Source organism: Bacteroidota bacterium, assembly GCA_035506275.1.
In the GTDB taxonomy this organism is placed as follows: Bacteria; Bacteroidota; Ignavibacteria; order UBA10030; family UBA8401; genus JAGVPT01.
This window is the reverse complement of the sequence record DATJPT010000019.1, coordinates 115,344-346,029: the sequence shown is the minus strand read 5'-3', so window position 1 is coordinate 346,029 and position 230,686 is coordinate 115,344. Positions and strand designations below refer to the sequence as shown.

At 53.6% G+C, this 230,686-nt stretch carries 201 protein-coding genes and 1 tRNA gene (2 of these 202 only partly in view); 70 read left to right on the top strand and 132 right to left on the bottom strand.

The features are described 5' to 3' along the window. The 6 genes in view from VMF88_14790 to VMF88_14765 are tightly spaced (at most 36 nt apart) and all read right to left on the bottom strand, a layout consistent with a single transcriptional unit that may run on beyond the window. Positions 1-128 carry the 5' end (the start) of a class I SAM-dependent methyltransferase gene (locus VMF88_14790; GenBank protein ID HTY12326.1) on the bottom strand. It extends 499 nt beyond the left edge of the window, so only the first 128 of its 627 coding nucleotides appear in the window; its start codon is at positions 126-128; its stop codon lies off the left edge, out of view. Next, the gene (locus tag VMF88_14785; protein ID HTY12325.1) at positions 125-1,054 is read right to left on the bottom strand and encodes a DUF58 domain-containing protein; all 930 of its coding nucleotides are present in this window, start codon (positions 1,052-1,054) and stop codon (positions 125-127) included. The genes VMF88_14790 and VMF88_14785 overlap by 4 nt, the downstream gene beginning before the upstream one ends. Then, entirely contained in the window at positions 1,051-1,563 is a 513-nt protein-coding gene (locus tag VMF88_14780) for a tetratricopeptide repeat protein (protein HTY12324.1), read from the bottom strand. Before VMF88_14780 ends, VMF88_14785 begins: the two co-directional genes overlap by 4 nt. Before the next feature lie 36 nt (positions 1,564-1,599). Next, positions 1,600-2,934, bottom strand: a complete 1,335-nt coding sequence (gene rsmB / locus VMF88_14775) for a 16S rRNA (cytosine(967)-C(5))-methyltransferase RsmB (protein HTY12323.1) — start codon at positions 2,932-2,934, stop codon at positions 1,600-1,602. A gap of 3 nt (positions 2,935-2,937) precedes the next feature. Beyond that, positions 2,938-3,846 carry an isoaspartyl peptidase/L-asparaginase gene (locus VMF88_14770; protein ID HTY12322.1) on the bottom strand — a complete coding sequence of 303 codons (909 nt, stop codon included), beginning with the start codon at positions 3,844-3,846 and terminating at the stop codon, positions 2,938-2,940. Positions 3,847-3,850: 4 nt separating this feature from the next. Beyond that, positions 3,851-4,981 (bottom strand): response regulator, encoded by a 1,131-nt coding sequence (locus tag VMF88_14765; protein ID HTY12321.1) that lies wholly within the window; start codon positions 4,979-4,981, stop codon positions 3,851-3,853. 644 nt (positions 4,982-5,625) lie between these two features. On the opposite strand from VMF88_14765, the gene VMF88_14760 reads away from it, so the two are divergent. Then, a complete protein-coding gene (locus VMF88_14760; GenBank protein ID HTY12320.1) occupies positions 5,626-8,409 on the top strand; it encodes a patatin-like phospholipase family protein in 2,784 nt (927 codons plus the stop codon). Positions 8,410-8,442: 33 nt separating this feature from the next. Here the strand turns inward: VMF88_14760 and VMF88_14755 are convergent, their stop codons facing one another. The 17 genes from VMF88_14755 to VMF88_14675 all read right to left on the bottom strand — a co-directional run bounded on the left by VMF88_14755 (position 8,443) and on the right by VMF88_14675 (position 26,164). Next, on the bottom strand, positions 8,443-9,234 hold the full coding sequence (locus VMF88_14755; GenBank protein HTY12319.1) for an SDR family oxidoreductase: 792 nt from the start codon (positions 9,232-9,234) through the stop codon (positions 8,443-8,445). Positions 9,235-9,268: 34 nt separating this feature from the next. Further along, positions 9,269-10,390 carry an ABC transporter permease gene (locus tag VMF88_14750; protein HTY12318.1) on the bottom strand — a complete coding sequence of 374 codons (1,122 nt, stop codon included), beginning with the start codon at positions 10,388-10,390 and terminating at the stop codon, positions 9,269-9,271. A 4-nt stretch (positions 10,391-10,394) separates the two neighbouring features. Beyond that, positions 10,395-11,522: an ABC transporter permease gene (locus VMF88_14745; GenBank protein HTY12317.1), complete on the bottom strand. Its 1,128-nt coding sequence runs from the start codon at positions 11,520-11,522 to the stop codon at positions 10,395-10,397. A 9-nt stretch (positions 11,523-11,531) separates the two neighbouring features. Next, positions 11,532-12,470 (bottom strand): ABC transporter ATP-binding protein, encoded by a 939-nt coding sequence (locus VMF88_14740; protein HTY12316.1) that lies wholly within the window; start codon positions 12,468-12,470, stop codon positions 11,532-11,534. Positions 12,471-12,544: 74 nt separating this feature from the next. Continuing rightward, complete coding sequence (locus VMF88_14735) at positions 12,545-13,849, bottom strand: TolC family protein (GenBank protein HTY12315.1); 1,305 nt, start codon at positions 13,847-13,849, stop codon at positions 12,545-12,547. Positions 13,850-13,863: 14 nt separating this feature from the next. Further along, complete coding sequence (locus VMF88_14730; protein HTY12314.1) at positions 13,864-14,838, bottom strand: ABC transporter ATP-binding protein; 975 nt, start codon at positions 14,836-14,838, stop codon at positions 13,864-13,866. 17 nt (positions 14,839-14,855) lie between these two features. Further along, a complete protein-coding gene (locus VMF88_14725) occupies positions 14,856-15,818 on the bottom strand; it encodes an efflux RND transporter periplasmic adaptor subunit (protein HTY12313.1) in 963 nt (320 codons plus the stop codon). A 16-nt stretch (positions 15,819-15,834) separates the two neighbouring features. Further along, positions 15,835-16,461 carry a TetR/AcrR family transcriptional regulator gene (locus VMF88_14720; protein ID HTY12312.1) on the bottom strand — a complete coding sequence of 209 codons (627 nt, stop codon included), beginning with the start codon at positions 16,459-16,461 and terminating at the stop codon, positions 15,835-15,837. A 260-nt stretch (positions 16,462-16,721) separates the two neighbouring features. Further along, positions 16,722-17,540 carry a 3-methyl-2-oxobutanoate hydroxymethyltransferase gene (panB, locus tag VMF88_14715; GenBank protein ID HTY12311.1) on the bottom strand — a complete coding sequence of 273 codons (819 nt, stop codon included), beginning with the start codon at positions 17,538-17,540 and terminating at the stop codon, positions 16,722-16,724. A 23-nt stretch (positions 17,541-17,563) separates the two neighbouring features. Then, positions 17,564-18,367 carry a lipoate--protein ligase family protein gene (locus VMF88_14710; protein ID HTY12310.1) on the bottom strand — a complete coding sequence of 268 codons (804 nt, stop codon included), beginning with the start codon at positions 18,365-18,367 and terminating at the stop codon, positions 17,564-17,566. A gap of 16 nt (positions 18,368-18,383) precedes the next feature. Then, positions 18,384-19,175, bottom strand: coding sequence for an acyl-ACP--UDP-N-acetylglucosamine O-acyltransferase (gene lpxA, locus VMF88_14705; GenBank protein HTY12309.1), 792 nt, complete (start codon positions 19,173-19,175; stop codon positions 18,384-18,386). A gap of 25 nt (positions 19,176-19,200) precedes the next feature. Further along, positions 19,201-20,607 (bottom strand): bifunctional UDP-3-O-[3-hydroxymyristoyl] N-acetylglucosamine deacetylase/3-hydroxyacyl-ACP dehydratase, encoded by a 1,407-nt coding sequence (locus VMF88_14700; protein HTY12308.1) that lies wholly within the window; start codon positions 20,605-20,607, stop codon positions 19,201-19,203. Between the two features lie 47 nt (positions 20,608-20,654). Beyond that, positions 20,655-21,719 (bottom strand): UDP-3-O-(3-hydroxymyristoyl)glucosamine N-acyltransferase, encoded by a 1,065-nt coding sequence (gene lpxD / locus VMF88_14695; GenBank protein HTY12307.1) that lies wholly within the window; start codon positions 21,717-21,719, stop codon positions 20,655-20,657. Between the two features lie 28 nt (positions 21,720-21,747). Continuing rightward, positions 21,748-22,263 carry an OmpH family outer membrane protein gene (locus VMF88_14690; protein ID HTY12306.1) on the bottom strand — a complete coding sequence of 172 codons (516 nt, stop codon included), beginning with the start codon at positions 22,261-22,263 and terminating at the stop codon, positions 21,748-21,750. Positions 22,264-22,291: 28 nt separating this feature from the next. Further along, entirely contained in the window at positions 22,292-22,837 is a 546-nt protein-coding gene (locus VMF88_14685; protein HTY12305.1) for an OmpH family outer membrane protein, read from the bottom strand. Positions 22,838-22,923: 86 nt separating this feature from the next. Further along, positions 22,924-25,320, bottom strand: coding sequence for an outer membrane protein assembly factor BamA (gene bamA, locus VMF88_14680; GenBank protein HTY12304.1), 2,397 nt, complete (start codon positions 25,318-25,320; stop codon positions 22,924-22,926). A 1-nt stretch (position 25,321) separates the two neighbouring features. Further along, positions 25,322-26,164: an isoprenyl transferase gene (locus VMF88_14675; protein ID HTY12303.1), complete on the bottom strand. Its 843-nt coding sequence runs from the start codon at positions 26,162-26,164 to the stop codon at positions 25,322-25,324. Positions 26,165-26,404: 240 nt separating this feature from the next. Between VMF88_14675 and VMF88_14670 the strand changes: the two genes are divergently transcribed. Continuing rightward, positions 26,405-27,712 carry an aminoacetone oxidase family FAD-binding enzyme gene (locus VMF88_14670; GenBank protein ID HTY12302.1) on the top strand — a complete coding sequence of 436 codons (1,308 nt, stop codon included), beginning with the start codon at positions 26,405-26,407 and terminating at the stop codon, positions 27,710-27,712. Here the strand turns inward: VMF88_14670 and VMF88_14665 are convergent. Genes VMF88_14665 through thyA form a run of 3 tightly spaced genes read right to left on the bottom strand, consistent with a single transcriptional unit; the run spans position 27,705 to position 30,482 of the window. Beyond that, entirely contained in the window at positions 27,705-29,060 is a 1,356-nt protein-coding gene (locus tag VMF88_14665; protein HTY12301.1) for a pyridoxal-dependent decarboxylase, read from the bottom strand. The two genes, VMF88_14670 and VMF88_14665, sit on opposite strands and share 8 nt — an antisense overlap. A 30-nt stretch (positions 29,061-29,090) precedes the next feature. Beyond that, positions 29,091-29,609, bottom strand: coding sequence for a dihydrofolate reductase (locus VMF88_14660; protein HTY12300.1), 519 nt, complete (start codon positions 29,607-29,609; stop codon positions 29,091-29,093). A gap of 60 nt (positions 29,610-29,669) precedes the next feature. Continuing rightward, the gene (thyA, locus tag VMF88_14655) at positions 29,670-30,482 is read right to left on the bottom strand and encodes a thymidylate synthase (protein ID HTY12299.1); all 813 of its coding nucleotides are present in this window, start codon (positions 30,480-30,482) and stop codon (positions 29,670-29,672) included. A gap of 240 nt (positions 30,483-30,722) precedes the next feature. Between thyA and VMF88_14650 the strand changes: the two genes are divergently transcribed. From VMF88_14650 to VMF88_14620, 7 genes are all read left to right on the top strand, one after another. Then, positions 30,723-31,883: a VIT1/CCC1 transporter family protein gene (locus tag VMF88_14650; GenBank protein ID HTY12298.1), complete on the top strand. Its 1,161-nt coding sequence runs from the start codon at positions 30,723-30,725 to the stop codon at positions 31,881-31,883. Between the two features lie 57 nt (positions 31,884-31,940). Continuing rightward, the gene (locus tag VMF88_14645; GenBank protein HTY12297.1) at positions 31,941-33,146 is read left to right on the top strand and encodes a thiolase family protein; all 1,206 of its coding nucleotides are present in this window, start codon (positions 31,941-31,943) and stop codon (positions 33,144-33,146) included. Positions 33,147-33,157: 11 nt separating this feature from the next. After that, positions 33,158-34,660 (top strand): aldehyde dehydrogenase family protein, encoded by a 1,503-nt coding sequence (locus tag VMF88_14640; GenBank protein ID HTY12296.1) that lies wholly within the window; start codon positions 33,158-33,160, stop codon positions 34,658-34,660. Positions 34,661-34,743: 83 nt separating this feature from the next. Beyond that, complete coding sequence (locus VMF88_14635) at positions 34,744-35,073, top strand: YbjQ family protein (protein ID HTY12295.1); 330 nt, start codon at positions 34,744-34,746, stop codon at positions 35,071-35,073. A 70-nt stretch (positions 35,074-35,143) separates the two neighbouring features. Continuing rightward, the gene (locus VMF88_14630; GenBank protein HTY12294.1) at positions 35,144-36,850 is read left to right on the top strand and encodes a polysaccharide biosynthesis protein; all 1,707 of its coding nucleotides are present in this window, start codon (positions 35,144-35,146) and stop codon (positions 36,848-36,850) included. A 68-nt stretch (positions 36,851-36,918) separates the two neighbouring features. Further along, positions 36,919-39,075 (top strand): S46 family peptidase, encoded by a 2,157-nt coding sequence (locus tag VMF88_14625; GenBank protein HTY12293.1) that lies wholly within the window; start codon positions 36,919-36,921, stop codon positions 39,073-39,075. Between the two features lie 144 nt (positions 39,076-39,219). Next, complete coding sequence (locus VMF88_14620) at positions 39,220-40,320, top strand: DUF5700 domain-containing putative Zn-dependent protease (protein ID HTY12292.1); 1,101 nt, start codon at positions 39,220-39,222, stop codon at positions 40,318-40,320. A 1-nt stretch (position 40,321) separates the two neighbouring features. On the opposite strand, the gene VMF88_14615 is transcribed toward VMF88_14620, so the two are convergent. From VMF88_14615 to VMF88_14570, 10 genes are all read right to left on the bottom strand, one after another. Continuing rightward, on the bottom strand, positions 40,322-41,596 hold the full coding sequence (locus tag VMF88_14615) for an ABC transporter permease (protein HTY12291.1): 1,275 nt from the start codon (positions 41,594-41,596) through the stop codon (positions 40,322-40,324). A gap of 37 nt (positions 41,597-41,633) precedes the next feature. Next, on the bottom strand, positions 41,634-42,872 hold the full coding sequence (locus VMF88_14610; protein ID HTY12290.1) for an ABC transporter permease: 1,239 nt from the start codon (positions 42,870-42,872) through the stop codon (positions 41,634-41,636). A gap of 69 nt (positions 42,873-42,941) precedes the next feature. After that, positions 42,942-43,649 carry an ABC transporter ATP-binding protein gene (locus tag VMF88_14605; protein HTY12289.1) on the bottom strand — a complete coding sequence of 236 codons (708 nt, stop codon included), beginning with the start codon at positions 43,647-43,649 and terminating at the stop codon, positions 42,942-42,944. Positions 43,650-43,669: 20 nt separating this feature from the next. Further along, the gene (locus tag VMF88_14600; protein HTY12288.1) at positions 43,670-44,992 is read right to left on the bottom strand and encodes an efflux RND transporter periplasmic adaptor subunit; all 1,323 of its coding nucleotides are present in this window, start codon (positions 44,990-44,992) and stop codon (positions 43,670-43,672) included. A gap of 42 nt (positions 44,993-45,034) precedes the next feature. Next, complete coding sequence (locus VMF88_14595) at positions 45,035-46,369, bottom strand: TolC family protein (protein ID HTY12287.1); 1,335 nt, start codon at positions 46,367-46,369, stop codon at positions 45,035-45,037. A gap of 169 nt (positions 46,370-46,538) precedes the next feature. After that, positions 46,539-47,963, bottom strand: a complete 1,425-nt coding sequence (locus tag VMF88_14590) for a CCA tRNA nucleotidyltransferase (protein ID HTY12286.1) — start codon at positions 47,961-47,963, stop codon at positions 46,539-46,541. A gap of 7 nt (positions 47,964-47,970) precedes the next feature. Further along, positions 47,971-49,002, bottom strand: a complete 1,032-nt coding sequence (locus tag VMF88_14585) for a Gfo/Idh/MocA family oxidoreductase (protein ID HTY12285.1) — start codon at positions 49,000-49,002, stop codon at positions 47,971-47,973. A 37-nt stretch (positions 49,003-49,039) separates the two neighbouring features. Then, the gene (locus VMF88_14580) at positions 49,040-49,717 is read right to left on the bottom strand and encodes an HAD family hydrolase (GenBank protein HTY12284.1); all 678 of its coding nucleotides are present in this window, start codon (positions 49,715-49,717) and stop codon (positions 49,040-49,042) included. 60 nt (positions 49,718-49,777) lie between these two features. Then, positions 49,778-51,163, bottom strand: a complete 1,386-nt coding sequence (locus VMF88_14575) for a cation diffusion facilitator family transporter (GenBank protein ID HTY12283.1) — start codon at positions 51,161-51,163, stop codon at positions 49,778-49,780. Positions 51,164-51,278: 115 nt separating this feature from the next. Next, entirely contained in the window at positions 51,279-52,331 is a 1,053-nt protein-coding gene (locus VMF88_14570) for a class I fructose-bisphosphate aldolase (protein HTY12282.1), read from the bottom strand. A gap of 910 nt (positions 52,332-53,241) precedes the next feature. On the opposite strand from VMF88_14570, the gene VMF88_14565 reads away from it, so the two are divergent. Together VMF88_14565 and VMF88_14560 are read left to right on the top strand one after the other, a co-directional pair. Then, a complete protein-coding gene (locus VMF88_14565; GenBank protein HTY12281.1) occupies positions 53,242-54,414 on the top strand; it encodes a class I SAM-dependent rRNA methyltransferase in 1,173 nt (390 codons plus the stop codon). A gap of 65 nt (positions 54,415-54,479) precedes the next feature. After that, positions 54,480-55,238 carry a hypothetical protein gene (locus tag VMF88_14560; protein HTY12280.1) on the top strand — a complete coding sequence of 253 codons (759 nt, stop codon included), beginning with the start codon at positions 54,480-54,482 and terminating at the stop codon, positions 55,236-55,238. A 71-nt stretch (positions 55,239-55,309) separates the two neighbouring features. Here the strand turns inward: VMF88_14560 and uvrA are convergent, their stop codons facing one another. Next, the gene (gene uvrA / locus VMF88_14555; protein HTY12279.1) at positions 55,310-58,144 is read right to left on the bottom strand and encodes an excinuclease ABC subunit UvrA; all 2,835 of its coding nucleotides are present in this window, start codon (positions 58,142-58,144) and stop codon (positions 55,310-55,312) included. Between the two features lie 224 nt (positions 58,145-58,368). Here uvrA and rlmN point away from each other — a divergent pair, with 224 nt between their 5' ends. Genes rlmN through VMF88_14540 form a run of 3 tightly spaced genes read left to right on the top strand, consistent with a single transcriptional unit; the run spans position 58,369 to position 61,016 of the window. Then, the gene (rlmN, locus tag VMF88_14550) at positions 58,369-59,514 is read left to right on the top strand and encodes a 23S rRNA (adenine(2503)-C(2))-methyltransferase RlmN (GenBank protein ID HTY12278.1); all 1,146 of its coding nucleotides are present in this window, start codon (positions 58,369-58,371) and stop codon (positions 59,512-59,514) included. Positions 59,515-59,573: 59 nt separating this feature from the next. Beyond that, a complete protein-coding gene (locus VMF88_14545; GenBank protein ID HTY12277.1) occupies positions 59,574-60,218 on the top strand; it encodes an adenylate kinase in 645 nt (214 codons plus the stop codon). A 9-nt stretch (positions 60,219-60,227) separates the two neighbouring features. After that, complete coding sequence (locus VMF88_14540; protein HTY12276.1) at positions 60,228-61,016, top strand: glycerophosphodiester phosphodiesterase family protein; 789 nt, start codon at positions 60,228-60,230, stop codon at positions 61,014-61,016. A gap of 223 nt (positions 61,017-61,239) precedes the next feature. On the opposite strand, the gene acpS is transcribed toward VMF88_14540, so the two are convergent. The 11 genes from acpS to VMF88_14485 form a co-directional block, all read right to left on the bottom strand. Continuing rightward, complete coding sequence (gene acpS / locus VMF88_14535; protein ID HTY12275.1) at positions 61,240-61,620, bottom strand: holo-ACP synthase; 381 nt, start codon at positions 61,618-61,620, stop codon at positions 61,240-61,242. Positions 61,621-61,655: 35 nt separating this feature from the next. Then, positions 61,656-62,345: a TIGR02253 family HAD-type hydrolase gene (locus VMF88_14530; GenBank protein HTY12274.1), complete on the bottom strand. Its 690-nt coding sequence runs from the start codon at positions 62,343-62,345 to the stop codon at positions 61,656-61,658. Next, entirely contained in the window at positions 62,342-62,779 is a 438-nt protein-coding gene (aroQ, locus tag VMF88_14525; protein ID HTY12273.1) for a type II 3-dehydroquinate dehydratase, read from the bottom strand. Before aroQ ends, VMF88_14530 begins: the two co-directional genes overlap by 4 nt. A 42-nt stretch (positions 62,780-62,821) precedes the next feature. Then, positions 62,822-63,076 (bottom strand): hypothetical protein, encoded by a 255-nt coding sequence (locus VMF88_14520; GenBank protein HTY12272.1) that lies wholly within the window; start codon positions 63,074-63,076, stop codon positions 62,822-62,824. Between the two features lie 34 nt (positions 63,077-63,110). Then, positions 63,111-63,620 (bottom strand): hypothetical protein, encoded by a 510-nt coding sequence (locus tag VMF88_14515; GenBank protein HTY12271.1) that lies wholly within the window; start codon positions 63,618-63,620, stop codon positions 63,111-63,113. A 310-nt stretch (positions 63,621-63,930) separates the two neighbouring features. Then, a complete protein-coding gene (locus VMF88_14510) occupies positions 63,931-65,175 on the bottom strand; it encodes a DUF1343 domain-containing protein (GenBank protein ID HTY12270.1) in 1,245 nt (414 codons plus the stop codon). 62 nt (positions 65,176-65,237) lie between these two features. Then, entirely contained in the window at positions 65,238-66,653 is a 1,416-nt protein-coding gene (locus tag VMF88_14505) for a Glu/Leu/Phe/Val dehydrogenase dimerization domain-containing protein (GenBank protein HTY12269.1), read from the bottom strand. A gap of 21 nt (positions 66,654-66,674) precedes the next feature. Further along, the gene (locus tag VMF88_14500) at positions 66,675-66,896 is read right to left on the bottom strand and encodes a hypothetical protein (protein ID HTY12268.1); all 222 of its coding nucleotides are present in this window, start codon (positions 66,894-66,896) and stop codon (positions 66,675-66,677) included. Continuing rightward, positions 66,893-67,315 (bottom strand): hypothetical protein, encoded by a 423-nt coding sequence (locus VMF88_14495; GenBank protein HTY12267.1) that lies wholly within the window; start codon positions 67,313-67,315, stop codon positions 66,893-66,895. The genes VMF88_14500 and VMF88_14495 overlap by 4 nt, the downstream gene beginning before the upstream one ends. 167 nt (positions 67,316-67,482) lie before the next feature. Next, the gene (locus tag VMF88_14490; protein HTY12266.1) at positions 67,483-69,396 is read right to left on the bottom strand and encodes an adenylate/guanylate cyclase domain-containing protein; all 1,914 of its coding nucleotides are present in this window, start codon (positions 69,394-69,396) and stop codon (positions 67,483-67,485) included. Next, entirely contained in the window at positions 69,397-70,455 is a 1,059-nt protein-coding gene (locus VMF88_14485) for a glycosyltransferase family 9 protein (GenBank protein HTY12265.1), read from the bottom strand. A gap of 256 nt (positions 70,456-70,711) precedes the next feature. Between VMF88_14485 and VMF88_14480 the strand changes: the two genes are divergently transcribed. From VMF88_14480 to VMF88_14460, 5 genes are all read left to right on the top strand, one after another. Next, positions 70,712-72,223, top strand: a complete 1,512-nt coding sequence (locus VMF88_14480; GenBank protein HTY12264.1) for a sigma 54-interacting transcriptional regulator — start codon at positions 70,712-70,714, stop codon at positions 72,221-72,223. A 109-nt stretch (positions 72,224-72,332) separates the two neighbouring features. Next, positions 72,333-73,430, top strand: coding sequence for a VWA domain-containing protein (locus tag VMF88_14475; protein HTY12263.1), 1,098 nt, complete (start codon positions 72,333-72,335; stop codon positions 73,428-73,430). A gap of 109 nt (positions 73,431-73,539) precedes the next feature. Further along, positions 73,540-74,724 carry a hypothetical protein gene (locus VMF88_14470; GenBank protein ID HTY12262.1) on the top strand — a complete coding sequence of 395 codons (1,185 nt, stop codon included), beginning with the start codon at positions 73,540-73,542 and terminating at the stop codon, positions 74,722-74,724. A 15-nt stretch (positions 74,725-74,739) separates the two neighbouring features. Next, positions 74,740-75,393: an IPT/TIG domain-containing protein gene (locus VMF88_14465; GenBank protein HTY12261.1), complete on the top strand. Its 654-nt coding sequence runs from the start codon at positions 74,740-74,742 to the stop codon at positions 75,391-75,393. Positions 75,394-75,425: 32 nt separating this feature from the next. Next, positions 75,426-75,815, top strand: coding sequence for a c-type cytochrome domain-containing protein (locus tag VMF88_14460; protein ID HTY12260.1), 390 nt, complete (start codon positions 75,426-75,428; stop codon positions 75,813-75,815). Positions 75,816-75,835: 20 nt separating this feature from the next. Here VMF88_14460 and VMF88_14455 read toward each other — a convergent pair whose 3' ends face one another. From VMF88_14455 to VMF88_14410, 10 genes are all read right to left on the bottom strand, one after another. Beyond that, positions 75,836-78,511, bottom strand: coding sequence for a SpoIIE family protein phosphatase (locus tag VMF88_14455; protein ID HTY12259.1), 2,676 nt, complete (start codon positions 78,509-78,511; stop codon positions 75,836-75,838). After that, entirely contained in the window at positions 78,477-78,770 is a 294-nt protein-coding gene (locus VMF88_14450) for a hypothetical protein (protein HTY12258.1), read from the bottom strand. The genes VMF88_14455 and VMF88_14450 overlap by 35 nt, the downstream gene beginning before the upstream one ends. Positions 78,771-78,791: 21 nt before the next feature. Then, positions 78,792-79,613, bottom strand: coding sequence for a hypothetical protein (locus tag VMF88_14445; GenBank protein HTY12257.1), 822 nt, complete (start codon positions 79,611-79,613; stop codon positions 78,792-78,794). A gap of 260 nt (positions 79,614-79,873) precedes the next feature. Next, entirely contained in the window at positions 79,874-80,368 is a 495-nt protein-coding gene (locus VMF88_14440; protein ID HTY12256.1) for a hypothetical protein, read from the bottom strand. 539 nt (positions 80,369-80,907) lie between these two features. Continuing rightward, positions 80,908-81,453 (bottom strand): DUF1697 domain-containing protein, encoded by a 546-nt coding sequence (locus tag VMF88_14435; GenBank protein HTY12255.1) that lies wholly within the window; start codon positions 81,451-81,453, stop codon positions 80,908-80,910. 14 nt (positions 81,454-81,467) lie between these two features. Next, a complete protein-coding gene (locus VMF88_14430) occupies positions 81,468-82,139 on the bottom strand; it encodes an NAD-dependent epimerase/dehydratase family protein (protein HTY12254.1) in 672 nt (223 codons plus the stop codon). A 66-nt stretch (positions 82,140-82,205) separates the two neighbouring features. Continuing rightward, positions 82,206-83,576, bottom strand: coding sequence for an amidohydrolase family protein (locus VMF88_14425; GenBank protein ID HTY12253.1), 1,371 nt, complete (start codon positions 83,574-83,576; stop codon positions 82,206-82,208). Further along, a complete protein-coding gene (locus VMF88_14420) occupies positions 83,573-86,617 on the bottom strand; it encodes an amidohydrolase family protein (protein HTY12252.1) in 3,045 nt (1,014 codons plus the stop codon). Before VMF88_14420 ends, VMF88_14425 begins: the two co-directional genes overlap by 4 nt. A gap of 65 nt (positions 86,618-86,682) precedes the next feature. After that, entirely contained in the window at positions 86,683-89,235 is a 2,553-nt protein-coding gene (locus VMF88_14415) for a glycoside hydrolase family 20 zincin-like fold domain-containing protein (protein HTY12251.1), read from the bottom strand. A gap of 190 nt (positions 89,236-89,425) precedes the next feature. Further along, positions 89,426-89,851 (bottom strand): hypothetical protein, encoded by a 426-nt coding sequence (locus tag VMF88_14410; GenBank protein HTY12250.1) that lies wholly within the window; start codon positions 89,849-89,851, stop codon positions 89,426-89,428. Positions 89,852-89,929: 78 nt separating this feature from the next. Here VMF88_14410 and VMF88_14405 point away from each other — a divergent pair, with 78 nt between their 5' ends. Together VMF88_14405 and VMF88_14400 are read left to right on the top strand one after the other, a co-directional pair. After that, positions 89,930-90,235 carry a helix-turn-helix transcriptional regulator gene (locus VMF88_14405; GenBank protein HTY12249.1) on the top strand — a complete coding sequence of 102 codons (306 nt, stop codon included), beginning with the start codon at positions 89,930-89,932 and terminating at the stop codon, positions 90,233-90,235. Positions 90,236-90,343: 108 nt separating this feature from the next. Beyond that, positions 90,344-90,574 (top strand): hypothetical protein, encoded by a 231-nt coding sequence (locus tag VMF88_14400; GenBank protein HTY12248.1) that lies wholly within the window; start codon positions 90,344-90,346, stop codon positions 90,572-90,574. A 26-nt stretch (positions 90,575-90,600) separates the two neighbouring features. Here VMF88_14400 and VMF88_14395 read toward each other — a convergent pair whose 3' ends face one another. The 12 genes from VMF88_14395 to VMF88_14340 all read right to left on the bottom strand — a co-directional run bounded on the left by VMF88_14395 (position 90,601) and on the right by VMF88_14340 (position 106,080). Further along, a complete protein-coding gene (locus VMF88_14395; GenBank protein ID HTY12247.1) occupies positions 90,601-91,842 on the bottom strand; it encodes an ABC transporter permease in 1,242 nt (413 codons plus the stop codon). Positions 91,843-91,872: 30 nt separating this feature from the next. Continuing rightward, on the bottom strand, positions 91,873-93,108 hold the full coding sequence (locus VMF88_14390; protein HTY12246.1) for an ABC transporter permease: 1,236 nt from the start codon (positions 93,106-93,108) through the stop codon (positions 91,873-91,875). Positions 93,109-93,110: 2 nt separating this feature from the next. After that, the gene (locus tag VMF88_14385; protein ID HTY12245.1) at positions 93,111-94,202 is read right to left on the bottom strand and encodes an efflux RND transporter periplasmic adaptor subunit; all 1,092 of its coding nucleotides are present in this window, start codon (positions 94,200-94,202) and stop codon (positions 93,111-93,113) included. A gap of 102 nt (positions 94,203-94,304) precedes the next feature. Further along, positions 94,305-96,554, bottom strand: coding sequence for a GH92 family glycosyl hydrolase (locus VMF88_14380; protein ID HTY12244.1), 2,250 nt, complete (start codon positions 96,552-96,554; stop codon positions 94,305-94,307). Positions 96,555-96,617: 63 nt separating this feature from the next. Beyond that, positions 96,618-97,178 carry a hypothetical protein gene (locus VMF88_14375; protein HTY12243.1) on the bottom strand — a complete coding sequence of 187 codons (561 nt, stop codon included), beginning with the start codon at positions 97,176-97,178 and terminating at the stop codon, positions 96,618-96,620. Between the two features lie 40 nt (positions 97,179-97,218). After that, positions 97,219-98,730 (bottom strand): amino acid permease, encoded by a 1,512-nt coding sequence (locus VMF88_14370; protein ID HTY12242.1) that lies wholly within the window; start codon positions 98,728-98,730, stop codon positions 97,219-97,221. Between the two features lie 109 nt (positions 98,731-98,839). After that, positions 98,840-99,559, bottom strand: coding sequence for a hypothetical protein (locus VMF88_14365; protein ID HTY12241.1), 720 nt, complete (start codon positions 99,557-99,559; stop codon positions 98,840-98,842). 60 nt (positions 99,560-99,619) lie between these two features. Next, positions 99,620-100,714 carry a response regulator gene (locus VMF88_14360; protein HTY12240.1) on the bottom strand — a complete coding sequence of 365 codons (1,095 nt, stop codon included), beginning with the start codon at positions 100,712-100,714 and terminating at the stop codon, positions 99,620-99,622. Positions 100,715-100,749: 35 nt separating this feature from the next. After that, complete coding sequence (locus tag VMF88_14355) at positions 100,750-101,871, bottom strand: hybrid sensor histidine kinase/response regulator (GenBank protein HTY12239.1); 1,122 nt, start codon at positions 101,869-101,871, stop codon at positions 100,750-100,752. A 29-nt stretch (positions 101,872-101,900) separates the two neighbouring features. After that, positions 101,901-104,804, bottom strand: a complete 2,904-nt coding sequence (locus VMF88_14350; GenBank protein HTY12238.1) for a response regulator — start codon at positions 104,802-104,804, stop codon at positions 101,901-101,903. A gap of 68 nt (positions 104,805-104,872) precedes the next feature. Then, on the bottom strand, positions 104,873-105,256 hold the full coding sequence (locus VMF88_14345; protein HTY12237.1) for a response regulator: 384 nt from the start codon (positions 105,254-105,256) through the stop codon (positions 104,873-104,875). Positions 105,257-105,285: 29 nt separating this feature from the next. Next, entirely contained in the window at positions 105,286-106,080 is a 795-nt protein-coding gene (locus tag VMF88_14340) for a hypothetical protein (protein HTY12236.1), read from the bottom strand. Between the two features lie 11 nt (positions 106,081-106,091). Between VMF88_14340 and VMF88_14335 the strand changes: the two genes are divergently transcribed. Beyond that, complete coding sequence (locus VMF88_14335) at positions 106,092-106,592, top strand: hypothetical protein (protein ID HTY12235.1); 501 nt, start codon at positions 106,092-106,094, stop codon at positions 106,590-106,592. Between the two features lie 336 nt (positions 106,593-106,928). Here VMF88_14335 and VMF88_14330 read toward each other — a convergent pair. Further along, positions 106,929-107,002 (bottom strand) — tRNA-Arg (locus VMF88_14330). A gap of 354 nt (positions 107,003-107,356) precedes the next feature. Here VMF88_14330 and VMF88_14325 point away from each other — a divergent pair. Further along, positions 107,357-108,184, top strand: a complete 828-nt coding sequence (locus tag VMF88_14325; protein ID HTY12234.1) for an RNA methyltransferase — start codon at positions 107,357-107,359, stop codon at positions 108,182-108,184. Between the two features lie 20 nt (positions 108,185-108,204). Beyond that, on the top strand, positions 108,205-109,131 hold the full coding sequence (locus tag VMF88_14320; protein ID HTY12233.1) for a hypothetical protein: 927 nt from the start codon (positions 108,205-108,207) through the stop codon (positions 109,129-109,131). Between the two features lie 56 nt (positions 109,132-109,187). Here the strand turns inward: VMF88_14320 and VMF88_14315 are convergent, their stop codons facing one another. Further along, complete coding sequence (locus VMF88_14315; protein HTY12232.1) at positions 109,188-110,555, bottom strand: TrpB-like pyridoxal phosphate-dependent enzyme; 1,368 nt, start codon at positions 110,553-110,555, stop codon at positions 109,188-109,190. A gap of 534 nt (positions 110,556-111,089) precedes the next feature. On the opposite strand from VMF88_14315, the gene VMF88_14310 reads away from it, so the two are divergent. Beyond that, a complete protein-coding gene (locus tag VMF88_14310; GenBank protein HTY12231.1) occupies positions 111,090-111,884 on the top strand; it encodes a tetratricopeptide repeat protein in 795 nt (264 codons plus the stop codon). Positions 111,885-111,960: 76 nt separating this feature from the next. On the opposite strand, the gene VMF88_14305 is transcribed toward VMF88_14310, so the two are convergent. The 14 genes from VMF88_14305 to VMF88_14240 all read right to left on the bottom strand — a co-directional run bounded on the left by VMF88_14305 (position 111,961) and on the right by VMF88_14240 (position 127,582). After that, positions 111,961-112,530 (bottom strand): exonuclease domain-containing protein, encoded by a 570-nt coding sequence (locus VMF88_14305; GenBank protein HTY12230.1) that lies wholly within the window; start codon positions 112,528-112,530, stop codon positions 111,961-111,963. Positions 112,531-112,553: 23 nt separating this feature from the next. Continuing rightward, positions 112,554-113,561: a class 1 fructose-bisphosphatase gene (fbp, locus tag VMF88_14300; protein ID HTY12229.1), complete on the bottom strand. Its 1,008-nt coding sequence runs from the start codon at positions 113,559-113,561 to the stop codon at positions 112,554-112,556. A 168-nt stretch (positions 113,562-113,729) separates the two neighbouring features. Then, the gene (locus tag VMF88_14295) at positions 113,730-115,499 is read right to left on the bottom strand and encodes an ABC transporter ATP-binding protein (protein HTY12228.1); all 1,770 of its coding nucleotides are present in this window, start codon (positions 115,497-115,499) and stop codon (positions 113,730-113,732) included. A gap of 50 nt (positions 115,500-115,549) precedes the next feature. Next, a complete protein-coding gene (locus tag VMF88_14290) occupies positions 115,550-117,310 on the bottom strand; it encodes an ABC transporter ATP-binding protein (protein HTY12227.1) in 1,761 nt (586 codons plus the stop codon). A gap of 68 nt (positions 117,311-117,378) precedes the next feature. Further along, positions 117,379-118,644: a serine--tRNA ligase gene (gene serS / locus VMF88_14285; protein ID HTY12226.1), complete on the bottom strand. Its 1,266-nt coding sequence runs from the start codon at positions 118,642-118,644 to the stop codon at positions 117,379-117,381. 75 nt (positions 118,645-118,719) lie between these two features. Then, the gene (locus VMF88_14280) at positions 118,720-119,532 is read right to left on the bottom strand and encodes an endonuclease/exonuclease/phosphatase family protein (GenBank protein HTY12225.1); all 813 of its coding nucleotides are present in this window, start codon (positions 119,530-119,532) and stop codon (positions 118,720-118,722) included. Between the two features lie 7 nt (positions 119,533-119,539). After that, entirely contained in the window at positions 119,540-120,451 is a 912-nt protein-coding gene (gene rfbD, locus VMF88_14275; GenBank protein ID HTY12224.1) for a dTDP-4-dehydrorhamnose reductase, read from the bottom strand. Continuing rightward, positions 120,448-121,371: a carbohydrate kinase family protein gene (locus VMF88_14270; protein HTY12223.1), complete on the bottom strand. Its 924-nt coding sequence runs from the start codon at positions 121,369-121,371 to the stop codon at positions 120,448-120,450. The genes rfbD and VMF88_14270 overlap by 4 nt, the downstream gene beginning before the upstream one ends. A gap of 2 nt (positions 121,372-121,373) precedes the next feature. Beyond that, complete coding sequence (gene hisI, locus VMF88_14265; GenBank protein ID HTY12222.1) at positions 121,374-121,763, bottom strand: phosphoribosyl-AMP cyclohydrolase; 390 nt, start codon at positions 121,761-121,763, stop codon at positions 121,374-121,376. 37 nt (positions 121,764-121,800) lie between these two features. Next, positions 121,801-122,562, bottom strand: coding sequence for an imidazole glycerol phosphate synthase subunit HisF (gene hisF / locus VMF88_14260; protein HTY12221.1), 762 nt, complete (start codon positions 122,560-122,562; stop codon positions 121,801-121,803). A gap of 65 nt (positions 122,563-122,627) precedes the next feature. After that, entirely contained in the window at positions 122,628-123,392 is a 765-nt protein-coding gene (hisA, locus tag VMF88_14255; GenBank protein ID HTY12220.1) for a 1-(5-phosphoribosyl)-5-[(5-phosphoribosylamino)methylideneamino]imidazole-4-carboxamide isomerase, read from the bottom strand. A 3-nt stretch (positions 123,393-123,395) separates the two neighbouring features. Then, positions 123,396-123,992: an imidazole glycerol phosphate synthase subunit HisH gene (hisH, locus tag VMF88_14250; protein ID HTY12219.1), complete on the bottom strand. Its 597-nt coding sequence runs from the start codon at positions 123,990-123,992 to the stop codon at positions 123,396-123,398. Between the two features lie 107 nt (positions 123,993-124,099). Next, positions 124,100-124,684 carry an imidazoleglycerol-phosphate dehydratase HisB gene (hisB, locus tag VMF88_14245; protein HTY12218.1) on the bottom strand — a complete coding sequence of 195 codons (585 nt, stop codon included), beginning with the start codon at positions 124,682-124,684 and terminating at the stop codon, positions 124,100-124,102. Positions 124,685-124,843: 159 nt separating this feature from the next. After that, a complete protein-coding gene (locus tag VMF88_14240) occupies positions 124,844-127,582 on the bottom strand; it encodes a vitamin B12-dependent ribonucleotide reductase (protein HTY12217.1) in 2,739 nt (912 codons plus the stop codon). 641 nt (positions 127,583-128,223) lie between these two features. Between VMF88_14240 and VMF88_14235 the strand changes: the two genes are divergently transcribed. The 12 genes from VMF88_14235 to mreC all read left to right on the top strand — a co-directional run bounded on the left by VMF88_14235 (position 128,224) and on the right by mreC (position 139,058). After that, on the top strand, positions 128,224-128,580 hold the full coding sequence (locus tag VMF88_14235; protein ID HTY12216.1) for an NADH-quinone oxidoreductase subunit A: 357 nt from the start codon (positions 128,224-128,226) through the stop codon (positions 128,578-128,580). After that, positions 128,571-129,101, top strand: a complete 531-nt coding sequence (nuoB, locus tag VMF88_14230; GenBank protein HTY12215.1) for an NADH-quinone oxidoreductase subunit NuoB — start codon at positions 128,571-128,573, stop codon at positions 129,099-129,101. The genes VMF88_14235 and nuoB overlap by 10 nt, the downstream gene beginning before the upstream one ends. 96 nt (positions 129,102-129,197) lie before the next feature. Next, entirely contained in the window at positions 129,198-129,680 is a 483-nt protein-coding gene (locus VMF88_14225; protein ID HTY12214.1) for an NADH-quinone oxidoreductase subunit C, read from the top strand. Between the two features lie 11 nt (positions 129,681-129,691). Beyond that, the gene (gene nuoD, locus VMF88_14220) at positions 129,692-130,948 is read left to right on the top strand and encodes an NADH dehydrogenase (quinone) subunit D (GenBank protein ID HTY12213.1); all 1,257 of its coding nucleotides are present in this window, start codon (positions 129,692-129,694) and stop codon (positions 130,946-130,948) included. 42 nt (positions 130,949-130,990) lie between these two features. Then, positions 130,991-131,455 (top strand): NAD(P)H-dependent oxidoreductase subunit E, encoded by a 465-nt coding sequence (locus tag VMF88_14215; protein HTY12212.1) that lies wholly within the window; start codon positions 130,991-130,993, stop codon positions 131,453-131,455. 37 nt (positions 131,456-131,492) lie between these two features. Beyond that, positions 131,493-132,761 carry an NADH-quinone oxidoreductase subunit NuoF gene (gene nuoF, locus VMF88_14210; GenBank protein HTY12211.1) on the top strand — a complete coding sequence of 423 codons (1,269 nt, stop codon included), beginning with the start codon at positions 131,493-131,495 and terminating at the stop codon, positions 132,759-132,761. A gap of 134 nt (positions 132,762-132,895) precedes the next feature. Next, positions 132,896-133,840: an LD-carboxypeptidase gene (locus tag VMF88_14205; protein ID HTY12210.1), complete on the top strand. Its 945-nt coding sequence runs from the start codon at positions 132,896-132,898 to the stop codon at positions 133,838-133,840. Between the two features lie 350 nt (positions 133,841-134,190). Further along, a complete protein-coding gene (locus VMF88_14200) occupies positions 134,191-134,745 on the top strand; it encodes a superoxide dismutase family protein (GenBank protein ID HTY12209.1) in 555 nt (184 codons plus the stop codon). Positions 134,746-134,855: 110 nt separating this feature from the next. After that, the gene (gene purN / locus VMF88_14195) at positions 134,856-135,476 is read left to right on the top strand and encodes a phosphoribosylglycinamide formyltransferase (protein ID HTY12208.1); all 621 of its coding nucleotides are present in this window, start codon (positions 134,856-134,858) and stop codon (positions 135,474-135,476) included. Positions 135,477-135,490: 14 nt separating this feature from the next. After that, complete coding sequence (purH, locus tag VMF88_14190) at positions 135,491-137,032, top strand: bifunctional phosphoribosylaminoimidazolecarboxamide formyltransferase/IMP cyclohydrolase (protein ID HTY12207.1); 1,542 nt, start codon at positions 135,491-135,493, stop codon at positions 137,030-137,032. Between the two features lie 103 nt (positions 137,033-137,135). Continuing rightward, positions 137,136-138,161, top strand: coding sequence for a rod shape-determining protein (locus VMF88_14185; GenBank protein HTY12206.1), 1,026 nt, complete (start codon positions 137,136-137,138; stop codon positions 138,159-138,161). Between the two features lie 57 nt (positions 138,162-138,218). Then, the gene (gene mreC / locus VMF88_14180) at positions 138,219-139,058 is read left to right on the top strand and encodes a rod shape-determining protein MreC (GenBank protein HTY12205.1); all 840 of its coding nucleotides are present in this window, start codon (positions 138,219-138,221) and stop codon (positions 139,056-139,058) included. A 59-nt stretch (positions 139,059-139,117) separates the two neighbouring features. On the opposite strand, the gene VMF88_14175 is transcribed toward mreC, so the two are convergent. From VMF88_14175 to VMF88_14145, 7 genes are all read right to left on the bottom strand, one after another. Beyond that, positions 139,118-140,074 carry an RluA family pseudouridine synthase gene (locus tag VMF88_14175; protein ID HTY12204.1) on the bottom strand — a complete coding sequence of 319 codons (957 nt, stop codon included), beginning with the start codon at positions 140,072-140,074 and terminating at the stop codon, positions 139,118-139,120. A gap of 46 nt (positions 140,075-140,120) precedes the next feature. Further along, complete coding sequence (gene lspA / locus VMF88_14170) at positions 140,121-140,732, bottom strand: signal peptidase II (GenBank protein ID HTY12203.1); 612 nt, start codon at positions 140,730-140,732, stop codon at positions 140,121-140,123. 33 nt (positions 140,733-140,765) lie between these two features. After that, entirely contained in the window at positions 140,766-141,290 is a 525-nt protein-coding gene (locus VMF88_14165; GenBank protein HTY12202.1) for a TraR/DksA C4-type zinc finger protein, read from the bottom strand. Positions 141,291-141,337: 47 nt separating this feature from the next. Continuing rightward, entirely contained in the window at positions 141,338-144,499 is a 3,162-nt protein-coding gene (gene ileS, locus VMF88_14160; GenBank protein ID HTY12201.1) for an isoleucine--tRNA ligase, read from the bottom strand. A gap of 83 nt (positions 144,500-144,582) precedes the next feature. Next, positions 144,583-145,410 (bottom strand): purine-nucleoside phosphorylase, encoded by an 828-nt coding sequence (locus VMF88_14155; GenBank protein HTY12200.1) that lies wholly within the window; start codon positions 145,408-145,410, stop codon positions 144,583-144,585. A gap of 80 nt (positions 145,411-145,490) precedes the next feature. Then, a complete protein-coding gene (locus tag VMF88_14150) occupies positions 145,491-146,018 on the bottom strand; it encodes a DivIVA domain-containing protein (GenBank protein HTY12199.1) in 528 nt (175 codons plus the stop codon). 11 nt (positions 146,019-146,029) lie between these two features. Beyond that, positions 146,030-146,746, bottom strand: a complete 717-nt coding sequence (locus VMF88_14145) for a YggS family pyridoxal phosphate-dependent enzyme (GenBank protein ID HTY12198.1) — start codon at positions 146,744-146,746, stop codon at positions 146,030-146,032. Positions 146,747-146,935: 189 nt separating this feature from the next. Here VMF88_14145 and VMF88_14140 point away from each other — a divergent pair, with 189 nt between their 5' ends. The 9 genes from VMF88_14140 to VMF88_14100 all read left to right on the top strand — a co-directional run bounded on the left by VMF88_14140 (position 146,936) and on the right by VMF88_14100 (position 157,566). Then, the gene (locus tag VMF88_14140) at positions 146,936-148,360 is read left to right on the top strand and encodes a tetratricopeptide repeat protein (GenBank protein HTY12197.1); all 1,425 of its coding nucleotides are present in this window, start codon (positions 146,936-146,938) and stop codon (positions 148,358-148,360) included. 84 nt (positions 148,361-148,444) lie between these two features. Then, complete coding sequence (aroE, locus tag VMF88_14135; protein HTY12196.1) at positions 148,445-149,308, top strand: shikimate dehydrogenase; 864 nt, start codon at positions 148,445-148,447, stop codon at positions 149,306-149,308. Positions 149,309-149,333: 25 nt separating this feature from the next. Beyond that, a complete protein-coding gene (larE, locus tag VMF88_14130; protein HTY12195.1) occupies positions 149,334-150,206 on the top strand; it encodes an ATP-dependent sacrificial sulfur transferase LarE in 873 nt (290 codons plus the stop codon). 85 nt (positions 150,207-150,291) lie between these two features. Further along, positions 150,292-151,362: a response regulator gene (locus VMF88_14125; protein ID HTY12194.1), complete on the top strand. Its 1,071-nt coding sequence runs from the start codon at positions 150,292-150,294 to the stop codon at positions 151,360-151,362. A gap of 29 nt (positions 151,363-151,391) precedes the next feature. Further along, a complete protein-coding gene (locus VMF88_14120) occupies positions 151,392-153,629 on the top strand; it encodes a response regulator (GenBank protein ID HTY12193.1) in 2,238 nt (745 codons plus the stop codon). Positions 153,630-153,714: 85 nt separating this feature from the next. Continuing rightward, complete coding sequence (locus tag VMF88_14115) at positions 153,715-154,545, top strand: helix-turn-helix domain-containing protein (GenBank protein HTY12192.1); 831 nt, start codon at positions 153,715-153,717, stop codon at positions 154,543-154,545. Position 154,546: 1 nt separating this feature from the next. After that, entirely contained in the window at positions 154,547-156,574 is a 2,028-nt protein-coding gene (gene ligA, locus VMF88_14110) for an NAD-dependent DNA ligase LigA (GenBank protein HTY12191.1), read from the top strand. A gap of 101 nt (positions 156,575-156,675) precedes the next feature. Continuing rightward, positions 156,676-157,215, top strand: coding sequence for a hypothetical protein (locus VMF88_14105; GenBank protein HTY12190.1), 540 nt, complete (start codon positions 156,676-156,678; stop codon positions 157,213-157,215). Positions 157,216-157,233: 18 nt separating this feature from the next. Further along, entirely contained in the window at positions 157,234-157,566 is a 333-nt protein-coding gene (locus VMF88_14100) for an STAS domain-containing protein (GenBank protein HTY12189.1), read from the top strand. Here the strand turns inward: VMF88_14100 and VMF88_14095 are convergent. Beyond that, the gene (locus VMF88_14095) at positions 157,556-157,711 is read right to left on the bottom strand and encodes a hypothetical protein (GenBank protein HTY12188.1); all 156 of its coding nucleotides are present in this window, start codon (positions 157,709-157,711) and stop codon (positions 157,556-157,558) included. The two genes, VMF88_14100 and VMF88_14095, sit on opposite strands and share 11 nt — an antisense overlap. 15 nt (positions 157,712-157,726) lie before the next feature. Between VMF88_14095 and VMF88_14090 the strand changes: the two genes are divergently transcribed. Beyond that, complete coding sequence (locus tag VMF88_14090; protein HTY12187.1) at positions 157,727-159,508, top strand: sodium:solute symporter family protein; 1,782 nt, start codon at positions 157,727-157,729, stop codon at positions 159,506-159,508. Between the two features lie 52 nt (positions 159,509-159,560). Here the strand turns inward: VMF88_14090 and VMF88_14085 are convergent, their stop codons facing one another. From VMF88_14085 to VMF88_14075, 3 genes are all read right to left on the bottom strand, one after another. Then, a complete protein-coding gene (locus tag VMF88_14085; protein ID HTY12186.1) occupies positions 159,561-160,379 on the bottom strand; it encodes a YwiC-like family protein in 819 nt (272 codons plus the stop codon). Positions 160,380-160,576: 197 nt separating this feature from the next. After that, the gene (locus VMF88_14080) at positions 160,577-161,719 is read right to left on the bottom strand and encodes a 4Fe-4S binding protein (protein HTY12185.1); all 1,143 of its coding nucleotides are present in this window, start codon (positions 161,717-161,719) and stop codon (positions 160,577-160,579) included. Between the two features lie 70 nt (positions 161,720-161,789). Further along, on the bottom strand, positions 161,790-162,230 hold the full coding sequence (locus tag VMF88_14075) for an Rrf2 family transcriptional regulator (GenBank protein ID HTY12184.1): 441 nt from the start codon (positions 162,228-162,230) through the stop codon (positions 161,790-161,792). A 267-nt stretch (positions 162,231-162,497) separates the two neighbouring features. Between VMF88_14075 and VMF88_14070 the strand changes: the two genes are divergently transcribed. The 3 genes from VMF88_14070 to murA are packed head-to-tail and all read left to right on the top strand — an operon-like array spanning position 162,498 to position 167,685. After that, complete coding sequence (locus VMF88_14070; protein HTY12183.1) at positions 162,498-163,820, top strand: glycosyltransferase; 1,323 nt, start codon at positions 162,498-162,500, stop codon at positions 163,818-163,820. Between the two features lie 26 nt (positions 163,821-163,846). Then, complete coding sequence (locus tag VMF88_14065) at positions 163,847-166,393, top strand: YfhO family protein (protein ID HTY12182.1); 2,547 nt, start codon at positions 163,847-163,849, stop codon at positions 166,391-166,393. A 29-nt stretch (positions 166,394-166,422) separates the two neighbouring features. Beyond that, positions 166,423-167,685, top strand: coding sequence for a UDP-N-acetylglucosamine 1-carboxyvinyltransferase (gene murA / locus VMF88_14060; GenBank protein HTY12181.1), 1,263 nt, complete (start codon positions 166,423-166,425; stop codon positions 167,683-167,685). A 40-nt stretch (positions 167,686-167,725) separates the two neighbouring features. Here murA and VMF88_14055 read toward each other — a convergent pair whose 3' ends face one another. Both VMF88_14055 and VMF88_14050 read right to left on the bottom strand, forming a co-directional pair. Further along, positions 167,726-168,841, bottom strand: coding sequence for a response regulator (locus tag VMF88_14055; protein HTY12180.1), 1,116 nt, complete (start codon positions 168,839-168,841; stop codon positions 167,726-167,728). Positions 168,842-168,850: 9 nt separating this feature from the next. After that, positions 168,851-169,624 carry an inositol monophosphatase family protein gene (locus VMF88_14050; GenBank protein ID HTY12179.1) on the bottom strand — a complete coding sequence of 258 codons (774 nt, stop codon included), beginning with the start codon at positions 169,622-169,624 and terminating at the stop codon, positions 168,851-168,853. Between the two features lie 220 nt (positions 169,625-169,844). Here VMF88_14050 and VMF88_14045 point away from each other — a divergent pair, with 220 nt between their 5' ends. The 7 genes from VMF88_14045 to VMF88_14015 all read left to right on the top strand — a co-directional run bounded on the left by VMF88_14045 (position 169,845) and on the right by VMF88_14015 (position 178,213). Beyond that, positions 169,845-170,078, top strand: a complete 234-nt coding sequence (locus VMF88_14045; protein HTY12178.1) for a hypothetical protein — start codon at positions 169,845-169,847, stop codon at positions 170,076-170,078. Continuing rightward, complete coding sequence (gene kdpC / locus VMF88_14040) at positions 170,071-170,664, top strand: potassium-transporting ATPase subunit KdpC (protein ID HTY12177.1); 594 nt, start codon at positions 170,071-170,073, stop codon at positions 170,662-170,664. Before VMF88_14045 ends, kdpC begins: the two co-directional genes overlap by 8 nt. Positions 170,665-170,772: 108 nt before the next feature. Then, positions 170,773-170,865 carry a K(+)-transporting ATPase subunit F gene (gene kdpF, locus VMF88_14035; GenBank protein HTY12176.1) on the top strand — a complete coding sequence of 31 codons (93 nt, stop codon included), beginning with the start codon at positions 170,773-170,775 and terminating at the stop codon, positions 170,863-170,865. Further along, positions 170,862-172,604 (top strand): potassium-transporting ATPase subunit KdpA, encoded by a 1,743-nt coding sequence (gene kdpA / locus VMF88_14030; protein HTY12175.1) that lies wholly within the window; start codon positions 170,862-170,864, stop codon positions 172,602-172,604. Before kdpF ends, kdpA begins: the two co-directional genes overlap by 4 nt. 82 nt (positions 172,605-172,686) lie before the next feature. Further along, positions 172,687-174,735 carry a potassium-transporting ATPase subunit KdpB gene (gene kdpB / locus VMF88_14025; GenBank protein HTY12174.1) on the top strand — a complete coding sequence of 683 codons (2,049 nt, stop codon included), beginning with the start codon at positions 172,687-172,689 and terminating at the stop codon, positions 174,733-174,735. 116 nt (positions 174,736-174,851) lie between these two features. After that, complete coding sequence (locus VMF88_14020) at positions 174,852-177,524, top strand: sensor histidine kinase KdpD (protein ID HTY12173.1); 2,673 nt, start codon at positions 174,852-174,854, stop codon at positions 177,522-177,524. After that, a complete protein-coding gene (locus tag VMF88_14015; GenBank protein HTY12172.1) occupies positions 177,521-178,213 on the top strand; it encodes a response regulator in 693 nt (230 codons plus the stop codon). Before VMF88_14020 ends, VMF88_14015 begins: the two co-directional genes overlap by 4 nt. An 11-nt stretch (positions 178,214-178,224) precedes the next feature. On the opposite strand, the gene VMF88_14010 is transcribed toward VMF88_14015, so the two are convergent. The 13 genes from VMF88_14010 to VMF88_13950 form a co-directional block, all read right to left on the bottom strand. Continuing rightward, complete coding sequence (locus VMF88_14010) at positions 178,225-179,325, bottom strand: PP2C family protein-serine/threonine phosphatase (protein ID HTY12171.1); 1,101 nt, start codon at positions 179,323-179,325, stop codon at positions 178,225-178,227. Positions 179,326-179,500: 175 nt separating this feature from the next. After that, a complete protein-coding gene (locus tag VMF88_14005) occupies positions 179,501-180,319 on the bottom strand; it encodes an ABC transporter permease (GenBank protein ID HTY12170.1) in 819 nt (272 codons plus the stop codon). Positions 180,320-180,349: 30 nt separating this feature from the next. Then, on the bottom strand, positions 180,350-181,153 hold the full coding sequence (gene modA / locus VMF88_14000) for a molybdate ABC transporter substrate-binding protein (protein HTY12169.1): 804 nt from the start codon (positions 181,151-181,153) through the stop codon (positions 180,350-180,352). Between the two features lie 18 nt (positions 181,154-181,171). Further along, entirely contained in the window at positions 181,172-181,738 is a 567-nt protein-coding gene (locus VMF88_13995) for an isoprenylcysteine carboxylmethyltransferase family protein (protein HTY12168.1), read from the bottom strand. A 245-nt stretch (positions 181,739-181,983) separates the two neighbouring features. Next, a complete protein-coding gene (locus tag VMF88_13990; GenBank protein HTY12167.1) occupies positions 181,984-183,213 on the bottom strand; it encodes a TCR/Tet family MFS transporter in 1,230 nt (409 codons plus the stop codon). Positions 183,214-183,277: 64 nt separating this feature from the next. After that, entirely contained in the window at positions 183,278-183,505 is a 228-nt protein-coding gene (locus VMF88_13985) for a hypothetical protein (GenBank protein HTY12166.1), read from the bottom strand. A gap of 197 nt (positions 183,506-183,702) precedes the next feature. After that, a complete protein-coding gene (locus VMF88_13980) occupies positions 183,703-183,912 on the bottom strand; it encodes a hypothetical protein (GenBank protein ID HTY12165.1) in 210 nt (69 codons plus the stop codon). A 153-nt stretch (positions 183,913-184,065) separates the two neighbouring features. After that, positions 184,066-184,407 carry a cupin domain-containing protein gene (locus tag VMF88_13975; GenBank protein HTY12164.1) on the bottom strand — a complete coding sequence of 114 codons (342 nt, stop codon included), beginning with the start codon at positions 184,405-184,407 and terminating at the stop codon, positions 184,066-184,068. A 41-nt stretch (positions 184,408-184,448) separates the two neighbouring features. Then, positions 184,449-185,195: a c-type cytochrome gene (locus VMF88_13970; protein HTY12163.1), complete on the bottom strand. Its 747-nt coding sequence runs from the start codon at positions 185,193-185,195 to the stop codon at positions 184,449-184,451. Positions 185,196-185,400: 205 nt separating this feature from the next. Beyond that, positions 185,401-185,568: a hypothetical protein gene (locus tag VMF88_13965; protein ID HTY12162.1), complete on the bottom strand. Its 168-nt coding sequence runs from the start codon at positions 185,566-185,568 to the stop codon at positions 185,401-185,403. Positions 185,569-185,716: 148 nt separating this feature from the next. Next, entirely contained in the window at positions 185,717-186,049 is a 333-nt protein-coding gene (locus VMF88_13960) for a hypothetical protein (GenBank protein ID HTY12161.1), read from the bottom strand. A gap of 310 nt (positions 186,050-186,359) precedes the next feature. After that, positions 186,360-186,935 (bottom strand): YdeI/OmpD-associated family protein, encoded by a 576-nt coding sequence (locus VMF88_13955; protein ID HTY12160.1) that lies wholly within the window; start codon positions 186,933-186,935, stop codon positions 186,360-186,362. A 352-nt stretch (positions 186,936-187,287) separates the two neighbouring features. Then, the gene (locus VMF88_13950; GenBank protein ID HTY12159.1) at positions 187,288-187,440 is read right to left on the bottom strand and encodes a hypothetical protein; all 153 of its coding nucleotides are present in this window, start codon (positions 187,438-187,440) and stop codon (positions 187,288-187,290) included. 241 nt (positions 187,441-187,681) lie between these two features. On the opposite strand from VMF88_13950, the gene VMF88_13945 reads away from it, so the two are divergent. After that, a complete protein-coding gene (locus tag VMF88_13945) occupies positions 187,682-190,057 on the top strand; it encodes a hypothetical protein (GenBank protein HTY12158.1) in 2,376 nt (791 codons plus the stop codon). Here VMF88_13945 and VMF88_13940 read toward each other — a convergent pair. From VMF88_13940 to VMF88_13930, 3 genes are read right to left on the bottom strand one after another with little or no spacing between them, the layout of a single operon-like run. Further along, positions 189,973-190,818 carry a haloacid dehalogenase-like hydrolase gene (locus VMF88_13940; protein ID HTY12157.1) on the bottom strand — a complete coding sequence of 282 codons (846 nt, stop codon included), beginning with the start codon at positions 190,816-190,818 and terminating at the stop codon, positions 189,973-189,975. The genes VMF88_13945 and VMF88_13940 overlap by 85 nt on opposite strands. Before the next feature lie 5 nt (positions 190,819-190,823). Next, positions 190,824-191,795 carry a metallophosphoesterase gene (locus VMF88_13935; protein ID HTY12156.1) on the bottom strand — a complete coding sequence of 324 codons (972 nt, stop codon included), beginning with the start codon at positions 191,793-191,795 and terminating at the stop codon, positions 190,824-190,826. Positions 191,796-191,835: 40 nt separating this feature from the next. After that, a complete protein-coding gene (locus tag VMF88_13930; protein ID HTY12155.1) occupies positions 191,836-192,978 on the bottom strand; it encodes a glycosyltransferase family 1 protein in 1,143 nt (380 codons plus the stop codon). A gap of 209 nt (positions 192,979-193,187) precedes the next feature. Here VMF88_13930 and VMF88_13925 point away from each other — a divergent pair, with 209 nt between their 5' ends. Further along, a complete protein-coding gene (locus tag VMF88_13925; GenBank protein ID HTY12154.1) occupies positions 193,188-194,561 on the top strand; it encodes an aminotransferase class I/II-fold pyridoxal phosphate-dependent enzyme in 1,374 nt (457 codons plus the stop codon). 54 nt (positions 194,562-194,615) lie between these two features. Here the strand turns inward: VMF88_13925 and aroB are convergent, their stop codons facing one another. The 5 genes from aroB to VMF88_13900 form a co-directional block, all read right to left on the bottom strand. Further along, positions 194,616-195,737, bottom strand: a complete 1,122-nt coding sequence (gene aroB / locus VMF88_13920; protein ID HTY12153.1) for a 3-dehydroquinate synthase — start codon at positions 195,735-195,737, stop codon at positions 194,616-194,618. Further along, positions 195,730-196,332, bottom strand: a complete 603-nt coding sequence (locus VMF88_13915) for a shikimate kinase (protein ID HTY12152.1) — start codon at positions 196,330-196,332, stop codon at positions 195,730-195,732. Before VMF88_13915 ends, aroB begins: the two co-directional genes overlap by 8 nt. A 72-nt stretch (positions 196,333-196,404) precedes the next feature. Continuing rightward, positions 196,405-197,178: a CHASE3 domain-containing protein gene (locus tag VMF88_13910; protein ID HTY12151.1), complete on the bottom strand. Its 774-nt coding sequence runs from the start codon at positions 197,176-197,178 to the stop codon at positions 196,405-196,407. Beyond that, positions 197,162-199,051, bottom strand: a complete 1,890-nt coding sequence (locus tag VMF88_13905; GenBank protein ID HTY12150.1) for a chloride channel protein — start codon at positions 199,049-199,051, stop codon at positions 197,162-197,164. The genes VMF88_13910 and VMF88_13905 overlap by 17 nt, the downstream gene beginning before the upstream one ends. Positions 199,052-199,267: 216 nt before the next feature. Next, on the bottom strand, positions 199,268-201,358 hold the full coding sequence (locus VMF88_13900) for a peptidylprolyl isomerase (GenBank protein ID HTY12149.1): 2,091 nt from the start codon (positions 201,356-201,358) through the stop codon (positions 199,268-199,270). Positions 201,359-201,568: 210 nt separating this feature from the next. On the opposite strand from VMF88_13900, the gene VMF88_13895 reads away from it, so the two are divergent. The 6 genes from VMF88_13895 (at position 201,569) to VMF88_13870 (ending at position 211,211) form a co-directional block, all read left to right on the top strand. Next, positions 201,569-202,732, top strand: coding sequence for a 1-deoxy-D-xylulose-5-phosphate reductoisomerase (locus VMF88_13895; protein HTY12148.1), 1,164 nt, complete (start codon positions 201,569-201,571; stop codon positions 202,730-202,732). Between the two features lie 54 nt (positions 202,733-202,786). Beyond that, a complete protein-coding gene (gene rseP, locus VMF88_13890) occupies positions 202,787-204,103 on the top strand; it encodes an RIP metalloprotease RseP (protein HTY12147.1) in 1,317 nt (438 codons plus the stop codon). 100 nt (positions 204,104-204,203) lie between these two features. After that, positions 204,204-205,379 (top strand): hypothetical protein, encoded by a 1,176-nt coding sequence (locus VMF88_13885; GenBank protein ID HTY12146.1) that lies wholly within the window; start codon positions 204,204-204,206, stop codon positions 205,377-205,379. Positions 205,380-205,410: 31 nt separating this feature from the next. After that, positions 205,411-206,487 (top strand): FecR family protein, encoded by a 1,077-nt coding sequence (locus tag VMF88_13880; GenBank protein ID HTY12145.1) that lies wholly within the window; start codon positions 205,411-205,413, stop codon positions 206,485-206,487. 152 nt (positions 206,488-206,639) lie between these two features. Next, positions 206,640-209,000: a hypothetical protein gene (locus VMF88_13875; protein ID HTY12144.1), complete on the top strand. Its 2,361-nt coding sequence runs from the start codon at positions 206,640-206,642 to the stop codon at positions 208,998-209,000. A gap of 21 nt (positions 209,001-209,021) precedes the next feature. Continuing rightward, on the top strand, positions 209,022-211,211 hold the full coding sequence (locus VMF88_13870; GenBank protein HTY12143.1) for a CHASE2 domain-containing protein: 2,190 nt from the start codon (positions 209,022-209,024) through the stop codon (positions 211,209-211,211). Between the two features lie 18 nt (positions 211,212-211,229). Here the strand turns inward: VMF88_13870 and VMF88_13865 are convergent, their stop codons facing one another. Further along, entirely contained in the window at positions 211,230-211,619 is a 390-nt protein-coding gene (locus VMF88_13865; protein ID HTY12142.1) for a hypothetical protein, read from the bottom strand. Here VMF88_13865 and VMF88_13860 point away from each other — a divergent pair. Continuing rightward, a complete protein-coding gene (locus VMF88_13860) occupies positions 211,609-211,869 on the top strand; it encodes a hypothetical protein (protein HTY12141.1) in 261 nt (86 codons plus the stop codon). The two genes, VMF88_13865 and VMF88_13860, sit on opposite strands and share 11 nt — an antisense overlap. On the opposite strand, the gene VMF88_13855 is transcribed toward VMF88_13860, so the two are convergent. From VMF88_13855 to VMF88_13840, 4 genes are all read right to left on the bottom strand, one after another. Next, positions 211,832-212,926, bottom strand: coding sequence for a UPF0164 family protein (locus tag VMF88_13855; protein ID HTY12140.1), 1,095 nt, complete (start codon positions 212,924-212,926; stop codon positions 211,832-211,834). The genes VMF88_13860 and VMF88_13855 overlap by 38 nt on opposite strands. A gap of 212 nt (positions 212,927-213,138) precedes the next feature. Further along, a complete protein-coding gene (locus tag VMF88_13850) occupies positions 213,139-213,888 on the bottom strand; it encodes a Sir2 family NAD-dependent protein deacetylase (GenBank protein HTY12139.1) in 750 nt (249 codons plus the stop codon). 147 nt (positions 213,889-214,035) lie between these two features. Further along, a complete protein-coding gene (locus VMF88_13845; GenBank protein HTY12138.1) occupies positions 214,036-215,655 on the bottom strand; it encodes a M20/M25/M40 family metallo-hydrolase in 1,620 nt (539 codons plus the stop codon). 30 nt (positions 215,656-215,685) lie between these two features. Further along, positions 215,686-216,939 (bottom strand): DEAD/DEAH box helicase, encoded by a 1,254-nt coding sequence (locus VMF88_13840; protein HTY12137.1) that lies wholly within the window; start codon positions 216,937-216,939, stop codon positions 215,686-215,688. Positions 216,940-217,483: 544 nt separating this feature from the next. On the opposite strand from VMF88_13840, the gene VMF88_13835 reads away from it, so the two are divergent. Together VMF88_13835 and VMF88_13830 are read left to right on the top strand one after the other, a co-directional pair. Continuing rightward, complete coding sequence (locus VMF88_13835) at positions 217,484-219,412, top strand: M1 family aminopeptidase (GenBank protein ID HTY12136.1); 1,929 nt, start codon at positions 217,484-217,486, stop codon at positions 219,410-219,412. 80 nt (positions 219,413-219,492) lie between these two features. Further along, on the top strand, positions 219,493-220,386 hold the full coding sequence (locus tag VMF88_13830) for a hypothetical protein (GenBank protein HTY12135.1): 894 nt from the start codon (positions 219,493-219,495) through the stop codon (positions 220,384-220,386). Positions 220,387-220,409: 23 nt separating this feature from the next. On the opposite strand, the gene VMF88_13825 is transcribed toward VMF88_13830, so the two are convergent. The 6 genes from VMF88_13825 to VMF88_13800 form a co-directional block, all read right to left on the bottom strand. Continuing rightward, complete coding sequence (locus VMF88_13825) at positions 220,410-223,595, bottom strand: multidrug efflux RND transporter permease subunit (protein HTY12134.1); 3,186 nt, start codon at positions 223,593-223,595, stop codon at positions 220,410-220,412. A 46-nt stretch (positions 223,596-223,641) separates the two neighbouring features. Next, positions 223,642-224,787 carry an efflux RND transporter periplasmic adaptor subunit gene (locus VMF88_13820; protein ID HTY12133.1) on the bottom strand — a complete coding sequence of 382 codons (1,146 nt, stop codon included), beginning with the start codon at positions 224,785-224,787 and terminating at the stop codon, positions 223,642-223,644. 7 nt (positions 224,788-224,794) lie between these two features. Continuing rightward, positions 224,795-226,165 carry a TolC family protein gene (locus tag VMF88_13815; GenBank protein ID HTY12132.1) on the bottom strand — a complete coding sequence of 457 codons (1,371 nt, stop codon included), beginning with the start codon at positions 226,163-226,165 and terminating at the stop codon, positions 224,795-224,797. A 276-nt stretch (positions 226,166-226,441) separates the two neighbouring features. Beyond that, positions 226,442-226,828 (bottom strand): hypothetical protein, encoded by a 387-nt coding sequence (locus VMF88_13810; GenBank protein HTY12131.1) that lies wholly within the window; start codon positions 226,826-226,828, stop codon positions 226,442-226,444. A gap of 67 nt (positions 226,829-226,895) precedes the next feature. Beyond that, a complete protein-coding gene (locus tag VMF88_13805; protein HTY12130.1) occupies positions 226,896-227,495 on the bottom strand; it encodes an NAD(P)H-dependent oxidoreductase in 600 nt (199 codons plus the stop codon). Between the two features lie 25 nt (positions 227,496-227,520). Then, a complete protein-coding gene (locus VMF88_13800; protein ID HTY12129.1) occupies positions 227,521-227,814 on the bottom strand; it encodes a metalloregulator ArsR/SmtB family transcription factor in 294 nt (97 codons plus the stop codon). 415 nt (positions 227,815-228,229) lie between these two features. On the opposite strand from VMF88_13800, the gene VMF88_13795 reads away from it, so the two are divergent. Both VMF88_13795 and VMF88_13790 read left to right on the top strand, forming a co-directional pair. Next, positions 228,230-229,108, top strand: a complete 879-nt coding sequence (locus VMF88_13795) for a class I SAM-dependent methyltransferase (GenBank protein HTY12128.1) — start codon at positions 228,230-228,232, stop codon at positions 229,106-229,108. A 10-nt stretch (positions 229,109-229,118) separates the two neighbouring features. Next, complete coding sequence (locus VMF88_13790; GenBank protein HTY12127.1) at positions 229,119-230,477, top strand: carbohydrate porin; 1,359 nt, start codon at positions 229,119-229,121, stop codon at positions 230,475-230,477. 32 nt (positions 230,478-230,509) lie between these two features. Here VMF88_13790 and VMF88_13785 read toward each other — a convergent pair whose 3' ends face one another. Next, positions 230,510-230,686, bottom strand: the 3' portion of a protein-coding gene (locus tag VMF88_13785; GenBank protein HTY12126.1) for a hypothetical protein. Its footprint extends 1,551 nt past the window's final position; the window shows 177 of its 1,728 coding nt (coding positions 1,552-1,728); its start codon lies beyond the right edge, outside the window; its stop codon occupies positions 230,510-230,512.

The following is a 230,686-nucleotide window of genomic DNA, read 5'->3' as shown; positions in this document are numbered from 1 at the left end:
CGGGGTCCGCAGCCGACGTCGAGAACGGTATATGCCGGAGCAGCGGTCGGCACCGCCTTGTCAGCGCGCACGATTGTTCTACCGTTCGGTTTCTTCCTTTTGGAGTTCTCTGTCGGTCGTCGTTTCATCCTATCTTTTTTCGCTTGTTCAAATACTGGAACAGAGCCACATCAAAGGGAGTCTCGGTGTCGAGCAGAACGTAGTCGATATTGTTTTCCCTGCATTCTCTTTTATATCGCTCAAGAAACGATCGGAATTCTCGCTGGTATGCGCGCTGGATATGGTAGGGCTGCGTCGTTATTTCTTCCGCAGTTTCCAGGTCTTTGAATACGGCATCGCTTCCGAATGCGAACGAACGCTCGAACGGGTCGAGAACGTGCATCACCAGCACATCGTGGTGATTGTGCCGAAAATGCTTTAATGCCGCTATCACCGCACTCGGATCATCAAACAGGTCGCTCACAACGATGATCAGTCCACGGCGGGTGATGCGCTCTGCCATCTGATTGAGCGATCGGGATGTTCCGGTTGCCTTTCCCGCCGAGAGATGCTCAAGCTCGATGAGGATCCTCCGAAGATACGCTTTGGTTGCATGCGGCGGCAGTGCAAGCCGGATATTTTCATCAAACACCGTCAGCCCCACAGCGTCCCTCTGCTGAACCATCAAATACGAGAGTGCGGCCACGAGATACGATGCATATTCCAATTTTGAGATCCTTTTTCCGTCTCCCCCCCGCGCTTGTTCGGAGGCGAATGCCATCGACGCGCTGGCATCAAGAATGACGTACGATTTGAGGTTCGTTTCTTCCTCGTACTGTTTAATATAGTAACGGTCCGTCTTGCCGTAGACCTTCCAATCGACGCGGCGGATTTCGTCCCCGGGCATATACTGACGGTGTTCGGCAAATTCGACGCTGAAACCGTGATAGGGGCTTTTGTGCATGCCGGTAATGAACCCCTCCACCACCATGCGCGCGCGAAGTTCCATGTTCGCCAGCTTCGAAACGACGTCGGGTTGAAGATATGTCAGCGCCTGTTCCATCCGACCGCTCATTGTTGTTTCTTGGAAACCTTCTTCGGCTTTGCCGCAACATCTTTCTTTGCGCCGATGATCTCGTCGGGCGTTCTGCCGAGATTGTCAAGCTCAAATTGAGCCGATTTTGCAAGGTCATGGGTGGGAAACTTTGCGATAAAATTTTGATAGGCAATTTTTGCGCTGTCGGGCATTTGAAGGTTGTTGTTATAGATGAACCCGACAAAAAACATCGCGAGGGGGGTCGCATTCAGGTCCGGATATTTCTTCGCGAATGCTGCGTAGTAGTTCACCGCAGTGTGGAAATCGCTCTTTGCATTGTATGATTCTGCGATCAAGAACAGCGCTGCCGGCGCGTTTTTTCCCTCAGGGTAATTGCTGAGGAGCGTTTGACAAAGCACAATGGCCGAATCGGCATTATGGGCAGCTTTCGCCTGCTCGGCCTTTTGCCAAAGCTCATCCTCCGTCATTTTCGCACAGCCGGCGAAGAGTACGGCGATGATTGGAATAACGATGAGATTAACTTTCATGATCTTTCCTTGGTCAGTAGAGAGAGACAATATTGATTACTGAATTCTGCGCATCACTGCTGCGAAAAAACCGTCGGTCCCGTGGACGTGCGGCTTCAATCGAAAATACTTCTCCGGCGACAGCGCCTCCAGACCGTAGCGGCGGAGGATCGACGCCGGCTCCATGAGCTCGAACTCCCGGTGGTCCGTCAAAAAGTTCTCAACGACCCCCTCATTCTCCGAACGCATCATTGTGCACGTTGAGTACGCCAATCTTCCGTTGACCTTGACGAAGCGTGCGTAGTGATCCAGAATCTCCGATTGCTTGTCATGCAGTTCTGCAACCGACGCGGGTGTCACCGTCCATTTCATGCCGGGGTTGCGACGGATCGTACCGAGGCCGCTGCACGGGGCATCAACAAGGACATTGTCCGCCGAACCGGCAAGATCCGAAGGAACTTCCCCGGCTTCTATCTTGCGCACGCGGATCGTGTCGACACCGCTCCTGCGGATCCGTTTCCGCAAACCTTCCAGCCGAAACGAATTCGTATCCAGGGCAAAAATCGTCCCCCGATTTTTCATGAGCGCAGCAAGAGCAAGAGATTTCCCCCCCCCGCCGGCGCAGGCATCGACAACCTTTGATGTCGGTTTCGGGTCGACGAGCATCGACAAAAGCTGGCTCCCCTCATCCTGCACTTCAAAAAATCCCTGACGGAATACATCAAGCTGAAAGACGTTGGTCCTTTTTCGCAGGGTCAGACCGAAAGGAGAGAGCTTTGTCCGTTCGGTCTCGATCCGCTCTTTTGCCAAACGTTCCTTGCACTCATCGACGCTTGTTCTTATCGTATTCACGCGGATCGTCAACGGGGCGGGCGTATTCAACGCCGAGCAGAGCTGACGAGTCCCATCGTCGCCGAACTGGTTCCGCCATTCTTCGATCATCCACTCCGGAAACGAGAAACGAAGGGAGAGATCTTTTGTGGCGTCTTCCAGAAATGGATCCTTGTCATCGACGTTCCTGTTGCGCTTTTTCGCTTCATTAAGAAAGAGGATAAGAGATCTCTTCTCTTCTTGCTCGGCATCGAGTTCGCCGACGAGCGTTTCCATCACTTCATCGGCGAACACACTCCGGAATATCAAGCACTGCAAATACACGGGCGACCCGCCCGGGGCCCCATGGTGCTGCTGCTGGGACGATTCGCACAACCATTCTATCCGTTTTTTGAACCGGAGCATCCCATAGACCGTTTCCGCGATGAACTTTCGGTCATGGGAGCCGAGATATTTACGCGAACGAAAAAAAGTGTCGATCGTGCTGTCGGCCGGATGCTGACTTCCAACGACGAGGCCGTACGCTTCCACGGTATGGCCGATGAGCGAAGAGTGTCTCAAGGATTATACTTCAACAACGTCAGAGTTCATTTCTGAAGTTCGATATGCCCGCGCCATGCGCGGAGTATTAAAGGCAACAGCGGGCAGACCGCTCTTGTGCAATACGATCACTCCCCCGAAACCGTCAGCCTTTTTCCCCAGCTGCTGGATCGACGTTTGCGCGGCAGCAACGGGGTCGCCTCCGTTATAGTCCATCAAGTCGATGACCGTTTTTGCCAGGACGACCTTTATAATGGCTTCCCCCCAGCCTGTACACGACGCCCCGCCGATCGAACTGTCGGCATACGTCCCGCATCCGATGAGAGGCGAATCTCCAACCCTTCCCGGATACTTATTGGGCGTTCCACCGGTTGAAGTACCGGAGGCGATCACGCCCCTGCTGTCCAGGGCAACTGCGCCGACGGTGTCTCCGGGCGTTTTTTTGCGGAATGCATCTTTTGTCGATATGGTCTTCTTGCTCGAACGGATTTCCTTCCATCGTTCCAGTTCCCGTCCGACAAGGAGGTCCTGCTTCGAGCATTGGGAAATGCCATGTTCGGCCGCGAACTTTACGGCGCCGTTTCCAGCGAGCAATATATGTTCACTCTTGTCCATAATAATGCGCGCCAAGGAGATCGGATAGCGGATGTTTTGAACTGCTGCAATTGCCCCCGCACGAAATGTTGTTCCGTCCATAATGCTTGCATCGAGCTCGATGTCGCCGATGGAATTCACGAACGAGCCTCGCCCGGCATCGAACGTTGGGTCGTCCTCCATGTAGTTGATCGACTTTTCGACGGCCTCCGCGGCGCTTCCGCCGTTGACAAGAATGTTCCATCCAATGGACAACGCTTGTCGAACGCCGTTGCGATGCGCTTCGACCGAATCGTCGGGTATATCCCACGCGCCGCCGTGGACAATAAAAGATATCATGCGCTCATTCTATCGGTAAACTAAAGTAAAAAGAACTCCCAGCATGCTCTTTGCTTTCTGCCCAGATTTTCCCCCTGTGAGCTTCAACAATGTTCTTGCAGATCGCAAGGCCGAGCCCCGTCCCTTTTTCCGCGATGACGGCAGATGCTATAATCTGGCGGTATTTGTCAAAAATAAAAGGAATCTCCCCGGCAGGTATGCCGATGCCGTTATCTTTCACGCAGACCACGACGGAGGGCACTAAAATCCCTTTCGCCCTCGCAAGCGGATCATTCGGCTGAAGGTGTTCCACGGAAACTGCAATTTCTCCGTGTTCTCCCGTAAACTTCATGCTGTTCATCAGGAGGTTATTCATAACCTGCTCCATTTTCGCCTCGTCGGCCACAATCATAACTTCCCGAAGTCGGTAATTTTTTGTGAAGGAGATCGACTTCTTTAAGGCAAGAGGCTTCATCTGCATCATCGCATGGTCGATCATGCCGATCAAGTCTATCGAATGCTTGTTGAGTGTGACATATTCCGATTCAAGCTTCGAAAGGTCGAGGATGTCGTCGATCAGGTCGAGCATTTGCTCGCTCGCCTTCTCGATCGTCTGGACCATTTCGTCTTTGTCCTGCTGACTGAGGTTCCTTTCCTCGATCATCAAGCTCGTAAAGGCACGAATGGCCGTCAGCGGGCCGCGGAGGTCATGCACCAGCATAGAGAAGAAATCCGACTGGAGTCGCATCACCTTCTTCTCTGCTGCGGTCATCCTCAGAATGGATTTGACGCGCACGAGCAGTTCGTTCGTGTCGATCGGTTTTAAAAGATACTCGTTGACTCCAAGGTTAAAGCCGCGCTCCATTGATACGGAATCGCGCATAAAGCCGGTGAGAAAAATGACGGGGAGTTCTTTGGTCTTTTTATGAACGCGAATGCGGGCAAGCGTTTCGAAGCCGTCCAACCCGGGCATAAGAATATCAAGAAGGACAAGATCGACCCGTTCTCCATCCAGAACGCGCAAGCCTTCTTCACCGGACGTCGCACGGAAAACAGCGTATCCTTCGTGTTCAAGGACTGCCCCCAGCGTATTGACGTTGGAGGCCTCGTCGTCAATGATCAGGATGGAATACTTCTCTTGCGTGGATTCCGGCATGGTGAAACAAAATAGAAAAATTGAGGTGGAATTGCAAGGAAGCCAACGCAGAATGCCGTGCTGCTATAAATGAAGAAGCCAGAGAAACTCTGGCTTCTTCACCGCTGCGAGCTCTGGAGACGCTCAATGACTGTGGGCCACCTTCAGCACATGCCCACACATCGAACATCGTACTTCCTTCCTGTCGATGCTGTGAAACTGCTTTTCAATATAACGCAGACCGAACAGAAGGATGAACGAAAAAACAAAAAACAGTTCGAAGGGCAGGACCAAGAGGGAGACACCAAATGCAACGACTGCAAGCGACGCCAGGGCAAACAAGGAGACAAAACTTTTCCGATGCACCAAGGTACCGCATTTTGGACAACTCATTGTTAATCCTCCCGGCTGTTGAAGAATTTCCTACAAGTAATTGTTTACATACTATGAAGAGGCTGCCGAGCGTGTTGTGATTGCAGTCATCCTTCCGGGGGATTTTTGAATTGCCTCAGCGGCGGATTGGTTCGTAAATTTTTGCGATAATTTTTCCAAAGAATATCTTCTCATGCTGCCTTCGTTGCAATCGCTTATCCGACATGCAGTTAATGAATGATAAAGCGCGTGCATGAGATTGCCTTTCGGCGCCAATTTTCTTAATTTGTTGTATGAGTAAAATATTCGCCCCTCTGCGAAGTTCTTTTTATCAGGGCCTCGGTGTATTTGTCAAGTGCTGTTTTTCCTTTCTCGCTCTCTCCGTTACGCCTCTTTGGGCCCAACACGTGATAATCGTTCATCCTCAATTTGTCGAGTACTCCGCCAAAGAAGAAGATGTCGTTCCGTTTAAAGAAATTAAAAGGCCTAAAATTGGGCTTGTCTTAAGTGGCGGGGGGGTGCGCGGCATTACCCATGTCGGCGTCCTCAAAGCGCTCGAAAAAAATCATATCCCGATCGACCTTATTGTGGGAACAAGCATCGGAAGTTTAGTCGGCGGACTGTATGCATCAGGATACACGGCGGACCAGCTTCGTACGCTCGTTGATACAACCAATTGGGCTCAGGTTCTTTCCTTCACGGACGAGGCAAACCGCACCGATCTTTTTGTCGGACAGAAGCAGGCGGCGGATAGAAATCTTCTTACCATTCGGTTCGATGGACTCACCCCCGTCATCCCGTCGGCATTGTCCAACGGGCAGCGTTTCACGACGTTCATTAACCAGTTGATCCTTCAAGGCATCTATCATCCCAACCATTCATTTGACGATCTGAAGATCCCGTTCCGCGCCGTCACCACAGACATGATTTCGGGACGAAGAACTGTTCTTGGTTCAGGGAACCTTGCCGAGGCGTTAAGGGCGAGTATCTCCGTCCCCTTATTGTACAGTTCCGTACGGCGTGACTCTATGGAATTAACCGACGGCGGCCTGTTGTCCAATATTCCTGTCGAAGTCGCCAGTGATTTGAAGATGGATATTATCATCGCGGTCGACGTCTCGAGTCCGCTGCGCACTTCGCAGCAGCTTAATGCGCCGTGGGAAATCGCGGACCAGATCATCAACATCATGGCCCAGCTGCCGAACAAGCAATCTCTCCAAAAAGCGACCATTGTCATCAAACCGGACATTGAAGGCCACATGGCAGGGGACCTCACCGGCCTCGACTCGCTGATTGTCAAAGGGGAGAAGGCCGCCGATGCGGTGATGCCGGCGCTCTTGGACAGCATTCAAAAAAAACAAACTGTTGACTATTCTTCAAACCCCGCCGTTGATAAGCTTTCATTTAAGATCTCCTCGGTCAGTTTCCAGGGTCCCCAACTTCCGCCGGACATCACGGCCGAATTATCCGCGTTGACCTCGCGCGACCGGGTTCCGATCGATGTTCTTAAAGAAAAAGTGTCTTCGCTCTACCTCCGTGGGGACTACAAAGATTCGTATGCCGAAGTCATGGTTCACGATTCAACCGCAGCGGTGAAATTCGTCAACATTCCCAATACAAAGATCCTGGCCGTCGATATCAGAGGCGATTCTTTGATCACAAAGGAGGAACTGCTGCCGTTCATGGGACGGTTGCTCAATAAGGCGGCAAATCCGGACAGCACCCGGGCTGCGCTGAACGACATCCTCGGCCTCTACCGCGACCGGGGCTATTCTCTCGCAAGAATCCAATCGGTCCGTCTCGATTCTCTCCAGGGCATCCTTCATGTCGCCATCGACGAGGGCATCATCTCACACATGAGCATAGAAGGAACGACGAAATCGCGCGACTGGGTGATCTGGCGCGAGCTCCCCTTTAGCGTCGGCGATATCTTCACCGTTTCGAATGCCCAACAAGCCATTGCAAATATCATGGCAACGAACCTTTTCGAGCAGGTTCTGATCGATGTCCGCTACTCGGAGGATAAGGCAGAGATCGTGATCAAGACAACGGAAAAGAAATCCGAGCTGGGGGGCGTCGGCCTTCGTATCGACAGTGAACGGGGGTTGCAGCCGTCGGCCGAACTCAGGGACGAGAACTTTCTCGGAGCCGCGACCGAGCTGGGCGGCTATTTCGGGGGCGGACTCCGAAACCGAAAATATCTATTCGAATTCAAAGCGAACAGGATATTTAATTCGTATTACACATTCGACTTGAATTCGTTCTACGATCTCAAAGATATCTACGTGTACGGCAACGATCCGGCAGTTCAAACCCCGACCTCATTCAACAGGGTACGGATAGGAGAATACCGGCAAATCGAAGACGGCGGGTCCTTTTCGCTGGGAACGCAGGTCGAACGGCTCGGCACGGTGACCGCCGAATACCGCCTCGGGTTGAACCGGATCAATTTCCTTTCGGGAACGGGGTATTCGACGGATAAGTTCACGCTCCAGACCATCAAGCTCTCTTCAACGATCGACACCCAGGATCAATTCCCGTTTGCCCGCTCCGGCTCATTGATGAACATCAGCTGGGAAACCGCGTCGTCGATCGGCGCGGGAGAGATCGGTTACTCGAAGATCTTTCTCTCGTATGAATGGTTCTCGACGTATCTTGCGGGACAGACGCTCCATCCGAAAATCGTGTTCGGCTTCGGCGACCAGACACTTCCGCTCTCTCAGCAGTTCACGCTGGGGGGAGAAGATTCTTTTTACGGACTCAACGAAGATGATTCACGCGGGAGACAGATTTTCGTCATCAACGTGGAATACCGCGCGCTGCTTCCGATAAAGTTTTTCTGGGATACGTACTTCACGCTGCGGTATGACTTCGGCTCGATATGGCCGGAGCAGCAGAGCATCAGCCTCCGCGATCTTCACCACGGAGTCGGAACAGGAATTGCCATCGATACACCGGCAGGCAAGGTGAGCTTTTCGGTCGGAAGAAGTTTCTTTGTTCGAAGGGATTTATTGGCGCAGCCGCTGAGCCTCGGTCCGGTCATTGCATATTTTTCGTTCGGATACCCTCTGCTGTAGGAGCACGGGCTTCACGCCGGAATCACGACAAGTTTACAGCAGTCCTCTCATCATTCCCCCGTCCACACTGATCGTCGCCCCCGTCAGAAATCCGGCCCGCAACGACGCAAGGAATGCAACGACATCGGCGATCTCCCGGGGTGTCCCGTATCTCCCGAGCGGAATCTCCTTCGCCTGCTGCCTCATGTATTCCTCAACGGTGATGTTCGCCTTGGCGGAACGGACCTTCGAAATTTCTTCCTGCCGTTTGGTCATCACAAACCCCGGACAGACCGTGTTGATGAGGATGCCGTCCTTCGCATACTGGGTCGCAAGCACTTTATGCAGACCGATCAATCCGGGGCGAAGCGTGGAAGAGATCACTAATTCCTGGATCGGCTGCTTTCCTGCTATCGAGTTGATCGTGATGATCCTTCCCCAATGCTGCCTTTGCATGAACGGGATGACTGCCCGCGTCAACCGGATCGCGCTCATCATCGTCAGCTGTACGCCTTTCGACCAGTGGTCGTCCGACAAGCGGTCGAACGACTCAACTGGAGGTCCGCCGGCGTTGTTTACAAGGATGTGGACCGAACCGAACTTCTTGGCGACCGTTCTCACAAGCTTGTCGATTTCCTTAGCGCTGCTTACATCGCACGGGATTGCAAAGAGTTCGCCCCCCGTCTTTGCCGAAATTTCTTTTGCCGCTGCTGTGAGATTTTTTTTATCCCGTGCGCAGAGAACCACGGTGGCTCCCTCCTCGGAGAGGGATTCTGCAACCGCTCTTCCGAGCCCCTGACTCGATGCGGCAACCAAAGCAATTTTGTTCTTTAGTCCTAGATCCATAGTACTCTCCCTTTCGGCGGTTTCTCGGAAAACGTCAGTCGAGCTTCGTCCTGAACCTGAACACACTCGCGACGAGAATAGTGACCCCCATGAACAGCAGCGCACCTGCTTCAAACCATAGGTTTGAAAAACCGACCCCCTTCAAAATGATCGAACGGACAACGACGAGATAGTACCTCATCGGCACACCGAACGAAAGGAGCTGCAAAAACCTCGGCATATTCTCGATCGGGAACGTGAACCCGGAAATGTACATCATCGGCTGGAGCAAAAAGAACTGGGATGTCATCATCGCCTGCTGCTGCGTGTTCGACACCGTGGACACGAACAACCCGAGTCCCAGCGACGTCAACAGAAAGAAAATCGAGAGGCCGAAAAGCAAAGGAACGTTCCCTTTCACCGAGATCCCGAACCCGACCACCATCGCCAGGAGTACGATGCACCAATTGACAAGGCCGATGATCGTGAAGGGTATCAGCTTTCCTAAAATCAATTCCGTCGGCGTGATCGGCGTGACCATGATCTGCTCGAGCGTACCGATCTCCTTTTCCTTCACGACGGCCATCGAGGTCAGGTTCATGGTCGTGATCAGCAGGATCATGACGAGGACGCCGGGGACCATGTAGTTGCGGCTTTTGAGCGAGGGGTTGAACCATGCCCGCGTCTGCGCATTGATGCCGCCGATGCGTTCAGCCCCCGAAACTTCCGCCAGGACGCCGTTCGAATACTGGACCAGAATCTGATTGACGTACCCCAGCGCGATGGCGGTGCTGTTCCCTTCGCTGCCGTCGAGCAAGACCTGAACTTTCGCCGGTTGATGCTGAAGGATGGCATCGCCGAATTTCCGCGGGATGATCAGCGCCATCGTCGTCTTGTTGTCGTCAAGATAGTTCTGGACGGTGCTGTAATCCTCGGTCGAATATTCGATCGTAAAATAGCCGGAATTCGTGAATTTCTCGATCAGATCCCTGCTTGCCTGAGTTTTATCCAGGTCACAGAGAGTGACGGAGATGTTCTTCACGTCCAGCGACGCCGCAAAACCCATGAACACGAGCTGCAGCACCGGCGCCACAAAGACGAGAGGGAGCAGCTTTTTGTCCTTAAAGAGCTGGCCGAATTCTTTTTTCAGTAACGCGACAACCCGTTGCTTGTTCATGCGTTCATCCTAATGTTTTTCTGAAACGTCTGACGCTGACAAACAGCATAAAAGACGTGAAGAGCATGAGATAGACGACCTGATCCCAGAATGCGGCGATGCCGACGCCTTTCAGTATGATCGAACGCAGGATCACCAAGTAGAATTTTGCCGGCGTGATGTTGGTCAGCAATTGCAGCCACCACGGCATGCTGCGGATCGGAAACATAAATCCGGAAAGGATCATCGTCGGCAGCATAGAAAAGAGCGATGCGAGCTGAAATGCAACTTGCTGGCTGTCTGCGATCGTCGAGACATACAATCCGATGCTCAACGCGGCAATGATGAAGAGGAGCGTCGCGCCGAACAGATAGAGATAGCTCCCCTTGACCACGACATCAAAAAGAAAATACGCTGCGACAATGACCAGCGTTGCTGCGACAAGCGAAATGATCGCGTAGGGGATCATCTTCCCCACAACAAGCTCGAACGACGTGATCGGTGAAACGTCGATCTGCTCGATAGTATTGCGCTCTTTTTCCTTCACGATCGAAAGGGACGTCGCGATGACCGCGGTGATTGCAAGGATGAATCCGATGAGCCCCGGAACCAGAAATTTGGCGCTTTTCAACTCGGGATTATACCAGACGCGGGCATCGTACTGAATCGGCACGTAACTTCCCCGCCCCATCTTGGACAGATTGGTGAGCACGATCTTCTGGGAATATTGCAGCGTGACCGCCTGCACATAGGCAAGGATGGTCGACGCCGCATTCGAATCCATTCCATCAACCAGCACCTGGATGTCGGTCGTTTCGTTGGACAGGAGCTTATGGGAAAAATCCGTTGGCACAACGATCGCCGCCCGGATCTTCGCGTCGTCGATCATCCGCATCGCTTCGTCCGTCGAGTTCAGATACTGCACATAGTCGAAATATCCCGATGTTACGAATGCGTTCAGGAAATCGCGGCTCGTCTTGCTGTTCTCCTGATCGATCACGGCCATTCTGATGTGCGAGACGTCGAAGTTCAGCGCATAGCCGTTGAGCAAAAGGAGCAGCGCAGGCACAAGCGTCAGGATGGCAAGGACACGCTTGTCGCGCCTGATCTGACGGAATTCTTTTTTGATAATTGGAATGAGACGACGTATCATGGTGGTCCTTTAGGCCGCTTTCTTCGCTTCCTGGTCAAGCAGATAGATAAACACATCCTCGAGGGACGGTGTGATTCTGTCTATTTTGGTCCAGCCGATGTTTTGCGCCTTCAGGATCTCCTGAATCTGCTGCCGGGCGAACTGTTCGTCGGACACGCTCACATGGAGAAATGTGCCGAACACGGACGTTTCTTCCGCCCAGGGCTCCTTGGCGATGATCGTCATCGCTTCCACAACGTTCTCGCATTGCACTTCAAGGAGCGGCGACTTGATATAATTGTGTTTCAATTCTTTCGGGCTTCCCCCCGCGATAATTTTTCCCGCGTTGATAAAGATGATATCGTTGCAATATTCCGCCTCTTCGAGAAAATGCGTCGTCACGAGGACGGTGATACCTTCGGCCGACAGGTCGTTGATCAATTCCCAGAATTTCCGGCGCATGACCGGATCAACGCCGCTGGTCGGTTCATCGAGAAAAACCGTTTTGGGACGGTGCAGCACCGCGCATCCCAGGGCAAGCCGCTGTTTCCAGCCGCCGGGGAGGGTCCGGGTGATGCTTTTTTCCCTCCCGACCAGGTTCGCCATTTCGAGCACCCATTGGCGGCGGTGCTGGAGGTCGCTGTTCTTCAGGCCGTAGACGCGCCCAAAAAAACTGATATTTTCGTCGACCGTCAGATCGTCATACAACGAAAACTTCTGCGACATGTATCCGATATTCTCTTTCACCCGTTCCGGTTCTCTGTTAATATCGAACCCGCCTACCCGCGCGGTCCCTTCGGTCGATTGAAGGAGCGCACACAGCATTCTGATCGTCGTGGACTTTCCGGCGCCGTTCGCGCCGAGAAAACCGAAGATCTCTCCCTTCTTCACTTCAAAGTTGATGTGGTCGACCGCGTAAAAGTTTCCGAATCGCTTCGTGAGGTTTTCGACCTCGATTGCATTGATCATTGTCTGCTCATTTTTTAGACCGTGTTGGAACGAATTGAGCGCCGCCTTTGAGCGTCTCTGATCATCCCAACGGATTATTTTTCCTGGCCGATCGCTTTCTCAAGTTTGGCCTGCGCGAGCTCGTAGTCGACCAGTGCCTGCGTCAATTGAAGCTTTGCCTGGAGCAGCGCGACTTCGGCATCCAGAAGTTCCGAGTTCGTTGTCAATCCCGCTTTGAATTTCTGCTGTGTCACCCGCAAGTTCTCGTTCGCCTGGTCGACCGTGAGCTGCGAAAGCTGAATATTCTCCTTCGCCTGTTTGAATGAAAGATAGCTCTGGGTGACTTCGAGCGTTACCCCGTCTTTCAAAATCGCGATGGCGTCCTTTGCCTGCCGGTATTGCGCTTGCGCCTCGGCCGTCTGATACACGGTTGTCAGGTTGTTCCAAATATCAAACTGGAGCGTGACGCCGACATCCCATGAATCCTTAAACGCATCCACCGCCGGAAAAATTCTCTGGTTTGGGCGCGCATAATAGTAATCTCCGGTCAAAAAAATCTGCGGCGACCAGCCTGCCTGCGCCCCTGTGACGCCGCTCTCAGCCGCCCGAAGCCTCCAATCCAATCCCTGAAGGTCCGGTCTGTCCGTAAATGCCTCCTCGAGCAGTTTCTGCACGTCCGGGAATTCCCTTGTCGTCGGCGTCAGCGTTGAACCGATCGCGACCTTTGTCGAAAGCGAAATGCCGAGCGTCGAATTGAAGCTGATCATGGCGATCTCAACATTGTTCGCCGCTTCGCTTTGAAGGAGCTTGGCGTTCCCATACTGCACTTTCACTTTCAGGACATCGTTCGTTGTCGACATCCCCTGCTGGTACATGCTCTCAATGTCGTTGAGATGCGATTCAATTTGGGCGACATTCTCATCGCTGACACGCTTGATATCCTTCGCCCGATACAAATTCCAATATGCCGATTTGATATTATAGACAAGAGTCGCTTTGTCGCTTTCGACATCCTTTCGCGAAGCTTCGGCGCTGTACTCAGCGTTGTCGACGCCGCTCTGCAGTTTCCATCCGGTAAAAAGCGGCTGCTGAAGCGTTGCCTTGGTCGAATAATTGTTCAGGATGACAGGAAAGCCTATCGGTGCGGGAAGCACGCCAGGGATCGCAATTTTGAACTCCGGAATATCGCTCAATTTCTGATACGAGGCCTGCGCTTTCAGGGAGGGGTACAGCCCGGCAGCAGTTTCGCTCGCCTTCGCGTCCGCATACTCCTGCTTCATCTGCGATGAATGCAGCTCTTTGCTGTTCTCGAGCCCGATGGCGATGCTTTCTTCGATTGTGAGCACGCGCTCCTGAGCGACCAGAGCCGGCGCCATAAGGCAGATACAAGATATGACCATTGACCGTGCGTTCGTCACGATGCAGCAACCTCGCTTTCTTTTTTTGGCGAATTATCGGATAGCAGCGAAATAAATACGTTCTCAAGGGATGGAGGAATCGTTCTTGTGTCGGTTACAACGATGCCGTGTTCCTTCAAATGCGCAACCACGAAAGGGACATCTCGATCGGCATTGTCGACGACGATGTTCAATCTGTCGCCGAACGCCTGGACTTCTTTCACGGAGGCATATGCCCTTAATAATTTGAAGGAAGCCCGGATCTCGCTGCACACGATCTCCACGATCGTTCCTTTCATAACTTTTTTGACATTCGGAGGCGTATCGGCCACCAGAATTTTCCCCTCGCTCATCAATGCAACGTGAGTGCACCGTTCTGCCTCGTCGAGATACGGTGTCGTCATCACGATCGTGATGCCGGATTTCAATAGATTCGAGAGCACTTTCCAGAAATCTCGGCGAGAGACCGGGTCGACACCCGTCGTCGGCTCATCGAGGAAAATGACCTCGGGAGTGTGAACGAGCGTGCAAGCGAGCGCCAGTTTTTGTTTCATTCCGCCTGAGAGCTTATCGGCAAGGCGCGACCTGAAAGGGGTCAGCCTCGTGAACTCGAGGAGTTCGTCGCGGCGCGGCTTGTAGTCCCTGACGCCATGGATCTCCGCAAAGAATTCGATATTCTCATCGACGGTGAGGTCGCCGTAGAGGCTGAATTTCTGGGAAAGGTAACCGATGCGTTTCCGCACTTCGTCGGGCTGCTTTTTTACATCATACCCGAGAACCGATAATTCCCCTTCCGTCGGAACGATGATGCCGCACAGCATCCGTATCGTTGTCGTTTTTCCCGCGCCATCCGGGCCGACGAGGGCGAACATTTCTCCCTTGCGGACCTCGAGCGTCAGAGCATCGACCGCTTTCAGGTCCCCGAATTTCTTCGAGACGGAATGCAATTCAATCGCATTGGCTGACGCAGTCTTTTCGTTGGTTGAATTCATGATTGTTCGATGACCGGTTATTTCAAGTACGCATCGACCGGCATACCGCCTTTGAGGATCCCGTCTTTGTTGTCGACCTCAAGCTTCACGCCAAACACCAGCTTCGTCCGGTCTTCTTTCGTTTGAACATTCTTCGGCGTGAATTCCGCTATGGGAGAGATATAGATCACTTTCGCCGGAAAATTTCTATCCGGATAGGTATCGATCACAAGGTCTGCCGAGCCGCCCAATTTCACTCTGCCGAGTTCGGTATCGCCGACATAGATCATCAGATTGAGCGTTTCCAGGCGCGAGATCGTTACGATGGTGGTTCCCACGCTCACCAGTTCTCCTACTTCAACCGGTTTATGCGTCACCGTTCCCGACACCGGAGCGATGATGTGCGCGTCGGAGATCTCTTTGCGCAAAAGGTCCGCCGCAGAGATTGCCTGGTTGAGGCGCGCCTTGGCGGCAGCGAGGTCCTCGGGGCGAGCGAAGTGTTTCAACTTCTGAAGGTACTGCTCCGCCGAGGCATTTGCGGCCTGGGCGATCGTATACCGGGATTCGGCATCATCCCTCTCTTTCTGAGTGACGCTCTTTGTCGCATAGAGCGCTTTAATCCGCTCGTAATCATCCTTGGCGGTCTTGTAGGATGACGCTGTCTGGCGAAGCGCCTGCTCGGCCTGACGCAGGTCCTCCGATCGCGCTCCGTTCACAAGAAGCCGATATTCGGCGTCTGCCAGATCGACTCCGGCTTTTGCCTGCTGCAGCGCAATGTCGTTCGTTGCATGATCAAGAATCGCAAGAGTATCTCCGGCTTTGACGATGCTCCCTTCATCGACGAAAAGCGACTGCACCTGTCCGGCTACTTTTGCGCTCACATTCACTTCGACAGCTTCTAGTGTCCCGCTTGCTTCAATGGCCCCGGCATGCTTATCGCTGCATCCGGCAAGCGTCAGGAAGGCCGCGGCGGCAATTCCAAAAAGAACGAATCGTTTCATAATAACCTTTTGAAAATTATAAGTTGGTAAGAGGTGTATCAAAGACATGGAAATCTTTTCTCGCATCGTCCGTCAGGGCCCCTTCAAAGATGGTCCTGAAAATACTTTTGAACGCGTCTTCCGCAGAGAAGGAATTTTGCGAAAGAACTTCTGGATTGAGAATTCCCTGAACACAGTTGATGATCATGAGCGTAAGGATCTGCTCATTGATATACGGCCGGAAGACGTTTTCTTCCCGGGCATGGGCCATCATTTTCCCGATCTTATTAAAGATCTGGTCCTTGCGGAATGTTTCGATCTGGTTCCAGAGCTCCGGCGTGAATTTCTGCATGTCGAGCATAGCCCCCCTGCTCAAACGTGACATTTGCTTTCCGATAATCATCATCACCCGCGCCAATTTCTCCGCAAACGGATCGTTTGATGCAGTGATAGTTTCAATCTCGCGGGAGATCTTTCGCAGGTTCTCTTCAACACCAGCCCGGAGCAGATCCTCTTTATCTTCAAAATATTTATAGAGGGTCTTCTTGCTCATCCCGAGCTCGGCGGCGATTTCATCGAGGGTTACTTTGCTGAACCCCTCATGCAAGAAATGCTCCCGAGCGTAAGAGATGATTCGGTCGCGTATTTCAGTCTCTGTGTTCATTCGGCCTCCATGAGCACTACGGAAACTTTTAACGTTTTATTGGTTTCCGGAGTTCCAAAAAATAATCCATCATTAATGACGGATTGTAGCAAATTTTATTGCAAAAATACTGAAGAAACTATTATCGTTTCTATAGTTTCCAAGATAATAAAAATGGAAGAATATGTCAAGTTCCATTTCCAGAATTCTTGGGGAGGCGAACGAAGCGAACAGGAGGGGTTTTCCCTTGAAATGCTGCCGAATATTTCAGGTTAAGGGGACTAGTAACTCTCTTCTTTTGATGGAAACTTCATCCCCTTCACGTCTTTGATGTAATTTTGAAAAGCCCCTCGCATCGTCTCCGTAAGTTTGGCATATGTGCGGACAAAGCGGGGATGAAACTGTTCATTCATTCCGAGCATGTCGTTCGTCACAAGAACCTGTCCGTCGCACTGCGCCCCCGCTCCGATGCCGATCGTTGCGCACGATACGCTCTTCGTGACTTTCGCAGCGAGCGGCGTGGGGATCTTTTCCAGGACAATACCAAAGACTCCGACACGGTCGAGCACTTTCGCATCTTCCACAAGTTCTCTCGCCTCTTTCGTCTCCTTCGCACGAACCTCATAGGTCCCGAATTTATAGATCGATTGCGGGGTCAATCCAAGGTGTCCCATGACGGGGATTCCGATGTCGACCAGTTGTTTCACGAGCGGCTCGATTCTTTTTCCCCCTTCCATCTTCACGGCCTCGGCCCCCGATTCCTTCAAAAGACGCCCGCAGTTGCGCACCGCTTCTTCAGTGTCAACCTGGAACGACATGAACGGCATGTCTGCGACGAGCATCGCGCGCTTCACTCCTCTGCGAACGACCTTCGTGTGATAAATGATCTCCTCGAGCGTGACCGGGAGCGTCGTTTCCAAACCCTGAAAGACGTTTCCCACAGAATCCCCGACGAGAATGATATCGACGCCAGCCTCATCCAGAAGCTTCGCCGTCGTGTAATCGTACGCGGTCAGCATCGCGACCTTCTCACCCGTCTTTTTCATGCTGAGAATCACTTTTGTCGTGATGCGCTTGTATTCACTCGGATGAGAACTCATCGCAGTATCCTTTTCACGAAGTATTAGTTGGATGGCAACAATGCTGTTGCGTGTGAGGCCATCAGGTCGTCGAACTCGTTTTCGGTAAATGTCACGTTCCATTCACGCTCGAACCCCTCTTTCAGCGCGGCTGCGGCTTCATCGAACGAAACGGCTCTCCCGAGCGCTGCTCCCAGGTCCGTCGTCTTTCTTTCCAACTCTTCACGAAGCGCAGTCCGATTCTTTTCGTCTTCAAGACGCATAAATTCAGGAAGGCGTTTATGCATGGGTCCAAGCAAAACGGAACCATGCTGCAGAATGACTTCCTCTCCTTCCAGAGTTGAATACCGTCTCTGAGCGCTGCCGACAAGTTTCCTGCCATGGTGTTGGATCTCGTATTGCGTTGAACTCGCAAAGCAGGGAATCGACCCCTGGCTTTTGTATAATCGGTTCAGGTCCGGTCTTGCGTGCGCATATTCGACGTCCGCACCGAGCAGGCGAAGGCCGCACAGGAGCGCCCGGCTGATCTCGCAGTATGATTCGTTGATATTCTTGCCGCGCGCAGACATGGTGATGCTGTACGTCAACTCTTCGGCGTGAAAGATCGCCCGTCCGCCGGTCGGCCGACGGACAACATCGATTCCGCGTGAAGCGCACAGCGCTTCATCGAAATCGGAGCACCGCTGATTGTACCCGAGCGAGATGGCATGCGGCATCCATCCGTAGACTCTCAGTGTTGGAAATCCTTCTCGGGCAACCAGGCGCTGAGCGAGCGTTTCGTCCAATCGCATGTTGTATACGCCGGAGTGAAATCCCGAATTCAGAAATCGCCAAAGGCCATCTGCCATGCCATCGCCGGATGTATTATTCATGTCTCGAACGGATGATGATGCCCCGTTTGCTCTGTTCGATGAACGACAGCAGATGCTGGATCTCCGCGGTTATTGAAAGCTCCTGCCGGATTCTCTGAACGCCCTGCGTCACATTAAGGTTGGAAAAGTAAAGGATATGGTAGGCCTTCTGGAGCGCGTCGAGTGCTTCACGAGAAAAACCGCGCCGGCGGAGCCCCACGATGTTCAATCCTTCGTACGTCAACGGCGAACCGCCTGCGAGAATGTACGGCGGCACATCCTTCGGCACGCGGTAGTGGCCTCCCACCATGGCATGCCGTCCGATCGACGTGAATTGATGAACTGCGGTCAGCCCCCCCACTATCGCCCAATCTTCTATTGTGACATGCCCCCCCATCTGCACAGAATTGGCGAGGATGACATTACTGCCGATCCTGCAATCATGGGCAACGTGAACGTACGCCATCAGCAGACAATTGCTGCCCACCGTCGACTTCATGTGCTCCGCGGTTCCGCGGTTGAGTGTGCAAAACTCGCGGACGGTCGTCGAATCGCCAATTTCAAATGTTGTTTTCTCGTCCTTGAATTTCAGATCCTGCGGAAGTGTGGCAACGACAGCCCCTTTGTGTATTCTGCAGTTGTTCCCGATGCGTGTTCCATCCGCACAATACACATGCGGACCGATCTGCGTTCCGGCGCCAATAATAACGTCAGCATCGATAACAGTGTATGGACCGACGGAGACATTTTCACCGAGCTGGGCCTTCGGGTGAATAACCGCGGTAGGATGAATTTCGGTGCTCATAGATAAATCTATTTCAAAGATTGGATTACATTGCGCCGGGACGGTCCACGATCGAAGCCATCATCTCCGCTTCTGCGACGAGCGTACCATCGACATAGGCCTTCCCCATGACCTGGCAGACTCTCGGCTTGCGGTACATCATGGTTACTTCGTAGATCAATTGGTCTCCGGGAACGACGGGCTTGCGGAATTTGGCGTTGTTGATCGCCATGAACATGACCAGCTTCCCCTCCTGGCGGTCGGAGCCGTCAAGCAGCAGAATGCCTCCGGTCTGGGCCAGCCCCTCGAGAATCAGCACACCGGGCATCACCGGCGCTCCGGGAAAATGTCCCTGGAAAAAATGCTCGCCGAACGTCACATTTTTCACCCCGACAATTTTTTCGTTGAGCTGGAAATCGATGATCTTATCGACAAGCAGAAACGGATACCGATGGGGAAGGATCCTTTGCAACGCATTGACGTCGAACAACACTCCCTCTGTCTTCACGTACTGATATTTCTTGATGATCTTCTTCTGCTGGTAGAGCTTCCTGACCTTCTTTGCAAATTCGACGTTGCTCGCATGACCCGGTCGGGCGGCAAGGATTTGCGCCTTGAGCGGGGCTCCGATCAGGGCGAGGTCGCCGATCAGATCAAGGAGCTTATGCCGGGCCGGCTCGTTTTTGAAATGAAGTTTTTTGTTGTTCACCGCGCCGGTACTTCCAAGAATGACGGAATCCTTGACCCCGAGCTTTGCGGCCAGTTCCTTCAACTCTTTCGTGGAGAGCTCGCGGTCGACGATGACGATCGCGTTGTCGAGATTTCCCCCTTTAATCAGACCGGCATCGCGCAGCTGTTCGACTTCGTGGAGAAAACAAAACGTCCGGCACATAGAAAACTCGGGGATAAACTCCTTCTCAAGGTCGAATAAGCCGGTGTGCTGGCTGCCGAGTGCGGGATTGTTGTAGTCGACAAGCACGGTCACGCGAAAATCATCGGTCGGCAGGGCGACGATCTCGACCCCCTTGTTCTCATTCTTATAGCTGATGGTTTGATCGATGACGAGATAATCCTTCGGGGCTTCCTGCGATTCAAATCCTGCATCGAGCAGCGCGTCGACATACGGCTTGGCGCTCCCGTCGCCGATCGGGGGCTCGATGCCTTCCAGGTCGATCACAATGTTGTCGATCTGGAGGCCGGCAATGGCCGCGAGAACATGTTCGACCGTATGCACTTTGGCTTCGCCGATACCGATCGTCGTTCCGCGTGAGACGTCGATGACATGGTCGACATCCGCCGGGACCTCGGGCTTTCCCCCAAGATCGGCCCGCCTGAAACGAATGCCGAAATTCTCCGGCGCCGGTTTGAACGTCATCGTACACTCCGTGCCTGTGTGCAGACCGACCCCCGACATCGTGACCGGTTTCTTGATCGTTCGCTGCTGAACTAACATCCATCCTCCAAATTAGTACAACCTTGCCCGCAGATGCTGCGGGGTGCTTACTTTTGCCCCGCAAGTATCTTCAATTGCTCTTCAAGGACCTTGATCCGATTTTCCATCTCTCGAATCGTGAACAGTAATTCAGGCAATTGACGGAGCGCCCCTTCAATCCGCCGCGCCCTCCCAACTTCCTTTGCGGGATACCCGAACAATGATTCTCCCTCCTTTGTGACCGATTTTGAAACACCGGCGTGTCCGGCGATGCTTACTTTGTCTGCGACCGTAATGTGTCCTGTGACCGCCGCGTTTCCCCCGATCATGACGTTGTTGCCGATCTTGGTGCTCCCGGCGACCCCTGCGTTCGCCGCGATCACCGTATTTTCTCCCACCGTGACGTTGTGGGCGATCTGGACAAGATTATCCAGCTTCGTCCCCCTTTTGATCCTCGTTTCGCCCATGGTCGCCCGGTCAACGCAAGTGTTGGCGCCAATCTCCACATCGTCTTCAAGGACGACGATGCCCAGCTGAGGGATCTTCTGATACGTTCCGTCCTTCCTGGGAGCGAACCCGAACCCGTCCCCGCCGATAACGACGCCGGGCTGGAGAATGACGCGATTGCCGATGACGCACGATTCGCGCACCGAGACGTTGGAATAGAACAGGCAGTCATCGCCGGTGCGGACGTCATCTCCCAGGACAGTTCCCGGAAGAATTGTCGAATTGTTCCCCACCTTGCAGCGCCGTCCGATGACGACGTGGGCGCCGATCGAACAGTTGGACCCGATGTTCGCCGAAGGATCGATTACGGCAGTCGGATGGATCCCCGGCGGAATGAGGGCAGGAGGCGGAGAGAATCTCTGAATTGCGACAACGAAGGAGGCGTACGCATCATTGACTTGAATAACCGAAGGCGGAAGCTTCTTGCTGGCAGAAAGATCAAGCGTACGGTTGACAATGACCGCGGAGGCGGACGTCAGTCCGAGGAATTTTTCGTATTTTGGGTTTGACAGGAAGGTCAGGTCGCCGGCCTTGGCCTCCTCGATTTTCGCGATACCAGCGATCTCGAGCGACGCATCGCCGACAACATCTCCATCAAGAAATGAGGCGATCTCGCGAACTGTCATGTTGATGCGTTCGGTTGTTTAGGCACGGTTATTTCTGCTGCAGCTTGGCGAGTACTTTTGCCGTCAGATCGTTCTTTTCGTTGGAGTACATCAGAAGCGTCGTGCTGCTTTTATCGAACACGTAGTCGTATCCCCCTTCGTCGGCTACGTCTTTGACGGCCTTGAAGAGTTTATCCTGCACGGGCTTCATCAGCTCGTTCTGCTTGGTGAACAATTCGCCGTTCGCCCCGAATTTGGCCGTGCGAAAATCGACCATCTTCTTTTCGAGGTCCTGGAGTTCCTTCTCGACCTCTGCCCGTCTCTTGTCGGACATGATCAGTTTCTTCTTGTCATAATCTTCAAACCTGTGCTGAAGGTCTGTCTGCATTCTCGTCAGCTCGGCCTGCCAATCGGTCGAGATCGCGTCCAATTGTTTCTGAGCGTCCTGCGCCTCCGTCAACTGCTGCATGATCGCTTCCGAATTGATATACCCGATCTTCATCTGGGAATACGTCGGGGCCGCGAACACACATACGAAAAATGCGGCGCTAAAAAATTTCTTCATGGCTCACCTCTTCCTTGGAAGTTCGGTGTTACTTGTCGCCTCGTTTAAGGCGGTCGATCACTTTGTACGTGTAATCGGCGTTGGGCTCTCCGTACAGCAGCACGACATCGCCGGCTTTGTCAAAAACGAACGCCAGCTTGTTCTCGGTGGCAATCTGTTTGATGGCCGCAAAGATCCTTTCTTTGATCGGCGCCATTAAGCGTTCCTGCTGGATGGCCAGCTCTCCCTGCTGCCCGAACTTCTGGGCCTTGTAATCATTCATCTTCTGTTCTTCGTCGATCAGCTTCTTCTGCTCTGCCTGCTTCGTCTGATCGTTGTAAAGCCCCTGCTTCCTCTGATAATCCTCGTATTTTTCCTGGAGATCTTTCGACATCCTGTCCAATTCCCCCTGCCAGATCTTCACGATGCCGGCGAGCGAATCTTTCGCCTCCTTGGCGGAAGGAAGCTCATCCAGGATTTTTTGTGAGTTCACATAGCCGATTTTTTGCTGGGCGCCGCCGACGGAGACGGCAAGCATGAGGAAAAGAACAAGAGCCGCCAGGGCCCTTCCCGTGTTCGTTGTAGAAGCTTTCACTGTACCCTCGTTATAGTTTTCATGAAAAAATTTCACTGCGCCGGCCGCCATTTGTCCGCCGGAGAGTGGATGATACTGCGTGTGAATTAAAATCCTTTCCCGAATTGAAAATGGAAATGCCACCCGGACGGGCTTCCCGTTTTCGTCGGATCATCAAAACCGTAGCCATAGTCGAATCCGAGCAACCCGATCGGATTGATCATGATGCGGGCACCGACACCCGCAGAACGGTTGAGGTTGAACAGCTCTGTCGATTTCACATCGCTCCAGACGTTTCCCGCTTCCGCAAAGGAGAGGAGATAGATCGGGATCGGGTTCAGCGAGACGTTGAAGCGCAGCTCCGCCGTGTGCTTTTCCATCACCAGGCCGCTCAACACCTGGTTCAGCGAATTCAACGGTCCGATGCCCCGGTCGCCGTACCCTCGCAACGGAGTGACGTTGATCTGGCCCAGTCCGGTTCCACCCATCGAAAAGTATTCGATATAGGGAATATCGTTCGCCGCAACGGTCCTTTGGAGCGTGAGAATCTCTCCGTAGAGATTGCCGAGATACAACGCGAGGCGAGAATTATTCATGATGGGGGTGTACCAATCCACGCTCAGAATATGCTTTGTATAGCGGGCGGTTCCCGGAAGGAAGGGGGGTCCGGAGAGCTCGGTCGACAGCGAAACGTTGCTCCCGTGGGACGGGAACAGCGGGTTGTCGATGCTGTTCCTCGTGAGAATCTGAGTGATGCTGTATTGGTCGATGACTCCCGGGGGACCGTAGTAGTCGCTTTGGCTGAGGTTGTCGATCCGCTGCACTCTGAAGATCCAATCCCCTCTTGTGTAATCGTCGGGCCATCGGAATTGGCGTCCGAGAGAGACCGTGCCGCCCCGCTGGTCGACGGAGTAAATGTAATTCTGACGTGTGTCGAACAAGCTGAAACCGAACGACGTCCGGCTGCCGAAAAGCCACGGTTCGCGGAACGAAATCGAAAATGTTCTGTAGGTCGTCCCCTCGCCGAATTGCCAGTCGAAGCTCAGGATCTGTCCTCCGCCCCCCGAAAAAGGCTCCGACAATTCGAAATTATTGAACGTCAGCCCGAGCGCCCCCGTAAAGCCGAATGCTCCGCTGTATCCGACGGACATGTTAAATGTATCGCTCGACTTCTCTTCGACGTCGTAAATGACGTCCACCGTTTTGTCGTCAACGATGCGCGTATCAGGCTTGATCTTGTCGGGGTTGAAATAATTGAGCACCGAAAGCTGACGCACGCTCCGCATGATCGCTGCACGGCTGAAGAAGTCGCCCGGCCTGGAATATAATTCGCGCCGGATCACCTTCTCTTTTGTTTTTGTGTTCCCATGGATCTCGACAGTCCCGACACGAAATTGATTCCGCTCGCGGATGTGTATGATAATATCCATGCTGTCCGGAGCCACCTTCACTTCTTCCGGGTCGATCGACATCGTCAAGTAACCGTTGTCGAGATACAGCGAGGCTACGTCCGTCTGTTCCTCATTTTGCTTGAGGTTGCGGTCGAATTTCTCCATGTTATAGACATCGCCGCTCTTGATGCCGAGCCGCTCGTTCAGAATATCCGTTTTGAAAACTGTATTTCCTTCCCACGTGATCTTGCGGATCTTGTACTGGGGTCCCTCCGACATGAACAAGCGGATGATCATGTGGTCTTTCTTTCCGGTGTACGAAATGGAATCGGCAAGGATCTCGGCATCGCGGTATCCGTTCTTATGGTAGAAATCAATGATCTTTTTCTTATCGTCCGCGTACTTCTTCTTGTCGAATTTGGAACCGCGCCAGAACTTCCACCAGATCTGTTCATGGGTGTCGTCCATTTCCCCCCTCAGGTCATCCGCGTCGAATGCCTTGTTGCCGTAGAACTGAATCTCCTTGATATGAACCTCGGACCCCTCGTCGATGGTCAGCTTCAGGATCACCTTGCCGCGCGCGGTACTGTCCGTGCTTTCGACCGTCTCTGTTTTGATCGTCGCCTGCAGGTACCCGTCGTCTTCATAAGCTTTTTTGATCGTCTTAACGATGCGGCTGATCTCTTCCGGTGTCAGGATTTGTCCTTTGAGCAGGTTGACCTTTTTGAGAATGTCGTCCTCGCTCAGATCGTCTTCTCCAGAGACAACGACCTTGTCAAGCCGCGGGTGCTCTTTCACTTTGATCAGAAGATACACGCCCGTGCCGATCGTGTTCTCGATATCGATTTCGACATCGGAAAAGATCCTCAGCGCCCACAGCCGCGTAATCGCCGTACGGGTCTGTTCGCCCGGAACCGTGATCTCGTCTCCAAGCTTCAATCCGGAATTGGCAATAATAGCCGACGTCTCCGCCGATTTATTTCCTTCAACAGAGATTCCGAGGATTTTGTATTGTTGAATTTGCGGCCGTGCCGATTGCGAGATCAGAAGTGAGCATTCAAACAGCGTGAGAGTCAACAAAACAAAACATCTGGTGAGCGCAACGCTCTTCACATTAATTACCTGTAACGCTTTTAAGAAACTTTTCAACATATGTCGCCGCCGCATCTTTTCGTTTGGATTTCAGCTGTTCACTCACCATGCCGTAACGGCGTTCCCGACCCTGGAATGATGCGATGGCTTCGTAGAGCGAACGCCGCCTGAATTCCGGCCAGCACAGGTCGGTGATGTACATCTCCGAATACGCAAGCTGCCACAGGAGAAAATTGCTGATGCGGAGCTCGCCGCTGGTGCGGATCAGCAGATCGGGGTCGGGGATGTCCTTTGTTGATAGAAATTGCGAAATGAGTGCGTCGTTGACGTGGTCGGGCTTTATCTTGCCGTGGGAGGCGGCATCGGCAATTTTCTTGACGGCATTGGTGATATCCCAGCGTCCGCTGTAGCTCAATGCAAGCACTAACGTTAGACCCGTATTGTGCTTCATAAGTTCCATGGCATCGAGCAGTTCGTCCTGGACGTCATGGGGCAGGGCGGAGATATCGCCGATGCTTTTGAGGTGGACGTTGTTGTTGTGAAGCCGGTCGCGCTCGTCCCGCAGCGCTTTCAGCAAAAGCCGCATCAGCATCGAGACTTCGTCTTTCGGGCGCTTCCAGTTCTCGGTCGAAAAAGCGTAAAGCGTCAGGTATTTTACACCTAATTGGCCGCAGACTTCGACGATATCCCGGACGGAATTCACCCCTTCATGATGCCCCGCAACCCGTGGAAGTGACCTTTTCTGGGCCCATCGGCCGTTCCCATCCATAATGATAGCAACGTGCTGCGGAACTTCTCCGCTATGGCGCAATTGTTCCTGCAATTTTTTATCCTGACCAGTCGCATGAACCGGGCCTTTATTCACCCTCAACTCCTCAAATTTTAGCGGAAAATCGTGGCAACACTAGAGAATAAGGTAACCTTTTATCGAAAAAAAGTCAATCAGAAAAGGGGGGGATTCGCGGCCGACAATAGCTTATTCCGAATAAATTTCCGCCCGAAGGCAAAATTGATTTCTCTTAAAAACTCCTTATCTTTATTCATAAAGCAACGTTGGAAATAACCTCCATTCGTTAACGCCTCAGCATCAAGCAATTCCATTATTGTGTTAAAATCGCATAAGTACTCTCCCGTCGTCGTGATCGGCGGCGGGGCTGCAGGAATGATCGCGGCATGGCGGGCCGGCGCACTCGGTGCGGCAGTGACTCTCCTGGAAAAAAATTCACGGCTCGGTATTAAACTTCTCATCTCGGGAGGGGGAAAATGCAACATCACCCATGGCGGGGAGATCGAAAGCGTGTGCGGTCAATTCAGAAGAAATGAATCGATATTTTTGAAACATTCGATGCACCGATTTACCAATCATGATATTCTCTCACGATTAAGACAGTTTGGCGTCGAAACGTACGAGCGGGAAAATGGCCGGGTATTTCCGACGAGCGGCAAAGCAGGGGATGTCGTTCATGCATTGCGACGAATGATGGAAAAAGAGGGGGTTGAAATTCAACTTTCTCATCCGGTGGAAGAAATTCTTTGCGACAGCGTCGGCATTTCCGGCATTAAGACCGCCGCCGGCTTCCATCAGGCACGCCAGGTGGTGCTCGCTACGGGCGGCGCCTCCTACCCGAAAACAGGGACCACCGGCGAAGGCTTTCGCTGGCTGAAAGATCTCGGCCACACGATCGTTCCGCTCAGCCCGGCGCTTGCTCCGATCCTCCTCGATCCAAAGCCGCCGGCGGCGTGGCAAGGCGTATCGATGCGGGATTCGATCCTTAAGGCAAAAATATCCGGCAAACCCGTCGCATCAGCGCGTGGCGATCTTCTTTTTACTCATGAGGGAATCTCAGGTCCGACGGCATTGGAGATCAGCCGCGAGGTTTTTGGGGCGTCGAAGGGGGGCACCATAGCGGACGTTTTTGTGGATGCAGCTCCGGATAAGGACGAAGGCGAGCTTGAAAATACAGTCCTTTCCGAGATTACGGCCAACGGAGCAAGAAGCGTGGAAACGCTCGTTGAATTATTTGTCCCTCAACGGCTGGCCCCTTTCATTGTAATTTCCATCGGAGTTGATCCGGGGAAAAAATGTCATCAATTGAAAAAGGAGGAGCGGGCGTCGGTCGTTCGGGCGTTGAAAAGCTGGCACATCGGCAGGGTGAAGGAAATCCCGATCGAACGGGGGGAAGTGACCGCCGGAGGAGTTGCTCTTCACGAAGTCGACTCGAAAACAATGAGGTCGCGAATACTCAAGGGACTGTATATTTGCGGTGAAGCACTTGACGTGGCGGGACCGATCGGCGGATACAATTTGCAGGCAGCGTTCTCAACCGGCTATGTCGCCGGAGAAACGGCCGCCGAAGATTGGCGAATGAACGCCTCTTCCGGAGAAAGTACCGGTAGCTCCCCGGTTACCTGACATGCCGCTTGGCGCATCGTATCATCGCCGCAAGACATTGTTCGACATCTTCCTCGGTCGTTGCCCACGACGACACGCTGATTCTCATCGCCGTATGCCCCTGCCAGACAGTTCCGCCGCACCAGCACGTTCCGTCCGCTTGAATTTCCGCAATCACTTTCTGCGTCGCTACCGCGTCGCCGAATGATACAAGAACCTGATTGATAACGACATCATTCAAGACCTGAAAACCTGCGGCAGTCAACCCTTCCGCAAACCGTTCGGCGTGACGGCATGTCCGTTCGATCAACTCCACGAGCCCCGTCCGTCCGAGTGAAATCAACGAAGACCAGACTTCCACTCCCCTGGCACGCCGTGACAATTCCGGGACATAATCGGATGGGTTTCGAAACTCAGATTCCGTCGGCAGATACTCTGCGGTGATCGCCATCGCCGCGCGGAGCGCTTCCCGGTCTCGGACAAATGCAAGACCGGAATCCAGCGGAACGTTCAGCCATTTATGAGCGTCGGTCGCCCACGAATCTGCATTCGTCATTCCCTCCGTTAAGTATTTGCGTCCAGGCGCCGCGGCGGCCCACAATCCAAATGCCCCATCGACATGAACCCAGGCACCCGCATCGTGACCGCGGGCGCAAATCTCATCGAACGGATCGAATGACCCGGTGTTGACGTTCCCCGCCTGAGCGCAAACGATCGCAGGTCCCTTGAGGCGCGGCATCGCCTTCGCCAGCATTCTTCCTTGAGGGTCCGCCGGCACTCGGTGAACCCGCGCGCGCCCGAGTCCTAATAGTCCCAATGATTTTATCAGCGACGGATGGACTTCATCGCCGACGACAATGGTCATGGGCGGAGAGCCGTTCAAGCCGTCGGCCTCGACATTCCAGCCTGCGCGTTCAAGGACCGCATGACGCGCCGCAGCGAGCGCCGTAAAGTTCGCAAGCGTCCCTCCTGTGACAAAGGCCCCTCCGCACGACGAAGGCAATCCGAAAAGAGCGACAAGCCATTGAAGGGCAACCCGCTCAAGATGGGCCGTTGCCGGCGTCACTTGATAGAGAGCGCTGTTTTGGTTCCACGCGGCTGCCATCCACGTCGCGGCGAGCGGAGCCGGAAGCGCCCCGCCGATCACAAAACCGAAAAATCTCCGTCCGGCCATCCCCATCGTTGCGGGCGAGACGTACTCATCGAGCATGCGCAGAATTGCATCCGGTTGAGCCGGCGTTTCAGGGAATGGTATATCCAATTCCTGCAGCCGCCGAACAGCGTCAGGATCGGGCCTCACTCCCCTTCTTTCCAGACCTTCGAGATATTTGATTGCCCGCTCGGCTGCGGAACGAAGTACATCGTTCATTTTTTCACGGTATTTTTTTGGGGGGATTTATTAAGAAACATAATCAAGGAACACAAAACCGTCATGCTTCTCTTCATTGACAAGTGTGAAGCGAGTTCCAACGAGATGTTCGTAGGGGGGAAAAAACGTGTCGCCGTCGATGTCGTTGTCAACAAACGTTAAACAGAGCCCGTTTGCCCGGCCGAGAAGCTGGTCGAAAATTTTTCCTCCGCCGATGACGAACACTTTTTCCTGATCGCGAAGTGCGGCGAGCGCCGTTTCCAGCGAGGAATACGTTTCGACGCCGGGAATGCTCTTCGAAGCCAGCACCACATTGCGCCGGTCGGGGAGCGGCTTCCCCAGCGACTTATATGTTTTTCTTCCCATCAGAACCGTATGTCCGACGGTGAGCCTCTTGAAGCGCTTTAGATCTTCGGAGATATGCCAGGGAAGTTTGCCATCCTTGCCGATGACACGTTTTCGATTGAGGGCGGCAATGATGATGAGGTTCATCGGAGAGGAGTCAATGAAGGCTTTTTCTGCTGCGAGCAGGATGATGAAATAGTCCAAACAGCTTGCCACGAAGACACGACGTCACCAAAAAATCAAAAAGTGTTTTTCAGCAACCTGTTAGACCGCTACTTCGAACTTGATCGGTTCATCGCATTCGTACCCAATGAGCGCGAAGTCTTCATACTGCAATTGGTCGAGCGGCTTTTTTGCGATGACGAGTTTAGGGCGCGGCTTCGGCGTCCGTTTCAACTGTTCTTTCAGCCCGTCGATGTGATTGACATAGATATGGGCATCGACGATGGTGTGGCTGAAATACCCGGCGTCAAGCCCCACCTCCTGCGCGATCGCCTGCGTCAACAGAGAATACGCGGCGATGTTGAACGGAATGCCGAGTGCAATGTCGCCGGAACGCTGAGTAAGGTGGCAGTTCAGTTTGTTCTCCTGTACGTTGAAGACGAATGAATAGTGGCACGGCGGCAATTTGCTGTGAAGAGCATTGCCAGGCTCCCACGCACTGATCACCATTCTCCGCGATGTCGGGTTCGTCTTCAGCAAATGGATCACTTCGGCGATCTGGTCGATCTCTTTCACTTCGTATTTGCCCGTGGCAGGGTCGATCTGTGCGCTCGGGAACCGCCTCCAGTAACGGCCGTATGCCGTTTCGAGATTGCCGTTCTCATCCGCCCATGCATCCCAGATCTTCGTCTGCTTACGCAGGTTCCGGATGTGATCTTCGCCCGAGAGATACCAGAGGACCTCGTAAAAAAGGGACTTCGTCTGCATTCGCTTCGTCGTGAGCAGCGGATACCCTTCGCTCAGATCGATCGTGTAATGCTCTGCAAAACACGAAAGCGTATCGACGCCCGTTCGATTCTTTTTCAAGACGCCTTTTGCCAAAACGCGGTCAACAAGGTCCAGGTATTCTCTCATCGATTCTCCATGGTGGAACTTCAGGCTGGTAATGCACAATCATAAATACTTTCACGCTGAAAATCAAGCGAGGCGCACCAAAACGGGTTCACGACCCTCCCCTTCCTCCATTTGCCCTTTCGACCTTTTTCCACTATCTTTTTCATTGACAGAAAATCCTGTCTCTCCCCAAGCATAAGATCCCGAAACATGGGATCTGACGTGTTGAAAGATCTATCCTTCTGAAAGAGCGTTGTCTCCATGCCTGAGAATGAACAACTCATTCGATCACTGCAAACAAGCTGGAAGAAAGAAAAGTCCGGTGCGGAAACGTACCGAGAGCTTGCAGCAAGAGAACCGGATGAGAAGCAGAAAAACATCCTTCTCAAGCTCGCCGACGCCGAGGATGCGCACGCAAAAAAATGGGAGGCCCGGTTGAAGGAACTCGGCGGAGCCGTTCCCGAACAAGTTGATTCGGCGTTTGAAAAAATACGCCGCTGGCTTCTGGTACGGAGCGGCACGGCAAACGCCGTCCAGCGGCTTGAAGAGCAGGAGGACCGCGACACGGAACGTTATGAAGCAGAGGCGGCGATCGCGAACAGTCCGGCGGACCGCACGGCGATGGGCGAGATCAAGAAGGAAGAGAAAGTCCACTCAAAAATTCTTCATTCGATGGCGGAGGAAGATCAGCCGCAGGCAAAACTCGAAGCCATTTTCAAAAAAGAAAAATGGCACGCCGGACATTCAGGCGGGTGGATCGGACAGGCGGTCTACGGCGCCAATGACGGACTCGGCGCCGTCTTCGGCATTGTCACCGGGATGGCGGGTTATACCGGCGGAAGCCATGTCGTCTGGGTAGCGGGGGTTGCGGGAACGCTTGCAAGCGCTTTGTCGATGGGATCGGGGGCCTATCTTGCTCGGAAGTCGGAGCGCGAGGTCTACGAAGCCGAACTGGATCGCGAACGAAAAGAGATCGAACTGAACCCCGAAGAAGAAAAGCAGGAGCTGGAATTATTTTATCAGCTGAAAGGGTTCACGCCGGAAGAAGCAAAGATGATGGCGGACCGGCTCACTCAAAATCCGGAACAGTTCTTAAAAACGCTGGCTCATGAAGAGCTTGGACTTTCTGCGTCAAGCTTTCCCAATCCCCTGAAGGAAGCGATCTCGGCGACGGCGGCAACGGCAGCCGGCGGAATCATTCCCGTCGTCCCCTTCATCTTCTTGTTCGGAACGCCCGCCATTATTCTCAGCCTTCTTATCAGCACATTGGCACACTTTACGGTGGGAGTGCTCAAAACAATTGTCACGGGACGAAGCTGGTGGCGAAGCGGGTTGGAAATGACGTTGGTCGGTCTGATGACCGCCGCGATCGCATATGGCGTCGGCGTTCTGCTCAGTCCTGAGGGTCATGTCATACCTTAAAAGGAACATGATGATCTTTACTCAAGAACCAGTGCATTTTTTCCCCAATAGATCTGCATGAATCGTGCGCATCAAGCAGTGATCGTCGACGCGGTTCGCACTCCTATCGGAAAATATGGGGGCGTACTCAAGGACATTCGCGTCGATGATCTGAGCGCCATGATCCTCCGGGCCCTTGTCGACCGGTCCCGCTTTGACCCTCTTTCCATCGAGGACGTTTTTTGGGGATGTGCAAACCAGGCGGGAGAAGATAATAGAAACCTCGCTCGGATGGCGTTGCTGCTTGCCGGACTCCCCCGATCGGTTCCGGGGACGACGATCAACCGACTCTGCGGTTCATCGCTCGAAGCAATCATCCAGGGGGCGCGGGCGATTTGGTCCGGTGAGAATGAAATTGTACTTGCAGGAGGGGCCGAAAGCATGACCCGGGCCCCCTATGCCGTTCCGAAGAATGTCTCGAACGGTCCGATGTATGGAAATTTGACGGCATACGATACGGCTCTCGGCTGGCGATTTCCCAACCCCAAAATGGAAAAAATGTTTCCGCTGGAAACCATGGGCGAGACCGCCGAAAACGTCGCGGAAAAATACTCCGTCAGCAGAGACGACCAGGACCGATTTGCCCTTCAGAGCCACACGAGAGCAACGGCTGCCAGAACGAGGTTCTCGACCGAGATCCTTCCGGTCGAAGTGGAAACCAAGAAGGAGCGCCATGTCGTCTCCGTCGATGAAGGACCTCGAGAAGACACGTCGATGGAAAAACTTTTAAAACTGAAACCTGCCTTCAGAGAGAACGGTACCGTCACTGCAGGGAATTCATCTTCATTGAACGACGGCGCAGCAGGAGCGCTATTGATGTCTGAAGAGAAAGCAGCATCGCTTGGCTTGAGGCCGCTGGCAAAAATCGTGTCGACCGGAGTAGCGGGGGTCGATCCGAGGTACATGGGGATGGGGCCGGTACCCGCGACTGAAATGGCGCTGCGGAAAGCGAACATGACGATCAATGACATCGGATTGGTTGAGCTGAACGAAGCGTTTGCGGCACAATCGCTCGCCGTGATCAGAAACCTGAGGCTTGACCAAGAGAGAACCAACGTGAATGGCGGAGCGATCGCCTTGGGACATCCGTTAGGATGCAGCGGCGCGCGGATTCTGACAACGCTCGTTCATGAGATGCAAAGGCGCGATGTCAGGTTCGGTCTTGCCACAATGTGCATCGGAGTCGGGCAGGGAATTTCAATGATCATAGAGAGAACAACATAGGAAGCAATCTGATGCGCGAGTATCGGCTTTTCATTGACGGAGCATTTGTCGAGGCTGGATCGAAACAGACGTTCGATTCGATCAACCCCTTTAGCGGTGAGATCGTCGCGAAAGTTGCGCGGGCGGGCGTTGCGGACGCACAACGGGCGGTCCTAGCTGCGCGGAATGCTTTTGACAACGGACCGTGGCGGCTGATGCCCCGAACCGAGCGAAGCGCACTTCTCAAAGCCGTTTCCGATAAAATCAACGAGCGATCCAAAGAGCTCGTTGCGCTTGAGGTCGACGATTCGGGTTCGACCATCCGCAAAGCGAAAGAAGATATCTACCTGAGCGCGCGATGCATGAATTATTATTCGAAAGTTGCCGCCAACGATCTGACGGAAACTATAGAAGGTCTGACCAAGCCGGGGGTCTCGCAAAACCTTCTTATCCGCGAACCGGTCGGCGTCGTGGCGGCGATCATTCCGTGGAATTTTCCTCTGAAAATGGCGGTTTGGAAACTCGGTCCGGCTTTGGCCGCGGGGAACACGATCGTGCTCAAGCCCTCCGAGCTGACACCAAGCACCGCCATGGAACTGGCAAAGATCCTCAATGACGTTGGGATACCGAAAGGCGTCGTCAATATCATCCCCGGATTCGGGGAGGATGCGGGTGAAGAGCTTGTGAAGAACCCGTTGGTTGATAAAATTTCATTTACCGGCTCGACGGGGGTCGGGAGGCGTATCATGTCCATTGCCTCCGCATCATTGAAAAAATGCACTCTTGAATGCGGGGGAAAATCTGCGAACATTGTGCTTGATGATGCCGATCTGCCCCTTGCAGTCGATGGGGCATTGTACGCCATCTTTTACCACGCTGGACAATGCTGCGAAGCGGGGAGCAGGCTTCTCCTCTCGGAGAAACTTCATGACGAATTTCTTGAACGGCTCGTCGAGAAAACAAAAAAAATAAAACTCGGAGATCCGAGATCCGAAGCAACCGATATGGGCCCAGTGATCTCCAAAAAGCAGCAGGAACGGATCCTTGGATACATCTCACAAGGGAAATCCTCCGGCGCGAAGCTTGCATGCGGCGGAACTACGCCCGGCACCTCCGATCTCAAAACTGGTTTCTTCGTGGAGCCGACGATTTTCACGAATGTCGACAACCATTCAGCGATCGCTCAGGAAGAGATTTTCGGTCCGGTTCTCTCGGTCATCAAATATAAAACGGTGGATGATGCCATCCGTCTCGCGAACGATTCGTCGTACGGCCTTGCCGGAGGCGTCTGGACGGCGGATAAAGAAAGCGCCTTGCGCGCTGCCCGTGAATTGCGCGCCGGAACGGTGTGGATCAACGAATGGCATTTGCTCTCCGAACGAGCGCCGTTCGGCGGATACAAGCAGAGCGGCATCGGTCGCGAGTTTGGCAAGGACGGCTTGCTCGAATACACCGAGACCAAGCATATGCATATCGATGAAGTCGGCTCCCGCGAGAAGAAATTCTGGTACGATACGGTTGTTCCCAAAGGATGACGCTCATTTTTTGGTCTTTTGATTTTTTAATACCTAACAAATAATTCTTCATTCTCAATTCATCACTGCTCCCCGGAGGCTTCATGGATCATTCACTCGTTACGACAAACTTCCAGCTCGACGGCTATAAAATCGTCAAGAACATCGGCGTTGTCCGCGGCATCATCGTCCGGTCGCGCTCGTTGTTCGGCAATATCGGCGCCGGTTTCCAAATCCTCTTCGGAGGCAACATCACGCTCTACACCAGCTTATGCGAGCAGACGCGGCGCGACGCTTACGAGGTGATGATTCAGCATGCAGAGCAGGTCGGCGGGAACGCGGTCATTGGATTCCGTTACGACGCCACCGAAATCATGAACGGAGTCACCGAAGTGCTGGCGTACGGAACCGCATGCGTCGTGCAAAAAGTGTGAGGATAAATTATCCAAAGGAAACCGTCCAACCCTGTTTCCGCATGTATCAAACTTTATCACAGAGAAGTGTATGGACATCGAGAACAAAATTGTCTTAGTCCTGGGAGGATGGGGGCTTGTCGGTTCCGCCGTCTGCCGTTCGTTGATGGAAGAGCACCCGAAGAAAATCATCATCACCTCATTGAAGGAATCGGAGGCAAAGGACGCAGTCGAACAGATGAAAAAGGAATATCCCAAAGCGGGAAAGGATTTCTTCCTTCCGTGGTGGGGTAATATCTTTACGCGGCAGGAACTCAAGGATGTCAACCGTGAGGATATTCTCAGCGAGCCGAAGCTCAGGCGGATGTACATCGACGACATTGTAGACGAACTGACCGAGCCCGTCCTTCATCGGTCCGCGCTGTATCAGCTTCTCTCCCGCTACAAACCCGACGTCGTGGTCGATTGCATCAATTCAGCGACGGCGATCGCGTACCAGGACCTTTTTCAGAGCGCACGAGAGGTCTTGACTCATCTGAGGGGGGCATCACCTGGGGGAAATCACGCCTTGCATGAATCGATCGAAAAGCTCCTCTGCACTCTCTACGTGCCCCAGCTTATACGCCATGTCCAGATCTTCTACAAATCGATGAACGAAGCGCAAACGAAGGTTTATGTCAAGATCGGAACAAGCGGCACTGGCGGCATGGGGCTGAACATTCCGTACACCCACAGCGAAGAAAAACCTTCCAGAGTCTTGTTGAGCAAATCCGCCGTGGCGGGGGCTCACACGCTTCTTCTCTTTTTGATGGGGCGCACCCCCGATGCGCCGATCACGAAGGAAATAAAACCGACCGGAGCGATCGCCTGGAAGAAGATCGGATTCGGCCAGATCGCCAAGCGGGGGAAGCCGATCGAACTGTACGACTGCCCGCCCGAGAAAGGGATCACCCTTAAAAACACTTTCAAGATCAAAGTGGACGGGATCGCAGAATCGACGCACCAGCTGCTGCATTCTGTCTTCATCGATACCGGCGAGAACGGAATATTTTCGCGCGGCGAATTTGAGGCGATCTCAACTCCGGGACAGATGGAGTATGTCACGCCCGAGGAAATTGCCCAGGATGTCATCTATGAAATCAAAGGGGGCAACACGGGGCACGATATCATCAACGCACTCGACAATGCAACGCTCGAGCCGACATACCGGGCCGGATTCATGTTCAACAGCGCTCTGGAAAAGCTTAAGGCGCTCGAAAAAGAACATCATGTCGACAGCGTCGCATTCGAAATTCTCGGTCCTCCCCGGCTTTCCAAGCTGCTGTATGAAGCCTATCTTCTCAAAGTGGCCTTCATCACCATGAAAACGGTCGTGCAAACTTCGGCAAAGGAGCTTTCGAGAGCTCTGACCGCTCTGATCAAAGAGAACCAGACCCTACGGTCTCACATCATTTCGATCGGCATACCGATCCTTCTCCCCGACGGGAAGACGTTGCTGCGCGGAAAGGAGATCAAAATTCCCCCGTATCGCGGCGAGAACGAATTAAAGATCAACGACACGTTGATCGGCGAGTGGGCGCGCAACGGCTGGGTAGACCTTCGCGTCAGCAATATGGAAAAATGGAAGACCAGATTTGCGGTCGCTATGGAAGAAGCAGAGGTGCTGTCGAAGACCGAAACAAGTTCCCGTTATCTTCGCGACGGCGAGTACTGGAAGAATTTCGCAGAGATCGACCCGGGAAAAATTGTCGGATGGATCTTTACGGAGGAGGAAAAGGGAAAGCGAATGAAAGCGTGAAATCAGCGAACAATGAACAGGTAGCAAGGAACCATGATCAGTCAATATAAAAAAGAAGGAAATCTTCAATGACTCATAGACAAAAAAGAGCAATCTCCATACTTTTGGCCGTTTCGTTCGCATGCTGTCTTGTGCTGCCGGCATTTGCCGACGACGGGATGTGGACGTTCGACAATCCCCCCACGAAACAGCTTCAGGAAAAGTACAACTTTACGCCGACACAGGAATGGCTCGACCATGTCCGGCTTTCGAGCGTCCGGTTCAATGACGGCGGATCGGGATCGTTTGTCAGTCCGAACGGCCTGGTCTTGACGAATCATCATGTGGCGCTCGGTCAACTTCAAAAGATGTCGTCAAAAGATAAGGATTACGTCGCCGATGGATTTTATGCCAAGACGAGGGCAGAAGAAATAAAATGCACCGACCTCGAGTTGAACGTTCTCATTTCGATGGAGAACGTTACTGCGCGCGTGCAATCCGCAATCAAGCCGGGCATGTCCGAAAAAGAAGCGTTCGACGCGCAAAAAGAAGAAATCGCAAAAATCACAAAAGAGAGCTCGGAGAAAACCGGATTGCGATCCGATGTCATCGCATTTTACCAGGGGAGCGAACATTGGCTTTACCGGTACAAGAAATATACCGACGTCCGCCTCGTCATGGCGCCCGAACAGCAGATCGCATTCTTCGGCGGCGATCCCGACAATTTCACCTATCCGCGGTACGACCTCGACATGACCCTTTTCCGTGTTTACGAAAACGACAAGCCGGTCCAGCCCGCTCACTATTTGAAGTGGAACTCAAAAGGAGCGCAAGAGGGGGACCTCGTGTTCGTGTCGGGGCATCCCGGATCGACCGACCGCCTGCAGACCATGGCGCAGCTCGAATATCTGAGGGACTTCAACTTTCCTTTGCGGTTTAAGACATTCGAACGCCGGCTTGCGGTGCTTAAAAAATATTCCAAACTCGGACCTGAGCAGGAGCGCCGCGCTCTGAATCAGATCTTTGGCCTTGAGAACACGCTCAAAGCGAACCGCGGCGAATACCAGGGATTGCTCGATGCAGGCTTGATGGAGCAAAAGAGAAAAGAGGACAGCGATCTTCGTTCGCGCGTCAACGCTAACCCCGAATGGAAGCGCGCTTATGGCGATGCATGGGATTCGATTGCCGTCGCGATCGACCGCTCGAAGACCATCGTCAGCCAAAACACCTACCGGACGTTACGCGGATCGAGGCTGGCAACGCTCGCAACACAGATCGTCCAATATGTCGCTGAAATAACGAAGCCGAATGAAAAGCGGTTGACGGAATTTCAGGATGCCAACCTCGCGTCGCTGCAATTTCGGATGTATTCGCGCGCGCCGGTGTACAGCGACATGGAGGAATTGCTCCTTGCCGACGGTCTTCAGGAATCCCTCGAGGAGCTGGGACCGAACGACCCGTTCATCCAAACGGTGCTTGGCGGACATTCTCCCGCCGATGGCGCAAAAGAGCTGATCCAGGGAACCAAACTAGCTGACGTGGAATTTCGCAAAGCTCTCATCAAGGGGGGGGAACAGGCGGTTGCGCAATCAACGGACCCGCTTATTGTCCTCGCACGGAAGCTTGATCCTGACGTCCGCCAGAGACGCCAATGGACAGAAACAAATTTGACCAGCGTGCAATCCGCCGCAGTGGAAAAAATCGGGAAGGCCCGTTTTGCCGTCTATGGAAAGAACACGTACCCCGACGCGACGTTCACTCTCCGGTTGTCATATGGGACGGTATGCGGGTATCCGATGAACGGAACGAAGGCACCCTCCAAAACCACGATGTACGGCCTATACGACCGCGCATATAGTTTCGGCAACACCGGCGATTTTGGGCTTCCGAAGCGTTATGAAGAGCGGAGAGAAAAATTAGATCTGTCGACCCCGATGAATTTTGTCAGTTCATGCGACATCATCGGCGGAAATTCAGGATCGCCGACGATCAACAGAGCGGGAGAATTGGTCGGACTCATCTTTGACGGGAACATCGAAAGTCTGCCGGGGAGATTCCTCTTCGACGGCGAAAAGAACCGCGCAGTGTCAGTCCATACTGCCGCGATGATCGAATGCCTGCGGAAGATCTACGATGCAGGAACGCTGGCGGACGAGCTTGAAGGAGTCGTCACCAAGGCAGAAGCTCCTGCTGCTCCCGCACCGGAGGCAGTTCAGCCTTCCAAAACAAAAAGAGCGAAAAAGTAACTTTTCCCGTTGGACGAAAGGGCGTTCCAGGCCGGAACGCCCTTTTGTTTTGTACAAGAGGCGACCGGCGCGATCTGACACTTTCGTTTTGACAATCGGGAAGAAAAAAGATACATTCTAAAAAATCTCCGACGTGATTGACCGATGCGTTTTTTAATCCCCATACTTCTCTTCCCGTCATTTCTTTGCACACAGCCGAATCCGGATTTTAACGTCAACTTGCAAGTGGACTATTCGTCCGTCGAGCAAATCATCGACCTCTGTGAAGGACGGCTGCACAGCGTGAACAGCGTAGCGGAGCTTCGCGGCACACAGCTTGCAGCGGCCACAAGCGCAGTGCTGGCCCGCAGACAGCTGACTTCCGAATCATTCCAGCGCCAGCTCGAACTCCTTCGTGACGGATCCAAAAGTCCGGACGATGTTTTCGGTTTCGTGCAGACGAGGGCACATCTCTCCGAAATAAAAGGCCTCCTCGCCGAAATAAAAAAGGGGGAACTGGACCGCCGCGTCATCGCGACCGTCGAACAATTTTTCCCGACGGACGCAAGGATTTCTGCCACTCTTTCGGTGTATGTGGTGGCGTTTGGGAATGAAAATGCTGCCGCGTTTGTCCGCCGTGTCGTTTGGCAGGGGAACACACCAGTCTTCGTGGGTGAAAACGAGGGGGACCCGGTCATTGTCGTCAACTTGCAGCGGCTGGTAGGGAATAGTCTGCCGACCAATGTTCAATTCATCGAGACGCTCAGCACGCTCGCTCACGAGACCTTTCATGCGGTCTTCGCCGTCTACCAATCGAACTCGCCCGTGTGGAAAGGGATCAATGCCCGAAGAGAAGCCTTCTGGTCGCTTGCAGAGCTCGTTCAGAATGAAGGGATCGCATACAGAATATCCTACCAGGAACGAACGGGGAGCTCGCTTCCCCCCTACATTTTCAGCGAGGCAAAGAACGCCGTGTCGGTTTTGAACAACGCGATGCGGGAACTACAGTCGCCCGGCATCACCAGCGCGCGATCACAGGAACTGGTGATGAACGCGAACCTTTCCGGAGCGTTCGAAAGGAATTACGGGGCGGCGGCCGGGCTGCTGATGGCTTTTGCTATCGATACAAAAATGGGGCGGAATGCGCTGACGGAGACTGTCGCGAAAGGAGTCGGGGATTTTTTCGAGAAGTACGATGCTCTCACCAAGCAGTATGATGAACTGCCGAAGCTTTCGGAGGAAATAAAAGCAGGCCTTGCGAAATGAGTTACTCGTACCGCAGGGATTCGATCGGGTCGAGGTTGGCGGCCTTCCATGCAGGATAAACTCCGAACACGACTCCGATAAAGGAGCAAAAGACGAGCGCGACGATATTCAATCCGAGCGCCGAGAAGTTCATAAAGGGGGTTGAGAGGATCGCTACCGAGTTGTCCCACGGGAATATTGCGGGGGCGGTGGTTAAGACGGCAACAACGTTCCCGAGTATCGAACCTGCGATGATGCCAATGAACCCGCCGATTTCGCTGAACACCACCGATTCGCTCAAGAACTGAGAGAGGATGTTCACTTTCGTCGCCCCGAGCGCTTTACGGATCCCAATTTCTTTGATCCGTTCGGTCACCGACACCAGCATGATGTTCATGATGCCGATGCCGGCCGCCAGCAATGCGATGCAGGCGATACCCATTGTTCCGATCTTGACCATAAAAGTAAGATCGTTGAATTGCTGGATGAGGGTGTCGTTGGAGAAGATCGCAAAATCATCGTCCGCGCCCGGCGGGACGTGACGGATCGTCCGCAGAATGGAGGTGGACAGTTCGATGACGTCGTTGTAGCTTTCCTGATCCTTCGTCTGCACCATGATGTTGATGGACCGCTGCTTGCCGTACAGGTTCATCGCGGTGGTGATCGGAATGGCCAAAAAATTATCCTGATTGCCGCCGAGAAAGGAGCCCTTCGACTCGATCGTTCCGATCACCTTAAATTTGTGCCCGTCAACTTTGATGTCTTCCCCGATGGGCGATCCCCGTTCAAAGAGCTTCTCAACGATAGCGTTTCCCAGCACGCAGACAAAATCACCGTATTCGACTTCCTGCGTCGTGAAGGCCCTCCCGTCCTTGATGGTCCAGTTGTTTGTCGGGAAGCCGTCCACCGATTCACCGACCATGCTGACGTTCGGGTTCGTTTTGTCGTTATTGTGAAAGACCTGTTTGACCCCGAACCACGATTCCAGCCCGATGTACTTGGCCTGGGTCATACGCGTGGCAAAGATCTCTCCCTGGTCGATCGTGATATCTTTTCGATTCCTGAATTGGTCGCGGTTCCCGCGGAAAAAGCCGGTGGGGAATTTCTGGATCTGAAACGTGTTCGTTCCGAGGTCGCTGAGGCCGTTCTCGATGGCGTTCTGCAGCACTCCCATCGCCGTCATCACGCCGATAATGGAGAACACCCCGACGCTGATGCCGAGCAGAGTCAACGACGAGCGAAGCTTGTTGACACGGATGGCGTTGATCGCCATTTTAAAACTTTCGGAAATCTGCATATCTCACAACTCGACAAGGAGAAGAGTTCTTGGTTCTTTACTCGTATCTCAGCGCTTCCACCGGATCCAGCTTCGACGCCCTGTTGGCCGGCAGGAATCCCGAGACAACGCCGACGATGATCGAAATAAGGATCGCGACTGCCACGACGCTGATCGGCATCGACGTCGGCATAATTTGATTGACAAGAAGACTGAGCGGGTATGAAATAATGATGCCGATGATCCCCCCGATCAGGGAGAGCGATGCCGATTCGATCAGAAACTGGAGAAGGATCGTGGCGCGCCGCGCGCCGATCGCTTTGCGGATGCCGATCTCCTTTGTCCGCTCGGTGACGGAGACGAACATAATGTTCATGATGCCGATAGCTCCGACAAAAAGCGAGAGAGCTGTGATGAAGAGTCCGATCCCTGCAACGACCACGCCGATCGCGTTGAAGGTTTGGACAAACATCTCCTGCTGGTTGATGGCAAAATCATCCTCCGCTTTCGGCGACACGTGGCGGGCTTTCCGGAGAATGCCGCGCAATTCCTCTTTTGTGTCGTCGAGATTGTTGATATCCGCGGCCTTCACGTTGATCTGGATGCCGCGATTCGCACCGAACTTTCTGAAGAATGCCTGGATTGGGATCACGATCCGGTCGTCGAGGCTTTCAACCCCCAAAAAACTCCCCTGCTTCTCAACGACGCCGATCACGCGAAAGGCCGCAGTGCCGATCCTGATCGTTTTGCCCAGCGGTGTCTCGTTGGGAAAAAGATTGTCGGCAACTTCCGACCCGATCACGGCGACCGGCCTTCCTCCTTCTGCTTCCGCCTGACTAAAAAATCTTCCCAGGTCCATATTGATGCCCGAGGTCTCGAGGTATTGAGCGTTTGCTCCCAGCGTCAGCACCCCGTCAGAACTCTGGTTCTTGTACTTCACGACCCCCTGGGTCCAGCAGATCGGCGTGACGGCTTTGATCAGCGTGGCATGGCGTTCGACGGCTTCATACTGCGTATACTTCACATCTTTCCGGTTTCTGTATTTCCACCATTCATCGCCGCCGAACCAGGGCCACTTTTGCACATACAGAACATCCGCGCCGATCTTGGAAATGCTGTCGTGAAATCCGCGGCTCAGTCCTTCAATGGCTGTGCCCATCAGCGTCACCGACACGATGCCGATCACGATCCCGAGCGTTGTCAGTACAGAACGCATCTTGTTCGCACGAATTGCCTGAAAAGAAATCGCCAGCCCTTCCTTCAATTCGTACGCAAAGTCAGCGATCCTCATGCCCATGCACCACCTCTTGTATGATACCTTAGTGAAACGCCGCCGCGGAGGGAATCAACGATCCAACGGTCTCCGTCATGCCAGAGCCGGGACAACGCGCTTCTGGACTGCCTCGTCGCGTTCAACTCTTCCGTCGCGGATCCTGATGATCCGGTTCGCATGCTCGGCAATATACTCTTCATGCGTCACGAGAATGATCGTGTTGCCGTTGTGATTGAGCTCTTCGAGCAGCGCCATGATCTCGTCGCCGGTCTTCGTATCCAGGTTTCCGGTCGGTTCGTCGGCAAGGATGATCGACGGCTTCGTCACGAGCGCCCGGGCGATGGCAACGCGCTGCCTCTGTCCGCCGGACAGTTCGTTGGGACGGTGATGCATTCTGTCCGCCAGACGGACATGCGTGAGCGATTCGGCAGCCAGGCGCTTGCGTTCATGAGCGTTCACTCCGCCGTAAATCAGGGGGAGCTCGACGTTGTGGAGCGCATCCGAGCGCGGAATAAGGTTGAACGTCTGAAACACAAAACCGATTTCCTTGTTGCGGATTTTGGCAAGCTCATTGTCGTTCATCTCGCTGACGTTCACGCCGTTGAATTCGTACAATCCCGTCGACGGCGTATCCAGGCAGCCGAGAATATTCATCAGCGTCGATTTGCCGGAGCCCGAAGGTCCCATGATCGCAACGTATTCTCCCCTGTCGATTTGAAGGGAGACATCATGAAGGGCATGGACCGCCTCTTCCCCCATGATGTACGTTTTGCTGATGTTTTTGATGTTGATGACGTTCATAGAATATTCCTGCCGGTGTATTAGGTTCCTTCTTTCTTCACGGTTCCAAACTTCTTCGCCGTGTTGTCGATCTTGATCGTTGCGCCGTCTTCCAGTTCACGGTTGATCGCCTTGTAGCTTCCCGACACAACCTCGTCACTCTCGGTCAAACCGCTGATGATCTCGACGGTTGTTTCATCGCTGATGCCCCGTTTCACCGGAACTTGCTTGACTTTCCCGTTATTGACGACGAAAACGACTTCGATCGGTTTGTCAAGGTTGACCGCCGAGTTGTTTTTGACGTCCGTGCTGACGTTCTCTTGCTTCGTTGCCTTCGACGAATCGGCCTTCCCTCCTTCTTTCACTTTCGGAGTTCGCGTCGTCACGCTCTGGATCGGCACCGCCAGGACATTGTTCCGCGTCTCGGTCTGAACATCGGCAGACATAGACATACCCGGCCGGAGAGCGATGTCCTTGTCCAAAATCCGAATCTTCACCTGAAAGTTCGTCACTTCGTCCTGCGTCCCCGCGCCGGTGGTCGTGGCGGTGTTCGCAATTTCATAGACGATGCCCTTGAGCTTTCTGTCGGGGTAGGCATCCACCTGGATGCTGGCGGTATCGTTGAGAGAGATTAACACAACGTCATCTTCGCCGACGTTAATGCGCGCTTCCATCCTCGACAAATCGGAGACGGTCATGATCTCCGTCCCTTCAGTAAAGCTGCTGCCGCTCACGCGCTCTCCAAGCTCCGACAACAACTGTGATACGGTTCCGTCGATCGGCGAGTAGATCGAGGTCTTCTTGAGATTTTCCTTGGCTTGGTTCAACGATGCGTCAGCCTGTGTAACACCGGAGACAGCGGATTCACACTGCGCCTTTGCGACTTTGTATGCCGTCCGCGAACCGACGAAGTCCTGTTCGGACATCAAGGTTTTTTCATAGAGGCCTTGTGCCCGTTTATATTCGCTCTCCGATTTTTCAAGGTTCGCCTGGCTGAGTGCAAGCGACGACTTCGCGGCAACGAGGGCCGCTTCAGCGCCGTCGACGGTCGCCTGATAGACGTCCGGGTTGATCCGCACGAGCAGTTCGCCCTTCTGTACTTTCTGGCCATCCTTCACCGGAAGCGTAATGATCTCGCCGCTCACCTCGGCATTGATTTTCACCATCGTCTCCGGCTGGATCTTTCCCGACGCGGTCACGATCTGTGTTATCGACTTCCGCTGGACTTTTTCGGTCTGAACGTTAATGACGTTCTCCCGTTTGCTCCCCAGCAGCACGATCAGCACGAGCGCGAGAACGACAACGCCGATACCCGAAAAAATAAAAATCTTCTTTTTTGATTTTTTCCCTTTTCCATTTGCCATGGTGTGATGCTCCTTAAGAATAATGTCGTCCATCAGCTTTTGTCAGTACGAAATTCTGCCGATGGCGAGGTCCAAATTCATTTTTGACATGATGTAATTGAAGGCCGCGTTTATTTTGCCCGCTTCGGCATTCACAAGGCCGGCGTCGGCCGTCAACAGGTCGACAAGCGTTCCCGCCCCAAGATTATAGCGTTCTTCCGCAACTTTTTGATTCTGCGTTGCCGATTGAAGACTCTTGATGCTCGCAGTGTATTGCTTGCGGCCAGACTCGAGGTTTAGCAGGGCTTTTTTCACGTCAACGCTAACGTTCCGTTCGGTTTGAAGGACATTTAGGTCAGCATTCATTTTTTCAACCGCGGCGGTCTGGACGGTTTGATTGGTAGCAAAATTGTCAAAGAGCGACCACGAAAGGTTGAGTCCCCAACTGAGTCCTTTGTTATCGGTTAAATTGGAGATCTCTGTATTATTGAGCGCATAGGAAGCGCTGGCAGTCACGCCGGGATAATATCGGCTGGACGCAGATGTTTCGTCGGCTTGCGCGCTTCTCACCAATGCCAAGGCACTTTGATAGTCGGGGCGATATGCCATTGCCGTCTTTCGGAACTGATCCATGTTCTGGTATGAATATTGGGTGGAATCAAGGTCCGTTTGGCTGATGTCCGGAGAAATCGATTCGTCAGCAACCGGGAAGTCAACAGAGGCATCCAGCCCAATGAGTGCGATAAGGTCCGCTTTTGATTCGTCATAGGTATTTTGAGCTTGAATAAGGCTCAATTCGTCGGCTGCAACAACCGATTGCTCATTGTACACATCTGCGATCGCAAGAGCCCCCACTTTGTGCGACTCGGTGATCTGGTCGAGCTGCTTCTGGTCCCTCTTTAAATTTTCCTCGCTTACTTTGACGAGTTGTTCATTCCTCAACACCGTCAGGTAATCGGCCTGCACCGAATTCACAATTTGCTGCTTCGTTCTCGTAAAAATGTTATTGGTCGACTCCTCTCCTGCGATCGCTTTCTTCAAACTCGCCTCGCGCGCAAAGCCGTTAAAAATCGTCCAATTCGAGCTTACGGAAGCATTAAAGTAGTTCGTGGTTGTCGTTGGATGGACAAACGTGACCCCCGAAAAAAAGGCTTCTGTCGTCTGCTCTCGATTCCAATACCCTGAAGCAGTAAGACTCGGAAGATACCCGCCGTATCCGGCCAATACGCCGCTTTGTGCGGCGGCGACGTTGTTCTGTGCCTGTGCTACAGTCACATTCTTATTGAGCGCAAAGTCAATAGCTTTTTGCAAGGTGAGTTTCTGAACGGGAGCCGCTTGACCAAAAACACTTGACGCCAGAAAAAATAGAACAAAAATAGACCCAAACAGCTGTTTCATACATCTCTCTCCAAGGTTATCCATGAACCATTATGCGTTACCTGTTAGTAGACGCACGGTTTCACTGAAAGTTTCATAGCATCGTGAATTTCTTTGAGACAATATAACAATTTTGAAGAAGAGAATCATGTCTCCCCTGGACGCGCCGCCGCAGGAAAATGGTGGATTTTTAAGGAATGCGCTGATATTCCCGGATGACCTCGTCTTTAATAGAGAGAAGATGATGAAGCGCGGCATCATGCTCGTTGGGAATGACGCCGTCGAGGATGGCGTTTTCAATCTTGGACTTCAGGATGCCGACCAATTCACCCGGCTCCAAACCACACACCCGCATGATCTCATCGCCGCGAACCGGCGGCTGAAACGCCCGCAGACGGTCCTTTTCCTCCACCTCCTTCATCTTTCCGTAAACGAGGTCGTAGTTTGCCGTGTACTCCCTGACGAGCTTCGGATTTTTTGAAGTGATGTCGGCTCTGCAAAGAACCATCAGGTCGTCGATCAATTCTCCCGCATCGAAGAGAAGGCGGCGAACGGCGGAGTCGGTCACGTCTTCGTCGACAAGCGCCATCGGACGGAGATGAAGCCTCACCAGCTTTTCCACGTACGAAATCTTGTCGAACGGAAGCTTCAGCTTCCTGAAAATATGCTTCACCATCCTTGCTCCGACCTCTTCGTGCCCGTAGAACGTCCACCCGATCCCTTCGCGAAACTGTTTTGTCCTCGGCTTGGCGATGTCGTGCACGAGCGCAGTGAAACGGAGATAGAGATTGTCCGTCATCGCCGCGATGTTGTCGACTACAACGCACGTGTGCAGGAACACATCTTTGTGGTGATGGTCATCCCGCTGGTCGACTCCGGAGAGTTCCGCGACCTCGGGAAACACGATGTTCATCACGCCGGTGTCGAACATCAGCCGCAGGCCGACAGACGGCTTCGGGCTGGAGAGGATCTTCATGAACTCATCCGTGATCCGTTCCTGTGCTATGATATTAAGCCGATCCTTCATCGACGCGATCGCTTCGAGCGTTTCCTTCTCGAGGGAAAAACCGAGCTGGGATGCAAACCTCACCGCGCGCATGATCCGGAGCGGGTCATCCGTAAAAGTTCTCGACGGATCGAGGGGCGTCCGGAGAATTCTCGCTTCAAGATCTGCCTGTCCGTCAAACGGGTCGGTGACCTCCCCCAAGGTCGCAGAATTTAACGAGGCGGCGAGCGCATTAACGGTAAAATCCCTCCGCGCGAGGTCGTCCTGGAGCGAACCTGGCTCCACGGAGGGGTTGCGGGTATCTCTCGAGTAGCTTTCCTTGCGGGCGCCGACAAATTCAATTTTCAGAGCCCCCGTCTTCAGCATCGCGGTACCGAAATTCTCGTACGTCGCCACGCTCTGTTTTCCGAATTCCTCCGCCGTGCGTTTAGCGAACTCGATCCCGTCGCCAACCACGAGAACGTCAACGTCCTGCACTTCTTTACCGAGCAATTTGTCGCGAACGTAGCCACCAACAACGTACACCTCAACGCCCAGCCCATCGGCGAGCTTCCCGATCGATTGAAGCTCCCTCGACCGAATTTCAATATGTTGTTTCTTTCCGGTCATCTGAGCATCAGACGTTGAACTTCTGCACTTGAATAGAATTCAAAATTCTTTGGGCCACCTCGAGGGCCAGTTTTCCGTCGATACCGGAGACCACAGGTTCCTTTTTTTCCCTGACGGAGGCGACGAACGATTCCAGCTCGTACTTCAGCGCGTTGACGTCTTTCACTTCCGGCTGTTCGTAAACAATATTTCGTTTCTTCTTTCCCTCGCCGATCTGGCCCAGCAACATCGTCGTCTGTCCCCGGCCCGCTCCGTCATCAACAAGACGGAACACTTCCGCAAGTCCCTGGAGAAAATCGATGGAGATGTACCCATTTTGCTGGAACATTCTCATCTTGCGCATTTTATTCTGCGAGATCCGGCTGGCGGTCACATTGGCAACGCATCCGTTCTCAAACTGGAGCCGCGCGTTCGCAATGTCGACAGAATCGGAGACGACCGCGACGCCGTTAGCATCGATCCGGGCAACCGGCGAGCGGACGAGGCTCAGGATCACGTCGATGTCGTGGATCATCAGATCGAGCACGACCGCGACATCGGTGCCGCGCGGGTTGAACTGCGCCAGGCGATGCGATTCGATAAACATCGGCTTCAGGTCGTACGACTCAAGGGCAAGAATAGCCGGGTTGAATCGTTCAATGTGACCGACCTGAATGATGCACCCCTTCGCCGCTGCAAGGGCAATCAATTCTTCCGCCTCCGCCACCGTTTGAGTGATCGGTTTTTCGATCAGCACGTGGACGCCGGCATTCAACGCCCGTTTGGCAACTTCATAGTGCTGGGAGGTCACCGTCGCGACGCTCACTGCTTCTGCGTTCGCCAGCAGCTCATCGAAGCTTGAAAACGACCTCGCACCCCGGAATTGAGAAACGGCGGAATCACATTTTGCTTTATCGGTATCGAATGCCCCGACGAACTCCGCGCCCGGAATTTCGGAATACATTTTGGCGTGCAGGGACCCGAGATGCCCGATGCCGACAACTCCGGTTCTCAAAGGACTCCGAACGCTCGTGGTGTGCGGTGCGCCGTTCTGCATCATAAATTACACTCTCGCTTTTGCTGCTGAAGTTTCGTGTTCATTGTTCATCGTTGATTGCTGACCGCTCATTGTGATCGATTCTCTGCTCCAGCCAGGAGCGCAATTCGTCCACGCTGTGGAAAAGAAAATCGGTCGTTTCCTTCATCACCGACTCTTTGCCGTATGAGTCCCATACAACAGCGGCAACGGGCACCCCGCATTCGTGGGCGGCTTTAATATCGGCAACGGCGTCGCCGACCATCACCGCCTCGTCCGGCTGCAGCGAACACTTCCGCAATATTTTCCTGATTCCGTCTCCGGACGGCTTAAAATGGTCAACGTCGTCGCCGGTGACAGTGAGGTCAAAGAACTGCTCGATGCCGAGTTTTTGCATGGTGATATCGGTTGTGCGTCTCCCCTTGCCCGTAAAAAGGGCTATGGCAACTTTCTTCATCCTGAGGATCTCAAGAATTTCCCGAATTCCGGGGTAAAGCGAGGCAAGCTCGTTGTGCCGTTCCTGATAAAACCTGTAGTACTTTTCCATGGCAATCGCGAGGTTTCCCGTGCCGATGATCTTCTGGATCGCTTCTTCCTCGGGGGGGCCGAACAACGAAATGATCTCCGGCGGAGTCAGGCGTTTCTTCAGGTATTCTTCGGCGATATGGTTGAATGATTCAAAGATCAACAGGTTCGTCTGTGTTAACGTGCCGTCCATATCGAAGATGACGCACTTCAAAGGATGTCGTGATGTTTTTTGGTCCAACGGATTGATTTCATCTTTCTATGAATTTCGGGTTTACTCTACGGACGGCTCGGCATGGATGTTCGTCTCCTGAATCAGGGGAAATTCCACCATGATCTTGTTCTCAAGTGCGGTGGAAATCATATGCACATCCTCGAGCGAGAGCCGTTTGTCGACGATGCATTTCATCGCCACACGGTATTTCCCCCGGACGTCCAGCACCGAAAGAATGCTGCACTCCTGGACTCCCTGCTGGGCCCGCCCCAGCTCCATAATTCTTTCGATAAGTTCTTTCGAAGCCCGAGTAACGTCGGTCGATTCGAAGACTCTTTCCCGGGAATCTTCAATATGAACGATCACCGAGGCAACATTCGGAATCTCGTTCTTCACCAGCGATTCCGCTTCATCGACGATCGAATGAACGCGCACAAATTCGTGCTGCTGTCCGAATTCGAGGTGGAACTCGACCTGGTATCTCCCGTCCACCTGAAATGCCTGAACGTCGTGCGTACTGAGGCCTTTCTTCGACAGAAGGAGTTTGACCTTGTCGACGATCGTCTCGTCGGATGTCTCTGTCGGCTCGGGGTGGATAACGATGTCGGCATTCGGCAGTATGCTCTGAATCTCTTTTTCGACGACGTGGACAAGCGTGTTGGCCGCTTCGAACGGCATCGTCCGCTTAAGGTGCAGCGTTAAATCGACAAAGGTCTGCGGGCCGGAATTCCGGACCCGGACATTCCCGACACTCTGCACTCCCGCCAGCCCTTCGGCGGCATGTTTCACTTTTTCTTCGATGCCTGCCGGCGCGCGGTCGAGAAGCTCGTCCACCGTCCTTTTGCCGAGTGAAAAGGAAACTCCGATAACGATGATCGCGACGATCAATGCGGCGATAGAGTCGGCAACGGGAATTTTCAAAAATGTCAGAACAAGCCCGAACAGCACAACTCCCGAACTCCAAACATCGGTTCCGAAATGAAGTGCGTCCGCCTCAAGCGCCTGACTTTTGTACTTCACTGCAACTTTGCGCAACGCCCGCGACCTCGAGACATCCACCGCGATCGACAGGATGATGACGAAGAAACTCCAAAAGTTCACTTCAATTTCGACCGTGCGGTAGAGCAATCGCTTGACCGCCTCATCGATGATCAACAGGCAGGTGATCAACAGGAGAACCGTTTCGATGAGGGCGGAGAAGCTTTCGATCTTGCCATGGCCGTAGAGATGCGTCTTATCGGCCGGCCGAGCTGAAAATTTCACCGCAAAAAAAGTGACAATGGCCGCAAGCAGGTCGAGTCCCGAATGGGCTGCTTCCGACAAAATTCCCAAACTTCCAGTCCACACGCCGACGGTAATTTTCAGGCCGGTAATGACCAACGCTCCGGCGATGGACGAACGGGCCACCGCAGATTTTTCGGTCTGCTGGATTGAGGACTGTTCCATGGGAGCAAAAATAAAGAAGGCGTCCCGTTGCGGCGGGACGCCTGTTCCAATCCGAGTTTAATTCTGCTTCACGTGCTTTTGTCTGTCTAGCTCAAAAACGTGCAAACGGCGATGATTATGCAACAGTCACTTCTTTCGACAGATACACATCCTGAATTGCATTCAGGATCTGCACGCCTTCGTTCATCGGACGCTGGAACGCTTTACGGCCGGAGATGAGTCCGGTTCCGCCAGCACGCTTGTTGATGACTGCCGTGCGCACTGCCTCGGCAAGGTCGCTTGCGCCGGACGATGCGCCCCCCGAATTGATCAATCCGGCCCGGCCCATATAGCAATTGGCGACCTGGTACCTCGTAAGGTCGATCGGATTATCGGTGGTCAGCTTCTCATAGACCAGCTTGCTGGTCTTGCCGAAATTGAGCGCCGTGTAACCGCCGTTGTTCTCCGGCAATTTCTGCTTGATGATGTCGGCTTCGATCGTCACGCCGAGATGGTTCGCCTGTCCGGTGAGGTCGGCAGAAACGTGATAATCTTTTTCCTTCGTCTTAAACGCGTTATTCCTTGTGTAGCACCATAAGATCGTGCCCATGCCGAGTTCATGCGCATGCTGGAAGGCCTGGCTCACTTCCCAGATTTGCCTGCGGGATTCAGCAGAGCCAAAATAGACCGTGGCGCCGACCGCAACCGCTCCCATCCAATACGCCTGCTTCACGCTTGCGAAGAGTGTCTGGTCGTACGTGTTGGGATAGGAAAGAAATTCATTGTGATTGATCTTCAGAATGAACGGAATCTTGTGCGCATATTTCCTGGCAACCGCTCCCAACACGCCAAGCGTGGAGGCGACAGCGTTCGCTCCTCCTTCGATCGCAAGCTTTACGATATTCTCCGGGTCGAAATAGGCCGGGTTGGGGGCGAACGAAGCGCCGCCGGAGTGCTCGATCCCCTGGTCGACAGGGAGGATGGAAAGGTAGCCGGTTTTGGCCAACCGGCCGTTATCGAAGAGCGCCTGAAGGCTCTTCAACACGGGCGTCGGGCGGTCGGACAACGCATAGACCGAGTCAACAAAATTCGGGCCGGGTAAATGAAGCGATTCCTTCGGAATCGTGGTGCATTTGTGTTCAAGAAGCTTGACATCAGCTCCCAGAAGTTTTTGAAAATCTAAAGCCATATTCATCTCCGATAAAAAAAGTTTCAAGTTCAGTGGTGCTGCATCCTTGAAAATATACGAAAGTACGGAATGTGTTGCAAGGGCATTTTCGACGCGGGACCAGCCGCGGAACCGAGCCGGGGCGATTTCAATTATTTCAAAAAAGATCATGCACACGATTTTTCGGATGAAACTCACTCCCCCTTTCTTGCATCGCCTACCTTGGTTGGTGCTACAGCTTGAGAATTTCCCCTCTCGCTCCGCTTGCTTGTCTTACTCCGTTCCCAATCGCTTCTAATGTGGAACTGTAACACTAGGTGGTGCCTCAGTATGAATTTTGCCAAATCCGTCTTCTTTCTCTGCAGCCAGAGAAAGAAGCAAAGTCCCGCTTTACGGGATCCCGCCTTTCATAGTTTTGGAAAGCGGGAAGAGCCTCTCGGAATCGGAACCCTCGCGATGCTTTCCTTCGCACATGCCCAAGAAAACGGCCCCTCATGCCGACTCACAAGCTTGCCGTTTTCTTAACGCGCGCATCGCACCCAACGCACATATCCGCCGATTCCTCGCTTGAAATTCCAGCGGCATTTTGACCACGTTTCGAAATCGTCGGATGCGAGCGGGGGGAAGGATTCAATCGAAGGGTTCCAATTTCGGTGCAATAGTCCCATATGATGATATTCAAAAAACTTGTTTGCACCGAAATTGGCGGGGGTGCGGCTGGGATTGAATCCGCGCGTTACGATTTTCCCCGAAGGGATCCTTCGGACGAGAGATTTCTTTTGATCCTTTCTTTCTCGGAAAGAAAGGATCCCTATCATATTGAGACACTACCTAGCCCTACCTTACCTTGACATTCCTTTTCTTTCTTGATACTTTGCATAACAAGAAGCCCTCACCGCTATCATCGATCATCCATTTCCGCCGCAGCGCGATGCCTGTAATCAACAAAAAAAATATAGTCCTAAAAAAGAATGAAGAGCGCCGCATTCAGGCCGGGCATCAGTGGGTCTTCAGCAATGAAATTCAAACGATCAACGGCGCTCCCCGGAGCGGCGACATCGTTGAGATCGTCCGGCACGACATGAAGCGGCTCGGCATCGGCTTTTACAATTCCCATTCGCTCATTGCAGCCCGGTTCCTCTCCGCGGATGACGAAGAGATCGATTTCAAGTTTTTCGAGCGGCGGATACTTTCGGCCCTTGCCTTGCGGAAAAAGCTCTACCCCAAGAACGCAACGTTCCGCCTCGTGCACGGGGAGAGCGATTTTCTTTCCGGATTGATCATCGATAAGTACAACGAGTACCTTTCGGTCCAGACTTTTTCTTCAGGAATGGATTCGCGGCTGACACTGATCTGCGATGTGCTCGTTTCGATTTTTTCCCCGCGAGGGATCGTCGAGCGAAACGAATCCCCGCTCCGTGCGCTTGAAGAGCTGCCGGCCCGGAAAGGGATCCTCCGCGGTACCGTCGAGCCGACGATCATCGAACTGCACGACCTTAAATTCCGCGTGGACCTGCTGGAAGGGCAAAAAACCGGTTTCTTCCTCGACCAAAGAGAAAATCGCGCGGCGCTTCGGCCCTTTTCAAAAGATGCCGAAGTTCTCGACTGTTTTTGCAATGAAGGAGGGTTCGGGATCTATGCTGCGCATTTCGGGGCGCGTTCTGCGACGGGCATCGACAGCTCCGAGTACGCGGTTGAAAAATCAAAGGTGAACGCGACCTTGAACAATATCCATTCGGCGACGTTCCTATGCGCCGATGTTTTCGAAGCGTTGGCAGGCCAGAAGAAAGAGTACGATCTTGTCGTCCTCGACCCCCCTTCCTTTACAAAGAACCGAAAGACCGTCGCGACCGCCGTGAAGGGTTACAAAGAGCTCAACGCCGGCGCCATGAAAATCCTCCGCTCAGGCGGGACTCTTGCCACCGCTTCTTGTTCTCACCATATAGAGGAAACGACATTCTTAAACATTATTAATGACAGCGCTGTCAAAGCGGGACGGAAAGTGAGACTGCTCGATTTCGGCGGGGCGGCGCCGGACCACCCGACCTTGCCCGCGATGCCGGAGACCAAATATCTGAAGTTTGCCTTGCTTTCGGTCGAGTGATGATACCATGAAACTCTTTATCCCGGAAATTGTTTAGATAGCTGACTCTCTAACAGGAGCGCATTATGAAACGATCACTCTTCTCAATTGCCTGCCGGTCGGCGGCCATCGTTCTCTTGCCGGCCGCCTCTGCATTTTCTCAGGATGCGGCGCCGGGAACAATGCCATTTTTCTCGCTCAGAGGACTGAACGAGAAAAGCAACCCCGACACGAACATCGTCTTCGAATCGCCGAACAAAGACCTGATCCCGACGCAGCAAACGGCGTTTCTTGCCGACGCCGGCGGAGTGGATATCCTTCTTTCGAATGACGGCTTCGGGCTTGGCGGATTCTACCGGCACGAGTACTCGGAAGAATTATTCGGGATGCTCTCGATCGGATTTTCAGAAGCGAAGGATGCAAACGAAGTTGAATACGTGACGTATGACGGCGAAACGATCGTCCCCGGAAAGATCAACCGCTTCCTTTTGATTCCTCTTCACGTCGGCGTCCAGTACCGGTTATTTGCCGACGAGATTCTCGACAATTTCCGGCCGTATGTCAATGCGGCGGTCGGACCGACGCTCGTCTTTGCAACGCCGTACGACAGGGAATTCTTCAACAGCATCGGATACGGGCAGGCGCATTACACTGCTGGGGGGTATGTCGGTTTCGGGGCGTACTTCGGCTCCGACCGAGGGACCATTTCGGGAATCAACATCCGTTACTACTTCGAATATTTCCAGGACGGCATCGACAGCATGGAGAACAACGATGGATCGATCGAGAAGAAAAAAGATTTCGGGGGATTATTCATTACGCTGAATTTCGGGTCGGTATTTTAGCATACCAATCCGACAGACGCTGCTTCTTGGATTGACAATTCCCTGCCGAGCATGGTTGGCGGGGGATTTTTTTATGCAGAAAGAACTTTCTTCAAAAAATGTCCGGTGTACGATTGAGCGTTCGCCGCAATCTCTTCCGGGCTTCCAGTGGCTACAACTTTCCCCCCATTCACTCCTCCCCCCGGTCCAAGGTCGATCACATGATCGGCGCACTTGATGACATCGAGGTTGTGTTCGATGATGAGGAGGGAATGCCCCGCATCCAGAAGGGCGTCGAAGCACTTCAGCAGCTTGGCAATGTCGTCGAAGTGGAGGCCGGTCGTCGGTTCGTCAAAAATGAAGAGCGTCTGCCCCTCGAACTGCGTCGTCAGATGCGCGGCGAGCTTCACACGCTGCGCCTCGCCGCCGGAGAGCGTCGTCGCAGGCTGGCCAAGCCGCAAATAACCGAGGCCGACATCGTCGAGGATCCTGAGCTTTTGCGCAACGCGCCGGCCGTCTGCGCGGCTTTTGAAAAAATCGATCGCTTCGCTGACGGTCATTGAAAGAATATCGTCGACATTTTTTCCGTTATACCGGATGTCCAGGGCTTCTTTTTTGTAGCGCTTCCCTTTGCAGCTCTCGCACGTGAGGTACAAATCCGCCATGAACTGCATTTCGATCTTCTGAACTCCGTCCCCCTCGCAGGTCTCGCAGCGGCCACCGGGAACGTTGAATGAAAAATATCCGGGCGCATACCCGTGAATCTTCGCCGCCTGGGTGCCGGCAAGCAGGTCGCGGATCAACTCGAAGGCTTTGATGTAGGTGATCGGGTTCGATCGCGGGGAACGGCCGATCGGCGACTGGTCGACAAGCTCGACCGCCGAGAGATGCTCGAACCCTTCGATCGAGCCGGCGCCCAACACTCCGCCCCCTTCCGCCTGCAGTTTCTTCTTCAATCCTTGATAAAGAACCTCGTGGACGAGCGTACTCTTCCCCGACCCGCTGACGCCGGTGATGCAGACGAACATGTTCAGCGGAATCGTCACGTCGATATTTCTCAAGTTATGCTCGAAAGCGTTCAATACTTTCACCGACGCGGAGCTTTTCTTTCTTCGTGCTTTCGGAATAGGAATCGACAACTTCCCGCCGAGATATTTCCCGGTGAGAGACGAACTGTCGGCGATGCAATCCTTGTATGGCCCAAAAAAAGTGACCTCGCCGCCGTGTTCTCCCGCCTTCGGTCCCATGTCGATAAGCACGTCCGCTTCCCTCATCATATCGGAATCGTGTTCGACCACCAGCACCGTATTGCCGATGTCGCGGAGCGATTTGAGGATGCGGATCAGCCGGTCGTTGTCGAGCGGATGAAGGCCGATGCTCGGCTCGTCCAGCACGTAGATCGACCCGACAAGCGATGAGCCGATGGACGTTGCAAGGTTGATCCGCTGGGATTCTCCTCCGGAAAGAGTCGACGAAAGCCGGTCGAGCGTGATATAGCCGAGGCCGACATCGACCAAATAGCGGAGGCGCTTTTGGATCTCGTCCAAAATTCTCTTGCAAACGCTCAGCTCAAAATCGGAGAATTCGGCTTTTCTGAAAAATTCATCCGCCGCTTCGATGGTCATTTCAACGACGCCGGCGATCGTAGAGCCGCAAATCTTGACATCGAGCGCATCCTTGCGGAGCCGCGCTCCTCCGCATTCATCGCATGTCGTATAGCCGCGGTACTTGCTCAGCAAGACGCGGTACTGAATTTTATACGCCTTCCTCTCGACCATTTTAAAGAAGCCGTTGATGCCGTCGAACTGGCGGCCGTAGCCGTTCATGACGATGCCCAGCTGCTCGGGGGTGAGTTTGGAAAACGGGACATTCATCGGAACCTTTGCATCGACGGCGATCGAAAAGAGGTCGCGCAGATTCTCGCGGAATTTCGGCGTGGTCCACGGCTGGATCGCGCCGTCGCGCAGCGATTTTTCTTTGTTGGGAACGATCAGGTCCATGTCCAGTCCGACGGCGCGGCCGAATCCCTGGCACTTGGGACAAGCCCCGATCGGATTGTTGAACGAAAAAAGATGCGGCTCCGGCTCTTCATACCGGATGTGGTCGACGGGACATTCGAAATGCTGGTTAAACGAGAGCTGCTCCTTGTTCCCCAAATTATAGAGCATGCAATAGCCGTCCCCCTCGACAAAAGCGGTTTGAATCGAATCGGCCAGCCGCGTTTCGCTCGCTTTCTCGCTCTTCCTCAGAACATAGCGGTCGACGAGAACGAAGATCCCCTTCTTTGAAGAAGTGTACGACCGCTCGTTCAGGTCGATCAATTCGCCGTTGACGATCAGGCGGAAGAAACCGCGTTTCTTCAATGCGGCGAGCTCTTCTTTCAACGTGTGCCCTTCGTGTTCCCGCATCGGGAACGTCACATAAAATTTCGCGCCGTCCTCTTCCTGCAATACCCGGTCGACCACAGAATGGACAGAGTCGCGCGTGATCACCCGTCCGCAGACGCGGCAGTATGTTTTTCCGACGCGGGCAAAAAGGAGGCGGAGATAATCGTAGATCTCTGTCGTCGTTGCGACCGTCGATCGGGGGTTGCGGGTGTTGGTTTTTTGCTCGATGGCGATGGCGGGACTCATCCCCTGGATCATGTCGACATCCGGCTTATCCATGCGCTCCAAGAACTGACGGGCATACGACGAAAGGCTTTCGACGTACCGGCGCTGACCCTCCGCATAGATGGTATCGAACGCGAGGCTCGATTTTCCGGAGCCGCTGACCCCGGTGATGACGACCAGCTTGTTCCGCGGGATGTCAATGCTGATGTTCTTCAGGTTGTGCACACGCGCGCCGCGGATGCTGAGAACATCCTTCCCGGCAGGAGTTGCCTCATGTTTTTTTGAAGATACCGCTGCTTCTTCTTTTTTCGGCATTACTTTTGGGGGAGAAAAAACTGAAAAGAATTCGATGAAGGATAGCGATAATACAAATTATTTGCAAGGATTGGCGGAGAATGCAATGCGGGCTAATGAAGTGAGCTGGCCGAAACTCTTTATTACAGCTTGCGCAACTCCCACACATCAGCAGCCTGTGAGAATGGCGTTGTAATCCGGGTCGTGACTCATTTTGCAGGGTCAAGCGGTAACTTTTCAGCCGAATGTCCGGAATTTCCCTCCTTGCTTCACTCGCCAAAAATGGCTACATTGGTGGGAATTTTTTCGGGAAGATGGGCAAGACAAACCTCAAAGGGCTTCCGCTGGATCAGCTGGAAGCTTTTGTTGCTTCAATAGGCGAGCCAAAATACCGGGCGAAGCAAATTTTCACCTGGCTGTACAAGCAACGGGTGTCGTCATTCGACGCGATGACGACGCTGTCGCAGCGGCTTCGCGAACAGCTTACCCGGGAAGCAGCGATCGATCGGCTTGCCGTCGCAGACCAGCAGCGTTCCGGATCCGACGGGACGATAAAATTTCTTTTCGGGCTGTCGGATGGAATGAAAATAGAGAGCGTCCTGATTCCGCCGCGAAAGGAATCGGTCGACGCCGAAAAAAGGCTGACGCTCTGCATCTCGACCCAGGTCGGATGCCCGCTCGACTGCAAGTTCTGCGCAACGGCGACAATGGGTTTCAGCAGAAACCTCGCCGCCGGAGAGATCGTTGACCAGGTACTGACGGTGCAGGCAATGAGCAGCAAGCCGATCACGAATGTCGTTTACATGGGGATGGGGGAACCGATGCTGAATTACGACAACGTGATGACGTCGGTCGATATTCTCTCGTCGGAATTCGGCATGGGAATCAGTCCGCGGCGCATCACCATCTCCACCGCCGGTTATGCCGAACAGATCAAGCGGATGGCGGATGAAGGGCGGAAACCGAAGCTGGCGCTCTCGCTCCATTCATTGGACAACGAGACCCGCACCCGGCTGATGCCCATCACGAAAAAATTCCCCGTCGAAGAGCTGCTCGACGCGCTCGAATACTACTCGCACAAGACGCGGAAAAATGTCATGTTCGAATATATTCTTTTCGACGGGGTCAACGACGGCGACGATGACGTCAAGAAGATCATCAAAGCATCGCGCCGTTTTCCGTGCAGAGTGAACCTGATCCCGTTCCATTCGATCGTGTTCACCAACCCGCGCGGATTTTCTGCGTCGCTGAAAGGATCGCCGCAGGAAAGAATCACCCGGTTTGCCAAAAAGCTCCGGGACGCCGGCATCCCGGTGTTCGTCCGCCACAGCGCCGGTGAGGATATCGACGCCGCATGCGGCCAGCTCGCGGTAAAGAGTGAAGCGGCGTAAGCGTCAACGACAATTAACAAAATTTGTAATCAGCAGCCTCTCAATTGTGAAACCAGACTATGAATATTATCCTCTTTGGAGCTCCTGGCGTCGGCAAAGGGACGCAGGCGAAGATACTCTCCCACATCTACCACATCCCTCACATTTCGACCGGCGACATCCTGCGCGATGCGATCAATGAGAAGACGCCGCTCGGCCTCAAGGCCAACGAATTCATGGCAAAGGGGAAGCTGGTTCCCGACAACGTCATGATCGGCCTGATCAAAGATATCCTCCAGACCGACCGCTGCAAAAACGGATTCATCCTCGACGGATTTCCGAGAACGGTGGCTCAGGCAAAGGCGCTTCATCCGATCTTCAAGGAGCTGCATATCAAAGTCCACAAGGTGATCAACCTTGAAGTGGACGAACAGGAGATCGTTGACCGGCTGACCAAGCGGCTGGTCTGCAAAAGCTGCGGGAAGATCTATAATTCCGAGATCGACCATTTCAGCACGGCGGATAAATGCTTCAAGTGCGGAGGCGAGCTCGCGGAACGGGGAGACGATACGCCGGACACGATACGGAAACGCCTGGAAATTTACCGCACAGAAACCGAGCCCGTCAAAAAGTATTACCAGGATCTGGGGCTTCTTCAGAACGTCAACGGGGTCGGAGAGATCGTCGACATTATCCAGCGGCTGTTGTCGGTACTGCAGAACTAATTGAGGCCCATGGCTTCTTCAAAAAAAATATTCCGGAATCTCGGCTCCAGCGATGCGCCGGTCGTCATTGCGCATCGGGGATTTTCAGAGGAGGCGCCGGAAAATTCGCTCGCCGCATTTCATAAAGCCGTCGAAGCAAAAGCCGACATGTTCGAGCTCGACGTGCGGCTATCGGCAGACAACGAATTTGTCGTTTTCCACGACAAAAAACTCAATCGAACCTCCGACGGACACGGTCCGCTGAAAAAGTTCACCGCAAAGGAGCTCTCCGGCTTCGATAACGGAACCTGGTTTTCCCGAAAATTCTCCCGCGAGAGGATCCCGCTTCTTAAAGACATTCTTCCCCTCACCAAACGGGGCATCGGTATCAACATAGAAATCAAGCCCGATGTCGTGGGACTCGACGGTTTCTCGGTGGAAGAAGAAATCGTCCGCCTTATAGCAAAATTCAAAGCCACCCATCGTATTATGTTTTCATCCTTCAACCATTCCACGATGAGGGCAATCAAACGCATCGACAGCAGCATCGTCACCGGAATTCTTTACAATCCGATCGCGGATTTCCGTCACTCCCCCTCCCAGTTGGCGGCCCGCGCCCATGCCGACATCTTTATCTGCAGCAAATATCAGCTTAACGGCGACGTTATGCACGACGCGCATAAGGCGGATTGCCGCGTTTATGTCTACGGCGTGAAATCCGAACGGGACGTGGCGCGCATGGTGCATCTCGGAGCCGACGGAATCATTGCCGACAATCCAGCCATGGTCAAAAGCGCGATCGCTTCCCTCCTCCGTTGAAAAGCTCACCGCTCCTCTCCTCCGTACGGAGGGAATATTCCACCGCGGCTGGATCAAGGCGTGGCTGCCGGTGCGGATATGGATCAGCATCGACACAGCGGAGGACACCCGGGGGTCGGACATCCATGTGAAACTTACGATGGGGGGTGAGGGATCGCTCGGCGATCGAAGGTACATTCAAACGAGCAGCACGGCAGCAACAGCAAAGGCGGGAACACCGGCGCTACACCGGACCATCAACCTCGATGACGGCAAACGCAGCGACCGCGGTTTCAGAATGAGAGAGAGTGAGATGAACCCTGCTTTTCTTTAAGGCCGCCGCCGTCGAACCGTGCAGCGTGACATTCGGTTTCCCCGACAGCTCGTTCGTCACTTCCACATTTTTCCACTCAAATTCTCCGCTCCATCCCGTCGAAAGCGCCTTGCTGACCGCTTCCTTAGCCGCGAAGCGCGCGGCAAAATGCTGCGCGGGATTTTTTCGCGAACGGCAGTACGCAATTTCTGCGTCGGTAAAAATCTTCCGAAGAAACGTCTCACCGAACTCGTCGATCGACGATTGAATCCGCTGGATTTCGATCAGGTCTACGCCGATTCCTTGAATCACGTTCTGTTTCTCCGGCCAACAATGAACATTGAGGTCTATAGTCTCATGCTGTTTTCATTCCGCACGACATCGATCAATTCAGCAATGTCATCCACTTCAAAATCCGCGTTGGAATCGACAGTGCCGAAAGTATCGCCATAGCGGGCGAAGACCGTCTTCATCCCGACTTTTGCGGCGCCGACGACGTCCCGTTCCTCCCAGTCTCCCACCATCAGCGCTTCTGCCGGCTCGACCCTGAGGAGCTCCAATGCGCGGCGGAAGGGGGCTTCATGCGGTTTCCGCTGGCCGGTATCTTCGAACGTAACAACATGGTCGAAGATGTGGTGGAAATTGAGATACGATAGCCGCAGCCATGCTTCACGCGCCGGAGCATCGGAGACGACGGCAAGCCGAATGCCCATCTTCAAGAGTTCCATGAGCGTCATATACACGTGCGGATACGGAACGAGCGCGGCTTCACGTGCACGGCGATACGCAATGACCCCGGCGGACAAGATCTTGTAATCCATTTTCTGGAATTCGCCGTACAGCAGCTGGTCGAACACATTCTGGAATTCCATTCCCCGCTCTTTATAGATAGCATCGATGCGCGACTGAATCTCCTTGCGGCTCAGGTTCAACCCTGCGTCGATCATTGCGTTGATCGCCGCATCGATTGCCTGGCGTTTCATCTGCATGAAGTCGACGAGAGTATTGTCGAGGTCGAAAACGACGGCTTTGATCATGAGACGGGCGCTGAATGTTGGATGAGTGTTTCGACGGCGATGCGGTAGCCGTCGACGCCAAACCCTGAAATTTGTGCCTTGCAAACCGGAGCAGTGACGGAATTTTTCCGAAACTCTTCCCGCAAGTGAATATTGGAAATGTGTACTTCGATGACGGGAATCGTCAGCGCCGCGATCGCATCGCGAATCGCGTACGAATAATGAGTATACGCCGCGGCATTCAGGACAACGCCGTCGTTCTTATCGGGCTGGGCGGTTTGCAGGCGGTCGATGATCGCTCCCTCATGGTTCGATTGAAAGAACGTGAAGCGAACCCGAGGAAATGCTTTCGTCAAATCGTCCTCAATATCCTTCAGCGTTTGGCTGCCGTAGATCTCCGGCTCGCGCCTCCCGAGCAAATTAAGATTCGGGCCGTTAATGACGAGAATATTCATGGACTTCTTGTCGAACCGTTATATTGTTCCCAGAGTGAGGGCTTACCGCGCACGCACGAGTTCGTCTTCTATGAAGAGACGAACCGCCGGCTTGATGTAGATATTTTCGATCCCGAGTTCGCCGAACGCCTGCGAGATCACCGATGCTTTCTTGTTGGGGTTGAGTTTTTTGTTCACAACGATGATCCGCGCATCCTTGAGAAGGCAGTACCCGCCGTCAAAATCCCCCTTCTCATAGCGGATGGTCACGCCCATGTCCCGGGCGACCGTCTCCAGCTCTGATAATGTTTCTTCCACTGTCATACGATGGGCATCAATTCCATGTTGTCGTTCATTCCGGCTTCTTCAACGGCTGCCAGATCGCAAGTCCGACGATCGTATAATAGGACAACAGCGCGATGATCGGCATTCCTGCCAGCGCCGCAAGCCGGTGGATGAACAATACTCTAAAATCCGTCGGCGCAGCGTTAGAAAAGAAATCAAGGGTGATCATTTTCCAGTCGAGAACGAGCGTGTAGAACTCGACGGGAGAAAAAATAAAAAAGATGAGCGCGCTCATCATGAGCCAGCCGTTGCGTTTAAGGCTGAGCGTCGTCGTCCGCACGAACACAACCGCGCTGACAAACGTGGCCAGGTATCCGGCGATCACGATCACCGACGTCAGACTGATAAGCCTGAACACTTCCCGTTCAAGGCCGGCGTCGAGGTGGTCCTTGAACTCAAGCGTGCCGAAATTCAAAAGCTCGTTGCCAATTACGGCCCTGACGTTCACCGCTCCAAGCCACACTACCGCGCTGACGATAAGAACAAACAGCGAAATCCTCGTACTAAGCTTTTGCATTGGGTAAAATTAGAATAAATCTCCCCGAATTGCAAACTTTTGCCGGCGTCTCAGCCTGAATTTGATAACCCTCTCTGCTTTCTCTCTTGCCAGAGAAAGAAGAACCTCGCGTCCGAAGAATCCCTTCGGGAAAGTCGGAACCCTTGCAATGCCTTCCTTCACACGTGTTCGAGAGATCGGCGCGCGGGCAGGATTCGATCGAAGGATTTCCCGAAGGTCCAACGGATTCCTTTGGAGCATTCCTTCGGATCTCAGAAAGAAGGGAACTCTGTCAAATTGAGACACCACTTAAACTTTTTCATCCAACCGCCTATTCGTATAGAAGATATTTTTTCCGAATCGGCAGGAATGCCTCGACCTCTCTTTTCCACTCCGCGACGATCGTCGGCACCGGAACTTTTTGTTCCAACGCGATCCTGACCGCATCGGTTCCCATCACGCGGTCGAACATCCGCACACGCGAAGAATCCGAATGTGAAAGAACGTCCCGGTCCGGATAAAAATCGTCGATCGCCTGCAGAATATACAATTGAATATTCACCAGGTCGGCTTGTTCCCGGTCCATCAGATGGATCTCAACTCCGTTCACTTGTTTCCCTTGCATCGGTCCGTAGAACGGAGTATAGACGACCGGCCGGAAATGGACCCCCGCGATATATTTGCTGTTCAATGTGCGAGCCAATGCCTTACCGTCGACCCATGGAGCACCAACGACTTGAAATGGCATCGTATAACCGACGCCGACATTCAACCCTTCAAGCTCACCGATGATTCCTGTTGCCGCACAGAACAACGCTGTCGCGGCAAATGGAATATGCGGCGATGTCGGAACCCACTGAAGCCCGGTGTCTTCCCACCACATCGACCGGTTCCATCCTTCCATTTTTACGACCGCGAGCTTGCATTTTTTCCCTCCTTCAAGCCATCCTTCATTGTTCAACAATGAAGCGAGCTCGCCGCAGGTCATTCCATAAACATACGGGATGGGAAACAAACCGACGAACGACTTGAACTTTGGGTCGAGGACATTCCCCTCGACCTTGTTCCCGGTCAAAGGATCTGGACGGTCGAGAACAACGAATTCAATATTATGTTCTGCCGCCGCACTCATGGCGTTCGCCATCGTGCTGATGAAGGTATACGACCGGACACCGATGTCCTGTATATCGTAGACCAGGACATCGATTCCCTTGAGCATTTCACCGGTCGGCTTTGTCGTCTTGCCGTAGAGTGAGTACACCGGAACGCCGGTTGCTGAGTCGATGTAGGAATCAATGCGGCTGCCGGCCACGGCATCACCGCGTATGCCATGCTCGGGAGCGAACAGGGCGACCAGTTTCAATTGGTCGGCGTGCGAAAAAATGTCTGCAGCGGAGATGAGACCGGCCGTAACGCCCGTCGGATTGGTAATGAGGCCGACGTGTTTTCCTTTGAGGATGGAAAAATCGTTCTCGACAAGAACGTCGATTCCGGTGCGCACCGCCGGCGCAGGTTCATGAGGAGTTTGAGATGCTGCCGTTGATGCAAGAATCAAAAAAATGAAAAACTTCGCCATCGAGGAACCTGCATGCTCAACAATTCAATATCGCAACAACGCCCCGTGGGCCTCGATTTGCGCTAGATTCCACGCAATTCCGTCGCTTTCGCGACGCGGTCGAGTGCGAGAATATACGCCCCGATCCTCATCGTGACATTATACTTCTCCGATGTTTTCTCCACGTCGGCGAAACTTCTCGTCATGACTTTTTCGAGCTCCGCGACAACTCGGGAATAGTCCCAGCGGAACTGCTGAAGGTTCTGCGCCCATTCAAAGTAGCTCACAGTCACGCCTCCCGCATTGGCATAAATGTCCGGGACAACGGGAATCTTCTTTGCTGCAAAGATCTCGTCCGCTTCGTACGTCGTAGGTCCGTTCGCGGCTTCGACGATCAGCTTTGCTTGGACACGGTCGGCATTTTTTCCGTGCAATTGTCCGCCAAGGGCGGCGGGAATGAGGACATCACATTTCAGCTCAAGCAGCTCGCTGTTCGAAATTTTTGCGCCCCCTTTCAGGCCGACAACAGAACCCGTTTCAACGAGGTGTTCCATGGCATCCTTGAAACGGATCCCGCGCGGGTTGTAGATTCCCCCTTTCACATCGCTGACGGCGACAACTTTTGCGCCGAACTCCTCTTCCAGGATCCTCGCGGTGTGTGCGCCAACGTTGCCGAACCCCTGAATTGCGATCGACATTTTCTTCAAATCAAATTTCATTGATTTTGAAGTTTCGCGCAACGCAATGCAGACGCCGCGTCCCGTTGCTTCATCCCGTCCCACCGATCCCCCTAACTCAACCGGCTTGCCGGTCACGACAGCCGGCGTGTGGCCATGCCGTCTGCTGTACTGGTCCATCATCCAGGACATAACTTGAGCGTTCGTGTTGACGTCCGGCGCGGGAATATCCTCCGAGGGACCGATGATGCAGTCTATTTTTTGGGTAAAGACGCGCGTCAGCCGTTCGAGCTCGCCTTTAGAAAACTGGCGCGGGTCGACTGCGATCCCTCCCTTCGCTCCGCCGAAGGGAATGTCAACCACGGCGGTCTTCCACGTCATCAGCGATGAGAGGGCGCGCACTTCATCAAGGTCCACATCGGGGTGATAACGGATGCCACCTTTATTCGGTCCCCGTGCATTGTTGTGCTGAACGCGATAGCCGATCAGCGTATTTAGTTTACCGTTGTCCATGATGATCGGAATTTCGACCCGCAGCTCGCGGTCGGGTGTTTTAATAAGCTGCTTCAATTCGTCGCTGAGTTGGAGCTTTGCGGCAGCAATGTCGAAATTATGCAGCACGACGTCATACGACGTAATCGGTTTCGCGGGGGGTTGAGCGGTGCGAGACGGCGGCGCTGCCGACGGTTTCGGAGCAAGGGGTAGCGCTTTTTTCTTCAATGCCTTCTTCTTCCCTTTCTTCACAGGCAGCTTCTTTTTTGGGGCACGTACAGTCTTTTTCCTGCTCCGAACCTTGTTTCTTCTTTTTATTTTACGAGCCATCGCAAGCTCCTTTCGGACCGCTTAGAGAGTAGGGGTAGATGATTTCAACGCGACGACGAACCGATGAATTCGAAACAACGTAAAGACAAGGATCACAAGAACAAGAAAATTCAGGATGATGCGGAAGGACGAAAACGGCGGATCGATGAGATCCAGCGCAGCCATCATTACTACTGCGACGGCAAGAAGGTTTCGCGCCTGCCGGAGCACAAGGGCAATGTTCTCATCCTGAGAGACATTCATTCGGACATTCGATGGTCGATCTCCCAATTTTTCAGCCAGGCAATGTCATGCAGCAATTCCATCAATGCGGTTAACCCGTCGTGCGTCATTCCAAAATATGCCGACATAAAATGTTTTTTGACCTCATCGGGCGCTTCTTTGACAAGCAGGCGGATCAGCGTCGATGCCTTTTCAAGGTTCTCTGTGAACTCGAACGACAGCTTGCTGTACCCCTCGCCACCGATCCCGATTCTTTTCATCACGCTGTCGGTGTTGACGAGAAATTTTGAAAGAAACGACAGATCGTCCAAAACCTGCTCCTGATGATGAAGCCGGGAAAGTTCAATAAGTGAAGCGAGGTCGGGAGAATGGCGCAAGGCATGACGTGAGTAGTCCTGGAGCGATGCAACAAAGGACTCCGTTTGTTGACTGACGATCATGCACAGTTTTTGGGAGTGGCTTATCGGGTAATTTTTTGACGGTTTCAATATAGAGCATCTTCAAAAGAGAATCAATAAAAATGCTCTTACGGGAAGAGTCGTTCGGAATGGAGTGGATTGAGCGGCAGATGTCGTTGCTTGAGGTCCCCAATGAGGGATGAAACCCCTTATTTACTGGAGGAAATAGCGAATTTCCCGGTCTTATAGACTACGACTCCCCCCTTCTTCCCTTTCACTTTTGTGCGGCGAAGTCTCGTTAGCGGGTAGGATCCTTTTAAAACCCCGACGGTAGCTTCTGATACGAGGATGTCTGTCCTGAATTGCTTGGTCAGCCCTTCGATGCGCGAGGCAAGGTTGACTGCATCGCCGATGACGGTATATTCAAGTCTGTTGGGGGATCCGACGCTCCCTGCGATCACCTCACCGGTGTGGATTCCGATGCCGATTCGAATGGGAGAAAACTTTGCCCGTGAAGAACGTTTTAACTCCTCATTCAAGCGGGCAAGCTCGGCGCGCATGGCAAACGCAGCCTGCACTGCGCGGTCAGGGTCATCATCTTTCGCGAGCGGAGCTCCAAAAAGCACCATCAGCGCATCGCCGATATACTTGTCGACCGTGCCGTCGTAGCGTTCGACAACTGAGACCATTCTTTCCAGATATTTGTTCAAAACGTCGACAAGCATTTCAGCGTTTGATTCTTCCGTCCGTTTCGTGAAATCCCTGATGTCGGACATCAATATTGTCACGGTGCGCCGTTCTCCACCAAGACGGAAACCCTGTCCTCCTTCGGCGTTGACTCCCTCATGAAGGATCTTTTCCATGACGGTCGGAGCAACATACTTCCCGAAGGTATCTTTGATGAAATTCCTCTCGCGCAATCCGGCGATCATCCGGTTAAAGCCATCCCCGATCGTCGAAAACTCGTCCGTCGAATAAATTTTCACTTCATGGTCGAACGAACCCTCTTCGACCTCTTTCAAACCGGCAACAAGCATTCTGGTCGATTGGTTGATGTCCCGGGCGACAAGAACGAGAAGCGCTCCCAGCAGCAGCATCGACGCGACAATAATTGATATGGTCCCCCCGCGGAGCGACGACGATTCCGCCGTTATACGATCCAGCGAAACTGCGACGCATACGATCATCCTGCCGTCAGAGGATGGCACTTTGGCTGCGATGATACCGGCGTCCGACAACGTCGCCGCCTTTTCATCAAAGAACTTCAGCACGCGGGCTTTTTGAAAATCCTCGAGGCTCGGACCCGAAAACGACAGTCCGCCCGATGCATCCTTTACAATAACGGTTTCCCCTTCACCGGAGGCAGAGACGATGCCCTGCCGCCGGGGAGAATCAGTTCCGGGGAGGAACATTGAGAACAGCCTCGCCTCGTGGCACAGATAATCCTGTTCTTTTTCGATGAGCAGGCTTGTATGTTTCTTGTTCAGACTGACGCCCAAGATAAACAACGGCGCCAACCCCAGCATCGTGAAAATGACGATGACCTTTGTCGCGAGGCGCACGTCAACAACGCGCGAAAGATATTGTTCCGGAAGCAACGGCGCTCGTGTTTCGAGCCGCTGCAGCGTCGGAATCATCGCCTTGGAGAATTCAAAATATTCATAGACCGCATGCGCGACCGGAACGACGGTCAGGTTGATCACCCAGTACATGACAAAGTCGCCCGGACTGATGCCGAGGGAGAGATAACGGTTCGCCAGAACTATGAACAGATTGAAAACCCCCGAGCCGATGATCGCGTGGGGGAGAAAAACCCGCAGCACCGCAAAGACAGGAAAATTCAGCGCGCGTTGTTTCGCACGATAGAGGTCATCGTTTGCAAGGGGGCTGCCGGATTCTTCGCTGAGATAGAACTCCCTGATCGGTTTCAAATACCGATGGATCATCAGGACATCCGCCAGCAGCATCGACACGAGCGCCGGAATGAACAGCGGCAGCAGAATTGCAAGCTGACGCGGTGTTGCGCTGAAGGTGTAGATGTAGAACGGAACGGCTGGGATCACGGCAAGCGACGTTCCGACAACGACAGCGCGGATGATTTTCCGGACGAGAGTGGTATACATTTATCTTCTAAGGAATTGGATCACAGAGCGCCCCACTTCATCTGCGCTGATCTCGCTCATGCACCTAAAGTGCCCCTTCGGACATTCGCTTCTGCCGATATGCGAGCAGGGACGACAGCCGAGGGACCTGTTCTCGATGACGACCGATTCCGTCCCGTAAGGGGCAAAGCCGAATTCTTTGACCGTCGAGCCAAAGACAGCGACAACCTTCCGCTGACGGGCGCAGGCGATGTGCATCAGGCCGGTGTCGTTCGTCAGCACCACATCGCAGAACTCCATCGCGGCGGCGACTTCAAGCAGGGACATCGCCCCGGCAAAATTCACCGCTGCATCCGCGGAGACATTTCGGTTGACATGGGAAACGATTCCATCACCATCCTCTTTATCTTCTCCTCCTCCGAACACCAGCACCTTGGCGCGGTATTCCTTCGCAATTTTTCCGCACACCTCGGCAAATTTCTCCTTCTGCCAGCGTTTCGTAAAATGCTTTGCCCCCGGGCAGACGCCGAGGACTTTTTCGAATTCGTTGAGCCGGAGTTTGGCCATTTTTCCCGAGACGCCGAATTGGATCTCATCGGGAATGAACAGCTCAAGCCCTTTGCCGTCGTTGGAAACACCGAAATCCTTGACCGATTCGATGTAGCGGTCGGCGACATGAACGTTCTCCCCGTAGATGTTCCGTTTGAAGTGAACCAACTGCCATCGTTCATACAGCCGTTTATCGATCGTCAGAACTTCCTTGGTATTGCAAAAATTACGCAAATAAATGGTCCGCAGAGAGCTGTGAAGGTCGATGACAAGGTCGTATTGCTCGGCACGGAGAGTCTCTTTCAATTCCTGCAGCGCCGGGAATCCTCTGGAATCATCCAGTTCATGAACGACCGACAGGCGGTGGCTGAATTTCACCAGCTCGGCAAATTCCTTTTTGACGACAAAATCGATTCTCGTCTTCGGACCGGCCGCTCCCCTCAGCACTCTCAGCAAAGGAGAGGTTAAAACGATGTCGCCGATGGAACTTAATCTAAAGACAACTGTTTTATTAGGTAATGTTCGTTTCACATCGATGTCTTTTTTAGCGTCATCCAAAATACAGTTTTGCCATTCCACTTGCAACGAGAACAGGCGAAGGACATCTTGATCAAAAGCCCTGATCCCGCGGCAAGGTAATTCCGACACCGCTGACTACCATAAATTCATCGAAGGCTGCCTAGGTTCATCCGGACGCATTGACGGATGATGTTCAGCAATGCGTTGATTTTCCGGCTGCCAGAAGCTATATTTGTTCTGCCATCAATCAAAAAGGAGCATTACGTAAATGTCCCGTCCTTCAACGCTCGGAGAATTGAAGAAGAGCGGCTACAAGGTTCTTCCCGTCAAAGAAGAGATCCGAAAAAACCTGATCCAGAAAATTCAAAACAACGAACAGCTTTTTCCCGGCATTATCGGGTATGAAAAGACCGTTGTTCCGGCCCTCATCAATGCTATTCTGGCAAAGCATGACATCATCCTATTAGGATTGCGCGGACAGGCAAAGTCGCGCATGGTGCGGCAGATCCCTTCGCTGCTGGACGACTATGTTCCCATTATAAGGGGGAGCGAGATCAACGACAACCCGTTCGCGCCGGTGAGCAAATTCGGCGCCGACCGGATCGCGGAACGAGGTGACGAAACGGAGATCGAATGGGTGCCCCGCGATGCCCGGTTCAGCGAGAAGCTGGCGACGCCGGACGTGACGATCGCGGACCTGATCGGCGATATCGATCCTATCAAGGCGGCAACGCAGCGGCTTCATTATTCGCACGAAGGGGCGATCCATTTCGGCTTGATTCCGCGGAGCAACCGGGGAATTTTTGCGATCAACGAACTCCCCGACCTGCAGCCGCGCATCCAGGTCGGCTTGTTCAACATTCTGGAAGAAAAGGACATTCAGATCCGGGGGTTCAACATCCGGATCCCGCTCGATGTCATGATCATCTTCACCGCGAACCCGGAAGATTACACCAACCGGGGGAACATCATCACGCCCTTAAAGGACAGGATCGATTCACAAATCCTCACGCATTATCCGCGCTCGCTCGACGACGCCATCGCCATCACCGAACAGGAGGCGTGGGTCCGCCGCAATGGAATGGAGGCGCGGGTACCCCACTACTTCAAGGAAATTATCGAGCATATCGCTTTCGAGGCGCGGGCGAGCGAATTTGTCGACCAAAAATCCGGCGTCAGCGCGCGGCTGACCATTGCGGCGATGGAGAACCTTGTCAGCAATGCCGAACGGCGAGCGATCGTCCTGAACGAAAAATGCATCGCGCCGCGCATTTGCGACCTCCCGCACGTTCTTCCCGGACTGACAGGAAAAATTGAGCTGGTGTTCGAAGGGGAACAAGAGGGGTCGATCAAAGTGAGCAAGGCGTTGATCGGAAAGGCTGTCCGTGCGGTCTTCAAGAAGTATTTTCCTGACCCGCTGATGAAGCGCCAAAAAGGTCAGCAGCAAACGCACGAAGACCCCGAATACGGAAAGATCGTCGGGTGGTTTGAATCGGGAAACTCGCTTGAAGTGGCTGACGAAATGCCGCTCGCCGCGTATTTTACCGAGCTCGACCGCGTGAAAGGGCTTCGAGAGTTGACGATGCGACACATGAAGATCGACGAGAGCAATAAGGCCGAGCTGGCTTCGGCGATGGAATTTGCCCTCGACGGGCTCCATCAAAATTCAAAAATCGCCAAAGATGAGGTCGAGCATATCACCACCTACAAGGACATGGTGGGCAGCATCTTCACCGGCCGCGGCAGCAGCGGAGACTACGAGCTGGAAGAAAACGGGTAATTAATTATGAATTATGAATTAGAAATTAGGAATTGAAAAGAACCCACGTGGCATACTTTTTTTTAATTCCTAATTCCTAATTCATAATTCAAATTTCTCAATTGCATTTATGCGCTTTTTATACACCAAATGGACCCCCGGGTCGCAAACCGACGAACAGCGCCTTCAAAGCCTGATGCAGCTCTTCAGTCATCTGCTGGTCCAGACGAGCGGCGATGTTGAAGAGGCGATGGAATGGCTCCGCCAGCTTGCCGAAGAATACGGCATTTTTGACGAGAATCTTTCGATGGAAGACCTCATCCAAAAGCTGAAAGAGCTGGGGATCATCGAAGAGGTCAACAACACGCCGGTACTGACGACAAAAGGGGTACAGAAAATCAGGCAGGATGCGCTGAAAGAAATTTTTTCTTCACTCAAGAAAACGCCGATGGGCTCTCACGAAACGCCCCATACAGGTTCGGGCGTAGAACGGCTGAGCGAGACAAAAAAGTGGGTTTTCGGGGACATGCCGACGAACATCGACCTGACCTCGACGATGACCAACGCGTTCAAGAGGGATGGCATCGAAAATTTCAACCTGATCGAGGACGACCTGGAGGTCTACGACACCGAAAACCTTTCCACGTGTGCGACGGTGCTGATGCTCGACATCAGCCACAGCATGATCTTGTACGGCGAAGACCGGATTACTCCCGCAAAACAAGTAGGGCTTGCGCTGAGCGAACTGATCATGACCAAATTCCCGCGGGACTACATCGCTCTGGTCGTTTTCGGGGACGACGCAAAACTGGTGAGCATCAACGAGCTTCCATTCCTGAATGTCGGTCCATACCACACGAACACGCGCGCCGGCCTGCAGCTCGCGCGGAACCTGCTGCGGCGCTGCGGCAACGTGAACAAACAGATCTTCATGATCACCGACGGCAAGCCATCAGCGATGTTCGACGACGCGGGGCGTTTGTATAAAAACTCTTTCGGTCTCGATCCGAGGATCGTGAACAAAACGCTCGATGAGGCCGTTGCATGCAGAAGGGAAAAGATCACGATCAGCACATTCATGGTTGCACGCGATCCGTATCTCATCAACTTCGTGGAGGAGCTCACTAAAGCAAACCATGGGCGGGCGTATTATTCCTCGCTCAACAATCTCGGCCAGTTCATTTTCGTGGACTACATCAGGAACAGACGCAAACGTTTTTCTTCCTAATTTTCATCCCATCATTACCCAAGCACACAGTGTCTTTTGAAGAGAGATCAATTTCCCTTACTTTGACTCACGTCATTGTTCTATCCCGTCGAACAACAATGAGGAAGATATGAAAAGATCAGCCGCACTGTTTATTGCCGTCGTCCTGGCTGCCGGTTCGTCCGACCTCTTCGCTCTCCCAAAATTTGCGAGCAGGGTCGGCGTGAAATGCCAGGCGTGCCACGTTAATCCGACGGGTAAGGGAATGCGCAATACATTCGGCTCGACGTACGGCCGGGAAGAGCTTCCCATCCACACGTACAGAACCGTCATCGACACCGGCGACGACGGGAAAGTTGCGGCCGCCAAAGAGGACATTACAAATATCGACGACTTTTCCACCGCTATCACGCCCAACCTCTCCTACGGCGCCGATTTCCGCACGCTTTATTTTTACGAAATGAACAGCAAGACATCGAGCTTATTTCAAATGCAGGGAGACCTGTATCTGAATTACAGAGTGAACCGCCAGTTCCTCCTGTACGTGGACAAAGGATTGTACTCCGGCTTCGAGGTATTCGGACTTGCGAAGGTCTTGCCGCTGGATGGGTATCTTAAAATGGGACAGTTCATTCCGGCATACGGCACAAAGATCGACGACCATACCGCATTCATCCGCGGTGGGCCGTACTTCCCGATCAACCCTGCGCTGTCGATGTACCGTCAAGGGCTGGTGTTCGGAGATCGTGCAGAGCAGACAGGAATAGAAGCGGGGATCTCTCCGAGCATTTTTTCGATGCAAGTCGGAATGTTCAACGGGGCACCGAATGCGGGGTTAAACGGAACCGGGGCAACGAAATTCAAAACGATCTCGGTGCGGGGAGATGCGACGATCCAGTCCGAGCATATTAACCTCAACTTCGGCGGTTCGTATTACAACGATCCGAATCCCGACCCGACCGAGAAGGCGATGTTCTACGGCGGATTCGGGTCGATCACCGTGCTCAGAACGCTCACGCTCAACGGCGAATTTGATTACATTCAGTCGCCGGTCGCCGGCGTCACCACGACAGGGTTCATGTCGTACACCGAGCTTAATTATATGTTCGTGAACGGAGTCGACGCCAAGCTCGGATACGATTTTTACGACCCCGACAAAGATCTCAAGACCGGCAGCGAATCCAGGGTCACTGTCGGTGCGGAATTTTTCCTCATGAGCGGCGTCGAAGTTCGTCCGTTGTACCGTTTCAACATGGAGCAGCCGACCCAGCTCAACAACGACGAATTTGACATCATCTTCCATTTCTTCATATAACGGCGCGGGGAATTCATGGCTCTGAAGAACATTCTATGCGTTTGCATCTTCATCCTGACGATGACCATCGTGTCCGGATGTACCGATATGGGAAGCCCCGTCGCTGTCCCCGCAGTCGTTCCGACGATCACCTCGCTGCAGCCGGATTCTGCATTTACGGGAGACACGTTGAGAATTTTCGGAACAAATTTCGGAGCAACCCGCGGATCGAGCGTCGTTTCGATCGGGGGAACGATCGCGGATACGGTGTATGCGTGGAGCTCCGTCGAGATCGACGTTAAGGTGCCGGCTTCTGCCGAGAGCGGCAATGTTTCCGTCACGGTCAACGGTACGGCAAGCAATGGCATGCCGTTCGAAGTTCGTGGAACGCCGGCTCCGACGATCTCTTTTGCCAACGACGTTTTCCCGATCTTTCAGAACTCAGGATGCACCGGCTGCCACGGCGGGAACGGGGGGCTGTTTCTCGACTCGTATGCGCACCTGCTGCGCGGAAACAGCAATCATGGTCCGGTGGTCACCCCCGGGAACGGTGAAGGGAGCGTCATCATAAAAAAACTGCGCGGAACAGCGGGCTTCGGAAGCCGTATGCCGCTGAACGGTCCGTATTTGAGCGACGCGACCATCGGCAAGATTTCTCTTTGGATCACCCAAGGGGCGCTTAATAACTAATACTCAGGATAATTGACGAGGAGAATTCCAGAATGAGGCTGTACGTCGTACTCTTCCTTGCCGCGGTGTTCGCCGGACTTTCATTCCTGACGGCACAGGAAAATTCCCATCAAAAGAAAAGATCAGTGTCGTTTGCGAACGATGTCTTTCCGATCATCAAAAAACATTGCCTGCCATGCCACGCCTCGGACAGCGAAAACCCGAGCGAACTCTACATGGAAACGTATTCGGATATCATGAAGGGGGGAAAACACGGAACGCCCGTCGCTCCCAAAAACGGGGACGAAAGTATCCTTGTAAAGAAATTAAAGCCTGGGCCGCCGTTCGGCGATCAGATGCCGTTGATGACAAAAAAGAAGCTCGATGACGACGAGATTGCCGTGATCAAAAAATGGATCGACCAGGGAGCAAAAAAGAATTGACGCCGGTGTAACTCTCGATCCTACGTTATTTTCAGAACGACGAAGGTCATGTCGTCGCTCTGGGGCGTCCCCTTTGCCCACTCCTCCGCGGCCTTTACGAACGATGCGATGATTTCCTGCGGCGACCGGTTCCCCGCTGCCGCGATAATCTCCTTCACGTGCGCATAGCCGAACGTCTCCTGCGCCGGATTAAATAATTCCGGGAAGCCGTCGCTCATCAGGATGACCGCATCCCCTTTCCGCAGTTCTAATCTTCGTTCTTCGTACGGAAAGTCGTGAAAAGCGCCAAGCGGCATCCCTTTCAGCGGCACTTCTTCGACGATCCCCTCCGCCGACCTGTAAATGAGCGGAGCGGGCATTCCGGCGGATGACACCAGAGCGGTGTTGCTTTTGATGCGAAGCAGCAGCATCGACATATACATCGACCGCATGTTCAATCGTTTGATGCTGTCGGTCAGCTTCTCAAAGATCTCCAAAAGATCCGGCGCATCGGAGAAACCGTTGAAGAGACTTTTGGCGGCAACGACCATGGTTCCGGCCTTCGCTCCATGCCCGGTCGCGTCGCCGAGCGCAACGGTCAGCGTTCCGTCGTGGCCGACGGCAAAATCATAATAATCGCCGCCGACTTCGGTGGCGGTCCTCATGTACACTCCGATCTCAATCCCCGGAATTTCCGGAACGGCCCCCGGCAGCATCGATAGCTGCAGCGCGCGAGCTTCATCCAGTTCTTTCGTTTTTCGCTCATTGTCGGCTTCGAGAATGCGCCGCGAAATTTCCATCTCGCGGGCCACCCGCTGTTCCGTCTCGATCCGCTCGGCAATCTCTTCGGCAAGCGAGATATTTTCGAGCGCGGTCGCAGCCTGCTTCGCAACCGAGATCAACATCCGTTGGTCTTCGCCGGAGTAGGGCTCTTCGGAAAGCCGAGAGCCGAGGACGAGAAATCCGGCCAGTCGCCCCTCCCTTCCGGTCATCGGAATGATGCATTCAGGCCTGAGCGGCTCCAGCAGCGATATCCCCGGTTCTTTTTCTTTCGCCGTCGAGGCATACTCCAATATTTTACCCCCCGCCATGAGATCGAAAAAAGGGGCATCCGGCGAAAGGACCCGGATCTCCTTCGGGACCATTCCCGATACTGCTTCCAGAGCGGCATCGCCGGTGCGGAGATAGATGAACAGTGAGTTGGTGTGGAGTGCCTGTGTGAGGTTTTCTTCCAACAAGGCCGCTAACTCCCGGCGGTCTTTCGCGGTCGCCGACCGTTCAGCGAGATTTTCGAGAATAAGACGTGCGTCATAAGCGCTCCGGAAGAACGCACGGTCGATCGTCCCGCTCACACGCCTGTGCACCGACGTCCCTCCCCACAGCAGCACCGTTCCGAAAACCGACCCGAGGGCGATCGCAAAGGGAGGAGTGATGTCCAAAGAAGAACGGATGTAATTAGAGAGTGAAAGGGCAAAGAGAAGAACGAGAGCAATGCTCACGGCTGATAAAAGGATCGTGAAGCCCCGCTGCACAAGCAGATACCGTGCGCTTCGTTTGAGCAGCACAGGAATTTCGAGAACCCGATGCTTTACGACCGCATACGCGAAGGATAAGGGGAGCAAAAACAACAGGACGGTCAGAAGCGTTTCAAGCCACGTCGGCGTCCGAAAGCCGAAGAAATCTTCTGCACCGGCCCTGATGATCGTCGGGATGATGCCGGCCGCGGATCCCCAAAAAATGACGCGGATTTTTCTGCGCACCCCAGCATCATCCCCGGCTGCGAAATTCGTGCCGAGAGCAAAAAGCCCGAGCGCCACAAAGAGGAGGGCAAAGACAGCATAGATCTTTCCCGAAAGAACCTCTCCCACCATGGCGTTGAACGGAGGAGGAAGGAGCGACTGCCCCGTCCGAAATCCAGAGATCATAAACGAGAACCCGAGGAATAACGATACCCACTTCAACCACGGCAGACGGCGATCAACCGGAGACTGCACCGGGAAAACCGAGAAAAAGAGATAAAACAACGGTGCGAGGATCGCACTGAAGATCGCTTTGTAAGCCATCGCATACGGACGGAGAGCCGGGGCAAATGCAAGATCGTTGGAAAAGCCGGGCGAAGCGGCAAAACCGCCGAACATGAGGGCAAGGATCCACACAGTCCGATCTTCAACGCGAAGGAACAAGACGACGAGACCAACGATGACAAATGGAACGGGGAATGAACTCCGCACCTGATCGGCCACAAATGCGAGCCCACCTTCCGCTGTTGAAGACTGCCTCTGGCGAAAAACGCCCGTAAGATGAAGCGGAGCATTTGCCCTTGAGCGGCTGACCGTGAGATGAATCGAATCCCCGGGTACGTGCTGACTCCAAATTTTATTCAGATAGGCCGCGTCATCGATCGCGTGCCCTTCGATCGCTACGATCTCATCCCCCGATTGCAGGCCGGCCTTCTCTGCGGGGCTGTCGAGATAGACGCTTTTTACGGCCTGTGATCCGCTTGCGGGAATAAAATCGGTATCGAATCCAAGCTCGACGGAAGACAGCGCAGATTTCGTGCGGGCGTCGATCATCCAGATGACGCTGTAGACAAGAGTGGCACCGGCATAGACGAGCGCCAGGGCTAGTGCAAACGCGTGTCCTCGCTTTGACAAATATGACTTCAGCCAGTTCATTGAAGCATTATTCTTCGATTCTAATTGAATAGCTACTTTCACGCCTGCTGCTTTTCCGAATGATAATCCTGTCCCCTTTTACCAAGCCGGGCCATCGAACAAAATAATGCTCATGGGGTTCCTGCGGCCCCCGGCATTCACAATGATACGATTGGACCGCTGCCTTCTTTTCCTTGGCGCCGACCTTCACTGAAAATAACGAACCGGCCGGCGGGAAATACGAGAGCTTGTTTTTCAGGACGAGGAAATACCCTTCCCTCGCTTCTTCAGATGAAATTTTTCGTTCATATGCTTTTTTCATAGAGTTTCTCCATGTTTCTTATTATGGTGCCTTCATCAGCAGTCTTCTCAAGAATAAATACAACAAAACCAACGTGATCATCGCCAGCAGGCTCATGATCTGCACCAGCGTCATGTTGACTTGGAATCCTTCCGCACTCATGACCACCATGAGTACAGCTATGGTGAGGCACATGAGAGCGACAAATACGAGTGCTGCCGGAGCCAATAAAAATCCCAACGGATTTCTTCTCAGGACGAAAATACCGATAAGGATTATCCCGGGAAGAAATACCGCGAGGTCCAAGACATGGACCGGACTGGTCGGGAGACCGGAGTCGACGACGTCCGACGGAGCGGTATTGTGAATGATCGACGGGATGATCTGTGCAAGCCAGAGTAAATAAAAAATTGATGCAACGACAATCAGATAGACCCCGGTCGCTTTTGCCGGCGCAGAATTTTCCGGCTGATGAACAGGTGCCTCCGTTTTGTAAGAATGCAAAAAAAACGCGAAAGAGTACACGGATAATCCCAACTGAGAGCAATAGGCAATGAACAACCGCGTAAAGTGAACGTCGAAGCAATAGATCGCGAAAGTGTAGACGCCGTAGAGCGAAATTCCGCTCCACAAGAACATCCCCGCCCTGCTTCCTCGCGCGGCGAGAATTGCAGTAAGAAGCAAGAGAGGCGAAATCAAGAGAAGATCGACCGCATCCTGCCCGACGGCCTGGGCTGTCCAATTCAACGTTTCTTTCGCGTAAGCCCCAGGGATGAAAAGCCCGGCGTAACTTACCCCGATCATCAGCACTGCCGACGGCAGCGAGAGCGCCAGAATAATCTTTCGGTCAGGGTCGTTGCTCATCTGAAATTACCCCCCACACGAAGAAGCCGACACATAAGGAAGCGGGGCTGGCCTCTGAATTGAGGGATCGGATCACGAACGGATTCATTGTGCGCGGGATTGTCGGCATGTATCCTCTGCCAGGATAAAGAGGCGAGAAGCCGCAGGGGTATGGAGGTTTTGCCAAAGGATCGGATAGCGGCATCCATAGTATTCAACCCGAAAGAGAAATCGTTGAGGATCTTAGGAGTTCGAGTGAGCGGTCGTGGAGTCGGACATCCCTATTGCAGCCGTGCGAACACAATATATGAATGGATCGAATGAAATACAACAAAGACGGCAGAAAGGCCGATGTAAACCATTGGATGATACGGTATGCCGGCAAACAACGTTTCGCCGATGAGCCCGATTCCGGTGAGCCAGACAATGGGGGTTGCGGCCGGAGCCATAAAGCCGAATATGCTGCGGCTCCAAACGCTCTCCGGAAAATAGATCAACGCAATCCATGAAGCAAGATAAACCGCCACCCCGGCGATGAAGACCGCCAGACCTGTTTTCTGAGAGCGGGATCTCACTTTTAAGGGCATGAGGAGTGGGATAAGAATTACTATTGCCCTCAAGACATTTTCGGTCGTGCCGATGAACGCAGGTATACCTTTCCAGAAAAATTCCATCGAGTATCCCCGCGGAAGCGACGACGCAAAAAGAGCATTCCAGAATAAGATCGGGATCAACAGCAGAAAGCAGCTTGAAAAATATTTCAGAACATTATTCATGTCCTCAAGAGCGATTCAACTCCGTTCAGTTATCGATCTGCGGACCTTTGCCGATCTCCATAATTCCGGCGTAATATCTTTTTTTGAACTCCGACGATTGTCCGACGAAGCTTTCAACGCCGTCTCGTTTCATCGTGCAGAGGTTGAACACTTTCATATTATGAGGAAGGACGTCTGCTCGTTTTGAGGAGGGGTGTAATTTGACGCACGGGAAATCCGAGCAATCAAAACAGTACTCGACTTTCTTCTCAGCAACACAATCATACGTTTCGCATTTCTCTTTTATGACAGGGCAATTTCCTCCAATCGCCCTGCACCCGTCACACGGAAGCTTTTCGGCAGGAATTCCCCGCAGGGTTAACGCGCTAAAGAGTCGGGCGTCGTTGCGGCAAGTGTACAGTTCGCAGATTCCGCAATCTATGCCGCAAGGGGCGACTAAGTCAATTCGTTCAGTTGATAGCATGAGAATTCATCCTTCCATTGTCGATTTGGCATGGGGGAAAAAGAGTTCGAATAATTGATCGTTATAACGCAGAAATTCACTTGCCGGTTTTTGCAATGCTCAAAAGTTTTTGCACCGAGTTCCAGTTTCTGGTTGTTGAAGCAACGCCGAGCTTCTTTTCGATCAGCGTGTTGGAGAAAACGGTTTTAGCATAGCTTTTTCGGCAAAGAATATAAGCCTCATTACCGGACAGCCGAAGGTCATCGACGTCACTCTTTACTCTTTCCAACTCCCTTTCGCCCGCTTTCCCCGGCTTTTCGGAAAGGAACGAGACGTATAGATTTTCGCCTTTATCCGCATTTACTTTCTTAAACGGGTTCCGCTTCGTTACTCCTTCGAGCTCATCCACAGTTCTGATGACGACCGGAATTTCAAAGCCGAAACTCTTCAGCAATTTATTTCTGATCTGGGTTTGAAGCTGTCCGGGGTCCGCCGCCGGTGAATCAAAGATCACATTGCCGCTCTGGATGTACGTCGTCACCCGCTCAAAATGCATCGCTTCGAAAGCCTTCTTCAGGTCTTCCATCTTTATTATTTTTTGCCCGCTCACATTGATTCCGCGGAGCATTGCGATATAGACCATCGTTCTCGCAGTGATTAGTGTTGCAGCTCAGCCGCCGCAGCGGCGATATCGACATTCTCGAGTATCTTCTTCGGGTAACCGGCTTCGGTCACTCGAAGCATCGCCCGGCCGAGATCCTGCAGCGTGCAGACATGGTTGGGAAAGAGCGCGGACAGGATCGGGTAGAACCATCCCAAGGCGATCGAGAGCTTATAGGCATTCCTCAGGCCTTTAATCGGTTTGATATAACCGGGGCGGAATGCGTATGCCGCTTTAAAAGGAAGCCTGGCAACATCATTCTCCGTCTTCCCTTTCACCCTCGCCCACATAATTTTTCCTTTTTCGGTGCTGTCCGTTCCGGCGCCGGAGACATAACAGAATGTCATGTCGGGATTAAGCCGCGACAGGACGCGGGCTGCGGCCATCGTCAAGGTATACGTGATCCGGGTGTATTCGGATTCGCTCTTTCCGATCGATGTGACTCCGAGGCAAAAATAGCAGGCGTTGTAATTCTTGAGATCGCGCTCGAGGGTCGCATAACTGAAGAAATCGGCATGAATGATCTCTTTCAATTTCTGATGCGTCACATTGCACGATCTTCTTCCGATGACCAGCACGGATTCCACGTCGGGATGGTTGAGCGCTTCGTAGAGGACTCCTTCTCCGACCATTCCGGTCGCGCCGAAGATAATAGCGTTGATCTTCATTCTATGGTCTACCTCGATTTTCGGTTATGCGTGGGACAAACTCAATAAGAGTCCCATATGATTCAGCTATTTCAAAACCCCTGACTGTTTATACTTTTCCCGGTACTTGTCGTACAGAACTGTATGCCTGCTGCGCAAGTCGATCTTCTTTCCCTGGATGAATTCCATCAGTACATTGGATTCGATTTCGAGCGGATCGCCGTTCGTCACAATAAGCGTGGCGTCTTTGCCGATTTCCAGCGATCCTGCTCGAGCATCGATGCCAAGAATCCGTGCGGGATAAATCGTCACTGCCTTGAGCGCTTCCTCTTTCGGCAGGCCGTATGCGGCGGCCATCGCCGCATGGTACGGCGTATTCCGCTCGGCCATCGCCTCCCCTTCCCCTGAGATCGCAAACCGAACACCCGCGGAATACAATTTCGCCGGCACGGTGAAGGCGTCATCGTACGGCTCCCACTCGCGGTTCGGCTCGTCGAGAGTCGGACCGACGATCACCGGAATATCGTTCGATTTCAGCAGGTCGGCTGTTCGCCACGCATCCCTCCCCCCCACGATGATGAGTTTAACATTTTGATCCTTTGACCATTGAACGGCGGCCTCGATCTGCCGCAGCTCATCCGCTATGACGAGAACCGGAACCGTCCGTTCGAGAACCGGAATCATCGCCTCCCACCTCACGTCGATCGGATGATGCGGAACATCTTTTCCGGATTCCGCCTTTTTTGCCACCATATACGCTCGAGCATCGGCGAAGGCGTCGTCGAGGTCTTTTAATTGTTTGGCATGATCCTTCTTCTGCTCCTCCTCCGTTTGACGCACCCATGGCGAATGCGATACCGACATCGGCGGCCAATTGACCACCATACCGATCGGCGCTTTGAGTATGACATCCTCCTGCGTCCAACCATCCATCATGATCGCAGCCGAGCGGCCGGCGATCAATCCCCCTTGCGGCATAACATTCATGATAACGACGCCGTTTGCGCGGGCGACCGGAATCAATTCGCTCTCGGGATTTATGGCGATCTCGCTCCGCACGTTCGGGTTGATGCGCCCCGTTTCCGCGAAGTCGTTCGTCGCACGCACTGCTTCGATCTCGGTCAAACCGACCGTCGAATTGGCGTTGATGAGCCCGGGATAAATATGCTTCCCGGATACATCGATCTTTTCAACATTCGAAGGGAGTGAAACTTGTGCCCCGAGACCGGTAATTTTTCCCGCATCAAAAAGAATGATCCCGTTCGGGACCTCCGGTCCGGTCACAGGATGAATCGTTGCGCCGACCAGGGCTATGGGATGGTCCTGCTTCTTTGCCGGAATAGGGTCGGAGGCGAACAATGAACAATCAACAATTAACAATGAACTCAAAAGAATCGTAAATGCGTGCATCACTCTTCTGAATTCTGTCTCCTGTCTTCTGTATACTTTCTTCTTCATTTTCCGCCTCCATCGTCCACATGGCATGAGTACGAAGCCTTTTTCGACGGCGTCGGTGGTGTTCCGCTGCCGCCGGATTTTTTTGCGGCGAGAACTTTCTGGATCAGCACTGTCCGCTCCTTTTGAACCTCTGCGTTCATTTCCCGGTCTTCCTCTCTGTCGAAATATTTTCGACCGTCGATCCAGGTCTGCTCGCACATCGAGTACGCCGACAGCGGCGAACCGCTCCAAATGACGAAGTCGGCGTCTTTCCCCACCTCGATCGAACCAACGCGGCTGTCGATGCGCAGCTGCTTTGCCGGATTGATCGTCACAAATTTCAGCGCTTCCTCTTCGCTCACCCCGCCGTATTTCACCGCTTTCGCGGCTTCGGTGTTCAGACGGCGGGCAAGTTCATCGCTGTCGGAATTGTATGATACAACGACACCCACGTCATGCATCAGCGCCCCGTTGTATGGAATGGCGTCGATCACTTCATACTTATATGCCCACCAGTCGCTGAACGTCGAGACTCCCGCGCCGTGCTTCACAAGGATATCTGCAATTTTATACCCCTCCAACCCGTGCTGGAACGTGGCAACTTTGAAACCAAAATCGTCCGCAACCCGCATGAGCATCAGAATTTCATCCTGGCGGTACGAGTGCGAATGAACGAGCCGCGTGCCGTTCAAAATCTCCACAATAGCATCAAGCTCCAGGTCTCTCCGCGGCGGAATCTTGTCCGGATCATCCTTTGCCTCCTCCATTCTCTTTTCGTATTCGCGGGCAGCGGTGAACTCGTCCCTGATGATCTGCTCGACTCCCATTCTCGTTTGCGGATAGCGCGTTGTGTACCGCTCTCCCCAGTTCGACTGCTTCACATTCTCGCCGAGCGCAAACTTTATGCTCTTCGGCGCCCCTTCAAATTTCATCTCTTCCGGGAGCATTCCCCATCGCAGCTTCACAACCTGGTTCTGGCCGCCGATCGGATTTGCGGAGCCATGAAGCAAATGAGCAACGGTCAATCCTCCGGCAAGTTCCCTGTAAATAGCGACATCATTGGCATCGATCACATCACCGATGCGGACTTCGGCGGAGATCGCTTGTCCCGCTTCATTTACTCCGTCGGAGATAGCTGTATGGGAGTGACAATCAATGAGCCCTGCAGTCACATGCTTCCCAGTTGCATCGACAACGACGGCTCCTTTCGGAGCGGTGAGATTCTTCCCGATCTTCGCGACCTTCCCCTTCGAATACAGAATATCGGTGTTCTCAAGATTCCCTTGGGGTCCGCTGGTCCAAACATATCCCCCTTTAACCAAAATATTTTCAGGCTGTTCCGGAAGCTTTTTCCTTCCGAACGCTCCGTCGGGGTAGACAACATCGAACGAGGCGTGCGCTGCCTCGGATTCCTTTGCTGTATCGGGGGGCTCGACAAACGCCCTTGTCAATCGCGCCGACCAGGCGATGGACGTTCCGTCGGGCAATTCTCCGGTACCCGTCATCGTTGAATCCTGAACCACACCGCTCAGCCGGACAATTCCGGCATATCCTAACGAATCGCCGGCAAAGGTCAACGCAATATTCTTTCCCGAAAGGGTAACGGCGTTTGCTTTCATCTTGACGACCGCGCGCGATACATTTCCCGAAAGCATCTCAGGATCGCCGCTTATAACAATTGTGCCGGTGTCCTTTTTGGAGGAAGAGACATTCAGCAGGTACGACCACGTCCCGCGAGCCTCTGCTTGCGCAATGGATCTAACTTCGTAACGAGTTCCATCGATCCAGGTTTCTCTGATCTTTGTTTTTTCACCGAACAATTCCCCGTCGGCAAGTAGAAAATTTGCTGCTTTTCCCGCTTCGATCGTTCCCAATTCCTTTTCCATACCCAGTAACTTTGCCGGAATCGTCGTTAATGAAGCCAGCGCATCATCGGCTTTGAGCCCCCGGGCGATGGCGGTGTGAACGAGCGGCCTGAACTTTGCCACATCCTTCAGCGTCGACGTTGTCAAGGCGAACGTAATTCCTGCCTCCTTCAGGCGTGCAGGATTCTCCGGCGCAAAGTCCCAATGGCGCAGCTCTTGGAGCGTAACATCGAGCGCATCTTCGGGAGTGCTGACATTCGGCGGATCGGGAAAATTCACCGGAAGAATAACCGGAGCGTTTGCTTCTCTCACTGCATCAATTCGGCGATATTCGTAGCCGTTGCCGCGGATCCAAAGCGAAAGCGAGAATTCTTTTGCGATGTTCGACGCGCGCAGAACATTCTGCTCGTCGGTGGTTTCGAATACCACCGGCTGCTTTCCCGATGCGGCTGCTTCGAGTGCGACAAGTGATCTATTTTCTTCGGGGCGTTCCTGAGCGGGATTTTTGGCATATCTCCGGAGAGCTTCCTTGTACCAACTTGCATCGATGAACGTTTGACGAATAAGCGCTATGGCCCCCATGAGAGAGGTGGGATACCCATCGTAAAATTGGTCGCGTGAGAAGGAAACATTCTGGGCTACATTGTCTCTGATAAGGAGTGCATTTGCATTTCCATCGCCGAGTGCAACCAAGGCGCTAGAACCGCGAACAATTCCATGGGGCGGCGCCGTAAGCACTGTCGTGAAACCCAATGCGCGAAATTTTTCCGCCGTTTCTTTGTCGGGAAGGAATTCTTGCGCCCCGGAAATCTCCGGATGAACCTGCGGATTCCAATGAACGGATCCCCGCGGAGGCGGAGGCGGCGAGCCCCCCTGCTGTCCCTGCTGCGGCTTCGGCTGGCCGATGTCAGTATAAAGATCGATCAGTCCAGCATATGCCGTCAATCCGGTGCAGTCCCAGATTCTCGCGTCTGCCGGAACCGGAACGCTGGCCCCGGCTGCCTCTATGACACCGTCCCGGACAACGATCGTGCCGTGCTCGACCTTTTTGCCGGGGGAAACGACGATCGTCAGGTTCTTCAGCGCATGAACTGCAGGCGTATGTTCTCGAATTCCGACCGCCGGTTCGATTTGAGCAAATACCCGACCGCCGCAAAAGCACGCGAACGCCGTCACAACCAGAATCTTATTACGCACGCAACCTCCTCAGAAGTTATCGGATGACTACATCTGCAACAAACCTCGGGCCATGGAAATTTCCGCTATCGTTCTATCCACGAACCTCTCCCCGCAGCAAAATTGGGACGCACGATGACAGCGGGAAAAGGGATCACCGCGGCCCCGGTCCACGATGAATCGTTGTATACGGCCGAAGTCCAATTTCCCGCCGCGCTATCCGAAACTTTCCAGGACCCGTCCGTCATGATTTTTTGAACAGAGCCGTTTGCAAGCTCCAGCTCGCAGTAGAGATTTATTCCGGCCGACCCGTCGGGAGAAAAAGTTTCCGCTTCGACCGCAATGCAATTTGATGAATCATTCAGCATCGGCAAAACGGAAAACAACTTTATTCGCTGGTGCTCAACGCTGAGAGAATTGGACGGCCGCGCATACACTTCGCCGACGCTTTTCCCGTTGACCGATACTCTTGCATGGGTATCTCCGATCAACTGCAATGTTGCAGAGCGGATATTTTTTGGAGCCAGAAAAGATCTTCTGAAATACGCTTTTTGTACTTGCGAGGAATCCTTCTTTCCCGGATGCGCCCTGGGATGGTAGATCCATGCACTTTCAAGTTCCGGGTTCACCAAAAAATCTCCGCGCTTCACTTGGTCGATTTTTTCCTGCCAATATGCCGCCTGCCGGTCGTACCGCAGGAGCAGCAGTTCTAGTCCCGCTGACTTATTGGTCGCAAGCCAGAGTCTTTCGAATTCGCTCTTTAGCGAGGATAGATCTTTAACAACGTCCGAACAAAGGTCAATGATCAGCGCAGCGATTGAGTCTTTGTTAGCGGAGGCATTTCCCAATGCGCTCAGCTGCTTGACCTTCTCCTGCACTTCTATTTTTTTCGCAAACCACAGATCCAGCCGCGCTATGAATTCCAGATAGCGGAGCTGGTCGTCATTGTGCGTGATATCCCCTTTTGCCCTTGCGAGCAACGACAAAGCGAGGGGTATTGTCGACCGTATACTTTGAACCCGGACCGCCAACGGCTGGTAACCTTCTTCCTGCGATCGCTCGCGGAACGGCAGCATCGGATGGCGCCACATCTCCTGCCAGCTGACGTCGTTCGCCGGGTCGGCTAATATGGTGTAGACAGTCTGAATGTCGCTGCAATCATTCTCGCCGAAATACTTCGTGAAAAATGCCTTGTTGAACGATTCAACGTCGGCGCCCAACGGCTGCCACGCACACTCGGCTGTCCAGGCATATCCATAATAATTCAGTTCGCGCAGTTCTTCCCCGCCGTAATCGTTCCAATTGGATGTCAGGAGCCCAAGCGACCCGTTGGCGAAGCCATCGCGATTAAAGTTCCTGATGTTCACGAACGTGGTAAGAAAATTCGGAAACGGTCCCGTGAACGTCCATACCGCGGGGGATGCGACAAACGGGAATCCTGCCTTCCTGAAAACCTCTGCACTCGGATAACGGAACGAGGCGTCGTAATGCCAGTCGACAATGGCAATGTCCTTCGGGATTTGCCGGAGGATTTCCGGATGATTAAGGATGATGTCGCCGTACATCATCGGTTTCTTTCCGTATTTTCTGACGATATCAGCGACCCGTTTATAGTGCTCGGCGTGAACAGCAGCAATGCCGATCGCTGCAACCCGTTCTTTGCTGGCTCCCAGGCCGACGTCCCACGACTCGTCCGCTCCCATGTTGAAATACGGCGAACTGAACGCATCGCACAACTCGCCGATCATTTCATCCAAAAGCGAATAGACTTTTTCATCGGAGACGTTGAGCGTCTGTGCGCCCGGGAACTCCGCATATCCAAGATATTCCGGCTTCGCCAAAATATTCTCCCAATGGCCGAGAGTTTCGAATGTCGGAATCACATCCACATAATATCTCTTTGCATACGCATCGATCTCTTTGACTTCCTGCACTGTCAGCGCACCCCGCCCCTTTCCGATGAGAGGATGGTTCTTGAAGACGAACATATCCTCCACATAAGGGCTGAAGGTATTCATTTTGTAGCGGGCGAGGAAGCGGATGATTTTCTTGAAATTGTCCACCGTGGAAACCTGTCCCCGGCTGATGTCGTCGCTGATACCCCTGTTCTTCTCGAGAGGATAATCTTCTATCGAGACAGCATCGACAATGACGCTTTTCTTTTCGCGATGCATCAACTGGAGAAGCGACGTGACGGCATAGAATTTCCCTCTCTCCGATTCGGCAACAATAACGATGCTCCCCGGATCCACATCGAGAAGATATCCTTCTTCCTTCATTTCCGGTTTCAGCGCTTCTTTTCTCTCGTGCAGGAACTGCCGTCCGAAGTCCGACGAAGGGCTTCCGATAAAAATATAGCTCGCGGGGAGTTTTCGCAGGGACTGCTCAGCCACAACCTTCAACGGAGCCTCCTTTAACCCGGCGAGCTCCTCATTGATCTGCTGCGCGGCAAATTGTTCCTGCTTTGAATTCGCCCCCAGAACAATCTTTGTTCCGGGCATGATCTTACAATGTGCATTTTTCACGATGATCTGTTGAGGCGTAGGAATAACGACGGGCATTGTCTGGCCCTCCTCTTGCGCCGTTACTGCGACGGCACAAAATGAAACGATAAAAAATAATTCCAGGATTGCTTTCATTACTATTCCCCCTTACGTGAATATCATTGGATCAATCGTTGATGGAGATGCGGCAATGAGTAGAAATCTGCGGAGAGTTATTCTCTGCCAGTCTTCGCAGCCGAAAAGACTGCGGAGAATATAGCGAACTGACAGGATGGATTCAAGGGGAGGTCGGGGGACGTGCGTGCAGGATGAACGGGACCGACGTTCACGTCCGCGGCTTTTTTCTTGGCGCGTATTTGATCTGCTTTTCTTTCACGGCGACGATTTCCAGAAATGCCGAATACACATCGGCGCCAAGGATCCGTTTCATCATCTCATCACGCTCCAGCCGCTCCCGTAATTCTTCCACGGTCCTGATCCCCTTGTCTTTCATCAACTGTAATATTTGGAGCATGTCGCGGGATCCGTCCGCGGCATCTTTTTCTCTCCTTCCGGACATGATGTACGCAACATCGAGTCCGGCCTTTTCGAGAAGGCGACGGAACTTGGGACCGGGCGAATTAATGCCCGAAAGATAGACGTTGAGGTATTGTTGATTTTTTTGAACGGCGTCGGCAAGCCCCTTGATCGAACCATATCGGGCAACCGCCTCTTCGCGCAACCGGGCCGCTATTTCAGCTTTCTCACTCACTATAATGATTCGTTTCGTTCTTGACAAAAGTATAATTAATTATTATATTGCGAACGTTTACTTTTGACCGCAAATGATATGAAAAAAAACGAAAACAAACAAAAGAAGAGTTCGTCAACCGCGCTGAAGAATGTGTTGAAGAACGACGGAAGGAAACTAACGTGGCTGGCCGCCGTCACGAACATCCAATACCAGCGGCTGCAGAGGATTGTCAATCAGGGGTATGATCCGAGCATTCGGGAAGCGGTCAAGATAGCGGGGGCATTACGGAAACCGATCACAGCACTTTTTCCGCTCGATGGACTGGAAGAAGCATTTCTTCAGAATGATTCGGCCTTATCGCTGAATTCGGTCCGGCCCGTCAAAGGGAACTCTGAAATTTGAACCCGAAGTCTCTACAGGTGAATGCTTTCTTGGACGAAGGCAATACGAAAGGCCGCTTCGATGGTTGAAATGATGTTTGGAAACAACGTTGAAGAGTAGGGGGATTGCATGCAGACGTCAGGACATTTGACCGAAGAGGAATTCGCTTTGTATGTGGAGGCAATTTTTCTCGATCTCGTGGACATGCTGGAAGAGCCGATCAGACATCATGTCATGGAATGCTCTTCCTGCAAGAGAGAATTAATGGAAATCAAGGATGTACTCGAAGGGGAAAAAACAGTGAGCGACGCGAAGGAGCATCCTTTCTTCGCGCGAAAGACTCCCACGGCCGCCACATAGCCGGGACAAATCTTCACGGCACCCTATTATTCGTACCTGAGAGATTCGACCGGGTCAACGTTCGCCGCTTTCCGCGCCGGGAAAAATCCCGAAAGTACGCCGATAAGAGCGAGAATCCCCGTCGTCAGAAGCATAATATTGACCGATAGGATCGGCCTGCCGAGGAATTGCATCGGTCCGTCATCGGCGGGAATCGTTCGAACCGCCGCTATGACACCCCAGGAGAACATGAGGCCAATGAATCCGCCGAGAAACGATATAAGAAGCGCCTCGAAGATGAACTGAAAAAGGATGTACCCTTTTCTGGCGCCGATCGCCATTTTGATGCCGATCTCTTTCGTCCGTTCTTTGACGACGACGTACATGACGTTGGCAACGCCGACCCCAGCGATCAGCAGCGTCAAAAATCCGACCGATCCAAGGAAGATGGAAATTCCCAATCCGACCTTTCTATTGATCGCTTCATTCTCGATAAAATCCCAGATCCCGAGCGCCCGCTCGTCGGACGGATCAAAGCGGTACTTTCTCCCGAGAACTCTGTACAGCTCGCTTTTGACCAGTTTTTGTTTTTCGGGATCGCTCGGCCGGACGACGATCGAGTTCACATACTGATTCCCATACATTGTCCGAAAGGTCGAGTACGGCATGATCGCACGGCGGTCGTCGGGACCGTTATTCATCGAGGTCTGAAGTTTCTCTTCCATAATACCGACAACCGTGAACGGAATGCCGTCCGCCAGAAGGACCTTCCCGACGGGATTTTCGTCGCCGAAAATATCCTTTGCGATCTTCGGGCCGAGAAAGATCACTCTCCTCTGTTCCGCGACGTCAAGCTTATCCAGGAATCTTCCGCCGCCGGCGGGGTACATGCGCCGCATTTCTTCGAACTCCGCGTTCACCCCTTCGCACTCGGTCGTCATCGAGAGTTTTTTGTAGGTGAGCGTGATATTGGTCCGGTATTGGGGGCTTGCGGTCTCGATCGCGGGGATCGATTGCTCGAGCATTGCAACATCTTCTTCAACCATGCGGACCCGTCTTCCTTTTGGCAGGCCCTCAAAATTCAATCCCGTTTCGCCCGGAAAGACGATCATGATCCGGTTGCCCGCGTTGATCAATCCGGCGGTGAGCCTGTCGGTGAGGCCTTCACCGAAGGCAAGAAGAAGGACGACGGCGATCGTTCCCCATATGATCGCGACAAGCGTCAGAATGGCTCGTGTGCGGTGGGCGTTCAGGTCGTAAAAAAATTCTCTTAAGAGTTCAAGCCACATGATTCGGCCGCTAGGGTGAAGTGAGTTGCACTATGTTCTGAGGCATTCGACGACGTCCAGGTTCGCCGCACGGCGGGCGGGCATAACGCCGGCCGCAAAGCCGACGACAGCGAGGACAAAGACCGTCGCCGCTGCTACCTCGGGCGAAAGCACGGGCGTGCCCACGAATTCCTGGATGGGGATAAACTGCATCAATTGAATGATCCCGTACGCGATCGCAAATCCGATCGAGGAGCCGATCACGATGATGAAAAATGTTTCCATGAAAAACTGGAACAGGATATTCCATCGTTTCGCCCCAACAGCGCGTTTGATGCCAATCTCCTTGATCCGCTCCTGCACGACGATATACATGATGTTAGCGACCCCAATCCCGCCGACGGCCAGCGTAAAGCTTCCGATCAAACCCATGAACAAATTGAAAGCGAGGAAAAAATAGAAAAGAAATTTATCGAAGTTGTTGGTATCCCATATCCACACGGCGTCGTGGTCTGTCGGGTCGAACCGGTAACGCTTCCCCAGAACTTCGCGAACCTGATCGTCGACTTCTTCGGCCCGGGATGGATCCCTCGGCTGAAAGATGATGTTCTGGAGATGAATCTGGCCGAACACAGAGGAATATGTCGATGCGGGAATGAAGATCCGGTCCTGGTCGCGCGATTGGTACGACGAATTCTGCGTCTTCTTCTGCATGACCCCGATTACGGTGAACGGAACATCGGCGACATAGATGATCCGCCCCACCGCCTCTGTTTCGCCGAACAAAAATTGTTTGACCTTATCGCCAAGAATAACAACTCTCCGCCGCTCTTTCATATCGAGATCGTCCACGAAACGCCCGCCGGGCTCGGGAATAATGTTCCTCATTTCGCCGTAGATCGGATAAATTCCGGTGATCGCCGGATTCAAAATATTCTGTCCGACATGAACGGGGACGCGATATTTGATGTACTCGGGACTTATCGCCCGAACCGCGGGAACCTGGGTTTGAATGAGTGCTGCGTCATCCTCTATAAAGGAGATCTGTCTTCCGGTGCCGAACCCCTCGTACACTTTTGTCGTCTTGCCGGGAAACATGATCGCTATGCTCTCTCCGATCCCGTGCATGTTGGCGCTCAGCTGCTTCTTGAATCCAAGCCCGAACGCAATGAGGACAATGATCGCGACCGTTCCCCACGTAATGCCGAAAACAGTGAGAAACACGCGCAGTTTCTGCATGCGAAGGTCGAGAATAAATTCCTTTAAGATCGTGCGCAGCTGGTCCATGGCTAATCGATTTTCTTCACCGGTTTCTCGTACACTTCATCCCCTTCTTTCAGCCCGTCGATCACTTCAACGTTAATGGCATCGCTGAGTCCGGTCTTAATGGCACGCTGCTCTTCTCTGCCGGCACCGAGCGCTATGTTGACGATGGCCGAATCGTTTCTGAAGGTCACCACACGCTCGGGGATCATGAGGACGTTCTCTTTCTTCTGGATGATGATGTTGGCGTTTGCCGAGTATCCCGCCCGCAACGTTGCGTTGCTCGTTTTGGGGATCAGAATCTCGATCGCAAATACTGTAGCGTTCTCTTTCTTATCCGCCTTAAGGGAGATTTTTCTGAGGGTTCCGGGAATCGTGTCGTTCGGAAGCGCCCCGACCTTCAGTTCGGTCGGCATTCCTTCTTTCAACTTGCCGACATCGATTTCGTCCACGGTCCCTTTGAAGAGCAGCCGCTCCATGCTCGCCATTTTCATCAGGACCGTTCCTTCCTGGTACGTCGTCAACGGAGTCACCGGGTCGCCGACCTCGACCGCCTTGCTGAGCACGTAGCCGCTGATCGGAGCTTTGATGATAGACTCGATCTCGGTGTTCCCGATGCTGACCCGGCCGCTTTCAAGAAGAGCGAGCTTTTCCTTGGCGATCTTCAAATGGAGGTCCCCTTCCTGAGCTCTGCGCTGGGCGTCCTCGTATTCCTTGCTTGATATCATTTTTTTCTTGAACATCTCCTCTTCGCGGGCAAGGTCCTTCGAAACATTTGCGACCTCGACCTCCGCAAGCTGCACTCCTCTTTTCGCATCTGCCAGCTCCTGCGGAGCCGGGTCGGGCTTTACCTCGAGGAGCTTGTCTCCGGCATTGACATACGTCCCCGCATCGGCGAAGATCTGCTTCACGACACCGCCGACTTTTGACTTGACGGAGATCTCGTTTTCGGGCTCGATGGTTCCGACGGCAAGGGCCTTATCGATGATATTGCCCCGCGCGATCTTCACTTTTGGAAGCTCGGTCTCCTTGGAACTTTTCGAGTTCCCGAAGAAAAGAACGCCCGCAACAGTCAACCCTACAACCGCGAAAGAGGAGATGAATATCTTCTTTTTCATAAAAAGCCTTGAAAATGTGGCAGTGAAAGGAAGTCCTCAGAGTGAGACTTGCTATCAATACGGATAGTTGGGAGAAAATGTTGCACGAAGCAAAGGAGAAAGCTATTGCGGGCGGAGCAGGTAATCGACGCCATCAACGAGGGTTGAGTCGTTCTGCCCCCATGCTGATGGGTTTGGCCCCATTTCAAATTTTATAGAGGCGCCGTCCATAATAGTGCGGTGGTCAATCCACGAGTGATTCCATTTTTTACCGTTGACCTCGCACGATTGCACATAAATATTTTTTTCTGAGGCCTCCGGCGCATCGATGCGGAGCGTTTTGCCGTTTTCAAGCTCGACGGATACCTTCTTCCACATCGGCCCTGTCAGGTAATAGATCGGCTGACCGGCATTCGGAAAGAACCCCATCGCCGTAAAGGCGTACCACGAACTCATCGCACCGCTGTCGTCGTTCCCCGGAACGCCGATGAGCGTGAATCCATCCTTCGCAAGCTTTCTCACCCAAAAACTCGCAAGGTCGGGGCGCCCGGCATACTGAAATGTCTGAACGGCAAGGAAAGCCGGCTCATTCGAAAAATCGATGAGCGTATCCTGCAAACCGTGAGTCAGCTTTGCGGCAAATATTTCTTTTCCCCCTGATAATTTCACAAGGGTAGAAAACTGATGCGGAACAAAATAGGAATATGTCCACGAGCTGCCTTCATAGAAATATTCTTTCCATGAAGCCCAGTAATGCCGCGGGTCGAAGGGGACCCACGCGTCGTTGGCATCCTTCGGAGTGATGAACCCTTTGAACCCATCGCTGACAGCTTCGGGATTCCAAAGATTCGTCCAGCGTTTGCTCCTTCCCAGATATTTTTCGAAGTCTTCCTTACGATTTAACGAAAGAGCAACCTCAGCGGCACAAAAATCGTTATAGGCGTATTCGAGCGTCTTCGAGCAGGACATATTCCCCGCTGGAATCCATCCGCGGACCTTATAGCTTGCCATCACGGAATCGACAATGCCGGCGTTGCCAAACCCCTGGAAGCCGAGCCGATCGAAGTCGGCGTTGTGTTTCATCACCGCATAGGCATCGTCCCATAGCACGCCGTCAAGCTTCTTCACACGCGCGTCGGCGATGATATTATCGACATCATTGCCCCCCTGCTCTTCGATCATGTCGACTCCGCCGATGAACGAATCTTTGACCATTCCGTTTTTCTTCAGCCGCGCGACGAACGAGCGGATATTCCCGCGAACCATGTCAGGCTGGATTAGCAACATCAACGGAAACATCGTCCTCCACGTATCCCACACGGCATATTGGTCATCCCACGCCTGCACCGTATCGGCAAAACCCGGAATATCGCCCGTCCGGTTATGCGGCATCAACATCGAATGATAGAGCGCGGTATAAAACAACTTCTTTGCCGTTGAATCTCCCCCTCCGACACGAATTTTTCCCAGCGCCCGGTTCCAGGCAGTTTCCGCCGCCCGGCTGACCTCGTCGAAATTCCATCCGGGAATTTCATGCTCAAGCCAATACGCCGCCTGGTCGACGCTTTTCAATGAGACTGCAATCTTCATCTGCACGGGGACGTTCGCAGCCGTATGAAACTCAAAATAACCGCCGACGCGATCGTTCGCCTGCATCAGAAACTCAGCCGTCTTGGACGATGAAATTTTCCCGTTCAGCCATGTTCCGCAGCCCGCGGAAGCGGCGGTGAATTCTGCGGAGAAGTATACGTTGTATGCAGCAGCACCGAATCCTCCTTCGTACCTCCCCCCTCCCGAGATCCTATGGCGGGCACTGTCGACGGAGACAAATGCATACGAAACTTTTCCACCGACATACGGGACGATGTCCATCGGAATGTTATGTGTTGCATCGATAATAACGCTGGCGGCGTCCGTCTCGGGGAATGTAAAGCGATAGATCGCGGAATGCATCGCCGGTGCGACCTCGGCCCGAACGGCATACCGAGTGAGCGTGACGCCATACCGGTATGGACAGACAACCTCATCAGCTTTGGGTGAATCGTGTTCCAGTTCACCGACGGCGAGGCCGACCTGCGGTGAAACAAAGACCTCGCCGTATTTTGTCCAGCCGATTCCGCTGACATGCAACTGTCCAAATCCACGGATCGGCTGGGCGGGATTGTATCCGTTTTGATTTGAGTTCGGTGTTTCCGGAGCGGGGTTGATAGAGCCGAAAGGAAGCTGAGGACCAATGTTGCAATTGCTGTCGTCCCCCGAAGCGCCGATCCGCGGATCGACGTAATCAACAGGATTCTCTTGAGCTCCTGCGGAAAGGGGCAGGAGCCAGAGAACAGAAACCAGCAAGAAGAATGGCGTTCGCAAAAATCTCATGGCATCAAACGCCGGTTGGTGACAGTGATATTTTCCACAACGAATTTTGAGACGCGGCTTATATCATCGCGGCCACAACCACCCAAACACGCCTGCGGTCAACAACGCATAGATCAATCCGTCCACCGTCGATTTGATGTTGACCACCCAGGGTTTGTTGTACCATATTGAGGACTGCCACAGGGCTGCCGAATAGCCGATGAACGCCGTGGCTCCCGCAAAGCGGAACACATGGAGATACGGCGCACCGATGGGGAGCGCCCTTCCGGCGATGTAGGCGGCGAAGAATCCCATGACGACGGTGTAAAGAAACCACATGACCAAGTTCATTCCCATTGAAACGGGACCTTTCGGCCAGACCGTCATCATAACCACGGGACCTCTCTTCATTTTCTCCGTAAACTCCGGGGAACGCATTTCTTCCCTGCTCGCAGGACGGGGCATCATATACTCGCCGGGGGGAATGTCGATCGGCCGAAGTGCATCCAACACCTTCTCTTCGGTCGCCAATTTTGGATAGTCCCCCTTATGCCAGGGGGAGAGCATATGGATGATGGAACTGACGATAAAGACGATCGCAGACGACAATAAGATGGGAAGCCAGAGAAAATGGAGTTGTGTCATGATGACCCTCCTACTGTGATGCTGAATAAATGAACGTTATTTAGGATTTGCCCGCTGCTTCGGCCGCCCGAATTTTCGCCATAACGCTGTGATAGCGGCCGTAACCGAAATAGATGATGAACCCCAATCCAAGCCAGATGATCAGCCGGTACCAATTCTCTGCCGGGAGAGAAAACATCAGGATCAGGCAGCTCACGATCCCGAGGATCGGCACGAGCGGAACGAACGGCGCGCGGAACGGTCGGGCGGCATCGGGGTTCGTGCGCCGCATGATCAACACCGCCGTGCAGACGATGACGAACGCGAGCAGTGTTCCGATGTTCGTCAGCTCAGCAAGGATCCGGAGCGGCAGAAATGCCGCCATTCCCGCAACGAAAACTCCCGTGAGAATCGTGGCTTTCCACGGAGTGCGGAATTTGTCATGGACCGCGCCGAAAAAGCTGGTAGGAACGAGGCCGTCGCGCGCCATCGCGAGCAGAACGCGTGGCTGGCTGAGCATCATCACCAGGAGGACTGAAGTAATTCCGGTGATGGCGCCGACATCGATAATGCGCCGGGCCCATGGCAGCCCTTTTTGAGCGAATGCATTGGAGACCGGAGCGTTGATGTCGATCTTGTCATACGGTATCATGCCCGTGAGGATGCCGGAAACAATGATATAGAGAAGCGTGCAGATGATGAGCGATGCAATAATTCCGATCGGGACGTCCTTCTGAGGTTCCCGTGCTTCCTCTGCGTGGGTCGACACTGAATCGAACCCGATGTACGCAAAAAAAATGATCGCCGCACCTGCAAGCACGCCGACCGGAGCACCGCTGGGTCCTGCCTGGCCAAACAACGTATGTCCGAAGAAACCGATTCCCGTATATCCGAACGGAGCAAAGGGCCGCCAGTTCGCCGGGTCGATATAAAAAACGCCGACGACGATCACAAAAAGGACGATCGCGAGCTTGACGATCACCATCCCAGCGTTGAACCTTGCGCTTTCCTTGATGCCAATGACAAGGATCGTCGTGATGATCGCCGTGATAACGATGGCCGGCACGTCGAAAAAAGCGCCGGTCGCGAAAAAATGTCCCGTGTCGAGATTGAAATCGAAAGGAGCGTTCGCAAAGGAATACGGGAGAACGATGCCGAAGCTCTTTAAGAGATCCTGGAAGTGCGCCGACCAGCCATGGGCGACCGTCGAAGAGCCGACGGCGTATTCAAGCACAAGATCCCATCCGATGATCCATGCGAAAAGTTCGCCGAGCGTCGCATAAGCGTACGTGTAGGCAGACCCCGCCACCGGCGCCATCGATGCGAACTCGGCGTAGCATAATGCCGCAAAGACGCAGGCAACTCCGGCAAGCGCAAACGAAAGGACGAGCCCCGGACCCGCTTTATCATGCGCCGCGACGCCGGTGAGGACGAATATTCCCGTCCCGATGATGGCCCCGACACCGAGGCTCGTCAGCGTCACCGGTCCGAGGACCCGGCGAAGTCTGTTCTCTCCTTTCATCTCTTCAAGAAGCAGTGAGAGAGGTTTTTTTGCGAAAAGGTTGTTTGCCATTCAGTGCGCTCCAATTAATGGATAGTGAGAAGCTTGAGGGGACGGGGAAAAATATAGCAAACGGCCGGCGCAGATGCCACAAAGTTTTCAAGGCAGGTTCGCGAGTCCGTCAACGGTCGTCTTTCGTGTAAATATCGAAAAAATGCCTGATCTCATCCAAACCGTTTTCGATAAAATACGGCACGGCATCCCCGAACGAGTGAAGGATGATGACGGCGTTGACGTTCGCGTCTTTCACGGAAGCATTCGAAATCCTGCGGGACATTCCTTTATTGACCGCTGAGATCGCTTTGTAAAGGTCGACAAGCTTCTCCATCTCCCAATCCGGTTTCTTGCCGTCGCGCATCAACAGAAACTGACCCGTCAGGTAGGTCGAGACGGTCCGGAAGAGGGTTTCAGTCGGAGTGGCGAACGGGAGATGAAAGCGGACCATCGGACGAAGCTTGTCCATCACGGGACAATTGCTGGTGACCATATAGATGCCGATGATCGAGCTGAGCCCTTTTTGCAGCGTGGTGTCTTTCATATACGTCCGCTCGGGCGTTTCGACGGTCACGCGCGTCCGTTCGTGCGAGACGGAGTCCTTGAATTCAGTCACGATCTGCGAAAGATTGACGGCGACAGGACAGTGCTCGGATTCCGGCGCGAGCGGGCAATGTTCGCAGGGATAAAAACTGAGCTTCGTCCATTCCGGTTTCGGAAGGTCTTTTTCATGGACAAGTTCCAGCGATTCGCCGTTCAAGGTAATTTCGAACACCTTCACTTCACGATTCTCGAACTCGAAGGTATACCGAAACTGGATAGTATCAGGATGTGCTGTTGGGTTCATATCGTTCCGTCCGGCACCCTACACGTGCCGCGGCGCTTATCGATGCTATCGTTTATAGAGCTAGTTCTTCACCGGCAGCGAGAAGCTGAACGTGCTTCCCTTGCCGACCTCTGAATCGACCCAGATCTTGCCGCCGTGCGCCTCTACGATATGCCGCGAGATGGCGAGGCCGAGCACCGTGGTTTTCAAGTCTGCAGGCTTCGAGGTCAGCTGTTCTTTGTATTTGTTGAAGACCAGTGGCAGCTCATCGGGATGGATCCCGATGCCGTTGTCCTTGATGGAAAACACAATGTATTCCTTCTTCTGCCCGAGTTCCTCTTCGGTTTTTTTCTTTACCGTAATCGCGATCACTCCATCGCGGAGAGAGTATTTGATCGCATTGTCAAAAATATTATTGAACACCTGCGCAACTTTGTCGAAATCAAAGTTCACCGCGGGGAGATTCTTTTCGATGTTCTTTTCCAGCCTAATGTCCTTCGCCTTGGCGAGAATCTCGTACCGCGCGCACATCATCTCGGCAAAGATCGGAATATCGAGCGGCTTTTTTTCGACAACAACGAGCCCTGCCTCGAACTGGGACAAGTCGATCATCTCTTTCACCCGCTGGACCATCTTTTCCGCCAGCTCTCCGGCGTAGCGGAGGAGCATGGCCTGCTCCTTCGTGATGGATCCCGACTTGCCTTCGATGAGGTGTTCGACGGTCGAATCGACGGTGGTCAGCGGTCCGAGCAGATCGTGGAAAAAGGTCGACATATACCGCTGCTGCAATTCCTTGAACGCGCGCTCCGATGTCTTTGCCCTCAGCGTCGACCGGACCCGTGTGATCAGCTCGGTCATTTCGATCGGCTTGACAAGATAGTCCTTCGCCCCTTTTTTAAGGCAGTCGATCGCCGTCGAGAAATCGGCAAAGCCGGTCAGCATAATGATCTCGGTCCACGGATAATCCCGCACCACGTGACCGAGCGTTTCGATACCGTCCATCTTCGGCATATTGATATCGAGAAGCACAAGGTCGATGGATCCTTTCTTGAGGATTCCGAGAGCCTCCTCCCCGTCCTGTGCCACCTGGACATCGAAGTCGGCGGCCTGAAGGCGAAGCTTGAGCGTCATCCGGAGGCTGTCTTCGTCGTCTACAACAAGGATTTTATCTTTCATACGTGTTTAGAGATAGGTTGAAGGAATATTGTTGTCTATTCAGTCGGCAATGTAAAATGGAACGTCGTGCGTTTCCCGACTTCGCTTTCCACTCCCATTTTCCCGCCGTGCGATTGAACGATGAGCTTGCAGATCGAAAGGCCGAGCCCGGTTCCTTTCTGTTTCGTCCGCTTTGCCGACGAAACCTGCTTGTAGCGCTCGAAGAGCTGCGGAATTTCTTCCGCCGGGATTCCGACCCCGGTGTCCGTGACGCTTACTTTGACGAACGTCCTCGCCTGGGCGACCGCACTTGCGGGTTCTTGTTCCACCGATGACACCACCGTCACCGAGCCGCCGGCCTTTGTAAACTTCATCGCGTTACTCAGAAGATTCATGGTCACCTGAGCGACCTTCTCGGCGTCCACGACGACGTCGGGGATCTTGTCGCCGTACTTCTTGACGAGGGCAATATTTTTCTGCTTGAACTGAAGTTCCATTTCGCGGCATACGGTGTCGAGGATGATCGACACGCCGATCTTCTGCTTGTCCAGGGTCATGTTGCCTGCTTCAAATTTCGACAGGTCGAGGATGTCGTTGATCAATTCAAGCATACGGCGCGCCGAATCGCCTGCGGTATCGAGCAGGCTCAATTGCTCCGCGGTGAATTGTTTGTCCTGGTCCCGGATCTCGCGGTAAAAATCGATGACGCTTTTGATGCCGTTCAACGGGCTCCTCAGGTCATGGACCAGCATGGCCATAAAGTCGGCCTTTGTCCGCTCGAGCTCTCTTTCCACGCGCACCAGCCTTACAAGCATCTTGGTCCGGACAAGGAGTTCCTCGGTATCGATCGGTTTCGTCAGGTATTCATCCGCGCCGAGCTCCAATCCCCGCTCGATGCTGCTCGCATCCTTCCGCTGCGCGGTGAGAAAAATAACGGGAATCTTGGACGTGACGGGGTTCGCGCGCAAGTGCATCAGCGTTTCAAAACCGTCCATCTCAGGCATCTGGATGTCGAGGAGGATAACGTCAGGATTCTTTTCCTGTGCGATCGTGAGACATTGCCGGCCGCTCGATGCGCGGAGCATTTTGATCGGCTTCCTTTTGAGCGCAAACTCCAAAAGATCGAGGTTGTCTTCCGTATCGTCAACGACTAATAGTGTTGGTTCTGGATATTCCATGGTTCCACCCTTTCAGAAAGATACTTTTGTTACGTCTTTCGCAGAATCTGTTTGATAGTGTTCGAAAGAGTCCCCTGCGTGAACTCTGCTTTTTTCACGAAGTCTTTCGCGTAGGCGTTGAGTTTCTCCCATTCTTCGGACGTCAATTCCTTGCCCGAAAGGACGACAACGGGAATTTTTTTCCATGTTTCATTATGCTGGAGCTGCTGGATCACTTGAAAGCCGTCCATCTGCGGCATGACGAGGTCGAGGAAAATTATTGACGGCGTCGATTTGCCGAGAATTTCAAGCGCCTTCGGCCCGTCGTTGGCGACTTCGACCTTGAAACCTTCCGTCTGGAGCAGCCCTTTCACGGCTGTGGTAAAATCTTCGTTGTCGTCGACGACAAGGACAAAATGCTCGCCGGACCCGGCAGCGCGCTGGACGAGCGACAGGAGCCTTTTCGGCTCGGCCGGTTTTGCGATGACATCGATCGCGCCCAATGAAATTGCGAGGGGCTTGTTGTCGATGATCGAATGAATGATGACAGGAATGTCTTTCAGCTTATCGTTGGCCTTCAATTCACGGAGGACCTGCCATCCGTCCTTTTTCGGCATCATGATGTCAAGGGTGATGAGCGCTGGCGCCTGTTCGAGTGCAAGCTTAATGCCCTCGTCCCCGGAGTTTGCGCCGACCACTGAGTATCCCTCCGGGACGAGATATTTCGTCAGAATCTCGATCACGTCGGGATCATCATCGATGCAGAGCACGCGGGTACTGGTCCCCATAGCGGGCGGCGCCGGGCGTGGAGCCGGCGGAACGATCGGGGCGGTCGGTTTCGGAGCCGGGGGGGCCGGCGGCGGCGCGGCGGGACGAGAGACCGTCGGCAGCGCAGGCCTCTCCAATTTTTCGCGCAGCTCTTCGGGGAAGACAGACGGAATCGCGAGCGTGAACGTCGAACCTTTGCCGAATTCGCTGTCGACCGTTAAGTCGCCGCCAAGAATCCGTGCAAGGCGCCGCGAGATCGGCAATCCCAGGCCTGTTCCCTTGTACTTCCGGGTGTTGCTGTTGTCGATCTGCTGAAATTCTTCAAACACTTTCCCAAAATTTTTCGGCTCGATGCCGATGCCGGAATCTTTCACGGAGAACGACACCATGCCGTTCTGCTGGAGGACCGTCACGACGATCTCCCCCCGTTCGGTGAACTTGACCGCATTGCTCAGGAGGTTGACGAGGATCTGCTTCACCTTGAGGGTATCGGTCTGCAGCGGACGGAGGTTCTGTCCGATGTTCTGCTTCAACACGATATCCTTCCCCTTCAGCAGTCCTTCGACGGCCATCACGGAGTTCGCGACGACGTTCGGCACGTCGTCCGCGTCGACGTTCACGGTCATGCGCCCCGATTCGAGCTTCGAAAAATCGAGGATATCATTGATGAGCTGGAGCAGATGCTTCCCGTTGCGTAGAACTTTTTCCAGCGCCATATGCTGGTCGGGCGTCAGCGGGTCGCCGTTGGGGCCGAGCAGCACCGAGCTGAATCCGATGATCGAGTTCAACGGCGTGCGTAGCTCGTGCGACATGCTTGCAAGGAAATCGGATTTTACGCGGTACGCCTTTTCAAGCTCCATGTGCTTCGCGTTCAATTCCTCGTTCTTCTGCGCCACCTCGCGGGTCAATTTTTGGGACGCATCGAAATTTCTCGCGTTCGTGATCGCAACGCCGAGCTGGGGAACGGAATTGTTGATGATCTCTTTCTGCAGCTCGTCGAATCGGTTCATCGAGCCCAACAGCAGAACACCGAGCACCTTATCCTGGAAGACGATCGGTACGGCGAGGACGGAGTACGGAGCGACTTCGACGAGTCCGGTGTCGACGGAAAAACCGGAGAGGATCGGGATATTCTTGATCTCCAGCACGCGCTGCTCCGCGGCACATTGACCGGGTATTCCTTCGCCCAGCGCGAACGACCTCACGTTCGCTCCCCCTTCCTTGAGCGCATAGCCGGCAGAAAGCTCGAGCAGGTTGTTCTCCTCGTTCATCAGATAGAGCGCCCCGACGGTCGCCTTCGCGTGATGGCACAGGAGCTGCAAGCTCCGATACTGAATGGTGTTGAGATCGGCGTACGCGTTCAGCGCGGTGACGAGTTCGGAATAGGCGTTCAACCGTGTATAGTTATTCCCGAGCATCGTCGACATTTTATTGAAGTCCGCTGCGAGCTGGCCGAGCTCATCCGACCGATTGAGATTGATAGGGTCGAATTTTCCCGCCATGATATTCTGCGTCCCCTCTTTCAGGACGCGGACGGGGTTCGTGATTTGGCGCGTCAGAACGAACCCGAGCGCCACCGCAAAGACAGCCAGCAAGATATTGACGAGACCGATAAATGTCGCCAGATCCCGGCCTAAATTGGTCGCGCGGTCGAGGTTGTGCTCCTGCGCGGAGGAGAGCTGTTTCGACATATCGTAGATGAGCAGGCGCGCATCGGTCAGGTAGTGGGTCTTTATTTCGGCATTGCCGACCGAGGCCACGTCCGCCTCGATGTTGATGCCGCTTTTTCTATCTGTACCGAGCTTGATTTTCTTATCCCCTATTTCCTGGATCCACTGGTAGGTCAGGGTCTTCACTTTTAGAAACGACGGGGCGAGAAGGCTGTCGGTGACGCTGCTGCTGGCCACGGACATGGCATCGTCGAATTCCTTCACCGCATTTTGATACGATGCCTTTGCGGATTCGTCGCCGGTTTGGAGGTAAAGATTCGCCTGATCGGGAGCTTCTGCCAGCACGTGACGGACATTTTCGACGTTCGTCAGCGTGCGAATCTCGCTCGACGTCGACCCAAAATTCTTTTCGATCTCGGCAAGAAGGTACAGCGTGAGGAGGGTCATCGCCGTCAAAATGACGAGGAGGAACGCGAAATTCGCAAGGACTCTCCAATACAATTTTGTCTTCAGCATGGTCTTCTCCTACTCAATGAGAATGAGACACCGTAAATGCTATGAAAGAAAATATCCATCGCCGTCCGTTACGCGGGCTGGTCCGCGAGATATTTTCGGATGAGGGTGATGAGCTCTTCCGGGTCCATCGGCTTCGAGTAGTGCTCCGCACAGCCGATCTCGAGTGTCCGCGCCTTATCCTCAGGTTTTGCCTGCGCGGTGAAAGCGATGATGGGAATGTGCTTCGTCCGCGTATCCCCTTTTAGGATCGGGATCGCTGTCCATCCGTCCATCACCGGCATCTGCATGTCCATCAGGATCAGGCTCGGCAGATGTTCGATCGCTTTGTCGACCGCCTCCTGGCCGTTCTCTGCGATGACGAGCTCCGCGCCGAGCCGGCTCCGCTGCAGCACAAAGGTCACCAGGTCGCGGTTGTCTTCGTCATCTTCAGCCAACAAGATCTTTTTACTCATATTCACGTCCTTTCAATGTTCAGATTTTTTCAACTCAGCGACGAAACGTAATCGCGGAAATGAGCCAGCTTCTCATTCATGGCGATCATGAGCTCATCGACGTCGACCGGCTTCTTTAAGAATCCTTCGTGATGCCGAAGCTCCGACGATTGGAGCTGACTGACCTCGGATTCCTGGCACAGCAGTATAAAGGGAATGAAATTGAACTTCACCGTGGCGCGCAGCAAATGAAGAAATTTGATTCCGCTCAGGCTTCCGGGGGAGAATTCTGTGTGACAGAGGATGAGGTTGGGATTGACTTTTTCAATTTTCTCAAGCGCCTCCTCCGGGGTTCCCGACAGCACCACGGCATACCCCGCCGCTTTGAGCCGCGGCACCAGTTCATCCTTCGTCTTGATGTTGGGAGACACGTACAGAATCGTTCCTTTATACTGGTCGGCAACGAGGTCGAGGAGAAATTTTGTTTCATACTCGAGGTATTCCTCCATCGTCACCTGATACACTTTTCGCAGCCATTCGAACGTTGAAGAGGAACTTCGCAGGAGCTGACGTTTGGCAATCACTTCTTTCACCGCATTGCTGTACATCTTGAGCTTCACTTCGCGGCGGAGCGACTGCTCTACGCTCTCCGGAATGGCAAGCGATATTGCGAGCTTGTGAAGTTCTTCGGCTTCTCCATCGCTGGGAGCTCCGTTCGTCCATGCTTTCTCCAATGAATGACGAAGCTGGCGCACGTTTGCCTCGATCTGCTGGTTGGTCATTTCCTCGCGCGCCTTCTTTTCCTGCTCCAACGAATGCGAAAGCATTTGAATCTGCCGCTTCATTTCCTCCAGCGTTGCTTCCATCGCTTTTTGTTCGGCGGGGCTCGGCGGGGGTTCCGGCGTCGGTTCTTTTGCTTTTGGGAGCGGAGGTGGCAAAGGAACGCTCGCAACTGCAGGTGCCGGTTGCAACGGCGGAGGTGGCAAAGGAACGCTCGCAACGGCAGGTGCCGGTTGCAACGGCGGAGGTGCCAATGGAACGCTGGCAACGGCAGGTGCCGGTTGCACCGGCGGCGGCGCTTGAATCACAGGTTTCGGCGGGGCCGGCGGCGGTACGGCAACCGGTGCCGGTTTTGCAGCAGGAGGAACTGCGGTCCCCGAAGCCATGGAGGTCGGTGCGGCCGCTTTCGGCGGAGAAGGTACGGCGGGCTGCGCCGCTACCTTATGAGCAGGAACGGGCTGAGCCAGCGGAGGAGCTGCTGCGGAAGGAGGAGCGGACTGAGCCTGCGGAGAAGGTGCCGCAGGGGGAGGAGCGGAAGTCCCCACCTCCTTTTTTTTCTGCGCTTCGAAATAATTAATGCGGTCCAGAAAAGCAACGACGTAAACATTCGCCGGATCCAACTTCTTCGCTCGTTCAATCTCTGTGCGAGCTTCATGAAATTTGGACTCCTTCAAAAAGCGGTCTGCTGCCAGAAGGCATTGCTTTGCCGCAGCTTTGTCTGGAGTTGCCGAAGGAGCATTCATGAAAGTTTGTTAGGAGTTCTCGTCAAAAGACCCGACCGTGGACCAATGCCCAAAAAAATATCCTGCCGATAAATCAAATTTCTCATCAAATACTTCGTGACGATAGCGCACGACCGACAACGCTATGCACAGAAGAGTAGATTTTTAGAAGTTGAAGATCGGCGTTGTCGTGCACCCAGAGGGAGTCGAACCCCCAACCCTCAGATTCGAAGTCTGATGCTCTATCCAGTTGAGCTATGGGTGCAAGCTTAATTCTGCTGCAAATATGTTTAGCTCAATCCCGCCGCTCTTTGGCGGGATTGAGCTATGGGTGCAATTTTCGACGTAAAATATACAAAACTTTGTGAGGGAAGGCAAGGAAATGAGGGGATCGTCCCATTCACTTTGTGGGTGAAAACACTTAGTTTACTTCCCTCAGGTTAAATTGCATTCTCGCATCTTCAGCGTAAATCTCTCATTGAATGAGAAAAACAGGAAACCTACACCCGGTGGTGTGAATATTCGCTTCATTCTGCGAATCATAATCGCTTTGAAAGACAGGAATTTTCACGTACCATATGATTATCAGGCAACAATGTCGGCGCATAACAACGGACTCATGGCATTGACAATTCATCAAGTATCTTCCATCGCCCACTCGTATTTGGAGCCGTACCGTACGCTCAAGCGCCCATTGGAACATCAGAAGGCGGGCATTTTTGTAGCGGAGGGAGAGAAAGTGGTCCGTCGATTGCTTGAAAGCAGGATCCGGATTATTTCGATACTCCTCACCGAAGAATGGTTTGCAGCATATCGAACGCTGCTGGAGTCAAGAGGCGAAGAAATCGATGTCTACCTTGCCGGGAAGGAATTGATGGAGACGATCGTCGGTTTCCCATTGCACAAAGGAATCATGGCAGTGGCGAGAATTCCCGGGAGGACAACGCTGCAGGAGGCCATCGCCGCATCGGCGCAGCCATTCTTCTTCATTGCGGTGGACGGGGTGATGAATTCGGAGAACATGGGGGTCATTGTACGGAATTGCGCCTCGTTCGGCGTAAGCGCATTGCTCGTCGGCGAAACATCCTGCGACCCATATTTACGGCGAGCGGTCCGCAACTCAATGGGCAATGTCTTTTCGCTTCCGCTGGTATATCTTTCCTGTATCACGGAAGAGTTAGAAGAAATCCGGACTCGCTACCACGTGACGATCGTTGCGGCGCATCCCCGGGAAAAAAGCAGTGAGATCGGTTCAGTAGATTTCTCGGGAAATTGTTGTGTAGTGCTGGGGGGCGAGGGGCACGGAATTTCGGAACAAGTTCTTGAAGCGAGCGACATTCAGGCAACGATCCCGATGCATGCGGGGGTGGACTCGCTGAACGTCGCCAGTGCAAGCGCCGTCATTATGTACGAGGTGCAGCGGCAGCGCGAACTACGCGGGCGTTGACCTCTTCTCTTGTGTCTGTTATGGAATCATTCTCCCTTGGTCTTGCATGGAACTGGCAGTACGATTCCGACTTTATCGCCGGAATCGAAAATGCCTGCATTCATCTCGGTTTGACGACATACCGGATAGAGCCATCGAATGTCTTCGAAACGCTTCACCGGCTCCGCTCGGGGGAAATTGCATTTCAGACCTTCCTCGACCGTGCATCGGATGACGACGAAGCATTCCTGCCGCTTGTCCGGCATCTCGCGAGATCGTCCACGCGTTTTTACAACCTGCACGACCATGTCGACAAGGCGAAAGACAAGGCGACGATGCATTTGGAGTTCATTACCAATGGACTTTACGTGCCGTATACGATCATCATATCGCCGTATAACAAGAAGAAGGAACTGGAGCTGAGTCTTTCGGAGCTCGCGAAACTCGGGAGGCCGTTCATCATCAAACCGGCAAACACCACCGGCGGAGGAACCGGAGTCGTCCTTGGCGCTGAGAGCCTGAAGGACATCATCGAGACCCGGCAGCATCATAAAAACGACAAGTATCTTCTGCAGGAGACTGTCCGACCGAAAATTCTTGACGGTGGCAAAGCCTGGTTCCGCGTTCTGTACGCTTTTGGCGAGATCATCCCCTGCTGGTGGGATGACGTCACCCATGTTTACCGAATCCTCGACAAACAGGACGAGGAACGCTGCGGGCTTGGAGGATTGCGGGATTCGGCGAGGAAGATCCAGAAGGTCTGCAGCCTCGATTTTTTTTCCTCCGAGATCGCCGTAACTGAAGAAAATGTCTTTGTCGTGGTCGACTATGTGAATGAAGTGTGCGATATGCGGCTGCAGTCGAAGCATGTCGACGGCGTACCCGACGAGGTCGTGCAGAAGATACAGCTGCTCATCGCCAAAGAAACGGAAAAGGTTTGTTCCTCCACCAACAACAATGCCGGATAGGCGACTGCATCCGGCATTGTCATCGAAGACCGTCCCTCACATTTCACATCATCGCATCACACTGCGACCTTTGGAAGATGCTTCATCGCTTCGTCGATGGCCGCTGACGGGTACTCAAAATCCTGAAGCTTGCCCTGATGGTACTGCTCGTACGCCATCATATCGAAATGACCGTGTCCCGAAAGGTTGAACGCGATGACCTTCTTCTCCCCCGCCTGTTTGCACTTCAGCGCTTCATTGATCGCGACGCGAATCGCGTGAGCCGACTCCGGCGCCGGAATGATCCCCTCCGCCTGCGAAAACTTCACGGCCGCCTCGAAAGTTTCAAGCTGATTCACCGCTTGCGCTTCGATGTCTCCATGGTCGACCAGCGCGCTGACGCTCGGCGCCATGCCATGGTAACGCAGGCCACCCGCATGAATTCCTGGCGGCATGAACGTGTGACCGAGCGTGTGCATTTTAACGATCGGAGCCATTGCAGCCGTGTCGCCGTAATCGAACGTGTATTTTCCCTTTGTGAGGCTCGGACACGATGCCGGTTCGACCGCGATGATGCGGGCCTTTTTTCCGTTCGTGAGATTTTGATGGACAAAAGGAAAAGCGAAGCCGGCAAAATTTGAGCCTCCTCCGGCGCAGCCAATGATGATATCCGGATACTCGCCCGCCATTTCCATCTGTTCGAGAGCCTCGATGCCGATCACCGTTTGGTGCATGAGAACATGGCCGAGCACGGAACCGAGGCTGTATTTTTTTGCTCCGCCGCTGGTCGCTGCCGCTTCGACAGCTTCGGAAATTGCCATTCCGAGGGAGCCCTGAGAATCCGGATGCTCGGCAAGCACTTTTTTCCCGAATTGAGTTCTCTCCGTCGGACTTGCATACACCCGCGCTCCAAAATTCTCCATAATGATACGGCGATACGGTTTTTGATGGTACGAGACTTTCACCATGTACACTTCCAGGTCAAGCCCAAAAAAATTGCATGCCATCGCAAGTGCAGAACCCCACTGCCCGGCGCCGGTCTCGGTCGTAAGCGCTTTCGTCCCCGCTTCCTTATTGAAAAAAGCCTGCGGCACAGCGGTGTTCGGTTTATGCGAGCCGACGGGGCTGACGCCTTCATATTTGTAATAGATATGCGCCGGTGTGCCGAGCGCCTTTTCCAGACGGATCGCGCGATGGAGCGGAGTCGGGCGCCACAATTTATAGACCTCTCTTACCGGCTCAGGGATTTCGATCCAGCGGTCGGTGCTTACTTCCTGCATGATCAGGTTCATGGGAAACAGCACGCTGAGGAAGTCGGGCGTCACCGGCTGCATCGTTCCGGGATGCAGGACGGGAGCCGGCGGCACCGGCATGTCGGCATTGATGTTGTACCATGCTTTCGGAATTTTTCTTTCGTCGAGTAGAAATTTTTGCTGTTCGCTCATAGAGCTGCTCCGTCAAATAATGTGAAGTGATGACAATACAATCGCTGATGGCAAAGTGCATGCGCCGGCGCACTTCCATCATCAAAAATCGAAGATGAATGTTTACCGAAACAATTTGAAGTTTCTGGAAAGAGGCGATCTACATCGCAGGAGTGAATCGTTCACCGGCGGCTTCATGACGGCCGGACCGCCACAGCGCGCCGGAAGGGAACCTCTGCCGGAAACTGTCCCGATAGAAATTCCCACCATGGCATTGATTATACGCATGAAAAGTAATCGTTTTTGAAGGGAATGTCAAACAATCGGAAATTATGAGACCGATGTATGACGCAAACGTTGATCCTCTGCCGGGAGAGTCGGAAGCCGACGTTGATCTAGCTATTGTTGTTACATGGGAGAACTATTTCTCACCGCATGCTTGACTTTCAAACGAGCCTTTAATACATTAGCATTCAACGCGTTGTAAGCTATTCAACGACACACCATCATGTTGAACTATCGTTCGGAGGATCTATGGCTTCCTGGATACCCAACATGGCGAGAGTAACAGCTCGTCAGGCAGTTGGCTTTGTGGCACTCATCGCGTTTGTCGGCCTGATCGGATGCGGTGGTTCATCGGAGACGACGCAGACGGAAGCGAACAAGACCGATACCACAGCGGTTCGCACGGATACCACGATGATCGCGCATGATACGACAGCCGTTGTGGCAGCCCCTGAAACAACGACAGTGATGCAGGCTCCTCCGACAAAAGAGGAAATGCTACAGCAGCAAATCGAGGAAATTAAGACCGAAAATATCCAGCTCCAGCAAAAACTGGATGCTGCCGACCAGAAAAATAAAGATCTCATGGCCAAGGTTTCGGATCTTGAGGCCGCCCAGGCTGCAACACAGGAAAAAACGGCCAAATCTTCAGCCATGCCGAAGAAGATGCCGATGGGAAAATCGCCGGCCGGCAAATCGGCGAGCGCCGATATTCAACATTATGAAGGAGCGGTGTCGCTCGCGAAGGAACGGAAGTTCAAGGAGGCTATCAGCGAATTCCAGTCGCTGCTTGACGGCGGGATCAAATCGGACTATGCCGACAATTGCCATTATTGGATAGGACTGTGCCTGTACGGATTGCACGATTACAAGCCAGCCATTCAACAGTTCCAGGAGGTCTTGAGGTTCAAGATTTCGGAGAAGAAAGATGACTCCCAATTTATGATCGCCCAGACGTACGACCGGATGGGAGACCATCAGCAGGCGCAGGTCGAGTATAAAAAATTCGTCGAGTTGTATCCCAACAGTGAATATTTGGGACGGGCAAAAGCAAAGATAAAGTGATCTTGTACCGCTCAACAAAAAAGGCCGGCTTCGATCTCTCGACGCCGGCCTTTTTGTTTTCCGCCTCATCGGACGCTCATTGAAACCGCATCACGCCTTTCAGATCGACCACATCGAATTCCTCTTCAAGCCGCCGCAAAAAATGAATCAACACCTGGGCCGTTGCGTAGGCATCGCCGGCGGCACGGTGCCGTTGAGAATTTTCAATTCCCAATTGCTTGGCAACCGGCCCGAGGGATTTGCTTCTGAGGTTCGGAAGCAAATGACGCGCAAGCTTACATGTGCAGAGGACGGGGTTCTCAATTTTCCCGATTCTCCCCTTTGCCAGCGTGCTGTTCACAAACCCCAGATCGAAGGGAGCGTTGTGCGCCGTGAAAACCCCATCCCCAAGAAATTCTGAAATCGCGGGCGCAACGAGGTCCGCGGTCGGAGCATCGGCAACCATGGCATCATCGATGCCCGTCAACGCCGTGATGTCGTCCGGAATCGGCAGCAGCGGATTGACGAGCGTGGTGTACTCACCCCACAACAGGCCGTTGCGGACCTTGACCATTGCGATCTCTGTGATGCCGCCGTCGCGCGGTGAAAAGCCGGTCGTTTCCACGTCGACAACAACGAACGTCGTTGCGGCAATCTTTTGGTTCAAGAGATCTGTCGAATCGGCGGCCATTAGAGGGATCGTCCGTTGAGAAATTCTGTGCAGAGGGAGACATCTTCTTCGCTTCCGATGAAGAGTGGAGTTTTTTGATGAAGGGTCTCGGGAACGATGTCGAGGATCCGCCGCCGGCCGTCAGTGGCCGCTCCGCCTGCTTGTTCCATGATGAAAGATACCGGGTTCGCTTCGTACATCAGACGGAGCTTTCCCTGAGGATAACGAGCGTCCCCGGGGTACAAAAATATTCCCCCGTATAACAGCGTTCGATGGATGTCCGCAACCATCGAGCCGATATACCTTCCCGAGTACGGTCTCCCCGTTTTTTTATCCTCTTCCTGTAAGTATTTTATGTACTTCTTCACCCCGTCATTCCAGTACCGGTAATTCCCTTCATTCACGCTGTAGATTTTCCCCCGCTTGGGAACATGGATGTCTTCATGGGACAAAAGAAATTCGCCGATGCTCGGGTCGAGGGTGAAGCCGTGCACTCCGTCGCCGGTGGTATAGATGAGCATGGTGCTCGATCCGTAGACGACATAACCGGCCGCGACCTGCTTGTACCCCGGTTGAGTGCAGTCGGCCAGGGTCCCTTTTCCCGAATTTGACACCCGCCGGTAAATGGAGAAAATCGTGCCGATCGTGACGTTGACGTCGATATTAGAGGATCCATCGAGCGGGTCAAATAAGAGAACGTACTTCCCTTTTGGATAATCGTCGGGAATGTGGAGCACCCCTTCGTTCTCCTCGGAGGCCATGACACAAAGATGGCCGCCGTGATCCATGGCCTTGTAGATCGCTTCGTCGGCGAAAACATCCAGCTTCTTGACGACATCGCCGTGGATATTTTCCTTCCCGGCAAGGCCGAGGATATTGACCAATCCGGCTTTGCTTACCTCGCGCCAGATCACTTTGATTGCAAGCGTCAAATCCCTCAGAAGCGCGGAGAAATGTCCCGTCGCGCCCGGATGCTGCCGCTCTCCTTCGATAATGTGGCGCTCGATGGTGATGACTTTGTTGGCCATAATGATTGCGCAGATGGCGCAGATTTAGCGCAGATGGCACATTGCGCAGATGGCAGATCGCGCAGATGGCAGATCGCGCAGATGGCAAATTCTGCAGCGGGCAGATTGCAAATCATCTGAGAAATCTGCAATCAGCGTGCAATCAGGTAAATCTGCGGCATCAAAATTTTATTCTACTTCCTGTTCCTTGTACTGCAGTTGGTACAGTTTGTAATAAATTCCCCCAAGGGCAAGCAGCTGTTGGTGTGTGCCGGATTCGCGGATCTCTCCCTTGTGCATCACTATGATCTTGTCCGCGCTCTGGATCGTGGAAAGGCGATGTGCGATAACGATTGAACTTCTTCCTGCCAATAATTTCTTGATGGCAGATTGGATGAGTAATTCGGTCTGCGTATCGACACTGGACGTTGCCTCGTCCAGTACCAATATTTTCGGGTTGTATGCGAGCGCGCGGGCAAAAGAAAGCAATTGTTTCTGGCCGACGGACAATGTCGACCCGCGCTCTTTTACCGCTTCGTCGTATTTCCTGGGCATCGCTTCGATGAATTGATCCACGCCGACAAATCGCGCCGATTCTTTCACGCGGTCGAACGAAATATCCTTATTGCCCAAGCTGATGTTCCCTTTAATATCCCCGGAAAAAAGAAAGACATCCTGCAGGACGACGGCGATGTGCCTTCTCAGATCCTCTGTTTTCAGGTCCTTGATATTGAAATCATCGACAAGAATTTCCCCCTTCTGGACTTCGTAAAAACGCGAGAGCAAGCTGATGATGGTCGTCTTGCCCGCTCCCGTATGACCGACAAAAGCCACGGTCTCGCCCGGAAGCATCGTGAATGAGACATTCTTCAGCACCCAGTCCTCGCCGCTGTACGCAAACCAGACATTGCGAAATTCGACTTTGCCTCGCATCGCCGGCAAAGGAACCGGCGCCTCAGGATTCTTAAGGATGCTTTGATCATCCAGCAGCTTGAAGATCCGCTCCGATGACGCCATCGCCGTCTGCATAATATTGTACTTTTCGGAGAGGTCGCGGATGGGACGCCAGAACATTTCGTTGAACTGCAGGAATGCCATGATCGTCCCGATCGTCACTTTTCCTTCGAGCGTTTTCCCCCCCGCGTACCAAACGATGAGGCCGACCGCAACGGCGCCGATGATATCGACGGCGGGATAGAACACCGCATAGTAGAAGATTGAACGGATATTCGCATCGCGGTGCGCGGCATTCAATCCATCAAATTGATCGTATGCTTTCTTCTCGCGGTTGAAAATCTGGTCGACGATCATTCCCGTGATATGTTCCTGCATGAACGTATTGATCTTCGCGATCTGAATACGGACGTCGCGGTATGCTTCGCGCGCTTTCTTCCTGAACAGAAATGTGCCGTAGAAAAGGAACGGAAGAACGCTGAGCGAAACCACCGCGAGCTGCCAGTTCATCGAAAACATGAACCACAGGATCCCGCCGATCATGAACACGTCGCTGAAGACCATCACGATGCCGGACGAGAACATTTCATTCAGCACTTCGACGTCGTTGGTCACCCGCGTGATCAGCCTTCCGATCGGATTTCTGTCGTAGAACTTCAATGAAAGATTCTGCAGATGCCTGAAGAGCTCCATCCGCAGGTCGAAGATCGTCCGCTGGCCGATCCATTGGGTAAGGTAGGAATTGAAATACTGCGTCACTCCCCGGAGCATCAGGACCGTCAAAAATTCGAGCGCGGTGACAAGCAATCCCTGCTCGTCATGGTTTTTGATGTTCACATCGACGGCGATCTTCGTAAAATACGGCCTCACCGCTTCCAGGGCAGAGACCACCATGCTCAACACGATGCCGAGCGCCACATACCATTTGTAGGGACGGAGGTAATGAAGCAGCCGCTTCATTAATTTTCCGTCGTATGCTTTACCGAGAATCTCTTCTTCGTGCATGGACCAAACAATTGAAAAATGATGAATGAACGGTCAACAATTCCTTCGTATCAGAGTTCTTCGAGTTCCTTTTCAAGCAATTGCTTATAGTGGAGGTTCGCATAAATGCCGCCGCGATCGACAAGCTCCTCGTGCTGCCCCTGTTCGACAATTTCGCCTTTATCCATTACAATGATCATGTCCGCGTCCTTCACCGTGGAAATTCTATGGCTGATGATGATGCTCGTCCGGTTCTCCATGACATTGCGAAGGCGTTTAAGGATCGCCTCTTCCGTATAGGTGTCCACCGAAGACAGGGCGTCGTCGAGGATCAGGATCTTGGGCTCGCGGAGCACAGCCCGCGCAATGCTTGTTCGCTGCTTCTGGCCGCCCGAAAGGGTGATGCCCCGTTCGCCGAGCGTCGTGTCAAATTGCTGCGGAAAGTCGTTGATATCCTTCGCGATCTGCGAAATCTCCGCCGCCTCGCGAATTTGTTCGTGCGAGATCCCATCCACGCCGTAACTGATATTCTCGGAGATCGATTCGGAAAACAAAAACGTCTCCTGCGGAACGCAGCCCACGTGGGACCGGAGCACTTCCAACGGGATCTTTTTGATATTGATCCCGTCGATCAACAGCTCCCCCTCGGTCACGTCATACAACCGCGGCAGCAAATTGACGAACGTGCTCTTTCCGGAGCCGGTGTATCCGACGACGGCAAGGGTGGTCCCTTTCGGAATCTTCAGGCTGATATTCTTCAACGTCGGGGAGGCGACTCCCTTGTGCGTGAACGACACATTTCTAAATTCAATTTCTCCGTCGATGTGCTTGATGAGAATATCCGTCTCCTCCGAATCTCTGATTTCCGGCACGGTGTCGAAGATCTTCGCGAGCCGTTCCATCGACGCCGCTCCCTGCTGGATGATATTTGTCACCCAGCCAAAGGCGATCATCGGCCAGATCAGCATCGAGAGGTACGTGAAGAACGCGGTCAGCGTTCCGATCGTGATCCTCCCCGCAATGACCTGGATGCCGCCAAAATAGACGGTGATGACGAGCGAGATGCCGACGAGCATGTACATCAGCGGCCACATCACCGACTGCGCTTTTGCAAGCACGAGGTTTTTCTTCAAATAGTCCCAGCTCAGGTTTTCAAACAGGCCGATCTCGTACTCTTCCCGCACGTACGCCTTGACGACCCGGATGCCCGAAAGATTCTCCTGCGCCCGTGTTGTCAGCAGTGAATACTGTTCCTGCCGTTCGTTGAACTTTGCGTGAATGATCTGGCCGAGCTTATAGACAGCATACGAGATGAGCGGAAGCGGGACCAGAGCGATCATCGTGAGCGACCAATCCTTCACGAACATCAGCGTCAGAGCCATCGAGAACGTCATGAAGGTATCCGACGGATACATAATGCCGGGGCCGAGGGTGTTGCGTACCGCTGCAATGTCGTTCGTCGCGTGCGCCATGAGGTCGCCGGTCGGCGTATTCTGGAAGTAATTCAGGGGAAGCTTCTGAATGTGCGCGAGAAAATCGTTACGCAGGTCATACTCGATCTTGCGCGAAACGACGATGATCGTCTGCCGCGTCAGGAATGTCATGAACCCGGCAACGAGGGCGAAACCGACGATCAACGCTGCATCCCTGAAGAGTTTGGAGGACTCTAGCACACCGGTTTCGACCCCCTGCTTGATGGTATCAACGGCATGCCCGATGAACAGCGGCGTCGCAACGACAAAGAGGTTGCTGACGACGACGGTGCAAACGCCCCAGAAGAGCGTTCTCTTGTATTTCGCCAGATAGGGGCGGAGACGAAGGAGAGACTTCATAGAAACATGAAAAAGTAAAGTTTAAGAATGAAAAATATGAAGCGACGTTTTGAAGTTAACAAGCTTTTTCATTCTATAACGGCAAATTTCGTATACGGATGCAGCACCTTAGGTAGAACAATTTTGCCTTCAGGCGTCTGATAATGTTCCAGGAGCGCTGCGACAACCCGCGGGAGCGCCAGCGCAGATCCGTTCAATGTGTGGACAAACTCCTGTTTTCCCGTCTCGGTCGACCGATACTTGATGTTCATTCTACGTGCCTGGAACGCTTCAAAATTGCTGCACGAAGAAACCTCAAGATACTTTTTCTGACCGGGGGCCCAGACTTCCAGGTCGTATTTTTTTGTCTGTGTGAACCCCATGTCCCCGGTGCACATCAACAGGGTGTGATAGCTCAGACCTAACAATTGCAGCAGGTGTTCCGCATCCTGCCGGAGACGCTCCAGTTCATCATACGATGCCGACGGAAGTACAAATTTCACCAGCTCGACCTTGTCGAACTGATGGAGCCGGTTCAGACCGCGCACATCCTTGCCGTACGAGCCGGCTTCACGCCGGAAGCAGGGGGTGTATGCCGCATACTGGATCGGAAGCGCCTTCTCTTCAAACACTTCTTTTCTGTGAAAGTTCGTTACGGGGACCTCCGCAGTGGGTATAAGGTAAAAACCGTCCCGTTCCGCGAAATACATCAGGTCTTCTTTGTCCGGAATTTGGCCCGTTCCCCGCGCGCTCTCTTCATTGATGACGACCGGAGCGCCGAGTTCCTCGTAGCCCCGCTCGGCAGCCTGGTCGAGAAAGAAGTTTATGAGCGCACGCTCGAGCATTGCTCCTTTTCCAACATAAAACGGGAATCCGGCGCCGGAGACTTTTGCCCCCCGTCCGAAATCGATAATGCCGAGCTTCTCGGCGAGATCCCAATGGGGCTTCAGCTCAAAATCGGCAGCGGGTCTCTCCCCCCACGAAAATATTTCTTTGTTGTCGAGGGGCGTCGCGCCGACCGGCACGGACGAGTGGGGGATGTTCGGAACCGTGAGAAGCAATCCGTCCAGCCGCTCCTGCACGACTTTCAACTCTTCATCGATCGCCTGGATTCTCTCTTTGACCTGATTCATTTCCGCGATCGCGGCAGAAGCGTCCTGCTTCGTCCTCTTCATCTCTCCGATCTTTGCCGAAACCTCGTTTCGTCGTGCCTTGAGCGTCTCCCCTTCCTGAATAAATCCCCGGCGCTGTTCATCCGCCGAGATGATCTCGTCGATATTGTCGACTTCGCGCTTGGCTTTGATCCCCTCTTTTACGAGGGCTGTATGTTCCCGAATATATTTTAGGTCTATCATTGTCGTTTGGATAATGATGTTACGATGCCCGATGAGGCATGCAACCGTTCATCGTCATTTGTTGACCGCTCGCTGTCACTGCGTCACCTGCATTGTCACCAGAAGCGCCTCGCCAGAGTCGCCGAACTTCACTTTTTCGACGGCAACGGGTTCAAGCTTTTGATTTTTCATCGCATAGACCTGCTGCCACGACTTTTGTGCTGATTCCTGAAGGGCATTTGCCGCGAGAAATTGTTCCTGCATTTTTGACGCGGCTCTTCCCGAAAGGGATTCGCAGAAATTTCCGCAGACGATCACCGGAACGTTATCGTACGACTGCGCGATCGAAATGATGGCCTGCGTTTCGCTCACGCGCATGGAAGAAGATTCGTCGTCAAGTTCCGTCGACGATATGCCGACTTCCTTCAATCCGACATCGATCACGCCGAACGTGAGAGACCGACGCACTTTGCCTTCCTCGACGGGAAGGGGCTGCACCGCCGTTTGCTTGACAGGATAGGTACTGAACAATGCATTCCCCGAATCATAGCCTTCAAAGTACCGGGCCTTGCCGAAAAAGTTGTACATCTCGGTTTGTTTGGCAAGTTCCTGAACAGCGTCGAAATCGGTCTTCCCTTCCTGAGGTCTTTCGATCTGCTGGACCGCTACGATATCGGCGCCGGTCGATTTAATGACCTTCGACAATTTTCGGACATCGCTTTTCCCCTTTAAGGTATGACGGGCATTCACCGATAAAATTTTGAACGTTGCGGTGAGCGGCCTATTCCCTGCAGGCGGAGGCGTCGCCGCTGTCTCCTTTGTCGAACTGCACGAGGTTATGATGAACGCAACAACGAGAGGGGCGGCCGGAAAAGCGAACGCAGTCAAACGATGGAAGAGGGGCGTCATGGGTATTCTAATTTAATGTCAGATGGACGAGTTCCCGTTTCATCAATTCAAGGCCTTCCGCCAGCGTCATCGGGCGGAAGTCCAGTTCTTTTTCTGCTTTTGCCGTGACCAGGCTTGTGACCAGCGGACGCTGGGCAATTTGATTGAGTTCGACCGATTTCACTTTTTGGATGAGCGCAGGATTCAGCCCGAAAATTTCAGCTGCCTTCACGGCGAATTCATTTCTGCTGACTGCGTTTGCGCCCCCGATATGATAGAGGCCCGGACGATCACGCTCGATCACTTTGACCACACCCGACGCAAGGTCGCCGACATGGGTCGGGTTGGCGATCTGATCGTCCACGCAGCGGATGTTTTTTCCCTCTCTTAGACTGTTGATGACCCACAGCGCAAAATTATTTTTTATGTTGATGCCGGTACCGTAGACGACGATGGTCCTCAGGATCGCCGCCGGAATTCCGGCGGCAAGGATGACGTTCTCCCCCGCCTGTTTCGTCTTGCCGTAATAGTTGATCGGGTTGACCCGGTCGGTTTCCTTGTACGGCCCGTTCTTTCCGTCGAAGACATAGTCCGTCGAAATATGGATGAGCAGGCTGTTGATCCGGCGGGCAATCTCCACCAAATTTTCAACGCCGACGACGTTCACCTTCCATGCAAGCTCGCGCTGCGTCTCGCAGGCATCAACATTCGTCATCGCCGCGGCATTCACGATAATGTCGGGACGGAAACTCGAGACAAGGCTTTTGACGTCCCCCTTGTTCGTGATGTCGAGCTGGGTGTAATCGAAAAGGTGCCGATCGAGGACGAACTGACGATGATGCGACGTGTTGAGCACCTCATATTCGGTCTCATACCCGAGTTTCAGCGCTAAGCGCTGGCCGAGAAGCCCGTTGCTGCCGCAAATGAGAACCCGTTTCATTTTCCGTTCTCGCCCGATGTCTTAAATTTTGACAGACGATCAATCTCCTCCGACCCGGAATTCTCGCTGTTCGCCGCCGCGACTTCATTGGCGAACTGCGCGGCCTGCTCGATGCGCTTCGACTTGCAGTATTGATACAAGAACGCAGAACCGAAAACATCTCCGCATCCTGTCGGATCCTTTGAACCGGTGGGGATCCCGGGAATATCCTTTCGCATGAGATGCTTATGCTCCTGTTGGAAGACCGTCACGCCTCTTGCCCCTCGAGTCACGCACAGGGCGTTCACCATTAACGGCAGCATCTGTTTGGCAAGCATCTCTTCATTGTACTGTTCGACCGTCAGTCCGGCCGCTTCCTCTTCATTCATTTGCACGGAGTTGACCATAAAACACCAGCGCCGCCATTCAGACAGGGCCCGGCGATAACGGGTGGCGTCGGAGTTCACTCCAAGCGTCAGGCAGTGCACGTCGAGATGAATCGGCGTATTCTTCGGCCTCACCGCGAGCCGGATCTGGTCAAGCGTGTCAAGCGTAATGTCCGCGCCGGAGATCATATCCAAAAAAATTCCGTGGACGGAGAGGAACGGTTCGATGCGCGAATACGGAATCGGCGATGAAATGTGCTTCGAGCATTCGGTTCTGGTCTCCTGATTGCTGTAATAAAGATGGACCTGATTCGTTTCCCCCTGGAATGAAAAGATCCCGTCCGTGTTGACGTTCGGATATTTCATCAATGCTTGTTTGACGGCCTCGAACTCTTTTTCTCCCACGCCGAAGACCGGAAATATCGTATCCGCATCCGATGCGATATTCGCCAGTGCCATAACGGCGAAATAGATCCCTCCGTACCCCTGCTTCTCCGTACCGTCGGGCCGATGAATGACGTCGAGACACAAATGTCCGATGACCGTAAGTTTCACGTTTATTTCTTGTAGATTGATTTCGGGTCAAACACGATATCGTTCGATTCCTTGAAAGCGTTGCCGCCGTCGACGATCTCACGGAAAAAGCATGTCCGATGACCCGTGTGACATGCCGCTCCTCCAACCTGGTTCACTTTCAACAGCACCACGTCTCCATCGCAGTCAACATGAACGGAGCGAACCTCCTGGATGTTTCCCGACTCTTCTCCCTTCATCCAGAGTTTTTTCCTCGAACGGCTCCAGTACGTCGCGCGTTTGGTCTCAAGGGTAGCGCGGAGGCTCTCCTTGTTCATCCAGGCCATCATCAGAATTTCGCCGGACTTTTCTTCCTGAGCGATAGCAGGGATCAGCCCATCTGAGTCGAATTTTAATTGGTCTATTATCTTCATAGGATTTTCTGTACCCTGCGCCTTGTTCTGCCTCGTTCTAGTTCCGCATCAAAATATCTTTCGAAAGGAGGTATTCTTTTGCTTCCTTGATCGCGTATTGCCGGAAATGAAAGATCGATGCGGCCAGAACCGCATCGGCGTGCCCTTCATGAAGGGCGGCGAACAAATGGTCAAGTGATCCGGCGCCGCCGCTCGCAATCACCGGGATTTTGACCGCCGCGGTGACAGCGCGCAGGAGTTCGATATCGTACCCATCCTTCGTCCCGTCACGGTCCATGCTCGTGAGAAGAATCTCGCCGGCGCCGAGCGATTCAACTCTGTGCGCCCATTCGACCGCGTCGAGTTCCGTTTCGGTCCTCCCCCCGTTAATGAAAACTTTCCAATTGTTCCCCGATGGATTCCGCTTCGCATCGATCGCAACGACAATGCACTGAACGCCAAACCGTTCGGCCCCGTCCGAGATCAGGGCCGGATGTTTGACCGCCGCCGTGTTGACGCTGATCTTATCAGCGCCGCTCCGGAGAATCTCGCGCATATCGTCCGCGGTCCGGATCCCGCCGCCGATGGTGAACGGAATGAAGACCTCTTCCGCCGTCCGGCGAACGACGTCCAGCATCGTCGACCGGTTGTCGGACGACGCAGAGATGTCGAGGAACACCAGCTCGTCCGCCCCTTCGGCGTCGTAAAACTTCGCCTGGGCGACCGGATCGCCGGCATCGATCAAATCGACAAAATTAACGCCTTTCACGACGCGCCCCTTGTCGACATCTAAACACGGTATGATTCTTTTGGCAAGCATAGTTCAATCTGCCATCTTCAATGAACGGCTCACCCGATCACTGTTGATTGTTCATTGTTGGTTGCTCAGATCCTCCTCGTCGGTCCGAGGTCGTCGAGCACCTTCTCGTTCAGCCGCCAAAGCGCCTGGCACGGAAATTTATTTTCATACAGCGCCTTGCCGACGATGACGGAATCGACGCCGAATTTCTCCAGCTCCTGCATCCGTATCAGATCCTTGAAGCCGGAAATTCCTCCCGACGCGGTGATCTTGAGCTCCGTTTTCTCGGCCATCTCCTTGATCGCGTCGAAATTCGGCCCCGTCAGCATTCCGTCCCTGGCGATGTCGGTATAGACGATCCTGAAAACGCCGAGCTCTTTCATCTTTAGCGCAAGCGAAATTGCATCGACGCCGGAATCGTGCTGCCATCCTTTTGTCATTACGACGCCGTTCCTGGCATCGATGCCGACGGCGATTTTTCTCGCCCCAAAATCCTGTATCACACGCCGAACAAGCTCGGGGTCTTCGATCGCAGCGGTCCCCAAAACGACGCGATACACGCCTATCTCGAAAAGCTCTCGAATTTCCTCATACCGCCGGATGCCCCCTCCCAGTTGGACCGGGATGTCCACCGCATCGACAATTTTTCTTATCGCCTCGAGGTTCTTCAACTGTCCTTCGAACGCCCCGTCAAGGTCGACGACGTGGAGCGTCTTCGCGTTTTCCCCCCGCCACAGGATCGCCATTTTTGCGGGGTCGTCGGAATAGATCTTCTCCGTACCCGGTTCCCCCTGCACCAGCCGTACGCACTTTCCGTCCTTAATGTCGATAGCGGGAAGGATTAAGATCATCGCTTACAATTCGGAAAAGTTCTTCAACATCTGGAGTCCGGCTGTCTGGCTTTTCTCCGGATGGAATTGGATGCCGAAGATCAGCTCTTTTTGCACGACGGACGTAAAATGGAAACCGTATTCTGTCGTCGTCAACGTCACCGTCTCCTTCGGCTGCGCATAATACGAATGGACAAAATAGACAAAACTCTTGTCAATGACCGAAGCCAGAATTTTCGACGGACGCTGTATTTCCATCTGGTTCCAGCCGATGTGCGGGACTTTTACCGTGTTCGGAAAAAGCTGCACATCGCCGGCAATGAGGTTCAACCCGTCGTGCATGCCGTTTTCGGAGCTGCGGGTGAACAAGAGCTGCATTCCAAGGCAGATCCCGATCAGCGGCTTCCCGGCTTTTGCACCCGAGCAAATCAATTCGTCGAACCCAAGTGCTTTGATGTTCTCCATCGCCTGGCCGAAGGCGCCGACCCCCGGCAGGACAAGTTTGTCCGCGCGGGAAAGTTCCTTCGCATCGCTCGAGATGAACGCCGGCGCACCGACCTTCTCGAATGCTTTCTGGACAGAACGGAGGTTGTTGAGTTTGTAGTCGATGATGCCAATCATGGTTCAGTGAGCAGTGAACGGTCAACAATGAACAGTAAAAAGGGCTTATCAGTTCGGAAAAATATAAGACTTGCGCTGATTACTGTTCACTGATAACTGAGCACTGATCACAGTTTTCCTTTCGTGGATAGTACTCCTTTTACTCTTGCATCTCGTTCGCATGCAGCCCGCAGTGCGCGGGCGAGGGATTTGAACATGGCTTCGATCTTATGGTGCGTGTTCGAGCCGTAGAGAACCTCGACGTGGATGTTTGCCTTGATATTCTCGGCAAACGACTGGAAGAAATGCCTGATCATTTCCGTGGACAGATCGCCGACAGTTTTTCTGTTGAACTCCGCCTTAAAGACCAGCGCCGAACGGCCGCCGAGATCGACGACACAGCGCGCCAGTGATTCGTCCATCGGCACGTACGAGGAGCCGTATCGGGCAATGCCGGCCCGTTCCTTTAACGCCTTGCCGAACGCCTGGCCGAGCGCGATCGCGACGTCCTCCGTTGTGTGGTGATCGTCGACGTGCAAATCCCCTTTGCATTTCAATTGAATATCGAACATCCCGTGCCGGGCGAACAGCTCCATCATGTGGTCGAGAAATCCGATGCCGGTCGAGACGGTGTATTTTCCGCTTCCGTCGATGCGCAGGCTGACGGAGATGTTCGTCTCCTTGGTCTTTCGTTGGATAGTTGCGCTTCGCATAAGGCTCTTTTCTAGAAGAAAAAATAAGGACGTTCGTCTGAACGTCCATGAGCCAGTATGCAAAAAAAATGGGTGATTTTCAAGGGGAGGCGGTACAACAAAGAACGCCGACGAGCATTCATCGGCGTTCTTCGCATATTCACCGGTCGTCTGTCGATGTCAAGAACATCCGCTCGTCGAGCCGCACTGGAGGCATTTGTAGCAGCTTCCCGACCGGATCATAATGCTTCCGCATTCGGAGCACGGTGGGGCATCCGCCTGCGTCTGGAAGATGACTTTTTCGTTCGACTCTATCGCTGACGCCCTTTTCAACTCCTGCTTTGCGTCGGTCTTTTCCAACGGCTTGGTTTCCGCAACGACGGTCAAGGAGGGCTGTTCTTCCTTCGGCAGGAATTTCATGCCGAGCCAGCGGAAGATGTAATCGCAAATCGACTTTGCGATCGGAATGTCTTTGTTGTTCGTGAAGCCGGAGGGCTCGAACCGCATATGTGTGAACTTGTCCGTCAACACCTTCAGCGGAACGCCGTACTGCAGCGCAAGAGAAACCGACGTCGCCAGGGCATCCATAATGCCGGAGATCGTTGAGCCCTCTTTCGACATCGTGATGAACACCTCGCCCGGCGTGTCGTCTTCATACAAACCGACCGTAATATAGCCTTCGTGTCCGGCGATGCTGAATTTATGCGTAATGGCCTGACGTTCGTCGGGAAGCCGCCGGCGGGCCGGACGGGCTTTCGGCTTGTCGCTCTTTTCAAGGGAAGTGCTGAGGGGTTGTGTCCGCTTGCAGCCGTCACGGTAGACCGCAATCGCCTTCAACCCGAGCTTCCATGCCTCGATGTAGGCCTGCATGATCTCGTCCGGCGTTATCTCGTTCGGCATGTTGACCGTTTTTGAGATCGCACCCGACAGGAAGGGCTGGACCGCCGCCATCATCTTGATATGTCCCATATACTGGATGGAACGTTCTCCTTTAGCAGGCTTGAATGCGCAATCGAAGACCGGGAGATGATCTTCTTTTAAATACGGAGCCCCCTCGATGGTGTCGTTCTTTTCGATGTACTTGATGATATGTTCGATCTGCTCGCTGTCGTAGCCGAGTTTTCTGAGCGCTTCCGGCACGGTCTGGTTGACGATCTTCATCAGTCCGCCGCCGACCAATTTCTTGTATTTCACGAGTGCGATGTCGGGTTCGACGCCAGTGGTGTCGCAATCCATCATGAACCCGATTGTTCCCGTCGGCGCGAGAACCGTGGCCTGACCGTTGCGATAGCCGTATTCTTTGCCGAGGGCGATCGCCTCTTTCCATACTTCGCCGGAAGCGGAGAGCAATTCGGCCGGAACGTAGCCGTCGCTGATCTTGTCGGCGTACAGACTGTGCTTGGTCATCACGCTCAGCATCGGCTCGCGATTCGGCGCAAAACCTCTGAACGCCCCGATCTCCTTTGCGATGAGTGCAGATTGCTTATACGCTTCTCCGCACATGAGCGACGTCACGGCTGCGGCATACTCACGGCCGGCGTCGCTGTCGTAGGCGAGTCCGCGCGCCATCAGCAATGCGCCGAGGTTTGCGTAGCCGAGGCCGAGGGGACGAAAATCGTGGCTGTTCTTTTCAATCGCCGGGGTCGGATAGCTTGCGTTGCCGACAAAGATCTCCTGCGCCGTAATGGTAATATCGACGGCGCGCTTGAACGACTCGATGTCGAACTCGCCGTCGTTCTTTCTGAACTTCATAAGATTGAGCGATGCAAGGTTGCACGCGGAATCGTCGAGATACATGTACTCGCTGCACGGGTTCGACGAGTTGATGCGCGCGGTCGCGGATGATGTATGCCAGTTATTGACCGTCGTGTCGTACTGCATCCCAGGATCGCCGCAGAGCCAAGCTGCCTCTGCCATCTGCCGCAGCAGGTCGCGGGCACGGAACGTGTCCATCGTCTTACCGCCGCGGACGGCCTTCGTCGCCCACTCTTTATCTTCGAGAGCCGCTTTCATGAACTCATCGGTCACGCGGACGGAGTGGTTCGCATTCTGGTATGAGATCGAGTCGTACGCTCCGCCCGGCACGTTGAACCCGCCGTCGTATCCCGATTCGATCAGCGCCCACGCTTTCTTCTCCTCCTCCGCCTTGCAATTGATGAACTCGACGATGTCCGGATGGTCCGCATTCAGAATCACCATCTTTGCCGCACGGCGTGTTTTCCCCCCCGACTTAATGACGCCGGCAAACGCATCGAATCCTTTCATAAATGAAACGGGGCCCGAGGCCGTGCCGCCTCCAGACAGATGTTCGCGCGAAGAACGGAGGGTCGAAAGATTGGAACCCGTTCCCGATCCGAACTTGAAGAGTCTCCCTTCGGTGCGGGCAAGTTCGAGGATCGAATCCATGGTATCCTGCACCGAATTAATGAAGCACGCCGAACACTGCGGCCTTTCTTCGACGCCAACATTGAACCACACGGGGCTGTTGAATGCCATGTACTGGTTGACAAGCAGGAATGACAACTCATGATAGAAGACCTCGGCATCCTCTTCGGACGCAAAGTATTTCCCTTTGCGTCCCCATGTGGTCGTCGTTTTCGCCACACGGTCCACAAGCTGCCGCACGCTGCTTTCCCGTTCGGGAGTGCCGATCAAGCCGTGAAAATATTTCGATACGACGACGTTGGTCGCGGTCATCGACCATGACTTCGGAATTTCAACATTCTTTTGCTCGAAGATCTTCTCCCCTTTCTCGTTAGAAATGACAGCTGTCCGCAGTTCCCATTCGATCTCATCAAAGGGATGAACACCCGGCTTCGTAAAATACCGCTGGACTGAAAGCCCGACCGAAGCAGCAACACCTGCTGTGCGCGTACTTCCCCTCTTCTGGTCAGCGACTGCCGTTTCTTTTTCTGCCATTTCTAACTTCCTCTCTGATCTTGATAATATCGATGTAAGGTGAATTGCCTGCCGGGAAAAAGCGTTGCATCCCCCGTTCAAATAATTAACTTCCCGCCGTAAACGAGCGGGATTTTCAACTCTTGGGAACCTCTTATTTTCGGATGAACAATAGCTGGGGGGAAATCAATAGCTAACTGGTTGTGAATATAGCCGGTTAACGAATACAAGTCAAGTAAAAAATGAGAAATAATATTGGAAAGAAAAATATGGCTTGACACTACTCATTGGGCGCGGCGGGAAGTTTGACCGAATACACTTATTGCCGTTATGACCATTACCATACAAGTTCAAAATAAAAATTCGCGAATATCGGTTGAGGTCTTAACAATAAAATAATCTTGTGGAAATACAGGGGATAAATTTCGATCAATGGATTTTCCGACCTCAAAACATCTTCACGCACACAGGAATATCGTAATACTTTTTCGCATGACGTCAGGATAAGAAATATTACTCTAAAAAAAATCACACCGTTATCAAGATTACTCACTTCTCTTTATTGCGACTCAGAGAGAAAAAGTGTGCGCGATCCCCTCATTGACTTTGCCCCATTTTTTTAATAATTTTCATCCATAAAGATAAGACACGCCTTTTCCCCTATGATGACATCGTATATTCCCGTTATTCTTATGCTGGCGGCAGGGCTGACCCTCGGCATCGTTCTTCTGAAATTACACCAGTGGCTCGGTCCGCATCGCCCGAACGATGAAAAAACTTCGACGTACGAAAGCGGCGTGGAGCCGGTCCGATCCGCCCGTGAACGATTTTCCGTAAAGTACTACATGGTTGCCGTCCTCTTTATCTTGTTTGACATCGAGGTCATCTTTCTCTATCCATGGGCGGTGAACTTTCGGGCCCTTGGATTGTTTGGATATATAGAGATGGTGATTTTCATCGCGACATTGCTGATCGGGTATCTGTATATCTTGAAGAAGGGTGCGTTGAAATGGGATTAGAACACGCTTTAGGCGACAGTATCATCACGACGAGAATTGACGCGGCCATCAACTGGTGCAGAAAAAATTCTGTCTGGCCGATGCCGCTCGGGATCTCCTGCTGCGGCATCGAGATGATGGCGCTCGTCGACCCGCGGTTCGATGCGTCGCGATTCGGCTCCGAGGTGATGCGCTTCTCGCCGCGCCAGTGCGATTTGCTGATCGTAGCGGGAACCACTACATACAAGATGGCCAAAGTCGTCCGGAAAATCTACGACCAAATGCCCGACCCGAAGTGGGTCATTGCGATGGGAGTTTGCACTTCGACCGGCGGGATGTACCGGACGTACTCCGTGGTCCAGGGAATCGACCAGTTCGTTCCTGTTGACGTCTACGTCGCCGGATGCCCTCCCCGCCCCGACAACCTCCTGCATGCCATCATGATGATCCAGGAAAAGATCGGCCGCGGAGAGAGCAGAAGCACTCCGATGACCGTTGCCGAAGAACGGAAGGAACAACGGCTGCTGCAGATCGGGGTGTAGGAAGAATTCAGGAAACAGATGTCAGGAGTCAAATGAGGTGAAGTTTGTGCATTGATTTACGCGCCTGGTTATCAGGCTACCACTATTGTATAGAGCATGGATTCAGCGATTGTAGAAAAAATTAAGAGCCGGTTTCCCTCGAGTATTCTGGGAGTAAAGGTGTTTCGGGACGAGACAACCCTCTCTATTAAGAAGGAGGAACTTGTCAGCGTTTGTCTCTTTCTCCGGGACGACCAGGACTGCGCATTCGATTATTTGAGTGATCTTTGCGGAGCGGACGCCTACACGCCGGAGAACAGGTTTGAAGTCGTTTACAACCTTTATTCTCTTCATCATAAGCAGCGATTGCGCCTTAAAGTCTTTACCGACGAGACGGATCTTCACGTGCCGAGTGTGACCTCCGTATGGCCTGGTGCCGGATGGCCGGAGCGCGAAACATTCGACATGTTCGGGATCGTCTTTGACGGGAATAACGATCTCCGCAGGATGTATATGCCTGAAGAGTTTGAGTATTTTCCTCTGAGAAAAGACTTCCCCCTCATGGGCATCCCCGATTCAATCCCACTACCCAGAAAGTAAATTTACAGAACATGATCAGCGGGCACGAAACCGAGAGTAAGAAGAGCAAGCTTCTCCATGCCCTGGAGGATAAGGACACGAGCGCCCAGTTCACCGACCCGCTCGAGAATGAGATGATCCTCAACATGGGTCCGCAGCATCCCGCAACCCACGGCGTGCTGCGGCTGCTGATCAAGCTTGACGGGGAGACTGTGGCAGCGGTGGTTCCGGAGCTGGGATACCTGCACCGGGGATACGAGAAGCTCGCGGAAAATTGCAGCTACCATGAGTTCATCCCTCATACGGACCGCCTCGACTACATTTCGCCGTTGATGAATAATACGGCCTATGTACTTGCCGTGGAGAAACTCCTTGGAATCGAGGCTCCGCGGCGCGCGCAGTTCATCCGTGTCATCATTTCGGAACTCGCGCGCATTTCATCCCACCTTCTTGCCGTGGGCGCCCTCGGGCTTGACATCGGCGCAGTGACCGTATTCATGTGGACCTTCCGGGAACGGGAGAAACTCTACGACATCTTCGAAAGTCTGACCGGCGCCCGTTTTACGACCAGCTACACCCGCATCGGCGGCATCTCGCAGGATATGACCGCCGAGACGAAAGAGACGATCCAGGATTTCGTCAACCGTTTTCCCGCGAACCTCGCAGAATGCGAAAGTCTTCTCAATAGAAATAGAATTTTCGTGGAGCGGACCGACGGCATCGGCGTTATCACGCGTGAACAGGCGATCGCGATGGGTTTCTCCGGGCCGAATTTGCGGGGCTCGGGCGTCGACCATGACCTCCGCCGTTCAAACCCGTACCTTGTCTACAACGAGCTTGATTTTGACGTTCCGGTCATCCCCGACGGCGACTGCCTCGCACGGTACTATGTCCGGATCAACGAAATGAAGGAAAGCCTGCGGATCATCCAGCAAGCGCTCGACAAAATTCCTGCGGGATCGGTCCATGCGTTCGAACCAAAGAAAGTTCTGCCGCAAAAAGAACGCATCTATACAAAAATGGAGGAGCTGATCCACGACTTCATGATCATCAACTTCGGCGTCAATCCGCCGGTCGGAGAGATCTATCATGCCGTCGAGGGATCCAAGGGAGAGCTGGGGTTCTATATTCAGAGCAAGGGGGAAGGACATCCGTGGCGGCTGAAGATCCGCTCCCCTTCATTCATGAATCTCCAAATGCTCCCGCTGCTGTTAAAAGGGAGAATGATCTCCGATGTGGTGGCAATCATCGGCAGCATTGACCCGGTGATGGGCGAAGCAGATAAATAATCCGGTTCGAACCAGAAAGCACAACCTGATACCTCCTCTCATATGTTGACCGAAGAAAATCTGAAAAAAGTCGAAGAGATCCGAAAGCGATATCCGACATCTCAAGCGGCTCTCCTGCCGATCCTTTGGATCGCGCAGGAACAGGAAGGCTGGATCTCAGAAGAGATGATGCGCTTCATCGGCAAGCTCCTCAATGTTCCCTACGGGAATGTGCTCGGCGTCGTCACCTTTTACTCGATGTACAATTCTAAAAAGCTTGGCAAGTACCACATCGAGGTCTGCACAAACGTTTCGTGTATGCTTCGCGGGTCTGACAAGGTGCTGGACGCCATCAACCATCGATGCGGCATAAAACCAGGCGAAACCTCCCCGGACGGGAAGTGGACCGTAAGCGAGGTGGAATGCATGGGCGCCTGCGGCGGAGCACCGATGCTGGCGATCGGCGAGGAGTACTATGAGAACCTGACGCCGGAAAAAACAGAGCAGCTGCTTTCGTCGTTGAAGTGAAACAAACTGCGGAAACCGAATAAGATCTCGATAGAATATGGACCGATATATCCTCCCCGACATTCCGAACTATCATACCCTTGAGGTGTACGAGGCGTACGGGGGCTACGGCGCTTTGAAAAAAGCGCTCGGGATGAAACCGGAAGAAGTCACCGACGAAGTTAAAAAATCAAGCTTGCGCGGCCGCGGAGGAGCATGTTTCCCCACCGGCTTGAAATGGACCTTCATGCCGAAGCAGACGTCCAAACCGAAATATTTGTGCGTCAACGGGGACGAGTCGGAGCCGGGAACATTTAAGGACCGGCAGATCTTCGAGTCCAATCCTCACATGCTGATCGAAGGAACGGTGATCGCATGCTACGCGATGGGAATCACGACGGCGTACATCTACATCCGGGGCGAATACGGCAAGTGGGTGAAGATGCTGCAGAAGGCGCTCGACGCCGCATATGCAAAGAACTACGTCGGCCAGAATATTCTCGCCTCCGGATTTTCCACAAACATCGTTCTGCACAAAGGGGCCGGGGCATATATTTGCGGAGAAGAATCTGCTCTGATGAACTCGCTGGAGGGACAGCGCGGCTATCCGCGCGTGAAACCCCCCTTCCCAGCGCAGTACGGCCTTTGGGGATGCCCCACAACCATCAATAATGTAGAGACCATTTCCAATGTTCCTCTTATTATCAACAAGGGATGGGAATGGTATTCAAAGATCGGTGTGCCGAAACATCCGGGACCGATCCTTGTCGGCATCAGCGGTCATGTGAACAAACCGGGCGTCTATGAAGTCGCGACGGGAGAATTGCTGACGGACCTTATTTACCGTTATGCCGGGGGAATTCCCGGAGACAAAAAGATCAAAGCGGTGATTCCCGGCGGCTCCTCGACGATGATCCTGCGCGGAGAATCGATCGAAGGGGTCCGTATGGATGCGGATTCGCTTAAGGCAGCCGGCTCGTCGGTCGGGACAGCAGGAATGATCGTGATGGACGAAGATACCGACCTGATTCGGGTGATCACCCGCATCGCTAAATTCTATTACCACGAGTCGTGCGGGCAGTGCACTCCGTGCCGCGAGGGAACCGGATGGCTCTGGAAAATTTTGAAGCGCTTCGAAACCGGCGGCGCTCAATCGGGCGATATCGATCTGCTGATGGACATCGCGAACAATATCGAAGGCAACACCATCTGCGCGCTCGGCGACGCGGCGGCATGGCCGGTGCAAAGCATGATCCGCCGTTTCCGCGATGAATTCGAAAAACGCGTCCCCAAGACAGCGCACACCGCCGTTCCTGTAGCTTCCTAAAATGATCAAGGCAGTGCATTCACGATGATGGACTGAATGCCGACTCTCTCTTCAACTCGCCACACACCAGTCAGCGGCCCGTTCACCGCAATCTCTCTTATTCGTGTTCAGCAATATTTTGCCGGGAAAACGCCATGAAGCCGATAAAACCTGCAAAGCTCAATCGCGGGGACCTCATCGGCCTTATCGCCCCCGCGAGCGCACCCACCTCGGAAGATAAAATCGTGAGGGGGGGAGAGTATCTCGAACGCCTTGGCTATCGGGTCAAGCTGGGAAAAAATATCCGCGCTGTGCGAGGATACCTTGCCGGCAGCGACGCCCAGCGGGCATCGGATATCAACGCCATGTTCGCCGATAAACAAGTGAAGGCCATCATCGCCGTGCGCGGGGGATACGGCACACCCCGGCTGCTCCCTCTGATCGATTATAGTCTCGTCAAAAGAAATCCGAAAATCCTTGTCGGCTACAGCGACCTTACCGCGTTGCAGCTTGCGTTGTATAAAAAAACCGGACTCGTTTCCTTTTCGGGACCGATGGCCGGCGTGGAGATGTTCAAGGAGATCGACCCGTTTACCGAAGAACATTTTTGGCAGATCATTACGTCGGCTAAGGCGACAGGCGCTGTGCGGAACCCGGATTCTCGTCCGATGAAAGTCATAGGAAAGGGGACGGCTCGTGGCATCCTGCTCGGCGGCAACCTCTCCCTCATGGCCTCGATAGCGGGGACGCCATATCTCCCTTCCTTTAAAAATTCGATCCTATTTTTTGAAGAGATCGGAGAGGAGTCGTACCGGTTTGACCGCATGCTCAACCAATTGGCGTTGGCCGGGATCCTTGAAGCAGCAAGAGGCATCGTCGTGGGAGAATTGACCGACATCAAACCATCCGATCCTTCAAAGCCGTTTCTCGCCGCCGATAAGATCATCTCTGACCATTTCTTCTCTTTTTCAAAGCCTATCCTCACTGGTCTGGTCTACGGGCATGTCGCTCGAAAATTAACGATGCCGATCGGAATCAAAGCGTCTCTCGACGCAACTCAAGGCTCCTTCAAATTTCTTGAGTCGGCTGTTAAAGGATAAGCTGCCGCAGAGTGTGGAATTTAAGATCCCTGTCAAAGGGAATGTTGCAGATTGAGAATTTCCCCTTCGGCTCCCAAACTCGGTTTGGGAGCGGCTTCGATAACTTGTCTTTCGGCTGAAGATATTCACGCCGTTCCTGATCGGAGATTGATAACGGGAGAGCCCTTGCCTTAACGCTTCAAATGCGGAATTGTAACACCGCCCTGCCGGAGGGCTTTTTGCATGTCACTATTTTATTAGCTATTTTTCCATTGAAGTTCGCGAGATCGCGAACTTCCCCCCATCCGGTCATTGCCAAGCTCAAGAGGATTTTCTGCAAATATCAGTTCACTATCTATTCGAGGAGAACCATGAATAAACTAAAATTGATCTCCGCCGCGGGAATCGTTCTAGCCCTGAACCTTTGTTCCGGCGCCGCCGTTGCACAGATGAACCATACGAACATGAACGACCGCACGGCAATGAAGGCAATAGCCGTTATTAATCCGACCAAGGGGAACAAGGTCTCGGGCATTGTCAGGTTCCAGGAAGTCCCCGCTGGCGTCCGCGTGATCGCCGATCTCACAGGATTGACCCCTGGAAAGCATGGTTTTCACATCCATGAGTACGGCGATTGCAGCGCGGATGACGGAACCTCCGCCGGCGGCCACTTTAACCCTGCAAAAATGCCGCACGGCTCCCCGGCAAGCGTGGAACGCCATGCCGGCGATCTCGGCAACATCGAGGCCGATACGGACGGAAAGGCCCACCTTGATTATGTTGACTCCAAGATATCATTCACCGGTGCGAATTCGATCATTGGCCGGAGCGTCGTCGTCCACGAAAAAGAAGATGACCTAAAGACGCAGCCGACCGGCGCTGCCGGTGCGCGCGTTGCATGCGGAGTGATTGGATTAGCAAAATAACGCCGGGACGATGGATCAAACGAAAGCGCTGAAAAGCCCGGAAATCGTTGACAAATAAGACATTAATGATTACATTCACAGTGAAAATTTTCATGCGCGGATAGTTCCCTTTGTTATCAATTGCAGTGTTTGCTTCGGGGCGCGGCTCCAATTTTCAGGCGTTGGCCGAAACAATTGTTAAAAAAAATATCGATGCAAAAATTGTTGTTGTGATCAGCAACAATTCTGACGCGGGTGCGTTGTCGCTCGCGCAAGCGCTTCATATCCCGGCACTTCATCTAAGCCAGAAACAATTTCCATCGAAGGATGCGTTCACAGAGGCGGTTCTCTCTGCCCTCGAATCGCGCGGCGTCAATTTTATTGTCCTCGCCGGTTACATGAAGAAGGTCGACCCGGCGGTCATCAGGCGGTACCGGAATTGCGTCATCAATGTGCATCCTGCGCTGCTGCCGGAGTTCGGCGGGCAAGGGATGTACGGGCATCACGTCCATGAAGCTGTCATAGCGCAGCGGGCGCCGGTCTCCGGCGCGACCGTTCATATCGTGGACGACCAATTCGATCACGGCCCCATCGTTCTCCAGGAATCAATTCCAGTGGCACCGGACGATACTCCGGAGACCCTTGCTGAGCGAGTGCTCCGCATCGAACACAGGATACTTCCCCGCGCCGTAGAGCTTTTTGCTCAAAAGAGAATTTCAGTCACCGACGGCAAGGTCCACATACTTCACTGACATCGAGGAGTTCATTGCTAAAAGTCCGCAGAGCATTGCTGAGCGTTTCCAATAAAGAAGGAATTGTCGAACTCGCATCGGAACTCCACCAGCTCGGGGTTGAGATAATTTCAACCGGCGGAACACATGCCCTTCTCTCCTCTTCGAACGTTCCCGTCAAACAGGTCTCGGAAGTCACGGGCTTCCCGGAAATTTTGGATGGACGGGTAAAAACGCTGCATCCCGGAGTGCATGCAGGACTGCTTGCCGTGCTCGATAACCCGGTCCACCGAAAACAACTGGACGACCTTCATATCCAGCCGATCGATCTCGTTGTTGTGAACTTATATCCGTTCAAGGAAACGATCGAGAGGAACGGCGTGACGACGGAAGAAGCAATCGAACAGATCGATATCGGCGGGCCGGCGATGATCCGTTCGGCGGCGAAGAATTACCGGTTCACGTGCGTTGTTGTCAGCCCCAAGAAATATCCGGAGCTGGTCCTCGAGCTCAAAGAACGAAACGGTTCCGTCAGCGAAGAAACATGCTTCACGCTCGCAAAGGAAGCATTCCAGCACACGGCGCATTATGATGCCGTGATCGCCGAGTATCTCCAGCGGCGAACGCCCGGCCAGCAGACCTTTCCCGACACGTTCACGCTCTCCCTCACCAAAGTTTTCGACCTTCGCTACGGCGAGAACCCGCACCAGCACGCGGCGCTCTACGGAAACTTCAACCATTGTTTCAAGAAACTGCACGGCAAGGAGCTTTCGTACAATAATATCATCGACACGACCGCCGCGGTCAATCTTCTGGCCGAGTTCGCCGAACCTGCGGCGGTCATCATCAAACACACGAACCCGTGCGGCGTGGGCCGCGGTTCGACGATCGCCGCGGCGTACAAGCGCGCGATCGCTACCGATTCGAAATCGGCCTTCGGAGGGATCGTAGCCGTCAATCGTCCGCTCGACATGGCGGCTGCAGAAATGATCAACCAGATATTTACGGAGATCATCATCGCCCCGTCGTTCCCCCCGGATGTTCTGGAATTTCTGATGAAGAAAAAAGACCGGCGTCTGATCCAGCAAATCGGGGACGTCAGGTCGGTCGTCGAACCGGATATTCGCCGCGTGACGTACGGTCTTCTCGTGCAGTCCCCCGACACTGCGCGCATCACGCGGGACGATGTGAAAATAGTCACAGAACGGAAGCCGACGGAAGACGAACTTGAAGCGATGCTCTTCGCTTGGAAGGTCGCCAAGCATGTGAAATCCAACGCGATCGTGTATGCGACGAGGGACTGCACCATCGGCATCGGAGCGGGGCAGATGTCGCGCGTCGATTCCTCCAAGCTCGCGGTGCGAAAAGCACAGGAAGCGGGGTTATCGGTGGATCGTACGGTCGTCGCTTCCGACGCCTATTTCCCGTTCGCCGACGGGCTGATCGAGGCCGTAAAAGCAGGGGCGACGGCGGTCATCCAGCCGGGAGGCTCCGTGAGGGACGAGGAAGTGATCAAAGCCGCGAACGAGAATAATATTGCGATGGTCTTTACGGGCATCCGGCATTTCAAACACTGAAAATCTGTCCTGAAGGGTTCGCCGCCGCATTTTTTGAAGATTTTGCGGGTAGAATTTTGTATTTTCTTAAGACATTCTGTTCAACCTTAAAACGTTAACACCAATGGGAATTCTCTCCGTATTTTCAGCAGACCTCGCCATCGATCTCGGTACTGCCAATACGCTTATTCACATGAAGGGCAAAGGCATCGTTCTGAACGAGCCTTCGATCGTCGCCTTTGACCGCAACACAAAGAAAATCGTTGCCATCGGAAATGAAGCGCGCGAAATGCTCGGACGAACGCACCGCGACATCCGCACCATCCGTCCGATGAAAGACGGAGTGATCGCCGATTTTGAGATCGCGGAGGGAATGCTGCGCGAGTTCATCAAAAAAATCCACGCCAACTGGCTGCCGAGCCGGCGCATCGTCATCTGCGTGCCGAGCGGCGTCACCGAAGTGGAAAAGCGGGCCGTGCGCGACTCCGCTGAACATGCGGGAGCGAAGGAAGTTCATCTGATCGCGGAACCGATGGCGGCGGCGATCGGCGTCGGACTCGATGTGGATAATCCGGTCGGCAATATGGTGGTGGATATCGGCGGCGGCACGACGGAAATCGCGGTCATCGCGTTGTCGGGAATCGTGAACGAGGAGTCGATCCGCATCGCCGGCGACGAAATGAATTCCGCTATCATCCAGTTCTTCAAAAAGAACCACAACATCCTGATCGGCGAGCGGACGGCCGAGGCGATCAAATGCGAGGTCGGCTCGGTGATGCCGATGAAGGAAGAGGTCGGAATTCAGGTGAAGGGGCGCGACCTGGTGAACGGCATTCCGAAAACGACCGAAGCCAGCTCGGTAGAAATACGGGAATCGCTGAACGAATGCATCCAGCAGATCGTCGACGCAGTGAAACTGACGCTCGAGCGGACGCCCCCCGAACTCTCGTCGGACATTCTCGACCGGGGTATCATGCTCTCCGGCGGCGGCGCGCTTCTCAAAGGGTTGGATGAGCGGTTGCGGCTCGAAACAAATCTGCCGGTGCACGTTGCCGAAGACCCGCTGACTGCCGTCGTTCGCGGTACAGGAAAGGTGCTCGAGAACCTGAACCACTACGCGAAAGTGCTGATCAAAAACCGGCGATATTAAACAATTAACGATCAACAATGAACGGTGACGGGCTTTCGCGTCTGCGTTCATTGCTGATTGATCATTGAAAAAATGCAGCGCCTCTACCAACTGTACTACCTTTTTAAAGAGTACATCATTTTTTCCATCCTCGTACTCCTTTCCATCGCCCTTCTCACCCAAAATGACAACGAACAAGTGAGGCGCATCCGCTCGTTGGCGGTCGGTATGGTCGGCGCGTTCCAGAGCACGGTCTCGGTCGTCCCAAACGTGTTCGAGATAGAGCGCGAGAACGAGATGCTGCGGAGAATGAACGTCAACCTTGCCGACGAGGTGAACCAGCTTCGGGAAGCGCGTCTCGAAAACATGCGCCTTCGTTCCATGATCGCGCTCAAGGAAACTTCCACGACGAAACTCATCGCGGGGAAGGTGGTGGCGAAAAACCTCAACCTCCTCCGCAATACGCTGACGATGAACGTCGGAGAAAACGACGGCGTTGCGGTCGGGATGCCGATCGTGACCGGCGAAGGGCTGGTCGGAAGAGTGATCGCGGTCAGCGGGAGCTATGCGGTGGGCCAGGCGATGCTTAACGCCGATTTCAGGGCAAGCGCGAAAGTTCAGCGAAGCCGCGTAGACGGAATTATCGCATGGGACGGAAGGTCGGTGATGCTGAAGAACATCGCCAAATCGCTCGACGTGCGCCCGGGCGACGCCATCGTCACGTCGGAGTACAGCAACGTCTTCCCGCCGAACATTAAGATCGGGGTCGTAGGGACGGTGACGGAAATCCCGGGGAGCTTATTCAAACGTGTGGAGGTCGTCCCCGCCGTTGATTTCGTGAAACTGGAAGAGGCGTTTGTGGTGAATTTTGTCCCCGATATCGAAAAGGCCCGCCTCGAAGAGAAGTCTCAAAAGTGAAGGGGGAATGCATTCCCCTCTCCCTGAGGAAGAGGGGCGTCCGGAGGACAGAGCCGGGGTCACTTCTCCAAAAATTCAAGCACCCGCTTCATATCATCCGGCAGCTCGGAATCGAAACGCAAAAATTCCTTTGACACCGGATGAACGAACCCCAGCTGCTTTGCGTGCAGCGCCTGCCGTGAAATTTTCTCGAGCAGGTTCGCCGCCTCAGCTTTCTTCTTCCCATCCAGCCCCCCAAACGCGTCATTACGGCCGCCGTAGGTCTCGTCTCCGAAGACCGGATGGTGAATGTGGGCGAGATGGACGCGGATCTGATGAGTGCGTCCGGTGCGGAGATGCAGCCGGAGAAGCGCTAGATAGGCGAACTGTTCCATGACCTCGTATTCGGTGACGGCATGTTTCCCCTCCTTTGTCACCGCCACTTTTTTCCTGTCGCTCTTGCTCCGGCCGAGCGGAGCCTCGACGATTCCTTCCTCATTTTTGAACACCCCCCACACGATCGCCCGATATTCCCGCTCGGTGGTCTTATTGGCAAATTGCCGCGAAAGTTTCTGGTGCGTTGTCTCATCCTTTGCGACGACCAGAAGCCCCGACGTATCTTTATCCAGCCGGTGGACGATGCCGGGGCGCATCGGATGCGGCCGTGAAAGGAAATTGGAATGATAGAGCAGAGCATTGACGAGCGTTCCGGAATAATGTTTGTAGGCAGGATGCGTCACCATGCCAGCCGGCTTGTTCACGACCATCAGGTACTCGTCCTCATACACGACATCGAGGGGGATGTTTTCGGGGAGGACTTCCGGCGGTTCCGGCCTTGAGAGCTCGACGTGAATGACCTCGCCCGGAGCGATCGCATGGCTGGCCTTCACGTTTTTTCCGTTGACGAGAACCTCCCCGCCTCGGATGGCTTCCTGGACCTTATTCCGCGTTGCATTTTCGACATGCGTCGTCAAATAGACGTCGAGCCGCTCTTTCTTTTGTCCGGCAGGGACGACGATATCAAATCTGGTTTTCATTGTAGGTCCGGCTTTTCGCGGCATCCAGCAAAAGAATCGGAAGGGATCACGAGCCGATTTTGGGGGGAGTCTCGGGAGAGGCAGCCGCCGTCTCCAGCGACGGTTTCGCAGCTTCTTCGTCTTCGATGACAAACTTTCGATGGAAGATCAGCAAGATCAAAACGCCGATCGTTACGGCAGAGTCGGCGATGTTAAAGATAGGCCATCGCGAAAGATGGTACCCGAAGATCGTCACGTTGAAGAAGTCGATGTCGATGAAATCGACAACCTTGCCGTAGAACAGTCCGCCGTCGTTGAACAGCACCCCGTAAAAAACGCGGTCGATGAGGTTGCCGATGGCTCCGCCGAGAATGAGAGCGAGCGAAAAACGAAAAAGCAGGCGTTCGTTCCTCATTTTATAGAGATAGACCAAAATGCCGATACTGGCAATGACGGAAAAGAGGGAGAAGAATAATTTTCCGCCGACATCGATCCCGAATGCCATGCCGGGGTTTTCGATGTAGGTCAGCCGTCCGAAATTTCCGAGCACCGGAATCGTCGACCCGATCGGCACTCCCTGGACGTGGATCCCGAGCGCGGGGATGGAAAAGCCCTTGATGAATAATTTTGTCGCCTGGTCTCCAAGAACGACAAACAGCGTCACATACAGTATTCTCACGTTACATTGTCTCGAAGATTATCGTAAAATACCTTACCTACCCTTTTTTACTTTACAACGGATACAAAGTTGCGCGTGCGGCACCGCTTCCAGCCGTTCTTTTTCGATCAGCTTTCCGCAATCGGTACAGAATCCGTACGTCCCTTTTTCGATCCGTTTAAGAGCATCTTCGAGATAGTTCAGGAATTTCCCTTCCCTTGAAGCGAACAAGAACGTCTTTTCTCTCTCCATCGCATCGGTCCCCTGCTCCATATGCATGGAGTAAGTCGAGTTCTCGTTCGCGTACTCTCCCGTTGTCACGTCCATCATGCTCTCTTTCAGGATCTGAAGCTCTTCGAGGATCTCCTTCCTCTTTTCCATGATGATCACTTTGAAGTTCTCCAGGTCCTTGACACCGTACCCTTTCACCTTCACGGGACGCTTCTCCGGAGCCGCTTTCGCCATATTCTTGTCGGCCGCCTTCGGCGCGACTTTCTTTCGTTTCGCTTTCGCCGCCAGGCTTCCTGCTCCTTTTTTAACTCCGACTATTTTTTTCTTTCCAGCAACTGCTTTTGCCATGAATGTTCCTCAGAATGGATGGAAGATGAATTAATTTCCTACGTATCTTATCTCGCCCGTTCGATGCTGATATCGCATTCTTCGCCGTTCACGTTCTCTTTCGCCGATATCTCTCCGGCATGCAATGTGGAAATAATGTTGATTGCCAGCGTTTCACGGGCGATGTAGTCGTGCATTGCTTCCAACGCCCGGTTCAAAAGTTCCGTTCCGCGATAATAGATCGAAATCCTGTCGGTCACGTCAAAACCGGCGTCCTTCCTCATATTCTGGACCCGGTTGACGAATTCGCGGGCAAACCCCTCGTTCCTCAGGTCCGGGGTAATTTCCGTATCGAGGGCAACCGTCAATCCGCCGTCGGCCTCGACGAGCCATCCGTGGAGGTCTTCGTGCATCACCTCGATATCTTCGTTCGTGATGGAGAACGTACTGCCGTTGACAGGGAGGGCAAACGTGCCGGCCTTCTGGAGCGTCGTGATCTCCTGCGACGTCATTTCACGGACCTTCGCTGCGACGGCCTGCACCTGCTTGCCGTATTTTTGTCCCAGCGACCTGAAGTTCGGTTTGGCTTTCTTGAGCACGATGTCCGATTCATCATGGACGAATTCGATGGACTTCACGTTGATCTCTTCCAGGATCACGCTCTCCATCTTCATAATGGATCGCTTCTGCTCTTCGTTGGAAATCGGCACGATGATTTTCTTGAGAGGCTGCCGCACCTTGAGGTTCGACTTCATCCTCATCGCGCGGACGATTCCGACAATGCGCATTGCCCTTTCCATCCGCTCTTCAAGTTCCCGGTCGATCGCCTCATCTTCGACACGTTGAAACGTCGAAAGATGAACCGATTGGAATGGTTCCCGTTTTGTGACCGAATTCAGCCCCCGGTAGAGTTCATCCGCCAGAAACGGGGCGAACGGCGCCATCATCTGCGTCACGGCGACCAGGCATTCATACAACGTTTGATACGCAGCGGTCTTGTCTTTTCCTTTCTCACTCTTCCAAAACCGGCGGCGGTTCCTTCGAACATACCAGTTGGAAAGCTGATCTATTGTGAAATCGCTCACTGCCCGCGCCGATTTCATGATGTCGTACTCGTCCATGAACCGGCCGTACGACCCGACGAGCGTGTTGAGCGACGAAAGGATCCAGCGATCGATCTCCGCCCGTTCCCGGACCGGGATGCGGGCTTCGCTATATGTGAACTTGTCAATATTCGCATATAGGGCGAAAAATGAATACGTATTGACCAGCGTGCTGAAGAACTTCCTCTGAACTTCCGCGATTCCATCCTCGTCGAACAGCGTCGGCCGCCAGACGGGACTGTTCGCCACCAAGTACCAGCGCGTCGCATCGGCGCCATATTTCTCGATCAAGTCAAACGGGTTGACGGTGTTCCCCTTCGACTTGGACATTTTCTGCCCCTGCTTGTCGAGGATGAGGTCGTTGACCAGGCAATTTTTGAACGCCGGCTTGTCGAAAAGGAACGTGCCGATCGAATGAAGCGTGTAAAACCAGCCGCGTGTCTGGTCGATCCCTTCTGAAATGAAATCCGCCGGATACGCCTTCTCGAAAATGTCCTTGTTCTCGAACGGATAATGCCATTGCGCAAACGGCATGGCTCCCGAGTCGAACCAGACGTCGATCAGCTCCGGCGTCCGCTTCATGGTGCCGCCGCATTTTTCGCACGCGAAGGTGACGGGGTCGACCGACGGTTTATGGAGATCGACCGGCTGGGGGAAATTTTTCCCTTGCTTTAATTCCTCGATGCTGCCGATACATTTCTGATGACCGCATTTCTCGCAGACCCAGATCGGCAGCGGCGTCCCCCAATAACGATCGCGGGACAACGCCCAATCCTTGTTTTCTTCCAGCCAGTTCCCGAACCGGCCCGAGCCGGTCTCTGCGGGAATCCAGTTGATCTGTTTGTTCAGCTCGATCATTCGCGGCGCATACGTCGTTGTGCTGATGTACCACGAGTCGCGCGCGTAATACAAAAGCGGCGACGAACAGCGCCAGCAGTGCGGATAACTGTGAAGATACGCTTCCTTCTTGTACAGAATGTTACGCATCCTTAAATCCTGTATTATCTCCGCATCGGCATCCTTGACAAATTTTCCTTTATAGTCGGTGACCGTTTCGTCGAACTCGCCTGATTTATTGACGGGGTGGATCGTCGGTAATCCGTACTTCCGTCCTATCTGATAGTCGTCTTCGCCGTACGCAGGGGCCATGTGAACGATCCCTGAACCGTCTTCAGTCGTGACGAAATCGGCCTCGACAACGTACCATCCTTTTTCTTTTGGTTGATGATAATTGAAGAGACGTTCGTATTCTTTTCCGGTCAGCTTCTTGCCGGTGAACTCCGCAACAATGCTATACTTTTCCTTCAACACGCCGAGCCGGGCCTTTGCGAGGATAAGAAAATCTCCGGTCCCGGCGAGCGCATGCTCTTCGCCGGTCATTAACTCAACTTTGACGTATTCAACCTCCGGATGGACCGCCAGGGCAACGTTGGAAATGAGCGTCCATGGCGTGGTCGTCCACACGAGGAAGTAGGTGTTCGTCTCCCCTTTCACTTTCATTTTGACGTACACGCTCGGATCTTTTACGTCCTTGTATCCCAGCGCGACTTCATGCGACGAGAGGGGCGTTTCACAGCGGGGGCAATACGGCTGGATCTTGTAACCTTTGTAGATCATCCCCCCGTCGAAATACCGTTTGAGCGCCCACCAGACCGATTCCATATACTCGTTGGTGAACGTGATGTACGGGTCGGAAAGATCGACCCAGTATCCCATGGTGCGGGTCATCGATTCCCATTCGGTCTTGTATTTCCAGACCGATTTTTTGCACTCCTCGTTGAACTTCTCGACACCGTAGGCAAGAATATCGTCCTTGTGTTTGATGCCGAGCATCTTTTCAACTTCGATCTCGACGGGAAGACCGTGAGTATCCCAGCCTGCTTTCCGAGGAACCCGGAATCCGCGCATCGTCTTGTAGCGGCAGACGATATCTTTCAGCGAGCGGGCCATGACGTGATGAATTCCGGGACGGCCGTTTGCCGTCGGCGGGCCCTCATAAAAAGTGAACTGGGGTTTCCCTTCGCGCGAAGTAATGCTCTGCTCGAAGATCTTTTCCTTTTCCCAGAACGCAAGGATCTCTTTTTCAACGCTCGAATAACTTATTTTGTCGGTCAGCTCTTTAAACATGAAGAATAATCAATAATGAAGAATCCATAATCAAGAATGGTAGGACACGCCATTGTCCAGCATCAACTTTTCATTCTTCGTTTTTAATTCTTAATTGTTCTTACCACCTCTTTCATAATCGCCGTCAGCTTCGGCTCGGCGGCCATTGCTGTCGCGACGATCTCGTCCAGCTTTGCCGGCGCCAGCGAATCAGGGAAACACTCGTCGGTAATGATGGAAAACCCAAGGACGCGCATCGACATGTGCACGGCGACAATGCATTCCGGCACCGTCGACATTCCGACCACATCCCCGCCGGCGCCGCGAAGGAAACGGTATTCGGCGCGCGTTTCAAGGTTCGGACCGGGAACCGCGATGAACACTCCTTTCTGCACTTTGATCTTCAGCTCCCGCGCAATGCGTTCCGCCAGCGCAATCAGCTCTTTCGAATACGGTTCGGACATGTCCGGGAATCGCGGGCCGAGTTGTTCGTCGTTCGGACCGATCAGCGGGTTATCGCCGAGCAAGTTGATGTGGTCGGTGATCAGCATGATATCGCCGCGGACAAAAAGCGGATTCATTCCCCCCGCTGCGTTGGAGACCAGCAGCGTATTCACGCCCAGGAATTTCATCACTCTGACGGGGAACGTGATCTGCTGCATCGTGTAGCCTTCATAATAATGAAAGCGCCCCTGCATCGCGACCACGCTCTTTCCGCCAAGCGTTCCGAAGATCAACTTGCCGTGATGGGATTCGACCGTCGACAGAGGAAAATGCGGAATATCTCCGTAATCGATCACGAGATCGGCGTTGATCTCCTTTGCCAGTCCGCCGAGCCCGGTGCCGAGGATGATTCCGATCGACGGCGACGCCGAGGTCTTCGTCCGTAAAAAACTCAACGCCTCATCAATTTGCTTCCGCAGGGGAGACATTCCGTAGTTTCGATTTACCGTTGCCGATCTGCGATGACCGCATCGTATCCGTTCATTGCTTACTGTCTTCTGAACGCTGACTAGAGCTTTTTAATAATCTCATCGATTTCGATCGAGTCTTTTCCCGTTCCCCGCGACAAATCCTTTGTCAGCTCATCATCGTCCACTTCGAGCGCCTTAATAAGTTCGATCTCGGAATTCAGCAGCACTTTCAGGCGGCTGACGATCGACTCCTTCTTTGAGCGGAGGGTTGAGATCTCTTCTTTCGTTCTGGAAAGGTCGATGCGCGCCCGGTCGAGAAGCTGGTTGGCTTTCAGCTCAGCCTCCTGAATGATCAGCTGCCCCTCTTTGCGGGAATTCTCGATCGACCGTCCGCTTGCCTCCTGAGCCTGCATCAGCGTCTGCTGGAGGGTTTTCTCCATCTGCCGGTAATCGCGAAGTTGGGTCTCGAACTCGACGAGCTGCGTGTTCATCTCCTTCGTCTGCCGCAGTAATTCCGCAAACTCGTTCGACATCATGTCCAGAAACGAATCTACCTCAACCGGATCGTACCCGCGAAGAACTTTCTTGAACTCCTGCTTCTTGATGTCAAGAGGTGTGAGTTTCATCGATGCCTCCTTCAGTGAACGTTTGGTTTTGGCCTTGTCCCGAAAATCGCGGTGCCGATGCGCACCATCGTCGAGCCTTCCTCAATTGCTACCGTGAAGTCGTGCGTCATTCCCATCGAAAGATGCTTCAGCGGCTCATGAAGAATGCGGGAGGAATTAATCTCATCAAACACTGTTCTCAGCATCCGAAACGACGCGCGGGATTGTTCCGGGTCCGGCATGAAAGCGCCGATCGTCATCAATCCCTGCACCCTGATGTTCGGCTGCGTTGAAATTTTCCTTATCAGATCGATCGCAGCATTCGGCGCTACGCCGAATTTCGAATGCTCTCCCGACGTATTCACCTCAATCAAAACGTCGATCGTGCGGCCGATGCCAGCCCCCCTTCTTTGGATCTCGGCTGCAACGCTTTCGCTGTCGACCGAATGGATCATGTGAATCCAATCGGCGATGAACTTTACTTTGTTCGACTGGAGGTGGCCGAGGAAATGCCAGCGGACCTCCGGGTTTGTCACCTTCAGCCGCTTCTCTTTGACCTCCTGGACATAGTTCTCGCCGATGTCAAGAAGTCCGGTCTTGACGACCTCCTCAATCTCCTGAAACCCGAACGTCTTGGAGACTGCGATCAACGCGACGGAGTCCGGATCTCTTCCTGCCGCGATACAGGATTTTTTGATCCTTTCCTGTATATTTTTAACGTTTTCAGCGATCATTTGCGGCTTGAACATTAAATATAGCTCATTATTGCTTCAAAAACAATAAGGAAGAGGGCCTAACTGCACCTCGTTTACCTTTCCAGTTTAACTGCATATCGAACTCCCCTTACATTCATACGGGTTGCCCTGCCGCTATTGACTTCCAACGGCTTTTTTGTTTTATTCAAGCAAGCATCACACCGCCAACCAATCGTAGACCATATGTCTCATTTGGAGTCCGACAACTTCGACGATGAGTTAGGAAGCCAGCCCCCTCGGCGCAACGACAGAAATGAGGAGATCGAGCGCTATAAGGATATCCTGAAAAAGGGGGGAAATGGGATCAGAACAATCGAAGCGCTGGAAGAGATCGTCGACTTCTATTTTGAACAGGAAAAGTTCGACGAAGCTCTTCATTTTGCCGACCAGCTGATCGAGTTCGTGCCGTACAGCTCCGACGCATGGGTACGCCGCGGCATGATCCTGAACAATATGTACCGGTATGATGAAGCGATCGACTGCTATGAGCACGCGATCCGTCTCAACCCGAACGAAGGCGAGATCTATATCAATCTCGGGATCACCCTTGACAATGCCAATAAAGTCGATGAAGCCCTCGAGAGCTTTGAGAAAGCGCTGGCGATCGAACCGGGGAGCGAAGAAGCGCTCTTCAACAAAGCAGTGACGCTGGAGAAGATAGAAAAATACAGGGATGCCGCCGAAATATTCGAGTTCCTGCTGAAGGAAAACAAAGAGAACAAGGACGCGCTCTTCGAGCTCGGATTCTGCTACGACTTCATGGACCGGCTCGAAGAATCCCTGAAGTGTTACGACGAACATCTCAACCTAGATCCGTACAACTATAACGCATGGTACAACCGCGGGATCGTCCTGAACCGGATGGGGGACTTCACCAGGTCGATCGACAGCTATGACATGTGCATCGCCATCAAGGATGATTTCGGTGCCGCCTGGTACAACAAAGGAAACGCCTTCGCCAACATGGGAAAATTCCACGAGGCGATCGAATGCTACTCCCAGACGCTCCGGTATGAATCGAAGGACGTTCCGGCGTGGCACAATATGGGGAACGCGTACGAGGAGCTAGGAAATTATACGGAAGCGATCAAGTGTTTTACGCAAGCGATCAAATACGACAACGAGCATTACGAGTCGTTCTTCGGACGAGGAAGCTGCTACGACACGCTCGAGCAGTACAAGAAAGCCCTCCAGGACTATAACCGGGCACTGGAGATCTGCCGCGACTACCCGGAACTATGGTATGCAAAGGCCGATGTCGAATACAATTTGGGAAAATACAGGGAATGCCTTATCGGCTACAAGATGGTCGTTCAACTGGATAAGAAGAATTACGAGGCATGGTTCGATTACGGCGATACCTTGTTCGAGCTTGGATATCTGAAGGAAGCGTTAAAGGCGCTGAACCGCTGCATAGAGATCAACCAGCAGTTTGCGGAAGCGTACTACACCCGCGCAAAGGTCCTCTTCGTGATGAAGCGGATGCTGGATGCCGTCGACTCGCTGAAATCTGCATTCGCGCTGCACAGCGACCTTCGCAAGAGATTCGAGACCGAGTTCCTGGGGGTCAAGTCGATAAAAGAGTTTTCTTCGCTGCTTCAGCGGTGAGCATTTTCCATACGGTGCGGTCGACATCCGAAACCTAATCCCGGAACGGCGAGATTAGGTTTTTTAATTTGCGGAACATCGAGCATGAAATCAGAACGGCAACAGCGCGTCGGCATTATCGGCCACCCGATCGGGCACACTCTTTCACCGGCCATGCACACGGCTGCGTTCAACGAACTCGGGCTCCCCTTTACGTATGGCGTTTTTGACGTTGTGGATGAATTTCTTCCCCCCCTCTTCACCTCCATCCGGAAGAACGGTTTTGCAGGGTTTAATGTCACCATTCCCCACAAACAGCACGTCATTCCTCTTCTTGATGAGATCACCGGAGATGCAAAGGCCATGGGGGCGGTGAACACCATTGTCAATGACAATGGAAAGTTTGTCGGCTACAACACCGACGTTGACGGGATCGAGCGGACTCTTGCACACTTTAAAGGGCGTATTCAGAACGCTTCGGTTGTGCTGCTCGGAGCCGGAGGAGGAGCGCGGGCTGCGGCCTATGCCATTGCGAGAAGCTTCTCCCCCGCTTCCATTCGGCTTTATAATCGAACGGCGGCAGGAGCGGAAAAAATTGCCGGCGAATTCGCGAAAACCTTCCCGAAGATCATGTTCGATGTCGTCCATGAGCGTCAACACCTCTCGGGCGTTATTGGCGAATCGGCGCTGGTGGTCAATACCACTCCTGCGGGAATGACGCCCAATATAGAAGCCCTTCCAATCTCGCCGGCAATTCGATTTTCAAATAAGCAAATAATTTTCGATATTATATATACACCTCTAGAAACGGCCTTTTTGCGCAAGGCAAAAGAGGAGGGGGCGGTAACGGTCAACGGCGTGGAGATGTTTGTTCAACAAGGGAGAAAAGCCTTTGAGTTATGGACGGGCAAAGTTTTTCCCGCTGAAACGGCCCGTCAAGCGGTCTTGAATGCACTAAAAGCCGGCTGAGCCGTTTTGATTCACCGATTATTCATTGAGAAAAAAATTGGAAACGCTTTCGGAGCAAACACAAATAAAGTATAACCGCCTCCGTTCGATCGTAGCCGAGTTGGGTTCGGTCGTGATAGGATACTCGGGGGGCGTCGACAGCACGCTCCTGCTGAAAGTGGCGACCGACGTACTGGGAAGCAATGCGATCGCCGTGATCGGAAAATCGGCGACATACCCGACGGCAGAATACGAGGAAGCGGCTTCTCTCGCCAAAAGTTTAGGCGCGCGGTACATCGAGGTTGGAACCGAAGAGACCGACGTGCTGAAGTTTCAGGAGAATCCGCCGGACCGCTGCTATTTTTGCAAAACAGAGCTCTTCGGCAAACTGACCGACATCGCCAGGAAAGAGAACATCGCATGGATCGCCGACGGCAGCATCACCGACGACGCGGGGGATTTCCGTCCGGGGATGAGAGCAAAAAAAGAGAACGAGGTCCGCTCTCCTTTACTCGAAGCCGGATTGTCGAAAAATGACGTGCGGGAAATTTCAAAACATTTGAAGCTGCCGACGTGGGACAAACCGTCGTTCGCCTGCTTGTCATCCCGTTTCCCCTACGGTTTCGGCATCACCAAAGAGAACTTGACGAAGGTGGACCGCGCGGAGACCCTCCTGAGAAATGCCGGCTTCAAATATTTTCGCGTCCGCCATCACGACGAGAAAACGGCGCGTATCGAAGTCGGACCCGAAGAGATCCAACGTCTGCTGGATGATCCGCTGCGGCAGTTTCTTGTCGCAAAACTGAAAGAGATGGGGTTTACCTACGTCACCCTTGACCTTCAAGGGTACAGAACGGGCAGCATGAATGAAGTGCTGACCGCCGAGGCGAAAGAATCATACGTAAAGGGGGTCTCATAAGGACTCCCCGAATCGGCCACCTCCGCCCGCACCATTCTTTGGGGCGGACCACGGAAAGCATTGAAGCAGCTTTACAATATCTCTCATGGCAGCAGAATCGGATAACAATCGACGCGCGATCAGCGAACTCCTGAAATCCGCAGACAGGTCGATCAAGGACAACAACCTCGATGCAGCCTTGGGCTTCATCGAGCGCGTCTTTGAGATCGAGCAGCGGAACGTCTACGCGCGCGCATACAAGGAACGGATCCTTGCGTTAAAGGATGCCGAGGCGAAGGATCTTGCAGCAACGATAAAAAAGGACCCGGCATCCGTGAAAACGGCGCCCCCCGCCGAAAAAAAGAAAGCGGAAGAACCGATCCCTCTCGACCTCCCGGTGAAACCCGCACCGGTTCCACGGCCGAAAACATCGCTTCCAAAAACCGCCGGACTTCACATCCCACATTCCCCCGCGGCGCTCGAAGCGTACCGCACCTTGCTTACAGAAATATGGTCGGATGGCAACGTAAGCGCCGACGAACAGGCCCAGATCGATTCCATGAAAGACACGTTCGAGATTACCGAGAAGGACCATGAAGACATCGAACGGCAGGTCCGGATCGAGGCGTACCTCGGCGCCATCAGAGAAGCGTGGAAAATGGGGGTGACCTCGTTCGTCGATATCCGCAGGCGATTTAAGATCACGGACCAGGAACACCTGAGCGTCGAAGAAAAGATCAACCAGTTCCTGCAATCGCTGAAAGCGAAGGGGACCATCCTGCTTCTCGACGACGACAACTCCTTCCTCAGCGTCATTAAGGACGTATTGACCGAAGCGGGGTACACGTGCTTTGCCGTGAATTCCGGCGAAGAGGGATTGACCGCCCTCGACAACATCACGCCGGACATCGTCGTTTGCGACATTGACTTCGTCAAGCCCAAGATGAACGGCTTTACCTTCTACGAAAAATTCCGCGCGATCGAACGATTTGTCGACGTGCCTTTTATTTTTATGAGCGGACTCGACCAGGATATCGTCGTCCGGGCGGGAAAACAAATGGGGGTCGACGATTACCTCACGAAGCCATTCGATGCAGAACTGCTCATGGCGACCATCGAGGGGAAACTAAAGCGTTCGCGGGAAATCAAGCGGGTAAGACAGACATCAAAAACCTGAGACCCTTCTACAGGCCGATCGTTTCACAAATGAGAAATTTCTTTCTAAAGCTCCGGGCATTTTTCCAGAACTTAGGCCTCGTGGAGCAGGCGCAGATCGTTGCTTCGACCGCGGTCGTCGTGATCATGGTGACGATCATCAGCGCGAACATCGTCCTGAACCTCGAGCTTACCCCGTTCGACTTCATCTCCATCATTACCGTCGGCATCATCGGCTTCGCCAGCGTGTATTTCTCGCTGAAATACGGCCGCCAGCTCGAAGCGCAGAAGAGGGAACTTGAAGCGCTCAATCGTGTCGCCGAATCGGTCAACCAATCGATCGACCTCGATTATCTTCTCAGCAACGTGCTCCAGATAGTCGTCGAACTCGCGAAGACCGAATACGGCTGGCTGTACATCGTTGACGACAAAAAGCTGGAACTCCGGAATTCACGCGGCACGGCGTTCAGCTTCTTCAACAAGCAGGCGCTTGACAACATCGAACACGTCCCGTGGATACAGAAAATTCATACTCAAAAGGAGGATTCGCTTGCCGGCTCATCCTTCGCCGACGAAAATATTCTGCGGGCGGGGATCTCCTCGTGGGTGTCGGTCCCGCTCCGCTCCGCGGACCAGTTTGCCGGGGTGCTGCTTCTCGCCACCACGGTGAAAGGATTTTTCTCCGAACGACAGGTCGATTTGATCGCGGCATTCGGCAACCACATCAACGTTGCGCTGAACAACGCCCATCTTTTCGACCGGCTGCGGAAGTCGGAACAGCAGTACGCCGACCTGTTCGAACACTCGCCGGATATGTACCACCTCGTGAACAGCGAAGGGATCGTCATCAGCTGCAACCAGACCGAGGTCCAGACCCTGGGATATATGAAAAGCGACATCATCGGCCGCCCGTTGACCCAGCTGTATCCTCCGGAATACCGCCTCAACGTGCTCGAAACGCTGCTGAAAGCGTTCGAAAACGGCCATGAATTCCGCGGAATCGAAGAGCAGATGATGAAACAGGACGGGGGCATCATCGACGTCAGCGTCAACACATCGCTTGTCTACGACGACAAACATGTTCCGGTGCTCATGCGCTGCGTTGTCCGCGACATCACCGAAAAGAAGAAACTCGAGCAGAAGATCATGCAGGCGCAGAAGATCGACAGCATCGGCAACCTTGCCGGGGGCGTCGCGCACGATTTCAACAACATCCTCGCATCGATCCTCGGCTCGTCGTCGATCATGCGCCGGCGGATGAACGAAAACGACAAGTGGTTCCCTTTCGTGGACATCATCGAGACGGCGGCGAAACGGGGTGCGTCGCTCACTCGGCAGCTGCTCACCTTTGCGCGCCGCGGAAGCGTCGAGGTCCATCCCGTTGACATTCATGGGATCCTCGTCGAAACGATCCATCTCTTCGAGCGAAGCGTCAACCCGAACATTTCCATCGTGACGAATTTCACTCCGGAAGTGGCGATCGTCAACGGCGACGAGGGCCAAATCCAGCAGGCGATGCTGAATATTTTCATCAATGCCCGCGACGCTATGCCGAACGGCGGGACGCTGACGATCGAAACATCCCCCGTGCAATACACGGAACAGGACCGAAGCACCCTTTCCGGCGAAACCCGCAGCGGAAGCTACATTGCCGTGAAAGTGGTCGACAGCGGCATCGGTATGAGCAAGGAAGTGCAGCAGCGGATGTTCGAGCCGTTCTTCACGACCAAAGAACAGGGAAAAGGGACCGGCCTCGGGTTGTCCGTGGTCTACGGCGTCGTGAACAGCCACGGCGGATACATCTCCGTCCAAAGCGAGCCGAACAAGGGAACGACGTTCTCCATCCTCTTCCCCAAACTCCCCGAGACGTTCAAATCGAGGACCGTCCGCTCCGACAAAAAAATCATCGGCGGCAAAGAGACAATCCTTGTCGTTGATGACGAAGAGATCGTGCGAACGACGATCAGCGCGATGCTCTCCGACCTCGGGTATACGGTGGAATCGACCGCCGGCGGTAAAGAAGCCCTGGAGGTCCTTTCCAAGAAGAAAAACATCGACCTCGTGCTCCTCGACATGACGATGCCGTCGATGGGAGGAAAAGAGGTGTTCCAGAAGATCCGCCGGTCAAGATCCCGGGCCAAAGTGATCATTTCGAGCGGATATTCCGATTCCGTCCTGGGGGAAGATTCATTCGCGAAAAAGGTCGACGGCTTTCTCCAGAAGCCGTACCAGATCGAGGACCTTTCCAAAAAAATTCGCGAAGTGCTGGACGGGAACCACCGATCGTAGCAGCCGCAATTCTTTTCTTGAAAAATATTCCTTCAATCCGTATGTTACGTTCGCTGACCTTTTTTGTCCATTATCATAGTGACTGATGAATACTTTCTCCGAGGAGCTGCGAAAAGAGCGCGTCGCTAAAGACATCTCTCTCGCGGACATCTCAAAAAAGACGCATATCAACGTCAAATATCTCGAAGCCATAGAACAAGGTTCGTTCGATATTCTTCCCCAGACATACGTCCGCGCGTTCATCCGTGAATATGCGATCGTGATCGGATTGGCGCCGAAAGCCGTCCTGAAAAAATTCGATGTGATGGTCAGCGGAAAATATTCCGTCGAGAACGGCGCCATGATCGGCTCGGGATGGAGCGGCACCCCGCTCCCTTCCCTGCCGGAACAGAACGCCCCTGCACCTGCCCGGCCGGGGAGCAAACCGGAATTCTTGAGGCAGAACGACAACAGAACGGTCGCGGTCGTCATCGGCGTAGTCGTCATTGCCGCGGTGCTCGTGTATTTCATGTACGACTATGCGACGCAGGAGACGAAAATGCCGATCGCGCAGGAGACCCCGTTCCAGGAAGTCGTCAAGGAACAGGAGAAGCAAATCCTTCCACAGAAAGCGGCGCTCGATACGTTCGCGGTGATCCAGGCCTCGCCGAAGAGAGACTCGCTGATCCTGAGGGCCGTGACCGTCGATTCAGTGTGGATCAGCCTCGCCAAAGACAATGCCCCTTCGCAAAATTTTATACTCCCCCCCGAAGCGTCGAGAACATGGAGTGCGGCAAAACAATTCAGGCTCTCCCTCGGCAATGCCGGCGGAATCCGCTTTATGCTGAACGGAACCGACATCGGCCGGTTTGGAAAGCGGGGCGTTGTGGTCCGGAACATCATCCTCACCCCCGAATACTTGAAAACGAAGCATTGATATGAAAGCGGGGAAATCCACTCCTCAGGCTTCCGAGGCAAAGCGACGCATTCAGGAGCTTGCCGAAAAGATCCGCGAGCACGATTACAAGTATTACGTGCTGTCGCAGCCGACCATTTCGGACGAAAAGTACGACCAGCTGATGCGCGAGCTTGCCGGCCTCGAGGAACAGTTTCCTGCGCTGCGGGCTCCCGATTCCCCCACCCAGCGTGTCGGCGGACAACCGACAAAAGAATTTCCAACGGTCACGCACAGCGTTCCGATGCTCAGCCTCGCCAATACCTATTCGGAAGAAGAACTGATCGATTTCGACCGAAGGGTCGGCTCACTGCTGAACCAGGAGACGTACCGTTATATTGCCGAGCTGAAGATCGACGGCATTGCCATCAGTTTGAAGTATGAAAACGGGATCCTTGTTCAGGGAGCAACGCGCGGAGACGGCGTCCAGGGGGACGAGATCACCAACAACCTCAGGACGATACGTTCTATTCCGCTTCGCGTTCATCCGGTGTCAAACAAACTCCGTACTTTCGAGGTGCGCGGCGAAATCTATATGAAGAAAAAAGATTTCGAGAAGATGAACGCAGAACGGGAGCTGGCAGGGGAAAAAGTTTTTGTCAACGCGCGCAATTCCACTTCCGGAACGCTGAAAATGCAGGACCCGAAAATCGTGGCGGCGCGGCGGTTGAATATGTTCTCGTATTTTCTCCGGTCGGACGATGTCCAGCTGAAATCCCATTACGAGAATCTTGAACTTCTCAAGCAGATGGGGTTTGTCGTCAACGAGCATATCCGCGTCTGCAAAACGATCCGGGACGTTAAGAATTTCTGCGACGAATGGAAGGACCGCCGCGAAAGCCTGCCGTACGACATCGACGGCGTCGTGGTGAAGGTCGATTCGCTCCGCCAGCAGGAGGACCTCGGAGCCGTCGCAAAAAGTCCCCGCTGGGCGATCGCTTATAAATTTCCCGCTCAAAAGATGGAAACGAGGCTCAACGGGATCACGCTGCAAGTGGGGCGGGTGGGAACGATCACGCCGGTCGCGGAGCTGGAGCCGGTGTTCGTCGGCGGAACAACAGTGAGCCGCGCAACCCTCCACAACGAAGACTATATCGCCGAGCTGGGGCTGCGTGTCGGCGACACGGTCGTCGTCGAAAAAGGGGGAGACGTGATCCCCAAAGTGAGCGCGGTGAATACCGCCAAGCGCCAAAAGGGCTCGAGGCCGTTCACGATGCCGAATGTGTGTCCCGTGTGCGGCTCGAAGATCTACCGCCCGGAAGGGGAAGCGGCGTACTACTGCGAAAACTCGGAGTGTCCGGCCCAGGTCCGGGGACGCATCGAGCACTTCGCTCACCGGGGAGCGATGGACATCGAGGGGTTGGGAGAAGCGGTCATCGACCTGCTCGTCAACGAAAAGCTGATCCACACGCTTGCCGACATCTACACGCTCAAGAAAGACCGGATCGTCCCCCTGGAACGGATGGGAGAAAAGAGCGCCCAGAACCTGATCGACGCGATCGAGCAGAGCAAGAAACAGCCGTTCCACAAAGTGATCTTCGCCCTCGGCATCCGGTTCGTCGGCGCGGGAGTCGCCAAGCTTCTCGCCGATTCATTCGGTACGATCGAGAGGCTTCAGGGCGCATCGTTGGAGGACCTTGAGCGCGTCGAAGGGATCGGTCCGCGCATTGCCGAGAGCGTCGTCCGCTTTTTCAAAGAGAAACATACGAGAGAACTGATCGCCAAACTGCAGCGCGCCGGCGTGACGATGAGATCCGAAAAGAAGAAATCATCGGCGCAGCCGTTCGCGGGAAAAATATTCGTCCTGACCGGCACCCTGACCTCGATGGCCCGCGACGAAGCGAAGGAAAAGATCGAGGCGCTCGGAGGAAAAGTCACGTCGAGCGTCAGCGCGAAAACAAATTTCGTCGTCGTCGGATCCGACGCCGGTTCCAAACTCGAGAAAGCCGTCGAGCTTGGCGTACAGACCGTCGATGAGAGAGAATTTCAAAAAATGCTCGCGTCGGCCTGACGACCAGCGGCGTACCGCCGAATCCTCCGCCGCGGGCGGCTTGCTTTTCACATAAACCTTTTGCAACTTTACCTAGCCAGAGAAAGAGCGATAGATTTTCTATGCTGGAATCTTCACGACTGCGGATAGGGATAGCTCTCGCACGGTTCCATTTTCGCAAGCACCGCTACCCGCAGACGGAGTTCACAAAACTGTATTCCGATGCCCGTACTGCTCTCGTGATCGTTCCCGAAAACAGCGAGCACCGTGCGCTGGCGATCCCGCTCCTGACGTCGCTCCAGAACAAGTTCCGCGGCAACAAGCTGACTGTTGTGATCTACGATTCGTTCCGCGACCTCTCGAGTTCTTTGGCGCACTGCGATGTGTTTCCGATGACCAGGGACAACATCGGTTTTTTCTATCTTCCTAAAAAGAAAGCGGTACAAAAGCTCAGCCGGCAAAAATTTGACGTGGTCTTCGACCTCAATCTTCCGATGGTCCTGCATGCGGCGTATCTTTGCCGCAGCGCCAACGCCGCGTTGAAAGTCGGCTTCGTAAAGGAAAACGGCGATAAGTTCTATAATTTTCAGCTCAAAACCTCCCACGAGAAGAGTCCGCAGCGAAGTTTTGAGCAGTTGTTACGCACGATGGCCATGTTTTGACGGAGTGCCGGAGGTTCAATGAAGTTTGATATTACCAAGAATACACAGCAGACGATCATCAAACTGAAGGAGCGGAAGCTCGACGTTTCGGTCTCGCCGGAGCTGAAAGGAGAATTCATCCTTCTGTGCCGTCCGACGCTCAAATCGCTCGTCGTGGACCTCACCGATGTGGAATTCTGCGACAGCAGCGGGCTCAGCGCTCTCCTGATCGCGGACCGTCAGATGCGGGGCCACGGAGGGAAGGTCATTCTCGTCGGAGTGCAGAAAAAGGTCATGGCGCTTTTGAAAATTTCCCAGCTCGACCGCGTTTTCCCGATCTTCGACACCGTGGCCAAAGCGATCAAAGAGTGAACGATTTTCCTTCTTTGGCCCATATCCGTTTCACTAATGCAGGATATTCTCCGGTTACGACCAGCAGCATCTCACCCGCCGGTATGTTCAGACCTCTTTTGAACTGCTCATTTGGAGTCTGGTTTCCTTCTCGTACGATTCTCATTCCCTGGAGCCTTCAATGCAGCTGACCATCATCGATGTCATCGTTATCGCGTTATATTTCGCTGCCAACCTCGGCGTTGCCTTATACCTTCGCAAGCGCGCGACCAAGAGCGTCAGCGACTTTTTTATTTCTGGAAGGAATGTTACCTGGTGGCTGGCCGGTACGTCCATGGTGGCGACAACCTTCGCCGCGGACACCCCCCTCGTCGTCACGGGGCTCGTGGCCCGCAACGGGATCGCGGGCAATTGGATCTGGTGGAGCATGGCGTTCAGCGGGATGCTCACCGTCTTCTTCTTTGCAAAGCTGTGGCGGCGCTCGGGCGTGCTGACCGACGTTGAATTTGCCGAGATCCGTTATTCGGGAAAGCCGGCCACCTTTCTCCGGTGGTTCCGGGCGGTGTATCTCGGACTTCCGATCAACCTCATCATTCTCGGATGGGTGAACCTGGCCATCGTCAAGATCATGATGCTGGTCCTCGGCGTTACCAAAATCGAAGCCCTCGTCATCGCGATCGCGATCATGTTCATCACGGCGTCAATTTCCACGCTCTCCGGGCTGTGGGGCGTTCTATGGACAGACCTTTTCCAATTTGTGCTGAAGATGAGCATGGTTATTTTGCTTGCCGTCTTTGCGATCAATGCAACGGGGGGAATGGATTCGATGGTCGGGGAACTTCAGAAGATCGACCAGACCCGCGGTGCCCAAGGATCGATCCTGTCGTTCATTCCTGACCTGAACTCCGCATGGATGCCGCTGATCACATTTTTCGTATTCATTGCCGTGAACTGGTGGGCATCCTGGTATCCCGGCGCCGAACCCGGTGGGGGCGGATATGTTGCGCAGAGAATCTTTTCAGCAAAAAACGAGAAACATTCTCTTCTGGCCACGCTCTGGTTCAACATCGCTCATTATGCGATTCGTCCGTGGCCGTGGATCCTTGTCGGACTTGTCGCGGTCGTGCGCTACCAGCACGATGCGGCGTTCCAGGCCGACCCGGAATCGGGATACATCCGCATTCTCATCTCCGACCTGCCGGCATACCTGCGGGGGCTGATGCTCGCCGCATTCGCCGCAGCGTACATGTCCACTATCGGCACGCAGCTGAATTGGGGAGCGAGCTACCTTGTCAACGACGTGTACCGCCGTTTTTGGAAACCGAATAAGAACGAGAAACACTACGTCACCGTATCCCAGGGGATCACGATGATGTTGATGATCCTCTCAGCCGTCGTCACATTCTATATGGACTCGATCGGCGGCGCATGGAGGTTTCTGATGGCGGTCGGAGCGGGAACGGGGCTGGTCTATATCCTTCGGTGGTTCTGGTGGCGCATCAATGCGTGGAGCGAGATCTCGGCGATGGCGGCGGCCTTTGTCTCCTCGATGATCCTTCAATTCGGTTTTCATCTCAACGAAGACCAGCCGAAAGAATTTGCCTACCTCCTTCTTCTCACCGTTACGGCAACGACGGCCGTCTGGCTTGCCGTCACCATGCTTACTCAGCCGGAACCAAGGGAAACGCTGCTGGCCTTTTACCGCCGCGTCCGTCCCAACGCGACACTGTGGAAACCAATCGCCGCCGAAGCCGCGGACATCGTTCCGCAGCACGACGGCGTTTTCAATTTCCTGAACTGGATAAGCGGTGTCGTCATGATCTACGCGTTTCTTTTTGGCACGGGAAAAATCATTCTTGGCAGCGTCCCGCTGGGCATCACGCTCCTCGCCGCAGGAATGATTTTGGGCGCTACTATTTACCGGAGAATTAATAAACGGGGATGGGACGTATTAAGTACGTAACAACGGCGTGCCAAAATATTTGGCGCCGCTGCGCAGAAGCGGGGGCCCCGGCTTACTTCCGAAATGAAAACGACACCAGAAGAGCGAAGAGGATTGATTGTCCGAGGAGAAGCAGGCCGATCCTCTTAAAATTGACTTTTGCCGTAAGATTCAGAGTTCCATAAACAGCATGCACAAGCATCGGAAGAAACGCCGCCAAGGCGACCGCGGGGGTAAAGTGCAGAACAACAAAAGCCGCCGCAACCGCTATGACCGACGCATGATATGCGAGATTTGCCTTCCCCAGGGATAATTTCTCACCCCACGTCATCTCCGGCCTTTTTGATGCCGAAGCATGAATCTTCATATGCACGTAAAAGACGCTGCTGCCAAAGAAAAGCAAATTCAACCCGTACAATGAAAGCGCTGTTTTGTCGATAGTCCCTGTCAGAACATAATAGACACTCGGCCCGCTCAGCGTAAGCCCCGCCACTGCGATCAAATCCGTTGCGATCGTTCTCGAGTACTGTTTCACGAGAAAGAAATTGCCCAGAAACAATATTGTTCCCGCCGCCCCAATTGCGAGGAGAAGATCGTCCCCTTTCAGCAGCAGCGGGGCGGTGAACACTCCGGTTGTCATTATATAGACTGCGATCCAGAATCTCGCCTGGTGCAGTTTTTCATCCTTCTGAGCGTGGCCGGAATGGTGCCGGAGCAAGAGTTGTGCGGGGACATAGCTCAAAAAGACGCCGAGCGCGGCCAACACGGCGAAACAAACATCGACCGACCATCGGCGCACAACGCAAATGCTGACGAGCATCGGCACCAGGAGCACGGCCCAAGAGCCGTGCTCTTTGGTTATCACCAGCGTAGGAATTTTGCTGCGGAACATCTCCTATCCTTTAGCTTCTCCATTTCCTTGTTGCGGCGAGCCTGCGCGCCACGCTTGAAAAACGGTATCCTATGAATAGACCTCGTCTCAACGATGGCCATCGCGTCATAATCGGCCGCCAGCGCATAGCAGAACTTTACCCATTCTTCGGATCGCGGCTGCGGTGCGTTTATTGCCGGACTCATCATGCCTCTTGCTTAGTGTTGATACAGCGGCGATTCGATCTCTTGAAACCGGTGCAAATATTCCTGCGACGAAATTGTGTTTGTCCAATGATCGCTCAGGATAGCGAGGCCGGTCACGGCAACAAAGATCCCGGCGACAAGAATTCCGTAGACCCAGGCAGCGGGGGTTTTCTTCGTGATACTCGTCCGCAGAAGAAGCGTCTCCTTCACGGGACATACTTCGACACACCGCATGCAGCTCGTGCATTCGTCGCTCCAGACCCTTCCCGCCTTGTGGACGAGAATATTGGAAGGGCAAACCTTCGTGCACAATTCGCAGTCGACACAGGACGAGGCTTCGCGAGTGATCTTCAGCGGACTGAGCCAGCTTAGAATCCCGAGCAGCGCCCCATACGGGCAGAGGAACCTGCACCAAAAATTCTTGACGACGACGGACAAGACCATGAACGTGATCATTGTCCATAGCGCAAAGGTCGAGAGATGAGCAAAGAACAAATACATCTTCACATCGGCCATCCGGTTATAGGGGCTGTTGATGAAGGAGTTGAGCGCGGGAACATCCATTCCCGAAACCGCCCAAAGGAAAAACAGTAGAAGCAGGTATTTCAGTGAACGCAGCGGATAGTCGATCCATCGCGGCAGAGAAATATTCTTCCCGAAGAGCTTCTCGCCGAGAAGCCAGAGCGATTCGCTCAGCGTGCCAACGGGACAGAGCCAGCTGCAGAATGATTTCTTCATGACAATGCTGACGCTGACAATTGCCAGAAGTATGAAGAGGGCGGACGGATGGATTGTATTCACGATGGATGTGTCCAACCAGTACTTAAGGCTGATCAGCGCGCTGATCGGCAGGAAACCCTCGACCCCCGACGGCCTGGAAACATACGTTTCGCTTCCCCCCGACAACCCCCACTTCATGAAGAGATAAAATTCAATTCCGATCCAGAGGCAGAGCAGCGCAAATGCAAGCTGCACCGACGAGCGGAGAAATTGCGAATCGTCTTTGAGCCTCCGAAGAACTCTCTTATACCAGACAATTCCGTTCGGAAATACTATTCTGCGCCGCCGCATTTCCGGGGCAATCCTTTTAATTCTCGGTGCCGACGTTCTCTGTTCGTCCTGCTCCGTTAGAATCGAATCAGACCCATCCCTCATACTTCCTCCGTCACGATCGTGATTTTCAATAATTGCAGATGACAAAGTCTTACATCAGGTTACATCAATGTCAATTCCTGATCTTCGCGTACATCGGCTTCTTCATATCTTTTGCCATCTCTGCGATCTGTTTGTTCACCAGCATTTCATGGATGCCGTCTCTGAGGCCCGCCCAATGCTCGTGAACCGCGCACGGATTCCTTCCCGAGCATTCAGGAAAACCCATGACGCATTGCGATGTAAATTGAACGCCGTCGATCGCTTCTACGATATGAAAAAGGGTGATATCTTTCGCCGGCATTCCGAGTGTAAATCCTCCCGTCGGCCCTTTCAGCGACCGGAGCAATCCTTTCCGCGACAGGTCCTGGAGGATCTTCCCCAAAAAATGGTAGGGAATACCGAGCTTCTTTGCCATCGCTTTGATCGACGTCATCTCCCCTTCCGGTTTCAGAGCAATGTACAGAACTGCTCGAAGGGCGTATTCGCATTGTTTGCTAAAAATGAGGCTCATCTAATTTCAGACTATTTAGTCTTAAATTAAGCTATACAGACCTTTTTGTCAAGAGAAAAAAGAAGGTCTGCAGATCAGCCTGCGTTTGACGAGAATTGCCCGATCAAAAGCCGGCCTAAGGTATTGAACTGAATGGACTTCCGTTAAGTTGCCTTTCGGCCATATTCTTCGTATTTTTTTCATGAAATGCATTGCTTTTGACGGCTGTGGTGCACGGGCATTACAGCCGTTTATGTTTTGAGGATACCGAACGACCGCTCATCAAGAGTGAAAAAAGTCCTTATCATAACTTACTATTTTCCACCGTCGGGGGGACCGGGGGTGCAACGTGTGCTGAAATTCGTAAAATACCTCCCGCAATTCGGATGGGAACCGATCGTTCTGACCGTGCGTGATGGAGATTATCCGGCTCGGGACGAATCACTCCTTAAAGAAATTCCGCCTTCGCTGAAGATTTTCAAAACCTCAATTGTCGAACCGTACAGCCTCTACCGCCGGATCACTGGCAAAAAACCGGGGACGGCAGTCGATGTCAACAACATTCCGAAAAAGGGGGAGCAAAAGAAACTTTCCGAAGCGATTGCAGAGTTCGTCCGCTCGACCTTTTTTATTCCCGATGCCCGCGTCGGCTGGCTGCTAACCGCGGTCGGAGCGGCGAAGAAAATCATCAGGAGTGAAAGGATCGATGCCATCTATTCTTCGTCTCCGCCGTACACGTGTGCCGTGATCGGACGCAACGTCCACCGTGCCACAGGGATTCCATGGGTGGCCGGATTCCGCGATCCGTGGACAGGATTTCTTTCGACCCCCGACAGATGGTCCCTTCCAAAAAAAATCGACGAGCGCCTCGAACGGAGCTGCTTTCAGGAGGCGTCTCGCGTCGAAGTCGCATGGCGCGGCATTCTCCTCGACCTGCACAGAAAATATCCTGACATTCCGGTTGACAAGGTTGCTCATCTGCCGAACGGATTTGACGGCGCCGATTTTCCGCCGGCCCCTTACCGGCCCAATGAAACATTCACAATCACCTACACCGGATCGATGTACGGCGTCCGCAATCCGAGAACATTTTTACAAGCCGTGGCAAACCTCATCGCCGGGAAAAAGATCGATCCGGCGAAGATCCGGCTGAAGTTCATCGGCAGGTTCGGCGCCGAGGTGCTGGAAATGTTCCACCACCCCTCCATTGACGGCTGCGTCGAAGTTCTCCCCTATCTTCCCCATGCGGAGAGCATTGCACATCTGATGACGTCGGATGCGCTCCTGCTGATCGTCGACGAATACGCGGGGGGAGAAGAGATCGTTCCGGGAAAGGTGTTTGAGTACATCGGAGCCCGCCGGCCGATCATCGGCATCGCCCATGATGGGGCGGTGTCTGAGCTGCTGCGCAGCACGAACGCAGGACGCACCGCGCGTAACGACGATGTTCCGGCGATCGAACGGATCATTCTTGAATATTACGGCGATTATCTCTATAATAGACCCGGTTTTTCTCCGGACCTCACGACGATCGGACAATACGAGAGAAAAGAAATTACCGGACGCTTAGCCCGGCTGCTCGACGAATCGCTTGGACAACCGGCTGCGTAGATCACTCCACCAACTTCCGTCATCACATGGCAAAGCAAAAGAATCAACCCCGAGCGGAATCACAGCCGCTTATTCCGAAGGAATTCCAACACTACGCTTCGATTGGCGTCATCCTGCTGGCGCTTGTCGTTTTTTTCCACGATGTGGTTTTTTCGGGAAAAGTATTTTTTGCAAGCGATAACCTCTCCTCCCAGAGTTTCAATCCGTTCTTAGAGGATGCCAGGAAGAGCGGCGTCTATCCGCTGTGGGTGCCGTACATTTTCTGCGGGATGCCTTCGTTGGCGAGCCTTCTCGCCGCGCCGAGCCGTCTCTACGACCTTACGTCGATGTTCGTGGAATGGGCGCATAACGTTTTCACGTTCGTGCTCCGCAACGAGGCGGGAACCACGGTGTTGTTTTACTATTTTATCTTCGGCGTGTCGACCTATTTTTTCATGATCCACAAGAAAAAATCGCCGCTGGCAGCCCTCTTTACATCGCTCGCGACGATCTTTTCGACGTATGTCATCATCCTGATCATGGTCGGACACAATACGAAGGTTGCCTCGATCTGCCTTCTCCCCATCGTGCTGATGATCATCGAAGAAATGATCGACGACTTCAAGTGGTGGCACGGCATTGTTCTGATCATCGCCATCCATGTCCAACAGCTCGCCTCGCATATTCAGTTCTTTTTCTACACCTACCTGATGATCGCCATCTATTATCTTTATCTGCTCATCGTGCGCATCATCAAAAAGGAACAGTGGTTCAGCGTTCTTCGAAGCGGGATCGTCTTCGCGGCAGCGGCCGCGCTGTCGTTTGCAATGTCGGCGGACATCTATCTTTCGACATTGGAATACAATCCGTATTCGATCCGCGGAACAAACCCGATCCTTCAAACACGCGGCCCTGCGCAATCAAAGACGGCGGAAGGGGGACTTGATTACGACTACGCGACAAACTGGTCGTTCAGTCCCGGCGAAACCCTGACATTTTTCATCCCCTCATTGTACGGTTTCGGGGGGCAGCCATACAAAGGACCCCTGACTGGAAATCAAGAGCAGCATCTCAACACATATTGGGGGCAGATGGCGTGGACCGACGCCCCTCAGTATATGGGGATCGTCATCATGATTTTTGCCGTCATCGGCGTTTATTACCACCGCCGCGACCGGTTCGTGCAGGCAATGCTCATCGTTTCCGCCCTTTCACTGTTCGTTTCGTTTGGCCGGAATTTTTCTCCCGTCTACGACCTGATGTACTACTACTTTCCGGAATTCAACAAATTCCGCATCCCCTCGATGATCTTGATTCTTCTTCAGCTTATCCTTCCGATCTTTGCCGGATTCGGACTGCAGTCGATCATCGACAAGGGGAAAGAAAAATTCACGCCCGAGGAGGAAAAGAAATACAAATACATTATCGGCGGCGCGGGAGTGTTGTTCATTCTCGGATTTGTCGGAAGGGGGATCTTCGAGGATCTGTACCAGAGCTTCGTCGGAACCGACGGCTTGTCCAAACTGCTGAACGAACTCATCGGCCGCCAATCGGAGAACGTCCTTGCGCAAGTCCGCCCGATGATCTTCGATTTCCTTTTTGATTCCGTGATGTCCGATTATTTGATCGCAACCTTCCTCCTCCTGGCCGTATTCGGACTCGCCTACGCCTACAGGAAGCGGTTCATTCGATCGACAGCGTTCGGGACTGCGGTCATCGTGCTGGCAGTGTTCGATCTATGGCGAATCGACAGCAAACCGATGCAGCTTCACGATGCGACGACCCAAACGGCCGAGTTCTCCACGCCCGATTATGTACGCGCAATACAACAGGATAAATCGCTGTATCGCGTATTGAACACTGAAAATCTTGAGCAGCCGTCCAACACACTTGCGTACTATAAACTGCAGAGCATCGGCGGGTATCACGGGGCCAAGATCCGCATCTACCAGGATATCGTCGATGTCGCAACGATCGGGAATCCGACCGTGTGGGAATTGATGAACACCAAGTACATTATTGCAGACCCGAAGGAGAATATTCCCGGCCTTCCGGTTATTTTCCAGGGGCAGCAGAAGAAAGTTCTCGCCTATCCTCCGGGAAGCCAGCGGGCGTGGTTCGTCGACTCGATCGCGGTCGACTCTGGACTCGGTATTCTTTATCGTATGCGCGATATGTCGTTCGACCCTCACCATGTTGCGTTCTTCGAGAAGAACCCGGGGATTTCCATCGAGCCCCCCGATACGTCGGCAAAGGTCGCCGTGGACAGCTTTAGCATCCACAGCATCTCATTCAACGTCCAAGCATCGGGGAAGAACCTCCTCTTTGTCAGCGAGATCTATTATCCTAAAGGGTGGAGGGCGTTCATTGACGGCGCACAGACCGAAATCTACAAAACGGATTATGCATTTCGCTCGATCGTCGTTCCAAAAGGAAAACACCATGTGGAATTTATCTTCCATCCTGATCAGTACTTTCTCGGAAGGACGATCAGTCTCGTGACCAATATCCTCGCATGGTGCGGCATGCTCGCGGTAGGGTTTGTTTGGTGGAAGAAAAGAAATATTCCCGGGCCCCCCGAGGTCAAAAAATGAACTCTCAGACCTTTTAGTATAGGATCGTTGTGGATAAATTCATGATTCGTGGGGGAAAGCCGCTGCGCGGAACGGTCCGCATCAGCGGCGCCAAGAACGCTTCGCTCGCGCTGATGCCCGCAACCCTGCTCGCCAGCGGGAAATACGAATTGCACAACACGCCCGACCTGCGCGACGTCGTCACGATGTCCCGCCTGCTCCAAACGATGGGGGTCGCGTTCGAACGCAGGGGAACCTCCCTCCTCGTCAATACGTTTCGCGTCAACAAGTTTGAAGCCCCGTACGAACACGTCAAGAAAATGCGCGCGTCGATCTATGTCCTCGGACCGTTAGTCGCGCGCTACGGACATGCGAAAGTTTCGCTCCCGGGAGGGTGCGCATGGGGGCCGCGGCCGGTGGATCTGCACATCGAAGGATTAAAAAAATTAGGGGCGTCGATAGAATTGGAGCGGGGATACATCATCGCGAAGGCCCGGCGCCTCAAAGGAACGCGCATTTCGTCGAAGATCTCTAGCGTCGGCGCGACGGGAAACCTTTTGATGGCCGCCGTCCTCGCCAAAGGGACAACGTTGATTGAAAATGCCGCGGTAGAGCCCGAGATCACCAACCTTGCTGAAATGCTTTCGGCAATGGGGGCGACGATCGACGGCATCGGGACGAACAGGCTCGAGATCGAAGGAAGCGATGCGCTTCATCCGGCCGACGTCAAGACAATCCCGGATCGGATCGAGACCGGAACCTTTCTCGCGGCCTGTGCCGTGTGCGGAGGAAAAATCACCATCGAAGGGTGCGATCCGGAACACGTGTCTGCGGTGACCGCCAGGCTCGAAGACGCAGGCGCAAAAATAAAGACGGGCGAAACCTCTATCGAAATTCAGGCGCCGAAGGAGATCAAGCCGGTCGACGTGACGACCGCGATTTTCCCCGGTTTCCCGACGGACATGCAGGCGCAATGGATCGCATTGATGTCGGTGGCCAAAGGTTCCTCGACCGTCACCGATACCATTTACTTCGACCGGTTCAACCACGTGCCGGAATTGGTCCGCCTCGGCGCCGACATTTCTCTCAACGAAAATACCGCTGTGATCCGCGGCGTCAAAAAACTGACCGGTGCGAAAGTGATGTCGACGGATTTGCGCGCTTCGGCGGCCCTCATCCTTGCCGGCTTGCGTGCCCAGGGAGAAACGGAGGTCCTGCGCATCTACCACCTCGACCGGGGCTATGAAGCAATCGAAAAAAAACTGCAAGCTCTTGGGGCGGATATTTCCAGAGAAAAGGGGGAAGAATTCTAGACGTTGCGCGGCGAGCTGAACCGGCGACCGTTGTCGCTTCTCAGAGGGAGATTTTCTTGGGAATGGATAGATTAAACACAGCCCCCATCCCCCGATCGCTCTCACACCATAATCTGCACTTATTGAGCTCCGCCAGTCGCTTCGCGATGTAGAGCCCCAACCCTGCCCCTTGCTGCTCCTGCGCTTCCCGATCCACCTGATAGAATTTTTCGAACAGACGATCCTGCTTTTCCCGCGGAATGCCGTTCCCGTTGTCCGCGATGGTAATCACGTATTGATCCTTCTCGTCCCGCGAGGCGATCGTGACAACGGCGCCGGGGGGAGCGAACTTGCAGGCATTGTCGAACAAGCGGGCAACGATGTCCTCGAAATGCGGCGGATGAATAAAGAGAGCCTGAGATTCGTCCGGAACCTCGATCTTGAGCGTGATCCCTTTGTTCTTCTTTATGTCCTCGCTCACCGAGGCAAATCGGTTCACGATCTCGAAGGGTGAAATGGTCGCGTTCCGGAACTCGATATCCTTCGCCGCTTCTCCGGATTCGATCCGTACGACAAGCAAGAAGTCCTCCACCATCCTGTTAAGCCTCAGTGTCCCGACCTTCAGCATCTGTAAAAATTCAGTGAAATCCTCGGGGGACAATTTCTCCTTATCGGCGGAGAGAATATCGGCCGCCCCGAGAATCGACGTCAGCGGCGTGCGCATTTCGTGCGAGATGAGATGGAACAATTGATTCTTCAGCTCATCCATCTGATGCGAAATCGAATCGCTCAACTGCTGGCTTCGTTTCAGCTTCCCTTTGATCGTGGAGATCAACATCTCGGGTTCGTACGGCTTCATCAGGTAATCGTCACTGCCGAGTTCCTTGCCGGCCATGATGTGCTGGAGGTCGGTATGACCGGAGAGAAAAATGAACGGCGTGTTCTGCAGGCGGGGGTCGGAACGGACCTTCCCGAACAGATCAAATCCGCTCATCCCCGGCATCGTGATATCGGAAATGATAAGGTCGGGTACGGTGGAATTAAGAATTTCCAGCGCTGCGGGACCGTTCAGCGCCGAGAGAGGAACGTATCCTTCCATCTCCAGATATGCTGCCGTGATCTCCAGCAGATCGGGTTCGTCGTCGACGATGAGAATTTTCGCGTGAGGTTGTGCCATGCGCTAACGCTACAGAGCTTTTTTCAACACGGCGAGCATTTGTTCGTGGATCCGTCCGTTCGTCGCAAGCGTCGTCGGCTCGTAAATATTCCCCGGGTTGTTCTTGAAATCGGTAACGACGCCTCCCGCTTCCTGCACCAGCAGCAACCCGGCTGCCTTGTCCCAAGGGTTAAGGAACACTTCCCAATATCCGTCAAGCCTCCCGGCAGCGACATACGCTAGGTCGAGCGCCGCCGAACCGAGCCGCCGGACTCCCTGTCCTTCCATCAGCAGATTCACAAAATGCTCGACGACATGCCCCGGGTTGTCCTTAACATTGTAAGGGAATCCCGTAACGAGCAGGCTGTTGATCAGCGAATCGTTTGACGAAACGTGAATTTTCTTCCCATTCAGGAAGGCCCCGCCCCCCTTTTCTGCGGTGAACAACTCGTCCGCCGAAGGGTTGTAAATGGCTCCTGCGACAACTTCACCCTTCACTTCAACACCGATCGAAACGCAAAAGATCGGAAGCGAGTGTGTGAAGTTTGTCGTGCCGTCGAGCGGGTCGATCACCCACCGGTATTCGGACTGCACGTTATGACTGCCACTTTCTTCCGCAAGAATATCGTGAGTCGGAAAGTGCTGCTTGATCTTTTTGATGATGAGAGCTTCCGCCTGCTTGTCAATTTCCGTAACAAGGTTTGTCTGCTGCCCCTGCTTCCGCTCGATGTGCTTGACCTTACCGACGTTGTATTTCAAGAATTTCCCCGCTTCAAGCGCGGCTTCGGTCGCAATTTTTAACATTGAAGTTGCTTCTCGTGATATGGTCCCTGGTGCATGATCTAAGGTAGGGAATTATTTACCGATGTTCAAACACCGCAGAAGAGGAGGCATCTTCTGGTCGCCAAGACTGTTCTTTACATTTTCTTTATGCTTTTCCGTCCGCTTTTTACATCCTCATCATTGTCCCGCGGCGGGCGAGAGTCTATATTGATACCGAAATTAATTTTCAATCGAACCATCTATGTCAGGAATCATCTTCGCCATGGCTCTCGTGCTTACGTATCTCGCGCATACCTACTTCTCCTGGAAAGAGGGGGAGAAGTCAAGTCATGCAACGGAAACCAATGAACATCCTTCCCCTGATTATGATCCGGAGAAGGAAATCACTCATGCCCGGCTTGGACATTTTGCGGCCCAGATCGGACACATGCAAATGAAATTCTCAGGAAACAATGACAGGAATAATAATGCTTAAAAAGCAGCTTCGACCGACACTTGTGCTTCTTGTTCTCTTTACCATCCTGACCGGCATCGCGTATCCGCTCGTCGTGACGGGGATCGCCCAGATGATCTTTCCGGATAAAGCGAACGGAAGCTTTATGAAGAAGGATGGAAAAATCACCGGCTCCGAGCTCATCGGGCAACCGTTCAGCGCTCCGCAATATTTCTGGAGCCGGCTTTCGGCTACGAGCCCGTACGCGTACAATGCCGGATCATCTTCAGGGTCAAATTACGGGCCGTTGAATCCCGCCCTTATTGACGCCGTCAAAAAAAGGGTCCAGGATCTTAAAGCCGTCGATTCACTCAACACGCAGCCGATCCCCGTCGACCTTGTAACGGCTTCAGCAAGCGGACTCGACCCGCATATCAGCGTTGCGGCCGCGTTGTATCAGGCTCCCCGCGTGGCACGTGTTCGCGGACTGAGCGCAGAGCAGGTTCGGTCCCTCGTCGGTCAGGCCACGGAAGGAAGACAGCTCGGTTTTCTGGGAGAACCGCGTGTAAACGTCTTAAAACTCAATCTCGCACTTGATGAAATTCAATCTTCGCCAAAGGAGAAATAAAGTGGAAGATCTTATTTATCTCGGCATTGTCGCGGCATCGTTCCTGCTGACCTGGGGATTAATGAAGCTTTGTGAAAATCTCGGCGAATTTAAATCGGGAGAGAACACATGAACTGGCTCTATATCGTTTCCGGGCTGATTTCCGTCGGCCTTCTGATCTACCTCTTCATCGTGCTATTAAAACCGGAGACATTTGAATGACACTTAATGGAATTTTGCAGATAGCTTTTTATCTGGCGGCCCTCACCCTTGCAGTGAAACCGCTCGGGCTATTCATGGCCAAAGTGTACCAGAGAGAGCGGACCTTTCTCGACCCTGTCATCGGCCCGCTCGAGCGCTTGATCTATCGGCTGGCAAACATCAATCCGGACGAAGAATTTGACTGGAAAGAGAACGCGATCGCGATGCTGCTCTTCAATTTTGCCGGTCTTTTGATCGTATATCTGCTGCAGCGGATCCAGCAGTACCTGCCGTTGAATCCGCAGAGTATGACCGCCGTTTCGCCGGATTCATCCTTCAACACCGCGGTCAGTTTCGCAACCAACACGAACTGGCAGGGGTACGGCGGTGAAACAACGATGAGCTACTTGACGCAAATGCTCGCGTTGACGGTCCAGAATTTTGTCTCCGCGGCAACAGGCATGGCGATCCTTGCCTTGTTCATCCGCGGGCTTGCCAGGCATTCGGCAAAGACGCTCGGCAACTTTTGGGTGGATATGACCCGAACCACTTTGTACATTCTTCTTCCGCTCTCCATTGTCTTTGCGCTTGTCCTTGTTTCGCAGGGATCGGTGCAAAACCTTTCCCCGTACGTCTCCGTCCCTCTTTTGCAGCCGACGGCGGACACGGCAGGAGCTAAGGTCACAGAGCAAATTGTGGCAATGGGCCCGGCGGCGTCTCAGATCGCCATCAAACAACTCGGCACAAACGGAGGGGGCTTCTTCAACGTTAATTCGGCCCATCCGTTCGAGAACCCGACACCTCTTTCCGATTTCCTCGAGATGCTCGCGATTCTTCTTATTGCAGCCGCACTCTGCTACACCTACGGCCACATGGTGAAGGATACGAAGCAAGGGTGGTCAATCTATGCGGCGATGATGATCATCTTTATTGCATTTCTCGCTCTTGCCGGATGGTCGGAAGAGAAAGGGAATCCGGCATTCGCCTCTCTGGGGGTCGATCAAACGTCGAGCAGCATCCAGCCGGGAGGCAACATGGAGGGAAAAGAGGTTCGGTTCGGCATCGCGAATTCAGTCGTCTGGGCCACTGCAACAACGTCGGCGTCCAACGGTTCAGTGAATTCAATGCACGATTCCTTCACGCCGCTGGGAGGATTCGTCACCCTGGTGATGCTCCATTTTGGCGAGGTCGTTTTCGGCGGTGTCGGTTCAGGATTGTATGGAATGCTCGTCTTCGTGATCGTCGCTGTCTTCGTTGCCGGTCTTCTCGTCGGGCGAACCCCGGAATATCTGGGACATAAAATAGAGACGTATGAAATGAAAATGGCGTCGCTTCTCATCCTCATCATGCCGATCACCGTCCTTGTCTTCACCGCCATCGCTGTCGTAACGTCGGCCGGGACGAGCTCGATAGCTAATCCCGGGCCGCACGGCTTCAGCGAGGTGTTGTACGTGTTTACATCGCAGGCGAATAACAACGGAAGCGCGTTCGCAGGAATAAACGCAAACACGCCTTTTTACAATATCACCGGCGGGATAGCGATGATCATCGGGCGATTTTGGCTGGCGGTTCCGACCCTCGCCCTTGGCGGCTCACTCGTGCGCAAAAAATTTGTTCCGGTAAGCGAAGGAACGCTCCCGACCCACACACCGCTGTTCATCTTCTGGCTGGTCGCCGTCGTGCTGATCGTGGGTGCGTTGAACTTCCTGCCGGCTCTTGCTCTTGGTCCTATTGTCGAACATTTTATGATGGTGCACTGATATGTATATTGCTGCGAAAGAAGAAGGCAAAATGACGACGAGCTCGCTCCAGACGAAAAAACCTCTTGGTCTGACCGGCGAAATGTACCGCAGGGCGATCATAGATTCGTTGGTGAAGCTGAATCCGAGCGCCATGCTTCGCAACCCGGTCATGTTCGTGGTCGAGGTTGGAAGCGTCCTGACCACCGCTTTGTGGATTCAGGCAGTATTCGGCCAAGGTGAGGCTCCCGCATGGTATATCGGCAGCGTCTCCCTCTGGCTCTGGTTCACTGTGCTCTTCGCCAATTTTTCGGAGGCTCTCGCCGAAGGACGGGGAAAAGCCCAAGCGGAAGCACTTCGGCGTGCACGTCAGGAAACGAAGGCGAAGCGGCTGAAAAGTCCCAAACGGGGATCCGGCTTCGATATCGTGAACTCGACTCTTCTGCAGAGGGGGGATGTATTCCTCGTTGAAACCGGCGAGACCATTGCCGTCGACGGCGAGGTGATCGAAGGCATCGCATCGGTTGACGAAAGCGCAATCACGGGAGAAAGCGCGCCGGTGATCCGCGAATCGGGAGGTGATAGAAGCGCGGTGACGGGGGGAACCAGGGTCCTGTCCGATTGGCTCATCGTCCGCGCAACGACAGAAATCGGCGGAGGTTTTCTCGACCGGATGATCAAATTAATAGAAGGAGCAAAAAGGCAGAAAACTCCGAATGAGATCGCTCTGAATATTCTGCTCGCAGCCTTCACGATTATTTTCCTCATGGTCTGCGTGACGCTTCTCCCCTTTTCGCTTTTCAGCGTGCAAGCCGCAGGCCAGGGAACGCCGGTCACCGTCACCGTTCTCGTCGCTCTCCTTGTTTGTTTGATCCCGACGACCATCGGCGGGCTCCTTTCCGCAATCGGAATCGCGGGGATGGACAGAATGATCCGACACAACGTGATCGCCACCTCGGGGCGCGCAATCGAAGCTGCGGGGGACGTCGACGTGCTCCTGCTTGACAAGACCGGTACTGTCACGCTCGGAAATCGCATGGCAACGGAATTCACTCCGGCTCCCGGCATTTCCAAGGAACGTCTTGCCGATGCCGCCCAGCTTGCTTCACTCGCGGATGAAACCCCGGAAGGGCGATCGGTCGTCGTCCTCGCAAAAGAAAAGTACGCTCTCCGCGAACGGAACGTCAATGAAATCTCGGCGCACTTTGTCCCCTTCAGCGCGCAAACGCGCATGAGCGGTGCGGACATCCAGCCGGAAGGAAAGAACGGAAGAAGAATAATCCGCAAAGGGGCGGCGGAAGCGATGAAATCCTACATCGAGGAAGCGGGAGGCGTCTTTCCCTCCGCCGTGCAGCAATTGGTCCAGGATATCAGCCGTGCCGGCGCGACTCCTCTTGTTGTCGCAGAAAACAAAGAGGTGCTGGGCGTGATCCATCTGAAAGACATTGTTAAAGGAGGAATCAAGGAGCGTTTCGCGCATCTGCGGAAAATGGGAATCAAGACGGTGATGATCACCGGAGACAACCAGTTGACCGCAACTGCCATTGCCGCGGAGGCCGGAGTTGACGACTTCCTTGCGGAAGCAAAACCGGAAGATAAGTTGAAGCTCATCCGCGATTATCAAAAAGGGGGACGCCTCGTCGCGATGACGGGAGACGGCACGAACGATGCGCCGGCGCTCGCTCAGGCAGATGTCGCGGTTGCGATGAACACCGGCACGCAGTCTGCACGAGAAGCGGCGAACATGATCGACCTCGACAGCAATCCGACCAAGCTGCTGGAAATCGTCGAGATCGGCAAACAATTATTGATGACGCGCGGAACGCTGACGACGTTCAGCATCGCGAACGACGTCGCAAAATACTTCGCCATCATTCCTGCCGCGTTCGCAACGACGTACCCTGCGCTTAATGCGCTGAATATTATGCGGCTCGCAACGCCGGAAAGCGCGATCCTCTCCGCAGTCATTTTCAATGCACTCATTATCATCACCCTTATTCCACTCGCCTTAAAAGGAGTGAAATACCGCCCCGTCAGCGCTGTCCAGCTTCTGCGAAGACATTTGTTCATCTACGGCGTCGGCGGCATTATCGTCCCGTTTTTCGGGATCAAGCTGGTGGATATGATTCTCGTCGCCTTGAGGCTGACGTAATTACCGCAATACCAAAACGGTTCACCTTACGTACACACACAAATCCCGCCCGTTCGGAGACTCGTCTGGCGGGATTTGTGCTGTGAAACTCTGAAAAAGATTCAATATATTACGGTATGCCCCCGATCGATCAATCCCGCCCGGACCCCGATGCACTCCTTAACGTGCTGCGGAAAGAAGAGGAAAAAGCCTCAAAGGCGAAACTGAAAATTTTCTTCGGGATGTGCGCCGGGGTGGGGAAAACATACGACATGCTTGCAACCGCACATGCCGCCCTCGCAAATGGAGTCGACGTTGTCATCGGCATTGTCGAAACTCACAAGCGTGCGGAAACCGAAGCCCTTGTTGCCAATCTCCCCGCTGTTCCGCGGAAAAAAATCGAATACCACGGCTCCGTTATCGAAGAGATGGACCTTGACGCGATCCTTGCACGGAAACCGAAACTGGTCCTCGTCGACGAGCTCGCACACACCAATGCGCCGGGGAGCCGCCATCTGAAACGGTACCAGGATGTCCAGGAACTTCTCGACAACGGGATTGACGTTTACACGACGTTGAACGTCCAGCATCTAGAGAGCCGCGCCGATGCCGTCGCACAAATTACCGGTTCGCTTGTTCGGGAGACTGTTCCCGATTCGATCTTCGAGCGGGCCGACGATGTCGAAGTAATCGACCTTCCCCCTGATGAGTTATTGAAACGGCTGGAAGAAGGAAAGGTCTACACTCCCGAGCGGTCCCAGCAGGCGATCCAGAATTTTTTCCGCAAGGGGAACCTGACCGCGCTGCGCGAGATGTCCCTCCGGCTGACGGCGGAGCGCGTCGACCACCAGCTTCGCGACTACATGCGTACCGAGCGGATCACCGGCCCGTGGAAATCAGGGCAGCGGTTGATCGTCGGTATCAGCGCCAGCCCACATTCGGTATCGGTCCTCCGTTGGGCCCGCCGTCTGGCCTACACCATGAACGGAACGTGGGTCGCGGTCTGCGTGGAGACTTCGGCGCCGTTGCTCGAGAGCGACAAGGAGCAATTGTCCAAAAATATCGTCCTTGCGCGGAAGCTCGGAGCGGAGATCATCACTACATCGGACGACGATGTTGCAAGCGCGCTCATCCGGGTCGCACGGGAACAGAATGCAACTCAAATTCTTGTGGGAAAATCGAAGCGAAGCATGTTCTCCCGCTCGCAGCGATTGATCGAAGACCTCGTCGAAAAAAGCCACAACGTCGACGTCTACATTGTCGGTCAAGAGGACACGTCCTCCCAGGAAAAAAGAAAGACCTTCATCCCGAAAATTCAGTCGACTCCCACCCAATATCTTCTTGCACCCCTCATTGTGGTCGTGGTTGCGCTTGCCTGCTTCCCGTTTTCTCAGCTCATCGGTTACAGGACGGTCTCGATGATCGTCCTGCTGACGGTCTCGTTCCTTCCGCTGCAGATGGGCCCTGGACCGGTGCTTGTCGCCGCAACGACGGGGGCGATCGTATGGGATTTTTTCTTTATCCCGCCGATCTTTACGTTCTCCATAAGCCGGCTCGAAGACGTCATGATGCTCGGCGTCTATTTTATCGTGGCCCTGGTGACGGGAGTCCTTACTGCCCGTGTGCGGGCCAGAGGGCAGGCCGTTCGTCAGCGGGAAGAGCGGACCGCCGCGCTTTTTTCCCTGACCAACGACCTCTCATCGGCACATTCGCAGGAAGAGGTGATCCGGGCGGCGGTTTCAAACATCAAGAAATATTTTAACGCCGACGTCGTCATCATTTTGGGTGAAGCGGACGGAGAGATCTCAAGCCGTCCTCACGAAGCCAGCTCGTTTGCCGTCGACGCGAAGGAATTCGGCGTCGCTTCGTGGACATATTGGAATGAGAAAAAAGCCGGAAAATACACCGACACGCTTCCGTCCGCCGAGGCAACGTATTTCCCGATTTCCGGCCCGCGGTATCCGCTCGGCGTCATCGGTGTCCGGCTGCCAAAGGACGAGAAACTCACGACCGACCAGGAGACATCGCTCGACAATTTCATCGCTCAAATTGCGTCGGCCATGGAGCGGGAACTATTGAACGACGTCAACAAGAAATCGATCGTTGTCGCCGAATCAGAAAGGTTGTATAAGATCCTCTTCAATTCGATCTCGCACGAACTGCGCACGCCGATCGCCGCGATCATGGGAGCCTCGGAAAACTTGATGAAGAATTCTGCCGCGCAGGATCACACGTCGACGAACGAACATACGAAAGAAATCCATATCGCTGCCGAGCGTCTCAACCGGCTGGTGGCCAACCTTCTCGACATGTCGCGGCTTGAGTCCGGGATGATCCAGCCGAAAATGGATTGGTGCGACATTCACGATCTCATCAACGCGGCGGTCAAAGGGCTGGACAGGGAGCTTTCCCGCCACACTGTCATTATCGAAGTACAGGCTGAAATGCCTCTTGTCAGACTGGACTTCGGCTTGATCGAACAAGCGCTGACGAACCTGGTCCACAACGCCGCCGTGCACACGCAGGAAGGCAGCTCCATCACGATCGAAGCCAAGGTCGTCGAAAAAGAATGCATCTTTGTCGTTGCGGACAACGGATCCGGATTGGCGAAGGACGACCTCCCCAAAGTGTTCGAAAAATTCTATCGGGCTGAGGGGATGAAAAGCGGCGGCTCGGGCCTCGGCCTGACCATTGCAAAAGGCTTCGCCGAAGCGCATAAAGGGACGCTGACCGCGAGAAACCGTCCCTCCGGGGGAGCAGAGTTCACACTACGAATTCCCACGAACATCGGATCATCTCCACAGCCGTGAGCACAAAACCTGTTGTCCTCGTCATCGACGACGAGATTCAAATCCGCCGCCTTATTGAGCTGACGCTCGAACCGCAGAACTACGCTCTCAAGTTTGCCCTGACGGGGAATGAAGGAATGAGGATGGCCGGAACGGAACGCCCGGAGCTCATCATTCTCGATTTGGGACTCCCCGACATCGAAGGGTTGAGCGTACTTAAATCCATCCGGGAATGGGCGACGATACCGATCATCATCCTCTCCGTCCGCAATGCGGAGTCCGACATCGTCGGGTGCTTGACGGCGGGGGCGGACGATTATCTGGTGAAGCCGTTCCGCACGGGCGAGCTGCTCGCGCGCGTCCGGACCGCTCTCCGCCATCGCACGGCGCTTCCCGAGGAAGAAGTATTCAGCCTCGACACGCTGAGCGTGAACCTCTCGGCACGCGTGGTGAGAAAAGGGAGCGACGTCCTCAAGCTGACGGCAACGGAATATTCGCTCCTCGCCCTTTTCGTGAAGAACGCAGGGAAGGTATTGACCCATCGTTTCATCCTCGAACAGGTCTGGGGGCCCTCGTATGTCGACGAGACGCAGTACACCCGAATCTACGTCGGTCAGCTTCGAAAAAAAATTGAAGACGATCCTTCAAAGCCGAAGATGATTCTGACTGAGTCGGGCATCGGATACAGGCTTAGGACCGAGGAAGGGTAGGCGGTCTGCTGTCAGACACGCTTGAGAATGACCAATGAAATGTCGTCGTTGGGGGGCGCATCCTTCACAAAATAATCCACTTCGCCGAGCAGCGTTCTGCCGATCTCTTCGGCGGAGCGATCTCTCAATGCCGGAAGTCGTCTCATTAACCGTTCTGTCCCGAAGAATTCCCCCCACTCGCTGCTTGCTTCGGTGAGCCCGTCGGAATAGACGAGGAAAACATCGCCCGGCTGCAGATCAGCTTGCCGCTCTGTGTAATTGGTCGAATCCATCAGGCCGAGGGCGGGTTCGCCCTTCGACATTTCCTGCAAACCGGCTGCCGTGAGCACAATCGGCGGCAGATGTCCCGCGTTGACAAACCGCACCGCTCCCGAGTTCGAAGAAATTTCCGCATAGACCAACGAGGCAAAGCTGTTCGGAAGTCCGTCACGGTGCACAATGGCGTTTAACTTCGTGATGAGTTTTCCTATCGAATCATAATCCGGGGCGAGCGCTTCCAGAATGGCCTGAAGTTTGGCCATGATAAGCGCCGCCTGCAGTCCTTTCCCCGAGACGTCGGCCAGAGCGACGCCGTACCTGTTTTCGCCGTGGCTGAGAAAGTCTATTAGGTCGCCCCCGACTTCGTTTGCCGGCCTTGAGTAGATCCACAGCCGCCAACCGGGAACTGCCGGACTGAGTTCCGGCATCAACGCCTGCTGTACTTTCTTCCCGGCGCCGAGCTCGTCGCGTGCAAGGAGTTTATCCTTCAGCTCAAGCATGAGGATCAACAGGATGAATGCACCGCCGATGAGACGAAAATCCGAGATCTCAACATGCTTGTTGGAGATGATGATGACCGGACTCCACACAAGCAGAACGATCCCGACTACAAGAACGAGCCGGCGGAACGGCGTAAGCCGCATGAGCATGCTCTTGAGAAGCCACCAATTGAGATACAGCCACCGCTTGAGCTGCGGCATTTCGTTGAGGCGCTTTTTCTTCTCCTCATCGATATAGAACTCTTTTAAGCCGCGAAATTCCTTGCGGAAAGTATTCCAATGCCCTCCGCGGCTGAAATCCTCACGAAGTGTGTCCCGTAACCGCGGTTCCGATTGATTTGTTTCAGCGCTCATGATGATACTCTACCGGTTTTGCTTTCTTTACCTTTATTACGTCATTTGCCGTCAAAAGTTATACGGTCCATCTATGCAGCCGCATGATATACTCAAATAAAAGCGGAACGACGGATCCCGATCAAAAAGAGCCCTTTCCCAAAATTTGCACCTCCGTGCCTTCGAGTCGCTGCATTCAAAAACCGCTGAGACGCTGACCGAGGATCCCTTTCACAATGGCTAGTACGAGAAAAGAAATTGCAAGCAGCAGTATCGCTAGAACAAGGGCGATGTGGAGATCGATCTCGAATCCCATATAGATCGCCAAAGGCATCGTCTGCGTCCGTCCGGGGAAATTTCCCGCGAAAATTATCGTTGCGCCAAATTCCCCGAGCGCGCGCGCCCATGTCATCACGATGCCGCCGGCGATCGCCGGCAAAGAAAGTGGGACAACGATCGTTCCGAAAATTTGAGGGCGCGAAGCTCCGTCGACGGCGGCAGCTTGCTCAAGCTCGCGGTTCACGCTAGCAAAACCCGCCGCGGCCGATTTAATATACAGCGGCGAAGCAACGAACAACTGAGCCAGCACGACTGCGGCTTCGGTGAAAGGAATTTCCAATCCGCCAAAGAGCCCGCTTATTAAACTGCGGCGGCCGAAAGCGATCAGCAGCGCGACCCCCGCCACCGACGGGGGGAGAACGATCGGCATATCGATCAGGGCATCAAGCAGAGTTCGTCCCGCAAATTTCCTTCGAGCGAGCAGATAGGCGACCGGTGTGCCGAGAAGCAGCGTCAGCAATACTGTTACAATCGTCGTCGACATGCTCAGCCGAATCGCCTGAACGACCTGCTGTTCCCGCAGCGCATCCACCATCTCCGATGCCGAGACCCTGAAAATAATTCCAACCAAAGGGAGCAAAAGAAAGAGGAGAAGCGGGGCGCTCGCTGCCGCAATCTGCCATCGAAGGCGATCCTTGCCGGGAGATATTTTATGGGGGAGAGAAGATGGCTTCATAAAGGAGGAACATTCCGGTTGAGCATAAGATCATTTGACTCTGAGAAAACCGAATCGAGTTAAGATGCTTTGTCCCTCATCGGACAGAATAAATTGCACAAATCTCCGAGAGCGCTCCCGGGACGGTGCAGTCCGCATGAGGCATATCGGATACTCAGCAACGACGTTCAACGGTTCCGGTATCTCGATTGTGCCGACTTTTTCCCGTGCATCACGGCTCACGTCGGAGGTATAGACAATTCCCGCATCACCTTCGCCAAGAACAATCTTGCTCAAAACGGCTTTTACATTTTCCTCGTAAGAAACGACGTTTTGAAGGACGTTCTGCTTGAATGTAGAATCAAAACCGGGCCGTTTAATGCATTTTTCGAGAACCTCAACCGAGTATTCACCCGCCGGAACAGTTTTATCCGCGAGAATAATTTTGAGATGGGGCCTGCCCAAATCGGACAATGTATGAATTCCCGCCTCATTCTCTTTTGGAAAAACGACGACAAGCGTATTATGCGCAAAAACTCTGACAGACGCTGAATCGACCCTTCCAGTGTTCAGCGCGTCATTCATCTGTCTCATGTTTGCGGAGGCAAAGATGTCAACTGCCGCTCCTTCTGCGATCTGCTGGACCAGCTGTTGCGACCCAGCAAAATTGAACGTTATTTCCTCTCCCGGATTTTCAGATCTGTATTTTTCGGCCATCGCCGCAAACACCTCATTGAGAGACGCCGCAGCAAAGATTGTTATCCCGTTGCCTCTCGCATCCTGAGCAACAACTTTATGCTGAATCGAAACGACCAGCAGTGCGATGAAGAGGGGCGAAAAAAACTTTTGAATCATGCTTCTGCGTCCGACCAACTAATAGAGAAACGGTATCAACCTTTTGACTCGCAACGAATATTCAGGAAACTCGGCGAAATGCTCCTGCAAGAGCAACTCTTCCTCGTCTATTTTCTTCAATAAAGAAAAAAGGACGAGAACGACACCCAACAATCCCCTTAGTTCTCCGGTCGTCATTGCCGATCCTGTCAGTGAAACCAACGATCCGAGATAGATCGGATTGCGGACAATATTGTACGGTCCGTTTCTGATCAGTTCATGATCTTTCTTGATGGCTGCCGGGCCGCTCCAATTCTTTCCCAGTGTCTTTCGAGACCAGATGGAAAAGGAAATCCCCGCTGCGCACAACACTATTCCAACGCCCCCAAATAGATCGTTCTGCGGCACTATGCGAATGGCAAGCAAACCAAAAGAAAGATAAGGAATATATATCAATGCAAACGCAATGTAGATTGCGGCTAACGCGAATGTCCGGACAAACGATCGCTTTTGGTGAACGGTTTCCTTATTCCCTCCGGAATGTAACCCCCAAAAGACTTCCGACACAAGCCAGAAACAAAGAGTGGTAATTTGATAGCGTGTCATGATTAATAAGTAAATTCACCGATCGAAAAGTAGGGGTTCCAATGAGGAGAGTCAAGCGGACAGCCTCTGGCTCCCGTCACCTTGATCAAGGCATCGATGGAAAGCATCGGAGCGGTATTGACCTTCCTTCGTATCCGCCCACAATAAAAATGCAGACCCTTCTCCCCTAAATCAAAAAGCCGATCACGCTGCGATACGGTCGGCTCCTTTTTTTGAGTATGACATTCTGCATCTTTACCCAATGATTAGGCTGTCTCTCCCTGTACTTTCCAAGCGATGACAAAGGCCGTCATCAACATCAATACCGCAACCAAGAATGGAGCGCCGGGGAGATGCAATTCGCTGTGCGTTCCAATGAAGCTTGCAAAGGTGAATGTAAAAATTCCGGGACCGATCACACCGGTCACTCCCATAATGCTGTTATTCGCTCCCTGGAGTTGCCCCTGTTGCGACGGCTGAACATGCCTCGTCATGAGTCCCTGCGAAGACGGCCCGTACAATCCCATCATTGAAAATACCGGTATGCCGAGCCAGAAGATAATTCCGGACGAGGCTAGACCGTAGATCGCGAAACCGCACATCCCGAACAACAACCCGGCAAGAAGGGCACGCCTCTCACCGAAGTCTGCGACGACGCGCTTCACGACTCCTCCCTGCACGAGCATGCCGCACACTCCAACGATCGCCAGCGTGATGCCAACGAGTTCCTCATTCCATCCGTACCGAAAACCTGCATAGAGGACGAAGACGCTCGGCAGCACTTGATGGGCGAGATAAAAGAACCCGTTGACGGTGGCAAGTCGGAACAGCTCCGGGTGAGAGCGGAGGAGCTGCAGCGAGCCGAGGGGATTGGCGCGCTTCCAGGAAAATTTCTCCCGGTGCTCGACGCTCAACGATTCCGGAAGGATGAACAATCCATACATCGCGTTCAGCAATGTCAGCCCGGCCGCGACCCAGAACGGCAGCCGGGTGTCGATACCGCCAAGGATGCCGCCAAGAGCCGGGCCCAAAACGAACCCGAGCCCCCATGCAGCGCCGATCATTCCAAATCCGGCGGCGCGCTTTTCCGGAGGCGTAACGTCGGCAATGTAAGCGCCGGCCGCGGTAAAACTCGCCCCGGTGATGCCCGATATGATCCGCCCGATAAACAACAGCCACAGCGTCGGAGCGGAGGCCATGAAGATATAGTCGATGCCGAGCCCAAAACATGAAATAAGGATCACCCGGCGCCGCCCGTATTGATCGGACAGCGCGCCGAGCACGGGTGAAAAAATAAATTGCATCAGCGCCCAGACGGTGCCGAAGAGCCCGAACATTTCCGCTGCACGCGCCGTGTCCCCGCCAAGAAAGATCTCGACGAGTTTCGGCAGAACGGGAATGATAATGCCGAGCGCGAGAACGTCGAGCACAACGGTGACAAAAATGAACGCTGTCGCCGCAGGGCGGGAAGAGGATGAAGGGATCGGGTCATTCATTCTGAACACACTATAGAACTTAGGGCTTGAACAATCGAGGATCCTGCGAGCTCACACTGATCTTCTACTTGACCGTATCTCCCGGCAATCCCGTCATCGCATGAAGCTCAAAGGCGAAATGTCCGGCTTCAACGGCGGGGTCGCTTTTCACAAGGCGCTCGACTTTGGCTTTGTCGGACGATAGAAATAATTCGATGGTCCGGATCTCGCAGTTCTCTCGCGTTCCGAAGACCACGGAAGCTTTCCCTTCGGCACGGAGCTGGCACAGGTGCTCGAAATGCCTAACGCGCATTCCCTCGGCTCCGTCCTTATCCGTAATGAACTTTTTCCCTTTTGTAAGGATCGCGGCAACGTAAGGTTTTCCAGCAGAAAGTTCCTTCTTGATTTGCTCTTACATCACTGCCATACTCTTCCCTCAATCAATATCCCGTGATGGTTATTTACCCAACAGTGCGTCAAGATTGAAAAAATACCTTGCCCAGACCTTCATCAATTGGCCGGAAGTATAAATTCCATCATCGTGAGAAAACCAGACGTCTTCATGACGTCGGAAAGATCGATCCTTTTTGCATTTCCTTCCGACACAAAGAAAAACGTCTGCGTCGGCGGCATCGGCATTCCGCTTTGCGCTTCGATGACCAACCTCTCGTTCGGCTGATATTCGGTCACTTTCATCAGCAGCTGTTTTGTACGGAACAAGTGAACCTCCTCGACAAATGTGGTCCCGACTTTTGTTGGTCCGCTTGCCTGGCTGATCCCCGGTACGTCATTTCGCCACCGGAGGATGAGTTACGGCGGAATGTTTGAACGCGATCGTGATCGATTCTTCGTCCTGAAAGCGGGGAGTTGCCACTACACCGTCACCCGGTCTCCGTGGCTCGGCGGCGCCGACACCACCAAAAAGTCGAAGTCGCGGGTCGATTCGTTCCTGAACTGGTGAGGGGTCCGGGAAGGAACAGACAGCCCTTCTCCGGCATGCAGCGTCACTCGCTTCTCTCCCGTCTCGATCGTCGCTTCACCGGAGAGGACATAAAAAAATTGCTCCGATACATTATGGAAGTGACGGACTTCACTTCTGCCGCCCGGTACCTTTTCCTGAATAACGCTCAAGCCCGGCATCTTTGCCAAATGCCAGCCATCGCATCCTTCCCCCCACTTATAATGCTCGGCAGTTTTGAGATTCACAGCTTCCATCTGAGATTCTTTCAAAGGTGGAACTGATATAATGGACGTTGTTACTTTTTGTTTTGAAGCCTCTCGAGCCTTCCCTTTGCCATCCAGTTGTTTGGGTCAAGCTTGAGTGCCTGTTTATAGTTCTCGATCGCTTCCTGAGACTTCCCTTCTCCTTCGTAGAGACCTGCAAGGCGGACGTATGAAAAAGGAAATGCAGGATACAGTTCGATATTCAGCTTTAACACCTGAATGGCGGCGGTGGTTTTTGCCGTATCGTCCGAAATAAGTTCCGCCAGACGCACCAGCGTTCCTTCCTTAAAATTATAGGTGAAACCTCCGTAATACTGGTCCCGCAGGGTATGGTACTGCTTGATGGTCGAGTCGATGCCGAAGCGGTCGAACGTCCGCTTGAGTTTATCCTCCAAGAGGATCGGCTTGTTGCTCCCCCGATGACACGTCATGCATGAAACGCGAAGCGGCGAATTGCTCTCAACGTGCAGCTCGGCGAGATACACATCGTTGATGTTGTTCATCATGCGGATCATCGTGCGGGCTTCGTTCTTTTCCGGCTTCGCGTCGGAGACAAAGTCATACTGGCTGAAATCTTTTCCCTCTTCCCCTACATGGCAGAAGGTGCAGCGAACGCCGAGGCCGGCGGTAAAACCGAACATCGTTCTCTGCAAATCTCTTGCGGACGTGCTCTTCGGAAGAACGGTAAGATGCTTAGCCGTGTCAGGCCATTCCCAACGTTGAGCAAAAAGGGGGACTGCGGACAATAATAGAATGCATGCGAAAAGAAATCTTTTCATACGATCCTTTCCAATAGATGAGATTAAAAATGTGAAGTGAAGATTTTCGACTGGCAGCACATCGACCGCCGAATTACGGCAATAACTCCGGCGATGTGGACTAAACATCTGTAAAATACGATATAAACAAAACTATTGCAATATCGGGGGGGCGGGCTACGTTGATCGGGCATCAAAGAGCCCAAAAAGTCGAGGGGGTCAAACTTCAGACTACCGTCTCTTTCATTCTGAAGGGAGCGCCGCTTTTGCGCGACGAAGCGAGCGCTCCTTCGAAGCATCCCTTTGAAGGATTGCAGGTCGATGCAAGAGAACAACACGTCGATTCTTCAAACAACAGCACGTGCAGGCGCGGCGGTGCAGAGTTATGGATCATAACTCCCGACAAAGAATCACGGGATTCAACAGGACAGAGCCACAATTATCACCAGGATTCAACAGTACACATTCAAAAACTCCCTGGTCAAATCACGACATTCCCCGATATGGAGATGATCGAGCATGGTCGAAGAGACTGTGAAATGTTACCGTACGCGAGGGTGTTCCCGCTCCCAGCGCCCTTCAAAAAAGACCCATTCATTGTTCCGACGCTCCCAATGCCCCGCAACCCACACAGAGTGCGGACGGGGGGGATGCATCCATCGGCCGGCAACCCACACATAATGGTGACGGCGCGGCGCCCAGCGATAGTAACCGGGGACCCATACGACCTCTCCCGAGGGCCTTACAATGACTCTCTCCGCCGGTGGAGCTGGAGGACCGATGTTGATTCCTACTCCGACATGAAGCTGTGCGAAAACAGGGACTGCGATGGCAAGCGCTCCCGCCAGAATTGCGGCTTTCAAAAATGTTTTCATGGACTGTTCCCTTACTGTGAGAAGAACGATGATCTGCTATTGGAACAAGCTGACTGATAGACACATTCTTTTGCAGCCGAGTTTAATCCCGATCCTTTTCGCCAGGTGAGCAAAATCACAGGGCCACGCTCTCGCCGCGAGACCTGGCCTCAACCCATCAATCCGGATGGACGAAATACCATTGTTGCTATCGTCTGTTCATCGGATCCTCAGGTGCAATTCCTATTACACTCCCCGGCTGCCCATTCAGCCAACGCCCAAACGCTCGCCGCTGCATGCGACGTCAGGCAGTACAGAGGAGAAAAAATTACTACCGGACCATCCCAAATTTTTTATTCTGAGCGGTCATCTTGATGAAATAACGGAGGCGCTGTTGAAATACATCGGGCCTTCGCCTGACTCCGTCAATCCAGCCGATGCGTATACGCTTGTACGACACCGAAAATCCCTGGAAATTCCTCCACACAACTGGGTCGGACTTAAGCACGCGAAGAATGTCTTTGGGAAGAGTAAATTCTTTTAATGCTGTTTTGCCCGAGAGCTTCCTTTCCATGTGATGACGGATGCTCTCCAAACCGTAACGCGTCATCTTTTTCGCTTTGATGAGCCGGCGAACGCGTTCTTTGTTCAATTCGGAAAGGGGGCTTCCCTTTCTTCGCGGAGTAAACCGCTGCACCCAGCTTTCAGCATCGCGCGGTTTTACAATGCTGTCGATCCATCCGTAACACAACGCCTCTTCGACAGCGTCGTTATACGGTATCCGCTTTTTTCCGCTCTCTTTTTTGAAATAGATCAGCCAAATATCTTGGGCGGTCTTGTGATTTTTCGACAACCATGACCGCCAGCGCTTCCTGTCCGGCGCGTATAAAGTCTTTCCGACATCCATTCATGAAAAGTAGGGGTTGGTGGAAAGATAATCAAGGGAGAAAACATGAGACGGAATCCAGAAGGCAGCAATCAATGTGACGATAACCCTGCGGGTCGGGTGTAATAAAAAAGCCAACCGTACGTTACATACGATTGGCTTTCGTCCGTCCCTTCAGCCAACCACTCCTTCCGATCCGGACACATCTTAACTACAAAGGGATACCGGCTCCTGTATTTAACTGAACAAACACTCCGCGGGAAAAATTTCAAAAATCACTGACCGCGGTTCTGCCGCTCCATAACAAGCAGGCACCGCAGCGTATTTATGGGACACGGTGGAGGAGAATAAAGTTTAATAGACTGCAGGTTTTTTATGCGGCAAAGAAGCGGAAGACGGCGCCGTAGATGAGCATTACAGCGGAAAGCACCCCCATCCATGTATAAAATTCGCGGTCACTGATCGGTTTCAATTCCTCTTCGATCCCCTCCGACGTTGCGAAAATCTCACGGACCAACCAAAACATAAAAGGCTCCTCTATTTGTTTTTTTCGAAGTATCATGGCTTCTCCCAAAGTAAGATGCCCTAATACAACCTGTTTCTCGCCTGAAAAATACAAATGGACAGTTAGCTTGATATTAGACTTACTTTAAGGAATTGTTAAATCTTTCAGAATCATTCAATTACCTCAATCCTCGCTTGAATCACGGCCAAACTGAATCTATATTCAAATGCACGATTAACGCCCGATATCTTAGTCCGACCTGATGAATCTTAATTCTTATATATTGGAACAGGCGCTCCGGCGGCTTCAGCTGCCGGAAAGTTCCATCAAACAATTTCAGCTAGCTGGAAAATTCAGCGACGTCGAAGGAAAAGGCTTTCCAAAAGAACTCTTTTTGCTGAGCACGCCGGTGATCGTCAGGGGACTCCTGAATTTCGCCGTGTTGCAGATGAGGAGCGATTGGCTCTACCCTTTCTGGGTGCATAAACAACTGGACCCGAAAAGCGAAAGCTATATCCCCAGGGCGCAAAACCCCCTCTTGGTCAACATCACCCACCGCAACTGGACGATGGTCGGCACCCTGAATGGATTTCATGAAGCGATCGTCGACCCGACAGGTCTAGCCACCCCACTTCCCCGCGAATGGTCGATCGACACTTGGCTGGTGGTAGAGGATAAGGTCTTTTTCCCTTCCAGGACCGGCGGCGGAGAGCAGACGACCGAGACGATGTTTCCGTGCATCACCACTCGATTTTCCGTGAACGGCATCGGTTTGACGCTCGAACATTTTGCCGCCCCCACAAACCATGGCTTCGACGTGCTCTTTGCGAAATCTTCGGTGACGAACAGCAGCGGGAAAAGAAAATCGGGAGCGCTGTGCATTGCGATCCGTCCGTTCAATCCGGAAGGAGTTGCATTGATCTCTTCTATCGAATTCAAGCATCCCCGCATTGCCCATGTCAATAAATCTGCCGGGATCGTGTTTGCTGAAACGCCCGATAGAATTTTCTGCTCGTCGCTGCAGAACGGCGACCTTGCCCGTCACCTCGAGCAGCGAACGATAGCGATGCTTGCCGAGGGATCGACGGCATCGTCCCATTGCGACCGCGGACTGGCACATGCGGTTGCGGCATTCACGTTTGATCTTGCCCCCGGAGAGGAACGATCGGTCCATTACAGCGCTGCGCTGGAAGATGAGGTGGCGATCCGTCGGCGGGGGACAAAACAGACCTGGCGCGTCTCGTTCGAGAAGCGGAAAGCTGATCAGCAGACGAAATGGGAAAAAGAGCTTTCTACGGGAGCGCAGTTTGAATTTGCGGACAAAAAGCTTCAGGCGATGTTCGAGGCGAGCAGGCTTGCGCTCGTAGAACTCAGCGACGCCGATTTCATATCGCCGGGACCGTTTCTCTATCACCATTTCTGGTACAGAGATGCGACACCGATGATCCGCGCTCTCGACGTTCTCGGTTTTTACAAACGATCCCGGCAAGTGATCGATGCATTTCCGGAACGGCTGACGTCCGACGGTTTCTTCCGCGGTCCCGACGGCGAATGGGACTCGAACGGCGCAGTGCTTTGGACCGTTCACCAGCACTTCCTCCTCAACCGGCAGCATCTCTGGCTGAAGAACTGGTATCCTTACCTTAAACGAGCCGCACAGTGGATCGTGCGAAAACGGAAGCAGGCCGGAAACGGATTGATACCCGCAAGCCTCAGCGCGGAACATCTTGGAACCGTCGATCAATATTACTGGGATACTTTCTGGTCGCTCGGCGGGCTTAAAGCGTTCGTGAAAATAGCCGCGACGCTGGGAATGAGATCGGATGAACAGATCTTTGACGAAGAAGTTCGGGCATTTGAAGAGAGCATCATGCAGTCGCTGCTGCACGTGGAGCGGCGCGTCGGCGAAAAAATAATTCCGGCGACGCCGGACCGCAGCTTCGACGAAAGCGCCGTCGGTTCGATCTCGAGCATGTATCCTCTGGAAATATTCGACGGCAGGCTGCACCACCTGACGAATACCTTGCGAAGACTCGAGGCGGAGTATGTGGATGACAAGGGCTTTTTTCACCCGATCATCCACTCCGGATACAACGCCTACCTCACCCTTCAGATTGCGCACTCTTTTTTCATTTTAGGAGATGTGGCGAAAGCATGGGAGGTTGCCGACACTGTTTTCAAACAAGCCGTCCCCCCCTATTCGCTCCCCGAAGCGATCCATCCGAGAACCGGAGGGGGCGTGATGGGGGATGGCCATCATGGATGGGCGGCGGCGGAAATAGTGCTTTTCCTGCGAAGCTGCATGGTGAAGGAAGAAAACGGAGTGATCTCTTTGTTCAAGGGGAACGCGAACAGGCTGATCCAAAAAGGGAAGAATATCAGGATGAAAAACGTCCCGACATCGTTCGGCGTCATTTCCTGTTCGCTGTTGTTCAACGATGAGGGGAGCGCTGTGATCCACTTTGAAGGGAATTTCGGCGGCGACCCGCTGCCGGCGGCGATCGAGATCCATCTGCCGTTCGCGGTCAAGAACGTCGCGGCGTCCTCCCCCGATCACATTTCTGCAAAGACCGTCGATGAAACGACATCGCTGGTGCGCTGTTCCCCCAAAGTCCGCACCCTCTTCATCAAACTATAATTTCGGGGGCGTTGAACAAAGCAGAAACGCTGCGGCTGTCCGAGCTGTTCCTTCATCGCTTTGAACTCAGAACGATTTTTTCCCACCCACAGTGAAAGGCCGGCCGGGTCGGTCAACGAAAGCATTTCCATGTCGTTGATGGAGTCGGTCGCGGTTACAAGGGGCGCCGACATGCCAATGTGCTTATGATAGACATCCTTCTTCCCAGCACCGATCGGATACGGTTTGATGAGAGTCGCTGAAAGGCGGCCGCCGACAATTTTTGCCTCGATTCCAAATGAACATTCGGGGGGAATCCCGAAAAATTCCTCGGCAGCGACACGCACCGAAATACGGTTGCTGGCGGAAATAACGTAGATAGTGTATCTGAGCTTACGAAGCTGCGCAAGGAGCTTTTTCATACCGGGATGGGGCTTTGGAGCGGGTATCTGCGCCTTTCCGTATTTGACGATCGAGCCGGGGCTTTTAAGAACCTTCATCGTGACCTCTTCGACTTCATGGACCGTCAATCCGGCCATCGATTCGACAACCAGGCGGTACGCCGCCGAGATATCGCGGCGGAGAAACGACTGATATTCTTCCCACGTGCATTTCAATGGATGCCCGTCCGCCAGCAGCTGGACAAATACCGCTTCGCCGATATCGCCGACAAGAAGGGTGTTATCGAGGTCGAAGAGGGCGGTCTTTGTCCGCCCCTCTGCAAGCTTATTCGCGCGGTTTTCCAGCAGCTCGAGCTGATATTTGAGATGTACGGGGAGCATAGAATTTAGACATGGGCAGCGCTGGGAAGCGGCTCTGCGGACCGAAAATGATGAAAGGACAATGCCGTCGATGGAGTTTGAAACGCGATCGGCAGCGTGTTGATCTCCACGAGGGTTTTTCCCCCTTCAAACGTCAGACGATTATACTTCAGCATGCTCACAGGATCATCGCAAACGGCACCGGCGCCGTTCGCCAGCTTCACTCCATACTGCTCATACAATTCATTCCGATGGACGTGGCCGTGGAGCACCGCCTGCACGCCGAGCGATGCAAAAAGTTTGAGCGTTTTGCGGCGCCGTTTCATCCGCATCGTTTTCGATTCGATCTTACGCCAGAGACTGCTGTCTGTCGAGGCATCGTTCAGATCGTTGAAATGATGATGAATTGCTACGAGAGGCATCGTACCCCGAAAAGCATCGTCTGGCGGCAATTGCGCCAACGCCGTCACCTGCTCGTCGCTCAGCATTCCATTTGAGCCGAGCGGATTATCCCATAATGACCAGGGAAGAATAGAATTCAATCCGATGATCGAATACGGCCCGACCTCTTTGATGAAGGGAAACAAGTTGTCGCCGTTCAGTTTTTTCACTCCGACGAAGGTCTCCGCGAACGCCTCCTCAAAAAGTGCAAGGCGTCGGCGGTAATCGATCGTACGGATATGGCGCGGGAAACTGAGGACGTCGACTGCGCGATGCGGACCGCCGAAGACGTCGTGATTGCCGGGGACGATCGTGAGCTTCTTGCTGTCCATCAAACCAAATGTCGTGAGGATCGTCCGGGCCAGATAGTAATCGTTTGGATCGCCGGTGCTGACGATGTCTCCGGTGATCACCAGATGGTCGCACCCCTGGTCAAGAATTGTCCGCAGAAGAATTTTGAAAGACTTGATGTGTTCCCGATAGAACTGTCTGCTGAGATGAGGGTCGGAGATATGAGCGATGGTAAATGAGGGTCCGGCGGGGCTTGTTGTTGCCAACGAACCTTCGTCGTGTATCGTTTGGCCGGTGAAGCGTGACTCAGGCTGCGCGCGGGAAACGTCGGAGACGGAATTCCTCGATAACCTCTGAGTAACTCTCAAAAAGCTGGTCGAGAATTCGTTCCCACCGATACTCTTGTGCACGAGCGAGTGCATGGTCTGCAATGACCTTTCTGTGATTGGGGTTGTCGAGAAGCCATTCGACTTTTCTCGTCAGGTCGGAGCTGCTCAATGGCTCGGCAAACAATCCCGAGCTCCCTTCCTGAATGATCTCTACCGCACCTCCGACTTTTGCCGCAACAGGAGCGAGTCCGGACGCCATCGCTTCCAGTGTGACAAGGCCGAAGGTCTCCGTCGTCGACGGAAAGACAAACATATCGGCCGAAGCAAAACTTTCTGACAGGATTCTCCCCGATTGGTAGCCCAGAAAATGAGCTCCCGGCATCATCGTTTCCAATTCCTGGCGGGCATGGCCGTCGCCGACGATGACCAATTCAAAATCAGAACGCTTCGATTGAAGTTCACGAAAAGTATCGGAAAGAACGCGCAGGTCTTTTTCCCACACGAGCCTGCTGACAAACAGGACGATCGGTTTTTCACCGCCGCCAAATCTTCGTCTCCACTCGTCTGAGCGGTACATCGGATTGAAAGTCGCCGTGTCGACTCCGTTCGGCAGGTACTGGAGCCGTTTAACGCCGTGGTCGCGAAGTTCTTCGAGGATCGGAGTGGTCGGCACAAGTGTCCGGTCGACGGTATTGTATAACCGTCGGAGCAAGCGCCACGTCAGATCCTCAAGGCTCGTAAGGTTGTAGTACCGCGGATATGTCGGGAAATGCGTATGATAGGTTGCGACGACAGGAATGCCGAAATGCCTGGCATATTTCACCGCGGCGAAGCCGAGCGTACACGGGCTGTTAATGTGAATGATGTCCGGCTGGAAATCCTGCAAGTACTTTGCAAAGGGCTGATAGCCGGGGAGCGCGATACGATAATTTTTTTGGAGCGGCAGGACGACCGAAGGGACGCCGTACACCGGAACGGGCGTTTGACCGACAGGAAGCGTTGCGGTGATACCGATTGCCTGATGGTCGCGGGCTAAGGCTCCATCGAGCATTTTATAGACGCAACGGGTCACTCCGTCCTGTCCGACTTTCAAGTTGGCATTGAAATAGGCGATTTTCATAGGCACCTCCCTCAGCTCCGTTTTACGTGCCGCATAATAGGAAGTTGCCGTTATCAGAGTGTTATGCCCCTATTAAATAATGGTAAATTAAGGCTTGATCTGAAGTAATGGATGAAATAAACTTCCCAAGTTCCAATCTCAGTTGCTGACTTGCATAGCGACTCTTCTCGGACTATATTGCCAATAAAAAAATAGTGTTTACAAAGTCTATGAAAAATCCAACTCTGTCTGACCGCTTATCAGCTTATGAAGACAAGTGGGAATCAGCATGGGAAGAATTTACGCAGGATGAGACTCTGCAGGTTGATCCGGCAACGTTGGAGAAAGTCGCCGGCGAATTTTCAGAAAGGATGAAGGACAATTACCCTTTCTTTCATCCTCGCTATGCCGGACAAATGCTGAAGCCGCCTCATCCGATCGCCGCAGCAGCGTATCAAATGGCGATGAGAAACAATCCAAACAACCACGCTCTCGACGGGGGACCGGCGACGGCCAAAATGGAAATCGAGGTTGTTGCGGACCTTGCAAAAATGTTTGGATATAAAACTCATCTTGGACATCTCACGAGCAGCGGTACCATCGCAAATCTTGAAGCTCTCTGGGTGTCGCGTTCGCTCCATCCAAGCAAGTCGATCGCCTTTTCTTCTTCGGCTCACTACACTCACAAACGAATGTGCGAGGTCATCAAAGCAGATGCCATTGAGATCCCCAGCGATGCCTATGGCAGGATCGATTGCGACGAGCTCGAACGAGAGTTAAAAACCGGGAAGGTTGGAACTGTGGTCGCTACGATCGGTACAACGTCCCTCGGTGCACTCGACCCTCTCGATCAAATAATCCCCCTCTGCCGCCGGTATCACGTGCGCATCCATGCCGACGCCGCCTATGGGGGGTTCTTTATGCTCCTGGCTCGGCAAAAATCACCGCTCGTCAATGCGGCTCCGTACCTGCATCTTTTCGAATGCGACAGTATCGTCGTCGACCCGCACAAGCACGGACTGCAGCCGTACGGCTGCGGATGCATCTTATTCAGCGATCCGTCGGTCGGAAGGTTCTACAAACATGATTCGCCGTACACATATTTTACGTCGGATGCTTTACACCTCGGGGAGATCAGCCTCGAATGTTCCCGCCCCGGGGCTGCGGCAGCGGCTCTTTGGTTCACGCTCCGATGCATTCCCCTTTTACCCGACAGCGGACTGGGGGCCATTTTGACCAAAACGAGAAAAAGCGCTCTTGAATTTTCGAGACAAATTGCCTCGAGCAAACGGCTCAATGAATTTGTGAAGCCGGAGCTGGATATCGTCACGTATTTCCCCAATCCTGAATCGCCGGCCGCCTCCCGCATCTCTCAGCTTTCAGAAAAAATATTTTCGGATGCAATGCATCATCCATCAAATCCGCTCTATCTGGCTCTGCTCCATGTCAGCTCCGGCCTGGCAAAAAAACTCCATCCGCACATCAGCGCCGACACACAGACGATGACGGTCTTGCGCAGCGCATTGATGAAGCCCGAGCATCTTGGGTTTGTGCCGCAGCTTGTTAAGGAATTAGAGGAGTTAACTGCAAAGGGGATGGAGTAACAGAACACAGCTTTTCATCTTCGATCTGCGTTCAAATCTGAGCCATCTCCGCAATCACTCAAGGGAAGTGAGGAATCCGCTGAGATAAGAAAGGGAAGCGAGGATCGTTTTCTCGCCGACGGCGACGGGAAGCGTTACCTTCCCGACCTTTTCCGGCAACACCAGTCTAATTTTTCCATCGGAGACCTTTTTGTCGACGCGCATTGTAGCAAGGAGTGACGGCGCCGAGAATTTCATGCGCGCTTTCTGCGGCAGGGGAATGGAGAGGATAGCGCTTTCAATCTTCCCGGCCTCGGAGCGGGTGATACATCCAAGCTGAAGTGCGGCAAAAGTTTCGGCAACCATCCCCAATAGAACCGCCTCGCCGTGTTTGAGCAGCCGATACCCTCCGGCATGCTCCAACGCATGCCCGATCGTGTGGCCGAAATTCAGGATCGCACGAAGGTTCCTCTCCCGTTCATCATGCGAGACAACATACGCTTTCATGCGGCAGCATTCCGCGACGAGATGCTCAAGGACGTGCTCATTTTTTGATAGCGCTGCGTCAATATTCTTGACGGCATATGAGAAGAATTTCTCATCCATGATCATGCCGTATTTAACCACTTCGCCAAGGCCGCAGACGATCTCTCGCGTCGGAAGCGTATCGAGCGTGGAAATATCCGCGGCAACAAACGCCGGCTGATAGAACGAGCCTACCATATTTTTACCGAGCGGGTGGTTGATTCCGACCTTCCCTCCGACGGAGGAATCGACCTGGGCAAGAAGCGTTGTGGGCATCTGAACGAGTTGCACGCCCCGTTGATACGTCGACGCGACAAAACCGGCGAGATCGCCGACGACCCCTCCCCCCAACGCGACGACAGACGACTGGCGCTCAACCTTCCACCGAAGCAGCTTGGAATAAATCGCGTCCGCTCGTTGTAAACTTTTTTGTGCCTCTCCGGGAGGAATCACTACAGAACGAACGCTGAAGCCCGATGAGGTAAGGCCCCTCTCGACCTGCCGTAAATAGAGCTTTGCAACGCGCGAGTCGGTAATAATGACGGCCGTCTTCGGCATGCGATGTCGTTTAAACAGGGACCCGACGGACGAAATGACATGCGGACCGATATAGATCGGATAGCTTCGATTGCCAAGGGGAACGCGTATCGTTCTGACACGAGGGTTAGTCATCAATATAATGCCGCAGTATTTTTACGAGCTCGTCTATCGTATTGCCGATCTTTTTGTCGTCGGTATGAATGACGACATGGGCCTGTTCGTAATAATCCTTCCTTTTCGTTAACAGTTCTTCAATGCGGACCTGAAGCTGCTCGGCATCCATCAGCTCCCCTTCGGGGGTGCGGAGCATGGGACGATCGCTTTTTGTCCGGAGCCGCTTATAGATGTATTGCGGATCGGCTTTGAGATATACGAGAACCCCGGAATCCTTGACAAGATCAAGCGATTCCTGGTCCGTAATCGTCCCGCCTCCCAGCGAAACGACGGTGCGCGGCGTTCCGGCAACTTCCCGCAGGAACGACCGCTCCATTTCCCTGAATGCCTGCTCCCCTTCTTCTTTGAAGATGTCGCCGATCTTCCGCTTCTTCTTCTGTTCGATATACAGGTCGAGGTCGACGAAATTGTATCCGATCGTATTCGCCAGGATCGGACCGATCGTGCTTTTCCCGCTTCCCATAAATCCTGTCAGGAAAATAATCAGCCGTTTGTTGTTTTCTTCCATAACAATGCCGCGTCCCGAAATGCTCCGTTGGGAGATCTCAACCATGAATTCACAACGACAAAATACGCAAAAAAAAATTAACGGGGAAGGAATTTTTGGGGAGAGAATGGCGGGTTATCAGTTCTCTTGCTCTCCTCCGTCATCCGGCTTGAGTTTGTCTTTCATCTCGGTTCTCAAATCCTGATAACGTGAGGTGGCATGCTGAACCTGCTGACGGGCCTGGAACAACTCCCATCGCAGCCCTTCTTCAATGCTGTTGAGCTTCTTGAAATAATAGTAGGTCGCGGCGGTCAAGCCGATTGTGAACACAATGATGGCCGCGAGGGCGGTGTCGTAGAGAACGGTAATTTCCCCATTCACATTCCCAAGAGCACGGTAGCTGTCGTCGCGGGAATTGCGCCTCTCTTTCACGAGCTCAAGGATCGTCGCGCGGATCGATTCCATCAAGGTCTTCCCTTCGCCCGTCAGCAGGATCTGAGCGGAATCCGACGATGTGTTCGTCATCGCCAGCTCGATGGAGGACCTGATAAGGTTGATCCTGTTGTCGATCGAAGTGCCGAGCGAATCGAGAAAGTCGTCCCGGTATCCTCCGTACGCGTTCAATTGCCTCAGGTATGTGAACGATTCCTGCACAGACTTCACCGCTGAATTATAGTCCCGGATAAAATCCTGGTTCTTGGTGAGGATGTATCCGCGCCGATTTGATTCGGCTTGCTGAAGCGACATGAGGATATCCTGCATCGACATCATGACTTCATGGTCATGCGACAACGCTGCGGTGTAACCGGCAACATCGGCAAGCGCTGATTTCATGCAATACTGCAGGCCGAAGAACAATAAAAAGGCCGCCGCATAGCTTGCAAAAAGAAATCGTTTAAATTTTCTTCCCATCCGAAGCGCCTGCTATTTGAGAGGACGAGCGGTCCGCTTCCAACGCAGCGCGGGCCTGAGCCTGAATAATATCCCCCATCGTGATCATGCCGACAAGCAAGCCTGTTCCGGTGTGCTCAACAACGCCGAGCTGCCTGCGGTCGAATTTATGCATGAGAATAACCGCCCGTGCAAGAGTGTCATCGTTGTGGAGGTCGGCATGGGCATCAACGACGGCGCGCAGTTCCTGCCCCCCGTTCCCCTCGGCAAGCATTTGGCGGAGCGACGATTCGCTCACCAGGCCGAGATACTTTCCGGCGCTGTCCAGCACGGGGTAAGCGGAAAAATTGTAAATCGCAACGAGCTCAAACGCTTCTTCGACGGTCATTCCGGCTCTCAGCGAAAGAATATTTTTTGCGCTCATCGCGGCGCCCACTTTCAACCTGTCAAGCCCATTGACCGCCGAACCTCCTCCATGCGGAAGATGGATTCCATCCTGAGCCAGGAGGGCGTCGTAGACAGAGTCCGGGCGCCAGTGACGGACAAGAGCATACGTGATCATATTGGCGATCATCAACGGCAGGATGAGCGAATACCCCCCCGTCATTTCTATGATGATGAGAACCGATGTGATCGGAGCCCTGATAATTCCTGCGAAGACGGCCCCCATTCCGACGAGCGCGAATGCTCCGATCTCCTCCGGCGCATGATGGAAGAGGCTCACATCCAAATAACCCATCAGGCCGCCGGCCATGCTTCCGATGAACAGCGCCGGAGCGAAGATGCCTCCCGAACCGCCACTGCCGTAGGAAAAGACTGTTGCGAGGATCTTCATCGTGCCGAGGAGGAGGAGCGCTTTCACGGTCAGTTTTCCCGCAAGAGCGAACGAGAGGGTCGCATATCCTGATCCGTTTATTCCCCCCGAATGCAACCACAGCAACGCTGCGACGGCAAGCAATCCTGTCACCGCTCCGCCGACCGCCGGCTGGCTCCAGGCCGGAAGCCACGTATTTTGCTGAAACCACCGCCTGAGACTGAGCAGCGAGTCGGTGAAGAGGATCGAAGCTCCGCTCGCAAGAACGCCAAGGAGCGCATAAAGAAGAAGCGACGACGCATGGTGCAGCCCGTAGACCTGCAGAACTTCAAGGACCGGATGCTCGCCGAGAACGTTCCGTTCAATGACCGCAGCGAGAGCTGCCGCTACGATGACGCCGGAGAGCACGGTCTGATCCAGCGTGCCGATAATTTCTTCTATGGTAAACGTGACCGCGGCGATCGGGGCGTTGAACGCCGCGGCAATGCCGGCGGCGGCTCCGACCGGAAGCAGCCGGCGGAGGTTTTGCCGCGATAACGCCGCTCCGCGCCCGAGCTGGCTGGCGATGCCGGCGCAGATCTGGACCGTCGGCCCTTCCCTTCCCAGGGACGAACCAGCCCCGATCTGCAACGCACCGATGAAAAATTTCCCAAAGACGTCGCGGAATGGTATGCGATCTTCATTCAGCATGTAGGCAACCTTCACCTGAGGAATACCGCTTCCCCGTGCGCCCGGCGCTACTGCATATAAGAAAATACCGCAGACCAATGCACCGGCAGCTGGCGTAATAATAATCCAGAAGGCCGCTGAAGGAAACGGCGCCGCCAGCGCTCGATCGATCAGATATCCTTCAAGCAGTTTGATCGAAAGATGGAAGGCTACCGCGGCGAAACCGCAGACGATGCCGATGATAATGGTCAGGACAAAGAGACGTTGATTTTCGGAGGGAACTATCTTGTTGTAGAGGACAAGCAGCCTGACGCTCCCGAATTGAAGGCGCGAGCGGACACCGCTGAACGTGGAACCGGCATTGAACGGACCTCTTTCCGTCTCCTCAGGTTTTGTATCGTCGTGATTCAATTGGTTGTGCCGAACATCGGTTAAGCTTCCGAAGACCCTACAGTATCAATCTAAGCATTTACGCGGAAAAATCAAAAACTCATCGCGTGGAAAACGAAGCTCGAATGAAGTCAATTGAAAGCAGACGTGCTCCGGTAAATTTTCGGCAAAGATCAGAATGCGAAAGGAGGGAAAACAAAGCGAAGCCGCGCCACAAGGCGCGGCTTCGCTCCAAGGTCAGCGGTAAAACGTGTCGCGCATATCCTGGATATCGGCTTTCTCCTTCAGCTTTTCAAGCCACGAGTTCACGATGCGCTGCTTTTTTTCCTGCAGCATCTGCGCGGCAAGGATATTCTTTTGCGCATTGAACGCAGCGGTATCAAAAGGCGTGCGGCTCAGAACTTTTATGAGATAATAGCCACGTTCCCCTTCGACCGGCTGGGAAATCCTCTGTACAGGAATCGCCACGGCGGTGCCGAGAAATGCCTCATCGCGGCCGATGGTCGGGATCATGCCCCCGGGGGAGAATACTCCCGTCGACTGAACGTTGACGCGGGGGTCGGCTGCGGAAAGTGTCGCAAGGTCGGCAGATTCGTTAAGCGAGGCGCGCTGCTTGCCCACAAGCTCCTTAAGCATGTCCATTTTCTTTTTCCGCGTCACGCGCGGCTGCAGCGAGATCTTCACGTCGTCGAACGGACGAACGCCCTCTTTTTTAACTTCAGAGATCGTGAATACCGCCACGCCGCCGTTCACCTGAAAGGCTTCGCTGATATCCCCTGGGTCCTTCTCGAACGCGAACTTCGATATCGACTCGTTCAGACCGAGACCGGGAATGACTCCTCCTTTTTGGAACGGAGTCGTCTCGCGCACCTGTAGGCCGAATCCCTCTGCATCCTTCTCAAATTTTCCGTCCTTCGCAATGTAAGCAAAATCCTGCGCCTTTTGAAAAAGATCGTCTTTCGTCTGCGAACTGGTCTTGATCGGAAGCGCGATATCGGCGATTTTGACTTCGCGGCTGTCGCGTCCCTCGATCTTAATGACATGGATCCCGAATTGTGTTTTCACCGGCCCGATGATCTGCCCCGGTCTTCCTTTTAACGCCGCATCCTCAAATGGCTTTACCATTCTCCCTTTGCCGAACCAGCCGAGCTCGCCGCCGGTCGTCGCAGCCCCGGGCTCAGTCGAATATTGCTTGGCAAGCGCTGCAAAATCCTCCCCGTTGCGCGCCCGAGCCACAAGCTCGTTTGCCAGCTTCATCGCCGCTTCCTCTCCGCCGCTGGTGCTCAGGAGAATGTGCCGCGCACGCACATAGACATCGGTTCCGTTCTTTTCCTCAAGAACTTTCATGACATGGTAGCCGGTATAATCCTTTACGGGGCCGATCACGTCGCCGACGTGCGCTGAAAAAACCGCATCCTCTTTTTCGGGTGAAAGCTGTCCGTGCTTGAAAAACGCTGGGGGGGCAGGGTTTTCTGCGTACGATTTCTGGAGGTCGAAGAAGTCGATCCCCGCTTTTGTCTGCTGGATGATATTGTTCGCTTCGACGAGGACATCCTGCGAATCTTTCGAGGACGGCAGGTCGCTGAACAGAACATACTTCAGCCTGCGGGTCGCCTTCGCGTTGAATTCATCCTGGTTTTCATTGTAGTATTTGTGCAGGTCCGCGTCCGTCACCGATGCCGCGCTGTCGGAGAAAAATCTGTTCGGGTCATAGTAAGCGTACTGCGCCTCAAGTTTCATGTTCTGATTCTCGTACCGCTCTGCCACTTCTTCCGGAGTCACGCGCACGGCGGCAAACACGAGGCTTTGCATCTTTTCGGAGAGACGCTGCTGGCGCAAGCCGGTCTCTACCTGGATCATGATATCCTTGTTCTTGGGGTCGTTGATCGTCTGGTCATAGGCGGCCCGGTTGAACTTTCCCGTGGAATCCTCGAATTGCTGCATCAAGAACGGAGGCGGGTTGTCTCCCTTCACCCAATCGACAAGCTCCTGGTCGGATACGGTGATGCCCGTGCGCTGCGTTTCTTTATCGACGAGCGTCGACGCCACCAGGCTGCTCCAGATCTGGTCGCGGATTTGCTTCATCGTTTCGTCGTCCGGATCCTGCGACGATTGCCTTTTCTGATTCTCCGCAGCACGTTTCACCAAATCAGAAAATTCCTGGTACGTAATTTTCTTCCCGTCGATGACGCCGACGGTGTCACGACGGCCGGACCTGATGCCCAGATAATCCATTCCCCACTCAAACACGATCATCACAACGAATAATATCAGAAGCGCGAAAAGAACGACCGGCATACTGTCGCGCATTTTGGTCATTATTGGCATAGCCTGACGAACTCCTTACTGCACGCTATTGGTGGTCAATTCATTTGAGTAAAGAATATAATTGAAACTGCCTTGAAATGCAATGTAAAATGGAAAGCCGCTCCCGCGTCCGCCGTGTGCCGTGCCGTACGTCAAGCAAAATCCGTCCCGAGGCCGTTACCTTGACTTACTCTCAACATTTACTTACCTTTTTGAAAGAACAAAACGGCTTTGTCATTGCACTCCCGGCAAAAAAACATCGCTATCCTTGGCTCCACAGGCTCCATAGGCAAGAATAGTATAGAAGTCATCGCCAAATTTCCAGACCGGTTTAAGGTTTCGTATCTCACAGTCAACTCCAATGTTGAAGGACTGAGCGACCAAGTCCGGCGCCTCAAGCCGAAGGGGGTCGTTGTCCTGGACCGGCACGCGGCCGAGGATTGCAGGAAGCGGTTCGACGGCACGACGGAGGTTCTGGCCGGGGAAGAAGGATTGCTCGATGTCGTGCAACGGGACGATGTCGACATCGTCATCAGCTCACTGGTCGGTTTTGCGGGATTGAAGCCGACGGTCGCCGCGATCAGAGCAAAAAAAAAGATCGCGCTGGCAAACAAGGAGACCCTCGTCGTTGCCGGCGAGATCATCATGGAGTTGGTCAAAGAGACCGGCGCGACGTTGATACCGATCGACAGCGAACATTCGGCGATCTTTCAATGCCTTGTCGGCGAAGCGGGATCGTCCGTAGGGAAGATCATCCTCACCGCTTCGGGGGGACCATTTCTCAATACGCCGAAAGATATTCTTAAAAAGGCGACGGTCGAGCAGGCGCTCAACCATCCGAACTGGAAGATGGGGAACAAGGTGACGATCGACTCCGCTACCTTGATGAACAAAGGGCTTGAGGTGATCGAAGCACGATGGCTCTTCGGCGTCTCGCCCGGCATGATCGATGTCGTCATTCACCCGCAGTCGATCATCCATTCAATGGTGGAGTTCATCGACGGATCGGTGAAAGCGCAGCTTGGCGTACCGGACATGAAACTCCCGATCCAATATGCGTTGACGTATCCCGAGCGTGCGCAGTCAAATTTCGACCGGGTCGATTTTCCGAAACTGAAAGAGATGACGTTCTTTCCCCCTGACCCGGGGCGTTTCCAATGCCTGGAACTCGCTTATGACGCTCTGAGCGAAGGGGGGACGATGCCCGCGGCCTTGAACGCCGCAAACGAGGTCGCCGTGAAGCGTTTTCTGGAAGGGAGGATCTCATTCCTTCAGATACCGGAAACGATCTGCCGGACCATGGAACGGCATCCCGTGATGAAACGTCCGGACCTGGACGACATCGCGGCAGCCGACGGATCCGCCCGGAGATATGCCGAGAGCATCTGCACCTGATCCAAAGGGTCCACAGACTATAGTCGTGAATAAAAAACACAAGGTTTGCTAACGATGGAATTCCTTACAACCATTTTTTATTTCCTGATCACGATCGGCGTCCTTGTGTTCATCCACGAGTTCGGCCATTTCCTCGCCGCGAAAGCATGCAGGATGCGCGTGGACCGATTCTCGATCGGATTTCCGCCGAGGGCGTTCGGCAAGACATTCGGCGAGACCGACTACTGTGTCTCTTGGATTCCCGTCGGCGGATACGTGAAGATCGCCGGGATGATCGATGAAAGCTTCGACACCGATTTCGTCAACCACGAACCGCAGCCGTGGGAATTCCGCTCCAAGCCGATCTGGCAGCGCATGATCGTCATCTCCGCCGGGGTGATCATGAACATCTTCCTTGCGATCGCGATCTTCTGGGGAATCAATTTCGTCAACGGCGGAAATTTCCGGCAGACGACCGAGGTCGGATATGTCATTCCGAACAGCGCCGCCGAGAAAGCAGGCTTCAAGGAAGGGGACAAGATCCTTGCGGTCAACGGAGAGAAGATCACCCATTGGGACGCGATCCAATCAGCGATGTACGTCGATTTCGCGGGAGAAGACCTGACCGTCGACGTCGAACGAGCCGGCAAAGCGGCAACCATCGACGTTCCGCATTCGCTTGTTCCGGATATTTCGGACGCAGCGTTCGGGTTCCTCCCCTCTTCCACGGAAGCAGTGGTCGGAGATGTTCTCAGGAATAAACCGGCGGAATCTGCGGGAGTCAAGCCGGAAGACGTCATCATCTCGATCGACCATCAACAAGTGATCAACCAGTTCCAGGTTACACGGATCATCAAAGCTAACGCCGGCAAGAAGATCGAATTCGAATTCAGAAGGAACGGAGGGATCGTCCGGACGGCGATCACACCGACGACGGAAGGAATGATCGGCATCAGCATCGAGAGCCGTTACGTCGGTCCGGTCCTGCATGAGCGGTACAGCATCATTCAAGCTCTCCCAAGAGGATTGAACGATGTCTACGGGGCGACAAAGCTATTCGTCAATTCCCTCTGGCATATCGTCGTCGGCAAAGCGTCGTTCTCAAAGTCGGTCGCCGGCCCGGTCAAGATCGCGCAGATGGCGACGCGAACAGCAGAGGTCGGCGTGATGAGCTTTCTCGGGTTTATGGCGCTCCTGAGCATCAGCCTCGCCGTGATGAATATCCTTCCGTTCCCGGCGCTGGACGGCGGACATCTTGCGATGCTGGTCTATGAGGCCATTTTCGGCAAGCCGATTCCTCATAAAGTTCAGCAGACGGTCCAGCAGGCGGGCGTCCTCCTCCTCCTGACATTCATGGTTTTCGTGATTTACAACGATATTGCGGGATTTTGACCGTTCCGTTCGGTGACTTTCAACACAGCGAAGTGTACGATTAATCCTGTATCTTAACTCCATGTCATCAAGAGTGCCTTCAATTTTCCGGGAGAGTGGTATGAGAACAAAGAGCGTTACCCTGTTTCTTGCATTGACCGCTGCTGGATTCGGAATGTTCCAGCGGGCGTCTGCTCAATCCAACCAATACATTTCGGTCATACCGACCGTTACTCAGGCGGACATCGTGAACGCGACCGCGCTGGTCGATCCGCTCACCGAACAGATCAAGAATATTTCGCCGACGAGTTTTTCGTTGAGGATCGTTAATCTCACGGGAGCCGTCGTTTGGGTGGATATGCATATCGAAGGATATGTGACGCTCGATCAGGATGGGCCGCCTGCAAAACAAATCGTCGTAGCCAACACGACGAGACCGTTTTCCGTGCCGACCACCGGAAGGGTGTTCACGAGCACCGACGCACAACAAAACAACACGTCGGACATTGACATCAATTCCAACGTCAATGAGGCGCTGAAGGAACGGTTGAAGAACATTATCCAGGATCCCACCAACGGCGGAAAGGTCCCCTCCGGCGTCTATAGTGTAAGAATCGTTTTCACCGTTGACAGTGTTGCGGGGAAAGGGAAGGTGACGAACGGAATTCTCGACCTAAGCAACAATCCTGCGTTCACGGTCACGGTGACGAACCCGACAAATGCCACGCTCCTCCAGCCGTCGGATAACGGAGTTGAATACCCGTCCCCGTTCCCCCAATTTCAATGGGCGTATGATACACATGGCGTGATGATCACGATCTACGAGAAGCGGGCAGAACAGCAGTCGCTTGAAGACGCGATTTCGGCGGCCGACCCGTACTTCCAGGTTCAGATCGACCGGCAGCTCTCCGGCAACCTTACGATTTTGACGTACCCTCAAGCGCCGGTCGCCGGACCGGGTGTCACGATCTTAAAAGGACCACGTCCGCTTGAGCGCGGAAAATCGTACGTGATCGAGCTGGACGGTATCAGGACTGCATTCGGCTACAAGATCGATCCTCTCAGAACGCTCAGGCTGTTCCGCATTGCCGATCCGCAAGGAGCGTTGGTCTTGAACCTGCTGCAAATGACTTTGAGCGGCGGCACATTCCAGGATATTATGAGCCTGGTCCAGGACCAGAAGCTTGTCCTTGACAGCTCGCACATGACGCTGAATGGAATTTCGTTGTCGCCGCAAGAGCTTCAACTGATCCTTACTCAGAATAAGAACAATATCAAATCAATCCATTTCGAGTAATCAAAGAGCACTGACTTTCGGAGAATATTCCATGAGAACATTGTTCATCCTTTTGCTGGCAGCCGTTGTTTCGTCGATCGGCTCGGCGGTCGCGGCTCCGGCGTTCGATCCTGATAAGCCGGTCGCTCTGATTTACAAGCCGGTCGGAACCGTCGAGTTCTTAAAAGAGGGAAAGACCTGGACGAAAGCCGCTCCCGCAACTCCCCTCCTATCGGGAGACCAGGTCAGGACCGGCGCGAATTCCTTTGTGGTCATCAAGTTCATCGAAAATTCGATCCTGCGGCTTCAGGAAAATTCCCAGATCACCATCCACGCCGAATTGACCGCCAATAAAGAATTTTCCAAAGATGTCAACCTCGACAGGGGCGAATTGACGTTTGACGTCAAGAAGAGGGAAAACGAAAAATTCGAATTTTCGACGCCGACATCGGTAGCGTCGATCCGAGGCACGCAAGGGATGCTGATCACAGGGTCTGACAGCACGGACGAGCTGATTCTCGGGGCCGGTATCGTCCTTTTCACGAACAACAGGTCAAACCAGTCGGTCAACGTCACGCCCGGACAAACGGCGTACTCGTATGCCAACGGGAAAATTGAAATAAAGAAAACCTCGCCTGAGGAACTGCAGAAACTGCAGGGAGCACTAGGAAGCGGAGGCGGAGGCGGAACGTCGGCTAACGGAACCTCTTCGACCGGCGGGTTCTCGGTCGGGTTTGCCATCGGAGCTCCGGTCGTCACTGCGGGACAGGACTTCAGTGTAACGGTCGAGCTCGTTCAAACGTCCGTCCCAGTGGACACGCTGAAATCCGTCGTCTCGTACTTCGCGCTGGCGTATAAGAGTTCGGGGAGCTCAGCGTACAAGGAATTGCCGGCATCATTGACCGGAAGCAAGGTCAGCTTCGCTGTTCCGGGAGCCGATGTCGCTTCTCCATCGATGCAGATCTATGTCATCTTCAGGACAAAGACGGGGGTCAACCTGACCTATCCGCCGAATGACCCGCAATCGAACCCGATCGTGATCCCGGTTCAGTCCACGGGGACGAACGAAATTCGGCTGCCGTTCACAGACCCAAATGGAAATGCGAAGACGATGATCATCGATTATTGATCGGATTCCCTTTCAACTTGCGAAAAACCGCTTGCAATTTTCGGCGTCATTCTTTAGATTGCAGGCGGTTTTTTATTCGATGCCATTAATCGTCCACCTTTCCCCGGTCTGCCATGGACTTTCTCCTGAGGAAAACGTCCCGAAAATTTTTCATGCGCCTCTTCGCCGCCGCGATATTCTTCGCTTCATGCTCCGCATATTCCCAGATCAATACCTACATTCGCGCGATCCATCATGGCCTGGCGCAGGAGGGGGCCCCCCTTCGCGTGTCGGTGGAACTGGCAAAGTCTACCGAGCTCAACCGGGTTGTCCTGTACTACCGTCAATTCGGGCAAACGGAATTTCGGATCCTCGAGATGGTGATCACGAGCGATTCTGCCGTCGTGACGATCCCCGAAGACGATGTTTTGCCGCCGTTCATGGAAGCCTACGTCCTGGCTCAGACGACAACGGGCGCATCCGAAACTTATCCGTATCAAAATCCCCAGGCAACGCCGACGCGTATTCCGATCGCGATCAGGTCGCAGAAGGATCAGGAAATATTATTTTTAAGCCCGGAAAAATCGGAGCGGCTTCAGCCGGAGGATGTCTACATCTCGGTCTCCTTTGTGTACGCTCCCAATGAGGTCGACAGGAAGCGGACAAAAGTCTTTGTCGACAACGTCGACCTCACTCCGATGGCGGTGATAGCCGGCGACCTGACGATCGTTTCCGCCGATGCCCTCCCGAAGAACCTTTCCACGGGGGTCCATACGATCCGCGTGGATGTGTTCGACACCACAGGGGCGCCGTACCATACGATCGAACGGACGTTCAGCCTCATTTCGGCGGGCGAAGCCGCAGCAGCCGGAGAGCAGATTCTGTATTCGGGAAACGCACAGGCAGAAGGACGCAACGAGGATATTAAAGGAACGGTCACTCCTTACAGGCGCCTGAATGCCAACGCGAACGCTTCGTACGGCATTCTCAAGACAACGGGCAATATCTATTTGACCTCGGAGGAGAACCCAACGCAGCAGCCGCAGAACCGGTATTCGCTCGGCATCGACGCAAAATACGCGCAGTTAGGGATCGGCGACGTGTATCCAAAATTTCCGACGACGATCGTCGACGGCAAACGCATCCGCGGCGTCTCGGCGGACCTGCTTCTCGGCTTGTTCAACCTTGACTATGCGTCGGGCCAGGTCGTCCGGAGGGTCGATATCGATTCAAGCCAGCAGATTACCACCCCGACGCTTCAGCGGAACCTGACCGCAGTCCGCCCGAGCTTCGGCAACGGAGAGAATTTTCAGCTCGGCTTCACGTACTTGAAGTCAAAGGACCAGTACGGCAGCGCCGATACGCTGGTGAAACCGGAGGAGAATGTCGTTGCGGGAAGCGATCTTCTTGTCGCGTTTGACAACCACCATTTCGAGTTGACCGGGCAGGCGTCGTACAGCCTTAACAACGTCGATATTTCGGCCCCTGAATTCACCGACGCGAGCATCGATACGTCACAGCTGAGCAGCGACACCAAGAATCTCCTGAAGAAGTACGGCACAAAATACCTCTCAAAGGTTATCACGCTCAACGGGAACCTCCAGCCGCTGCCGCCGGGACTCTCGGCGCTGGTGTATGAAACGGGACTCGCCCTCAATTATTTCGGAAACTACCTCAAGGGAACATACATCTATCACGGCGCGGATTATACTTCCGAAGGAACGTCCGCGCTGAGAAAGGACGTCAAAGGGTTCAACGTTTTCGACAGAGTGCGCCTTGTCGGCAACAGCGTCTTCCTGACCGGAAGCTACGAACGGCTGCAGAACAACACCGGCGGACAGGACACGATCCTGACGTCGAAGGGAGAGGTTGCATTGACGACCACCTACGCGACGTTCAACGCATCGGTCTCCTACTATCCGACGTCGAACATGCCCAACTTCACGGTCGGCTACGGCAACAACAACAACGCGAACCCGGTCGATCCGTTCGACCCCGATTCGCTCGTTGCAGCCCGCGCCATCAACGATATCACGAATCATTTCTTCGCGCAGTCGTCGTACGATTTCTCGTACTGGGGAAGGCACAATGCGACGCTGAGCCTGGATTTCTCCAACAAGATGGACAACACGGCGAACAAGCAGAACGTCAAAGGCTTCAACGGCTTCGTTCTCATCAACACCGTTCATACATTCCCTCTCGAGTCATCGGTCGGCTACACGGTCAGCTTGAACACGATCCCGCTCGTGACCCTCGATTCGACCGGCGGCAACGTCCGGCAGGTCGTTTCGTCTTCGTCGCTGAACTACTCGACCATTACGCTCAACGGCCGGTACAAGATTTACGAGGACGTGCTTAAGCTCTCCGGAACGGTCGCCCCGACATTCGGAGATTTCAAGCGGACCGTTCTCGAACTCGGCCTTCTCTACGCGATCGCCAGGAACCAGAACGCGGCCTTCGACTATCAGTACATCATCAACTCAGGCGTGAAGAACGATTCCTACGTCAGCCTGATCTACCGCATCAACTTCTAACATCCTGCTGCCGGGCCGACATTGAAACGTTTGACGCCATGGCTCATCCGTATTTCGCTCAGTCTCGGCATCGCCCTGCTTGTCATCGTGTTCGTGCAGGATGCGGTCTTTGAATTCCATTTCTTCGACCGGCTGAAGCTCTCCTTCATCGATAAATCATTCGCCAAACGCGGTCCCCTCCCCTATTCCGAGGACTCCCTCGACGTCGTCATCGTTACCATCTCCGATAAATCTGACCAGACAGTGCCGGATCATTTCCCCTTTCCGCGGAGTTATTACGCGCGGGCGATCCGCAACCTCAACAGAGCGGGGGCATTGGCGATCGGAATAGACATGACGTTCGAGGATCCCGACGGGCACGGCCCGCAGCATGACACGGAGCTTTTTGAGGCGATCAAGAAATACCGAAACGTCGTTCTTGCGGGAAAGACAGAGATCAGAGCCGAGAACGTGTCGATCAAGCGGAAGAACGAAAATTACCACAACATCTTCTATTCGGCGGACAGTTCGGTCGGCGTCGTGTACGTGCCGAACGATGAGGATGGACTGTACCGGCGGTACAAGGTCCTTGCGGAAGACCCGGGCGAAGAGACCCTCCTTCCGACGTTCGCGTTCGCACTGATGAACAAGTACCTTCATCTCCCCTCTACGACGGTGTGCAGCGAGGAGAAGAAATATTTCGTCCTCGGAGACCGGCGCATCCCGAAATACGACGACGTTTCGATCCTTATAAATTATCACGGCCTTGCGGGAAAAACTTTCAAGCACTTCGACATTGCCGATATCCTCGACGACGAGACATTTACGACCAATGAAGAGGCGAAGCTTCATACTCAGATCAATACGTTCGACGACCCGGATATCGGACTGATGCAGACCGGTGCGTTCAGGAACAAGATCGTCTTGATCGGCCCCGCTTTTCCCGAATCGAAGGACATTTTTCCCGTATCGATCGCTCCCCGCGACAACCCCGACAACAACCTGATGTACGGCGTCGAGCTCCACGCCAACGCGCTCCAGACGTTGATCCATCAAAATTTCATCGTCCGCCCCGAACTATGGGTTGAGCTGGTCTACACGCTCGTCTGTTCCCTCCTCAGTTTCCTCGTGGTCTCCGCGCTGAAGCTCATCAAATCGTCGGTCGAATTCGTCTACGAGACGATCGCGCTCCTGTTCATCGGCCTTGAAGTGTATGCCATTATCTCGCTGGCCGATTATGCGTTCTCCGCCCACAATCTGCTGATCCCGGTCGTCCCGCCGATCGCGGCCGTATTCGCCAATTACGTCGGCAGCGCGGTCTATCAATACCTGACGGAACGAAAGCAGAAGGTGATGATCAAGGGAATGTTCAGCCAGTATCTGAACCCTCATGTGGTCAACGAGCTGATCGCGCATCCGGAAAAATTGAAGCTCGGCGGCGAACGGAAGGAACTCTCCGTTCTCTTCAGCGACATCGCCGGCTTCACGACCTTTTCGGAAAAATTGCCGCCGGAAGAGCTTGTCCTGGTCCTGAACGAGTATCTGAGCGCGATGACGGAGATCGTGTTCAAGAACGACGGCACGCTTGACAAGTACGAAGGCGACGCAGTGATGGCGTTCTGGGGAGCCCCCGTCGAGCTCGACAACAACGCGCTTCATGCCTGCAACGCCGCCGTCGAAATGCAGGAGAAGCTGGTGGAGATCAGGGAAAAGTGGAGAGCGGAAGGCAAACCGAACGTCCATGTCCGCATCGGATTGAACACCGGCGAAATGGTCGTCGGCAATATGGGGGGGATCGGGAAATTTGACTACACCGTCATCGGCGACAGCGTCAACCTGGGGTCGCGCCTTGAAGGAGCCAACAAGCAGTACGGAACGTACATCATGGCAAGCGAACGGACGCAGGAACTCGTGAAGGAGTATTTCGCATTTCGGGAACTCGATCTCCTTGTCGTGAAAGGGAAGACCCTGCCGATCAAAGTCTTCGAATTGCTCGGAAGGAAAGGGAACGGCGTCCCCGACAAAAAGCTTGCTGCCGTTGAAAAATATCTTGCGGGCCTGGCGTTATACAGAAACAAACAGTTTGCTGAAGCGATCAACAAGTTCAACGAAGCGCTCGCCATTGACCCGGACGACTCGCCCTCGTCGTTATACATCGAGCGTTCGCGCATGTATCTCGAAAACCCGCCGCCGGAAGAGTGGAACGGCGTCTTCATCCTCAAAACGAAGTAGCGTTTCCCGCGCGCTGAATCAATTTCCGGGAAATAATGTTCGCTCTCCCCCCTTCAATAGCGAGTTGACAAAGAACGTTTGAGCGTCGACGACGGACGAGAGCGGACGGGACTCGCTGTTTTGGCGCAGCTCAAGCTCGAAGATCCTCGTTTTCATGCGAAAGACGACGACGCGGCGCAGCAGCGAGCTTTCGGAATAGACATAAACGCAGCAGTCTTTTCCGTCGCCGGCGGGGGAAGGGAGACGGAGGATTCTCCGGTCGCTGTCCCCTGCTCCAAGCTTATTCTGCATCGAAATATTGCCGAGCACGCATACATCTTCATCCGACAAAGAGGATCTCGCTGAAGCAGAAGCTTTTAATTCCTCCAGCACCATTGCCGCGTCACCGTCGTTTTTTATGAGATACATCTCCGCAACCGGCGATTTTCCTCCATCAGGAACGACAGTCCAGCCGGGGGGCGCAGTGATTCTCTCTCTATGGGAAGGGCTATGCGCAGGGGGGCGCTGGACCGCGGCAACGCGCGGAGAAGAACAGGACGAGAGGACGACGGCGCAAACGCCGGCGCTGAAACAAAAAAACCATCGGGCAGAAGCGATCGCCGCCGACAATTCCGGCAGGATCACTCGGCTCCCCGTCTGTATTTATCTTCCTGGATGATCAAGCGAAGCGAGATGCGGTGTGAATTCCCCAGCTGATCCTCCCCGTTGAACTTCGCGAAGGCGTAATCGATGTCGAGCTTGCGAAGATGGACCCCCGCGCCGAGCGTGAGGTTCTTCGTATCGTCGTAGCCGACGCGCAGGGCGACGGTTTTTTTGTAGTCGAATTCCACTCCGCCGTGAGGGTCGAAGCTGACCGGTCCCAGGTATGCGGTCGACGAAAATTTTCTCCCCTCAAAACGGACATCGGTATCGATCGACGGACCGAGCCGGCCGCCGAAAATTTCGAACAGATAGGCTCCGCCGATCTTCAGCGTCGGCGAGACCAGCTCGTTCGTTCCGGTATTCCAGGCAATGAGCGTGGTGGTGATATCCTGAACATTCGCGCCGAAAGAGAGATTGTCGGTCGGCTGGTAAATTCCTCCGAGGTCGAACCCGATCCCCGTTGCATGGTAGTCTCCGATATCGCGGCGGATCAATTTGAGGTTCGCTCCGTAAAAAAGACGTTCCGAATATTGGCGGGCATACGAAAAGTAGACCGCCCAGTCGGCGGAATTGAAAAAAGTTATCTGTGAATAATCCGGACGCCCGTCGAGGTCGTTGAATACTCCATCGCCGTTCGTGTCCAACGAGCGGGTGTCGGGAATGCCGTCGATGCCGAGCCGCATCACACTGATGCCGAACGACGAGGCGTTATAGTTGATGACCGGACGGAGTGTGCCGTCCTGGTCGGCGACGGTGCCGGTCGTATCGTTCGCCCCGAACGGGAATGCGACTGCGCCGTAATCAAAGTTCTCAAGACTGCCGAACTGTTCGTCGTGCATCAGCTCAAATTCCGGGTAGTTGATGCGGGCGAGTCCCGCCGGATTCCAAAAGCCTGCGGTCACGTCGTTGGCAAGGGCGACGTACGCTCCGCCGAGGCCGAGCGCGCGTCCGCCGACGCCGATCGCCATGAATTCACCGGCATATTTGGCTATATACGTATCCCCGGCGCGGACGGAAACCGTGCAAATGAAACACGCGACCACTGCCGTTGATATTCTTGACGTGAGTTTCATAGGGTCACTTCAGAAATAAAAAAACCGAATCTCCTCTCGCGGATGAAATTCGGTTACCATTGTTAGAGAGGAATTGACGTTCCCTCGTCCGGGAACTTTGTGTGTGCACCAACCGCTTTGTCAATCTCTAACAATGCTCGATCAGTTTTTTCCGTCTCCTTAAGCTGAAAGTTAAGGGAAAACATTTGAAAGTCAAGACAAGAAAACGGATATCAAGAAGGGTCCTGATCTGCCGCGGATGCCGCGGACAGCAGCTCTTCTGCCAGCCCCGGCAACTGCCCGCTGGCAGTCCCCTTGAGAATTACGAAACCGTCCAGCATGTCATACGCCGGATGGGGGTCGATAAAAAACCGTTCCCTGGTCCGCCTGAAGAGCGGAAGCAGGCCGGCCGCCGGATAAACCTGAGCCGAGGTACCGACACCGATAAAGATCTCTGCCTTGCGCGTCAGTGTTTCAAGATAATCCTGCCTCATATCGACCGCCTCGCCAAACCAGACCACGTCCGGACGGAGCTGGCTTCCGCATTTTGGACATGTGTCTCCCAGCTTGGTCGGGGATGAAATTTGCGCCCGGTAATCGCATGAGTACGACGAGTCGGAATATGCGGGGATGGAATAATGCCGTTCGCACTTCTGATGGTCGATCCTCCCGTGGAGGTGCCAGACGTTCTTCGAGCCGGCGCGTTCAAGGAGCGTGTCGATGTTCTGCGTGATGTTCACGACATCGTACCGGGAGGCGAGACGGGCGATCGCTTCATGGGCCGGATTCGGCTTGCACTCCATTCCCCGAAGAAAACGCTGCTCGTAGAAGTTGAGGACGAGATGCTTGTTGCGTTCCCATCCTTCCGGAGAAGCAACATCCTCGATGCGATGCTGATCCCACAATCCGCCGGAATCGCGAAAAGTCGGAATGCCGCTTTCAGCTGACAGCCCCGCACCACTAAAGACAACGACGGTTTTCATCGAGAAAATGATACAGCAAGGAACAATAATAAAATGCAAGGTGGAAAAAGCAAAAATACAATGCAAAGATTAAAATGGATCCTTTTCCATACCGGCATCCTTTAGTTTTTCCATTTCACATTTTTATTTTTGATTTTTCCTTTGGGCTTAAAACGGCGCTCTCGTTCCGGTGAGCGGCATCAGCGGTTTGTGCGGAAATGCTCCGTCGCGCATCGCCGCGTCGTACGCAAACGCCGCCATGATCACCGCCGCCTGCTTCACGTCGTTTTCCTGCACGCGGTCGAAGAGGTCCATGTTGGAATGATGCGTCCGCGTTTCATAGTCGATGTTGTCCTGGATGAATTGGAATCCGGGCAGACCGATGGCATCGAACGAGAGATGGTCGGTCCCGCCGGTGTTCTCGAGCGTCAGCGTCGAGGCATCCATATCCGCGAACGGTCCAAGCCATGCCCTGAAGATCGGCCGCACCGCTTCGTTCCCCTGCATGTACACTCCGCGCACCTTGCCGGTGCCGTTGTCGTTGTTGAAATAGACATAAAGCTTCTCATAGTCGGGCTTCTTCTTGATCTGGCCGTACGTGCCCCCCTGGGCCGTATCCCGCTCGCCGAAGTGCCTCTTGACATATTCTCTCGAGCCGATCAATCCTTCTTCTTCACCTCCCCATAACGCCATGCGGATCGTCCGCCGCGGCTTTGCGTCGAGCGCTTTCAAAATTCGCATTGCCTCGATACAGACCGCGGAACCGGTGCCATTGTCGGTGGCGCCTGTTCCTCCGTGCCACGAATCAAAATGTCCGCCGATCATGACCACTTCATCTTTCAGGTCCGTCCCCGGGATCTCGCCGACAATATTCATCCCCGGCTGGTCGTCGTAGAATTCCGCTTCGAGATTGATTTCCAGTTTTACGCGGCTTCCTTTTTGCATCATCCTGATGATCCGGTTATAGTGTTCTGCTGCCACAACGATCTCGACGGGGATTTTCGGAGCATCGTCGTCGTACGCATTCACCCTTTTGTCCGGCGGCAGGTTCGGGGGCTGGGGAACGGTTGCTCCCTGGACGAACAGTGTGCCGTCATCCCCGGCCGAATTCTCGACAACGATGGCTGCCCCTTCCTGCTGGCAGAACTCGAGTCTTTTTCGAGCAGCGGCAGCACGTTCTCGGAGGACGCGAAACATGGTCGTATCTCTCCTTCCGGCGCGGCCGCGTCCCCGGGGGAGATCGGCATTCGCCAGTTTCAGCAGATCTTCGTCGCTCAGCCGCTCGGCATCCGCCGAAAAATGTGCCTTCAATTCGCGGGGATCGCTGGTAAAGACGATCGCTCCTTTGAGCTTCCCTTTGTACTGCTGCAGGTCGTCGTCCGCTTTTGCATCAAGATAGATCGGATATCCTTTCACCGTTCCCCTGGTGGAAGGTGACCATGCCTTCGGATATGCAATGAGCGGCAGAACACGCGGCTCGATCATCTCAGCGGAAAAATACTTCATCGACCAGCCTTTGCCGAATTTCCACGTTTCAAACGAGACGTTTTGCAGTCCCATCTCCTCAAGCTTCTTCTTGGCCCAGTCCGCGGCTTCCTTGAACTCTGGGGAAGCAGTAAGCCTCGGGCCGTAGACATCCGAGAGGTAGCTCAGCGTTTCCATGATCTTCGAGTTATTCATTCCCTCGCTCTTGATCTTGGCGATCATCGCCGTATCGACTCTCTCCTGCGCCGAGGCGCTGCCGATCAATGCTGCACACACAACAAGAGTACAAATAAGACGTTTCATGGCCTTCGCTCCTATATGATCCGTGAATGATTATCGCCTTCGGCGGGGTCGGGGTCGGTGCTGATGAGATTCCTTCCGTTCGCGATGGATAGGACTGTGCCGCGGATATTTTTCGGGGATCGGCACCAGAAGATGTTCTTCCGGGAATACACATTCGATCTTCTTGCCGAGGAACTCTTCCAATTTCGGCAGCTCATGCGAGTCCTCTTCGTCCGCAAAGTTGATCGACGTACCCGTCGCTCCCGCGCGTCCTGTCCGTCCGATGCGGTGAACATATTCTTCGACGTCGAGCGGGAGATTGTAATTGATGACGTGCGAAATTGCTTCGACATGGATGCCGCGCGATGCGACGTCGGTGGCAACAAGAACGCGGATATTCCCTTCGCGAAATCTCTCCAGCCGGCTGATCCTCTGCTTCTGGTCGACATCCCCCGAAAGAAGCGCGCAGCTGATGCCGTACGCCTCCAGCTGGTCCTTCAGGCGCCGCGCCTCATCACGCCGGTTCGCAAAAATCAGCACCCGCTCAAGATTTTTTTGCATGATCAGGTTAAACAGGAGGGTGGGCTTTTCCTCGCGCGTGGTGATATACGTGATCTGCTCGACGCTCGTCACTGCGACCTCTTCCGGCATCACCGTCACCTGAAACGCCTGCCGGGTCCACGATTCAGCCAGCCGTTTCACGTCCGAAGAGATCGTGGCGGAAAAAAACATCGTCTGGCGTTCGGCCTTCGGCGGAGTGCTCAGGACGATCGACCTCACGGCCGGAATAAAACCCATATCGAGCATCCGGTCGGCCTCGTCGAGAACCAGAATTTCAACCTTGCTCAGGTCGACGAGCTTCTTTTTCTTGAAGTCGATCAAGCGCCCCGGCGTGCAGATGAGCACATCGCACGGCGCTTCGTGCAGCTGCTTTTGCTGCTTTACGTAATCGATCCCGCCGAACAGCGGGAGCGTCCTGCATGCCACATACGTTCCAAGATCCCGGGCATCTTTATGGATCTGCATCACGAGCTCCCTGGTCGGAGCGAGGATGAGCGCCCGCGGTGTCCCGAGCGGTCTTTTCCCTTCGATCGGATGGTTGAGTACGTGGGAAAAAATGGTGATTAAGAAAGCGGCAGTTTTTCCGGTACCTGTTTGCGCCTGAGCGGTAACGTCTTCTCCAGCAAGCGATTTAGAGAGCACTTCCGCCTGCACCGGAGTACAGTATTGAAATTTCAGATCATAGATGGCGTGGAGAACTTCGTTCGGAAGCTGAAAATCATGGAATCGTTTTTTCCCTTCCATAGGTGCAACCGTGAAGACAGAGCTGTCCCAGACCTCCGCCGGACCGCTTGACGGAAGCTGTTGCGTTCCCCGATGGGTCCTGCCGGCATGATGCCCGTCGGTCCCCTTCGTTCTTCGATTGTGACGAGAACCGGAGCCTTCCGGTTGGCCGCGAGATGATCTCCTGCGGTCAGCATCTGAAACGCTGGTTTGTACGGATGGCGCTGGATGCGTGGTTGGAGGCTGCGGCGGGTGGTCAGCGGCGGAGCTGTTTTCCCTGAATAAAAGGGACCTTAATCTGGTTACCAGTGTTTTGAACAATGAAGCCTTTTCCTCAATAAACGAAATGATCACTCCCCCACAATATACAAAATAATTAATCAGGAGGCCGAAAAAAATTCAGGGCTGAATCCCTCGTGTCAGACGCGGGCTTTACAGGCAAAAAGAGGGGGACAGCTTTTGCATATCAGATTCTTTGCTTACATTTCTTCTGATGAAAAAGATGCCGGACAAAAGAAGATCAAGCGGTCTATGGTGGAAATGGGCTAAAACCCTCCTTCTGATAATGGGCATTTTTCACCAGACGTCGATCGGCCAATTTTCATCGTTGCAGCATCCCGAGCAAGAGTCAAAGACCAATTTCGCCTTCGAGGAATCTTCCTTTCAACAGCGGCTTCTGTCGTCCGCAGCAAGCAATTGGTTCGACGTATCATACTACGGCCTGAACCTTGACATTGCAACAAGTCCGTCGTATTTGAAAGGAGACGTTACGATCGCCGGCGTCTGCCGGCAAGGCAATACGCAGACTCTCACCCTCGATCTGATGAACACCATGCGGATCGATTCGGTTCACGTCAACGGTCAGCCGTGCTCCTTCGCGCAATCCGTCAGTTCGTTCGACATCACCTTGGACCACACATATCAATCGGGGGATCTGATCTCCGCTGAGATCTTTTACGAGGGGGTCCCCGTCCCTACCGGTTTCGGGAGCTTTGAGTTCGATTCACATTCCGGAGTGCCGTGGGTCTACTCCCTGAGCGAACCGTACGGAGCGCAGGATTGGTGGCCGTGTAAAAACACACAAAGCGATAAAGCAGATTCAGCGGACATCGTCATCACGTGCGATTCGTCATTCAAGGCTGCGTCCCAAGGAATTCTGCTCTCGACCGTAAATCAGAATAACGGAAAGACGACGTACCATTGGAAGACCCATTATCCGATAGCTTCATACCTGATCTCGGTGGCCCTTACGAACTATACTCAATTTTCCGAATGGTTCCGCTACTCGGCAACAGACTCGATGGAAGTGCGCAACTATGTGCTTCCCGAGGACTACGCCGCAGCTGCGGCGGTTCTCCCCCATGCGGTCGGCGCACTGGGAATTTATTCAAACCTTTTCGGTACATACCCGTTCATCAAGGAAAAATACGGCCAAGCCCAATTTGCGAGAGGCGGCATGGAACACCAGACGATGACCTCCATCGGAACGTTCGATGAGAAGATCGTCGTGCACGAACTTGCCCATCAGTGGTTCGGAGACAAGATCACAGCGAAGACCTGGTCCGACCTTTGGCTGCACGAAGGCTTCGCCGTCTATTGCACGGCGCTTTATCTGGAAAAAACGTACGGAGTCCAGTCGTACACGGACTACATCAATCTTCAGATCAGCTCTGCGATGTCCGCGGAAGGTGAAGTCGGCAACCCGGACACCTCATCCGCGCAATCTCTTTTTAACTACGACCTCATCTACGGAAAGGGGGCGTGCGTGCTGCATATGCTCCGGCATGTGCTGGGAGACAGTGTATTCTTTGCTTCCATTCGCGCGTACGCAAACCAGCCTTCGCTTCAATACTCAAACGCCACAACACAGGATCTTGAAGCTGCGTGTGAAAAAGTTTCGGGGAAGAACCTGAGCTACTTTTTCCAGGAATGGATTTACGGGGAGCGCTATCCGATCTATCAATATTCATGGGACTGGAATTCTTCGAACGATTCTTCCTTCCTGACGATCACCCTGGCACAAGCCCCGGTGCGGACAAACCCTGCCATCTTCACGATGCCGGTCGATATCCGCATTTCTTCCCCGGGGAAAGATACCGTTGTCAGCCTCTTCAACAACGTCCAGAATCAAACATTCACGCTGCCGTTCCCCGTGAGGCCGTCCTCAGTGGTCCTTGATCCTGACGGATGGATCGTCAAGTTGGCGTATCCCGCGTCCGATTTCGCCCCTGCCAGCTACCTGCTGGAACAGAATTATCCCAACCCGTTCAACGCCGGCACCACCATCAAATACCAGCTCGCCCATGCGGGGTACGTCACGCTCAAGATCTATGATGTTCTTGGAAGGGAAATAGCGACGCTCGTGAGCGAACAGCAGATCCCGGGGACATATCAATATCCATGGACCGGCCAGAATTTCGCCAGCGGGGTCTATTTTTATCGATTGACCGCCGGCGATGTTCGTCTCCAGAAAAAAATGATCCTGCTGAAATAATTCTCTTGCAGAGAAGGATCGGCTGATTTATATTCAGCAATCACTTTGCCGTTTTCAAACACCATTGCCTTGAGGAGAGGATGAAGAATTTTACGGCGAGCTGTTTCGTATTTATTGTCGGTATGATCTTCGTAACCGCGGAGACTGCCGTTTCCCAGCCCGACGAGCATTTATACAACGTCCATTTCAAGAAAGCGGATTATCATCTCGGCAAGTTTGAGTTCGAGGAATCGCTCCAGGAATGCGATTCGGCGCTGAAGTACAAGCCGGATGATTTCTTGGTCCGGGCGATGATGTGCCTCGATTATTATGAGATCGGCGAGAAGCTCGACGTGAAAAAGTCGGATGAGAAGGACAAGAAGATCGAGATCTACGACACGATGGTGCGGATCGCGGAGGAGGGGATCCGCTGCGCTCCCGATAAAGGGGAATGCTATTTTATGCGGGGGTTAGCGAACGCAAGAAGGGCCACCACAAAGGGAGTCCTCTCCGAACTTTTCACCGCCAAGCAGATCGAAAACGACTGGCTTATTTCGGTGGACCGCAAGTCCGACTATACAACGCCGAACGGCGAGAACCTCCAGGCCTCGAGCTGCGTTGCCCTCGGGGTGTACTACCGCCTCTGCCCGACGTTCTTCATGCTTCGGTGGATCTTCGGCATCAGCGGCGACCTGGACAAGGCCGTCTACTACTGCAAGAGAGCGTATGAACTCGACTCGACAAGAATCGAGATCGTCAAGGAATACGGCGTCGCGTTGATCACACGGGGACTTGATACGAAGAACGACGCGGATATCGAGATGGGAAAAGATTTTTTGCGGAAGGTACCGACGCTCCCTCTGAGGTTACGAACCGATAAGATCGACATCGAGCACAGCAAAATGCTGCTCAACGATATCAGCCTCTGTCCCGGATATTCGAGAGACGAACAGCAGGACGTTTCGGAAGAATCGTTCAATAAGATGAATCAGTAAGCGAGCCGTTCCGTCGTGAATCGTCAGAGGTCTTCGCCCGGTATCTTTCCAGACGCTTCCAACCCTTTCAGACGCAATTCTTCCAGCTTTTCCTTGCTGTAAGCGATCTTGGTGATCGTAATGAACAACACCGGCACGATGAAAATAGCAAGCGTCGTGGCTGAAAGCATTCCGCCGAGGACCGTCCATCCTATCGTCGCTCTCGCCTGAGCTCCGGCCCCTTCCGCAAACGCCAGCGGCGAGACGCCGAAGATGAACGCCAGCGAGGTCATGAGAATCGGACGCAAACGCAGCTTCACGGCCTCGATCGTTGCATCCACCATCGGCATTCCCCTGTCAACGCGCTCTTTGGCAAATTCTACGATCAGGATCGCATTTTTGGCGGCAAGACCGATCAGGGTGACGAGGCCGATCTGTGCGTACACGTTGTTGCTCAATCGCGGAATCAAGAAGAGAGTGAGGATCGCACCAAACGCTCCGATGGGAACGGCCAGAATGACGGCGAACGGAACCGACCAGCTTTCGTACAGCGCAGTCAGGAAAAGAAAGACGAACAGCATCGACGTCGCAAAGATCGTTATCGTGCTGCTTCCGGCGTTGATCTCTTCCCGCGACAATCCGGAAAATTCATAGCCGTAATCGGATGGGAGAACTTTGGCCGCAACTTCCCGTAGCGCTTCGATCGCCTCGCCGCTGCTGTACCCCGGAGCCGCCGAGCCATTGATCTCCGCCGTGCGGAAGAGATTATAGTGAGAGATCATGGGGGCGCTTTCGGTGAGCTTGTAGGTCGTCAGCGTGCTCAGCGGGATCATATTCCCCTCGGAATTCTTCACATAGTATTTCGACAAGTTCTGAATGTCCGCGCGGTAGATCGTGTCTGCCTGTGCCACGACGTGAAAATTGCGTCCGTAGATTGAAAAGTCGTTCACATAACGGCTGCCGAGGTATGTCTGGATCGTGGAATACACGTCGGCGATCGAAATGCCGAGTTTTTTGCATTGATCCCTGTCCACATCCAATTGGAAGCCGGGCGTACGGGCCGTAAAGAACGAAAACACGCGGCTGAGTTCCGGGCGCTTGTTCGCCTCGGCGACGAATGTCTGCACGACATTCTCGAATTGCTTGATGTTGTCCGTACTCTCGTGCTGCTCGAGCTCGAACGTGAACCCGCCGGTCGCCCCCAGTCCTGGAATAGCCGGCGGCGAGATCACAACGACGTTGGCGCTCTTGATCGACGAAAGCTTCTGCTGCAGAGTGGCGATCAGGGCGCTGAGCTGCAGCGATTTATCCGTCCTCTCATCCCACGGCTTCAACTGAGCGAACACCGTGCCGCTGTTCGATTTGGTCGCGAAGGTGACCACGTTCAGACCGCCCAACGCAGCAAAATGCGCAATGCCCGGCGTCGACTGAAGAATGCCCATCATGCTGTTCAGCACGTCAAGGCTTCTCGTGGTGGACGACGCTTCGGGCAATTCAAACGTGATGTACAGGCGGCCTTCGTCTTCCGTCGGGATAAATCCGGTCGGCTTGTTCTTGAAGAGGATCGCCGTTCCTGCATAAAGACAGATCAAGAAAATGATAACAACGGGGGCCTTCTCGATGCACCGCTTGACGCCCAGGGAGTAAGAATGCGTCGTCCTTTCAAACCAGGCATTGAACCTGAAAAATAATCCGTTGAGCCCCTTCGAATTTGCCCCCACCACCGTGGGTTTCAGGAAGAGGGAGCACAATGCCGGAGTGAGAGAGAGGGCGATGAACGCGGAAATCAACACCGAGATCGCGATCGTGATGGCAAACTGCTGATAGAGCCGCCCCACGATCCCGGGGATGAACCCGACCGGAACAAAAACGGCCGCGAGGATCAATGCGATCGCCACAACGGGTCCCGAAATATCCTTCATCGCACTGTGGGTGGCCTCCTTGGCCGTCATCTTCTCGTGGTCGATGTAGTGCTGAACAGCCTCGACGACGATGATGGCGTCGTCGACGACGATGCCGATCGCGAGCACGAACCCGAACATCGTCAGCGTGTTGATGGTAAATCCGAGCGGAAGAAAGAACGCAAAGGTGCCGATGATCGACACGGGGATCGCCAGCACGGGAATGAGCGTCGCGCGCCAGCTTTGGAGAAAAAGAAAAACGACAAGAACGACGAGACCGAGCGCTTCGACCAGCGTCCATACCACTTCGTTGATCGACACTTTAACGACGGAGACGGATTCAAACGGAACAACGTAATCGACATCCTTCGGAAAGGACTTTTTCAATTCGTCCATGGTGGCATAGATGCCGTTGGCGACCTCGAGGGCGTTGCTCCCCGGCGCCTGATACACGAGGAGATAGGAAGCGCGCTTGCCGTCCACGAACGAATTGCTCGAGTAGCTGAACTTTCCCAGCTGAACGCGCGCAACGTCCTTCAGATGAACGACCGCCCCCATACGCGGGTTGGCCCGAACGATGATCTCCCGAAACTGCTCTTCGGTCGTGAGCCGGCTGTTTGTGAAGACGGAGTACTCGAACGCCTGGCTGGACGACTGCGGCGGGGCTCCGACGGAACCGGCGGCGATCTGCACATTCTGCTCTGCCAGCGCGTTGACGACATCGTTCGCGGTCAGGCCGACCTGTGCCAGTTTATCGGGCTCCAGCCAGATGCGCATGCTGAAATCATCGGCGCGAGTGAAGACATCGCCGACCCCGTTCACGCGCAGGAGCGCGTCCCTGATGAAAATATTCGTGTAGTTGTCGAGGAAGGTCACGCCGTGCGTGCCGTTCGGAGAAAAAATGGCGACCAGAAGAAGAATGCTTGGGTTCCGTTTTCTCGTCGTTAATCCGAGACGCTTGACGTCGTCGGGCAATTGAGGCGTCGCGATCCCGACTCTGTTTTGAATGTCGAGCGCCGCGATATTCGGGTCCGTTCCGACGTTCAGCGTCACATTGATCGTGCTCCGGCCGTCGCTCGTGCTGTTCCCCTGCATATAGGCCATGCCGGGGGTGCCGTTCACTTGCGATTCGATCGGCGTCGTGACGGTCTGCTCGACGGTCTGCGCGTCGGCGCCGTTGTAGATTCCCGAGATCTGTACCGTTGGAGGGGTGATGTCAGGATACTGGCTGATCGCCAATTTGGAGATCGCCAGGATGCCGTTCAACACAATGACGATCGATATGACAATTGCCGTTACCGGACGCTTGATAAAAAGATCTGCAATCATTCCGTTTCCTGTTTGGAGAGTGTTTGCTCTAGGCCGTCCCTGTCGTTCATTTTATTGAAGCAGGACCAACCGCGACCGGAGTGTTATCCCGCAATTTCTGCACCCCTTCCGTCACCACCTGTTCGCCCACCTGCAGACCGTCCTTGACGATCACCATATTATTGATGCTATTGCCTAAAGAGACCCTTCGCTGGGAGGCTTTGTTATCACTGACGACATAAACAAAATATTCTCCCATCTGTTCGACGACGGCCGCATAAGGAATCAGCATGCTCTGGGCGGAGCTGTATGCCTTCACGCGGAGATTACAGGTCAGGCCCGCCCGAAGGGTGTTTTGAGGATTTGGAAAAATTACCCGGATGCGGATCGTCCCGGTCTGCGGATCGACCGACCGGTCAAGGAAACTCAGCTTTCCCACGAACGGATAAATGCTCTGATCCGGAAGAACGATGGTGAACGTGGAATCCTTCAAGCTGTCCCCCGCCTGCAGCAGATGAGTGAACCGGCTGATCTGCTTTTCATCGACGGCACAATCGACCGCCATCGGATCGTCGGACGAAAGAGTATTCAATAGTGTCTGGCCCGCGACGACGGACGAACCGAGTTTCACCAGCGAGATGCCTATCGTTCCGTCAAACGGAGCAACGATAACGGAATAGCGAAGATTGGTCTCCACATTTTTGACGTTGGCCTCGAGCGACGCAACCTGCATTTTTGCGGACTGCAGATCGGCCTGCGCATGATCCAATGTCTGCCGTGCGACCGCATCCCGCTTTGCGAGGTCCCGGTACCTGTCCGCATCCTGCTGGGCCTTTGCAAGAACCGCCCGCGCTGCGTTCAGGTTGGCGGTCGCCTGGTCGTATGCCGCTTTGTACTGCTGCTGATCGATGGCATACAATTTCATTCCCTTGCTGATGTGTTGTCCGTCCTTAAAATAGATGTCCGTCACATAGCCCGAAACCTCGGACCGCACCTCGACCTGATTAATCGCCGTCACGGTCGCCGGATATTCGTCATAATATGAGGCGGCCCCTAACTTCGCTTCGTATGCGGCCACCTGGACGGGGGGAGGTCCCTTTTGCCCTCCTCCTTTATTGCCGCCGCACGCGGAAAGGAGAAGGGAGGTGATGATTGCTAACACCGGCAAGCGCATAATAGTGTTCACGAAAAATTGAGAAATTTTTGAGTTCATAGGTACGTTATTGATATTGAAGAGAACCGAGTGCTTTCAGGACGTCCAGCTTGCTGCTGAGCACCTGATACAACGCGTTCGTCCGGTTGACTTGCGCGGCGCGAAGGTCGGTCTCCGCAGAAATAACTTCGAGATAAGTTTTCGTGCCAGCCTTGTACTGGAGCTGAATGGTCTCATAGACATCTTTTGCAACGTCAAGATTCTCTTTTAATACGCGGTAATTGTTCAGGTCGCTTTTGTAGTTGGCTATCGCATTGACAAATTCCGTGTTGACGGCATTCTTGAGCGCGGTGAAATCATAATCAAAACGTTCGAGCTCCAATTTCGCTTGCTTGATCTCCTGGAGTCTTTTCCCCCCCTGAAAGATGGGAAATGAGAGCTGCAGGCCGACGAACGAACTTGGATAGTCAAGGTTGTAAAGCTGCGAATATCCGGTGTTTTGATAATTGAAGCTGTAGGCGCCGAACAACGACACCGCGGGAAGGAAGCTCCATTCGTAGTAGTCGAGGTCGTCCTCCTGAAGACGTTTCTGTGTCAGCAGCGTTTGGTACTCAATTCTATTCTCAAGTTTGACGGTCTGGTTCGTATCGAGGAGCGCTTCCCGTTCCATCTGTCCGCTGTTGTATGCCAGCGTCAATTCGGACGCGGGGGGATACCCCATTTGTTCCTTCAGGAAAGCGTACCGCGCTTTCAGAAACTCCGCTGTCTGCCGCCGTTCCGCTCTCGCGTTGTTGAGCAGGATCGTCGCCCGCTTGTAGTCGGTCTTGTCGGCAACGCCTTCCTTGTACTGGTCATACGCGTCCTGATAGCTCCGCTCGAGACGGAGAACATCTTCATCAAGCAGGGCGATCTCTTCCTGAGTGACGAGCACTGCATAGAACGCTTTGCTGACGTTGGCCACCACGTCGATTTTATTCATGACCGTTTGTTCTGATGCCCGGCGCCGGACGTCGCCGGCACTGCTGCTCGCGAGCAGAACGTCTCTATTAAAAATGGTCTGAGAGAGAGAAAACTCGCCGGTCGATGTATTCGTCAATCCTACTTTCAACGGGGGCGAGCCCTGAATGATCGACGTCGGCAGCTGCGGATTGTGAATGATGTTATAGCTGAAATTCACCTGCGGAAACCAATCGGCGAGCTTGCTGTCGATCTGCTTTTCCGTGATCTCCTCATCCATCAAAGATTTTTCGACCGAGGGCTGATGCGTCAGCGCATAATGGACGCAGCTCTGCAGTGTGACTTTGCCTGCCAGCGAATCCAACGCGCTATGGGTTTGGCCTTGAAGAACGGCGGTCGCGAGCATGAGTGTTGCCGCTGCGCCGACCGACAATATGCCCCAACGTTCTTTTCTTATTTGACGACCGTAGGTATAATTCATTTCAAAGAATTCGTGAAAACAAAGTGTGTCATTACATCCAGTCCCTTTCCCCCACAGACAGCCAACTGCGAAGAGGTGCGCGCTTCGAACTGCGGGGGGCCATGAAGAAGGGAATCGCTTCGGTCTTTTCGAAAAGAGACTTCCGCCATCTTCCGCTTTGCCGAAAGACCGCCGTTATTGTCTCGATGCTTGGATTGGCAATGGATGCTTAATTTCGTGAATTTCCGACTGAAATTCAACCAAAACGATATCATGGTTGAATGACAGCCGCTGGTCCTACATTAAAAATGCCGCAGCAAGAGCAACCATTGCACCGAAGATAACAGCGTAAAGCGTTATCTGGTTTCCTTTCTTTCTATCTTTGGCTTTCGAGGCCTCATCTTCCACATCGTGCCTCTCTCCCGGCTCGCCAAAATTATACGCGCCGATGCGGGCGTACCCCGAACAGAAATGAAAGTACGCCTGCAAAAACCCCGAAGCGACCGATGCGGCGGGGAAAATTATGAACAGGCGCCACAATGGATTCACCCGTGCGAGCATCAACCCGCCGAGCGAAACAAAGAGAACGACGAGCGCAGCCAGCCCGAAATTTCTTCTGCGGGCGATTTCTCCCGGTCCAATGTTGCACTTGCCTGGTATATATTCCGTCTGAATTTCCGCCATCTTCCTGCTTATCCTTTATGACTCTGCGTAATCTGGTATCTGCGTGAAATCTGCTTTATCTGCGACGTCATTTTTGCTGCGACATCATTTTTGCGGCTCCGATCAATTCATTAAAAAACGCCGCGACCCGGTCTCCGCGCATCCCTTCCCTTAATGGTTTGAAAAGGTCTGGATTCACGGGCGCCTGCTCATTTCTCACTGCCATATACACTTCTCCGGGAACATGAAGGGCGCCCCGAATCGGATACATGTGAAGTTCGATCACGACCTGACGCAATTGCTCGATCGCGCGTGCCCCCCCGGCATTTCCGTACCCCACGAAGCCTGCCGGTTTGTTGTTCCACTCGCCGAACACCCAATCGATCGCGTTTTTGAGAACGGCGGAATAGCCATGATTGTATTCCGGCGTGACCATGATGTATCCGTCCGCCTCGCCGACCTTTGAGGCCCATTTCTTTCCGAGCGCGTTGGCATACACTCCTTTATTCGAAGCAGGCGAGATCGTTTCGTCGAAGAACGGCAGCGGCCAATCGCGGAGATCGATGAGTTCTGCCTGCACGTCTTGCCTTTTCCTCAGTTCATCGAAAACATAGCGGCCGATCTTTTCGCTGAAGCGGTTCGGGCGGGTGCTGCCGATGATAACATGTATTGTCGTTCTGCTATCCATGATGTTTGCTGCAATGAAAAAATATTCAGAGACGCTTCTTTTTCTTCTTCACCTGATCGGAGAGGCTCTTCAACAAACCAAGAAGGTGCTTTGTGTCCACCGAATACAGGACCTCCTGACCGTGCCGTTCGTCAACGACCAGGCCGCTCCCCCGGAGCGTCTTCAGATGCTGCGACACTGCGGGCTGGGAAAGATCCACGATCTCGACCAAACCGCCGACGGTCTTCGGCCCCTTGAGGAGCGCCTCGAGGATGCGATAGCGGCTCTTATTCCCTATCCCCTTACCGAATTCATTGATTTCCTTGCACAGGTCTGTCATCGCATGATATTTGTATATTAGTATATACTTATATCTGTACCGGTCATCAACAACGGTTCATTTGACGAGGTTCCCGTATCGATCACTAAGGTCTCACAAATATTCATGAGCGGCGGCAGAGAGTGTTACGGTCCCTCATTCGAGGCTCGTGGGACAAGGGTTCTCCCGCTCTCTCGTTCCCGATGTTTTCAGACGAGAGCCAGGGTACCGAAGCCGCTCCCAACCTGAGTTTGTGAGCGAGAGGGGAAATTATCGAACTGAGCCGTCACCGGCCGCAACTTTCCTTGACTATCCTCATCCTTCCTGCTACATTAAGAAAACCTCCGATCGTTGACCTGCCTGAGCGACATCCATAATAACCAGCTTAGAAAGCGGGGCAGCATCATGTTCAACCGGCTTCGACCGTAGCAAAAAGATGGACGGCAATCACACGCAGAGCTTCGAGAAGGTCAGCCTGACCGCAGTTTTTGTTGCATACTGGCGACAGTACACCGATATCCAATTTGCACAGGACGTTGCTGACCTCATTCGGGCTAACGAGAAGGTGGAACATTTCCTCCGCAGTCACCAGATAACCCGCAAGGAAGTACGGTGGTATGCCCCCCTTTTTGAGATCAGACACAAAAGCATTCAGGAAGCCATTCGTCTTAAAGGGATGACGCAGGTCCTTGAAGTGGCAAGCGGCCTTTCTTTCCGGGGTCTTTCCATGGCGCAGCATCCCGGGATGAAGTACGTCGAAACAGACCTCAAAGACCTGACGAACGAGAAGCGCGCCATCGTCGATGCTTTGAAGAAAAAATATTCGCTGACGGTCGACGGCAATTTCAGCCTTGCCGCGGCGAACGCACTGAACGCTGCTGAGCTTCAGTTGGCAGCCGATTTCTTCGATTCCAGGAAACAAACCGCCGTCGTCACGGAGGGACTGTTGATGTACCTGACCACCTCCGAAATGGAGATTGTCGCGAGGAACATTAAGGCGGTATTGGAAAAATCGGGGGGAATCTGGATCACGCCGGATTTTTCGTTGAAAGAAAATTACGATGACGTATCGCCGCAGCGATTGCAGGTCAGAGACGCGATCGCGGAACTGACGGGACGGCAGCTTCACAAGAATATCTTTGACAGCAGAGACCACCTGGCCTCGTTCCTTGGCGGGATAGGACTGCGCGCAGAGGCGCTCCGCCAGACGGATCTGGTGTCGCGCATTGTCTCCCTCAGCGCTCTAAAACTCCCGGCTCGTTTTCTGGAGAAGGTGAAACCAAAATTAAACCTGTGGATCATCTCTTTATCCTGATAAATTTCTCATGTCAAGATACGGTCACGGATTCTTCTCAAAATTCTCATGGTCCCCTTCCGCGGTCTTTCTTGCCGCGGCCTTATCGTCATCCCCAGCCGGGTTTGCGCAATCTCAGCCTGCTGATACGTTGCAACAGGATTGGAATTTTCACTTCCAGGAAACAGTCGTTCTGCAATACCATCCCGATTTTAAGGCAAAGTATTCCGGCTTGAATAGTCTCGACACGAGCGAAGGGGTTCAGACATCGCTCACTTCGACGTTCTTTCTCGGCAGACGGCTCTGGAAGAATGCTGAGGCATACATCAACCCGGAACTCGCCGGCGGCAATGGACTCAGCCGTGTCACGGGTGTCGCAGGCTTTCCGAACGGCGAAACTTTCCGCATCGGCGATCCTTCCCCGCAATTCACGATCGCGAGGGTGTACATTACGCAGCGGTTCGACTTATCCGATGCGCGGACAACGGTTGACGACGATGAGAATCAATTGAGGGAAACGCGGCCGGACTCATACGTCGACCTTACGCTGGGGAAGGTCAGCATGATCGATTATTTCGACAAGAACCGCTATAGTGACGACCCGCGCACGAAGTTTCTCAACTGGGCGTTGATGACAAACGGCGCATGGGATTACCCCGCCAACACGCACGGCTACACGTGGGGATTCGTCGCTGAATTTATTTCGCCGCAATGGGCGCTGCATCTCTCGACTGCCATGGTGCCGACCGAAGCAAATCAATCCGTCATGGATACGCATTTCGACCGGGCCCATTCCGAAACAATCGAGCTCGACCGCAATTATCTTCTTGGCGAAAGCCACGGCGTAGTACGTCTTCTCGGTTTTCACACGATGGCCCGGATGGGAAACTACAATGCGGCCCTTCAGTTTCCCCCCGGCGACATCGACGTCACTGCAACTCGATCATACGGCCGGAGCAAGTACGGGGTATGCTTGAATATCGAACAGGAATTGATCGACAACCTCGGCATGATGATCAGAGCGGGATGGAACGACGGAAACAATGAAACGTGGATGTTCACGGAGATCGACCAAGCGGTGAGCGGGGCGATTGTGTATGACGGCAAAGCGTGGAACCGTCCACGGGACAATTGCGGCCTTGCCCTCCTCGCGAACGGGATCTCCGCCGATCACCGCGCCTATCTTAAAGCGGGCGGCTACGGATTCCTCATCGGCGACGGCAATTTGAATTACGCCCCCGAGTCTATCGCCGAAGCGTACTACCTCTGTTCTCTCGAAACGTACCACTTGCAGCTCTCCCCCGACTACCAATTCATCCTCGACCCGGCCTACAACAAAGACCGCGGGCCCGTTCATGTTTTTGCCTTCCGAATCCATTCGGAGTTCTGAACAGTCCCGCGGATTTCAACATTACGGAAATATCACTTGTCCCTCGACCGCTTTGGCTGACTGACCGGCGCCTGGCGAACAGGCTGCGGCGTCTGCGGACGGGGTTGCGGCTGGGACACTTGGGGGCGGGGAGCCGCCAGCTGCGGCTGCGGTCTCACAGTCGGCTGTGTCTGCTCCCAAATATTTCTCTGGTATTCCTGAGCGTTGTG

What these genes read in the sequence shown, in the direction of transcription:
- aroB (HTY12153.1), bottom strand. Translation starts at nt 195,737, where the DNA reads ATGACTAACCCTCGTGTCAGAACGATACGCGTTCCCCTTGGCAATCGA.
- VMF88_14540 (HTY12276.1), top strand. Translation starts at nt 60,228, where the DNA reads ATGGCTTCTTCAAAAAAAATATTCCGGAATCTCGGCTCCAGCGATGCG.
- ileS (HTY12201.1), bottom strand. Translation starts at nt 144,499, where the DNA reads ATGTTTAAAGAGCTGACCGACAAAATAAGTTATTCGAGCGTTGAAAAA.
- kdpC (HTY12177.1), top strand. Translation starts at nt 170,071, where the DNA reads ATGCTTAAAAAGCAGCTTCGACCGACACTTGTGCTTCTTGTTCTCTTT.
- VMF88_13840 (HTY12137.1), bottom strand. Translation starts at nt 216,939, where the DNA reads ATGGAAGGGAAAAAACGATTCCATGATTTTCAGCTTCCGAACGAAGTT.
- serS (HTY12226.1), bottom strand. Translation starts at nt 118,644, where the DNA reads ATGATAGACCTAAAATATATTCGGGAACATACAGCCCTCGTAAAAGAG.
- VMF88_14605 (HTY12289.1), bottom strand. Translation starts at nt 43,649, where the DNA reads ATGAACGTCATCAACATCAAAAACATCAGCAAAACGTACATCATGGGG.
- VMF88_14340 (HTY12236.1), bottom strand. Translation starts at nt 106,080, where the DNA reads ATGAAGCGGCAGATTCAAATGCTTTCGCATTCGTTGGAGCAGGAAAAG.
- VMF88_14105 (HTY12190.1), top strand. Translation starts at nt 156,676, where the DNA reads ATGCTGGAATCTTCACGACTGCGGATAGGGATAGCTCTCGCACGGTTC.
- VMF88_14445 (HTY12257.1), bottom strand. Translation starts at nt 79,613, where the DNA reads ATGAGCAACGACCCTGACCGAAAGATTATTCTGGCGCTCTCGCTGCCG.
- VMF88_13845 (HTY12138.1), bottom strand. Translation starts at nt 215,655, where the DNA reads ATGAAACGTCTTATTTGTACTCTTGTTGTGTGTGCAGCATTGATCGGC.
- aroE (HTY12196.1), top strand. Translation starts at nt 148,445, where the DNA reads ATGAAATCAGAACGGCAACAGCGCGTCGGCATTATCGGCCACCCGATC.
- VMF88_14385 (HTY12245.1), bottom strand. Translation starts at nt 94,202, where the DNA reads ATGAAAAAGAAGATATTCATCTCCTCTTTCGCGGTTGTAGGGTTGACT.
- VMF88_14620 (HTY12292.1), top strand. Translation starts at nt 39,220, where the DNA reads ATGCGTTTTTTAATCCCCATACTTCTCTTCCCGTCATTTCTTTGCACA.
- VMF88_13850 (HTY12139.1), bottom strand. Translation starts at nt 213,888, where the DNA reads ATGAAAACCGTCGTTGTCTTTAGTGGTGCGGGGCTGTCAGCTGAAAGC.
- VMF88_14240 (HTY12217.1), bottom strand. Translation starts at nt 127,582, where the DNA reads ATGGCAGAAAAAGAAACGGCAGTCGCTGACCAGAAGAGGGGAAGTACG.
- VMF88_14690 (HTY12306.1), bottom strand. Translation starts at nt 22,263, where the DNA reads ATGAAGAAATTTTTTAGCGCCGCATTTTTCGTATGTGTGTTCGCGGCC.
- VMF88_14710 (HTY12310.1), bottom strand. Translation starts at nt 18,367, where the DNA reads ATGGCAGATGGCCTTTGGCGATTTCTGAATTCGGGATTTCACTCCGGC.
- VMF88_14205 (HTY12210.1), top strand. Translation starts at nt 132,896, where the DNA reads ATGAAGCCGATAAAACCTGCAAAGCTCAATCGCGGGGACCTCATCGGC.
- VMF88_14500 (HTY12268.1), bottom strand. Translation starts at nt 66,896, where the DNA reads ATGAATGTCTCTCAGGATGAGAACATTGCCCTTGTGCTCCGGCAGGCG.
- modA (HTY12169.1), bottom strand. Translation starts at nt 181,153, where the DNA reads ATGATTCAAAAGTTTTTTTCGCCCCTCTTCATCGCACTGCTGGTCGTT.
- aroQ (HTY12273.1), bottom strand. Translation starts at nt 62,779, where the DNA reads ATGAATATTCTCGTCATTAACGGCCCGAATCTTAATTTGCTCGGGAGG.
- VMF88_13830 (HTY12135.1), top strand. Translation starts at nt 219,493, where the DNA reads ATGAAGAATTTTACGGCGAGCTGTTTCGTATTTATTGTCGGTATGATC.
- VMF88_14475 (HTY12263.1), top strand. Translation starts at nt 72,333, where the DNA reads ATGCGCTTTTTATACACCAAATGGACCCCCGGGTCGCAAACCGACGAA.
- VMF88_13915 (HTY12152.1), bottom strand. Translation starts at nt 196,332, where the DNA reads ATGGTTGAGATCTCCCAACGGAGCATTTCGGGACGCGGCATTGTTATG.
- VMF88_14435 (HTY12255.1), bottom strand. Translation starts at nt 81,453, where the DNA reads ATGGTCTATATCGCAATGCTCCGCGGAATCAATGTGAGCGGGCAAAAA.
- VMF88_13975 (HTY12164.1), bottom strand. Translation starts at nt 184,407, where the DNA reads ATGGAAGCTGTGAATCTCAAAACTGCCGAGCATTATAAGTGGGGGGAA.
- VMF88_13860 (HTY12141.1), top strand. Translation starts at nt 211,609, where the DNA reads ATGAGATACATCTCCGCAACCGGCGATTTTCCTCCATCAGGAACGACA.
- VMF88_14005 (HTY12170.1), bottom strand. Translation starts at nt 180,319, where the DNA reads ATGAAGCCATCTTCTCTCCCCCATAAAATATCTCCCGGCAAGGATCGC.
- VMF88_14565 (HTY12281.1), top strand. Translation starts at nt 53,242, where the DNA reads ATGCCTGTAATCAACAAAAAAAATATAGTCCTAAAAAAGAATGAAGAG.
- VMF88_14465 (HTY12261.1), top strand. Translation starts at nt 74,740, where the DNA reads ATGGCTCTGAAGAACATTCTATGCGTTTGCATCTTCATCCTGACGATG.
- VMF88_14345 (HTY12237.1), bottom strand. Translation starts at nt 105,256, where the DNA reads ATGAGTAAAAAGATCTTGTTGGCTGAAGATGACGAAGACAACCGCGAC.
- VMF88_14640 (HTY12296.1), top strand. Translation starts at nt 33,158, where the DNA reads ATGCGCGAGTATCGGCTTTTCATTGACGGAGCATTTGTCGAGGCTGGA.
- VMF88_13960 (HTY12161.1), bottom strand. Translation starts at nt 186,049, where the DNA reads ATGAAAACATTTTTGAAAGCCGCAATTCTGGCGGGAGCGCTTGCCATC.
- VMF88_13815 (HTY12132.1), bottom strand. Translation starts at nt 226,165, where the DNA reads ATGAATTATACCTACGGTCGTCAAATAAGAAAAGAACGTTGGGGCATA.
- VMF88_14515 (HTY12271.1), bottom strand. Translation starts at nt 63,620, where the DNA reads ATGCAAAAGCTTAGTACGAGGATTTCGCTGTTTGTTCTTATCGTCAGC.
- VMF88_14665 (HTY12301.1), bottom strand. Translation starts at nt 29,060, where the DNA reads ATGAACGATGTACTTCGTTCCGCAGCCGAGCGGGCAATCAAATATCTC.
- VMF88_14150 (HTY12199.1), bottom strand. Translation starts at nt 146,018, where the DNA reads ATGAAACTCACACCTCTTGACATCAAGAAGCAGGAGTTCAAGAAAGTT.
- VMF88_14095 (HTY12188.1), bottom strand. Translation starts at nt 157,711, where the DNA reads ATGAGAATCGTACGAGAAGGAAACCAGACTCCAAATGAGCAGTTCAAA.
- hisA (HTY12220.1), bottom strand. Translation starts at nt 123,392, where the DNA reads ATGATCTTAATCCTTCCCGCTATCGACATTAAGGACGGAAAGTGCGTA.
- VMF88_14720 (HTY12312.1), bottom strand. Translation starts at nt 16,461, where the DNA reads ATGAACACAGAGACTGAAATACGCGACCGAATCATCTCTTACGCTCGG.
- VMF88_14325 (HTY12234.1), top strand. Translation starts at nt 107,357, where the DNA reads ATGGCATTGACAATTCATCAAGTATCTTCCATCGCCCACTCGTATTTG.
- VMF88_13925 (HTY12154.1), top strand. Translation starts at nt 193,188, where the DNA reads ATGAAAAATCCAACTCTGTCTGACCGCTTATCAGCTTATGAAGACAAG.
- VMF88_14415 (HTY12251.1), bottom strand. Translation starts at nt 89,235, where the DNA reads ATGAAAGCAATCCTGGAATTATTTTTTATCGTTTCATTTTGTGCCGTC.
- VMF88_14585 (HTY12285.1), bottom strand. Translation starts at nt 49,002, where the DNA reads ATGATGCAGAACGGCGCACCGCACACCACGAGCGTTCGGAGTCCTTTG.
- VMF88_14480 (HTY12264.1), top strand. Translation starts at nt 70,712, where the DNA reads ATGTCCCGTCCTTCAACGCTCGGAGAATTGAAGAAGAGCGGCTACAAG.
- VMF88_13825 (HTY12134.1), bottom strand. Translation starts at nt 223,595, where the DNA reads ATGATTGCAGATCTTTTTATCAAGCGTCCGGTAACGGCAATTGTCATA.
- VMF88_14075 (HTY12184.1), bottom strand. Translation starts at nt 162,230, where the DNA reads ATGAGCCTCATTTTTAGCAAACAATGCGAATACGCCCTTCGAGCAGTT.
- VMF88_13940 (HTY12157.1), bottom strand. Translation starts at nt 190,818, where the DNA reads ATGCTCCCCGTACATCTCAAATATCAGCTCGAGCTGCTGGAAAACCGC.
- VMF88_14750 (HTY12318.1), bottom strand. Translation starts at nt 10,390, where the DNA reads ATGAACAAGCAACGGGTTGTCGCGTTACTGAAAAAAGAATTCGGCCAG.
- VMF88_14375 (HTY12243.1), bottom strand. Translation starts at nt 97,178, where the DNA reads ATGACACAACTCCATTTTCTCTGGCTTCCCATCTTATTGTCGTCTGCG.
- VMF88_14235 (HTY12216.1), top strand. Translation starts at nt 128,224, where the DNA reads ATGATGACATCGTATATTCCCGTTATTCTTATGCTGGCGGCAGGGCTG.
- VMF88_14100 (HTY12189.1), top strand. Translation starts at nt 157,234, where the DNA reads ATGAAGTTTGATATTACCAAGAATACACAGCAGACGATCATCAAACTG.
- hisH (HTY12219.1), bottom strand. Translation starts at nt 123,992, where the DNA reads ATGATTGGCATCATCGACTACAAACTCAACAACCTCCGTTCTGTCCAG.
- VMF88_13875 (HTY12144.1), top strand. Translation starts at nt 206,640, where the DNA reads ATGCGCCTCTTCGCCGCCGCGATATTCTTCGCTTCATGCTCCGCATAT.
- VMF88_14615 (HTY12291.1), bottom strand. Translation starts at nt 41,596, where the DNA reads ATGCAGATTTCCGAAAGTTTTAAAATGGCGATCAACGCCATCCGTGTC.
- VMF88_14470 (HTY12262.1), top strand. Translation starts at nt 73,540, where the DNA reads ATGAAAAGATCAGCCGCACTGTTTATTGCCGTCGTCCTGGCTGCCGGT.
- VMF88_14730 (HTY12314.1), bottom strand. Translation starts at nt 14,838, where the DNA reads ATGAATTCAACCAACGAAAAGACTGCGTCAGCCAATGCGATTGAATTG.
- VMF88_14460 (HTY12260.1), top strand. Translation starts at nt 75,426, where the DNA reads ATGAGGCTGTACGTCGTACTCTTCCTTGCCGCGGTGTTCGCCGGACTT.
- lpxA (HTY12309.1), bottom strand. Translation starts at nt 19,175, where the DNA reads ATGAGCACCGAAATTCATCCTACCGCGGTTATTCACCCGAAGGCCCAG.
- VMF88_14650 (HTY12298.1), top strand. Translation starts at nt 30,723, where the DNA reads ATGCCTGAGAATGAACAACTCATTCGATCACTGCAAACAAGCTGGAAG.
- VMF88_14085 (HTY12186.1), bottom strand. Translation starts at nt 160,379, where the DNA reads ATGTTCCGCAGCAAAATTCCTACGCTGGTGATAACCAAAGAGCACGGC.
- VMF88_14490 (HTY12266.1), bottom strand. Translation starts at nt 69,396, where the DNA reads ATGTATACCACTCTCGTCCGGAAAATCATCCGCGCTGTCGTTGTCGGA.
- VMF88_14635 (HTY12295.1), top strand. Translation starts at nt 34,744, where the DNA reads ATGGATCATTCACTCGTTACGACAAACTTCCAGCTCGACGGCTATAAA.
- VMF88_14770 (HTY12322.1), bottom strand. Translation starts at nt 3,846, where the DNA reads ATGATATCTTTTATTGTCCACGGCGGCGCGTGGGATATACCCGACGAT.
- VMF88_14780 (HTY12324.1), bottom strand. Translation starts at nt 1,563, where the DNA reads ATGAAAGTTAATCTCATCGTTATTCCAATCATCGCCGTACTCTTCGCC.
- VMF88_14215 (HTY12212.1), top strand. Translation starts at nt 130,991, where the DNA reads ATGTTGACCGAAGAAAATCTGAAAAAAGTCGAAGAGATCCGAAAGCGA.
- rlmN (HTY12278.1), top strand. Translation starts at nt 58,369, where the DNA reads ATGTCCGGAATTTCCCTCCTTGCTTCACTCGCCAAAAATGGCTACATT.
- VMF88_14700 (HTY12308.1), bottom strand. Translation starts at nt 20,607, where the DNA reads ATGTTAGTTCAGCAGCGAACGATCAAGAAACCGGTCACGATGTCGGGG.
- VMF88_14155 (HTY12200.1), bottom strand. Translation starts at nt 145,410, where the DNA reads ATGTCTCCCCTGCGGAAGCAAATTGATGAGGCGTTGAGTTTTTTACGG.
- nuoF (HTY12211.1), top strand. Translation starts at nt 131,493, where the DNA reads ATGGACCGATATATCCTCCCCGACATTCCGAACTATCATACCCTTGAG.
- VMF88_14080 (HTY12185.1), bottom strand. Translation starts at nt 161,719, where the DNA reads ATGAGGGATGGGTCTGATTCGATTCTAACGGAGCAGGACGAACAGAGA.
- VMF88_14505 (HTY12269.1), bottom strand. Translation starts at nt 66,653, where the DNA reads ATGGCTCGTAAAATAAAAAGAAGAAACAAGGTTCGGAGCAGGAAAAAG.
- VMF88_14755 (HTY12319.1), bottom strand. Translation starts at nt 9,234, where the DNA reads ATGGATCTAGGACTAAAGAACAAAATTGCTTTGGTTGCCGCATCGAGT.
- VMF88_14440 (HTY12256.1), bottom strand. Translation starts at nt 80,368, where the DNA reads ATGAATAATGTTCTGAAATATTTTTCAAGCTGCTTTCTGCTGTTGATC.
- nuoB (HTY12215.1), top strand. Translation starts at nt 128,571, where the DNA reads ATGGGATTAGAACACGCTTTAGGCGACAGTATCATCACGACGAGAATT.
- VMF88_14370 (HTY12242.1), bottom strand. Translation starts at nt 98,730, where the DNA reads ATGGCAAACAACCTTTTCGCAAAAAAACCTCTCTCACTGCTTCTTGAA.
- VMF88_14315 (HTY12232.1), bottom strand. Translation starts at nt 110,555, where the DNA reads ATGAGCGAACAGCAAAAATTTCTACTCGACGAAAGAAAAATTCCGAAA.
- VMF88_14630 (HTY12294.1), top strand. Translation starts at nt 35,144, where the DNA reads ATGGACATCGAGAACAAAATTGTCTTAGTCCTGGGAGGATGGGGGCTT.
- VMF88_14740 (HTY12316.1), bottom strand. Translation starts at nt 12,470, where the DNA reads ATGATCAATGCAATCGAGGTCGAAAACCTCACGAAGCGATTCGGAAAC.
- VMF88_14725 (HTY12313.1), bottom strand. Translation starts at nt 15,818, where the DNA reads ATGAAACGATTCGTTCTTTTTGGAATTGCCGCCGCGGCCTTCCTGACG.
- VMF88_14045 (HTY12178.1), top strand. Translation starts at nt 169,845, where the DNA reads ATGTCAGGAATCATCTTCGCCATGGCTCTCGTGCTTACGTATCTCGCG.
- VMF88_14425 (HTY12253.1), bottom strand. Translation starts at nt 83,576, where the DNA reads ATGAAGAAGAAAGTATACAGAAGACAGGAGACAGAATTCAGAAGAGTG.
- VMF88_14560 (HTY12280.1), top strand. Translation starts at nt 54,480, where the DNA reads ATGAAACGATCACTCTTCTCAATTGCCTGCCGGTCGGCGGCCATCGTT.
- VMF88_14575 (HTY12283.1), bottom strand. Translation starts at nt 51,163, where the DNA reads ATGGAACAGTCCTCAATCCAGCAGACCGAAAAATCTGCGGTGGCCCGT.
- VMF88_14600 (HTY12288.1), bottom strand. Translation starts at nt 44,992, where the DNA reads ATGGCAAATGGAAAAGGGAAAAAATCAAAAAAGAAGATTTTTATTTTT.
- VMF88_14735 (HTY12315.1), bottom strand. Translation starts at nt 13,849, where the DNA reads ATGGTCATATCTTGTATCTGCCTTATGGCGCCGGCTCTGGTCGCTCAG.
- VMF88_14065 (HTY12182.1), top strand. Translation starts at nt 163,847, where the DNA reads ATGGCAAAGCAAAAGAATCAACCCCGAGCGGAATCACAGCCGCTTATT.
- VMF88_14355 (HTY12239.1), bottom strand. Translation starts at nt 101,871, where the DNA reads ATGGAATATCCAGAACCAACACTATTAGTCGTTGACGATACGGAAGAC.
- ligA (HTY12191.1), top strand. Translation starts at nt 154,547, where the DNA reads ATGAAAGCGGGGAAATCCACTCCTCAGGCTTCCGAGGCAAAGCGACGC.
- VMF88_14400 (HTY12248.1), top strand. Translation starts at nt 90,344, where the DNA reads ATGCAGACGTCAGGACATTTGACCGAAGAGGAATTCGCTTTGTATGTG.
- VMF88_13970 (HTY12163.1), bottom strand. Translation starts at nt 185,195, where the DNA reads ATGAAAAGATTTCTTTTCGCATGCATTCTATTATTGTCCGCAGTCCCC.
- VMF88_14785 (HTY12325.1), bottom strand. Translation starts at nt 1,054, where the DNA reads ATGAGCGGTCGGATGGAACAGGCGCTGACATATCTTCAACCCGACGTC.
- VMF88_14290 (HTY12227.1), bottom strand. Translation starts at nt 117,310, where the DNA reads ATGAAGTCTCTCCTTCGTCTCCGCCCCTATCTGGCGAAATACAAGAGA.
- kdpA (HTY12175.1), top strand. Translation starts at nt 170,862, where the DNA reads ATGACACTTAATGGAATTTTGCAGATAGCTTTTTATCTGGCGGCCCTC.
- VMF88_14020 (HTY12173.1), top strand. Translation starts at nt 174,852, where the DNA reads ATGCCCCCGATCGATCAATCCCGCCCGGACCCCGATGCACTCCTTAAC.
- nuoD (HTY12213.1), top strand. Translation starts at nt 129,692, where the DNA reads ATGATCAGCGGGCACGAAACCGAGAGTAAGAAGAGCAAGCTTCTCCAT.
- VMF88_14295 (HTY12228.1), bottom strand. Translation starts at nt 115,499, where the DNA reads ATGCACGAAGAAGAGATTCTCGGTAAAGCATACGACGGAAAATTAATG.
- VMF88_13955 (HTY12160.1), bottom strand. Translation starts at nt 186,935, where the DNA reads ATGGATGTCGGAAAGACTTTATACGCGCCGGACAGGAAGCGCTGGCGG.
- VMF88_14760 (HTY12320.1), top strand. Translation starts at nt 5,626, where the DNA reads ATGAGTAAAATATTCGCCCCTCTGCGAAGTTCTTTTTATCAGGGCCTC.
- VMF88_13910 (HTY12151.1), bottom strand. Translation starts at nt 197,178, where the DNA reads ATGGGAAGAAAATTTAAACGATTTCTTTTTGCAAGCTATGCGGCGGCC.
- VMF88_13810 (HTY12131.1), bottom strand. Translation starts at nt 226,828, where the DNA reads ATGGCGGAAATTCAGACGGAATATATACCAGGCAAGTGCAACATTGGA.
- VMF88_14165 (HTY12202.1), bottom strand. Translation starts at nt 141,290, where the DNA reads ATGGCAAAAGCAGTTGCTGGAAAGAAAAAAATAGTCGGAGTTAAAAAA.
- VMF88_13820 (HTY12133.1), bottom strand. Translation starts at nt 224,787, where the DNA reads ATGAACTCAAAAATTTCTCAATTTTTCGTGAACACTATTATGCGCTTG.
- rfbD (HTY12224.1), bottom strand. Translation starts at nt 120,451, where the DNA reads ATGAAACGGGTTCTCATTTGCGGCAGCAACGGGCTTCTCGGCCAGCGC.
- VMF88_14280 (HTY12225.1), bottom strand. Translation starts at nt 119,532, where the DNA reads ATGACGCCCCTCTTCCATCGTTTGACTGCGTTCGCTTTTCCGGCCGCC.
- VMF88_13965 (HTY12162.1), bottom strand. Translation starts at nt 185,568, where the DNA reads ATGATCCATAACTCTGCACCGCCGCGCCTGCACGTGCTGTTGTTTGAA.
- rseP (HTY12147.1), top strand. Translation starts at nt 202,787, where the DNA reads ATGGAATTCCTTACAACCATTTTTTATTTCCTGATCACGATCGGCGTC.
- VMF88_14055 (HTY12180.1), bottom strand. Translation starts at nt 168,841, where the DNA reads ATGGCACAACCTCACGCGAAAATTCTCATCGTCGACGACGAACCCGAT.
- VMF88_14570 (HTY12282.1), bottom strand. Translation starts at nt 52,331, where the DNA reads ATGGCTTTAGATTTTCAAAAACTTCTGGGAGCTGATGTCAAGCTTCTT.
- VMF88_13945 (HTY12158.1), top strand. Translation starts at nt 187,682, where the DNA reads ATGAATCTTAATTCTTATATATTGGAACAGGCGCTCCGGCGGCTTCAG.
- VMF88_14395 (HTY12247.1), bottom strand. Translation starts at nt 91,842, where the DNA reads ATGTGGCTTGAACTCTTAAGAGAATTTTTTTACGACCTGAACGCCCAC.
- VMF88_14120 (HTY12193.1), top strand. Translation starts at nt 151,392, where the DNA reads ATGAGAAATTTCTTTCTAAAGCTCCGGGCATTTTTCCAGAACTTAGGC.
- VMF88_14765 (HTY12321.1), bottom strand. Translation starts at nt 4,981, where the DNA reads ATGCCGGAATCCACGCAAGAGAAGTATTCCATCCTGATCATTGACGAC.
- VMF88_14225 (HTY12214.1), top strand. Translation starts at nt 129,198, where the DNA reads ATGGATTCAGCGATTGTAGAAAAAATTAAGAGCCGGTTTCCCTCGAGT.
- VMF88_13880 (HTY12145.1), top strand. Translation starts at nt 205,411, where the DNA reads ATGAGAACATTGTTCATCCTTTTGCTGGCAGCCGTTGTTTCGTCGATC.
- VMF88_14625 (HTY12293.1), top strand. Translation starts at nt 36,919, where the DNA reads ATGACTCATAGACAAAAAAGAGCAATCTCCATACTTTTGGCCGTTTCG.
- hisF (HTY12221.1), bottom strand. Translation starts at nt 122,562, where the DNA reads ATGCTTGCCAAAAGAATCATACCGTGTTTAGATGTCGACAAGGGGCGC.
- VMF88_14745 (HTY12317.1), bottom strand. Translation starts at nt 11,522, where the DNA reads ATGATACGTCGTCTCATTCCAATTATCAAAAAAGAATTCCGTCAGATC.
- VMF88_14405 (HTY12249.1), top strand. Translation starts at nt 89,930, where the DNA reads ATGAAAAAAAACGAAAACAAACAAAAGAAGAGTTCGTCAACCGCGCTG.
- VMF88_14185 (HTY12206.1), top strand. Translation starts at nt 137,136, where the DNA reads ATGGGAATTCTCTCCGTATTTTCAGCAGACCTCGCCATCGATCTCGGT.
- VMF88_13900 (HTY12149.1), bottom strand. Translation starts at nt 201,358, where the DNA reads ATGCCAATAATGACCAAAATGCGCGACAGTATGCCGGTCGTTCTTTTC.
- VMF88_14350 (HTY12238.1), bottom strand. Translation starts at nt 104,804, where the DNA reads ATGCTGAAGACAAAATTGTATTGGAGAGTCCTTGCGAATTTCGCGTTC.
- VMF88_14360 (HTY12240.1), bottom strand. Translation starts at nt 100,714, where the DNA reads ATGAAAGATAAAATCCTTGTTGTAGACGACGAAGACAGCCTCCGGATG.
- VMF88_14430 (HTY12254.1), bottom strand. Translation starts at nt 82,139, where the DNA reads ATGAAGATCAACGCTATTATCTTCGGCGCGACCGGAATGGTCGGAGAA.
- VMF88_14200 (HTY12209.1), top strand. Translation starts at nt 134,191, where the DNA reads ATGAATAAACTAAAATTGATCTCCGCCGCGGGAATCGTTCTAGCCCTG.
- VMF88_13865 (HTY12142.1), bottom strand. Translation starts at nt 211,619, where the DNA reads ATGTATCTCATAAAAAACGACGGTGACGCGGCAATGGTGCTGGAGGAA.
- lpxD (HTY12307.1), bottom strand. Translation starts at nt 21,719, where the DNA reads ATGACAGTTCGCGAGATCGCCTCATTTCTTGATGGAGATGTTGTCGGC.
- kdpB (HTY12174.1), top strand. Translation starts at nt 172,687, where the DNA reads ATGTACCGCAGGGCGATCATAGATTCGTTGGTGAAGCTGAATCCGAGC.
- hisI (HTY12222.1), bottom strand. Translation starts at nt 121,763, where the DNA reads ATGAAGATAATAGACCAATTAAAATTCGACTCAGATGGGCTGATCCCT.
- VMF88_13990 (HTY12167.1), bottom strand. Translation starts at nt 183,213, where the DNA reads ATGAATGACCCGATCCCTTCATCCTCTTCCCGCCCTGCGGCGACAGCG.
- VMF88_13930 (HTY12155.1), bottom strand. Translation starts at nt 192,978, where the DNA reads ATGAAAATCGCCTATTTCAATGCCAACTTGAAAGTCGGACAGGACGGA.
- VMF88_14610 (HTY12290.1), bottom strand. Translation starts at nt 42,872, where the DNA reads ATGGGCATGAGGATCGCTGACTTTGCGTACGAATTGAAGGAAGGGCTG.
- VMF88_13805 (HTY12130.1), bottom strand. Translation starts at nt 227,495, where the DNA reads ATGGATAGCAGAACGACAATACATGTTATCATCGGCAGCACCCGCCCG.
- VMF88_14365 (HTY12241.1), bottom strand. Translation starts at nt 99,559, where the DNA reads ATGAACCCAACAGCACATCCTGATACTATCCAGTTTCGGTATACCTTC.
- fbp (HTY12229.1), bottom strand. Translation starts at nt 113,561, where the DNA reads ATGGCCAACAAAGTCATCACCATCGAGCGCCACATTATCGAAGGAGAG.
- VMF88_13885 (HTY12146.1), top strand. Translation starts at nt 204,204, where the DNA reads ATGAGAACAAAGAGCGTTACCCTGTTTCTTGCATTGACCGCTGCTGGA.
- VMF88_13795 (HTY12128.1), top strand. Translation starts at nt 228,230, where the DNA reads ATGGACGGCAATCACACGCAGAGCTTCGAGAAGGTCAGCCTGACCGCA.
- thyA (HTY12299.1), bottom strand. Translation starts at nt 30,482, where the DNA reads ATGAGAGAATACCTGGACCTTGTTGACCGCGTTTTGGCAAAAGGCGTC.
- VMF88_13800 (HTY12129.1), bottom strand. Translation starts at nt 227,814, where the DNA reads ATGACAGACCTGTGCAAGGAAATCAATGAATTCGGTAAGGGGATAGGG.
- VMF88_14050 (HTY12179.1), bottom strand. Translation starts at nt 169,624, where the DNA reads ATGTTAAAAATTGCGACCGAAGCCGCGCTTGAAGCGGGGAAATTCTTG.
- VMF88_14115 (HTY12192.1), top strand. Translation starts at nt 153,715, where the DNA reads ATGAATACTTTCTCCGAGGAGCTGCGAAAAGAGCGCGTCGCTAAAGAC.
- VMF88_14595 (HTY12287.1), bottom strand. Translation starts at nt 46,369, where the DNA reads ATGAAACAGCTGTTTGGGTCTATTTTTGTTCTATTTTTTCTGGCGTCA.
- VMF88_14590 (HTY12286.1), bottom strand. Translation starts at nt 47,963, where the DNA reads ATGACCGGAAAGAAACAACATATTGAAATTCGGTCGAGGGAGCTTCAA.
- VMF88_14380 (HTY12244.1), bottom strand. Translation starts at nt 96,554, where the DNA reads ATGAGATTTTTGCGAACGCCATTCTTCTTGCTGGTTTCTGTTCTCTGG.
- VMF88_14510 (HTY12270.1), bottom strand. Translation starts at nt 65,175, where the DNA reads ATGGCGAAGTTTTTCATTTTTTTGATTCTTGCATCAACGGCAGCATCT.
- VMF88_14090 (HTY12187.1), top strand. Translation starts at nt 157,727, where the DNA reads ATGCAGCTGACCATCATCGATGTCATCGTTATCGCGTTATATTTCGCT.
- VMF88_14450 (HTY12258.1), bottom strand. Translation starts at nt 78,770, where the DNA reads ATGAAAAAAGCATATGAACGAAAAATTTCATCTGAAGAAGCGAGGGAA.
- kdpF (HTY12176.1), top strand. Translation starts at nt 170,773, where the DNA reads ATGAACTGGCTCTATATCGTTTCCGGGCTGATTTCCGTCGGCCTTCTG.
- VMF88_14310 (HTY12231.1), top strand. Translation starts at nt 111,090, where the DNA reads ATGGCGAGAGTAACAGCTCGTCAGGCAGTTGGCTTTGTGGCACTCATC.
- VMF88_14545 (HTY12277.1), top strand. Translation starts at nt 59,574, where the DNA reads ATGAATATTATCCTCTTTGGAGCTCCTGGCGTCGGCAAAGGGACGCAG.
- VMF88_14320 (HTY12233.1), top strand. Translation starts at nt 108,205, where the DNA reads ATGGAATCATTCTCCCTTGGTCTTGCATGGAACTGGCAGTACGATTCC.
- panB (HTY12311.1), bottom strand. Translation starts at nt 17,540, where the DNA reads ATGAGTTCTCATCCGAGTGAATACAAGCGCATCACGACAAAAGTGATT.
- VMF88_14140 (HTY12197.1), top strand. Translation starts at nt 146,936, where the DNA reads ATGTCTCATTTGGAGTCCGACAACTTCGACGATGAGTTAGGAAGCCAG.
- VMF88_14390 (HTY12246.1), bottom strand. Translation starts at nt 93,108, where the DNA reads ATGGACCAGCTGCGCACGATCTTAAAGGAATTTATTCTCGACCTTCGC.
- uvrA (HTY12279.1), bottom strand. Translation starts at nt 58,144, where the DNA reads ATGCCGAAAAAAGAAGAAGCAGCGGTATCTTCAAAAAAACATGAGGCA.
- hisB (HTY12218.1), bottom strand. Translation starts at nt 124,684, where the DNA reads ATGCGAAGCGCAACTATCCAACGAAAGACCAAGGAGACGAACATCTCC.
- VMF88_14495 (HTY12267.1), bottom strand. Translation starts at nt 67,315, where the DNA reads ATGATCGTCAGTCAACAAACGGAGTCCTTTGTTGCATCGCTCCAGGAC.
- VMF88_14175 (HTY12204.1), bottom strand. Translation starts at nt 140,074, where the DNA reads ATGAAAACCAGATTTGATATCGTCGTCCCTGCCGGACAAAAGAAAGAG.
- VMF88_14530 (HTY12274.1), bottom strand. Translation starts at nt 62,345, where the DNA reads ATGATCAAAGCCGTCGTTTTCGACCTCGACAATACTCTCGTCGACTTC.
- VMF88_13985 (HTY12166.1), bottom strand. Translation starts at nt 183,505, where the DNA reads ATGCGCGTTAGGCATTTCGAGCACCTGTGCCAGCTCCGTGCCGAAGGG.
- VMF88_14010 (HTY12171.1), bottom strand. Translation starts at nt 179,325, where the DNA reads ATGAGCGCTGAAACAAATCAATCGGAACCGCGGTTACGGGACACACTT.
- VMF88_13855 (HTY12140.1), bottom strand. Translation starts at nt 212,926, where the DNA reads ATGAAACTCACGTCAAGAATATCAACGGCAGTGGTCGCGTGTTTCATT.
- VMF88_13835 (HTY12136.1), top strand. Translation starts at nt 217,484, where the DNA reads ATGGGCATTTTTCACCAGACGTCGATCGGCCAATTTTCATCGTTGCAG.
- VMF88_14145 (HTY12198.1), bottom strand. Translation starts at nt 146,746, where the DNA reads ATGTTCAAGCCGCAAATGATCGCTGAAAACGTTAAAAATATACAGGAA.
- VMF88_13995 (HTY12168.1), bottom strand. Translation starts at nt 181,738, where the DNA reads ATGACACGCTATCAAATTACCACTCTTTGTTTCTGGCTTGTGTCGGAA.
- VMF88_13790 (HTY12127.1), top strand. Translation starts at nt 229,119, where the DNA reads ATGTCAAGATACGGTCACGGATTCTTCTCAAAATTCTCATGGTCCCCT.
- VMF88_14125 (HTY12194.1), top strand. Translation starts at nt 150,292, where the DNA reads ATGGCAGCAGAATCGGATAACAATCGACGCGCGATCAGCGAACTCCTG.
- VMF88_14645 (HTY12297.1), top strand. Translation starts at nt 31,941, where the DNA reads ATGAATCGTGCGCATCAAGCAGTGATCGTCGACGCGGTTCGCACTCCT.
- VMF88_13950 (HTY12159.1), bottom strand. Translation starts at nt 187,440, where the DNA reads ATGTTTTGGTTGGTCCGTGAGATTTTCGCAACGTCGGAGGGGATCGAA.